Origin of the sequence: Streptomyces sp. 184 (assembly GCF_045781775.1) — a bacterium.
In the GTDB taxonomy this organism is placed as follows: Bacteria; Actinomycetota; Actinomycetes; order Streptomycetales; family Streptomycetaceae; genus Streptomyces.
In genome coordinates this window covers 665,001-891,027 of the sequence record NZ_CP123230.1, presented here as the reverse complement: position 1 = coordinate 891,027, position 226,027 = coordinate 665,001, and the positions used below count along the sequence as shown (strand labels likewise).

The 226,027-nt window shown below is 72.0% G+C and carries 214 protein-coding genes, 4 tRNA genes, 2 rRNA genes and 4 pseudogenes (2 of these 224 only partly in view); 103 read left to right on the top strand and 121 right to left on the bottom strand.

What is annotated here, in order from left to right:
* The 6 genes from rplB to QBL21_RS03885 all read right to left on the bottom strand — a co-directional run.
* Positions 1-707, bottom strand: the 5' portion of a protein-coding gene (gene rplB / locus QBL21_RS03910; RefSeq protein ID WP_407560559.1) for a 50S ribosomal protein L2. The gene continues 130 nt to the left of window position 1, outside the view; 707 of the gene's 837 nt are visible here — the first part of the coding sequence; it begins with the start codon at positions 705-707; its stop codon lies beyond the left edge, outside the window.
* A 43-nt stretch (positions 708-750) separates the two neighbouring features.
* Positions 751-1,116: a 50S ribosomal protein L23 gene (gene rplW, locus QBL21_RS03905; RefSeq protein WP_407566294.1), complete on the bottom strand. Its 366-nt coding sequence runs from the start codon at positions 1,114-1,116 to the stop codon at positions 751-753.
* A gap of 8 nt (positions 1,117-1,124) precedes the next feature.
* Positions 1,125-1,808 (bottom strand): 50S ribosomal protein L4, encoded by a 684-nt coding sequence (rplD, locus tag QBL21_RS03900; RefSeq protein WP_407560558.1) that lies wholly within the window; start codon positions 1,806-1,808, stop codon positions 1,125-1,127.
* A gap of 4 nt (positions 1,809-1,812) precedes the next feature.
* Positions 1,813-2,457, bottom strand: a complete 645-nt coding sequence (gene rplC, locus QBL21_RS03895; RefSeq protein WP_018834848.1) for a 50S ribosomal protein L3 — start codon at positions 2,455-2,457, stop codon at positions 1,813-1,815.
* Positions 2,458-2,471: 14 nt separating this feature from the next.
* A complete protein-coding gene (gene rpsJ, locus QBL21_RS03890; RefSeq protein WP_003948644.1) occupies positions 2,472-2,780 on the bottom strand; it encodes a 30S ribosomal protein S10 in 309 nt (102 codons plus the stop codon).
* 405 nt (positions 2,781-3,185) lie between these two features.
* Positions 3,186-3,995, bottom strand: coding sequence for a hypothetical protein (locus QBL21_RS03885; protein ID WP_407560557.1), 810 nt, complete (start codon positions 3,993-3,995; stop codon positions 3,186-3,188).
* Positions 3,996-4,153: 158 nt separating this feature from the next.
* Here QBL21_RS03885 and QBL21_RS03880 point away from each other — a divergent pair, with 158 nt between their 5' ends.
* Positions 4,154-4,906 (top strand): hypothetical protein, encoded by a 753-nt coding sequence (locus tag QBL21_RS03880; RefSeq protein WP_407560556.1) that lies wholly within the window; start codon positions 4,154-4,156, stop codon positions 4,904-4,906.
* A 49-nt stretch (positions 4,907-4,955) separates the two neighbouring features.
* On the opposite strand, the gene QBL21_RS03875 is transcribed toward QBL21_RS03880, so the two are convergent.
* Both QBL21_RS03875 and QBL21_RS03870 read right to left on the bottom strand, forming a co-directional pair.
* Positions 4,956-5,825, bottom strand: coding sequence for an LLM class flavin-dependent oxidoreductase (locus tag QBL21_RS03875; protein WP_407560555.1), 870 nt, complete (start codon positions 5,823-5,825; stop codon positions 4,956-4,958).
* 140 nt (positions 5,826-5,965) lie between these two features.
* A complete protein-coding gene (locus QBL21_RS03870) occupies positions 5,966-7,447 on the bottom strand; it encodes a short-chain fatty acyl-CoA regulator family protein (protein ID WP_407560554.1) in 1,482 nt (493 codons plus the stop codon).
* A gap of 283 nt (positions 7,448-7,730) precedes the next feature.
* Between QBL21_RS03870 and QBL21_RS03865 the strand changes: the two genes are divergently transcribed.
* Positions 7,731-8,942 carry an MFS transporter gene (locus tag QBL21_RS03865; RefSeq protein ID WP_407560553.1) on the top strand — a complete coding sequence of 404 codons (1,212 nt, stop codon included), beginning with the start codon at positions 7,731-7,733 and terminating at the stop codon, positions 8,940-8,942.
* A gap of 19 nt (positions 8,943-8,961) precedes the next feature.
* On the opposite strand, the gene QBL21_RS03860 is transcribed toward QBL21_RS03865, so the two are convergent.
* From QBL21_RS03860 to QBL21_RS03825, 8 genes are all read right to left on the bottom strand, one after another.
* Positions 8,962-9,663 carry an endonuclease V gene (locus QBL21_RS03860; RefSeq protein ID WP_407560552.1) on the bottom strand — a complete coding sequence of 234 codons (702 nt, stop codon included), beginning with the start codon at positions 9,661-9,663 and terminating at the stop codon, positions 8,962-8,964.
* A 72-nt stretch (positions 9,664-9,735) separates the two neighbouring features.
* Complete coding sequence (locus QBL21_RS03855; RefSeq protein ID WP_407560551.1) at positions 9,736-10,818, bottom strand: hypothetical protein; 1,083 nt, start codon at positions 10,816-10,818, stop codon at positions 9,736-9,738.
* A complete protein-coding gene (locus tag QBL21_RS03850) occupies positions 10,806-11,459 on the bottom strand; it encodes a hypothetical protein (RefSeq protein ID WP_407560550.1) in 654 nt (217 codons plus the stop codon). The genes QBL21_RS03855 and QBL21_RS03850 overlap by 13 nt, the downstream gene beginning before the upstream one ends.
* A 260-nt stretch (positions 11,460-11,719) precedes the next feature.
* Positions 11,720-12,913 carry an elongation factor Tu gene (gene tuf / locus QBL21_RS03845; protein WP_018834867.1) on the bottom strand — a complete coding sequence of 398 codons (1,194 nt, stop codon included), beginning with the start codon at positions 12,911-12,913 and terminating at the stop codon, positions 11,720-11,722.
* A gap of 198 nt (positions 12,914-13,111) precedes the next feature.
* Positions 13,112-15,232, bottom strand: a complete 2,121-nt coding sequence (fusA, locus tag QBL21_RS03840; protein WP_407560549.1) for an elongation factor G — start codon at positions 15,230-15,232, stop codon at positions 13,112-13,114.
* A gap of 39 nt (positions 15,233-15,271) precedes the next feature.
* The gene (rpsG, locus tag QBL21_RS03835) at positions 15,272-15,742 is read right to left on the bottom strand and encodes a 30S ribosomal protein S7 (RefSeq protein WP_027771073.1); all 471 of its coding nucleotides are present in this window, start codon (positions 15,740-15,742) and stop codon (positions 15,272-15,274) included.
* 2 nt (positions 15,743-15,744) lie between these two features.
* Complete coding sequence (rpsL, locus tag QBL21_RS03830) at positions 15,745-16,116, bottom strand: 30S ribosomal protein S12 (protein ID WP_003948652.1); 372 nt, start codon at positions 16,114-16,116, stop codon at positions 15,745-15,747.
* A gap of 291 nt (positions 16,117-16,407) precedes the next feature.
* Positions 16,408-16,881: a DUF1707 and DUF4190 domain-containing protein gene (locus QBL21_RS03825; protein ID WP_407560548.1), complete on the bottom strand. Its 474-nt coding sequence runs from the start codon at positions 16,879-16,881 to the stop codon at positions 16,408-16,410.
* Between the two features lie 259 nt (positions 16,882-17,140).
* Between QBL21_RS03825 and QBL21_RS03820 the strand changes: the two genes are divergently transcribed.
* From QBL21_RS03820 to QBL21_RS03800, 5 genes are all read left to right on the top strand, one after another.
* A complete protein-coding gene (locus QBL21_RS03820) occupies positions 17,141-17,848 on the top strand; it encodes a Crp/Fnr family transcriptional regulator (RefSeq protein ID WP_407560547.1) in 708 nt (235 codons plus the stop codon).
* 163 nt (positions 17,849-18,011) lie between these two features.
* Entirely contained in the window at positions 18,012-18,875 is an 864-nt protein-coding gene (locus tag QBL21_RS03815; RefSeq protein ID WP_407560546.1) for a hypothetical protein, read from the top strand.
* Positions 18,872-21,133, top strand: coding sequence for a hypothetical protein (locus QBL21_RS03810; protein WP_407560545.1), 2,262 nt, complete (start codon positions 18,872-18,874; stop codon positions 21,131-21,133). The genes QBL21_RS03815 and QBL21_RS03810 overlap by 4 nt, the downstream gene beginning before the upstream one ends.
* A gap of 50 nt (positions 21,134-21,183) precedes the next feature.
* A complete protein-coding gene (locus QBL21_RS03805) occupies positions 21,184-22,533 on the top strand; it encodes a hypothetical protein (protein ID WP_407560544.1) in 1,350 nt (449 codons plus the stop codon).
* Positions 22,530-23,813 (top strand): M48 family metalloprotease, encoded by a 1,284-nt coding sequence (locus tag QBL21_RS03800; protein WP_407560543.1) that lies wholly within the window; start codon positions 22,530-22,532, stop codon positions 23,811-23,813. The genes QBL21_RS03805 and QBL21_RS03800 overlap by 4 nt, the downstream gene beginning before the upstream one ends.
* 76 nt (positions 23,814-23,889) lie before the next feature.
* Here the strand turns inward: QBL21_RS03800 and QBL21_RS03795 are convergent, their stop codons facing one another.
* The 11 genes from QBL21_RS03795 to QBL21_RS03745 all read right to left on the bottom strand — a co-directional run bounded on the left by QBL21_RS03795 (position 23,890) and on the right by QBL21_RS03745 (position 38,388).
* Positions 23,890-27,798, bottom strand: coding sequence for a DNA-directed RNA polymerase subunit beta' (locus QBL21_RS03795; protein ID WP_407566293.1), 3,909 nt, complete (start codon positions 27,796-27,798; stop codon positions 23,890-23,892).
* Between the two features lie 127 nt (positions 27,799-27,925).
* Complete coding sequence (gene rpoB, locus QBL21_RS03790; RefSeq protein WP_407560542.1) at positions 27,926-31,411, bottom strand: DNA-directed RNA polymerase subunit beta; 3,486 nt, start codon at positions 31,409-31,411, stop codon at positions 27,926-27,928.
* A gap of 601 nt (positions 31,412-32,012) precedes the next feature.
* Complete coding sequence (rplL, locus tag QBL21_RS03785; RefSeq protein WP_407560541.1) at positions 32,013-32,399, bottom strand: 50S ribosomal protein L7/L12; 387 nt, start codon at positions 32,397-32,399, stop codon at positions 32,013-32,015.
* 101 nt (positions 32,400-32,500) lie between these two features.
* Positions 32,501-33,064 (bottom strand): 50S ribosomal protein L10, encoded by a 564-nt coding sequence (gene rplJ / locus QBL21_RS03780; protein ID WP_407560540.1) that lies wholly within the window; start codon positions 33,062-33,064, stop codon positions 32,501-32,503.
* A 312-nt stretch (positions 33,065-33,376) separates the two neighbouring features.
* Positions 33,377-34,267, bottom strand: a complete 891-nt coding sequence (locus QBL21_RS03775; RefSeq protein ID WP_407560539.1) for a DUF1396 domain-containing protein — start codon at positions 34,265-34,267, stop codon at positions 33,377-33,379.
* Positions 34,268-34,347: 80 nt separating this feature from the next.
* Positions 34,348-35,244, bottom strand: coding sequence for a hypothetical protein (locus tag QBL21_RS03770; protein ID WP_407560538.1), 897 nt, complete (start codon positions 35,242-35,244; stop codon positions 34,348-34,350).
* Positions 35,245-35,414: 170 nt separating this feature from the next.
* Positions 35,415-36,131 (bottom strand): 50S ribosomal protein L1, encoded by a 717-nt coding sequence (rplA, locus tag QBL21_RS03765; protein ID WP_407560537.1) that lies wholly within the window; start codon positions 36,129-36,131, stop codon positions 35,415-35,417.
* Between the two features lie 85 nt (positions 36,132-36,216).
* Positions 36,217-36,654, bottom strand: a complete 438-nt coding sequence (gene rplK / locus QBL21_RS03760; RefSeq protein ID WP_407560536.1) for a 50S ribosomal protein L11 — start codon at positions 36,652-36,654, stop codon at positions 36,217-36,219.
* 178 nt (positions 36,655-36,832) lie between these two features.
* A complete protein-coding gene (nusG, locus tag QBL21_RS03755; RefSeq protein ID WP_407560535.1) occupies positions 36,833-37,849 on the bottom strand; it encodes a transcription termination/antitermination protein NusG in 1,017 nt (338 codons plus the stop codon).
* 89 nt (positions 37,850-37,938) lie between these two features.
* Positions 37,939-38,211, bottom strand: a complete 273-nt coding sequence (gene secE, locus QBL21_RS03750) for a preprotein translocase subunit SecE (RefSeq protein ID WP_027771083.1) — start codon at positions 38,209-38,211, stop codon at positions 37,939-37,941.
* A 104-nt stretch (positions 38,212-38,315) separates the two neighbouring features.
* Positions 38,316-38,388, bottom strand: a tRNA-Trp gene (locus tag QBL21_RS03745).
* Positions 38,389-38,578: 190 nt separating this feature from the next.
* Here QBL21_RS03745 and QBL21_RS03740 point away from each other — a divergent pair.
* Positions 38,579-39,814 (top strand): pyridoxal phosphate-dependent aminotransferase, encoded by a 1,236-nt coding sequence (locus QBL21_RS03740; RefSeq protein ID WP_407560534.1) that lies wholly within the window; start codon positions 38,579-38,581, stop codon positions 39,812-39,814.
* Positions 39,815-39,929: 115 nt separating this feature from the next.
* Positions 39,930-41,096 (top strand): adenosine deaminase, encoded by a 1,167-nt coding sequence (locus QBL21_RS03735; RefSeq protein WP_407560533.1) that lies wholly within the window; start codon positions 39,930-39,932, stop codon positions 41,094-41,096.
* On the opposite strand, the gene QBL21_RS03730 is transcribed toward QBL21_RS03735, so the two are convergent.
* Positions 40,979-41,641, bottom strand: coding sequence for a TetR/AcrR family transcriptional regulator (locus QBL21_RS03730; protein ID WP_407560532.1), 663 nt, complete (start codon positions 41,639-41,641; stop codon positions 40,979-40,981). The genes QBL21_RS03735 and QBL21_RS03730 overlap by 118 nt on opposite strands.
* A 49-nt stretch (positions 41,642-41,690) precedes the next feature.
* On the opposite strand from QBL21_RS03730, the gene QBL21_RS03725 reads away from it, so the two are divergent.
* Positions 41,691-42,590 (top strand): NAD(P)-dependent oxidoreductase, encoded by a 900-nt coding sequence (locus tag QBL21_RS03725; RefSeq protein ID WP_407560531.1) that lies wholly within the window; start codon positions 41,691-41,693, stop codon positions 42,588-42,590.
* 87 nt (positions 42,591-42,677) lie between these two features.
* On the opposite strand, the gene QBL21_RS03720 is transcribed toward QBL21_RS03725, so the two are convergent.
* Positions 42,678-43,733: a UDP-N-acetylmuramate dehydrogenase gene (locus tag QBL21_RS03720; protein WP_407560530.1), complete on the bottom strand. Its 1,056-nt coding sequence runs from the start codon at positions 43,731-43,733 to the stop codon at positions 42,678-42,680.
* Between the two features lie 10 nt (positions 43,734-43,743).
* Positions 43,744-44,328, bottom strand: coding sequence for a hemerythrin domain-containing protein (locus QBL21_RS03715; protein WP_407560529.1), 585 nt, complete (start codon positions 44,326-44,328; stop codon positions 43,744-43,746).
* Positions 44,329-44,435: 107 nt separating this feature from the next.
* Between QBL21_RS03715 and QBL21_RS03710 the strand changes: the two genes are divergently transcribed.
* Positions 44,436-44,894: a MarR family winged helix-turn-helix transcriptional regulator gene (locus tag QBL21_RS03710; RefSeq protein ID WP_407560528.1), complete on the top strand. Its 459-nt coding sequence runs from the start codon at positions 44,436-44,438 to the stop codon at positions 44,892-44,894.
* A 24-nt stretch (positions 44,895-44,918) separates the two neighbouring features.
* On the opposite strand, the gene QBL21_RS03705 is transcribed toward QBL21_RS03710, so the two are convergent.
* A complete protein-coding gene (locus tag QBL21_RS03705) occupies positions 44,919-45,521 on the bottom strand; it encodes a DedA family protein (protein ID WP_407566292.1) in 603 nt (200 codons plus the stop codon).
* 262 nt (positions 45,522-45,783) lie between these two features.
* Here QBL21_RS03705 and QBL21_RS03700 point away from each other — a divergent pair, with 262 nt between their 5' ends.
* A complete protein-coding gene (locus QBL21_RS03700) occupies positions 45,784-46,938 on the top strand; it encodes a sensor histidine kinase (protein ID WP_407560527.1) in 1,155 nt (384 codons plus the stop codon).
* On the top strand, positions 46,938-47,573 hold the full coding sequence (locus QBL21_RS03695; protein WP_407566291.1) for a response regulator: 636 nt from the start codon (positions 46,938-46,940) through the stop codon (positions 47,571-47,573). The genes QBL21_RS03700 and QBL21_RS03695 overlap by 1 nt, the downstream gene beginning before the upstream one ends.
* 157 nt (positions 47,574-47,730) lie before the next feature.
* Here QBL21_RS03695 and QBL21_RS03690 read toward each other — a convergent pair whose 3' ends face one another.
* Complete coding sequence (locus tag QBL21_RS03690; protein ID WP_407560526.1) at positions 47,731-49,119, bottom strand: hypothetical protein; 1,389 nt, start codon at positions 49,117-49,119, stop codon at positions 47,731-47,733.
* A gap of 550 nt (positions 49,120-49,669) precedes the next feature.
* Between QBL21_RS03690 and QBL21_RS03685 the strand changes: the two genes are divergently transcribed.
* The 4 genes from QBL21_RS03685 to QBL21_RS03670 all read left to right on the top strand — a co-directional run bounded on the left by QBL21_RS03685 (position 49,670) and on the right by QBL21_RS03670 (position 52,366).
* Positions 49,670-49,999 (top strand): UBP-type zinc finger domain-containing protein, encoded by a 330-nt coding sequence (locus QBL21_RS03685; RefSeq protein WP_407560525.1) that lies wholly within the window; start codon positions 49,670-49,672, stop codon positions 49,997-49,999.
* 108 nt (positions 50,000-50,107) lie between these two features.
* Positions 50,108-50,731 carry an STAS domain-containing protein gene (locus QBL21_RS03680; RefSeq protein ID WP_407560524.1) on the top strand — a complete coding sequence of 208 codons (624 nt, stop codon included), beginning with the start codon at positions 50,108-50,110 and terminating at the stop codon, positions 50,729-50,731.
* Between the two features lie 287 nt (positions 50,732-51,018).
* The gene (locus QBL21_RS03675) at positions 51,019-51,867 is read left to right on the top strand and encodes a SigB/SigF/SigG family RNA polymerase sigma factor (RefSeq protein WP_407560523.1); all 849 of its coding nucleotides are present in this window, start codon (positions 51,019-51,021) and stop codon (positions 51,865-51,867) included.
* Between the two features lie 193 nt (positions 51,868-52,060).
* Entirely contained in the window at positions 52,061-52,366 is a 306-nt protein-coding gene (locus QBL21_RS03670; protein ID WP_407560522.1) for a GlsB/YeaQ/YmgE family stress response membrane protein, read from the top strand.
* Positions 52,367-52,568: 202 nt separating this feature from the next.
* Here QBL21_RS03670 and QBL21_RS03665 read toward each other — a convergent pair whose 3' ends face one another.
* Positions 52,569-53,483, bottom strand: coding sequence for a LysR family transcriptional regulator (locus QBL21_RS03665; RefSeq protein WP_407560521.1), 915 nt, complete (start codon positions 53,481-53,483; stop codon positions 52,569-52,571).
* Between the two features lie 207 nt (positions 53,484-53,690).
* Positions 53,691-54,179: a YajQ family cyclic di-GMP-binding protein gene (locus QBL21_RS03660; RefSeq protein WP_407560520.1), complete on the bottom strand. Its 489-nt coding sequence runs from the start codon at positions 54,177-54,179 to the stop codon at positions 53,691-53,693.
* A 184-nt stretch (positions 54,180-54,363) separates the two neighbouring features.
* On the opposite strand from QBL21_RS03660, the gene QBL21_RS03655 reads away from it, so the two are divergent.
* From QBL21_RS03655 to QBL21_RS03645, 3 genes are all read left to right on the top strand, one after another.
* Positions 54,364-54,448: transfer RNA gene (locus tag QBL21_RS03655), tRNA-Tyr, on the top strand.
* 166 nt (positions 54,449-54,614) lie between these two features.
* On the top strand, positions 54,615-54,995 hold the full coding sequence (locus QBL21_RS03650) for a DUF2255 family protein (protein ID WP_407560519.1): 381 nt from the start codon (positions 54,615-54,617) through the stop codon (positions 54,993-54,995).
* Positions 54,996-55,184: 189 nt separating this feature from the next.
* On the top strand, positions 55,185-58,475 hold the full coding sequence (locus QBL21_RS03645) for an ATP-binding protein (protein ID WP_407560518.1): 3,291 nt from the start codon (positions 55,185-55,187) through the stop codon (positions 58,473-58,475).
* Here QBL21_RS03645 and QBL21_RS03640 read toward each other — a convergent pair.
* Positions 58,456-59,247 carry an ABC transporter permease gene (locus QBL21_RS03640; protein WP_407560517.1) on the bottom strand — a complete coding sequence of 264 codons (792 nt, stop codon included), beginning with the start codon at positions 59,245-59,247 and terminating at the stop codon, positions 58,456-58,458. The two genes, QBL21_RS03645 and QBL21_RS03640, sit on opposite strands and share 20 nt — an antisense overlap.
* A complete protein-coding gene (locus QBL21_RS03635; RefSeq protein WP_407560516.1) occupies positions 59,244-60,215 on the bottom strand; it encodes an ABC transporter ATP-binding protein in 972 nt (323 codons plus the stop codon). The genes QBL21_RS03640 and QBL21_RS03635 overlap by 4 nt, the downstream gene beginning before the upstream one ends.
* Before the next feature lie 270 nt (positions 60,216-60,485).
* Between QBL21_RS03635 and QBL21_RS03630 the strand changes: the two genes are divergently transcribed.
* From QBL21_RS03630 to QBL21_RS03595, 8 genes are all read left to right on the top strand, one after another.
* Positions 60,486-60,902: a DUF805 domain-containing protein gene (locus tag QBL21_RS03630; RefSeq protein WP_407560515.1), complete on the top strand. Its 417-nt coding sequence runs from the start codon at positions 60,486-60,488 to the stop codon at positions 60,900-60,902.
* Positions 60,903-60,997: 95 nt separating this feature from the next.
* Positions 60,998-61,423 (top strand): nucleoside deaminase, encoded by a 426-nt coding sequence (locus QBL21_RS03625; RefSeq protein WP_407566290.1) that lies wholly within the window; start codon positions 60,998-61,000, stop codon positions 61,421-61,423.
* Positions 61,424-61,489: 66 nt separating this feature from the next.
* Complete coding sequence (locus QBL21_RS03620) at positions 61,490-61,969, top strand: RrF2 family transcriptional regulator (protein WP_407560514.1); 480 nt, start codon at positions 61,490-61,492, stop codon at positions 61,967-61,969.
* 49 nt (positions 61,970-62,018) lie between these two features.
* Positions 62,019-63,314 carry an MFS transporter gene (locus tag QBL21_RS03615; protein ID WP_407560513.1) on the top strand — a complete coding sequence of 432 codons (1,296 nt, stop codon included), beginning with the start codon at positions 62,019-62,021 and terminating at the stop codon, positions 63,312-63,314.
* A gap of 112 nt (positions 63,315-63,426) precedes the next feature.
* Positions 63,427-63,939 carry a hypothetical protein gene (locus QBL21_RS03610; protein WP_407560512.1) on the top strand — a complete coding sequence of 171 codons (513 nt, stop codon included), beginning with the start codon at positions 63,427-63,429 and terminating at the stop codon, positions 63,937-63,939.
* Positions 63,940-63,972: 33 nt separating this feature from the next.
* The gene (locus QBL21_RS03605; RefSeq protein WP_407560511.1) at positions 63,973-64,335 is read left to right on the top strand and encodes a VOC family protein; all 363 of its coding nucleotides are present in this window, start codon (positions 63,973-63,975) and stop codon (positions 64,333-64,335) included.
* Between the two features lie 43 nt (positions 64,336-64,378).
* Positions 64,379-64,939 carry an ArsR/SmtB family transcription factor gene (locus QBL21_RS03600; protein WP_407560510.1) on the top strand — a complete coding sequence of 187 codons (561 nt, stop codon included), beginning with the start codon at positions 64,379-64,381 and terminating at the stop codon, positions 64,937-64,939.
* Complete coding sequence (locus tag QBL21_RS03595; protein ID WP_407560509.1) at positions 64,936-65,460, top strand: SRPBCC domain-containing protein; 525 nt, start codon at positions 64,936-64,938, stop codon at positions 65,458-65,460. The genes QBL21_RS03600 and QBL21_RS03595 overlap by 4 nt, the downstream gene beginning before the upstream one ends.
* A 35-nt stretch (positions 65,461-65,495) precedes the next feature.
* Here QBL21_RS03595 and QBL21_RS03590 read toward each other — a convergent pair whose 3' ends face one another.
* The 3 genes from QBL21_RS03590 to QBL21_RS03580 all read right to left on the bottom strand — a co-directional run bounded on the left by QBL21_RS03590 (position 65,496) and on the right by QBL21_RS03580 (position 69,803).
* Positions 65,496-67,085, bottom strand: a complete 1,590-nt coding sequence (locus tag QBL21_RS03590) for an amidase family protein (RefSeq protein WP_407560508.1) — start codon at positions 67,083-67,085, stop codon at positions 65,496-65,498.
* Positions 67,086-67,336: 251 nt separating this feature from the next.
* Positions 67,337-68,008, bottom strand: a complete 672-nt coding sequence (locus tag QBL21_RS03585) for an NAD(P)H-binding protein (protein ID WP_407560507.1) — start codon at positions 68,006-68,008, stop codon at positions 67,337-67,339.
* A 280-nt stretch (positions 68,009-68,288) separates the two neighbouring features.
* Complete coding sequence (locus QBL21_RS03580) at positions 68,289-69,803, bottom strand: amidohydrolase family protein (protein ID WP_407560506.1); 1,515 nt, start codon at positions 69,801-69,803, stop codon at positions 68,289-68,291.
* A 277-nt stretch (positions 69,804-70,080) separates the two neighbouring features.
* Here QBL21_RS03580 and QBL21_RS03575 point away from each other — a divergent pair.
* From QBL21_RS03575 to cutA, 11 genes are all read left to right on the top strand, one after another.
* Positions 70,081-70,153 (top strand) — tRNA-Thr (locus tag QBL21_RS03575).
* 45 nt (positions 70,154-70,198) lie between these two features.
* A tRNA-Met gene (locus QBL21_RS03570) sits at positions 70,199-70,271 on the top strand.
* 89 nt (positions 70,272-70,360) lie between these two features.
* Complete coding sequence (rpmG, locus tag QBL21_RS03565; RefSeq protein ID WP_184775556.1) at positions 70,361-70,525, top strand: 50S ribosomal protein L33; 165 nt, start codon at positions 70,361-70,363, stop codon at positions 70,523-70,525.
* Positions 70,526-70,703: 178 nt separating this feature from the next.
* The gene (locus QBL21_RS03560) at positions 70,704-71,156 is read left to right on the top strand and encodes a MaoC family dehydratase N-terminal domain-containing protein (RefSeq protein WP_407560505.1); all 453 of its coding nucleotides are present in this window, start codon (positions 70,704-70,706) and stop codon (positions 71,154-71,156) included.
* A 6-nt stretch (positions 71,157-71,162) separates the two neighbouring features.
* Complete coding sequence (locus QBL21_RS03555) at positions 71,163-71,597, top strand: MaoC family dehydratase (RefSeq protein ID WP_407560504.1); 435 nt, start codon at positions 71,163-71,165, stop codon at positions 71,595-71,597.
* A 196-nt stretch (positions 71,598-71,793) separates the two neighbouring features.
* Positions 71,794-72,342: a TetR/AcrR family transcriptional regulator gene (locus QBL21_RS03550; RefSeq protein WP_407560503.1), complete on the top strand. Its 549-nt coding sequence runs from the start codon at positions 71,794-71,796 to the stop codon at positions 72,340-72,342.
* A gap of 82 nt (positions 72,343-72,424) precedes the next feature.
* Entirely contained in the window at positions 72,425-73,906 is a 1,482-nt protein-coding gene (locus tag QBL21_RS03545; protein ID WP_407560502.1) for a DHA2 family efflux MFS transporter permease subunit, read from the top strand.
* 181 nt (positions 73,907-74,087) lie between these two features.
* Entirely contained in the window at positions 74,088-74,507 is a 420-nt protein-coding gene (locus QBL21_RS03540; RefSeq protein WP_407560501.1) for a YccF domain-containing protein, read from the top strand.
* Between the two features lie 133 nt (positions 74,508-74,640).
* Positions 74,641-75,744 (top strand): family 43 glycosylhydrolase, encoded by a 1,104-nt coding sequence (locus tag QBL21_RS03535; RefSeq protein ID WP_407560500.1) that lies wholly within the window; start codon positions 74,641-74,643, stop codon positions 75,742-75,744.
* A gap of 58 nt (positions 75,745-75,802) precedes the next feature.
* A complete protein-coding gene (locus tag QBL21_RS03530; protein ID WP_407560499.1) occupies positions 75,803-76,642 on the top strand; it encodes a hypothetical protein in 840 nt (279 codons plus the stop codon).
* A 195-nt stretch (positions 76,643-76,837) separates the two neighbouring features.
* Positions 76,838-77,176, top strand: a complete 339-nt coding sequence (cutA, locus tag QBL21_RS03525) for a divalent-cation tolerance protein CutA (protein ID WP_407560498.1) — start codon at positions 76,838-76,840, stop codon at positions 77,174-77,176.
* 48 nt (positions 77,177-77,224) lie between these two features.
* On the opposite strand, the gene QBL21_RS03520 is transcribed toward cutA, so the two are convergent.
* The 3 genes from QBL21_RS03520 to QBL21_RS03510 form a co-directional block, all read right to left on the bottom strand.
* On the bottom strand, positions 77,225-77,749 hold the full coding sequence (locus tag QBL21_RS03520) for a flavoprotein (RefSeq protein WP_407560497.1): 525 nt from the start codon (positions 77,747-77,749) through the stop codon (positions 77,225-77,227).
* 198 nt (positions 77,750-77,947) lie between these two features.
* On the bottom strand, positions 77,948-78,697 hold the full coding sequence (locus tag QBL21_RS03515; RefSeq protein WP_407560496.1) for a creatininase family protein: 750 nt from the start codon (positions 78,695-78,697) through the stop codon (positions 77,948-77,950).
* Positions 78,698-78,727: 30 nt separating this feature from the next.
* Positions 78,728-79,996 carry a tetratricopeptide repeat protein gene (locus QBL21_RS03510; protein ID WP_407560495.1) on the bottom strand — a complete coding sequence of 423 codons (1,269 nt, stop codon included), beginning with the start codon at positions 79,994-79,996 and terminating at the stop codon, positions 78,728-78,730.
* 121 nt (positions 79,997-80,117) lie between these two features.
* On the opposite strand from QBL21_RS03510, the gene QBL21_RS03505 reads away from it, so the two are divergent.
* Positions 80,118-80,540 carry an ATP-binding protein gene (locus QBL21_RS03505; protein WP_407560494.1) on the top strand — a complete coding sequence of 141 codons (423 nt, stop codon included), beginning with the start codon at positions 80,118-80,120 and terminating at the stop codon, positions 80,538-80,540.
* A 38-nt stretch (positions 80,541-80,578) separates the two neighbouring features.
* Here the strand turns inward: QBL21_RS03505 and QBL21_RS03500 are convergent, their stop codons facing one another.
* The 13 genes from QBL21_RS03500 to QBL21_RS03440 all read right to left on the bottom strand — a co-directional run bounded on the left by QBL21_RS03500 (position 80,579) and on the right by QBL21_RS03440 (position 95,055).
* Positions 80,579-81,781 (bottom strand): IS110 family transposase, encoded by a 1,203-nt coding sequence (locus QBL21_RS03500; RefSeq protein WP_407560493.1) that lies wholly within the window; start codon positions 81,779-81,781, stop codon positions 80,579-80,581.
* A gap of 434 nt (positions 81,782-82,215) precedes the next feature.
* Positions 82,216-83,544 carry an MFS transporter gene (locus tag QBL21_RS03495; protein WP_407566289.1) on the bottom strand — a complete coding sequence of 443 codons (1,329 nt, stop codon included), beginning with the start codon at positions 83,542-83,544 and terminating at the stop codon, positions 82,216-82,218.
* Positions 83,545-83,861: 317 nt separating this feature from the next.
* Complete coding sequence (htpX, locus tag QBL21_RS03490) at positions 83,862-84,731, bottom strand: zinc metalloprotease HtpX (protein WP_407560492.1); 870 nt, start codon at positions 84,729-84,731, stop codon at positions 83,862-83,864.
* A 141-nt stretch (positions 84,732-84,872) separates the two neighbouring features.
* Positions 84,873-86,474 carry an NADH-quinone oxidoreductase subunit N gene (locus QBL21_RS03485; RefSeq protein ID WP_407560491.1) on the bottom strand — a complete coding sequence of 534 codons (1,602 nt, stop codon included), beginning with the start codon at positions 86,472-86,474 and terminating at the stop codon, positions 84,873-84,875.
* A complete protein-coding gene (locus QBL21_RS03480) occupies positions 86,474-88,108 on the bottom strand; it encodes a NuoM family protein (RefSeq protein ID WP_407560490.1) in 1,635 nt (544 codons plus the stop codon). The genes QBL21_RS03485 and QBL21_RS03480 overlap by 1 nt, the downstream gene beginning before the upstream one ends.
* An 8-nt stretch (positions 88,109-88,116) precedes the next feature.
* Entirely contained in the window at positions 88,117-90,153 is a 2,037-nt protein-coding gene (locus QBL21_RS03475) for an NADH-quinone oxidoreductase subunit L (RefSeq protein ID WP_407560489.1), read from the bottom strand.
* The gene (nuoK, locus tag QBL21_RS03470) at positions 90,150-90,563 is read right to left on the bottom strand and encodes an NADH-quinone oxidoreductase subunit NuoK (protein ID WP_407560488.1); all 414 of its coding nucleotides are present in this window, start codon (positions 90,561-90,563) and stop codon (positions 90,150-90,152) included. The genes QBL21_RS03475 and nuoK (QBL21_RS03470) overlap by 4 nt, the downstream gene beginning before the upstream one ends.
* Positions 90,563-91,156: an NADH-quinone oxidoreductase subunit J gene (locus QBL21_RS03465; RefSeq protein WP_407560487.1), complete on the bottom strand. Its 594-nt coding sequence runs from the start codon at positions 91,154-91,156 to the stop codon at positions 90,563-90,565. Before QBL21_RS03465 ends, nuoK (QBL21_RS03470) begins: the two co-directional genes overlap by 1 nt.
* Complete coding sequence (locus QBL21_RS03460) at positions 91,153-91,692, bottom strand: 4Fe-4S binding protein (RefSeq protein ID WP_407566288.1); 540 nt, start codon at positions 91,690-91,692, stop codon at positions 91,153-91,155. The genes QBL21_RS03465 and QBL21_RS03460 overlap by 4 nt, the downstream gene beginning before the upstream one ends.
* Before the next feature lie 45 nt (positions 91,693-91,737).
* Complete coding sequence (locus QBL21_RS03455) at positions 91,738-92,697, bottom strand: complex I subunit 1/NuoH family protein (protein ID WP_407560486.1); 960 nt, start codon at positions 92,695-92,697, stop codon at positions 91,738-91,740.
* Positions 92,694-94,100, bottom strand: coding sequence for an NADH-quinone oxidoreductase subunit C (locus tag QBL21_RS03450; RefSeq protein ID WP_407560485.1), 1,407 nt, complete (start codon positions 94,098-94,100; stop codon positions 92,694-92,696). The genes QBL21_RS03455 and QBL21_RS03450 overlap by 4 nt, the downstream gene beginning before the upstream one ends.
* A complete protein-coding gene (locus tag QBL21_RS03445) occupies positions 94,097-94,672 on the bottom strand; it encodes an NADH-quinone oxidoreductase subunit B (RefSeq protein WP_407560484.1) in 576 nt (191 codons plus the stop codon). The genes QBL21_RS03450 and QBL21_RS03445 overlap by 4 nt, the downstream gene beginning before the upstream one ends.
* On the bottom strand, positions 94,663-95,055 hold the full coding sequence (locus QBL21_RS03440; RefSeq protein ID WP_407566287.1) for an NADH-quinone oxidoreductase subunit A: 393 nt from the start codon (positions 95,053-95,055) through the stop codon (positions 94,663-94,665). The genes QBL21_RS03445 and QBL21_RS03440 overlap by 10 nt, the downstream gene beginning before the upstream one ends.
* Positions 95,056-95,405: 350 nt before the next feature.
* On the opposite strand from QBL21_RS03440, the gene QBL21_RS03435 reads away from it, so the two are divergent.
* The 5 genes from QBL21_RS03435 (at position 95,406) to QBL21_RS03415 (ending at position 102,075) form a co-directional block, all read left to right on the top strand.
* A complete protein-coding gene (locus QBL21_RS03435) occupies positions 95,406-96,626 on the top strand; it encodes a sensor histidine kinase (RefSeq protein WP_407560483.1) in 1,221 nt (406 codons plus the stop codon).
* Positions 96,627-96,764: 138 nt separating this feature from the next.
* A complete protein-coding gene (locus tag QBL21_RS03430) occupies positions 96,765-98,081 on the top strand; it encodes a sensor histidine kinase (RefSeq protein WP_407560482.1) in 1,317 nt (438 codons plus the stop codon).
* Between the two features lie 148 nt (positions 98,082-98,229).
* A complete protein-coding gene (locus QBL21_RS03425) occupies positions 98,230-98,889 on the top strand; it encodes a response regulator (RefSeq protein WP_407566286.1) in 660 nt (219 codons plus the stop codon).
* A gap of 239 nt (positions 98,890-99,128) precedes the next feature.
* Complete coding sequence (locus QBL21_RS03420; protein WP_407560481.1) at positions 99,129-101,006, top strand: 2-oxoacid:acceptor oxidoreductase subunit alpha; 1,878 nt, start codon at positions 99,129-99,131, stop codon at positions 101,004-101,006.
* Entirely contained in the window at positions 100,999-102,075 is a 1,077-nt protein-coding gene (locus QBL21_RS03415) for a 2-oxoacid:ferredoxin oxidoreductase subunit beta (RefSeq protein ID WP_407560480.1), read from the top strand. The genes QBL21_RS03420 and QBL21_RS03415 overlap by 8 nt, the downstream gene beginning before the upstream one ends.
* A 125-nt stretch (positions 102,076-102,200) precedes the next feature.
* On the opposite strand, the gene QBL21_RS03410 is transcribed toward QBL21_RS03415, so the two are convergent.
* Complete coding sequence (locus QBL21_RS03410) at positions 102,201-102,605, bottom strand: winged helix-turn-helix transcriptional regulator (RefSeq protein ID WP_407560479.1); 405 nt, start codon at positions 102,603-102,605, stop codon at positions 102,201-102,203.
* Positions 102,606-102,680: 75 nt separating this feature from the next.
* On the opposite strand from QBL21_RS03410, the gene QBL21_RS03405 reads away from it, so the two are divergent.
* The 4 genes from QBL21_RS03405 to QBL21_RS03390 all read left to right on the top strand — a co-directional run bounded on the left by QBL21_RS03405 (position 102,681) and on the right by QBL21_RS03390 (position 106,948).
* The gene (locus QBL21_RS03405) at positions 102,681-103,556 is read left to right on the top strand and encodes an NAD(P)H-binding protein (protein WP_407560478.1); all 876 of its coding nucleotides are present in this window, start codon (positions 102,681-102,683) and stop codon (positions 103,554-103,556) included.
* Between the two features lie 96 nt (positions 103,557-103,652).
* A complete protein-coding gene (gene rarD, locus QBL21_RS03400; protein WP_407560477.1) occupies positions 103,653-104,726 on the top strand; it encodes an EamA family transporter RarD in 1,074 nt (357 codons plus the stop codon).
* 66 nt (positions 104,727-104,792) lie between these two features.
* Positions 104,793-106,166 (top strand): hypothetical protein, encoded by a 1,374-nt coding sequence (locus tag QBL21_RS03395; protein WP_407560475.1) that lies wholly within the window; start codon positions 104,793-104,795, stop codon positions 106,164-106,166.
* A complete protein-coding gene (locus tag QBL21_RS03390; RefSeq protein WP_407560474.1) occupies positions 106,163-106,948 on the top strand; it encodes an APH(3'') family aminoglycoside O-phosphotransferase in 786 nt (261 codons plus the stop codon). The genes QBL21_RS03395 and QBL21_RS03390 overlap by 4 nt, the downstream gene beginning before the upstream one ends.
* 4 nt (positions 106,949-106,952) lie before the next feature.
* Here QBL21_RS03390 and QBL21_RS03385 read toward each other — a convergent pair whose 3' ends face one another.
* Positions 106,953-107,408, bottom strand: a complete 456-nt coding sequence (locus tag QBL21_RS03385) for an NUDIX domain-containing protein (RefSeq protein ID WP_407560473.1) — start codon at positions 107,406-107,408, stop codon at positions 106,953-106,955.
* Between the two features lie 37 nt (positions 107,409-107,445).
* Positions 107,446-108,063 carry a CGNR zinc finger domain-containing protein gene (locus QBL21_RS03380; protein WP_407560472.1) on the bottom strand — a complete coding sequence of 206 codons (618 nt, stop codon included), beginning with the start codon at positions 108,061-108,063 and terminating at the stop codon, positions 107,446-107,448.
* Between the two features lie 20 nt (positions 108,064-108,083).
* Between QBL21_RS03380 and QBL21_RS03375 the strand changes: the two genes are divergently transcribed.
* The gene (locus QBL21_RS03375; protein ID WP_407560471.1) at positions 108,084-108,539 is read left to right on the top strand and encodes a VOC family protein; all 456 of its coding nucleotides are present in this window, start codon (positions 108,084-108,086) and stop codon (positions 108,537-108,539) included.
* 72 nt (positions 108,540-108,611) lie between these two features.
* Here the strand turns inward: QBL21_RS03375 and QBL21_RS03370 are convergent, their stop codons facing one another.
* Both QBL21_RS03370 and QBL21_RS03365 read right to left on the bottom strand, forming a co-directional pair.
* Positions 108,612-109,847 (bottom strand): LolA family protein, encoded by a 1,236-nt coding sequence (locus QBL21_RS03370; RefSeq protein ID WP_407560470.1) that lies wholly within the window; start codon positions 109,845-109,847, stop codon positions 108,612-108,614.
* A 271-nt stretch (positions 109,848-110,118) separates the two neighbouring features.
* Positions 110,119-111,129 (bottom strand): polyprenyl synthetase family protein, encoded by a 1,011-nt coding sequence (locus QBL21_RS03365; RefSeq protein ID WP_407560469.1) that lies wholly within the window; start codon positions 111,127-111,129, stop codon positions 110,119-110,121.
* A gap of 189 nt (positions 111,130-111,318) precedes the next feature.
* On the opposite strand from QBL21_RS03365, the gene QBL21_RS03360 reads away from it, so the two are divergent.
* Positions 111,319-112,590: a fumarylacetoacetate hydrolase family protein gene (locus QBL21_RS03360; RefSeq protein WP_407560468.1), complete on the top strand. Its 1,272-nt coding sequence runs from the start codon at positions 111,319-111,321 to the stop codon at positions 112,588-112,590.
* A 39-nt stretch (positions 112,591-112,629) separates the two neighbouring features.
* Here the strand turns inward: QBL21_RS03360 and nuoN are convergent, their stop codons facing one another.
* Genes nuoN through QBL21_RS03290 form a run of 14 tightly spaced genes read right to left on the bottom strand, consistent with a single transcriptional unit; the run spans position 112,630 to position 128,656 of the window.
* The gene (gene nuoN, locus QBL21_RS03355; RefSeq protein ID WP_407560467.1) at positions 112,630-114,273 is read right to left on the bottom strand and encodes an NADH-quinone oxidoreductase subunit NuoN; all 1,644 of its coding nucleotides are present in this window, start codon (positions 114,271-114,273) and stop codon (positions 112,630-112,632) included.
* Positions 114,266-115,876 carry an NADH-quinone oxidoreductase subunit M gene (locus QBL21_RS03350; RefSeq protein ID WP_407560466.1) on the bottom strand — a complete coding sequence of 537 codons (1,611 nt, stop codon included), beginning with the start codon at positions 115,874-115,876 and terminating at the stop codon, positions 114,266-114,268. The genes nuoN and QBL21_RS03350 overlap by 8 nt, the downstream gene beginning before the upstream one ends.
* Positions 115,877-115,880: 4 nt before the next feature.
* On the bottom strand, positions 115,881-117,782 hold the full coding sequence (gene nuoL, locus QBL21_RS03345) for an NADH-quinone oxidoreductase subunit L (RefSeq protein ID WP_407560465.1): 1,902 nt from the start codon (positions 117,780-117,782) through the stop codon (positions 115,881-115,883).
* A gap of 12 nt (positions 117,783-117,794) precedes the next feature.
* Positions 117,795-118,094 carry an NADH-quinone oxidoreductase subunit NuoK gene (gene nuoK / locus QBL21_RS03340; protein ID WP_347580120.1) on the bottom strand — a complete coding sequence of 100 codons (300 nt, stop codon included), beginning with the start codon at positions 118,092-118,094 and terminating at the stop codon, positions 117,795-117,797.
* Positions 118,091-118,993 (bottom strand): NADH-quinone oxidoreductase subunit J, encoded by a 903-nt coding sequence (locus QBL21_RS03335; RefSeq protein ID WP_407560464.1) that lies wholly within the window; start codon positions 118,991-118,993, stop codon positions 118,091-118,093. Before QBL21_RS03335 ends, nuoK (QBL21_RS03340) begins: the two co-directional genes overlap by 4 nt.
* Positions 118,990-119,604: an NADH-quinone oxidoreductase subunit NuoI gene (nuoI, locus tag QBL21_RS03330; RefSeq protein WP_407560463.1), complete on the bottom strand. Its 615-nt coding sequence runs from the start codon at positions 119,602-119,604 to the stop codon at positions 118,990-118,992. The genes QBL21_RS03335 and nuoI overlap by 4 nt, the downstream gene beginning before the upstream one ends.
* Positions 119,597-120,952 carry an NADH-quinone oxidoreductase subunit NuoH gene (gene nuoH, locus QBL21_RS03325; RefSeq protein ID WP_407560462.1) on the bottom strand — a complete coding sequence of 452 codons (1,356 nt, stop codon included), beginning with the start codon at positions 120,950-120,952 and terminating at the stop codon, positions 119,597-119,599. Before nuoH ends, nuoI begins: the two co-directional genes overlap by 8 nt.
* Positions 120,949-123,366, bottom strand: coding sequence for an NADH-quinone oxidoreductase subunit G (locus QBL21_RS03320; protein ID WP_407566285.1), 2,418 nt, complete (start codon positions 123,364-123,366; stop codon positions 120,949-120,951). The genes nuoH and QBL21_RS03320 overlap by 4 nt, the downstream gene beginning before the upstream one ends.
* Positions 123,367-123,416: 50 nt before the next feature.
* Positions 123,417-124,763 (bottom strand): NADH-quinone oxidoreductase subunit NuoF, encoded by a 1,347-nt coding sequence (gene nuoF, locus QBL21_RS03315; protein ID WP_407560461.1) that lies wholly within the window; start codon positions 124,761-124,763, stop codon positions 123,417-123,419.
* Entirely contained in the window at positions 124,763-125,662 is a 900-nt protein-coding gene (gene nuoE / locus QBL21_RS03310) for an NADH-quinone oxidoreductase subunit NuoE (protein ID WP_407560460.1), read from the bottom strand. The genes nuoF and nuoE overlap by 1 nt, the downstream gene beginning before the upstream one ends.
* Positions 125,659-126,993, bottom strand: coding sequence for an NADH-quinone oxidoreductase subunit D (locus tag QBL21_RS03305; RefSeq protein ID WP_407560458.1), 1,335 nt, complete (start codon positions 126,991-126,993; stop codon positions 125,659-125,661). Before QBL21_RS03305 ends, nuoE begins: the two co-directional genes overlap by 4 nt.
* Complete coding sequence (locus QBL21_RS03300; RefSeq protein WP_407560457.1) at positions 126,993-127,733, bottom strand: NADH-quinone oxidoreductase subunit C; 741 nt, start codon at positions 127,731-127,733, stop codon at positions 126,993-126,995. The genes QBL21_RS03305 and QBL21_RS03300 overlap by 1 nt, the downstream gene beginning before the upstream one ends.
* Complete coding sequence (locus QBL21_RS03295) at positions 127,730-128,284, bottom strand: NuoB/complex I 20 kDa subunit family protein (protein ID WP_407560456.1); 555 nt, start codon at positions 128,282-128,284, stop codon at positions 127,730-127,732. Before QBL21_RS03295 ends, QBL21_RS03300 begins: the two co-directional genes overlap by 4 nt.
* A 12-nt stretch (positions 128,285-128,296) precedes the next feature.
* Entirely contained in the window at positions 128,297-128,656 is a 360-nt protein-coding gene (locus QBL21_RS03290) for an NADH-quinone oxidoreductase subunit A (RefSeq protein ID WP_407560455.1), read from the bottom strand.
* Positions 128,657-129,468: 812 nt separating this feature from the next.
* On the opposite strand from QBL21_RS03290, the gene QBL21_RS03285 reads away from it, so the two are divergent.
* The 3 genes from QBL21_RS03285 (at position 129,469) to QBL21_RS03275 (ending at position 131,093) form a co-directional block, all read left to right on the top strand.
* A complete protein-coding gene (locus QBL21_RS03285) occupies positions 129,469-130,203 on the top strand; it encodes a C40 family peptidase (protein ID WP_407566284.1) in 735 nt (244 codons plus the stop codon).
* 169 nt (positions 130,204-130,372) lie between these two features.
* Positions 130,373-130,642: a type II toxin-antitoxin system Phd/YefM family antitoxin gene (locus QBL21_RS03280; RefSeq protein ID WP_407560454.1), complete on the top strand. Its 270-nt coding sequence runs from the start codon at positions 130,373-130,375 to the stop codon at positions 130,640-130,642.
* On the top strand, positions 130,632-131,093 hold the full coding sequence (locus tag QBL21_RS03275; RefSeq protein ID WP_407560453.1) for a type II toxin-antitoxin system VapC family toxin: 462 nt from the start codon (positions 130,632-130,634) through the stop codon (positions 131,091-131,093). Before QBL21_RS03280 ends, QBL21_RS03275 begins: the two co-directional genes overlap by 11 nt.
* Before the next feature lie 49 nt (positions 131,094-131,142).
* Here QBL21_RS03275 and QBL21_RS03270 read toward each other — a convergent pair whose 3' ends face one another.
* The 5 genes from QBL21_RS03270 to QBL21_RS03250 form a co-directional block, all read right to left on the bottom strand.
* The gene (locus QBL21_RS03270; protein ID WP_407560452.1) at positions 131,143-132,429 is read right to left on the bottom strand and encodes a geranylgeranyl reductase family protein; all 1,287 of its coding nucleotides are present in this window, start codon (positions 132,427-132,429) and stop codon (positions 131,143-131,145) included.
* A gap of 109 nt (positions 132,430-132,538) precedes the next feature.
* Positions 132,539-133,234, bottom strand: a complete 696-nt coding sequence (locus tag QBL21_RS03265) for a demethylmenaquinone methyltransferase (protein ID WP_407560451.1) — start codon at positions 133,232-133,234, stop codon at positions 132,539-132,541.
* Positions 133,231-134,427 (bottom strand): cyclic dehypoxanthinyl futalosine synthase, encoded by a 1,197-nt coding sequence (gene mqnC, locus QBL21_RS03260; RefSeq protein ID WP_407560450.1) that lies wholly within the window; start codon positions 134,425-134,427, stop codon positions 133,231-133,233. Before mqnC ends, QBL21_RS03265 begins: the two co-directional genes overlap by 4 nt.
* Positions 134,428-134,550: 123 nt before the next feature.
* Positions 134,551-136,362: a serine/threonine-protein kinase gene (locus QBL21_RS03255; protein WP_407560449.1), complete on the bottom strand. Its 1,812-nt coding sequence runs from the start codon at positions 136,360-136,362 to the stop codon at positions 134,551-134,553.
* Between the two features lie 62 nt (positions 136,363-136,424).
* Positions 136,425-137,291 carry a menaquinone biosynthetic enzyme MqnA/MqnD family protein gene (locus tag QBL21_RS03250; RefSeq protein ID WP_407560448.1) on the bottom strand — a complete coding sequence of 289 codons (867 nt, stop codon included), beginning with the start codon at positions 137,289-137,291 and terminating at the stop codon, positions 136,425-136,427.
* 227 nt (positions 137,292-137,518) lie between these two features.
* On the opposite strand from QBL21_RS03250, the gene QBL21_RS03245 reads away from it, so the two are divergent.
* The gene (locus QBL21_RS03245) at positions 137,519-137,722 is read left to right on the top strand and encodes a cold-shock protein (protein ID WP_018840208.1); all 204 of its coding nucleotides are present in this window, start codon (positions 137,519-137,521) and stop codon (positions 137,720-137,722) included.
* A gap of 107 nt (positions 137,723-137,829) precedes the next feature.
* Positions 137,830-138,842 (top strand): annotated as a pseudogene (locus QBL21_RS03240) (phosphotransferase).
* A 281-nt stretch (positions 138,843-139,123) separates the two neighbouring features.
* On the opposite strand, the gene QBL21_RS03235 reads toward QBL21_RS03240, so the two are convergent.
* The 3 genes from QBL21_RS03235 to QBL21_RS03225 form a co-directional block, all read right to left on the bottom strand.
* On the bottom strand, positions 139,124-141,100 hold the full coding sequence (locus QBL21_RS03235; protein ID WP_407560447.1) for an AMP-dependent synthetase/ligase: 1,977 nt from the start codon (positions 141,098-141,100) through the stop codon (positions 139,124-139,126).
* 134 nt (positions 141,101-141,234) lie between these two features.
* Entirely contained in the window at positions 141,235-141,654 is a 420-nt protein-coding gene (locus tag QBL21_RS03230) for a hypothetical protein (protein ID WP_407560446.1), read from the bottom strand.
* A gap of 76 nt (positions 141,655-141,730) precedes the next feature.
* Positions 141,731-142,264 carry a GNAT family N-acetyltransferase gene (locus QBL21_RS03225; RefSeq protein WP_407560445.1) on the bottom strand — a complete coding sequence of 178 codons (534 nt, stop codon included), beginning with the start codon at positions 142,262-142,264 and terminating at the stop codon, positions 141,731-141,733.
* Between the two features lie 53 nt (positions 142,265-142,317).
* Here QBL21_RS03225 and QBL21_RS03220 point away from each other — a divergent pair, with 53 nt between their 5' ends.
* Together QBL21_RS03220 and QBL21_RS03215 are read left to right on the top strand one after the other, a co-directional pair.
* Positions 142,318-143,154: an alpha/beta fold hydrolase gene (locus tag QBL21_RS03220; RefSeq protein ID WP_407560444.1), complete on the top strand. Its 837-nt coding sequence runs from the start codon at positions 142,318-142,320 to the stop codon at positions 143,152-143,154.
* A 38-nt stretch (positions 143,155-143,192) separates the two neighbouring features.
* Complete coding sequence (locus QBL21_RS03215; protein WP_407560443.1) at positions 143,193-143,702, top strand: VOC family protein; 510 nt, start codon at positions 143,193-143,195, stop codon at positions 143,700-143,702.
* Positions 143,703-143,765: 63 nt separating this feature from the next.
* Here QBL21_RS03215 and QBL21_RS03210 read toward each other — a convergent pair whose 3' ends face one another.
* The 6 genes from QBL21_RS03210 to QBL21_RS03185 form a co-directional block, all read right to left on the bottom strand.
* Positions 143,766-145,112, bottom strand: a complete 1,347-nt coding sequence (locus QBL21_RS03210; protein ID WP_407560442.1) for a dicarboxylate/amino acid:cation symporter — start codon at positions 145,110-145,112, stop codon at positions 143,766-143,768.
* A 309-nt stretch (positions 145,113-145,421) separates the two neighbouring features.
* Positions 145,422-145,763: a DUF4229 domain-containing protein gene (locus QBL21_RS03205; protein WP_407560441.1), complete on the bottom strand. Its 342-nt coding sequence runs from the start codon at positions 145,761-145,763 to the stop codon at positions 145,422-145,424.
* A gap of 81 nt (positions 145,764-145,844) precedes the next feature.
* Positions 145,845-146,372 carry a GNAT family N-acetyltransferase gene (locus QBL21_RS03200; protein ID WP_407560440.1) on the bottom strand — a complete coding sequence of 176 codons (528 nt, stop codon included), beginning with the start codon at positions 146,370-146,372 and terminating at the stop codon, positions 145,845-145,847.
* A gap of 7 nt (positions 146,373-146,379) precedes the next feature.
* On the bottom strand, positions 146,380-146,994 hold the full coding sequence (locus QBL21_RS03195; RefSeq protein WP_407560439.1) for a hypothetical protein: 615 nt from the start codon (positions 146,992-146,994) through the stop codon (positions 146,380-146,382).
* Between the two features lie 62 nt (positions 146,995-147,056).
* The gene (locus QBL21_RS03190) at positions 147,057-147,509 is read right to left on the bottom strand and encodes an Lrp/AsnC family transcriptional regulator (RefSeq protein WP_407560438.1); all 453 of its coding nucleotides are present in this window, start codon (positions 147,507-147,509) and stop codon (positions 147,057-147,059) included.
* Between the two features lie 69 nt (positions 147,510-147,578).
* The gene (locus tag QBL21_RS03185; RefSeq protein ID WP_407560437.1) at positions 147,579-148,316 is read right to left on the bottom strand and encodes a UbiX family flavin prenyltransferase; all 738 of its coding nucleotides are present in this window, start codon (positions 148,314-148,316) and stop codon (positions 147,579-147,581) included.
* Between the two features lie 188 nt (positions 148,317-148,504).
* Here QBL21_RS03185 and QBL21_RS03180 point away from each other — a divergent pair, with 188 nt between their 5' ends.
* Genes QBL21_RS03180 through QBL21_RS03165 form a run of 4 tightly spaced genes read left to right on the top strand, consistent with a single transcriptional unit; the run spans position 148,505 to position 150,367 of the window.
* The gene (locus tag QBL21_RS03180; RefSeq protein ID WP_407566283.1) at positions 148,505-149,056 is read left to right on the top strand and encodes a rhomboid family intramembrane serine protease; all 552 of its coding nucleotides are present in this window, start codon (positions 148,505-148,507) and stop codon (positions 149,054-149,056) included.
* 47 nt (positions 149,057-149,103) lie between these two features.
* On the top strand, positions 149,104-149,829 hold the full coding sequence (locus QBL21_RS03175) for a DUF4870 domain-containing protein (protein WP_407560436.1): 726 nt from the start codon (positions 149,104-149,106) through the stop codon (positions 149,827-149,829).
* A gap of 38 nt (positions 149,830-149,867) precedes the next feature.
* Positions 149,868-150,119, top strand: coding sequence for a type II toxin-antitoxin system prevent-host-death family antitoxin (locus QBL21_RS03170; RefSeq protein WP_407560435.1), 252 nt, complete (start codon positions 149,868-149,870; stop codon positions 150,117-150,119).
* Positions 150,120-150,148: 29 nt separating this feature from the next.
* Positions 150,149-150,367 (top strand): type II toxin-antitoxin system RelE family toxin, encoded by a 219-nt coding sequence (locus QBL21_RS03165; RefSeq protein ID WP_407560434.1) that lies wholly within the window; start codon positions 150,149-150,151, stop codon positions 150,365-150,367.
* Positions 150,368-150,382: 15 nt separating this feature from the next.
* Here QBL21_RS03165 and mqnP read toward each other — a convergent pair whose 3' ends face one another.
* Complete coding sequence (gene mqnP / locus QBL21_RS03160; RefSeq protein ID WP_407560433.1) at positions 150,383-151,303, bottom strand: menaquinone biosynthesis prenyltransferase MqnP; 921 nt, start codon at positions 151,301-151,303, stop codon at positions 150,383-150,385.
* A 267-nt stretch (positions 151,304-151,570) separates the two neighbouring features.
* On the opposite strand from mqnP, the pseudogene QBL21_RS03155 reads away from it, so the two are divergent.
* Positions 151,571-152,230, top strand: a pseudogene (locus QBL21_RS03155) (RNA-guided endonuclease InsQ/TnpB family protein); the annotation flags it as partial.
* Here the strand turns inward: QBL21_RS03155 and QBL21_RS03150 are convergent.
* Positions 152,143-153,588 carry a menaquinone biosynthesis decarboxylase gene (locus QBL21_RS03150; protein ID WP_407560431.1) on the bottom strand — a complete coding sequence of 482 codons (1,446 nt, stop codon included), beginning with the start codon at positions 153,586-153,588 and terminating at the stop codon, positions 152,143-152,145. The pseudogene QBL21_RS03155 and the gene QBL21_RS03150 overlap by 88 nt on opposite strands.
* Positions 153,589-153,777: 189 nt before the next feature.
* Between QBL21_RS03150 and QBL21_RS03145 the strand changes: the two genes are divergently transcribed.
* From QBL21_RS03145 to QBL21_RS03125, 5 genes are all read left to right on the top strand, one after another.
* Complete coding sequence (locus QBL21_RS03145; RefSeq protein ID WP_407560430.1) at positions 153,778-154,272, top strand: PLD nuclease N-terminal domain-containing protein; 495 nt, start codon at positions 153,778-153,780, stop codon at positions 154,270-154,272.
* A gap of 71 nt (positions 154,273-154,343) precedes the next feature.
* Positions 154,344-154,775: a PLD nuclease N-terminal domain-containing protein gene (locus QBL21_RS03140; protein WP_407560429.1), complete on the top strand. Its 432-nt coding sequence runs from the start codon at positions 154,344-154,346 to the stop codon at positions 154,773-154,775.
* Between the two features lie 251 nt (positions 154,776-155,026).
* Complete coding sequence (locus tag QBL21_RS03135) at positions 155,027-156,364, top strand: NAD(P)/FAD-dependent oxidoreductase (protein ID WP_407560428.1); 1,338 nt, start codon at positions 155,027-155,029, stop codon at positions 156,362-156,364.
* Between the two features lie 41 nt (positions 156,365-156,405).
* A complete protein-coding gene (locus QBL21_RS03130) occupies positions 156,406-157,437 on the top strand; it encodes an RNA polymerase sigma-70 factor (protein WP_407560427.1) in 1,032 nt (343 codons plus the stop codon).
* A 154-nt stretch (positions 157,438-157,591) separates the two neighbouring features.
* A complete protein-coding gene (locus tag QBL21_RS03125) occupies positions 157,592-158,359 on the top strand; it encodes an alternative oxidase (RefSeq protein ID WP_407560425.1) in 768 nt (255 codons plus the stop codon).
* Here QBL21_RS03125 and QBL21_RS03120 read toward each other — a convergent pair.
* Positions 158,340-158,747 carry a VOC family protein gene (locus QBL21_RS03120; RefSeq protein ID WP_407560424.1) on the bottom strand — a complete coding sequence of 136 codons (408 nt, stop codon included), beginning with the start codon at positions 158,745-158,747 and terminating at the stop codon, positions 158,340-158,342. The genes QBL21_RS03125 and QBL21_RS03120 overlap by 20 nt on opposite strands.
* A gap of 158 nt (positions 158,748-158,905) precedes the next feature.
* Between QBL21_RS03120 and QBL21_RS03115 the strand changes: the two genes are divergently transcribed.
* Positions 158,906-159,322 carry a hypothetical protein gene (locus QBL21_RS03115; protein WP_407560423.1) on the top strand — a complete coding sequence of 139 codons (417 nt, stop codon included), beginning with the start codon at positions 158,906-158,908 and terminating at the stop codon, positions 159,320-159,322.
* Positions 159,319-159,729 carry a MerR family transcriptional regulator gene (locus QBL21_RS03110; RefSeq protein ID WP_407560421.1) on the top strand — a complete coding sequence of 137 codons (411 nt, stop codon included), beginning with the start codon at positions 159,319-159,321 and terminating at the stop codon, positions 159,727-159,729. Before QBL21_RS03115 ends, QBL21_RS03110 begins: the two co-directional genes overlap by 4 nt.
* Positions 159,730-159,748: 19 nt before the next feature.
* Here the strand turns inward: QBL21_RS03110 and QBL21_RS03105 are convergent, their stop codons facing one another.
* The 3 genes from QBL21_RS03105 to QBL21_RS03095 all read right to left on the bottom strand — a co-directional run bounded on the left by QBL21_RS03105 (position 159,749) and on the right by QBL21_RS03095 (position 161,664).
* On the bottom strand, positions 159,749-159,955 hold the full coding sequence (locus QBL21_RS03105) for a hypothetical protein (protein WP_407560419.1): 207 nt from the start codon (positions 159,953-159,955) through the stop codon (positions 159,749-159,751).
* A gap of 6 nt (positions 159,956-159,961) precedes the next feature.
* Positions 159,962-160,744 (bottom strand): DUF5995 family protein, encoded by a 783-nt coding sequence (locus tag QBL21_RS03100; RefSeq protein ID WP_407560418.1) that lies wholly within the window; start codon positions 160,742-160,744, stop codon positions 159,962-159,964.
* Positions 160,745-160,830: 86 nt separating this feature from the next.
* Entirely contained in the window at positions 160,831-161,664 is an 834-nt protein-coding gene (locus QBL21_RS03095; RefSeq protein ID WP_407560417.1) for an SDR family NAD(P)-dependent oxidoreductase, read from the bottom strand.
* Between the two features lie 74 nt (positions 161,665-161,738).
* Here QBL21_RS03095 and QBL21_RS03090 point away from each other — a divergent pair, with 74 nt between their 5' ends.
* The 5 genes from QBL21_RS03090 to QBL21_RS03070 all read left to right on the top strand — a co-directional run bounded on the left by QBL21_RS03090 (position 161,739) and on the right by QBL21_RS03070 (position 170,822).
* Entirely contained in the window at positions 161,739-162,161 is a 423-nt protein-coding gene (locus QBL21_RS03090) for a winged helix-turn-helix transcriptional regulator (RefSeq protein WP_407560416.1), read from the top strand.
* A gap of 445 nt (positions 162,162-162,606) precedes the next feature.
* On the top strand, positions 162,607-163,311 hold the full coding sequence (locus tag QBL21_RS03085; RefSeq protein WP_407560415.1) for a hypothetical protein: 705 nt from the start codon (positions 162,607-162,609) through the stop codon (positions 163,309-163,311).
* 413 nt (positions 163,312-163,724) lie between these two features.
* Positions 163,725-164,168, top strand: a complete 444-nt coding sequence (locus QBL21_RS03080; RefSeq protein WP_407560414.1) for a hypothetical protein — start codon at positions 163,725-163,727, stop codon at positions 164,166-164,168.
* A 556-nt stretch (positions 164,169-164,724) separates the two neighbouring features.
* A complete protein-coding gene (locus QBL21_RS03075) occupies positions 164,725-169,962 on the top strand; it encodes a caspase family protein (RefSeq protein ID WP_407560413.1) in 5,238 nt (1,745 codons plus the stop codon).
* Entirely contained in the window at positions 169,959-170,822 is an 864-nt protein-coding gene (locus QBL21_RS03070; RefSeq protein WP_407560412.1) for a hypothetical protein, read from the top strand. The genes QBL21_RS03075 and QBL21_RS03070 overlap by 4 nt, the downstream gene beginning before the upstream one ends.
* 24 nt (positions 170,823-170,846) lie before the next feature.
* Here QBL21_RS03070 and QBL21_RS03065 read toward each other — a convergent pair.
* Positions 170,847-171,175, bottom strand: a pseudogene (locus tag QBL21_RS03065) (HNH endonuclease); the annotation flags it as partial.
* A gap of 65 nt (positions 171,176-171,240) precedes the next feature.
* Complete coding sequence (locus QBL21_RS03060) at positions 171,241-172,581, bottom strand: hypothetical protein (RefSeq protein WP_407560411.1); 1,341 nt, start codon at positions 172,579-172,581, stop codon at positions 171,241-171,243.
* 123 nt (positions 172,582-172,704) lie between these two features.
* Between QBL21_RS03060 and QBL21_RS03055 the strand changes: the two genes are divergently transcribed.
* Positions 172,705-173,205, top strand: coding sequence for a recombinase family protein (locus QBL21_RS03055; RefSeq protein WP_407560410.1), 501 nt, complete (start codon positions 172,705-172,707; stop codon positions 173,203-173,205).
* Between the two features lie 248 nt (positions 173,206-173,453).
* Entirely contained in the window at positions 173,454-174,644 is a 1,191-nt protein-coding gene (locus tag QBL21_RS03050; RefSeq protein ID WP_407560409.1) for a methyltransferase domain-containing protein, read from the top strand.
* A gap of 367 nt (positions 174,645-175,011) precedes the next feature.
* On the opposite strand, the gene QBL21_RS03045 is transcribed toward QBL21_RS03050, so the two are convergent.
* Entirely contained in the window at positions 175,012-175,572 is a 561-nt protein-coding gene (locus QBL21_RS03045; protein ID WP_407560408.1) for a hypothetical protein, read from the bottom strand.
* Between the two features lie 126 nt (positions 175,573-175,698).
* On the opposite strand from QBL21_RS03045, the gene hemL reads away from it, so the two are divergent.
* The 9 genes from hemL to QBL21_RS03000 all read left to right on the top strand — a co-directional run bounded on the left by hemL (position 175,699) and on the right by QBL21_RS03000 (position 183,918).
* Positions 175,699-177,051: a glutamate-1-semialdehyde 2,1-aminomutase gene (gene hemL, locus QBL21_RS03040; RefSeq protein WP_407560407.1), complete on the top strand. Its 1,353-nt coding sequence runs from the start codon at positions 175,699-175,701 to the stop codon at positions 177,049-177,051.
* An 11-nt stretch (positions 177,052-177,062) separates the two neighbouring features.
* Positions 177,063-177,782, top strand: a complete 720-nt coding sequence (locus QBL21_RS03035; protein WP_407560406.1) for a histidine phosphatase family protein — start codon at positions 177,063-177,065, stop codon at positions 177,780-177,782.
* Between the two features lie 179 nt (positions 177,783-177,961).
* The gene (locus QBL21_RS03030; protein ID WP_407560405.1) at positions 177,962-178,564 is read left to right on the top strand and encodes a TlpA family protein disulfide reductase; all 603 of its coding nucleotides are present in this window, start codon (positions 177,962-177,964) and stop codon (positions 178,562-178,564) included.
* Positions 178,565-178,573: 9 nt separating this feature from the next.
* Positions 178,574-179,329, top strand: coding sequence for a cytochrome c biogenesis CcdA family protein (locus tag QBL21_RS03025; protein WP_407560404.1), 756 nt, complete (start codon positions 178,574-178,576; stop codon positions 179,327-179,329).
* 3 nt (positions 179,330-179,332) lie between these two features.
* The gene (locus QBL21_RS03020; RefSeq protein WP_407560403.1) at positions 179,333-181,231 is read left to right on the top strand and encodes a cytochrome c biogenesis protein ResB; all 1,899 of its coding nucleotides are present in this window, start codon (positions 179,333-179,335) and stop codon (positions 181,229-181,231) included.
* Positions 181,228-182,325: a c-type cytochrome biogenesis protein CcsB gene (gene ccsB, locus QBL21_RS03015; RefSeq protein WP_407560402.1), complete on the top strand. Its 1,098-nt coding sequence runs from the start codon at positions 181,228-181,230 to the stop codon at positions 182,323-182,325. The genes QBL21_RS03020 and ccsB overlap by 4 nt, the downstream gene beginning before the upstream one ends.
* Positions 182,326-182,420: 95 nt before the next feature.
* Entirely contained in the window at positions 182,421-182,780 is a 360-nt protein-coding gene (locus tag QBL21_RS03010) for a cupin domain-containing protein (RefSeq protein WP_407560401.1), read from the top strand.
* Positions 182,781-182,785: 5 nt separating this feature from the next.
* Positions 182,786-183,079 (top strand): hypothetical protein, encoded by a 294-nt coding sequence (locus QBL21_RS03005; protein WP_407560400.1) that lies wholly within the window; start codon positions 182,786-182,788, stop codon positions 183,077-183,079.
* Between the two features lie 47 nt (positions 183,080-183,126).
* Positions 183,127-183,918 carry a phytanoyl-CoA dioxygenase family protein gene (locus tag QBL21_RS03000; protein WP_407560399.1) on the top strand — a complete coding sequence of 264 codons (792 nt, stop codon included), beginning with the start codon at positions 183,127-183,129 and terminating at the stop codon, positions 183,916-183,918.
* A gap of 1 nt (position 183,919) precedes the next feature.
* Here QBL21_RS03000 and thrS read toward each other — a convergent pair whose 3' ends face one another.
* Positions 183,920-185,248: a threonine--tRNA ligase gene (gene thrS / locus QBL21_RS02995; protein WP_407560398.1), complete on the bottom strand. Its 1,329-nt coding sequence runs from the start codon at positions 185,246-185,248 to the stop codon at positions 183,920-183,922.
* Positions 185,249-185,519: 271 nt separating this feature from the next.
* Positions 185,520-186,122 carry a TIGR03086 family metal-binding protein gene (locus QBL21_RS02990; protein ID WP_407560397.1) on the bottom strand — a complete coding sequence of 201 codons (603 nt, stop codon included), beginning with the start codon at positions 186,120-186,122 and terminating at the stop codon, positions 185,520-185,522.
* A gap of 64 nt (positions 186,123-186,186) precedes the next feature.
* Here QBL21_RS02990 and QBL21_RS02985 point away from each other — a divergent pair, with 64 nt between their 5' ends.
* Positions 186,187-186,996 carry a DUF6597 domain-containing transcriptional factor gene (locus QBL21_RS02985; protein ID WP_407560396.1) on the top strand — a complete coding sequence of 270 codons (810 nt, stop codon included), beginning with the start codon at positions 186,187-186,189 and terminating at the stop codon, positions 186,994-186,996.
* 56 nt (positions 186,997-187,052) lie between these two features.
* Here the strand turns inward: QBL21_RS02985 and QBL21_RS02980 are convergent, their stop codons facing one another.
* From QBL21_RS02980 to QBL21_RS02955, 6 genes are all read right to left on the bottom strand, one after another.
* Positions 187,053-187,649: a TIGR03086 family metal-binding protein gene (locus QBL21_RS02980; protein ID WP_407560395.1), complete on the bottom strand. Its 597-nt coding sequence runs from the start codon at positions 187,647-187,649 to the stop codon at positions 187,053-187,055.
* Positions 187,646-188,662, bottom strand: coding sequence for a sigma-70 family RNA polymerase sigma factor (locus QBL21_RS02975; protein ID WP_407560394.1), 1,017 nt, complete (start codon positions 188,660-188,662; stop codon positions 187,646-187,648). The genes QBL21_RS02980 and QBL21_RS02975 overlap by 4 nt, the downstream gene beginning before the upstream one ends.
* Positions 188,663-188,816: 154 nt before the next feature.
* Positions 188,817-189,650, bottom strand: coding sequence for an NAD(P)H-binding protein (locus QBL21_RS02970; RefSeq protein ID WP_407560393.1), 834 nt, complete (start codon positions 189,648-189,650; stop codon positions 188,817-188,819).
* 132 nt (positions 189,651-189,782) lie between these two features.
* Positions 189,783-191,120: an MFS transporter gene (locus tag QBL21_RS02965; protein WP_407560392.1), complete on the bottom strand. Its 1,338-nt coding sequence runs from the start codon at positions 191,118-191,120 to the stop codon at positions 189,783-189,785.
* Positions 191,117-191,668, bottom strand: coding sequence for a GNAT family N-acetyltransferase (locus QBL21_RS02960; protein WP_407560391.1), 552 nt, complete (start codon positions 191,666-191,668; stop codon positions 191,117-191,119). Before QBL21_RS02960 ends, QBL21_RS02965 begins: the two co-directional genes overlap by 4 nt.
* A 44-nt stretch (positions 191,669-191,712) precedes the next feature.
* Complete coding sequence (locus tag QBL21_RS02955; protein WP_407560390.1) at positions 191,713-192,027, bottom strand: hypothetical protein; 315 nt, start codon at positions 192,025-192,027, stop codon at positions 191,713-191,715.
* Between the two features lie 147 nt (positions 192,028-192,174).
* Here QBL21_RS02955 and QBL21_RS02950 point away from each other — a divergent pair, with 147 nt between their 5' ends.
* The 6 genes and pseudogenes from QBL21_RS02950 (at position 192,175) to QBL21_RS02925 (ending at position 199,150) form a co-directional block, all read left to right on the top strand.
* The gene (locus tag QBL21_RS02950; RefSeq protein WP_407560389.1) at positions 192,175-192,933 is read left to right on the top strand and encodes an SDR family NAD(P)-dependent oxidoreductase; all 759 of its coding nucleotides are present in this window, start codon (positions 192,175-192,177) and stop codon (positions 192,931-192,933) included.
* 103 nt (positions 192,934-193,036) lie between these two features.
* Complete coding sequence (locus QBL21_RS02945; RefSeq protein WP_407560388.1) at positions 193,037-195,004, top strand: glycoside hydrolase family 15 protein; 1,968 nt, start codon at positions 193,037-193,039, stop codon at positions 195,002-195,004.
* Complete coding sequence (locus QBL21_RS02940; RefSeq protein ID WP_407560387.1) at positions 194,997-195,608, top strand: histidine phosphatase family protein; 612 nt, start codon at positions 194,997-194,999, stop codon at positions 195,606-195,608. Before QBL21_RS02945 ends, QBL21_RS02940 begins: the two co-directional genes overlap by 8 nt.
* A 197-nt stretch (positions 195,609-195,805) precedes the next feature.
* Complete coding sequence (locus QBL21_RS02935) at positions 195,806-196,786, top strand: hypothetical protein (protein WP_407560386.1); 981 nt, start codon at positions 195,806-195,808, stop codon at positions 196,784-196,786.
* A gap of 136 nt (positions 196,787-196,922) precedes the next feature.
* Positions 196,923-197,606, top strand: coding sequence for a DUF3558 domain-containing protein (locus QBL21_RS02930; protein WP_407560385.1), 684 nt, complete (start codon positions 196,923-196,925; stop codon positions 197,604-197,606).
* Between the two features lie 124 nt (positions 197,607-197,730).
* Positions 197,731-199,150 (top strand): annotated as a pseudogene (locus QBL21_RS02925) (DUF2637 domain-containing protein).
* A 41-nt stretch (positions 199,151-199,191) separates the two neighbouring features.
* On the opposite strand, the gene lysS reads toward QBL21_RS02925, so the two are convergent.
* A complete protein-coding gene (lysS, locus tag QBL21_RS02920) occupies positions 199,192-200,952 on the bottom strand; it encodes a lysine--tRNA ligase (RefSeq protein ID WP_407560384.1) in 1,761 nt (586 codons plus the stop codon).
* Between the two features lie 82 nt (positions 200,953-201,034).
* On the opposite strand from lysS, the gene argS reads away from it, so the two are divergent.
* Genes argS through QBL21_RS02895 form a run of 5 tightly spaced genes read left to right on the top strand, consistent with a single transcriptional unit; the run spans position 201,035 to position 205,220 of the window.
* Positions 201,035-202,813, top strand: a complete 1,779-nt coding sequence (argS, locus tag QBL21_RS02915; protein WP_407560383.1) for an arginine--tRNA ligase — start codon at positions 201,035-201,037, stop codon at positions 202,811-202,813.
* Between the two features lie 39 nt (positions 202,814-202,852).
* A complete protein-coding gene (locus tag QBL21_RS02910; protein ID WP_407560382.1) occupies positions 202,853-203,104 on the top strand; it encodes a type II toxin-antitoxin system Phd/YefM family antitoxin in 252 nt (83 codons plus the stop codon).
* Positions 203,101-203,346 carry a type II toxin-antitoxin system RelE family toxin gene (locus tag QBL21_RS02905; protein WP_407560381.1) on the top strand — a complete coding sequence of 82 codons (246 nt, stop codon included), beginning with the start codon at positions 203,101-203,103 and terminating at the stop codon, positions 203,344-203,346. The genes QBL21_RS02910 and QBL21_RS02905 overlap by 4 nt, the downstream gene beginning before the upstream one ends.
* Before the next feature lie 36 nt (positions 203,347-203,382).
* Positions 203,383-204,228: an alpha/beta fold hydrolase gene (locus tag QBL21_RS02900; protein WP_407560380.1), complete on the top strand. Its 846-nt coding sequence runs from the start codon at positions 203,383-203,385 to the stop codon at positions 204,226-204,228.
* Positions 204,229-204,233: 5 nt separating this feature from the next.
* Complete coding sequence (locus QBL21_RS02895) at positions 204,234-205,220, top strand: zinc-binding alcohol dehydrogenase family protein (RefSeq protein WP_407560379.1); 987 nt, start codon at positions 204,234-204,236, stop codon at positions 205,218-205,220.
* 45 nt (positions 205,221-205,265) lie between these two features.
* Here QBL21_RS02895 and QBL21_RS02890 read toward each other — a convergent pair whose 3' ends face one another.
* Complete coding sequence (locus QBL21_RS02890) at positions 205,266-205,883, bottom strand: helix-turn-helix domain-containing protein (protein ID WP_407560378.1); 618 nt, start codon at positions 205,881-205,883, stop codon at positions 205,266-205,268.
* Between the two features lie 55 nt (positions 205,884-205,938).
* On the opposite strand from QBL21_RS02890, the gene QBL21_RS02885 reads away from it, so the two are divergent.
* Positions 205,939-207,006, top strand: coding sequence for an NAD(P)/FAD-dependent oxidoreductase (locus tag QBL21_RS02885; RefSeq protein WP_407560377.1), 1,068 nt, complete (start codon positions 205,939-205,941; stop codon positions 207,004-207,006).
* Between the two features lie 41 nt (positions 207,007-207,047).
* Positions 207,048-207,728 carry a class I SAM-dependent methyltransferase gene (locus tag QBL21_RS02880; protein WP_407560376.1) on the top strand — a complete coding sequence of 227 codons (681 nt, stop codon included), beginning with the start codon at positions 207,048-207,050 and terminating at the stop codon, positions 207,726-207,728.
* A gap of 99 nt (positions 207,729-207,827) precedes the next feature.
* Here the strand turns inward: QBL21_RS02880 and hemB are convergent, their stop codons facing one another.
* From hemB to QBL21_RS02850, 6 genes are all read right to left on the bottom strand, one after another.
* Positions 207,828-208,847 (bottom strand): porphobilinogen synthase, encoded by a 1,020-nt coding sequence (gene hemB / locus QBL21_RS02875; protein WP_407560375.1) that lies wholly within the window; start codon positions 208,845-208,847, stop codon positions 207,828-207,830.
* A 145-nt stretch (positions 208,848-208,992) separates the two neighbouring features.
* A complete protein-coding gene (locus tag QBL21_RS02870; protein WP_407560374.1) occupies positions 208,993-210,708 on the bottom strand; it encodes a uroporphyrinogen-III synthase in 1,716 nt (571 codons plus the stop codon).
* Complete coding sequence (gene hemC / locus QBL21_RS02865; protein WP_407560373.1) at positions 210,705-211,754, bottom strand: hydroxymethylbilane synthase; 1,050 nt, start codon at positions 211,752-211,754, stop codon at positions 210,705-210,707. Before hemC ends, QBL21_RS02870 begins: the two co-directional genes overlap by 4 nt.
* Positions 211,751-213,196 (bottom strand): glutamyl-tRNA reductase, encoded by a 1,446-nt coding sequence (locus QBL21_RS02860; protein ID WP_407560372.1) that lies wholly within the window; start codon positions 213,194-213,196, stop codon positions 211,751-211,753. The genes hemC and QBL21_RS02860 overlap by 4 nt, the downstream gene beginning before the upstream one ends.
* Positions 213,193-214,002, bottom strand: coding sequence for a redox-sensing transcriptional repressor Rex (locus QBL21_RS02855; RefSeq protein ID WP_407560371.1), 810 nt, complete (start codon positions 214,000-214,002; stop codon positions 213,193-213,195). The genes QBL21_RS02860 and QBL21_RS02855 overlap by 4 nt, the downstream gene beginning before the upstream one ends.
* 143 nt (positions 214,003-214,145) lie before the next feature.
* The gene (locus QBL21_RS02850; protein WP_407560370.1) at positions 214,146-214,439 is read right to left on the bottom strand and encodes a glutaredoxin family protein; all 294 of its coding nucleotides are present in this window, start codon (positions 214,437-214,439) and stop codon (positions 214,146-214,148) included.
* A 202-nt stretch (positions 214,440-214,641) separates the two neighbouring features.
* Between QBL21_RS02850 and QBL21_RS02845 the strand changes: the two genes are divergently transcribed.
* The 3 genes from QBL21_RS02845 (at position 214,642) to QBL21_RS02835 (ending at position 218,225) form a co-directional block, all read left to right on the top strand.
* A complete protein-coding gene (locus QBL21_RS02845) occupies positions 214,642-215,634 on the top strand; it encodes an HAD family hydrolase (RefSeq protein WP_407560369.1) in 993 nt (330 codons plus the stop codon).
* A 338-nt stretch (positions 215,635-215,972) separates the two neighbouring features.
* Positions 215,973-216,779 carry an ECF subfamily RNA polymerase sigma factor, BldN family gene (locus QBL21_RS02840; RefSeq protein ID WP_407560368.1) on the top strand — a complete coding sequence of 269 codons (807 nt, stop codon included), beginning with the start codon at positions 215,973-215,975 and terminating at the stop codon, positions 216,777-216,779.
* 240 nt (positions 216,780-217,019) lie between these two features.
* Positions 217,020-218,225 carry a DUF5667 domain-containing protein gene (locus QBL21_RS02835; RefSeq protein WP_407560367.1) on the top strand — a complete coding sequence of 402 codons (1,206 nt, stop codon included), beginning with the start codon at positions 217,020-217,022 and terminating at the stop codon, positions 218,223-218,225.
* Between the two features lie 39 nt (positions 218,226-218,264).
* Here the strand turns inward: QBL21_RS02835 and QBL21_RS02830 are convergent, their stop codons facing one another.
* The 8 genes from QBL21_RS02830 to QBL21_RS02795 form a co-directional block, all read right to left on the bottom strand.
* On the bottom strand, positions 218,265-219,434 hold the full coding sequence (locus QBL21_RS02830) for a lysophospholipid acyltransferase family protein (RefSeq protein WP_407560366.1): 1,170 nt from the start codon (positions 219,432-219,434) through the stop codon (positions 218,265-218,267).
* Entirely contained in the window at positions 219,427-220,515 is a 1,089-nt protein-coding gene (locus QBL21_RS02825; protein WP_407560365.1) for an NAD-dependent epimerase/dehydratase family protein, read from the bottom strand. The genes QBL21_RS02830 and QBL21_RS02825 overlap by 8 nt, the downstream gene beginning before the upstream one ends.
* A gap of 123 nt (positions 220,516-220,638) precedes the next feature.
* Positions 220,639-220,737, bottom strand: a complete 99-nt coding sequence (locus QBL21_RS02820) for a 30S ribosomal protein bS22 (protein ID WP_003948845.1) — start codon at positions 220,735-220,737, stop codon at positions 220,639-220,641.
* Between the two features lie 123 nt (positions 220,738-220,860).
* A complete protein-coding gene (locus tag QBL21_RS02815; protein WP_158691643.1) occupies positions 220,861-221,070 on the bottom strand; it encodes a helix-turn-helix domain-containing protein in 210 nt (69 codons plus the stop codon).
* A gap of 128 nt (positions 221,071-221,198) precedes the next feature.
* Complete coding sequence (locus QBL21_RS02810) at positions 221,199-222,017, bottom strand: phosphatase (RefSeq protein WP_407560364.1); 819 nt, start codon at positions 222,015-222,017, stop codon at positions 221,199-221,201.
* 93 nt (positions 222,018-222,110) lie between these two features.
* Entirely contained in the window at positions 222,111-223,280 is a 1,170-nt protein-coding gene (locus QBL21_RS02805) for an acetoin utilization protein AcuC (RefSeq protein WP_407560363.1), read from the bottom strand.
* Positions 223,281-223,343: 63 nt separating this feature from the next.
* Positions 223,344-223,460, bottom strand: a 5S ribosomal RNA gene (rrf, locus tag QBL21_RS02800).
* 108 nt (positions 223,461-223,568) lie between these two features.
* Positions 223,569-226,027, bottom strand: a 23S ribosomal RNA gene (locus QBL21_RS02795); it runs 670 nt beyond the window's last position.

Below are 226,027 nucleotides of genomic sequence, written 5' to 3'. Positions count from 1 at the left end.
CCACCGCCGTGCGGGTGGTCGATCGGGTTCATCACGACACCGCGGACGGTCGGGCGCACGCCCTTCCAGCGCATGCGGCCGGCCTTGCCCCAGTTGATGTTCGACTGCTCGGCGTTGCCGACCTCGCCGATGGTGGCGCGGCAGCGGATGTCGACCAGCCGGATCTCGCCGGACGGCATCCTCAGGTGGGCCATGCGGCCCTCCTTCGCCAGGAGCTGCACGTGCGCACCGGCGGAGCGGGCGAACTTCGCGCCGCCGCCGGGCTTCAGCTCGATGGCGTGGATGACGGTACCGACCGGGATGTTGCGCAGCGACATCGCGTTGCCCGGCTTGATGTCCGCGCCCGGGCCGTTCTCGACCCGGTCGCCCTGCTTCAGGCCGGCCGGCGCGAGGATGTAACGCTTCTCGCCGTCGGCGTAGTGCAGCAGCGCGATGCGCGCGGTGCGGTTCGGGTCGTACTCGATGTGCGCGACCCGGGCGGGGACGCCGTCCTTGTCGTGCCGACGGAAGTCGATCACGCGGAAGGCGCGCTTGTGGCCACCGCCCTGGTGGCGGACGGTCACACGACCGGAATTGTTTCGGCCGCCCTTGCTGTGCAGCGGGCGGACCAGCGACTTCTCCGGCGTGGACCGCGTTACCTCGACGAAGTCGGCGACGCTGGCGCCACGACGGCCAGGAGTCGTCGGCTTGTACTTGCGGATACCCATTTCTTCAGTCCTCGTCCGTTACGGACAGCCCTGTCGGTCCCCGTCAGGAGACCGGGCCGCCGAAGATGTCGATGCGCTCGCCCTCGGCGACGGTCACGATGGCGCGCTTGGTGTCGGCGCGCTTGCCGTAGCCGGTGCGGGTGCGCTTGCGCTTGCCCTGGCGGTTGATCGTGTTGACCCCGATGACCTTGACCTGGAAGACCTTCTCGACGGCCTGCCGGATCTGCGTCTTGTTGGCCCGCGGGTCCACGATGAACGTGTACTTGTTCTCGTCGAGCAGCGCGTAGCTCTTCTCCGAGACGACGGGCTTGAGCAGCACGTCGCGCGGGTCGTCGTAGGTCTTGCTGGTGACGGTGAACCCGGTCGCCGTCTCGTCCGCGGCCTCGGCCTCGGTCTCGGTCTTGTCCATGTCGACCATCAGGCGTCGCTCCCTTCAGCCTTCTGGAGCTCGACCTCACCGGCTACGGCCTTGCCGCCCTTGACGGGGCCGGCCACGAACCGCTCGAAGGCGGCCTGCGTGAAGACCACGTCGTCGGAGACGAGCACGTCGTACGTGTTGAGCTGACCGGCGTCCAGGATGTGCACGTCGGGCAGGTTCCGGGCGGACAGCAGCGACAGGTCGTCGTCCCGCTCGATGACCAGCAGCACGTTCTTGCGCTCGCTGACCTTGCCGAGGAGGGTCTTGGCGGCCTTGGTCGAGATCTCGCCGTCGACCACGCCGGTGACGACGTGGATGCGGCCGAGACGGGCCCGGTCGGAGAGGGCGCCGCGCAGCGCGGCGGCCTTCATCTTCTTCGGGGTCCGCTGCGAGTAGTCGCGCGGCACGGGGCCGTGCACGACGCCGCCGCCCGCGAACTGCGGGGCGCGGATCGAGCCCTGCCGGGCGCGACCGGTGCCCTTCTGGCGGTACGGCTTCTTGCCGCCGCCGCGGACCTCGCCGCGGGTCTTCACTTTGTGCGTGCCCTGTCGGGCAGCGGCCAGCTGGGCGGTGACGACCTGGTGGATCAGCGGAATGCTGACCTGCGCGTCGAAGATCTCCGAGGGGAGTTCGACGGTCCCGGCCTTCTCGCCCGCCGGCGAAAGGATGTCAACGGTGCTCATTACCTCAGGCCCCCTTGGCCGCGCTACGGACCAGGACGAGGCCGCCGTTCGGACCGGGGACGGCGCCCTTGATGAGCAGCAGCCCCTTCTCCGCGTCAACGGCGTGGACGGTCAGGTTCTGGGTGGTGACCCGCTGGTTGCCCATCCGGCCGGCCATCCGCATGCCCTTGAACACGCGGCCCGGGGTGGCGCAGCCACCGATGGAGCCCGGCTTGCGGTGCACGCGGTGGGCGCCGTGGCTGGCCTTGCCGCCGGCGAAGCCGTGGCGCTTCATGACACCGGCGAAGCCCTTGCCCTTGCTCTTGCCGGTCACGTCGACCTTCACGCCGGCCTCGAAGGTCTCGGCGGTCACCTCCTGGCCGAGGGTGTACTCGGAGGCATCCGCGGTGCGGATCTCCACCAGGTGGCGGCGGGGAGTGACGTCGGCCTTGGCGAAGTGGCCCTTGAGGGGCTTGTTCACCTTGCGCGGGTCGATCTCGCCGAAGGCGATCTGGACGGCGTCGTAGCCGTCGGAGTCTGCGGTGTGTACCTGGGTGACGACACAGGGGCCGGCCTTGACCACGGTCACGGGGACGACACGGTTGTTCTCGTCCCAGACCTGGGTCATGCCGAGCTTCTCGCCCAGGACACCCTTGATCTGCTTAGCCATCTCTCAGCGACCTCTCAGAGCTTGATCTCGATGTCGACGCCGGCCGGAAGGTCCAGGCGCATCAGCGAGTCAACGGTCTTGGGGGTCGGGTCGAGGATGTCGATCAGACGCTTGTGGGTGCGCATCTCGAAGTGCTCGCGCGAGTCCTTGTACTTGTGCGGCGACTTGATGACGCAGTACACGTTCTTCTCAGTGGGCAGCGGCACCGGGCCCGCGACCGACGCACCAGTGCGGGTCACCGTCTCGACGATCTTCTTCGCCGAGGAGTCGATGACCTCGTGGTCGTAGGCCTTGAGCCGGATGCGGATCTTCTGTCCCGCCATGGCTTCTCAGCAGTCCTGTTCTTCGTAGCGCTCCGGCACCCGGTGACTTCGCTGCGTACCCGTTCTCCGACCCACGCGGTCGGGCGTGTCGCAACCCTCCCCGTATTTCTCCCCGCGAAAGCGTCGCTCCTACGGACATCCACGGAGGTCCGCAGGAGTTTTCCTTGCAGGAAGAGGGGGGAGGATCCCACCGAGTGCCCTGGCCTGCACCCCGCTACGCTTCCCGGAAGATTCCCGTACTTCCGCCCCTGATAAGGGGCGACGAATACGTGGGACTCGCTTCCGGTCCTCCCGGCGGGAGGCACGCAGCATCGACGCTCAGCCGAGCAACCTGGATAGTGTGCCATACGGCGCTCGGCTCGCGCCAATCGGCGCAAATACCACGACGGGGACCGCCGCGCGGGCTCAGGGGCCGCCACGGCCCCGTACCGGGGCGTGGTAGCACTCGACCTCCCAGTGCGCGTCGCGCGGCGACCGCCCGCGCGGCAGGATGCGGAGGCCGGACGCGAAGGTCACGTTGCGGTCGGCGGACAGCACGAAGAGCACCGAGAGCCGGCGGTGCGTGAACTCGGTCACCTCCTGGTAGTCCCAGTCGGCGACGACACCGCGGCTGTCCCCGTGCAGGAACGGCCGCTGGAGGAAGTCCTGTACGTCGGCGGGCAAGTTCCCGAGGACGTCCCTCGTCTCGGCGTTCAGCCCCAGGTCGACGGTCGGCAGCGGACCCCGCGGCGGGCCCCCGCCGCCCGGCGCGCGGGACGCGGCGGGCGCCCCCGGTGGCGTACGGGAACTGTCGAACGACCGGCGCCGCATGGCTCCGGGCTCCAGTTGCAGCCGCTCGATGAGGTGGGCCCGCTTGCCGTGCCGGTCGACGGGGTTCGCCTTGCACAGCCCGCCCGGCCCGAGGACGACGGCGCGGGGCCGGCCGGTGTGGTCGAGGCGGGCCCACCACTCCAGGATCGTCCCGGCCTTGGCCTGGAGCCGGGCCCGCACGTCGGGCCCGAGCATGTCCCAGCACTCCTCGCGGGTCGGTATCTCCTCCAGGGGGAGTTCGCCGGCCCGGTGGATCTGCGCGGCGACCTCCTCGCCGCGGCGGCGGGCGGGGAGGGGAAGGCCGTCGCGGGCCGGTAACTCCCGCGGCGTCCGCCGGGGCACCTCCCGGGCCCGCTCACGGTGCCGCTCCCGCTCGGGATTCCCCGGGATCTCCGCACGCGCCATGTGTTCCCCCCTCGGCTGGACACCCACGTTCAGTATCCACCGGAGCCCCGTCCGTAGTCACCGGTCGTCGGGCGGAGGCCCGGCGGCCCGCGGCAATTAGTGCGCGACTTCGTGGTGCAAGATCGGGCGTCCACCAACTTCCGCTCCCAGGAGGGGTTATGCCTGCCTTCATCAGCGAAATACGTCGAACCCGCCACAGAACCACCGGTTGCTTCCTCGCAGCCTCCTTAGCCCTCGCCCTGGCCGCCTGCGGGAGCCGCAGCACCTCCGACGAGATGCTGCTGGAGGACGCCCTGGACACGACCTTCGACGACGTGGACAGCGTGACGTCCACGCTCCGGACGCTGACGGACGGGACGACCGTGACGCGCCGCGCCCTCGTGGACGGCGACCCCGAATGCCACATGCACATCAGCAAGGGCCAACTCACCATGGATCTCCTGGTGAGCGACGCAGGTCACTATTCACGCGGCAGCGAGGAAGCCTTCCGGTGGGCCGCGAGCGAAGGAATAGCCGTCACACCGGAGCAGATCGAGACGGTGGCCGACCGCTGGGTGCAGCGCGGCGGCCAGGTCGAGGCCGACCTGATGCGCGAGGCCGTGTGCGATCCGAAGGTTGCGCGGTCCGCCCTGGAAGAGCAGCTCCTCGCCCCGGAGAACCTCGGCCAGGTGGAGAAAGAGTCCGGGACGGTGAACGGACGTGAGACCGCCAAGCTCACCTTCACGGGCGGACCGAGCACGGTCGAGGCGCACATCGCGGCCGAGGGCCGGCCGTACCTCCTGAAGGTCGTCGAACGCGGCGGCGACGTCTGGACGTTCGGCGACTTCGACAAGCCGTTCCGGGCGAAGACGCCCGCGGAGTCGATCGACGAGGACGAGATCCCGGGCGAGATCGTCGACCCCCTCGTCTGACGCCGGCACGGCGCCCGTCCCGTACGCGCCCGCGCGGGGACGGCGCCCGTCAGTCGACCACCGGCGGACCCGCCTCCACGCGACGCAGCACCGGGGCCAGGCGGTCCAGGCCGGGGCCGGTCTGGAGCTGCCGCTCGTCCCACCACGTGGCGCCCGCGTCGCGCAGGGGGCCGACGATGTCCCGGGCCCCGGCCGCGTCCGGGGGCGTGGCGCCGCCGAGGACGAACTCGAAGGGCCCTTCGGCCCCGGCCGCCGCCCGGTGTTCGCGCACGTACGCGAAGAGATCCCGTACCTCCGCCAGCTCCGGTACGTACCCGTGCCGGGCGGACTCGAACAGCGGCACCGCGCCGTCCCACCGTGCCGCCCGCCGCATGGGCGGGCGGCGCGGCCAGAACCCGCCGATCCACACCGGCGGACGGGGCTGCTGCACGGTGGCGGGCAGGAGGGTCACGTCCCGGGCCTCGTAGTGCGGACCTCGGTGGTCGACCGGCTCGCCGGACCAGAAGCGCTGGAGCAGTTCCAGCCCCTCGTCCAGCCGCTCGCCGAGCACCCGCGGCTCTGCGGTGTCGCCGAAGCTGCGGTACTCGTCCTCGATGGGGCCTCCCAGGCCCGCGCCGAAGGTCACGCGCCCGCCGCTGAGCCGGTCGAGGGTGGCGACCTGGCGGGCGAGCTGCTGCGGCAGGTAGCGCGGGACGGGCGTCAGCAGGGTCCCCAGCCGGATCCGGGAGGTCGCCAGGGCGGCGGCGGTGAGCAGCATCCAGGGGTCGCCGAAGGGGCGCCCCGGGTGCTGCCGGTGCAGGATGTGGTCCCAGACGAAGAACCCGTCCCAGCCGGCCTCCTCGGCGGCAGCCGCCAGGGCGGCGACGTTGCGGGCGTCGGCGAAGTCGCCGAAGTTGGGGATGTTGACGGAGAAGCGCATACCCGCAGGATGCGCGGCGGGCGCCGGAGGAGCAATCACATTCGGCGCGGGGCGGGCGGGTGGGGCGGGGCGCGATCGCCGCGTCTCAGGCCCGGCGAGCGGGCCCGGGGCGGGCTTCGACCGCCTGTGGGCCGGCGCGGTCACGGGGTCCGGCCCTCCACCGGGTACGGCACGTACGTACGCCGGTCCGGGTCGATCGCCAGCCGCCCCCCGGCCGGGGGGCGGGCGCGCTGGGCGCAGTCGCGGCGCTCGCAGATGCGGCAGCCCAGGCCGATCGCGGTGGCGGCGCGGGGGTCGTCCAGGGCCACGCCCTCGGCGTAGACGAGCCGGTGCGCGTGGCGCAGCTCGCAGCCGAGGGCGACGGCGAACTCCGCCCGCGGCGCATGGTGCCCGAAGCCGCCCCGGGTGACCGTGCGGGCGATCCAGAAGTACCGCTTGCCGTCGGGCATCTCGGCCACCTGGGGCAGGATGCGCCCGGGTGCGGAGAACGCCTCGTACACCGTCCACAGCGGGCAGGTGCCGCCCAGCCGGGAGAAGTGGAAGTCGGTCGCGGACTGCCGCTTGGAGATGTTGCCGGCCCGGTCGACCCGCAGGAAGGAGAACGGCACGCCCCGGCGGCCGGTGCGCTGGAGGGTGCTCAGCCGGTGGCAGACGGTCTCGAAGCCGACGCCGAAGCGGGCGGAGAGCAGCTCGATGTCGTAGCGCCCCTCCTCGGCGGCGGCGTGGAAGGCGGCGTACGGCATGAGCAGCGCGCCGGCGAAGTAGTTCGCCAGGCCGATACGGGCCAGGGCCACCGACTCGGGGGAGGTCAGCTCCGGGGCGCCGGCGGCGAGGGCGTCGAGCAGCGGGCCGTGCTCCAGCAGGGCGAGCTGCGTGGCGAGCTGGAAGGCGCGCTGGCCCTCGCTCAGCCACGGGGACAGGAACAGCAGTCCGCTCGCGGCGTCGAAGCGGCGGGCGTCCGCGGCCCGGCCGCGGGCCGCGTGGACGACCCGGACGCCGTGGCGTTCGGCGAGCCGGGCGGCGAGCGGCCCCGCCGCCCGGCCGGGGCCGGACCCCGTGGCGGCGGCGGTGTGTTCGGCCTCGGTGTCCAGGGCCTCGAAGTGGTTGTGGTGGGCGTAGAAGAAGTCGCGGACCTCGTCGTGCGGCTCGCCGGGCGGGAGGGGGGCGCCGCCGTGCGGGAGGGGGGTGCCGTACGGGAGGGGGGTGCCGTGCGGGCCCGGTGCGGCGAGGGCGGCGGCCTGCTCCGCGGCGTCGCGGTAGCGGCGGTGCAGGGTGACCAGCGCGCGGGCCACCTCCGGGTGGTCACGGGCGGCCTCGGTGATCTCCTCGGTCGCGGGCAGCGGCACCCCGCACGCCTCGTCGGCGAGGGCGGCCCGGAGGTCGGTGGCGAGGCGGTCCTCGTCGGCCTCGGAGAAGAACTCCGCGTCCACGCCGAAGACCTCGGCGATGCGCAGGAGCACCGGTACGGTCAGCGGGCGCCGGCCCTGCTCGATCTGGTTGGCGTAGCTGGTGGAGATCCCGAGCGCGCGGGCCATGTCGACCTGGTTCATCGCGCGTTCGCGGCGCAGGCGGCGCAACTTGGCGTGCGCGTAGACCTTTCTGGCGGCAGGGCGACCGGGCATGCCCGTATCTCCTCGTCCGACACCGCGGCCCGCCCGCGGCCCTCCTTTGCGAATTTAGCATCCGCACCATTCGCAGGATTCGCAGCTTCAGCCCGCCGGACGGTACGGATTCCACAGCTTCCCCCGGTGTCCGAAGCGACCCCGGCCGGGCAGGATCGAGCGTGCCAGCACTGTTCGCCGGGCCAGCGAGGAGTCCCGTGACCGAGCACCGCGTCCGTGTCCGTGTCCGTATCCGTGACCGCGTCCGCGTGGGCGTCTGCGTCTTCGTCCGGCCCTCGCCGCCGTGACGACCGGCCGGCTCGACGCGCAGGCGACCGGCACGGAAACCCGGCCGCGACCACGCGCGGTCCTCCCCGCCCTGTGCGCCACCCAGATCACGAGTTGGGGCATCGTCTACTACGCCTTCCCCGTCCTCAACCCGGCCATCACCGCCGACACCGGCTGGTCGCCGACCGCCACCACCGCGGCCTTCTCCGCCGCACTCCTGGTCTCCGCGCTCGCCGGCATCCCCCTCGGCCGCGTCCTCGACCGCCGCGGCCCGCGAGCCGTCATGACCACCGGCTCCGCACTGGGCGTCGTCGCCCTCCTCGCCGTGGCCGCCGCACCCAACCGGGCGGCCTTCACCGCCGCCTGGCTCCTCGCCGGCACCGCCATGGCCGCGACCTTCTACCAGCCCGCCTTCGCCGCCGTCACCCGCTGGTGGGGCGAGGACCGCGTCCGCGCACTGACCGTCGTCACCCTCGCCGGCGGACTCTCCTCCACCGCCTTCGCCCCGCTCACCGCCGCCCTCGCCGGGCACCTCTCCTGGCGCGCCACGTACGGCGTCCTGGCCGCGGTCCTGGCCCTGGTCACCGTGCCCGCGCACGCCCTGGCGCTACGGGCCCCCTGGCCGCCCGCGCCCCCGCCGCCCGTACACCGCACCGAGGGCAGCCGGTCGCTGGCCCGCACCCGCCCCTTCCTCACCCTCGCCGCCGCCCTGATGCTGAACAGCTTCGCCATGTTCGCCGTCGTCATCGCCCTGGTGGCGCTCCTCACCGCACGCGGGGCCGACCCCACGGCCGCGGCCTGGGCCCTCGGCCTCGGCGGCGCCGGCCAGACCCTCGGCCGCACCCTGTACGCCGTGCTCGCCCGCCACACCGGCGTCACCGCCCGCACGTTCCTCCTCATGGCCACGGGCGGCGCCACCACGGCCGCGCTCGGGCTGGTCCCCGGCCCGTACCCCCTGCTGGTGGCGCTCGCCGTCGCCGCCGGCATGGTCCGCGGCAACGTCACCCTCCTCCAGGCCACCGCGGTCACCGAGCGCTGGGGCACCACCCACTACGGCCGCCTCACCGCCCTGCTCGCCGCCCCCGCCACCACGGCCTCCGCCCTGGCCCCCTTCGCCGTCACCGCACTGGCGACCCCCCTCGGCGGCTACCCCCACGTCTTCCTGCTCCTCGCCGCCTGCTCCGCAGCCGCCGCGCTCCTGACCCTCACCGCCCGAACGCCGAGCTGACGCCGCGGGGACCACGCCCTCAACCGGCACCGGCGGAAGGCAGCGCATCGGCCAGGGCACTGCGACACAGCCTGTCCGCGACCCGCGTCGTCTCGGGCAGCCGAAACCGCGCGGCCAGCCTGAGCGTCAACGCGCACGCGTCGTAGGCACCGATCAGATGGCCGGGGGACACATACACGGGCTTCACCCCGGCCTGCGTACGCAGCGCGCGCCCGACCTCCTCCGCTCCGTCCAGCAGCGGGCTCGACGAACCACGCTCGACCCCCGGCACGTCACACGCGAAATACAGCGGGTTCTTCGCCACCCCGAACGAGGGAATCCCGGTCAGCACCCCCAGGTGGCTCGCCAGGCCGACGCGGCGGGGATGGGCTATCCCGTATCCGTCGCAGACGAACACATCGGGCTCACGCTCCAGCCTGCGCAGAGCGGCCGCGACGGCGGGAAGCTCGCGAAAGGCCAGCAGACCGGAGACGTACGGAAACTCCACCCGGGAGACGGCGGTAACCGACGCAACGACATCGAGGCTCGACACCTCCACCACGGCAACCGCCGCCGCACACACCCCGGACTCGTCGTCGTACGCCACATCGACCCCGGCCGCGGTCCGCCACTCCGCTACGTCACCCGCCGTCCCGACGCGAACAAGCCCCCGCAGCCGCTGCTGCTCGGCCACCGCATCCTCAACACTTTGCGGATGACGCAGTTCCCCAGCCAGTTCCACTCCACCCACCTCAAGGAATCGCCCCACACGGTACCGGGCAGCCCTGACGCGCAGCCTCCTGCGTCCAGGTCCCTAGCGGACGACGGACTGGATCTCGTCGACTTCCAACTCGGTGGTAGTGCCGAACGACCCGTCGGGCAGATCACCGCCGGTGTCGCCGGAACCTTCCCACTCGATGGACCAGTTGATCGTCGCCCGCAGCGGATAGGTCTCACCGTCAGGCGTGGCCCGCAGGTAGGTCAGCCCGCAGGGCGGGGTCTCCTCCGCCGATCCCGGGGTGTAGGGGGTGCCGATGGAGCCGTCGTTGATGGGACAGGTACCGGAGGGGGGGTGCAACTCGGCGTCGTCGGTGCCGGGTTCGAGGGTGAGGGAGACCGGCGTGGCGGTAGTCGTGGCCCACATGTCGAGGACCGGCACCCGGGCGGTGACCGAGACGGGCTCGAAGGTGGCATCGTCCAGCCAGGCCCAGGTCGGCAGGTTCACCTTCTGCTCGTTCTGCGCGTCGGGCTTGAGGCTGATCTCCGTATCCGGCACCCGAATGCGGTCGTACGCGAGCCCCGCGAGGATCTCGGGCGTGACGGCATTCTCGTACTGAGCCGGCGGCGAATCCCCGGTGTCCACCCAGAAGGGCCCGTCATCGCAGTCCATCGCCCCGGGGGCACTCTCGCCACCGTCCGGCACGTAGCCGTCCCACCAGTAGCCTTTGCCGGACTTGGCCATGTTGAAGTCCTCGTACGTTCCCGGCTCGTCCCCACCCGTCACGTACTTGGCCCGCTCCATGTTGTCGAACTCATGCCCCGTGGAGTCCAACGACCAGGTGTGCTCCCGCTCCTTCTTCAGTTGCTCGGGCGTGTACATCGGCGTGTACCAGCACGGCGGCGGCGACCAGTCCCCCACCGGATCCAACGAGCCGGACCCGCCGTGACCACCGCCGGCCCCCGACCCGTTGTCCGCGTCGTCGATCACGACCCCGCCGGCCTCGGCGTACAGATTCTGCCCCGCGGCGCCACCGTCCGCGCCGGGCGGTGGCGCATCGGAGTCGCCCTCGGAACCACCCTCGCCGGGCGTGATGTCAGCTCTGGCAGCGGGTGCGACAAGGACGAGCAGGCATAAGCCGGCCAACATCCCCCTCAGGGCCGGCTTCACGGCTGACACTCTGCTGCTCCCCTTTCCGAAATGATGCCGGTGGTCCGCCAGACGCCCTCGTCGCTCTTCTGCAATTTGGTGTTGTAGATGACGTAGCTGTCCTTCGTGACCGGGGTAACGTTCACCTTCCCCGTCTCCAGGCTCTTGCTGTAGCCCTTGCTCTCGTCAGCGCAGAAGGTGAGCGTGGCGGTGTCGTCCTCGTTCAGGGTCACCTGCCGGTCGACATAGCGGACCGCTCCGGTCACGGTCAGCTTCTCGTCTTTGAACTGCTCAACCCACTCGGACGTCTCGCCGAGAGCCTGATCGGTGTTGTAATAGTTGAGGGCCTCATATTTCGGATCCAAGCCCGCGATGGCGGACTGGACGGCCTTCATGCGTTCGGCGTTGTCGCGCAGAACGGCATCCTCGACGGGGTCGCCCGTCTCCTCCGGGCTGAAGGTGATCTCCAGGTCCTCCGGCAGCTTGATCTCCGGTCTCCCCGCCGCCTCCTCCGATGGGCTCGGGGACGGCGGCTCCTCCCCCTTGTCGGCGCCCTGGATCTTGTCGTCCTGCGGGGTGTCGCCGTCCTCGTCGCCGCCGCAGGCGGTCAGCAGCAGGCTCAGGGTGGCGGCAGCCGCAAGCGCGGCGGCGGAAAGGGCGCGGGGGGACACGATCAACTCCCAGTCACGGTGACGGTACGTCAGGAAGCCGACGCTATAGGAGCCGCACCAGCGTTCACTACCCCCACTTTCGGGCCTGTGGACAACCCACCGCGAAGGCGCATTCCGCTTCCGCTCCCACCAGGCATTTGGAATTCCATCCACATGACGAAAGAGGCGACCTGCCTGAACAGGCATAGCCGCCCCCGCCCACGCCAAGGGCCCCGGTCCGCCGTGAGGCGGGCCGGGGCCCGGGACGTCGTGCCGTCAGGTCACTTGAGGATCTTGGTGACCTGGCCGGCGCCCACCGTCCGGCCACCCTCACGGATGGCGAACTTCAGGCCCTCCTCCATGGCGATGGGCTGGATCAGCTCCACCTTCATGTCGGTGTTGTCGCCCGGCATGACCATCTCCGTGCCCTCGGGGAGGTGCACGACGCCGGTCACGTCGGTGGTGCGGAAGTAGAACTGCGGGCGGTAGTTGTTGAAGAACGGGGTGTGCCGACCGCCCTCGTCCTTCGACAGGATGTACGCCGTCGCCTCGAACTCGGTGTGCGGGGTGACGGTGCCCGGCTTGATGATGACCTGGCCGCGCTCGACGTCCTCGCGCTTGATGCCGCGGAGGAGGAGGCCGACGTTCTCACCGGCCTGGCCCTCGTCCAGCAGCTTGCGGAACATCTCGATGCCCGTGACCGTGGTCTTGGTCGTCTCTTCCTTGATGCCGATGATCGCGACTTCCTCGTTCACCTTGAGGATGCCACGCTCGATACGGCCGGTGACGACGGTGCCACGACCGGTGATCGTGAAAACGTCCTCGATCGGCATCAGGAACGGCTTGTCGATCTCGCGGACCGGCTCCGGGATGGACTCGTCGACGGCCTTCATCAGGTCGAGGACGGTCTTGCCCCACTCGGCGTCGCCCTCCAGCGCCTTCAGCGCGGAGACCTTGACGACCGGGACGTCGTCGCCCGGGAACTCGTACTCGGAGAGCAGCTCGCGAACCTCAAGCTCGACGAGCTCCATGATCTCCTCGTCGTCCACCATGTCGGCCTTGTTCAGCGCGACAACGATGTACGGCACGCCGACCTGGCGGGCGAGCAGCACGTGCTCCTTGGTCTGCGGCATCGGACCATCGGTGGCGGCGACCACGAGGATCGCACCGTCCATCTGGGCGGCACCGGTGATCATGTTCTTGATGTAGTCCGCGTGACCGGGGCAGTCGACGTGCGCATAGTGCCGCGACTCGGTCTGGTACTCGACGTGCGCGATGGAGATGGTGATACCGCGCTGCTTCTCCTCCGGAGCCTTGTCGATCTGATCGAAGGCCGAAGCCTCGTTCAGGTCCGGGTAGGCGTCGTGCAGCACCTTGGTGATCGCCGCGGTAAGAGTGGTCTTGCCGTGGTCGATGTGACCGATGGTGCCGATGTTGACGTGCGGCTTAGTCCGCTCGAACTTCGCCTTCGCCACTGGGGTCCTCCTGTGGACTGGTGCTGTACGCCCCCCGCCTTCTACGGAGGGGTTCAGGTGGTCGTTCCGAACCGGTCAGGACCCCTAGGGGGATGCCCTTGACCAGTCCGCCTGTGTTCGGCGGCCGGGGTCCCCGCCGCAGATCCCGGGGGATCTGCGGCGGTATACCCCGAATGCCTTGTGCTACAGCCTACGGCTTCACTCGCCCTTGGCCTTCGCGATGATCTCCTCGGCGACGTTCTTGGGAACCTCGGCGTAGGAGTCGAACTGCATGGAGTAGCTCGCCCGGCCGGACGTCTTGCTGCGCAGGTCGCCGACATAGCCGAACATCTCCGACAGCGGGACCAGACCGGTGACCAGCTTGGCACCGCTCCGGTCCTCCATGGACTGGATCTGTCCACGGCGCGAGTTGATGTCGCCGATCACGTCGCCCATGTAGTCCTCGGGCGTCGTGACCTCGACCTTCATCATCGGCTCCAGCAGGACCGGTGCGGCCTTGCGGGCGGCCTCCTTGAAGGCCATCGAGCCGGCGATCTTGAAGGCCATCTCGGACGAGTCCACCTCGTGGTAGGCACCGTCCAGCAGGCGCACACGCACGCCCGTCAGCGGGTATCCGGCGAGGATGCCGAATTCCATGGCCTCCTGGCTGCCCGCGTCCACCGAGGGGATGTACTCCTTGGGGATACGGCCGCCGGTGACCTCGTTGACGAACTCGTAGCCGTCGCCCTCCAGCGGTTCGAGCGCGATGATGACGCGCGCGAACTGGCCGGAGCCGCCGGTCTGCTTCTTGTGCGTGTACTCGTGCTTCGCCACCGGCCGGCGCACCGTCTCGCGGTACGCCACCTGCGGCTTACCGACGTTCGCCTCGACCTTGAACTCGCGCTTCATACGGTCGACCAGCACGTCGAGGTGCAGTTCGCCCATGCCCGAGATGATGGTCTGGCCGGTTTCCTCATCCGTCTTGACCCGGAACGAAGGGTCTTCCTCGGCGAGGCGCTGGATGGCGACGCCCAGCTTCTCCTGGTCGCCCTTGGACTTCGGCTCGATGGCGACCTCGATCACCGGGGCCGGGAAGTCCATGGACTCCAGGATCACCGGCTTCGCCGGGTCGCTCAGGGTCTCGCCGGTGGTGGTCTGCTTCAGACCCATGACGGCGACGATGTCGCCGGCACCCACCGAGTCGATTTCCTCGCGCTTGTTGGCGTGCATCCGGTAGATCTTGCCGATGCGCTCCTTGCGGCCCTTGACCGAGTTCTGCACCTGCGAGCCGGAGTTCAGCCGGCCCGAGTAGACCCGGATGAACGTCAGCTTGCCCAGGTGCGGGTCGCTGGCGATCTTGAAGGCGAGCGCGGAGAGCGGCTCCTCCTCCGACGGCCGGCGGACGATGACCTCGTCCGGGTTGCCGACGGCGTGGCCCTCGATGGCCTCGACGTCCAGCGGCGACGGCAGGTAGCGCACGATCGCGTCCAGCAGGGGCTGTACGCCCTTGTTCTTGAACGCGGTGCCGCAGAACACCGGGGTGACGGTGGTGCCGTCGCCCTTGCCGGAGTTGATGGTGATACGGCGCACGGCCGCGTGGAGCTGCTCCTCGGTGGGCTCCTCGCCCTCCAGGTACAGCTCCATCATCTCCTCGTCGTTCTCGGCGACGGCTTCGAGCAGCGTGCCCCGCCACTCGTCGGCCGCCTCCAGGTGCGTCTCCGGGATGTCGACGACGTCGTACGCCTCGCCGAGCTTCGCCTCGGGCGACCAGACGAACGCCTTCATCCGGACCAGGTCGACGACGCCCTTGAAGTCGGCCTCGGTGCCGATCGGGAGCTGCATGACCAGCGGGGTCGCGCCCAGCCGGTCGGTGATCATGTCGACGCAGCGGTGGAACTCGGCACCCGTGCGGTCCAGCTTGTTGACGAAGCAGATACGCGGGACGCCGTACCGGTCGGCCTGACGCCACACGGTCTCGGACTGCGGCTCGACGCCGGCCACTCCGTCGAACACCGTCACCGCACCGTCGAGCACGCGCAGCGAGCGCTCCACCTCGACGGTGAAGTCGACGTGGCCCGGGGTGTCGATGATGTTGATGGTGTGGTCGACGTCGTCGAGCGGCCAGTGACAGGTCGTCGCGGCGGACGTGATGGTGATGCCGCGCTCCTGCTCCTGCGCCATCCAGTCCATCGTGGCCGCGCCGTCGTGGACCTCACCGATCTTGTACGAGACACCGGTGTAGTACAGGATCCGCTCGGTGGTGGTCGTCTTGCCCGCGTCGATGTGGGCCATGATCCCAATGTTGCGGACCTTGGCCAGGTCAAGTGAAGTGGTGGCCATTTTGGCTCAGTCTTCTCTCTCGTAAGACGGGGTTCTCGACTACCAGCGGTAGTGCGCGAAGGCCTTGTTGGCGTCGGCCATCTTGTGGGTGTCCTCGCGTCGCTTGACGGAGGCACCGAGGCCGTTGCTCGCGTCCAGCAGCTCGTTCATGAGCCGCTCGGTCATCGTCTTCTCACGGCGGGCGCGGGAGTAACCCACGATCCAGCGCAGCGCGAGCGTGGCGGACCGGCCGGGCTTGACCTCGACCGGGACCTGGTAGGTCGCGCCGCCGACGCGGCGGGACTTGACCTCGATGGCCGGCTTGACGTTCTCCAGGGCGCGCTTCAGCGTGATGACCGGGTCGTTGCCGGTCTTGTCGCGCAGGCCCTCCATGGCGCCGTACACGATGCGCTCGGCGGTGGAGCGCTTGCCGTGCAGCAGCACCTTGTTGATCAGCGAGGTCACCAGAGGAGAGTTGTAGACCGGGTCGATGTGCACCGGTCGCTTCGGGGCGGGGCCCTTACGAGGCATGCTTACTTCTCCTTCTTGGCGCCGTAGCGGCTGCGGGCCTGCTTGCGGTTCTTGACACCCTGGGTGTCGAGCGAACCGCGGATGATCTTGTAGCGAACGCCCGGCAGGTCCTTCACACGGCCACCGCGCACGAGCACGATCGAGTGCTCCTGCAGGTTGTGCCCCTCCCCCGGGATGTAAGCCGTGACCTCGATACCGCTGGTCAGACGCACACGCGCGACCTTACGCAGGGCCGAGTTCGGCTTCTTCGGGGTGGTGGTGAACACACGCGTGCAAACGCCGCGGCGCTGGGGCGAACCCTCGAGCGCGGGCGTCTTGTTCTTCTCGACCTTGTCCTGCCGGCCCTTGCGGACCAGCTGCTGGATCGTAGGCACCGTTTCTCCAGTTTCTGTGTGCCGATCTCGATACTTCTAACCTGGGGTTTTGTCCGTGAAGACCCGCCGGCCCCCGACCCACGCGGTCGGGTGTGTCGCAAGCCCCGTACGTCCCCGCAAAATCTCACGGGGAAGTGCAGCTCTTCGGTGTCACAGCCTCGGCGCCTTCGCGGGAGTGCCCCCGCGCACGCGAAGACCCGGGGACACCCCAGGCACAAGGTCAGAGGGTACCTACAGCCACCCGCTCCGGTCAAAACAAAAAGACATAAGGGACGACGGGCCTGGGTATGGTTATGCTCCGCTGCTGGCCACGGCGGCCACGATGAGCGCGATGAAGGCCACGAAACCGAGCGCCAGATAGCCGATGACCAGGCCCGCAAGCGCCATGCCGTCACCCTGCTCGCCGGTTCTGCGGATCTCGCCGCGCGCCTTGTGCCCCAGGATGATCGCCGGGATGAACGTCACCCCGACCACCGGCACCAGCGCCCCGCACACCAGGGCGCCGACCGCCGAGCTGTTCGTGCTCCGCGGCGGCGGCAGCACGGGCACGGGCTGGAACGTACGCGGTACGACCGCCGGCATCGTCGGGATGCCGATGGGGCCCTGCGGCAGGTCCGAGATGAGCAGGTGCAGCTCGCCGTAGGTCTGCGCCTCGTACGCCTGCGACATGCGCTGCTCGTACTCCGGCTGGGTGAGTCTGCCCTCGGCGAACCCGGCCTTGATCACATCGACGGTCCGCTCCCGGTCGGCGTGCGAGGCACGCATGGACGGAGGCCGGCTTTGGTCCCACGGCTGCATGGACACTCAGGAACCTCCCCACCCGCGGTCTCCGCGGACCGCGTGCTTTCTATTGTGCTCGACGCACGGGGAAACGAGGGAGTTCCAGTAGGACGCCGGGAAGTTCGCGTCATCGCCGTGCGCCCCCTGTACACCACGTTGTCCGGTTCGCGCGCTGTCTCATCGTAGCCCCGTGCAGTACGTTCATCCGCCTTGAGACACCGGGTGACTGGGAGAACAGGTGGGAATGGCGACCGAGAGGCCCCGTTGGGAGTTCGAAGGGCTTGAGGACCGCGTCCCGTTCCTGGCCCGGCTCGAAGAAGAGGACCGCACCACACTCCTGTCCACGGGACGGGCCTTGCAGTTCTCCACTCGCACCGCCGTGCTGCGCCAGGACGAGCCGTCCACCCACGTGCTGCTGATCCTGCGCGGCTGGACGAAGGTCACCGCGTCCGCGGCCGGCAACGGATACGAGGCGCTGCTCGCGCTGCGCGGCCCGGGCGACATCGTCGGCGAGGCGGCGGCGGTGAGCAGCCGTCCGCGTTCGGCCACGGTGACGACGCTGGAGCCGGTCGAGGCGGTGGCCATCGAGCAGGATCGCTTCGCCTCCTTCCTTCGCGACTGCCCCGGCGCGGCCATGCAGTTGCTCAGCCTGACGAGCGACCGCCTGCGCTCCGGAGACCGCCACCGCCTCCAGGCCGCCGCCCTGCCCGTACGCGAACGCCTCGCCGTCCTCCTGCTCGACCTGATCCGCGCCCACGGGCACCGGACCGACGCCGGCATCGAGGTGCGCGTGCCGCTGAGCAAACAGGAGCTGGCAGGCTCCATCGGCGCGTCCCGGGAGATGGTGCAGCGCCTGTTGCGGGAGCTGCGCGACCGCGGCGTCGTGACGACCGGGCGCCGGACGCTCGTGGTGCTCAGGCCGGACGTGCTGCGCCGCATGGCCCGCATCTGAGGTCGAGCACACCCCACCACAGTTACACAGAGTAGTTGTGTCAGTCCTCAGGGCTACCTTGTGTACGTGTTCACACTTCGACTGCGTCTATACGACCTCACTGCCCGGCGCCGACCCGCGCCACCCTGCTGTGCTCCGGGACGGCACCAGCAGAGAGGCGCTCATGACCGACCCAGTCAGCCGCACGATCCTCCTTCTCGACATCGAGAACTACAGCCGCCGCGACGATGTGGAACAGACGTACCTGCGGCGCATGCTCTACGACATCGCCGACCGCATCCTCGACACCGCGGGTACGGATCCGACGATGCGGCGGCGCGCGGACCGCGGCGACGGGGTCATCGAGCTGATCGACGCCAACGCCTCGGTGCCCGCCATCCTGCGCGCTCTGATCTCCGATGCCCCGGTAGAACTGCACGCGGTCAACCGGATGGCTTCCAGAAGCGCACAGATCCGGCTGCGCGCCGTGCTGGCCACGGGATTCGTGGGGATCGACGAGCACGGCGGCTGGGTCGGCTCCGACCTCAACCACGCCTGCCGGCTGCTCGACGCGGACCTCCTCAGGCGCGCGCTGCGTGAACGGCCCGACGGCCTCGCACTGCTCGTCTCGCCGGAGATCCGTAACGGGATCGTGCGGCACGGCCGCCCGGGCATCCGGGCCGAGGACTTTCACAGCGTCGGCGTGGACAGCAAGAACGGCCGGCTGACAGCCTGGCTGTACGGGCCGCTGCCCGCCGGGACCGCCGCGGACCCGGCAGCGGCGGACGGCGAGGCGGACGACAGAAGGGCCAGTGCAACCGGCGGAGCAGCCGGTGGCGGAACCGACGGCGCCGCACCCCCGGCCGGTGAGCCGGCCACCCCCGACCACGGTACGCCGCCGCCCGCCCCGCCCTCCGGCCCGTCCATCCGTATCGACGGCTCCCCCACCTTCGGCGGCAGCTTCGTCGCCGGCAACCAGACCGGCGTCAGCGGCGGCCGGGCCCGCGACGTCCACCTCGGCGGCACCGAGCGCCGGGAGCCCCGGTGAGTGCCGCCGAAGCCGGGGGCGGTGAGCCCGCCGGCGACGGCCCGCCCAAGCCGGGGAAGGGGGCGAAGCCGGCAAAGGACGAGCAGCGCGCCGCCGCAGAGACCGAGGAGGCCGACGACCGGCCCGAGGAGGAGCAGGAACGGCCGCAGGACGCCTGGAGCGCCCGGCGTGACCTCCTACAGCACGGGCCGCCCGCCATCGGCCACTCCGCGCGCTTCGGCGGCAGCTTCGTCGTCGGCGACCAGATCGGGATGAGCGGCGGCCGGGCCCGCGACATCTACATGGGCGGCAAGACGGAGATCTACCACGTCGGCGTTTCCACCGCGGGGCACGCTTCCGGCAAGGTCTCGGCGCCGGTGCTGGAGCGGATGGCCGAGCGGTTCGTGACCGACGAGGACCACTTCGCGCTGCTGGAGAAGCAGTTGCGCGGCGAGCGGGTGCTCATCCTCTCCGGTCCCCCGTTCACCGGCCGCCGCACGGCCGCCGTGATGCTGCTGCAGCGGCTCGGCCTGACCTCGGTGCGCCTCCTCGACAAGGACACCGCGCCCGCGAGGCTCGCCGAGCAGTTGAAGCGCCCGGACGGTCACGCCGCGGACGAGCCGTGCGGCTACGTCTGGTGCGACGCCGTCACCAGCCGGGACCAGCCGCTGCGCGAGTCCCACCTGCTCGCCGCACAGGAGCGGCTCGGCGACGGGTATCTCGTCGCCACCGTGGCCCCCAGCGCCGTGCTTGAGGACGTGCCCGCCGTGCCGTGGCAGCCGCCCGCGGGCGCCGAGGTGCTCGCCAAGCACCTGTGCCTGCGCGTCGGGGAAGACGAAGCGCACCGGATGATGAGCCTGCCGCACGTGGTCGACTTCCTCGGCCGGGACCACCAGTTGCGCGAGGTCGCCGCCTTCGCCGTGGCGCTGGACCGCCACTCCCGCGGCCGGGCCGGCGAGGCCGACGTGACCGGGTTCTCCCTCTCCGCGATCGAGTCACAGGTGCGGGAGTGGTTCGAGGCGCCCTCCATTTCGCTGCACGACAAAGCGTTCCTGGTCGCGCTCGCCGCCTTCGACGCGGGCCCGTACGCCCTGACCGCCGAGCTGGCCGACGTGCTCTACCAGCAGCTCCAGGCCGTCGAGGATTCCCACCGGCCGGTGCGGATCCCGGTGTTCAGCCCGCCGGCGGCCGAGCGTCTGGGCGTCCTGCGGGCCGAGCCGTACGAGGCGGAGGACGAGACCGAGTGGGGCCCGGTCGTCCTCACCAAGGGCCGCTACCGGGACGACCGCACCGCCCCCGTGGTGCTCCGCCAGGTCTGGACCGCCCACCCCTCGGCCCGACCCGCGCTCGTCGGCTGGCTCTCCCGCCTCGCCCGGGACGGCCGCCCCTTCGTCCGCAGCCGCGCCGCGGCGGTCACGGCGGTCTTCGCGGCCCGTGACTTCCCCTCGGCCATGGCCCTGATCGTCGAGCCGTGGACACTCGCCGACGACTTCCGCCGCAAGCTCGCCGCCGCCGGCGCGCTCCTGTACGCGTACGGCATCGGCGTGCCCAACGTGGTCCGTGTGCTGGATGCCTGGTGCGAGGACGACAGCGAGGACAAGAGATGGGTGGCCATCAGGACACACGCCCTCATCGGCCCCGCCCGCCCCCGCGAGACCCTTCGCTCCCTGCGCAAGGCCGCCCGCCGGCTGCACCGGGAGCTGGTGGAGCTGGGCGAGCGGCAAGACCCCGCCGACCCGGAGGTCTTCGACGAGCCGCCGCCCTTCGCCCTCCTACGCGACGAGTTGGCTGACGCCGTGGAGCTGCTGCTCACCTCCGACGCCCGCGGCGTCGTGCTGGCGGAGCTGCGGCAGACGCCGGAAAGCGAGCGGGCGGTACGGGACATGGGCGTGGGCGGCTTCGTCGGGGCCTGCCGCCGTGTCGGCGACGAGTCCGACGGCGCCGCGTCCGATGCCCAGCCGCAGGTGCTGGCGTGGTACGCCGACGCCATGGCGACCGGCAGCGAGGACGCCGCCGGCATCGCCGACCTATGGCGCTGCGCACTGAACTCACGCTCGTACGGCCGGGAAGCACTCGACGTCTTCCGCGACTGGGTGCTGGCCGCCGACCGCGCCGAGCCCACCGAGTGGGCCCTCGCCGCCCTCCTGCCCGCCCTGGTGACGACCGGGCGGGAGCACGACCGCCTCAGCCACCTGCTGCGCACCATGCCAGGCGACGACGGGACACTGCCGCCGCCCGTGGCCGCCAGGCTGCTGAGCGTACTGAGCCGGCACTGGTGACAAACCGCACGAACCCGCGGCACGCGCTGCCGCCACACCGAAAGGCATCCATGCACGAGTTTCGCCGTCCACCCGACTGGGACCAGCAGGCCGACAGGCACACGGCCCTCATCGATCCCGTCCTGACCGTACGACAGCTTTCCCGCCTGGAGTTCGTCACCCGCAAGCCGCCGACCCGCATCGACCACGCCCTCGTGTTCGCCACCGCGGACGGCGGATACGAGGTGTTCGTCCCGCCGCATCGGCCGAGCCGCACGGAGGCGGCGGCGCGCCGCTACACGGCCGTGTACGAGGTGGACATGGGGCGGCACCCGGTCAACGCCGAGCTGAACCTGCCGAGCGACAACGACGCGTTCGAGTTCGGTGTCCAGGCCGAGCTGTTCTGGCAGGTGACCGACCCGGCACGCTTCATCACCAGCGGCCACCGGGACGTCCCCGCTCTCGTCCTCGGCCGCCTGCGCGAGGCGGCCCGACCGGTGGCGCGTGGCTTCGCCATCGACCGCAGCGCCGACGCCGAACGGGCCCTGCTGCGGGCGCTCTACGACCGCGGGCCGCTCGGCGAGGATGCGGGGCTGCGCGTCGACTGGACCGTCCGCGTGCGGCGCGACGGCGCCAACATCGCCCACCAGCAGCGGCTCCAGTCCATCGACCACGACGCCGCGGAGAACGTGCGCCGGTCCCGGCGCGGCGCGGAGACCGACCGGGCGGAGAACATCCGGCTCCAGGCGCGGGACTCCCTGGAGCTGGAGCGGGCCATGTCCTACGGCGAGCAGCACCACGAGCTCGCGTCCAAGCAGCTCGGCTGGCAGCACGAGCAGAACGTCCAGGCCCAGCGGCAGGCCGTGGAGCTACAGCGGCTGGAGGCCGAGAAGATCGAGTTCTACCGGTGGCATCTGGAGAGGGGCGGTGCCACCGCGATGGCCATGCACCTGTCGCACCACCCCGAGGACTCGCGCCTGGTAATGGAGAACCTGCGCCAGGACGAGCTGGCACTCATCGAGACGCAGAAGGATCTGGTCGTACAACTGCTCGGCGGGAAGGGGGACGTCGAGGAATACGAGCTGGAGGGGCCCAAGAAGCTCGCGCTGGAAACGGTCAAGCAGATCCTCGCCCAACGGCGTCCCGGGGTGCACGGGGAGCCGGACGCCGACGCGCCGAAGGCGGCCGAACGGACCGGCCCCGACCCCGTACCGGTGTCCGACTGGAAGCCGCCCGCCGGCTACGGAACACTGCCGCAGATGCCGAGCGCCCCGCCGCCGGCCCCCACCCCGCCCACCCCACCCGCCGCGCCGCCGCTCGGCCCGTGGCCGCCGGAGCGGTTCCCCGGGCCGGCCGACGCCGTGCCGGAGGTGCCGGAGGTGCCGGAGGACGACGACGCGGAGGGAGGCACCGCCCGATGAACGAGCCCACCGACCCGGCCGGGCAGCAGCCGCCCCCGTACCCCGGCGAGCAGCCGCCTGTCTACCCCGGCGAGGAACCGCCCGCCTACCCCGGCAAGGCACCGGACCCCGGACGACCCGAACCGGCGCCATCCCCCGCGGCACACCCCAACGGCGCCAAGCCCTCGCCCGGCACCGAGCCGCCCGGCCCCGAGCCCGGGCCGACCGCCCTGCCCGACGACGAGTTGTTCGCCCGGCGCCGCATCCATATCGCCCAGCGCCAGCGCGGCGCGGACGCCGCAGCCCTCGGCAACCTCGCCCTCCACGTCCCCAACTTCATCGCCAGCCTCATCGTCGTCAGCCTCGTCTCGCTCTTCTTCGGCGGCATGGCCTGGCTGCTGGTCGTCGCCTGGCTCGCCAGCGGCCTGCTCGTCTTCCACCGCCCCACCGAGGACCTGCTCGCCCGCCGGCTGCTCGGGCTGCGCTACCCCACCTCAGCCGAGGACGCGAAGCTGGCGCCGATCTGGCGGGAGGTGACGGCGCGAGGCGGTGTGGAGGGCAGGAGCTACCGGCTGTGGATCGAGGACTCCCAGGGCCTGAACGCCGTCGCCGCAGCCGGCCACATCGTCGGCGTCACGGGCTACGCCGTGCACCATTTGCCTCCCCGCCATCTCGCGGCCGTCCTCGCCCACGAGTTGGGGCACCATGTGGGCGGCCACAGTTGGTCCTCGCTGCTCGGCTACTGGTACGCCCTGCCCGGCAGGCTGGCCTGGCGGCTGCTCCGCGGCGTCGTCGGCGCCGTGTTCGCCGTGGCGCCCGGCTGCGGCTGCGTCGTGGCGGGGCTGGCCGTGCTCTTCTTCGGCGGGATGGCGCTCGTGACGATCGACCAGTTCTACGGGCTGCCGCTGCTGGTCGTCGCCATACCCTGGCTGATCGCGGCGGTCAGCCGGCGCGCCGAGCTGCGCGCCGACCGGCACGCGGCGGCGCTCGGCTTCGGGCCCATGCTGGCCGACGTCCTCACGCACACGCACGAGGCGGAGACCGCCGCGCGGCGGCAGGCACACCCGGCTGCCGGCACCCGGCCGTGGATGCCCCCGGCCACAGGGCCGACGCCCCCGTACGGCACGCCCGGAGCACCCCCGCCGCCACCCGGCCACCCGCACCCGCAGCCCACAGCCGCGCCGCACGGCCCGCACATGGCGCCCCGGGAGGGTCTCCTGCGCCGTCTGCTCGACTCTCACCCCGACCACCACACCCGCATCCACCACCTGCGGATGTACACCGAAGGCCACCGCCGCTAGCGCCGCACCGAGAACGCCGCAGGGCGGCTCTCCCGGGGGAGAGCCGCCCTGCGGTCCGTGCGGTGACGGGCCCGTCCTACTGGTTGTACGGGCCGTAGTCGTAGTCCTCCAGCGGGACCGCCTGGCCGGAGCCGGTGCCGAAGGGCGAGTAGTCGATGTCGTCGTAGCCGACGGTCGAGTACATCGCGGCCTTGGCCTCCTCGGTGGGCTCCACCCGGATGTTGCGGTAGCGGGACAGGCCCGTACCGGCCGGGATCAGCTTGCCGATGATCACGTTCTCCTTGAGGCCGATCAGGGAGTCCGACTTGGCGTTGATCGCCGCGTCGGTGAGCACCCGGGTCGTCTCCTGGAACGACGCCGCCGACAGCCACGACTCGGTGGCCAGCGACGCCTTGGTGATACCCATGAGCTGCGGCCGGCCGGAGGCCGGCTGGCCGCCCTCGGCCACCACGCGGCGGTTCTCCTGCTCGAACTTCGAGCGCTCGACCAGCTCGCCCGGCAGCAGCTCCGCGTCGCCGGACTCGATGATCGTCACCCGGCGCAGCATCTGCCGGATGATGATCTCGATGTGCTTGTCGTGGATGGACACGCCCTGGCTGTTGTAGACCTTCTGCACCTCGCCGACCAGGTGGACCTGCACGGCCCGCTGGCCGAGGATGCGCAGCACGTCGTGCGGGTTCTCCGTACCCACGGTCAGCTTCTGGCCGACCTCGACGTGGTCGCCCTCGCCGGCGGTGAGACGGGCGCGCTTGGACACGCCGTACGCGACCTCGTCGGAACCGTCGTCGGGAGTGACGACGACCTTCTTGGTCTTCTCCGTCTCCTCGATCCGCACCCGGCCCGCGGCCTCCGAGATCGGCGCCACGCCCTTGGGCGTACGGGCCTCGAACAGCTCGACGACACGCGGCAGACCCTGGGTGATGTCCTCACCCGCCACACCGCCGGTGTGGAAGGTGCGCATCGTGAGCTGGGTGCCGGGCTCGCCGATGGACTGGGCGGCGATGATGCCCACGGCCTCGCCGATGTCCACCAGCTTGCCGGTGGCCAGCGAACGGCCGTAGCACATGGCGCAGGTGCCGACGGCGGACTCGCAGGTGAGCACCGAGCGGGTCTTGACCGTCGCCACGCCGTGGCGGATCAGCTCGTCGATGAGCACGTCGCCCAGGTCGGTGCCGGCCGGGGCCAGCACCTTGCCGTCGACGACGATGTCCTCGGCGAGGCAGCGCGCGTACACCGAGGTCTCGGCGTCCTCCGCCTTGCGCAGCACGCCCTCGGCGCCGACCGACGCGATCTCCAGCTTCAGGCCGCGGTCGGTGCCGCAGTCCTCCTCGCGGATGATCACGTCCTGCGAGACGTCCACCAGACGACGGGTCAGGTAACCCGAGTCGGCGGTGCGCAGCGCGGTGTCGGCGAGACCCTTGCGGGCGCCGTGCGTGGAGATGAAGTACTCCAGCACGGACAGGCCCTCACGGAACGAGGACTTGATCGGCCGCGGGATGGTCTCGTTCTTGGCGTTGGACACCAGACCGCGCATGCCCGCGATCTGGCGCATCTGCATCATGTTTCCGCGCGCACCCGAGTTGACCATCATGAAGATCGGGTTGGTCTTCGGGAAGTTCTCGTTCATGGCCTCGGCGACCTCGTTGGTCGCCTTGGTCCAGATCGCGATGAGTTCCTGGGTGCGCTCGTCCTTGGTGATCAGGCCGCGCTCGTACTGCTTCTGGACCTTCTCGTCCTGGGCCTCGTACCCGGCGATGATCTCCTTCTTCGCCTCCGGCACGACCACGTCCGAGATGGCGATGGTGACGCCGGAGTGGGTGGCCCAGTAGAAGCCCGAGGACTTCAGGTTGTCCAGGGTCTGCGCGACGAGGACCTTCGGGTAGCGCTCGGCGAGGTCGTTGACGATCTCGGAGAGCTGCTTCTTGCCCACCGTGTAGTGGATGAAGGGGTAGTCCTCGGGCAGCAGCTCGTTGAAGAGCGCCCGGCCCAGCGTGGTACGCAGCCGGAACGGGTCGCCCGGCTGCCAGTCCGAGTCGGCCGCGCCCTCGCCCTCCGGCACCGGCGGCGTCCAGCCGCGCGGCGGCACGGAGCCGACGGGGAAGCGGATGTCGACGTTCGCCTGGAGCGACAGCTCGCCGGCGTCGAAGGCCATGATCGCCTCGGCGACCGAGGCGAACGAGCGGTCCTCGCCCTTCTTCTCGCCCTCGATCTCGTCGGTGGTGAGGAAGAACAGCCCGAGCACCATGTCCTGGGTGGGCATGGTCACCGGCCGGCCGTCGGCGGGCTTGAGGATGTTGTTCGAGGACAGCATGAGGATGCGGGCCTCGGCCTGCGCCTCCGCGGACAGCGGCAGGTGCACGGCCATCTGGTCGCCGTCGAAGTCCGCGTTGAACGCGGTGCAGACGAGCGGGTGGATCTGGATGGCCTTGCCCTCGACGAGCTGCGGCTCGAACGCCTGGATGCCGAGGCGGTGCAGCGTCGGCGCCCGGTTCAGCAGCACCGGGTGCTCGGCGATGACCTCTTCCAGCACGTCGTACACGACCGTGCGGCCGCGCTCGACCATGCGCTTGGCGCTCTTGATGTTCTGCGCGTGGTTCAGGTCCACCAGGCGCTTCATCACGAACGGCTTGAACAGCTCCAGCGCCATCGCCTTGGGCAGGCCGCACTGGTGCAGCTTGAGCTGCGGGCCGACGACGATGACGGAACGGGCCGAGTAGTCGACGCGCTTGCCGAGCAGGTTCTGCCGGAAGCGGCCCTGCTTGCCCTTGAGCATGTCGGACAGCGACTTCAGCGGGCGGTTGCCCGGGCCGGTCACCGGCCGGCCGCGGCGGCCGTTGTCGAACAGCGCGTCGACGGCCTCCTGAAGCATGCGCTTCTCGTTGTTGACGATGATCTCGGGGGCGCCGAGGTCGAGCAGCCGCTTCAGCCGGTTGTTGCGGTTGATGACGCGGCGGTACAGGTCGTTCAGGTCGGAGGTCGCGAAGCGGCCACCGTCGAGCTGCACCATCGGACGCAGGTCCGGCGGGATCACCGGGACGCAGTCCAGCACCATGCCGTTGGGGCTGTTGCGGGTGTGCTGGAACGCGGAGACGACCTTCAGCCGCTTCAGGGCACGGGTCTTCTTCTGGCCCTTGCCGGTGCGGATGATCTCGCGGAGCTTCTCCGCCTCCTCGTCCAGGTCGAAGGACTCCAGGCGCTTCTGGAGCGCCGCGGCGCCCATGCCGCCCTGGAAGTACGTGCCGAAGCGGTCGCGCAGCTCGCGGTAGAGCAGCTCGTCGCCCTCCAGGTCCTGGACCTTGAGGTTCTTGAAGCGGTTCCACACCTCGTCCAGGCGGTCCAGCTCGCGCTGGGCCCGGTCGCGGAGCTGCTTCATCTCGCGCTCGCCGCCCTCGCGCACCTTGCGGCGCACGTCGGCCTTGGCGCCCTCGGCCTCCAGCTCGGCCAGGTCGGCTTCCTGCTTCTTGGCCCGGGCCTCCAGGTCGCCGTCGCGGCGCTGCTCGATCTGCTGGCGCTCGACGGAGATCTGGGCCTCCAGCGACGACAGGTCGCGCTGGCGGCGCTCGTCGTCCACCCACGTGATCATGTAGGCGGCGAAGTAGATGACCTTCTCCAGGTCCTTCGGAGCCAGGTCGAGCAGGTAGCCCAGGCGCGACGGTACGCCCTTGAAGTACCAGATGTGCGTGACGGGCGCGGCCAGCTCGATGTGGCCCATCCGCTCACGGCGCACCTTGGCGCGGGTCACCTCGACGCCGCAGCGCTCACAGATGATGCCCTTGAAGCGGACGCGCTTGTACTTGCCGCAGTAGCACTCCCAGTCCCGGGTGGGGCCGAAGATCTTCTCGCAGAAGAGGCCGTCCTTCTCGGGCTTGAGGGTGCGGTAGTTGATGGTCTCGGGCTTCTTGACCTCGCCGTGCGACCAGGTCCGGATGTCGTCCGCGGTCGCCAGGCCGATCCGCAGCTCGTCGAAGAAGTTGACGTCGAGCACTCTCGTCAATCCCTCTCAGGGTCGTGTGTCAATGGGTCTGATCGCGGGTCGCGGTGGGGGTGCCCACCCGGGCCCGCCAGGGCCGAGGGGGAGGGAGCGGCTTCGACGGAAGCCGCTCCCCGACCCGTCAGACCTCTTCGACGCTGCTCGGCTCCCGCCGGGACAGGTCGATGCCAAGCTCTTCCGCGGCACGGAAGACGTCCTCGTCCGTGTCGCGCATCTCGATGGACATGCCGTCGGAGGAGAGCACCTCCACGTTCAGGCACAGGGACTGCATCTCCTTGATGAGCACCTTGAAGGACTCGGGGATGCCCGGCTCGGGGATGTTCTCGCCCTTGACGATGGCCTCGTAGACCTTCACGCGGCCGGTCACGTCGTCCGACTTGATGGTGAGCAGTTCCTGAAGCGCGTAGGCGGCGCCGTACGCCTCCAGGGCCCACACCTCCATCTCGCCGAACCGCTGGCCGCCGAACTGCGCCTTACCGCCCAGCGGCTGCTGGGTGATCATCGAGTACGGGCCGGTGGACCGGGCGTGGAGCTTGTCGTCCACGAGGTGGTGCAGCTTGAGGATGTACATGTAGCCGACGGAGATCGGCTCCGGGAACGGCTCGCCGGAGCGGCCGTCGAAGAGGTTCGCCTTGCCGGACGGCTGCACCATGCGGTTGCCGTCGCGGTTGGGCAGGGTGTTCTGGATCAGGCCGGCCAGCTCGTCCTCGCGGGCGCCGTCGAAGACGGGCGTCGCGACGTTCGTACCGGAGGCGACCTGGTCGGCGCCGATGCCCTGAAGGCGCTCGGCCCACTCCTCCTTGATGCCGGCGACGTCCCAGCCCTGGGCGGCGAGCCAGCCCAGGTGGATTTCCAGCACCTGGCCCGGGTTCATCCGGGAGGGCACGCCGAGCGGGTTGAGGATGATGTCGACCGGGTGGCCGTCCTCCATGAACGGCATGTCCTCGATCGGCAGGATCTTGGCGATGACGCCCTTGTTGCCGTGCCGGCCGGCGAGCTTGTCGCCGTCGGTGATCTTGCGCTTCTGGGCCACGTAGACGCGGACGAGCTGGTTCACGCCGGGCGGCAGCTCGTCGCCCTCCTCGCGGTCGAAGACGCGGACGCCGATGACGCGGCCGGTCTCGCCGTGCGGGACCTTCAGGGACGTGTCGCGGACCTCGCGGGCCTTCTCGCCGAAGATCGCGCGCAGCAGCCGCTCCTCCGGGGTCAGCTCGGTCTCGCCCTTGGGCGTGACCTTGCCGACCAGGATGTCGCCGGCGACGACCTCGGCGCCGATGCGGATGATGCCGCGCTCGTCGAGGTCGGCGAGGACCTCCTCGGAGACGTTCGGGATGTCCCGGGTGATCTCCTCGGGGCCCAGCTTGGTGTCGCGGGCGTCGACCTCGTGCTCCTCGATGTGGATCGAGGACAGGACGTCGTCCTGCACGAGGCGCTGGCTGAGGATGATGGCGTCCTCGTAGTTGTGGCCCTCCCACGGCATGAACGCCACCAGGAGGTTCTTGCCGAGCGCCATCTCGCCCTCGTCGGTCGAGGGGCCGTCGGCGAGCACCTGGCCCTCGATGACGCGGGAGCCCTCGTCCACGAGCACCTTCTGGTTGAAGGAGGTGCCCTGGTTGGAGCGGTGGAACTTGTTGACGCGGTACGTGGTGTAGGTGCCGTCGTCGTTGGCGACGGTGACGTAGTCCGCGGAGACCTCCTGGACCACGCCGTCCTTGTCGGCCTTGATGACGTCGCCGGCGTCGACCGCGCAGCGGTACTCCATGCCGGTGCCGACGAGCGGGGCCTCGGCCCGGATCAGCGGCACGGCCTGGCGCATCATGTTCGAGCCCATGAGCGCGCGGTTGGCGTCGTCGTGCTCCAGGAAGGGGATCATCGCGGTCGCGACCGACACCATCTGGCGCGGCGAGACGTCCATGTAGTCGACGTCGTCGCCGGGGATGTAGTCGACCTCGCCGCCGCGGCGGCGGACCAGGACGCGGTTCTCGGCGAAGTGCAGGTCGTTCGTCAGCGGCGCGTTCGCCTGCGCGATGACGAAGCGGTCTTCCTCGTCGGCCGTCAGGTAGTCCACGTCGTCGGTGACGACGCCGTCGACGACCTTGCGGTACGGGGTCTCGATGAAGCCGAACGCGTTGACCCGGCCGTACGAGGCGAGCGAGCCGATCAGGCCGATGTTCGGGCCTTCCGGCGTCTCGATCGGACACATGCGGCCGTAGTGCGACGGGTGCACGTCGCGGACCTCGAAGCCGGCCCGCTCACGGGACAGACCGCCGGGGCCCAGCGCGTTGAGTCGGCGCTTGTGGGTCAGACCGGACAGCGGGTTCGTCTGGTCCATGAACTGCGAGAGCTGGCTGGTGCCGAAGAACTCCTTGATGGAGGCGACGACCGGCCGGATGTTGATCAGGGTCTGCGGCGTGATCGCCTCGACGTCCTGGGTCGTCATGCGCTCGCGCACGACGCGCTCCATGCGGGCGAGGCCCGTACGCACCTGGTTCTGGATCAGCTCGCCGACGTTGCGGATGCGGCGGTTGCCGAAGTGGTCGATGTCGTCGGTCTCGACGACCACGGACTGGCCGTTGTCCCCGACGGTCTCGACCTCGCCGGCGTGCAGCTTCACCAGGTACTTGATCGAGGCGATGACGTCCTCGACCGTCAGCGTGCCGGCGTCCAGCGGCGCGGCGGCGCCCAGCTTCTTGTTGATCTTGTAGCGGCCGACCTTGGCGAGGTCGTAGCGCTTGGGGTTGAAGTACAGGTTCTCCAGCAGCGTCTGCGCGGCCTCCTTGGTCGGCGGCTCGCCCGGACGCAGCTTGCGGTAGATGTCGAGCAGCGCGTCGTCCTGGCCCTGGGTGTGGTCCTTCTCCAGGGTGGCGCGCATGGACTCGTACTCGCCGAACTCCTCCAGGATCTGCTCGTTCGTCCAGCCGAGCGCCTTGAGCAGCACGGTGATCGACTGCTTGCGCTTGCGGTCGATGCGGACACCGACCATGTCGCGCTTGTCGATCTCCATCTCCAGCCAGGCGCCCCGGGAGGGGATGACCTTGACGGAGAAGATGTCCTTGTCGGAGGTCTTGTCGATGGAGGAGTCGAAGTAGACGCCCGGGGACCGGACGAGCTGCGAGACCACGACACGCTCGGTGCCGTTGATCACGAAGGTGCCCTTGTCGGTCATGAGCGGGAAGTCGCCCATGAAGACGGTCTGGGACTTGATCTCGCCGGTCTCGTTGTTGGTGAACTCGGCGGTGACGAAGAGCGGGGCGGCGTACGTGAAGTCGCGCTCCTTGCACTCGTCGATGGAGTTCTTCGGGGGCTCGAAGCGGTGGTCGCGGAAGGTCAGCGACATCGACCCGGAGAAGTCCTCGATCGGGGAGATCTCCTCGAAGATCTCCTCCAGGCCGGACTTGGTGGGGACGTCCTGTCCATGATCCAGGGCCTCCTCGACACGAGCCTTCCAGGCGTCGTTGCCGAGCAGCCAGTCAAAGCTCTCGGTCTGGAGCGCAAGAAGGTTCGGAACCTCGAGGGGCTCCTTGATCTTCGCGAAAGAGATGCGCAGCGGGGCGGTGCTGGCGCCGTTGTTCGTACTAGCGGTCGAGGCGGTGCGCGAGGCGGCCAAGAGGGGTCCTTCCGAGGGCTCGGACTCACTACGCGCGTACCGGTCCCAAAACCCACACGGGGAGGAGAACGCCCAGGTCAAAGCGTGTCTCTCAAGATCGTACGAGCTCTGGACAGACCCCTGGTGACGGGCAGGGGGCAGTTAACAGGCAGCGCAAAGGGTCAGTGTAGCGACTCGCCACACTGATGTCCAGCGGAGGCTGGAGACCAGCAAATCGTCGATCTCTCCTGCCTGGGGAGCGCCCGCCCTCGCGTGGGGCCTCCCCTGAAGTTATGCCGAGTACCGGATGCCTTCGCGCTTGAAGCCATTCCCACTCCGTCACCGATCCATGCCTCGGAGTACGGACCGATGTGACGACCTGAGAATCGCGCGCCGCTGGCCGTTCGTCAAGGCCCCCCTGCCCCAGGGAGATCATGTCGGCGCGCCCCGGCCGGTGAAGATCACCATACCCGCCGGTGTCCGCGGGGCAAGCGCTCCGGCCGAGGGGCCCGGCAACGCAGCGAGGGCGACCACCCGGATGGGTGATCGCCCTCGGTGGCGGCGCTGGGGCCGTCAGACCCGGCGGGCCGGGCTCACAGCGCCCCGACCGGCCGGGACGAGGTCACTTGACCTCGACGGAGGCGCCGGCGCTCTCGAGGGAGTCCTTGGCCTTCTCCGCGGCCTCCTTGTTGACCTTCTCCAGAACCGGCTTCGGCGTGCCGTCGACCAGCTCCTTGGCCTCCTTCAGGCCGAGCGAGGTCAGCTCGCGCACGACCTTGATGACCTGGATCTTCTTCTCGCCGGCGCCGAGCAGGACGACGTCGAACTCGTCCTTCTCCTCGGCGGCCTCGGGGGCGGCGCCGCCGCCGCCCGGAGCGGTGACGACGGCGGCCGGCGCGGCGGCCTCGACGTCGAACTTCTCCTCGAACTTCTTCACGAAGTCGGCGAGCTCGAGAAGGGTCATCTCCTCGAACTGCGCGAGCAGGTCGTCCTGGCTGAGCTTCGCCATGTTGGCGGTCCTTCCACTAAGTCGGCTGGTGCCGGTTGTACTGATGCATCAGTGCGGCGGGCGTTCGCGGTGCCCGCTGAGCTGCGGAGAGAGCGGGGTCGCTACTCCGCGGCGTCGGCGGGAGCCGGCGTACCGGCACCGCCCTGCTCGGCCTTGTCGCGCTTGTCGCGCAGCGCGTCCGCGGTGCGGACGAACTTCGTGAGCGGGGCCTGGAAGGTCGCCGCGGCCTTCGCCATGGACGCCTTCATGCCACCGGCCAGCTTGGCGAGCAGCACCTCGCGGGACTCGAGGTCCGCAAGCTTGTTGATCTCCGCGGCGGTCAGGGCCCTGCCGTCGAGGACACCGCCCTTGATGACCAGCGCGGGGTTGTCCTTGGCGAAGTTACGCAGCCCCTTGGCCGCCTCGACCGGGTCACCGGTCACGAAGGCGACAGCGGTCGAGCCCTGGAGGTGCTCGTCGAGCTGGTCGAGCCCGGCCTCCTTCGCCGCGATCTTGGTCAGCGTGTTCTTCACCACTCGGTACTGCGCGTTCTCGCCGAGAGAACGGCGCAGATCCTTGAGCTGCGCCACGCTCAGTCCGGTGTACGCGGTCACGACGGCCGCGTTGGAACCGCGGAGCTTGTCCGCGATCTCCTTGACGGCCTCGACCTTGTCCGGCGTCGCCATGAGCCTCAGCCTCCTTCCGGGTGATGGACCGCCCTTCGGATGCCGAGGCCCGGCACACACGACAAACGCCCCGGCGCAGGCGCACGGGGCGGGACTCGACCGTACGGGCACGGGGCCCGGCGGGAGGGTCTTCCTCGTTCACCTGCGCGGGCCGTCCGCGGTGTACGCGGAACCTTCGGCCACCGCACTCCCCTGCGGGCGTACGGCGGCGGCCAGCGGTCTTTGGCTACGAACGGGAAGGTTACGGCAGCGGCCGTCCCGCGGGCAAATCGCCCCCGGGACGGCCGGCCGTACGCGACGTCGGGTCCGGCGCTACGCGCCGCCCTCCGTCTCCTGCATCGCGCCGCTCATGTCCGCCGTCTCGGACGCCGGCGGGGCCTTCACCGTGACGGGCTCGTTGTAGCTCAGGAAGGTCATGGTGGTGTCCAGGGGACCCTCTTTCGTCTCGGCCTGCATGCGGAACTGCTTGGTGTGGTCCTTCGCGTCGATCCACATGTCCATCGTGAACTCGTCGACGCCCAGCTCCGCCATCTCGTCGATCGACTTCTGGCGCTTCTTCCTGGTCTCCGCGTCCTCGTTCTTCAGCTCCGCGCGGAGGTCGGCGACGCTGACCGTGCCGGAGTAGTGGGTGGTCTGCACCCCTTCGACCTTCTCCTCGCCGACCTTCTCCAGGTCCTCGGCCGCGTTCATCATCTGGGCCTCGTCGGCGGGGTTGTCCTCGGCCCCCTCCAGCTCCAGCAGCGGGTTCTCGCCCCCGCCCGCCTCGTCGTCGGACATGCCGATCTTGAGCCAGGTCTTGCCGTCCATCTCGGCGGCGGCCTCTTCGCCGGCGTTCATGTACATGGCGTCGTCGACGAGACGTATCTCCACCTCGCCGCTCTCGTCGGCGGTCGCCCCGTCCACCGCCATCTTCATCTGCATGGCGGGCGGGTCCATGCTGATCGCCCCGGTGCCCTCCATCGTGCCCTCACCGGGCACCTCGCCGGCCATCCGGTATTCGAGGGAGGTGAGCTTCTCCGCCTTCTCCGTGGCCTTGCGGACGGCGGCGGCGGGCGAGACGTCCACCGGCTGACCGGCGTTCCCGCCCTCCCTGCCGCCCGCCTTGCCGTCTCCCCCGTCGTCGTCACCGCAGGCGGTGAAGGCGGTCACGGCGAGGGCGGCCGCGCCGAGCGCGGCCCCGCCCCGTACGAACGTCGAGCGCATGGTGGTCCTTTCCCTCCGGGTACACGTGTCCCGGACCATGGAAGGGAACACGCTAGCGGATCGTGCGCGTCCGCCGACCGCTACTGGATTTCGGTGAAGTCGATGCTCTCCGCCGCCGAGGGCTCCTCGACGTTCACGTCGATGCCGTAGTCCGAGTAGTAGACGGTGGTGCTGAACTCGCCGCCCGTCATCTTCCCGGACTCCTCGCGCTTGATCATCAGGTCCTTGTCGTCGACCCAGATGTCGACGGTCTGCGTGGTGACGCCGGACGCCTCAAGCTGGTCCTCCAGGTCCGAAAGCTGCTCCTCGCTCAGCGTCTTGGACGACGCGCGCGCCAGGTCGGAGACGTCCACGGTGCCGGAGTAGTGCGTGGTCTGCACGCCGCGCACCTCCTCCTGGCCGACCTCCTCGACGTCCTCGGAGGCCAGCAGCAGCTTCACGGCCTGCCCCGGGGTGCTGTTCTGCATCTGGTCCTTCATGTAGTCCCCGGACGGGCCCATGACCTCGGCCATGTCGTCGTAGTCGTAGCGGATCCACTTCTTGTCCGGGTACTGCGTCTGGAACGCGCCCTCGACGCCGGCGTAGTAGGCGTCCGGCAGGTAGCGGGCGTCCAGCGTGGCGTCGTCGTCCATCATCTGGATCGAGGAGGCCATCTGGCCGTCGGTGTACTTCACGGTGGCGGTGCCGATCGCGCCGTCGGACCAGTCGAGTTCGCCCTCGTTCTCGGTGGTCATCGCGTCGCCCATGACCATGGTGCTCTCGAACTTCGACGACTCCGCGCCGGTGGTCTTCTCGTCGATCGCCTGGAGCGCGGCCTGGGCGCCCCGTACGGTCCCGCTGCCCCCGTTGCCGCCGTCGCTGCCCCCGTTGCCGGAACCGCCGTCACCGCCGTCGGAGTCGGACCCGCAGGCCGCCGCGAACGCGAGCAGCAGCGCCGCCCCCAGCGAGACACTTGCGCGCTTCACGGTCGTGTGCATGGGAATCCCCGCCCCCTCGTGTGGTCGTACGTTCTCTCGGGCAGGCGTTCTGCCCGTACGGCCAGTGAACACCAGAAACGGGCCGGACCCGGTCCGCCATAGGCGTTCCGGATCCGACCCGTTGCATGGCCGTGACAGTCGATGCAGGTTTGTCGAACGGGCGTTGCCCGTCAGACCACCGAGTCCTCCGTCAGGAGGTTGCGCACCCGCGCGGGGTCCACCGGGATGCCGGGGCCCATCGTCGTGCTGATCGTGGCCTTCTTGATGTAACGGCCCTTGGCGGCCGACGGCTTGAGCCGCAGCACCTCCTCCAGCGCCGCACTGTAGTTCTCCACCAGCTTCTGCTCGTCGAACGAGGTCTTGCCGATGATGAAGTGCAGGTTGGAGTGCTTGTCGGTGCGGAACTCGATCTTGCCGCCCTTGATCTCGGTGACGGCCTTCGCCACGTCGGGCGTGACCGTGCCGGTCTTCGGGTTCGGCATCAGACCGCGCGGGCCGAGGACCCGGCCGAGGCGGCCGACCTTGCCCATGAGGTCCGGGGTGGCGACGACCGCGTCGAAGTCGAGACGGCCCTTCTGCACCTCGTCGATCAGCTCGTCGGCGCCGACGATGTCGGCGCCCGCGGCCTCCGCGGCCGCTGCACGGTCACCGGTCGCGAAGACCAGGACCCGGGCGGTCTTGCCGGTGCCGTGCGGGAGGTTCACGGTGCCGCGGACCATCTGGTCGGCCTTGCGCGGGTCGATGCCCAGCCGCATGGCGACCTCGACGGTGCCGTCGAACTTCGACGTGGACGTCTCCTTGGCGAGGCGGACGGCCTCGAGAGGTGCGTACTGCCGCGTGCGGTCGACCTTGGCGTCGCCGGCGCGGAGTGCCTTGCTGCGCTTCACTGCTGCTCCTGATGTGTCGGTACGGAGTCGTGGTGCGGGCCGGCGCACGGCCCTGCCACAGGGTGCTGCGGGTGTCGCGGGCCGCTCAGCCCTCGACCGTGACGCCCATGGAGCGGGCGGTGCCGGCGATGATCTTCTCGGCGGCGTCCAGGTCGTTGGCGTTGAGGTCGGCCATCTTGGTGGTGGCGATCTCGCGGACCTGGTCGCGGGTGATCTTCGCGACCTTGGTCTTGTGCGGCTCGCCGGAGCCCTTCTCCACACCCGCGGCCTTGAGGATCATCTTCGCGGCCGGCGGCGTCTTGGTGATGAAGGTGAACGAACGGTCCTCGTAGACCGTGATCTCCACCGGGATGACCCAGCCGCGCTGCGACTCGGTGGCGGCGTTGTACGCCTTGCAGAACTCCATGATGTTCACGCCGTGCTGGCCCAGCGCGGGGCCGACCGGCGGGGCCGGGTTCGCGGCACCGGCCTGGATCTGGAGCTTGATCAGCCCCGTGACCTTCTTCTTCTTCTTGGGAGGCATGTCTCTCCGGGTCCTTGAATGAGAGTTTGCGCCTCGATCCGGTGATTGCCAGATCGTCCGGATGGAGGCATACCGCACCACGATAGCCGTCTCGGGTACGGGTCCTGAAACCGAGCAGGTCAGAGCGGCTGCGAAGCCGTCTGACCTGGTCGGAAGCGTGGGGACGGGCGGTGGGCCCTCAGTCGTTCTTCTGGATCTGGTCGAAGCTCAGCTCGACCGGGGTCTCCCGGCCGAAGATCTCCACCAGGCCCTTGACCTTCTTCGAGTCGGCGTTGATCTCGTTGATCGTCGCCTGGAGCGTCGCGAACGGGCCGTCGGTGACGGTGACCGAGTCGCCCACGGCGAAGTCGAGCACCTGCACCTCGACCTTGCGGGACGGCGCCGGCTTGCCCTCGGCCTCCGCGGCCTCGCGGGCGGCCTTCTCCTCGGCCTCCGGGGCGAGCATGCGGACGATCTCGTCGAGCGTCAGCGGGTACGGGTCGTAGGCGTTGCCGACGAAGCCGGTGACGCCGGGGGTGTTGCGCACGACGCCCCACGACTCGTTCGTCAGGTCCATCCGCACCAGGACGTAGCCCGGGAGCTTGTTCTGCCGGACGTTCCTGCGCTCGCCGTTCTTGATCTGGACGACTTCTTCCTCGGGCACCTCGGCCTGGTAGATGAAGTCCTCGACGTTCAGGGAGACGGCGCGCTGTTCGAGGTTGGCCTTGACCCGCTTCTCGTAGCCCGCGTAGGTGTGGATCACGTACCACTCGCCGGGCAGGCCGCGCAGTTCCTGGCGCAGCGCCTCGACCGGGTCGACGGCCTCCTCGGCCGACTCCACGGACTCGTCGGGCTTCTCGTCCTCGTCCTCGTCGGCGTCCTGCTCGCCCTCGGCCGTCTCGTCGGCCGTTTCGTCGTCGGCCGTCTCGTCGTCAGCCGTCTCGTCGTCAGCCGTCTCGTCGTCAGCCGTCTCGGCCTCGGCCTCGGCGGACTCCTGTGCGTCGTCAGCCTCGCCGGCGGCGTCGGCCGCGCTCTCGGCGTCGTCCTCGGTGACCGCGTCGTCCTCGGCCGCTTCGGCCGTGGCTTCCTCGGCGTCCTCGGATCCGGCCTCCGCCGCCGCCGTCTCGGGCTCCTCCACCTGCTCGGCAGGCTCCGCCTGCGCAGCGCCGGCGACCTCGTCGGTCGCGACTGCGTCGTTCAGGTTCGGGTCAGACACGGTAGCTGCTTCTTCCTGGCTCAAAAGGGGATGTGCACATGCAGTCGCCCACCTTACGTACCTTACGGGGCAAGGCGTACGCGAATCGGTCAGCCGAAGACGTACTGCATGAGTTCGGTGAACCCGAAGTCGATCACCGTCACGATGCCGATCATGACCACCACGAAGATGATCACGACGGTCGTGTACGTCGTGAGCTGGTTGCGCGTCGGCCAGACGACCTTGCGCAGCTCCGCGACGATCTGCCGGTAGAAGAGCGCCAGCCGGGCGAACGGGCCCTTCCGGCCGCGCTTGCCGCCGCGGCGAGCGGGTCGCGCGTCGCCTTCGGGGCGGTCAGGCGTCGCGGTGGAGGCTTCCGTCACTCGTCCTCACCTGGATCCCGGTTCGTTGGCCTGCCGCGCCCGGTGGAGCAACACGGAGGGGCTGCTGTGAACTGCGTACGCATCTCCTGAGGAGATGCGCGTAGCAGGGCCGGAGGGACTTGAACCCCCAACCGCTGGTTTTGGAGACCAGTGCTCTACCAATTGAGCTACGACCCTTTGTGTCATCCCAACCTAACGCATTCCTACAGAGGCTTCACGAGCGCGTGCAAGATCTGCACCGGGGCTGGCACGGTGCATGAGTGTACGGGTTTCACGCCCCGCCGTCGAACGAGTACGCCGCGCGCCCCGCGTACGAGCCGTGCAACCCATGTGCCGTGCCCCCCGCCCGTCTGAAACGATGGGCGCCATGACCGCTGCAAACACCGCGTCCCAGTCCCCGACCGAACGACGGGTGTCGGCCCGCGTCGGCGCCATCTCCGAGTCCGCGACGCTCGCCGTGGATGCCAAGGCCAAGGCACTCAAGGCGGCCGGCCGGCCGGTGATCGGCTTCGGCGCCGGCGAGCCCGACTTCCCGACGCCCGACTACATCGTCGAGGCCGCGATCGCAGCGTGCACCAACCCGACGTACCACCGCTACACGCCCGCCGGCGGGCTCCCCGAGCTGAAGGCCGCCATCGCCGCGAAGACCGCGCGCGACTCGGGCTACGAGGTGGAGCCGGCCCAGGTGCTCGTCACCAACGGCGGCAAGCAGGCGATCTACGAGTCCTTCGCCGCCCTGCTCGACCCGGGCGACGAGGTCATCGTCCCGACGCCGTACTGGACCACGTACCCCGAGTCGATCCGGCTGGCCGGCGGCGTGCCCGTCGACGTGGTCGCCGACGAGACCACCGGCTACCTGGTGTCCGTCGAGCAACTGGAGGCCGCGCGCACCCCGCGCACGAAGGTGCTGCTCTTCGTCTCCCCGTCCAACCCGACCGGCGCGGTCTACCCCCGCGAGCAGGTCGAGGCGATCGGCCGCTGGGCCGCCGAGCACGGGCTGTGGGTGCTGACCGACGAGATCTACGAGCACCTGGTGTACGGGACCGCCGAGTTCCACTCGCTGCCGGTGGTCGTGCCGGAGCTGCGCGACAGGTGCGTCGTCGTCAACGGCGTGGCCAAGACGTACGCGATGACCGGCTGGCGGGTCGGCTGGGTCGTCGGCCCGAAGGACGTGATCAAGGCCGCGACGAACCTCCAGTCGCACGCCACGTCCAACGTCTCCAACGTCGCGCAGGCCGCCGCGCTCGCGGCCGTCTCCGGCGACCTGGACGCGGTGGCGAAGATGCGCGAGGCGTTCGACCGGCGGCGCAGGACGATCGTGCGGATGCTGAACGAGATCGACGGCGTGGAGTGCCCCGAGCCGGAGGGCGCGTTCTACGCGTACCCGTCGGTGAAGGGCCTGCTCGGCAAGGAGATCCGCGGCCGGCGGCCGGCGAACTCGGTGGAGCTGGCCGAGATCATCCTGGAGGAGGCCGAGGTGGCCGTGGTGCCGGGCGAGGCGTTCGGGACGCCGGGGTACCTGCGGCTGTCGTACGCGCTGGGCGACGAGGACCTGGTCGAGGGCGTCTCACGGTTGCAGAAGCTGCTGGCCGAGGCGGAGTAGGGCTTTCGGGGTCGTCGTGCGACGGCCCGGGGGCTTGTCCGGACAACCGTCCGGGCAAGCCCTCGTTCGTAGGTGCCGGTGGAGCCCGCCCCCGCCGATACGGCAAGATCTCTCCATGGAGCACGAGCACCCCCCCGCCGCGCGAGACGTCCGCCGCCTGCCGAAGGCGCACCTGCACCTGCACTTCACCGGCTCCATGCGCTCCGCCACCCTGATCGAGCTGGCCGCCAAGTACGGCGTGCACCTGCCCGAGGCGCTGAGCAGCGGCGAGCCGCCGAAGCTGCGCGCGACCGACGAGCGCGGCTGGTTCCGCTTCCAGCGGCTGTACGACCTGGCCCGGTCCTGTCTGCGCACGCCCGAGGACATCCAGCGGCTGGTGCGCGAGGCCGCCGAGGAGGACCTGGCGGACGGCTCGGGGTGGCTGGAGATCCAGGTCGACCCCACCTCGTACGCGCCGCGCCTCGGCGGGCTGATCCCGGCGCTGGAGATCATCCTGGACGCCGTCGAGACGACGGCCCGGGACACCGGCGTCGGGATGCGGGTGCTGGTCGCCGCGAACCGGATGAAGCACCCGCTCGACGCCCGTACGCTCGCCCGGCTCGCCGTGCGCTACGCCGAGCGCGGCGTCGTCGGCTTCGGGCTCTCCAACGACGAGCGCCGCGGCTTCGCCCGCGACTTCGACCGCGCCTTCGCCATCGCCCGCGAGGGCGGCCTGCTGGCCGCCCCGCACGGCGGCGAGCTGGCCGGGCCGACGAGCGTGCGCGACTGCCTGGACGACCTGGACGCGCGCCGCATCGGGCACGGCATCCGCGCCGCCGAGGACCCGCGGCTGCTGTCGCGGCTGGCGGCGGCGGGCGTGACCTGCGAGGTGTGCCCGTCCTCGAACGTCGCCCTGGGGGTCTACGAGCGGCCGGAGGACGTGCCGCTGCGGGCGCTGTGGGACGCGGGGGTGCCGATGGCGCTGGGGGCGGACGACCCGCTGCTTTTCGGGTCGCGGCTGGCGGCGCAGTACGAGCTGGCGCGTACGTACCACGGGTTCACGGACGAGGAGTTGGCGGAGCTGGCGCGGCAGTCGGTACGGGCCTCGGTGGCGCCGGAGGACGTACGGCGGCGGCTGCTGGCGGGGGTGGACGACTGGCTGGCGGGAGAGCCGGCGGACGGCCGTCAGGGCGCGGCCGGGGGCGGCACGGCCGGCACAGCCGGAGGAGGCGCGGCGGTCGGCGGGCAGAGCGCGGCCCAGACCGTACGGGACACGGCCGCGGCGAAGTCGTCCGCCGGCTGAACCGCCGTCTGACCGCCGAAGGCCAGGAAGAACGCCCGCTGGAAGCACGCGCCGAGCAGCAGCGCCGCCGCGGCGGCCGGGTCGGCGTCGCTCCTGATGCGCCCGCGTTCACGCTCCCGTAGCAGGTAGTCCGCGAGCGCGTCGCGCGCCTCGTGCGGGCCCTTGCGCCCGATCGCGGCGAGCCCGCCGGCGAACCGCGTGAGCAGCCCCGGCTCGACCAGCAGCGCGCCCGCCATCGGCAGCATCTCGTCGTAGAACTCGACGGCCCGCAGGGCGACGGCCCGCAGGCACTCCTCGACGCCGCGCCCGTCCGGGTCGGCGGCCAACTCGGCGAGCAGCGCGCCCAGTCGGGGCAGGCGCTCGAAGAGGACGCGGAGGAAGATGTCCTCCTTGTTGACGAAGTGCTTGTAGAGCAGCGCCTCCGAGCAGCCCGCCTCGCGCGCGATCTCCTTGGTGGTCGCGTGCACGAATCCGGCGGTGCGCATGAGGCGCTCGGCGGCGTCGACGATGCGCTCCGGAGCCGGCCTTGACGGGGAGGTGGGCATTCACTCACCCTAACAGGGGGTGGGTGATCACCCACTTACGGGAGGGACGATGAAGCTCACGGTCTTCGGGGCGTCCGGCGGCACCGGCCGGGAGGTGGTCCGGCAGGCGCTGGCCGCCGGGCACGAGGTGACGGCGGTGGTGCGCAAGGGGGCGCGGGTGCCGGGCGGGCGGGTGCCGGGCGGGCGGGGCGCAACCGCCGGGTCGGCGGGGCGGGGCGAGGGCTCGGGGGCTGTGTCGGCGTCGGGTTCGGGGTCTGCGTCGGGTTCGGCGTCGGGTTCGGCGTCGGGTTCGGGCTTCAGGGCCGGGGCCGGGGCCGGGGCGGCTGCGGGGCCCGGGGGCGGTTCCGCGCGGGGTGGAGAGGGACGTAGCGGCAGGGCGGCGCGCGGCGGAGGCGAGCGCTGGGGCGGATACGGCGGCGGGCGCGGGCGGTTGGCGGTGACGACCGTCGAGGACGTGACCGACCCCGCGGCGCTCGCCCCCGTCGTGCGGGGCCGCGACGCCCTGCTGTTCTGCCCCGGCCTGTCGAGCAGCGGCCGGCCCCCGGGCCGCCTCGGCGCCGCCGCGCACGCGCTCGTACGGGCCGCGCGGGCGGCCGGCGTACGGCGGCTGCTCGTCGTGAGCACGGCGCCGGTCGGGCCGCTGCCGCCGGACGAGGGGGTGCTGGGGCGGGCGGTGTCGCCGGTGCTGCGGACGGTGTTCAAGGACGTGTACGCGGAGGCCGCCGCCATGGAGTCGGAGCTGGCGCACAGCGGTCTGGACTGGACGGTGCTGCGGCCGGGCAAGCTGACGAACCGGCGCGGCAAGGGGCGCTACCGGCGCCGGGTCGGCGGCAATGTCCCCGGCACGGGCACGCTGGCGCGCGCGGACCTGGCCCGGGCGGTGCTCGACCTGGTGGACGACCCGGCGGTGCGGGGGCGGACGGTGGGGCTGGGGTCGGCGCGGGGGTGAGGCACGCGGGGGTGGGGCGCGCGGCGCCGGGGGGCGCGGCTCGTACCGTACGGGCCGCCGCCGGAGGCTTCCGCGACCGGCGCGCGGCTAGAGGGTCACGCCGACCGTCACCGGCTCGTTGACCAGCGTGACGCCGAAGGCGTCCCGCACGCCGTCGCGCACCTCGCGGGCGAGCGCGAGCAGGTCTTCCGTCGTCGCGGAGCCGCGGTTGGTCAGCGCCAGGGTGTGCTTGGTGGAGATGCGGGCCGGGCCCGTGCCGTAGCCGCGGGTGAAGCCGGCGCGGTCGATGAGCCAGGCCGCCGACGTCTTCGTCAGCCCCTCCCCCGCCGGGAACGCCGGCGGGCGCACGTCCGGTCCGAGGCGCGCGGTGACGCGGTCGAGGAAGGCGGCGTAGGCAGGCTCGTCGAGGATCGGGTTGGTGAAGAAGGAGCCGGCCGACCACGTGTCGTGGTCCTCCGGGTCGAGCACCATGCCCTTGCCGGCGCGCAGCTTCAGCACGACGTCGCGCGCCTGGGCGGCCGGGACCCGCTCGCCGGGCGCGACGCCGAGCATCCGCGCCGTCTCCCCGTACCGGATGGGCGCGGAGAGGCCGCCCTCGTCGGCGAGCCGGAAACGGACGCGCAGGACGACGAAGCGGGCGGGGTCGGCCTTGAAGCGGCTGTGCCGGTACGAGAAGCCGCAGTCGGCGCCGGGGACGGTGACGGTCTCGCCGGTGGTGCGGTCGTACGCGACGACCTCGGTGATCGTCTCCGCGACCTCCTGGCCGTACGCGCCGACGTTCTGGATCGGCGTCGCCCCGGCCGAGCCGGGGATGCCGGCCAGGCACTCGACGCCGGCGAGGCCGGCGTCGACGGTACGGGTGACGGCGTCGGACCAGTTCTCGCCCGCGGCCAGTTCGAGCGCGGTGCCGTCGAGGGTGTAGCCGGTGGTGGCGATGCGCAGGGCGGTGCCGGGGAAGCCGGCGTCGGAGACGACGAGGTTGCTGCCGCCGCCGACGACGAGCAGCGGGGTCCCGGCGGCGTCGGCCGCACGCACGGCCTCGACCACCTCGGCGTCGGTGGTGGCGGTGACGAGCCGGGCGGCGGGGCCGCCGAGGCGGAAGGTGGTCAGCGGGGCGAGCGGGGCGTCGTTGCGTACCTGCACGGGGCCAAGGTTACGGGCCGGGGGCGGCGGGGCGCGCAGGCGGTGCCGGGACGCCGAGGGCGGGGAGCAGGGTGCGCTCCTCGTAGGCGAAGTGGGCGTCGAGGCGGGCGGCGAGGGCGCGTAGCTCGGCGCGGACAGGGCCGCCCGGGGCGGGGTGGGCTGCCGGGGCGGGGCGGGCGGCTGCCGGCGCGGGGGGCGGGGTGGCGGCCAGGTCGCGTACGCGCGCCAGCATCGCGGTGACGGCGCGGTGCTCGTCGCGGATGCGGGTGACGGCGGGGGCGAGGTCGGGGAACTGCCGCTCCATGGCGCCGAGGGCGCCGTCCTCGGCGCGGTGGTGGTCTTCGAGGGAGGCGCAGTAGGCGAGGCAGTGGCGGTTGAGGTCGCGTAGGGCGGGGGCCGACACGGGGGCGGCCGACACGGGGGCGGCCGACGCAGGAGTGGCCGCGGGGCGGCCGTCGGCGGCGGCCAGCACCCCGGCCAGCTCGCGGCGCAGCTCGTCGTGCGCCCGGAGAAGCTGCTCTCCGGCGGCCCTGCGGCGCTCCGGGTCGGCGAAGGGGCCGGACTGCGGGCCCGGGGGCTGCTGCTCGTTCGGCACGGGGACCGCCTCTCGCGCTCGCGGGTAGCATCGCGCTCACGCCGCAAAAGGTTTTGCTCTGAAAGCAAAGCAGCTTTGCATGCAAAGCTAAAGAGAGGAGCGCCGCGGTGTCAACCGCCGGGCCCGGCGTCGACGACGCCATCCGTACGCTGCTGCTGCTCATGCCGCGCATGGTGGGGCGGGCGAAACGGCTGCCGGTCCCCGAGGAGCTGCGCTCCCTCGCGCTCGCCCCGCGGCACCTCTCGCTCCTCGCCTACCTGCTCTTCGACGGCGAGTCGGGCGTCAACGAGCTGGCCGAGCGGCTGGAGGTGGCCCCGACGACCGTGAGCCTCATGGTCGGCGAGCTGAGCCGCAAGGGCGTCCTGGAGCGGCGCGAGGACCCGGCGGACCGGCGGCGCAAGCTGGTCGGGATCGCGGCGGAGCGCCGCCCGGCGATCGACGCCTGGCTGGGGCAGAGCGCGCAGGCGTGGCGCAGGGCGCTGGAGCCGCTGACGGCGGGAGAGCGGCGGACGTTCCTGGAGACACTGGCGGCGTACGAACGGCACCTGGGCGGCGACCCGTCGTAGGGCCGGACGCCGGAGCCGTACGGGCTACTCGCCCCGCCGCGGCGCGCGGTGCCGACCGCGGCCGGCGGACACGGCGCGGATGACCAGGAACACCACCAACGCCAGGGCCACGACCCCCAGCACGACCTTGGAGTACACGCCGACGATGTCGCTGATCTCGTGCCAGCGCGAACCCAGCCAGTACCCCGCGAGCACGAAAACGCTGTTCCACAGGGCGCTGCCCGCGGCCGTGAGCCCGAGGAAGACCGGTACCGGCATCCGTTCGACGCCCGCCGGCACGGATATGAGGCTGCGGAAGATCGGGATCATGCGGCCGAAGAACACCGCCTTCGTGCCGTGCCGGTTGAACCACGCCTCCGTACGCTCGATGTCGCGCACCTTGAGCAGCGGCAGCTTCGCCGCCAGCGCGACGGTCCGCTCCCGGCCGAGGAGCGCGCCGACCCAGTACAGCGCGAGGGCGCCGACGACCGAGCCGACGGTGGTCCAGATGAGCACCGCCACCAGGTTCAGCCCGCCCTGGCTGGCCGTGAAACCCGCGAGCGGGAGGATGACCTCGCTGGGCAGCGGTGGGAAAAGGTTCTCCAGCGCGATGGCCAACCCGGCCCCGGGCGCCCCGAGATCCTCCATGAGCCCGGCGGCCCAGCCCGCGACGCCACCGCTGGGCGCTTCTCCGGCAGCGATTCCGATCATGCCGATGACGGTACGGGGCGGGTACGACAACCGGAATCCGGGGTCCCACCCAAGTCCGTACGGAATACCGCACCCCGGCGGCTGCGCCGCGCCGCAGGACCGCGAACGCGGTGCTCAGCCCCGGTGTCCGGACCCCACCCCGGCCCTGCGGAAAGCCGCAGTGCGCCGCCGCCCCGCCCGCGGTTAGCGTGAGCGCATCATGCGTCCCGTCCTGCTCCGTCGCCTGCGTACCGCGGCAGGGGTGCTCATCGGCGGCCTCACCGCCCTGATCGAGCTGCCCCTCGCCGTCCTGTGCGGCCTGTGGCTCCTGGCCACCTGGCCGTGGCAGGCCGCGGCCGGCGGCGCCCCGCGGGCCACCCGCTTCCCGTACGGGACCGCCGCCCGCCTCGCGACGGCCGAGCGCACGCGCATGACGTACTTCTACGGCAGCGACCTCGCCCCGCCCCGCGCCACCCCCCGCGCACTCCAGTACCTCGCGCTCCGCTGGGGCGTCGGTGTGCTCGGCGGCGCGGTGCTCTGCACCGCCCTCATCGGCGCGGCGTACGCCTCGACGCTGCTGTGGATCTGGCCCGTGGCCAGCGACGCCAACCCGTTCGTGATCGTCGGCTCCGCCCTCGCCGGCCTCTTCCTCCTCTTCCTCTCCCTCCAGAGCGTCGACGGGGTCGCCGCCCTCGACAACCACCTCGCCCACCGCTTCCTCGGCCCCAGCCCCGCCGACCTACTCCAGCGCCGCATCGGCGAACTCGCCGCCACCCGCGCCGGCATCGTGGCCGCCGTCCACGACGAGCGCCGCCGCATCGAACGCGACCTCCACGACGGCGTACAGCAGCGCCTCGTCGTCCTCGGCCTGCTCCTCGGCCGCGCCCGCCGCACCGCGGCGGCCGACCCGGACAAGTCGCGGGAACTGCTCCGCCAGGCCCACGAACAGTCCCAACTGGCGCTCACCGACCTGCGCGAGGTCGCCTGGCACGTCTACCCGGCGGCGCTGGACGACGAGGGGCTGCGCGAGGCGCTGGAGGCGCTGGCGGAGCGCTCCGAGCTGCCCGTACGCATCGACTACGCGCTCCCCGAGGCGCTGCCCGAAGCGGTCCGTACGGTCGCGTACTTCACGGTCTCCGAGGCCGTCACGAACGCGATCAAGCACTCGTCCGCCACGCTCGTGACCGTCACGCTGACGCGGGATGCGACGATGACGCGCGTGAGCATCGAGGACGACGGCACCGGCGGCGCGAACCCGTCGGGCGGCGGCCTGCTGGGCCTCGCCCGCCGCGTCGCCGCCCTCGACGGACACCTCACCGTCTCCAGCCCGCCGGGCGGGCCCACCACCGTCACCGCGGAGCTGCCGTGCGCGTAGTGCTGGCCGACGACTCGACGCTGCTCCGCGAGGGCCTCGCCCGCCTCCTCGCCGACGAGGGCCACGACGTCACCGCCGCCGTGGGCGACGCCCCGGCCCTCGTCGCCGCGGTCGCCGCCGACCCCCCGGACGTCGCGGTCGTCGACGTCCGCATGCCCCCGGGCCACTCCGACGACGGCCTGCGCGCGGCGCTGGAGATCCGCGAACGGTGGCCGGAGACGGGGGTGCTGGTGCTCTCGCAGTACGTCGAGCGGCGCTACGCCACGGAGTTGGTCACCGGCAGCACCGGCTGCGTCGGGTACCTGCTGAAGGACCGCGTGGTCCAGGTCGACGAGTTCCTCGACGCCCTGGACCGCGTGGCCGCCGGCGGCACGGCCCTCGACCCCGAGGTCGTACGCCGCCTCCTCACCCACAGCACCCGCACGGACCCGCTGGACCGCCTGACACCCCGCGAACGCGAGGTCCTGGACCGCATGGCCCAGGGCCACACCAACGCGGCCATCGCCACCCGGCTGCACGTCTCGCAGAGCGCGGTGGAGAAGCACGTCAACGCGATCTTCGACAAGCTCGACCTGGGCCACACGGAGGGCTACAGCCGCAGGGTCCTGGCCATCCTGCGCTACCTGGAGCCCTGAGCGCTGGCCCTGAGCGCTGGCCCTGAGCCCTGTGCCCTGACCGCACGCCGGCGGCCCGGCGGGCGGGCGCTCAGCGGTTGCCGCGGACCTCCCGGTGCGTCCGTGGCTGTTCGTTCCCGGCGGTCATCGCCATGTGTCTTTCTCCGTTCGCCGAAGGCTAGGCGCAGGGGTCGCAGCAGGAGGGGGCGCGCTCGACGCAGACGGTGACGGAGTCGGCGTTGTCGGCGGGGTCGGGGTCCTTCTCGTCGGCCCGCACGGTGGCGGTGTTGGTGACGGAGCCGGTCGCGGTGGCCTTGGCGTACAGGGTGAGCGCGGCGGTGGCGCCGCGGGCGAGGTCCCCGACGGTCCACAGGCCGGACCCGGGGTCGTAGGCGCCCGACGAGGCGGTGGCGGCCAGGAAGACGAGGCCGTCGGGAAGCCGGTCGGCGACGGTGACGCCGGTGGCGTCGTTCGGACCGCTGTTGCCGACGGTGAGGCGGTACGCCACGGTCTGCCCGACGGTGACGGTGGTGGCGTCGGCCGACTTCACCACGTGCAGATCGGCGGCCGGCAGGACGTCGGTGACGACCTCGTCGGAGGTGGCTGTCAGCGGCTCGGGGGTCTCGCCGAGACGGTTCTCGTACGTGGCGGTGGCGACGTTGGCGACCTGCCCGCCGGCGCTGCTCTCGTCGATGGTGACCCGGTATTCCACCGTGGTCCCGTCCGGCAGGGTCTCGGTGTTGGGCAGGCTGCCGGGCTGCACGCCGGAAGCGCCGTCGCCGACATGGAAGACGACCCGGTCCTCCAGGGCGTCGTAGGACCCCTGGTCGTCCCCTTCGTCATCGCTCTTGGGACCGGTGTTGGGGCCGCCGACGATCCGCAGCGAGCCGGGCAGGTAGGTCACTCCCGGCGGGATGTCGTCGGTGATCGTCAGCGCTTCGGCCGCGCCGCCGCCCACGTTCCTGGCGGTGATGCGGTACGTGATGACGTCACCGATCTCCAGCGGCCCCTGGGGGATCGCGGACTTGGTGAGCACCACCACGGGGGCGGTGCCGAAGAACACCCCGTCCAGGAAGTTCCCGATGGCCTTGTTGCCGCCGGCGGCGGCGACCGAGCGGAAGGCGAAGCGGGTGGTGGTCTGGCCGTCCGGCACGGTGTACGTGCCGGTGTAGTAGCCCCAGGCGGTGTTGCCGTCGGTGAACTGGCGCTGCTCGGCCGCCGCGCCCGGGGCGCCGATGTCCAGCGCCATGGTGTCCTCGCCCTGGCGGCCGCGGTGGTACAGGCGCCAGTACAGCTTCGTGCCGGGAGTGGTCGGCAGGTCCTGGTAGAGCGTGGAGACCTCGTTGGCGTTCAGTTCGGCGAACTGCGCGCCCTCGGCCGACGGCACGCTCAGGAAGCCCGAGTGCCACAGCTCGATCGCGTGGTCGCTCGCCGTGGTGAGCCAGCCCGGCACCGACTTCGGCGCCTGTGGCTGCGAGGCGTCCGGCAGGATCTCGTAATCGGTGACGACGGGCTCCTCGAAGCTGCCGTTGACCAGCGCCACGCGGAGTGGAGTGGGTGTGCTCAATGCGTTCCCCTATCGTTCGCCGCCGCCCGGCCGCCGGCACCGACTCGGACCGCGATCCGCGGGCCGGGCGGTCGCTGATGCCGCAGGAATCACAGGGCATCGGCGGCACCTGCCGAAAGGGTCCGGGCTCCCGTCCCGGCCAATCCCGTACGGCAGGTTTTGCACCCACCCCGCTGGAGACCCCGCACCGGTTCCCCGCCCGCGTGCGCCGCGCCGGGCGCCGTACCGCCGGCGCACACGGCCTCCCGGCGCCCTCCGCGCAACACCGAATGGCCGAAACGACCATCACAAAAGCGCCCCCGCGCCACCCGGCAGGGTGAGCCGAAGATGCACGGAGTTGACGCGCGCGGGCCCGATCGAGGCACCGCGCGAGCGCAGGACGCCCGCGCGGAACGCCCGCGCAGGACGCCCGCCCGCCGCGACCCGGCCGGCCCGGGGTCTCCGTCCGCGATCCCCTGCGGTGATGGGCCCTTCTCAAGTTGCCGGTTTCCGCCCGGATGGCGACGGCGTTGACTGAGGGCGATCGGCCGGGCCCTGCCCGGTGACTCCGATGCATTGGCGGCTGTCCATGGCCTTCGGGCAACGCATCCTTCAGGTGGCGACCGCGGTGAGCCCGAACGGCTCGGCGCCGCGCTGCGACCATCTCGACGGGATCTCGCCGGTCCCAGCCCTGTCGGACGGCTGCCGCGGCTGCCAGGAGCTGGGAGCCGGCTGGGTGGCCCTGCTGGTCTGCGTGTCATGCGGCTGGGTGGCCTGCTCCGACGACTCACCGAACCGGCACGCCAAGGCGCACTACGAAGAGACCGACCACCCCGTCGTCCGCGCCCTCGAACAGGGGACCAGACCGCGCTGGTGCTACGTCCACCGGCGTCCGGTCTGAACGGCCACCGGTGCCCGAACCGTGCCCGAACAGGCACCGGCCACAGCGTTTGCAGAAAGGGAGTGCCCGGATGGCTGAGACACGAGTGGTCCCGTACCGCGCGGTGCGGTGGCCGGGGAAGACGAGGAGCGGCAGCAGCGGAGCGCCGCGGTCCCCCTCGCGGACCTGCCGGAGGTGCGTATGCCGCGGCTGAACCTCGTCCGGCGCGACCTGGCGGACCGGACGGTGATCTCCCTCGCGGGCGAGATCGATCTGGAATCGGTGCCGCTCCTGCGTGAGGCGTTCGCGCAATGTACGCGCGAGGGTGTACGAACCGTCGACGTCGACCTGATCGCCGTCACCTTCTGCGACTTCAGCGGCCTGCGCGCCTTCCTGGAGATGTCGCGCCGGGCCGCCAAGGCCGGAGGCACCCTGCGCCTGCACCACCCGTCCACGGCGCTCGCCCGCATCCTCGACCTGACCGGCACCGCTTCCCTCCTGCTCGGCCCGCCGGCCGTGCCGGCACCCGACGCCTCGCTCCAGCCGACGGCCGGCCCGCTCCCCCCGTTACCCCGGCCGCCCATGACCTCACGACGCAGTCCGTACCGGCGCTGCCCGCGGTGCCGCGGGGTGCGCGGCGGCACCCCGGCTCGGCACGCCCCGCGACAGCGGCCGTGCTCGCGCCACCTGCCGGTCTCGCGCACAGCGGACAACAGGCGGTCACGATGTACATGTTGCTCATCCCGGTCCTGACGCCCTTCTTCCTGCTCGGCATGGTCATCGGCCTGTCCTGGCTGGAGGACCGCCTTCTGCCGCCCCCGGGCGCGGCTCGGGCTCGGGGCCGGCCGGGCCGGGCTCCCCCCGCCGAGCCGGCAGCACCCCGCCCCGGCGACGAGGCCCGGCGTACGGCGAACCGCGCCGCGCCCGGCGAACTCGCCCGACTCCGCCCGCAACGTGCCCCGGAGCAGGCCACTGCCCCGGCCGCAGTCGATCCGGGTCCGGCCCGGTGAGCGACCACCCCGATCGAAGGGACATCCCGCATGCCGGCCGTACGCACCGAAAGCAACCGGCGCAAGCACCCCCACGACGACGCCCCGGACACCGCGGCCCTCTTCCGCCGCATCGCCGCCTTGCCGGACGGCCCGGAGAAGACCGCGCTGCGGCAGGACGCGGTGTGCGCCTGGATGCCCATGGCCACCCGGCTCGCCCGCCGGTTCCGCAACCGCGGCGAGTCCTTCGCGGACCTCGAACAGGTCGCCCGGCTCGGCCTGGTCAGGGCGGTCTCGCGCTACGACCCGGAGGCCGGCACCGCGTTCGCCAGCTACGCCGTACCGACCATCGTCGGCGAGGTGAAACGGCACTTCCGCGACCACACGTGGGCCGTCCACGTGCCCAGGCGCGCCAAGGAGTTGCGCCAGCAGGTCCACACCGCCGGCCGCGAACTCGGCGACTCCGACGACAGCCGGGGCCCCGCCGTGTCGGAGATCGCCGCGCACACCGGACTGAGCGAGCAGGAGGTGCGGCTGGGGCAGGGCGCGCTGGAGTGCTTCACCGCCCAGTCGCTCGACGCCCCCCTCGACCGCGCCGAGGACGACTTCCCGCTGGCCGCGACGCTGGGCGACGACGACCCCGGCTTCGACCGGGTCATCGACCGAGCGGTGCTGCGCCCCCTGTTGCAGGCACTGCCCGAGCGGGAGCGCCGCCTGCTGTACCTGCGGTTCTTCTGCGAGATGACGCAGAGCCGGATCGGCGAAGAACTCGGCGTCTCCCAGATGCGCATCTCCCGGCTGCTCAGCGCCACCTGCGCACGCCTGCGTGATCAGGCGCTGGCAGACCCCCGCCCGACAGCACCACGGAAGGGACCGGCGGAGGCGGCGTCCACATGGTGATCGGTGTGCGAGATGAGCCCATCCCCGATCGCCTGTTTCCGACGGACGGCGGTTGGGCTTTGCTCATGGTGAACGACTCTCTCCACCGCGTCGGCGCCCGTGCCCCCACGCAGGCGTCCGACCCTGCTGCGTCGTCCGCTCCGGACGACCGGCCCTTCGCAGAGTTCCCACCACTCCCGCTCAGGAGCCAGCCATGGGCATCATCGCCTGGATCATCCTCGGCCTGCTGGCCGGCATGATCGCCAAACTACTGATCCCCGGCAGGGACGGGCACGGACTGATCGTCACCACCCTGATCGGAATCGCCGGCGCCCTGCTGGGCGGCTTCCTCGCCGCCGAGTTGTTCGACATCGACGGCACCCAGGGGTTCTTCGACCTCACCACCTGGATCACGGCCATCGTCGGCGCGGGCCTCTTGCTGCTCGCCTTCAGCATGGTGCCGGGGCGCGGCGGCGGTCGACGTACCGGAAGGCGCTCCGGCCGCAACGTACACAGGTAAAACGTGCACGAGCCGTCCCCTCATGAACGCCACCGTCCGGCCCTGGCGGACCTCGCCTGTGCGCCCCGCAGACGCGGATTCGTCGCGCGGCCACGCCGTGCCGACGCCGGCCGGTGGCCCGGGCGCCGCGGCAACACGTTCTGCACTCTCTGGCGGCCTCCCCCGCAGGGCAGAACGGCCGCGGCGCCCGGCTCCCCGAACGTCAGCCCGCGGCCTGATCGCTGCGGGCCAGCCAGCCCAGCCGGGCTGACATGGTGCGCGCGCAGGCGACGATGGCGCGGACATGGTCGGAGTCGTCGTTCGCCCGCCACAGCACCGACCACGGGTAGTACGAGACGGGTTCGGTGAGCGGGCGCCAGAGGGTGCCGGGAAAGGCGGAGATGCAGGAGGCCGGCACGCAGTACAGGCAGCGGCCGTGGGCGACGAGGTCGGCCGCCGCCCGTATGCTCTCGACCGTGCCCTCGTACACGGTCGGCGTGAAACCGGCCGCCCGGCACATCTCGACCGTGAACTGGTTGAACTCCGGGGCCTGGACGTCCTCCGCAAGCAGCAAGGGCTCCTGGGCCAGCACCGGGACCGGCACCTCGGCCAGTGCGGCGAACCGGTGGTCACGGGGGATCATGACCCCCAGCGCGTCGTGGCGGAACAACTGCGAGGCGACCTCGGGCGGAGCGAGCGCCGCCCGCCCGATACCCACGTCCAGCCGCCCGTCGACGAGCAGTTGGTACTGCTCGGGCACCCCCGCCTCGACCTGGTGGATCACCAGATCCGGGAACAGGGCCTGAACCTCGTGCAGGATCTGCGGCATCGAGTCGTAACCGGCATCGATGATCCCCACCCGCAGCGCGGAAGACGCGCTGCCCGCGCTCCGCGCGACCGCGGCGGCCCGCTCCACATGAGCCAGTATCTGCCGCGCCTCGACCAGGAACGCCGCCCCGGCGTCGGTCAGCGCGACATGGTGCGTGCTCCGCTCCACCAGCCGCACTCCCACGGCGCGTTCCAGCCGCTGCACCTGCTGGCTGAGCGCCGACTGCACGATGTGCTCACGTGCGGCGGCCCGGCCGAAGTGCAACTCCTCGGACAGCGTCACGAAATAGCGAAGCTGGCGCAGATCCACGGCCCGCCACCCCTCTACCCCCGACCACTGCGAGCCTACTTGCAGCCCCCGCTCCACGGAACACACGAGCGGCCGGGCCGGAACCCGCCCGGCGGCGGGCGCCGGAGGACGCGACGCAGCACGACCTCCGGCACGTCAGGAACGGCACACCACCGACCACGCACGCGGGCCGCGACAAGCGAGGTGCTCCAGGCCAGGCGGCTGGCCCTAGCGGTAGTTGACGAACTGGACCGCGAAGTCGAGGTCCCTGCCCTTGATGAGGTTGATGACCTCCTGAAGCGAGTCCCGGCTCTTCGAGGTCACCCGCAACTCGTCCCCCTGCACCTGCGCCTTGACGCCCTTGGGCCCCTCGTCGCGGATGATCTTCGCGAGCTTCTTCGCGTCGTCCTGGGAGATGCCCTCCTTGACGGTGGAGTACAGCTTGTACTCCTTCCCGGACGCCTGCGGCTCCCCCGACTCCAGAGCCTTCAGCGAGATCCCCCGCTTGACCAGCTTGGACTGGAAGATGTCCAGCACGGCCTTGGCCCGCTCCTCGGCGTTGGCCCGGATCTCGATCCGCTCCCCGGACCAGGCGATGGCGGCGCCGACGCCCTTGAAGTCGTAGCGCTGCGAGATCTCCTTCGCAGCCTGGTTGAGAGCGTTGTCGACCTCCTGCCGATCGACCTTCGAGACGATGTCGAAACTGGAGTCGGCCATCTTCGGTGCGCTCCTCGTGCACTGGTTCCCTGGTACCGCACCCCGGTCCCCGGGGCCAAGGCCAGCCTAGCCACCCCACCCGACCCACGAGCCCCACAACCGAGTGGCGAACCACCCCCGGCCATCGGGTATGGTTTACGACGTTGCCAGACAGCCCCAGCGGCCGGACCAGGCAACATCCCTTGGCGGTGTGCCCGAGTGGCCAAAGGGAGCAGACTGTAAATCTGCCGGCTCAGCCTTCCCAGGTTCGAATCCTGGCGCCGCCACCATCCTTGACGAACGGCCTCTGACCTGCGCAAAGCAGGTCAGGGGCCGTTCGTGTTCCCTGCGCACAGTCATCGCGGAGTGGGCTCAGCGGGGGTGCGAGGGCGGGGAGGTTCGCTTAGGTTTCGTCTGGTATGCGGTGTATTGGGGGTACCGGAGCGGAGGTCTGGGATGGCGGCGTGGACGGTTGAGGAGTTGGAGCGGATTGGTGGTGCGGAGGAGTTGGATCTTCAGTCGTTGCGTCGCGACGGCAGTCTGCGTGATCCCGTCACCATGTGGGTCGTACGCGACGGGGACGACGTCTACGTCCGGTCCGTGAAGGGGACTCAGGGGCCGTGGTTTCGGGGGACTCGGGCGCGGTTGGAGGGGCGTATTCGGGCGGGGGGTGTCGACAAGGATGTCGCCTTTGTCGATGTCGGTGACGGGTCCGAGACCACTCCGCGGCTGGATGCCGCGTACCGGGCCAAGTACGGGCGCTATCCGGCGGACATCTTCGGGAGCATCGTGACGCCGCAGGCTCAGGCCGCCACGATTCGGCTCGTGCCGCGCTGAGCGGTCCGGCGTCGGTGTCGCCGGCGGCGGTGGTTTCGGGGCGGTGGGGCGTCTGCCCCCGCTATAGGCTGCTCGCACATCCGTGCCTCGTTGAGGGAGCCGCCGCGTGATCGACACCGCCGTTTCGCGCATCGCCCGCACGGGCGTGGCGGTTCCGGGTGCCGGGTGTGGCGGAGTCGGTCGGACGTCGTGAGTGGCCGGGTCGAGCTGACCTTTCTTTCTCGGGTCGCGTTTCGGGGGCGGGAGATCACCGCGCCTCGGGTGCGCGGGCTGCTTGCGTTGCTGGCCGGGGAGCTGCGGGGTGGTTGCAGCGTGGCGCGGCTGGTGGACGGGCTGTGGGGCGACGGGTTGCCGGCGGATCCGGGCAATGCGCTGCGGATTCTGGTGTCGCGGGCGCGGGCCCAGGTCGGCGCCGAGGTCGTCGTGAGTACGCCGACCGGGTACCGGCTGGCGCTGGCGGCGGACGAGGTCGACGTTGCGGTCGTGGTGCGGTGTGCCGAGGTCTGTGCGCGGGCCGCGCGGGGCGGGGATCATGCCGCCGCGCTGGCCGCCGCGGAGGAGGGGCTCGGGTTCTGGGACGCGGCGCCCGGGGCGGAGGGCGTGACCGGGGATCCGGTGGCGGAGCTGCGGGCCGCGCGGGCGGCGGTGTACGGCGATCTCGTACGGGCCCGGGCGCTCGCCCTCGCGCGGGTGGGCCGGCGGGCTGAGGCCGCCGCGCCGCTGGCGCAGGCCCACACCGGAGCGCCCCTGGACGAGGAGGTGCTCGCCGAGTTGCTGCGCGCCGAGGCGGCGGCGGCCGGGCCCTCTGCGGCGCTCGCCCGCTACGACACGTACCGGCGCGAGCTGCGCGACGATCTCGGCACCGACCCGGGCGCCGCGCTCCGGGCCGTCCACCAGGAGCTGCTACGCGCCGACGCCCCCGCCGTCCGCCACGGGGTGCCGCACGACCCGAACCCGCTGCTCGGGCGGGACGACGACCTCGCCGCGGTGGACGCCCTGCTGCGCTCCTCGCGGCTGACCTCGATCGTCGGGCCCGGCGGCCTCGGCAAGACGCGGCTCGCGCACGCCGTGAGCCGGCGGGCGGAGCAGCAGCTCGTGCACTTCGTGTCGCTGGCCGGCGTCCGTGCCGACGAGGACGTGGCCGGGGAGGTGGCCTCCGCCCTGGGCGGCGGTCACGGCGGCCCCGGCGGGGGCGGTCCCAGCGGTGGCGCCCCCGGCGCCGATGCGCATGCCCTCATCGTCGCCGCCCTCGGCGGGCAGCCCGCGCTCCTCGTCCTCGACAACTGCGAGCAGGTCGTCCACGGCGCCGCCGACCTCGTCCGCGAGCTGGTGGCCCTCGCCGCCGACCTCCGCGTCCTGGTCACCAGCCGCGCGCCCCTCGGGCTCAGCTCCGAGGCCGTCTACCACCTCCCGCAGCTCAGCGCCGCGACCTCCGCCGACCTCTTCACCCAGCGCGCCCGCGCCGCCCGCCCCGACGTCGAACTCCCGCCCGCCGCCGTGGCGGAGCTGTGCCGGCACCTGGACGGGCTGCCGCTCGCCGTGGAGCTGGCGGCGGCGCGGGTGCGGGTGCTGTCCGTACCGGAGATCGCGCGGCGCCTCGGCGACCGGTTCGCGCTGCTGCGCGGCGGGGCGCGGGACGCGCCGGAGCGGCACCGTACGCTGCACGCGGTCGTCGACTGGAGCTGGAACCTGCTGGAGGAGGACGCCCGCGCCGCCCTGCGGGCGCTGTCCTTCTTCCCCGGCGGCTTCACGGCGGAGGCGGCGGATCAGTTGCTGGGCAGCGGCGACGCGCTGGAGCTGCTGGAGCAGCTCGTGGACCAGTCGCTGCTGAAAGCCGCCGACACCGCCGCCGGGATCCGCTTCCACATGCTGGAGACGGTACGGGAGTTCAGCGCCGCCCGGCGTGCGGCGGCCGGCGAGGAGGAGGCGGTCACCGCCCGCTTCCTGGGCTGGGCCCGGGACTTCGGCGTCGCCCACCACGACGCGCTGTTCGGCCGCGAGCCGCTGCGGCACTGGGCCCGCCTGCGCGCGGAGCAGGACAACCTCGTACTCGCCCTGCGCTACGGCCTCGCCCGCGCCGACCACGCCACCACCGCCGCGGCCGGCGCCGTCCTCGCCGGCGTCTGGACCACCGACTCGGCGAGCTTCCACCGCACCTTCACCCTCGCCGCCGGCACCGCCCGCCCGATGTCGCACTACCGCCCCGACCCCCGCCACACCGAGGTCACCCGCACCCTGTGCGCCCTGTGCACCGCCGCCCCCTTCATGGGCTACGGGCCACTCCACCCGCGCCACCTCGCCACCCTGCGCCGCCTGCCCCCCGCCGAGCCGGACACCGTGCTGCGGGCGCTCGCCGTCGTGCTGTGCGCCGTACCGGACATGCACGCGCCCCGCTACGGCGCGCTCGACGAACTCCGCGCGAGCGACGCCCCGTTGCTGGCCGGCATCGCCGAGTGCGTCGCCAGCTACCTCCTGGAACACGCGCACGAGCGGGAGAGCGCGCTGGCCTCCGCGCGCCGGATGCTCGCCGCGGTCGACGCCGTGCCCAATCCGTCCCTCCAGCTCCTCGGCCACTCCCGGTGCAGCGAGCTGTGCATGGAGGCCGGGCTGGGCGAGGAGGCGTACGGGCATCTGCTGGCGGCCCTCGACGCGATGGCGCACCTGAGCGACCAGTCGCCGACGACGGGGCTGCGGCGCGGGCTGGTGCTGGCGTGCCTCCAGCGCGGCGAGCCGGACGAGGCGGAGGAGTGGCTGCGGCGGGTGGAGGAGGCGCGGTCGCCGGCGGAGCAGCCGCAGTTGCTGGCGGCTGACATGGCGGCGTGGGGGGAGATCGCGCTGTCGCGGGGGCTGACGGAGCTGGGGCTGAAGCGGTGGCGGACGGCGGTGGAGAAGGTACGTTCCGGGGGCCCGTCGGAGGCGCCGAACCCGCCGGTCGCGGCACCCGCGGGGCCCGCGGCGCCCCCGCTCACGGCACCCCCCGCGACGCTGTCCCCGGCCCCGGCCGTACCGGCGGCAGACCCACCGCCCGCCGCGCCGAACGACGTCCTCGACGACTCCTGGGGCCTGCACATCGCCGCCGCCGCCGTGGCCGCCCACGCCTACGCCGGCCGGCTCGAACCCGTCGCCGGTCTCGTCGCGGAGCTGGAGCGGCGGATACGTACGCTCCTGACCGGCGCCTCCGGCCACGAGGGCCAGGTCCCCGCGGAAGCCGCCGTCGACGGCACCGCCGTGCTCTGCCTCGGTCTCGTCCGCCTCGCCTCGGGCGACACCTCCGCGGTGCGGCTGCTGGCGCTCGCCGAGCGGCTGTACATCCCGCAGGCGTTCCACCCCACGCTCTCCGTCGACCGCGCCCGCCGTACCGCGGAAGACGCCGACGGGGCGGCGTACGCCGACGCGGTGTCGGAGTACGCCGCCCTGGGGCGGGACGAGCTGCGCGAGGTGGCCCGCGGGCTCATCTCGGTCACTTCGCGTCGCGGTTGAACGACGCCTTGGACCAGAAGTAGCCGAGCACGATCAGCCCCAGGCACCAGGCGACGGCCAGCCAGCCGTTGTGCCCGATCTCCGTGCCGAGCAGCAGCCCCCGCAGGGTCTCGATGGCCGGCGTGAACGGCTGGTACTCGGCGATCGGCCGGAACCACCCCGGCATCGCTTCGAGCGGCACGAACGCGCTGGACAGCAGCGGCAGCAGGATCAGCGGGGTGGCGTTGTTGCTGGCTCCCTCGGCGTTCGGGCTGACGAGCCCCATGCCGACGGCGATCCAGGTCAGCGCCATCGCGAAGAGCACCAGCAGCCCGAGGGCGGCGAGCCACTCCAGCACGGTCGCGTCGGTGGAGCGGAAGCCTATGGCCACGGCGATGGCGCCGACGAAGACCACGCTGGCCAGGCACTGGAGCACGCTGCCGAGGACGTGCCCGATGATCACGGAGCCGCGGTGGATCGCCATCGTACGGAAGCGGGCGACGATGCCCTCGGTCATGTCGGTGGCGACGGAGACGGCGGTGCCGATGGTGGTGCTGCCGATGGTCATGAGCAGCAGGCCGGGCACGACGTAGGCGATGTAGACGTCGCGGTCGGGGGCGCCGCCGGCGAGGCCGGCGCTCATGGTGTCGCCGAAGACGTAGACGAAGAGCAGGAGCAGCATGACCGGGGTGAGGAGCAGGTTCAGGGTCATGGAGGGGTAGCGCCGGGCGTGCAGGAGGTTGCGGCGCAGCATCGTGGACGAGTCGCGTACGGCGAGGGCGAAGGTGCTCATCGGACGTTCTCCTTGGACTGGGCGGCCGGCTGGTCGGGCGTGGCGGTGAGGGCGAAGAAGACGTCGTCCAGGTCCGGGGTGTGGACGGTGAGGGTGTCGGCGTGCACGTCGGCGGCGTCCAGCCAGTCGAGGATCGCGCGCAGCTCCCGCTGCGTGCCGTCGCTGGGGATCTGGAGCGTCAGCGCCTGGTCGTCGCGTACGGTCTCGCGCAGCGCGCCGGCGGCCCTCTCGTACGCCCCGGGGTCCTCGAACCGCAGCCGCACGTGCCCGCCGGGGACGAGCCGCTTCAGCTCCGCGGCGGTGCCCTGGGCGACGATCCTGCCGCCGTTCAGGACGGCGATGCGGTCGGCGAGTTCGTCGGCCTCGTCGAGGTACTGGGTGGTGAGGAAGACGGTGACGCCGTCGGTGAGCAACTCGCGGATGATCTGCCACATGTTGTGGCGGGAGCGCGGGTCGAGGCCGGTGGTCGGTTCGTCGAGAAAGATGATCCGCGGGCTGCCGACGAGGGTCATGGCGATGTCGAGGCGGCGGCGCATGCCGCCGGAGTAGGTGGCGGCGGGGCGGGCAGCGGCGTCGGTGAGGTCGAAGCGTTGCAGCAGTTCGGCGGTGACGCGGCGGCCCTCGCCGCGCGGCAGGTGGTGCAGGTCCGCCATGAGGTGCATGTTCTCCTCGCCGGTGATGAGGTTGTCGACGGCGGAGAACTGGCCGGTGACGCCGATGGCGGCGCGTACGGCGTCGGGGTGGGTGGCCGGGTCGTGGCCGGCGATGCGGACGGCGCCGGCGTCGGCGGAGATGAGGGTGGACAGGATCTTCACGGCGGTGGTCTTGCCGGCGCCGTTCGGGCCGAGGAGGGAGAAGACGGTGCCCTCCGGCACGTGGAGGTCGATGCCGTCGAGGACGGTCTTGTCGCCGTACGACTTGCGCAGCCCGGTGGCGGCGATGGCGGGTGTGTCGGTGGTCGTCGTCATGCCCAGCAGCCTGCGGGGCGCGGCGCTCAACGACCTTTCAGCGGGGTTTCAGCGTCCGCCGGCCACCGGAAATCCGATGAAACGCGCTGGTCAGGGCGGGGGCGGCGGGCCTTTGTGATGTCACCGTGACGGCCGTTCGGACAACCGTGACGTGAATCACGCGCCTGTCCGATCCCGCGGCCCAAATGCCCCGTTCTCAGGTCTGGTCCAGACATGCGGCCCCCGCTAGATTCCCTCGCCTGTCGCCGTGCGTCGACCGGGGAGGGTCTTGTGGGCCTGTGCTTCCTGCCGTTCAGAAAGTACGCGGACTTCACCGGCCGGGCGCGCCGGCGGGAGTTCTGGTCGTTCATGCTGCTGACCCTGGTTCCGGCCGCCGCCCTCGTGGCCGCGGCGCTGTCGTCCGGGTCGGATGCCGTCTGGTTCGCCTTCACCAGCTACCTGCTGGTGACCTTCCTGCCCTCGCTCGCGGTGAGCGTCCGGCGGCTGCACGACGCGGGCAGGTCGGGCTGGTGGTGGCTCCTGGTGGGCTTCTTCCCGTTCGGCGGAGTCGTGCTCCTCGTCTTCCTGCTGCTGGACAGCGAGGCGCGGGACAACGACCACGGGCCCTGCCCGAAGCCCGCCCCGCTCCCGCCGCACCGGGTTGCCGTGCCCCCGGCGAGCAGCGTGCCGCGCGCCGAGGGGGCGTGAGTCCCGTACGCCCGGGGTGTGGCGGCGGGCCCGCGGCCGGTCCGTCGGGTTGAATCCCCTTCGTCGGTGATGTGGTGGACGAGGGAGTGGTGACGGTGGACGGTGGCGACGAGCGGTTCCTGCGGCGGGCCTTCGAGCTGGCGGTGGAGGCGCGGGCCGGGGGGAACGGGCCGTTCGGGTCGCTGCTGGTGGGGCCAGGCGGGGACGTACTGGCGGAGGACCGCAACACCACCGCCGTGGACGCCGACATCAGCGCGCACCCCGAGCTGAAGCTGGCGGTGTGGGCGGCGCGGGAGCTGGACGCGGCGACCGCGGCGGGGACGACGATGTACACGAGCTGCGAGCCGTGCGGGATGTGCGCGGGGGCGCTGACGCGGTCGGGGATCGGGCGGGTGGTGTACGCGCTGTCGGCGGGGCAGTTGCGGGAGTTGCAGCCCTCGCCGGGCGCGGCGGCGGTGCCGGCGGAGGGGCCGTATCTGTACGAGGAGGCCAGGCGCGTGGTCGAGGGGTACGTCTCGTAGGCGGTGGCCGCCGGCCGGCGCGGGGGCGGCGGCCTGATGGGAACAGGGACATGTAGCATCCCCTTTATGAACATGGGCGAAGGCGTCGAGTGGGGTCTGCACAGTTGCCTGACCCTGGCCTGGCTGCGGGACGCGGGGCCCGTACCCATCCGCAAGCTGGCCGTCTGGTTCGACCTGCCGCAGGAGTATCTGAAGAAGCGGCTCCAGGCCCTCGCCCGCGCCGGGATCCTCCGCTCCACGCCCGGGGCGCGCGGCGGGTTCGCGCTCGCGCGGGAGCCCGAGCGGATCACGCTCATGGACGTCGTGACCGCCCTGGAGGGCCCCCTCGAACCGTTCGTCTGCACCGAGATCCGGCAGCAGGGGCACGGGGGGCGGGGCGCGGAGCGGGAGTTCGCGCGGCCGTGCGGGGTGGCCACCGCCATGCGCCGCGCCGAACTGGCCTGGCGGCGCGAGCTGGCCGGGCAGACCGTCGCCGACCTGATGGCCGCCGCCCCGAGGGCGAGCGCGGAGCGCACGCGGCGGCAGTACGCCCGGCTGGGCGGCTGAGCGGGGCGGTGGCCCCCGTAGACCTATCCCGAGCAGGAAAGGAACAGGGATGTCCGATATCCCGGTCAGGCGGGCCGCAGGGACGCCCCCCAAGGGCACGGCCCCCGCGGGGACGGCCCCCGCGGGCACGACCGGCGCGGGCACGACCGGCGCGGGGACGGCCGGCGCGGGGACGGCCGCCGCCCCCGGAGCCGGCCCGCGCGGGCTTTCCGCCACCCTCGTCCTCGCCCTCGGCACCTTCGCCGTCGGCACCGACGCCTTCGTCGTCGCCGGCTTCCTCCCCGCCATGGCCGGCTCGCTCGGGGTCTCCGAGTCCGCCGCAGGGCAGTCCGTCACCGTCTTCGCCGCCGCGTACGCCGTCCTCTCCCCCGTGCTCGCCACCGCCTGTGCCCGCGTCCCGCGCCGGGCGCTGCTCGTCGGCGCCCTGCTCGTGCTCGCCGCCGCCAACCTCGGCTCCGCGCTCGCGCCGAACTACGCCCTGCTCATGGCCAGCCGGGTCCTCGCCGCGGCCGGGGCCGCGGCGTTCACGCCCGGCGCCGGTGCGGTCGCCGCCGCGCTCGCGCCGCCGGAGCGGCGGGCGCGGGCGCTGGCGGTCGTCATCGGCGGGCTGACCATGGCCACCGCGCTGGGCGTGCCGCTGGGCACGCTCGCCGAGCGGGCGATGGACTGGCGTACGGCGCTGGCGCTCGTCGCCGCGCTCTGCGCGGCGTGCGCGATCGGGGTCTACGCCGTCATGCCCCCGCTGCCCGGCGGGGCGCCGGTGCCGCTGCGGGCGCGGCTGCACGCGCTGCGCCGGCCCGGAGTGCTCGCCGTGCTGCCGCTCACCGCGCTCGGCATGGGCGGGGGCTACACCGTCTACGCCTACACCATGCCCGTGCTGGCGGACGTCGGCGTCGGCGCCCCGGCGGTGACGTGGATGCTGTGCCTGTACGGCGTCGGGGCGGTCGCCGGCAACTTCGCCGCCGGCCTGGCCACTGACCGCTGGGGCGCGGTGCGCGTGCTGGCCGTCGGGTACGTGCTGATGGCGGCGGGCCTCGGCGCCATCGCCCTGTCGGCCGCGGCGGGCCTGCGCTTCCTGCCGCTGACGGCGGCGGCGGTGGTGGCGTGGGGCGCGAGCAGTTGGTGCCAGACCCCGCCGCAGCAGCACCGGCTCATCTCCGCGGCACCGCAGGAGACGGCGCTCGTGGTGGGGCTGAACGCATCGGCGATCTACACGGGGATCGGGTTCGGGACGCTGCTCGGCGGGGTGCTGCTGCCGCTCGGCACGGCGGAGGCCGCGGGGGCGGGGGCGGTGCTGGCGGTGGCGGCGGGGGCATGGCTGGCGGCGACGCGGAGGTATCGGTGAGCGGGGGGCGGGGGCGGGGCCCGCGGGCGGGGGGCGCTGCGGCGTTGGCGGGAGCCGACGAGCGGGGGCGCCGAGGACTGTGGCCCCGACTCAGTTCCGTAGCGCGGCCGTTGTGCTGCAATCGACTATGGCCACGACCACCGGCGGCAGCACGCCGTCCGTACCGGAGGAGCCCGTACACCGGCTGCGTACCGAGGTCGAGCGGTTACGGGACGAGGCGACGCGGCAGAAGAAACTCGCCCACCGCAGGGCCGAGTTCTGGGCCAGGGCCGACATCGCGCTCGGCTTCCCCGCCGCCCTGCTCGCCGCCGTCTCCGGCGCCGCCGCGCTGGCGTCCGCGGACGCGCGGGTGCCGGCGGCGCTGGGCACGCTGGCCTCGGCGGGGTTCGCGGCGGGGGCGGCGTTCCTGCGGAGCGAGCGGCGGCGGCTGGCGAACAAGTGGTCGCGGCAGGCGTGGGCCGCGATGGAGGCGAAGGCGACCGTGCTGCTGGCGCGGGAGTGGATCGGCGCGGTGGATCTGGCCGAGTTGTTCGAGCTGCGGCAGGCGGCGCTCGCGGCGTACGAGGGGGACGAGAACCCCCGGCCGCCCGGCCCGCCGCCGCCCGCGGTGCCGGGCCCGACTTGATACGTAGGAAATTTCCTACGTATCATCGGCCGCATGAACATCACCCATGCGCAGTTCGTGACCCTGCCCGTCGCCGACCAGGACCGGGCCAAGACCTTCTACACCGACGCCCTCGGCTTCGACGTCGTCGCCGACCGGCAGATGGGCCCGGTCCGCTGGCTCGCCGTCGCGCCCAAGGGCGCGCAGACGCACTTCGTGCTCGCCGCCGCGGAGCAGGGCTTCACGCCGGGCAGCGTCCACGGCACGGCGCTCGTCAGCGCCGACCTCGACGGCGACTGCGCTGCTCTGCGCGCCGCGGGCGCTAAGGTCGAGGGCCCGGACGACCAGCCGTGGGGCCGTCAGGCGACGCTGGAGGACCCCGACGGCAACCGGTTCATGCTCTCCGCGGAGGGCTGACGCCCCGGGAGGAACACGCCCCGGGAGGAAGGAGACCGCCGACGTGCCTGCCACCCCGGCGCGCCCCGCACCCCCGGCGCCCCCGGCGCCCTCCTCGAAGCCGGCGACCTCCGCGACAGGCGCCGTCCGCGGCGAGGACCGCGTCTTCGGCGCGCTGTCCAGCGCCGTACGGCGCGAGGTGCTGCGGCTGCTGCGCGACGGGGGCCCCCAGCCCGTACAGCAGTTGGCGGCGCACTTCGACATGCGGCGGCCCAGCCTCTCGGAGCACCTGAAGGTGCTGCGGGAGGCCGGGCTCGTCAGCGAGGAGCGGGCGGGGCGGCAGCGGATCTACCGGCTGGAGGCGGAGCCGCTGACGGAGGTACGGGACTGGCTGGGGCCGTACGAGCGGTTCTGGCGGGCGAAGCTGGCGGGGCTCGCGGAGCTGCTGGACGACCTGCCGGAGGAGGACGGCGCGGGCGGCGCCGGGGGTGGGGACACCGAGCCCGGCGGCGCGGAGGCGGGCGGTCCCGCGGGCGGCGCCCGCGGCGCGGCCCCGGACGGGGACGAGGGCAGCCCTGGCGGCGAGGACCCCGGCGCGAGCGGCGCCGGCGGCGCGAGGTCATGAGCGGCACCCCCGGCTTCCCCGAGCCCGCCGACCCCACCGAGATCCGCCTCGACACCTTCCTCCCCCACCCGCCCCGCAAGGTGTGGCGGGCCCTCACCGACCCCGCGTTGCGCGCCCGCTGGCTCATGCCCGGCGACTTCCGCCTCGAAGTCGGCCACCGCACCACCATGCGCGCCCTCCCCCGCCCCGGCACCGGCTTCTCCGGCACGGTGGCGGAGGAGGTCCTGGCGTACGAACCGGAGCGCATGCTCCGCGTCCGCTGGGCCGACGCCGGCACCGCCCCCGCCCACGGCACCGGCACCGGCACCGGCACCGATGCGGACGCGGACGCCGGGGGCGGCGCGGCCGACTGGACGATCACCTGGACCCTCGAACCCGAGGGCCGCGGCACCCGCCTCTTCCTCGTCCACGCCGGCTTCGACCCCGACGACCCCCTCCAGCGCCGCGCCCACCGGATCATGGGCGGCGGATGGTCCTCGCAGGTGCTCCCGGCGCTGGCCGAGCTGCTACGGGAGCGGTGAGGCCGGAGCCGCGGCCCCGGCCCCCGTGCCCGTACTCAGTCCGCGTCACCCACCGTCGGCAGGTACCGCGGCGCCCGCCAGGCGTCCAGCCGCCCTTCCACCGCCGCACCCAGCGTCAGCAGCTCGGCGTCCTGCCGGTCGCCGGCCATCAGCAGCAGCCCGACCGGCAGTTCGCCGACGGAGCCCGCCGGCACCGACAGCGACGGGTACCCGGACACCGCGGCCGGGGTGGAGGACGGGATCACGTCGTTGTCGCCGCGCGCGCAGTCCGTCGTCCAGGCGGGCGGGTTGGTCGGCGCGGCGATGGCGTCCAGGCGGTACGCGGCCATCGTCTCGTCGATGGAGCGCTTCGACAGGTCGTCAAGCTCCGCGCGCATCGCCTGGTACGCGGGGTCGGTGGGCGGCGGGGCGGCGAGCGCCTCCTCGAACAGCTCCTGGCCGGCGAAGCAGGTCTGCTCCGCCGGGTGGGTGCGGTTGAACTCGATCAGCCCGGCGAGGTCGGCCGGGCCTTCGCGGGTGGCGAGGTAGGCGTCGATGTCCCGGTGGAACTCGGTCAGCAGCGCGGGGAACTCCAGCTCCCCGAGCCGGTCCTGGTACGGCGGCGTCACCTCCACGACCTCCGCGCCCGCGCGGCGCAGCTTCCCGGCCGTACGGGTCATCAGCGCGTCCACCTCGGGGCCCAGGGTGGGCAGCCGCCACAGCCCGATGCGCTTGCCGCGCAGGGCCCCGGGGCGGGTCAGGCCGGCGGCGGACGGGAGGGAGGCGCGTACCGACTCGTCCTCCGCGAGGGCGGCGAGGGTGAGCGCGGTGTCGGTGACGCTGCGGGCCATCGGGCCCGCGGTGTCCTGCTCGGCGGAGATGGGGACCACGCCGTCCTGGCTGACGACGCCGAGGCTCGGCTTGTGGCCGACCACGCCGGTCATCCCGGCCGGGCAGACGATGGAGCCGTCTGTCTCGGTGCCGATCGCGACCTGCGACAGGGAGGCGGCCAGCGCGGCGGCGGAGCCGGAGGAGGAGCCGCAGGGATTGCGGTCGAGGACGTACGGGTTGTGGGTCTGGCCGCCGACTGCCGACCAGCCGGAGGTCGGCTTCGCGGCGCGGAAGTTCGCCCACTCGGAGAGGTTGGCCTTGCCGAGGATCACGGCGCCGGCGGAGCGCAGCCGGGTCACGAGCGCGGCGTCGTCCGCGGGCGGTTCGCCGGCGAGGGCGAGGGAGCCGGCGGTGGTCGGCAGGTCGCGGGTGTCGATGTTGTCCTTGAGCAGGACGGGGATGCCGTCGAGCGGGCCGCGGGTGTGGCCGCGGCGGTGCCGGGCGTCGCTGGCGGCGGCCTGGCGGAGGGCGGTGGGGTCGGTGCGCAGCACGGAGTTGAGCTTGGGGTCGACGGCGTCGATGCGGCGGAGGTAGGCGCGGGTCAGGGCGGTGGAGGTGAGCGAGCCGCGGTGCATGTGGCGTTGCAGCTCGGGGATGGTGACGGTGTCGAGGTCGACGCCGAGGGCGGCGGGGGTGGCGGCTTGGTGGGCGGGTTGCGCGGCGTGGGCGGACGGGCCGGGCAGACCGGCGGGGCCGGCGAGAAGGGCCCCGGCCGCGAGGGCGGCGACGAGTGTGGCGGTGCTCCTGTTCCCCATGGGGCTCAGCGCACTACAGCACTCCGGGGAGCACAAGGGCGCGTGGCGGTATGGGGAGGAGGCGATGGGGAGCGGGTGAGGGGTGGGACGTGGTGGTCGGGACCGTAACAGGCGGGACCGGCGATGGGCGGGGCCGCGGTGGGCGGGGCCGCGACGCCCGGACCGTGGTCGGCAGGATCGCGATGGCCGGACCGCGATCGGCAGATCGTGACCAGCGGACCGCGATGGCCGGACCGCGATGGGGGCGAGTTCTACGCCGTTCCCGTGCCCGCCACCGCCGCGACCGCCTCCAGCACCGGCGTGCCGCCGCCGACCAGTTCCAGCGTCAGCTTCGCCGTCCGCGGCTCGTCCAGCAGAGCGACCAGCACCGCCGCGACGTCGTCGCGGGCGACCTCCGAGCGGCCCGTCTGCTCGGCGAGGTTGACCAGGCCGGTGCCCGCGTCGTTCACCAGCCGGCCGGGGCGCAGGATCGTCCAGTCCAGGCCGGGCCTGGCCCGTACGTCGTCGTCCGCCGCGGTCTTCGCCCGCAGGTACGCGGCGAAGACCGGGTCCGTGCCGGGCGGCGGCTCGCGGTCGGCGCCCATGGAGGAGACGACGAGAAAACGCCGCACGCCGGCCGCCTCGGCGGCGTCCGCGAAGAGCACGGCGGCGCCGTGGTCGACGGTCTGCTTGCGCGACTCGCCGCTGCCGGGTCCCGCGCCGGCGGCGAACACCGCGGCGTCGGCGCCTTCGAGGTGCCGGGCGACCTCGTCGACGGCGGCGGACTCCAGGTCGCAGACGGCCGGTTCGGCGCCTACGGCCCGCAGGTCGTCGGCTTGGTCGGGGCGGCGGATGAGGCCCGTGACCGCATCACCCCGGGCGGAGAGCAGCCGCTCCAGCCGCAGGGCGATCTGACCGTGTCCTCCAGCGATGACGATGCGCATGGGTCCGACGTTAACGCCTGACCGCCGTCAACGCGCGGCGTGCGGCAGCCGGACGGACCGGGACCCCACATCCCCTCACACCCGCCCAAGGGTATGCGGCTCCTCTGACAACGCCGGCGATGGTTGGGCCCCGGGCCGCGGATCGCCACGCGAAGCCGCCCCCTCAACGCGAAGCCGTCCCCCTCAACCCGAAGCCGCCCCTTCAGCACGAAGCCGTCCCCTCAGCGCCAAGTCGCCCACCCAGCGCGCAGCCGCCCCTCACCCCGCCCCACGCCGCAGGTCAACCGGCCGTACGCCGCAGGCCCTGGCGCGGGAGGTCCAGGTCCGCGGCGCCGGAGTCGCAGTACTCCCGTACCGCGCTCGTACGGGCCACGACCCGGCCGCGGTGGATCACGATCCGGCTGTACCCGAGCGACAGCGCCCCCGCGACCGAGTCGCCCCGTACCGCCAGCAGCTCCGCGGGGAAGCCCGCCTCCACCCGCACCTCCGGCAGCCCCAGCACCGCCCGCGCCTGTCCGGCCACCGCCTCGTACGCCGCCGCCGGGTCGGCCTCGCCGGCGGCGGCGAGGAGGTACGCGGACTGGAGCGGATCCCCGCTGCCCACGGGGTTCGCGGCGTCGCGTACGGCGCCGCCCCCCGCCGCGACGCGCACGCCGGCGGCGCGCAGCAGCCCCACGGGGGCGTACGCAAACGGCTGCGCCCCCGCACCGCGCACCGCACCGCGCGCCGCACCACCCCCGCTCCTCGCCCCCCGCACCGCGCCGCAGTCCCCCTGCGGCAGACACACCACCGCCACCCCCGCACCGGCCAGCCGCTCCGCCACCCCCGCCGCCGTCTCGTACGGCACCCGCGCCAGCCCGCCGCACGGCCCGACGGCGACCCCCGCCCCGCACCGCATTTCCCCCGCCACCGCCGCCACCCGGTCGAGCCGTGCGGGGTCCGCACCGTCGCAGTGCAGATCGACCGCGCACCCGTGCTCCGCGGCGACGCGCAGCACGGTCTCCGCAAACCCGCCCGGGTCCGGGTCAAGGTCCGGGCAGCCGCCGAGCGCGGTGGCGCCCATGGCGACGGCCTCGCGCAGCAGCGCCCGGCCACCGGCCCCGGCGACGCCGGTCAGCACCGGGGGCGCGGCCACCACCGCGACGTCGGCGAGCCCGCGCAGCGCGGCCCGGGCGGCGAGCACGGCGCGGAGGCCGTCGAGGCCGGCGCCGCCGCCGATACGTACATGCGTGCGCAGCGCGGTCGCGCCGTGCCCGAGTTGCAGGAGGGCGGCCTCGACGGCCCGCCGCTGCACGTCGACACCGGAACCCGGGAAGGACGGGGAGGCCGGGGAGGCGGGGAAAGCCCCGGAATCTCCCGGAGCCCGGGAACCCGGGGAGCCTGGGGAAGAGCCCGGGGCCTCCAGGAGGCCCGAGGAGTCCAGAGAGCCCGAGGAATCCGTCGAAGCCCCCGCGGAGGGAGAAGAGCCCGAAGCCGCCCCCGAAGCACCCGAAGCCCTCGATGCCCCCGGCGCACCGGCCGCCCCCGCCACCCCCGTCAACGCCGTGTCCAGGTGCGCATGCGCCTCCACCGGCGCCGGCAGCAGCAGATACCCGCCGAGGTCCACCCGCGCCCCGCACCCGCCCGCCGGTCCCGCCAGGCTGCCCGCCGTCCCCACCGCCAGGATCCGGCCGCCCCCGAGGCGTACGTCCACCGTCCTGCCGTCGGCGAGCCGCGCGCCGCACAGCACCGGTGTGCCGTCGCCGCCCGGTGCGGAACCGTGCCGGGGCTGCTGCGGAGGACTGCTGGCGGGCATGTGACTCCTGCGGGCAGGTCAGGGTAAACATCCCCGATGTGAGCAAAGTCGCACAATCAAGATCGGAAAGGATCAGACTGCACCAGACGGCGCGAACGAGCCTAGGTGGGGCGATCGCGCGCGGCGCGGAGGAGGGCAGAGGAGGGCATAAGTCGTACCGGCGCGGCAACCGGCAGGTCGGCCCACCGGCGGCGTTCGACACGTACGACCGGGCGCGGTCAGGGGCGGGTTACTGATTTCACCTTCGGCCGCTCAGCGTGTAGTGTCTTCATCGCTCGCCCCAATAGCTCAGTCGGCAGAGCGTCTCCATGGTAAGGAGAAGGTCAACGGTTCGATTCCGTTTTGGGGCTCTGATGCGGTTCGCACCTCGCTATCCTGGGGGTGCAGAGCATCGCAGCGGTGTAGCTCAGTCGGTAGAGCAAGCGGCTCATAATCGCTGTGTCACCGGTTCAAGTCCGGTCACCGCTACTCACCTCAAGTAGCCGATTGCAGGCTCGGACCTTCGATCGGCTACGCTTTCTGCGTTGAAGCCTGTCCGTTCGTCAAGGAGCACTCACGTGGCTGCCACAGACGTCCGCCCGAAGATCACGCTGGCCTGCGTGGAGTGCAAGGAGCGGAACTACATCACCAAGAAGAACCGGCGTAACAACCCGGACCGTATTGAGATGAAGAAGCACTGTCCTCGCTGCAACGCCCACACGGCGCACCGCGAGACCCGCTGATCGCAGGCCATCGAACCCCTCGTCCCACCCGGGACGAGGGGTTCGCCGCGCTTCGCTCCGTACGCTCCACTCCCCCGCTCCGTACGCCCCCACGCCCGGCACGCTCCCGCCCCGCATCCGCCGGGCGCTCCGCGCGCCGCGGCCGGGGCGGTGCCCCGCCCGCGCGACAGGAGGGTTCATGCCGCTCGATCAGTCCTTCGTGGGCCGGAGTTATCCGCCCACCGCCCCCTACGAGGTGGGCCGGGAGAAGATCCGCGAGTTCGCGGAGGCGGTGGGCGACGCGAACCCCGCGTACACCGACCCCGAGGCCGCGAAGGCCCAGGGCCACCCCGACGTGATCGCGCCGCCGACGTTCGTGTTCGCGATCGCGTTCCGGGCGGCGGGCAAGGTGATCGAGGACCCGCAGCTCGGGCTGGACTACAGCCGCGTGGTGCACGGGGACCAGAAGTTCGCGTACAGCCGTCCGGTACGGGCCGGGGACCGGCTCTCGGTGACGTCGACGATCGAGTCGATCAGGTCGATGGCCGGGAACGACATCATGGACGTGCGCGGCGAGGTGCACGATGAGGCGGGCGAGCATGTGGTCACGACGATCATCAAGCTGGTGGCCCGCGCCGCCGAGGAGGGCTGAGAGCCGATGGTGGCGAAGGTGGCGTACGACGCCGTCGAGGCCGGCACGGAGCTGCCGGCGCAGTCGTTCCCGGTGACCCGCGAGACGCTGGTGCGCTACGCGGGCGCGTCCGGGGACTTCAACCCGATCCACTGGAACGAGCGGTTCGCCAAGGAGGTCGGGCTGCCGGACGTGATCGCGCACGGCATGTTCACGATGGCCGAGGCGATCCGGGTGGTCACCGACTGGGTGGGCGACCCGGGCGCGGTGGTGGACTACGGGGTGCGGTTCACCAAGCCGGTGGTGGTGCCGGACGACGGCGTCGGCGCGGTGATCGAGGTGTCGGGGAAGGTCGCGCAGAAGCTGGACGACGAGGCGCGTACGGTGCGGGTGGACCTGACGGCGACCAGCGGCGGGCAGAAGGTGCTGGGGATGTCGCGGGCCGTGGTCAGGCTGGCGTAGGCGGGTCCGCGGGTCCGCGGGCGCGTACGGGGCGGCCAGGCGGGGCACTGCCGTCCGGCCGCACGGGGGACGTACAGGGAACGCACGGGAACCCACGGGCGCGTGCCGCCCGGGGGACACGGCACGTCCGTACGACCCCCACGCCCCCCGCTTGACAAGTTAGTGATTGGCCAATAACTTTCTTCCCATGGTCAGGATGAGCGCAGAAGAGCGACGCGAGAGCGTCATCCGCGCGGCGATCACGGAGTTCGGCCGCGGCGGCTACCACGGCACGTCCACCGAGTCGATCGCCAAGCGGGTCGGCGTCTCGCAGCCGTACCTCTTCCGCCTGTTCCCCAACAAGCGCGCGATCTTCCTCGCCGCCTCCATCCGCTGCATCGAGGACACGGCGGCCGTGCTGCGCGCCGCGGCACAGGACGTGCCGGCGGACAAGGCGGAGAAGGCGATGGCCGTGGCGTACCAGCGGCTGATCGAGGACCGCGACCGACTGCTGATGCAGATGCAGATGTACGTCGCGGTGGCCTCGGCGGAGTCGGCGGGCGACCACGAGTTCGGCAAGCCGATCCGGGCCGCCTGGTCCGAGCAGCTCTACGACTTCGCGCTGCTGACGCTCGACGGGGACGCCGAGACGACCGCCACCTTCCTGGCGTACGGAATGCTGATCAACACCCTCGTCGCCCTCGGCTACTCGCCGAAGGACCGGGTGTGGGACGGCTTCTGGCCCGAGACCCTGCCCCGTACGTAAACAGGTGACTCCGGAGCCCCGGCGTCGCGGGCCCCGGCATGCCCGCAGAAGTTATTGATCAATAACTTACCTGGAGAGAACGATGCCCGACACCACCCACCCCACCGACGGCCGCCGCCGCCTCGGCGCCACCTTCTGGGCGCTGCTGCTGACCAGCGTCGCCAGCTTCATGGGCGCCCTCGACAACCTCGTCGTCACCACCGCCCTCCCCGCCCTCCGCGAGGACCTCGGCGGCGGCATGGAGGACCTGGAGTGGACGGTCAGCGCGTACACGCTCACCTTCGCCGTCCTCCTCATGCTCGGCGCCTCGCTCGGCGACCGCTTCGGCCGCCGCCGGATGTTCGGCGTCGGCATCGCCATCTTCACCGCCTCCTCCGCCGCCGCCGCGCTCGCCACCGGCATCGACGGCCTGGTCGCCGCCCGCGCCGCCCAGGGCGTCGGCGCCGCGCTGCTGATGCCGCTGTCGCTGACCCTGCTCTCCGCCGCCGTACCGGCCGCGCGCCGCGGGATGGCGCTGGGCATCTGGGGCGCGGTGCAGGGCCTGGCCGTCGCGTCCGGGCCGCTGGTCGGCGGGGCGCTGACCGAGCACATCTCGTGGCACTGGATCTTCTGGCTCAACGTGCCCATCGGCATCGCCCTCCTCCCGCTGGTCCGGCTGCGGCTGGCCGAGAGCCACGGCCCCAACAACCGCCTCGACATCCCCGGCACCGTCCTCGCCAGCACCGCCCTCTTCGGCCTCGTCTACGCCCTCGTGCGCGGCAACGCCGACGGCTGGACCGCCGGCCCCGTCCTCGCCGGGCTGATCGCGGCGCCGGTGCTGCTGACCGCCTTCGTCGCGTACGAGCTGCGCACCGCGAACCCCATGCTGCCCATGCGCCTCTTCCGCAACCGCAGCTTCGCCGCCGTCAACGCGGCGAGCCTGCTGATGTTCGTCGGGATGTTCGGCTCGATCTTCCTGCTCAGCCAGTTCCTCCAGAACGTCGGCGGCTACTCGCCGCTGGAGGCCGGCCTGCGCATGCTGCCCTGGACCGCGATGCCGCTGATCGTCACCCCGATCGCCGGCGCGCTCTCCGACCGCATCGGCGGCCGGCCCATCATCGCCGCCGGGCTCGCGCTCCAGGCCCTGGGCCTCGTGCTGTGGGCGGTGGCGGTCGAGGTCGGCTTCTCGTACGGCTCGATCCTGCCGGCGCTGACGGTCAGCGGCGTGGGCATGGGGATGTACTTCGCCCCGTCCGCAAACGTCGTCCTGTCCAGCGTCGCCCCCGAGGAGCAGGGCATCGCCTCCGGCGCCAACAACGCGCTGCGCGAACTGGGCGGCGCGCTGGGCATCGCGCTGCTGGCCGCGGTCTTCTCCGCCCAGGGCGGCTACGAGACGGGGCAGAGCTACGTCGACGGCCTGACGCCGGCGCTGTGGGTCGGCGCGGTGGCAGTGGCGGTGGGCACGGCGATCGCGCTGCTGATCCACGGCCGCCGCGGCGGCCGGGCGGCGGAGCCGGGGGCGCCGGCCGCGGGGCCGGGGGTGGCCTCGTCGGTGGACAAGGACCGCGCCCCGGCGGGCGTCTGACCTCGGCCTCGGGGCCGGACCCGGGGGACTGCCCCCGGGCCTGATCCGGGGCCTGCCCCGCGCCGGGCCGGCGCGGGGCAGGGCCGTCCCCGGGGGGCGCTGCGTTTCCCCCCGGGCGATCGCACGCCGATACTTGTCCTGACGGACCGCATCGATGCAGAGCCCGGGAGAGGTGCCGATCATGAAGCCCTTGAACCTCCTCTTGAACGTCCTGTGGCTGATCTTCTGCGGAATCTGGATGGCCATCGCGTACACGATCGCCGCGCTGGTGTGCTTCGTCCTGATCATCACGATCCCGTTCGGCGTCGCGTCGCTGCGTATCGCCGGCTACGTACTGTGGCCGTTCGGCCGCACGACGGTGGAGAGGCCGGGCGCGGGGGCGCCGTCGTTCGTCGGCAACGTGATCTGGGTGGTCTTCGCGGGCTGGTGGCTGGCCCTGGGGCACCTGATCACGAGCATCCCGCTGTTCCTGTCGATCATCGGCATCCCCTTCGGCTGGGCGAACCTGAAGCTGATCCCGATCTCCCTGATGCCCCTGGGCCGCGAAGTGGTCCCGACGGACGAGAGCTTCGGCTACGCTCGGCCGCCCGCCCCGCGGTGACAGAGGGCTCCGGGCGCCGGCGGCGCTTATCCGCTCGGTATCCGCTCGGTATCCGCTCGGGTATCTGCTCGTGTATCTGCTTTGTATGCGCGCCCCCTTGAATCGGCGGTGACACCGACGACAGGGGAGAAGCGTGCGCACCCGTACCCGCCGACTGCTCGCCGCGATGAGCACGGCCACCGCCCTGGCCGTCGCGGCGCCGATCGCCGACGCGGCCCCGCCGGCAGCACCGGCTCCCGCCACCGGCGGCAGCTTCTCGCCCACGGCGAACCCGTCGTCCTTCCCCCTGGCCGACCCGGACACCGTGCGGGCGAAGGACGGCCGGTACGTCACCTACGGCACCACGGTGCCCGCCGGCCGCGGGAAGCGGTGCGGCGGCGCCACCGGGCGGCTCTACGTCCCGGTACTCGTACACGGCTCCGGCAACACGGTCGGCATGACCGACTGCGCCTCGGGCGACGCGCTGCCCGGCGGACCGGGCGCCTGGGCCGAGCCGGGCGGCGCCATCTGGGCCCCCGGAGTGGCCCGTTACGGCGACCGCTACTTCATGTTCTACACCGCCTCGCGCAAGGGCTCCGGGCAGAAGTGCATCGGCCGGGCCGTCGCGACGTCCGCCAGGGGCCCGTTCCGTAGCGCGGGCGAGTGGTCCTGCCCGCCGGGCGGGCGATGGGCGATCGACGCGAATCCGCTCGTCCACGGCAGCACCATGTACGTCACCTACCGGGACGACGCGATCGCGGCCGGCGCCGAGACCGGCATCTCGACCGTACGCACCGACGGCGAGGGCCGGGCCGTCTGGAGCACCCGCCGGGACGTGCTCAAGAGCACCGACATCACCTGGGACACCCGCGGGACCAGCGGCGGCACCCACGTCGTCGAGAACCCGGCCATGTGGCGGCGGGCCAACGGCACCTGGTACCTGATGTACTCCGCCAACAACTGGGACAGCGCCCGCTACGCCACGGGCATCGCCGAGTGCGGCACCACGCCGCTCCCCTCGTCCCGCTGCACACCCCTTCGCCGCGGCGCGGAACGCCCGTACTTCGGCTACACCGGCTCCGGCGGCCTCGGCCCGTACCGCGGCCTGCCCGGCAACCACCGGGGGCCGGGTGGCATGGACGTCTTCGCCGTCCCCGACGGCAGCCTCCGGGTGGTGTGGCACTGGTGGGACGGCGGCCCCCGCTACCCGGTGAACGGCGCGCTGCGCCTGGACGCCGGCGGTTACCACGTCCAGTAGCGACCGGGCCCGGCCGAGGGAACGCATACGGCACTCGAAGCTCGCAGAGGGAGAAGTCGTGCAAGCGATCACCAGGAGGCGCGCCCTCGGACTCGGCGGCGCGGCCGTCGTCGGCACCGCCGGTGCACTGGCCGCCGCCGACAGCGCCGACGCGGCCGACGGCTGGCAGCGGCTCGTCGTCGTCACCGCCAACATCGGGCGCGAGAACATGGGACAGCGGGAACGCGCCATCCGGGACGTCCGGCACGCCGTGACGATCGACGGCCGGCTGACCACACCGCTGGTCGGCTGGCAGGAGATCGGCGAGGGAGACGGGAGCGACAACCGGGAACCGGGGTGGATCAACCAGTACTTCGGCACCGCCTACCGGAACATCTTCGAGTACGACGGCAGCGCCCACCGAGTGCCGATGTCGATCCCCAAGGCGTACGACATCATCGACCGCAGGGTCACCTTCGTCCACGGCGGCAAGGCGGGCGTCTCGCCGCACCGGGTCATCACCGAGGCCGTGCTGGCGCGGGCGGACGATCCCCGGACGAGATTCGTCTTCGCCAACACCCATTACGTGGCGGGGGCGTTCAACGGCACCGAGGACCCGCACGAGGCGTGGCGGGCCGACATGTGGCGGCAGCACTTCCGCAAGCACCGCGACGAGGTGCTGGGGTACTGGCGCGCCCGCGGCTTCCCGGCGATCTGGACAGGCGACGTGAACCGCAACCCGATGCCGCTGCTCCTGCCCGCCCACGAGAAGCGCGCCTTCGCCCGCGGGATCGACCAGATCGGCTGGGTCCCGGGCACGAACGGCACCCAACTACGGCTGCGCTGGACGAAGGTGGTGCCCATGTACGTGGACGGGCATGACGCCCGGGTGGCGGTGATGCAGATACGCCGCGTCTGAGGACGCGGCATGAGGCAGGCCCGGAACCTCCCGACCCGGGCCGCAGGCTCCGGTGTTCTCACCGTTGCGGCGGAGGTCGGGGGCCAACGAGAGTGCCTGAAACCCAGGCAGAAGCAGAGCAAAACCGCAGTTCAGAAAGGGTGCTCCCCGCACGTGCAGGCCGGTCGAACGGCTACGAGTCGCTAGCCTTTGGGCATGAAGGACTTCGTGCAGGTCTACACCGCGACCGAGACCCGCGCGGCAGCCGTGGCACTGGGTCGGGGTGCGACGAAGGCACGGCTGGCGGCCGGGGTGCAGGTGGTCGGTCCGGTGGTGTCGTTCTTCTGGCACCAGGGGAAGTTCGGGGAGGGCGAGGAGTGGCAGGTCGTGTTCAAGACCACCGCGGGCCGCTACCCGGAGCTGGAAGCGCACCTGCTGGAGCACCACCCGTGGACCAACCCGGAGATCACGGCCATCCCGATGGCCACCGGCTCCCAGCCCTACCTGGACTGGATCCGCCGCACCGTCGAGGCCCCGGGCGAAAGCCCGGCCTGACCTACGCCGCTCGGCGCAGCACCTCGGCCACCGGCTCCAGCGATGGGCCTACGGCAGGGTGTTGAGGGCTGTCTGCCATGGGTAGGCGTCGAGATTTCCGTGCTTCGGCTCGTGCGGGACGCAGCCTTCGTCTCCGAGGGGCACGGTGCCTCCGTTGTCCCGTAGAAAGCGGACGCTCTGATCCAGGGCAGGGTGGGCGGCCTGGGCGCGGTTGAGGTACGGGAGGGCCACCAGCGGGAGTTCGAGTCCGATGGCCTCGGTGACCAGGCCGAGGGCAAGGGTGTCGGAGATCCCGGGTACCCACTTGTTGAGGGCGTTGAAGGTGGCCGGGGCGACGAGAATGGCGTCCGGTGCGGGCAGCACGTCTGGTTCGTCGGGGTGCTTGTAGGCGTGGCGCACCGGGTGGCCGGTCAGATCGCGCAGGTCCTCAATGGCATCCGCGTTCCAACGGTGGGCGGACGGTGTGAGGACGAGACACACGTCCCAACCAGCCTTCTGCGCGGCGCGGATGCCGATGGGGAGTCGGCGGGCAGGCGGAGCGGCGCAAGCGACGAAGTACAGCGTCCGAGTCACCCGGGCAGTCCACAGCGATTCGCGAGTGAGATCAAGCGTCCGTCGGCGTTGCCGACGCCAAGTGGGCTCAAGTTCTCGACGAGTTGCTTGGTACGCGCCCGACAGGTCGACCCTTCCCGCTCGACGACCAGCAGCGTGTCGGCCGCCTGCGGCGGTTCGTGACGTGCGCTCTCCGCACACGCGGGGATGGTCCCGGTGTCATAGCGACCCGGTACCCCTACGTCCCGTGCTTCCCCCTCCCCGGGTGAGCAGTGCCAGGTGCGTGGCGGCGGATTGCGCGAGGCTGTCCAGGAGGGCTTTGCCCTTGGGGGCCGTTGCCAACGATGGGTGGCCGATGGTGCCCGTGGTGGTGTAGCCGCGTATGCCCAGGGTGAGGAGGTGCGGGCGCGTGGCGGCCGTGTGGTCGTCGGTTTCGATTCCCTCGCGTACGAGGTGCGGGGCGCCGTGGAGCAGGAGCGACACCTCGAACTCGCCCCCGTGCATGTCCTCGGCGCTGCTGCTCTCCAGACCCGCGTCGGACCGGGCCTTCGCACGGTCCTCGTGGACGGGGAAGAGGGCCACCCGGGGTGCGACGACGTTGATCTCCTGGACGGCGTTGGACAGGACGTAGTTGCCGCCGTGGCCGTTGACGATCAGCAGGCCCGGGACTCCGGCGGCGTCCAGTGAGGTCCAGATGTCCTTGATCATGGCGTACAGCGTGGTCGCGCTGAGGCTCACCGTGCCTGCCATGGCGGCATGTTCGTGTGAACACGCGATCGTGATCGGCGGCAGCAGGAAGAGATCGTGATCGTCGGCGATCCGCTTCGCGATCAGGCAGGCGATCGCGGTGTCGGTCGTCAACGGCAGGTGTTCGCCGTGCTGCTCGAAGCTGCCCACGGGCAGAACCGCGATGACAGGGCCCCTCTCCCGCTCGTCGGCGGAGGTGGCCCGCGTGATCAGCTCGTCCATGGCTTCAGCATCTCCCGTCGCCACCTGCGCTCACCAGTCGGCGAGTTGCTCGCGAACGAGGTCGTAGCGCTCCGTGAAGGTCGCCACCGCGGGCAGGTCCCGCTGCGGTTCCATCGTGTCCGCGACGGATGCCAGTTCGGTGAGTGTCCTTGCGGAACCAGTCTGCGTGACGATGGCCAGGGCCTTCGTCGCCGTCTCGGAGCCGCGTTCGGGGTCGCCGGCTTTGGCGTAGGCGCGGGCGAGGCGGGCGAAGTAGACGCTGCGGTCGTTCCGGTAGACCTGGGGCAGCGCGGCGATCTCGTCCTCGAAGAGCTGGATAGCGCGGCGCGGTTGGCCGAGGTCGATCCAGCAGTTGGCGCGCTGGATCTCGACGTAGGCGGGTGTGCAGTAGGAGGTGTCGGGTGTGCCGGTGGGCTTGTGCGCGATCGGCCGCGCGGCCAGTTCGTGAGCCTCGTCGAACTTGGCGAGGGCGGCCCTGGGGTTGCTTTGCAGCGCGTACCCCACGGCCTCCTGCTGCGCTGCCAGCGCCACGAGATCCGGTGTGAGCCCCGGGATCCGCTGTGCCGCCCGGGCCAGACCGATGGCGCGCTCGGGGCTTTGCTGCGAGGCGGCCTGGTTGCTCTTGCGGAAGAGTACGTACGACTGCATCGGGTCGTCGGCGGCTTCCTGGGCCCACTCCATCGACCGGTCCGACCAGTACGCCGCCGCGCGGATACTTCCGATGTCCTGGTAGAGCCAGCCCAGGAACTCGGCTGTTCGGCTGCCCACGGTCAGGAGTTGCCGGTGCGTCGAGCCGTTGGTGGCCTCCAGCAGGCGCAAGACGGTGCGTACGTGGTGGAGGACCGTGGCCAGAGGCTGCCGCGCGCCGAAGTAGTTGGCGCTCGTGAAGTGCTGAGGGAGTTGGCTCCCGATCAGAGCACAGACGAATTCCGGGTCTGTGAAGTCTTCCCCCTGGGGCACGACCCGGAGGTCACCGTCCGAGGGCTGCGGTGCCGGCGGAGTTGCCGACTCGTCCTCCCACCCCCGCCGCGCAAGTCCCAGCATGTGACCGGGGATGCGCAGGCCGTCGGCGATGCGCTCGATGACGTTCATATCCCTGATGACGCGCTGTCCTTGGGCGATCTCTCCGACGCGGCTGGGTGTCAGCTCGCAGCGGCGGGCGATCAACGCGGGATAGATCCCGGCACGCTTCACCAGCCGGAAGACTCGCGAGAAATCCCGCTCCCGGCACGCCCTGATCATCTCCGCGTCGTTCAGCAGACGCGGCGGTAACTGCTGCTGCGGCTCGGACCTGGACATGGCGACGCTCCAGTTGAGACAGCACCACGTGACCGCGGTGGCGCTACCTCAGTGATGTTACCCACTGTGAGTAACCGTGCTGGGATCGTCAGCGAATCTCCGGGCAGCGAGGCTGCTGGCCATGAGGACGACAACGGCGTCGGAAAACGAACACGTGGTGGTGTGGCAGTGGCGGCGGAATCGGAGGTGTGTGGGGCTGGCTCGGGCGCAGTTGCGGAAGGCGTTGGGGGCGTGGGGCCTGGGGGCGGTGGAGTTTGCGGCGGTGGCCGTCCTGTCGGAGTTGGTGGCGAATGCCGTGGTGCATGCGCGGGTGCCGGCGGGGCGGGAGATTCGTACGCGGTTTCTGGCGGTGGAGGGTGGGGTGCGGATCGAGGTGCATGACGCTTGCGACGCGTGGCCTTTGCCTCGGGTGCCTGACGAGAGCGGCGGCTATGGGCTGTTGCTCGTGGCGGAGTTGGCGGACGGGTGGGGGGTGGAGAAGCGGCGTGGGGTGGGCAAGTGCGTGTGGGCCGTGGTGACCAGCTCGGGCGCGGGCGGGCGGTGAGCCGGTGGTTGGGCGGGGAGGTGCCTCTATGTTTTTCGTCAAGCGAGGCGTGGGGTTCGGGGTTCGTAGAAGGTGCCGTCGCGGAGGATCGCGAACAGCACGTTGATCCGTTGTCGGGCCAGGCGGAGGAGGGCCTGGGTGTGGGTCTTCCCCCGTGCCCGGCATCGGTCGTAGTAGGTGCGGGAGGCGGGGTCGTGCAGGGCGGCGAACGCGGACAGGAACATCGCGCGTTTGAGCTGCCGGTTGCCGCCTCTGGGCGCGTGTTCGCCGTGGATCGAGGTCCCCGACGACTTGGTTGTGGGGGCGAGGCCGGCGTAAGAGGCCAGGTGGGCGGCGGTGGGGAAGCTGGTGCCGTCGCCGACGGTGACCAGCAGCGTGGCGGCGGTCCTGACCGCGACCCCCGGAATCGAGGTCAGGACCGCGGAAAGAGGGTGAGCCTCCAGCAGCTGCCCGATCTGTGCTTCCAGGGCTCGTCGCTGTCCGTGGACGGCGGCGAGCGAGCGGGCCAGGGACGGGATGACGACGTCGAGGGTGCCGGTGCCCGGGACGACGACGGTCTGCTCGTCGAGCGCGTCGAAGACCTCGTCGATCAGCCGCTGGGCCATGCGCGGGGCCTTGGGCCGGATCACCTCGACCAGCCTGCGACGACCGGCTTTCCGCAGGGTGGCCGGGGATCCGTAGCGTTCCAGCAGCCAGGTCACGGCAGGGTGGTCCAGGCGGGGGCCCAGGACGCGTTCCAGGCTGGGGTGGAACTGGGTGAGCAGGCCGCGTATCCGGTTGGAAGTGCGCGTGGCCTCGGCCGCAAGGTCCTGGTCGAAGCCCACCAGCACGGTCAACTCGGCGGTGATCTCGTCGGTGAGCTCCAGCGAGCGCAGGGTGTGTGGCATGGTCCGTGCGGCGTCCGTGATCACCGCGGCGTCCTTCGCGTCGGTCTTCGCTTCGCCCGGATAGAGATCGGCGATCCGGCGCATGGACAGGCCGGGCAGGTAGGCGACCTTGCAGCCGGCGTCCCGGGCGACCGTCAGAGGGAGGGCTCCGATGGAGGCGGGCTGGTCCACGATCACCAGCACGGTGCCGAACTTCGTGGCCAGTTTGTCGAAGACGGCCCGCAGCTTCGGCTCGCTGTTGGGCAGCTGCTTGTCGAAGACCTTCTTGCCGGCCGGTGTGAGTCCGTGCCCGTGATGGGCACTCTTGCCGACGTCCAGGCCGAGGAAAACGCCCACGTCGTCGATGTCGTCCAACCCATCCTCCCGAACAGGGTTCGTGCGGTGCTGGCCAGGGCGTTGGCGTCGTATGCGCGCATCCACGTTATGCAGACCTGCCGCCCGCAAGGCGGCCGGGCATTGCACCAGGCCAGGCGGTAGTCGGACCTCTCATCAGCGTCTCCAACGGCGCCTCTCGGGCCCGGTGACACCACCCCCCAGGTCATCCGTTCGACAGGGGGGAACAGTCATGCCGGACCCGGAGGCCAGCGGCCCTCTTGCAGGACCGCGAAGAAGATAACGGGGGTGGGTGCCGGGCCGGGGCCAGGGCCGGGAGGTTCCGGCTTCGGGCCTGGGTTCTGATGGGTCCCTCGGGGTCTTCTCCTCTCGTCGTCCCCGCCCCCGCGTCGCCGACGCTGAGTTCCCCCACCAGCGCGGTGGTTCAGGCTCCCCGCCCCCGTCCCCGCCCCGTCCTACGGCACCGCGGCCGTGCCCCTCATGCGCCAGGCGACCAGCGCCGCCGCCGTGAGGCCCGTCAGGGCCAGGGCGCTGCTGGTGACGAACGGGTTCGTGCCGCTCAGGGCTGGGGCGAAGCCGATGCCGACGTAGAGGGTGACGCCCGTGGCCCCGCCGAGTTGGTCGGCGGCTCGCTGGACGCCCGAGGCGATGCCCGCGTCGCTGTCGGTCACGCCGCTCACCGCGGCGTACTGGAGGCCGATGATCCCGAATCCCAGTCCGGCGGCGATGAGCAGCATCGCCGGGACCATCGCCAGCGGGCCCGCGTCGAGGTGGGTCGCGTACGCGAGCGCCGCCATGGCCAGCGCCGTGAAGCCGATTCCGGTCAGCGCGCACGCCCTGGCGCCCCAGCGGCCGAGGAGCCGGGGTACGAGGACGGACGCCGCGATCAGCGTGCAGGCCAGGGGCAGCATCGTGAGGCCCGCCGCCAGCGGGCTGAGGCCCTGGCGGTCCTGGAGGTAGTACGTGAACAGCAGAAACGACGTGGACAGCGCCGCGCTCAGCAGGGCCGTCGCCAGGTTGGCCCGCACCCGGGGGCCGTTGCGGAAGAACCCGAGGGGTACGAGGGGGTTCGCCGAGCGGCGCTCCACCGCGGCGAACGCGATCGCCGCGAGCGCCGCGCCGGCCAGTGCGAGGGGCGGCAGCCACGGTCGCGTACCGCCCTCCTCGCCCGCCTCGACGACGCCGAGGGCGAACAGCAGCGGTGCCGCGGTCAGCAGCAGCGATCCGGGTAGGTCGGTCGAGGTGCGGCGGGTCGGCGGATCGGCCGGTACGAGCAGCAGCGTCGCGGCGAGGACGGCCGCGACGAACGGCACGGACACGAGGAAGATCCACCGCCAGCCGAGCAGCTCCGTGATCACCCCGGAGAGCGCGAAGCCGAGGACCAGTCCGCAACTGGCCACCGCCGCCCAGACGCTCAGGGCCCGGGACCGGCGCGGCCCCTCCGGGAACATGAGCACGACCACCGCCATCGCCGCCGGCAGCGCGACGGCCTCGCCGGCGCCCTGGAGCAGCCGGGCCGCCACGAGCCAGGCGAACGACGGCGCCAGGCCGGCCAGCAGCGACGCGAGGCCGAAGACCGCTGTGCCGGACAGCAGCACGCGGCGCCGGCCCAGGACGTCGCCGAGCCGGCCGCCGAGCATGAGCAGCCCGCCGCCGGTGATGGTGTATCCGACGACGACCCAGGTCAGTTGGCGGTCGTCGGCGCCGAAGTGGGCGCCGATCGACGGCAGTGCGACGTTGACGACGGTCACGTCGAGCGCGATGAGGAACTGAAGCATGGCCATGCAGCACAGCACCGGCCATGCCCGCGCCGGGGACGCGGCGTCCGCGCGCGCGGGAGGAATGCCAGAGGACACGTGAAAGCTCCGTTGCTCGGAAAGCGAGTTCCGGGCAGCACAAAGGGCCGCTCCGGTCGGATCACGGAGCGACGGAACGTACGGAAGAGGAGTGGAGTCGCACGCCCGCCGCTAGCGGGGCGTCCTCGTCACTCCGGCGCAGCCTGCTGCGGAAGAAGCACCTGACATGGGGGCCACGCTACCGCGGCGGGCCGACACGGGGCGAGGCGAGGCCAGGCGATCCGGTACGGGCCCGCGTGTCCCGGTCAGTTGCCCGGGGTGCGGCCGGCCATGCGCTCCAGGCGGGCGATGCGCTCCGCCATCGGCGGGTGCGTCGAGAACAGGCGCGACATGTTGCCCGACCCCCGCTGGAACGGGTTGGCGATCATCATGTGGCTCGCCGTCTCGATACGGGGCTCGGGGGGCAGCGGGAGCTGCTTCGTACCGGCTTCGAGCTTCCGCAGGGCGCTGGCCAGGGCGAGCGGGTCGCCGGTGAGCTGGGAGCCGGTCTGGTCCGCCTCGTACTCGCGCGAGCGGCTGACCGCGAGTCTGATGATGCTCGCCGCCACCGGGCCGAGGAAGAGGACCAGGAGCATGCCGAACGGGCCGGGGCCGTTGCCGTTGCGGTCGCCGCTCGGGATGAGCCAGGCGAAGTTCACCAGGAACATCACCACCGACGCGAGCGCGCCCGCGATCGAGGAGATGAGGATGTCGCGGTTGTAGACGTGCATCAGCTCGTGGCCCAGGACGCCGCGCAGCTCGCGCTCGTCGAGGATCTGGAGGATGCCCTCGGTGACGCAGACCGCCGCGTTGCGCGGGTCGCGGCCGGTGGCGAAGGCGTTCGGGGCCTGGGTGGGCGAGATGTACAGCCGGGGCATGGGCTGGCGGGCCTGGTTGGACAGCTCGCGCACGATGCGGTACAGGTTCGGCGCCTCGATCTCGCTGACCGGGCGGGCGCGCATCGCGCGCAGCGCCAGCTTGTCGCTGTTCCAGTACGCGTACGCGTTGGTGCCGACGGCTACGACGAGCGCGATGATCAGGCCCGTACGGCCGAAAATGCTGCCGATGAGCAGGATCAGCGCCGACATGCCGCCGAGGAGCGCGGCTGTCTTCAGCCCGTTGTTCGACCGGTGCACGGTGTGCCCTCCAAAGCCTGCCGCCGCAAGTGTCGGCCGTCTCCTTCCAGTGGACCCCTCCCACGCATAGAACGCGCGGCCTGCCCGGTAAGTTCCCTGGTCAGCGCAAGACGCGGATTGCGCCGGGCGGGTGAGGCGGCGCTAGAGGAGGGCTTCGCCCGCGAAGCGGAATACGAGCTGCGGGGCGCCCGAAAGCGCGATGCCGAGGGCCGCGGTCAGCCCGATCGCGCCACGCAGCGGGGCGGTGAGGGGGGTGGTCGGCGGGGCGGCCACCGCGGTACGTACCGGGGTGGCCTCGGCCGACGCCTCGGCCGACCCGGCGGCGGGCCGGAACAGCAGCGCCGTCCACTTCAGGTAGTAGTACAGGCCCACCACCACGTTCACGGCCATCACCACCGCCAGCCACCCCAGCCCCGCGTCCACCGCGGAGCCGAGGACCGCCACCTTCGCGAAGAGGCCGATGATCCCCGGCGGCAGCCCGGCGAGGTTGATCAGGAAGAACGCCAGCGCCAGCGCGACCGGCAGCCGCGTCGCCGCCAGGCCCCGGTAGTCGGTGACCCGGCCGCCGCGACCGCCCTTGGCCGCCACGGCGGCGACGACCGCGAACGCGCCGAGGTTCACCACCCCGTACATCAGCGCGTACGAGAGCGTGGAGCCCACGGCGCGCTCCGGCTCGTCGGCGTAGGCCGCGGCGGCGATCGGGACCAGCAGGTAGCCGGCCTGCGCCACGGAGGACCAGGCCAGCAGCCGGACCGCGCTGTGCGGGGCGTCGAGGCGCTGGCGCAGCGCGGCGACGTTGCCCGCGGTCATCGTCAGCGCCGCCAGCACCGCGACCGCCGGGCCCCACACGTGGTCGTACGCCGGGAAGGCCAGCACTGTGACGAGGATCAGCCCGCTGAAGCCCACCGCCTTGCCGACGACCGACAGATAGGCGGCGACCGGGATCGGCGCGCCGACGTACGTGTCCGGCACCCAGAAGTGGAACGGCACCGCCGCCGTCTTGAACGCGAACCCGACCAGCGTCAGCACCACGCCCGCCGCCGCCAGCGTTTCCAGTTGCTCCGGCGCGTCCGCGAGCCCGTCGGCCAGCCGCGCCAGGTGCAGGCTGCCCCCGGCGGCGTAGACGAAGCTGATGCCCAGGAGCATGACGGCGGTCGCGGTGACGGAGGAGAGGAAGAACTTCAGCGCCGCCTCGGACGACAGCCGGTCCCCGCGGCGCAGCCCGACCAGCGCGAACGCGGGCAGCGAGGCGACCTCCAGGGCGATCACGAGGGTGGCCAGGTCGCGGGCCGCGGGCAGCAGCGCCGCGCCGGCGGCCGAGGCGAGCAGCAGGAACCAGAACTCGCCCGCGGGCAGCTTCGTCGCGCGTACGTCGTGCACGGACAGCAGCGCGGCGAGCAGCGCGCCCGCGAGCACCAGCAACTGCACGACCAGCGCGAAGCGGTCGGCGGTGTAGCTACAGACGTTTGGATCGCCGGTGAGGCAGAAGGTGCTGCGGTCGCCGTCGAGGAGCGGCAGGAGCGCGAGGAGGGACAGGGCGAGGGCGGCGACCGCGCCCCAGCCGAGGAGGTGTTTGGCGCGCTCGGGCACGAAGAGGTCGGCGACGAGCAGCGCGACGGCGGCCACGGCGACGATCGTGGGCGGTGCGACGGCGAGCCAGTCGACGGACTGGACGACGGACTCGGCGAGGACCGTGTCCGCGGGCCCGCCCGCCCGGGGTGCGGCGAGGTGTGCGTACGTCATCAGCTTCCTCCCGCGAGGAGCTTCTGCACGGCCGGGTCGGTCAGGCCGAGGAGGGCGGCGGGCCAGAGGCCGGCGAGGACGGTGAGGGTGACGAGCGGGCTCCAGGCGGCGATCTCGTAGCGGCGTACGTCCCCGAGGGCGGGCAGGTCGCCCGTGGCCGCCGCCGCCTGCTGGTCCGACGCCTGCTGGTCCGCCGTCCGGTTGTCCGCGGTCCGGGTGTCCGCCGCCCTGTCTCCCATGCAGACGCGGCGCACGACGATCAGGAGGTACGCGGCCGTGAGCAGGGTGCCGAAGCCGGCGGCGGCCATGAAGACCAGGTACGCCGGCCGCGACAGCCCGGCGGCCGGGTCGTACGCGGCGAACATCGCCAGCATCTCGCCCCAGAACCCCGCGAGCCCCGGCAGCCCCAGCGACGCGACGGCGGCGAAGGCGAGCAGCGCGCCCAGGCGCGGGGCGCTGCCGTAGAGGGCGGCGCCGGTGCGGCCGGCGAGGGCGTCGAGGTCGGTGGTGCCGGTGCGTTCCTTCAGGGCGCCGACGAGGAAGAAGAGCAGGCCGGTGATGAGGCCGTGGGCGATGTTGGCGAAGAGCGCGCCGTTGACGCCTGTCGGGGTGAGCGTGGAGATGCCGAGGAGCACGAAGCCCATGTGGCCGACGGAGGAGTACGCGATGAGCCGCTTGAGGTCGCCGCGCGCGCCGGTACGGGCGAGGGCGAGGCAGGCGAGGGAGCCGTAGATGATGCCGGTGACGCCGAAGGCGGCGAGGTAGGGCGCGTACGTCTCCATGCCCTCGGGGGCGATGGGCAGCAGGACGCGTACGAAACCGTACGTGCCCATCTTCAGCAGCACGCCGGCCAGGAGGACGGAGCCGACGGTGGGGGCGGCGGTGTGGGCGTCGGGGAGCCAACTGTGCAGCGGCCACATCGGCGTCTTGACGGCGAGGCCGGCGCCGATGGCGAGGACCGCGACGAGCTGGGTGGTGCGGCTGAGGTTGGCGCCGTTGTCAGTGGCGAGTGCCACCATGTCGAACGTGCCGCCCTGGAACCCGACGAGGAGGAGGCCGAGGAGCATCACGACCGAGCCGAGCAGCGTGTAGAGGATGAACTTCCAGGCGGCGGGCCCGCGTCCGTCGCCGCCCCAGCGGGCGATGAGGAAGTACATCGGGATGAGCACCATCTCGAACGCCAGGAAGAACAGCAGCAGGTTGAGGACGGCGAAGGTGGCGAGCATGCCGCCTTCGAGGACGAGCAGCAGCGCGACGAACGCCCGGGGTGACGGCCCGGCCGGCATGACGAAGTAGCCGTAGAGCGCGCAGAGGAAGGTCAGCAGGGCGGTGAGGACGAGGAGGGGGAGCGAGACGCCGTCGACGCCGAGGTGCAGCCGGATCCCGAGGGCGGGGATCCAGCCGACATCGGAATCGGCCTGCATGGTGCCGGCATCGTCGTAGTCGAAGCCGGCGGCCAGGACGACGGACAGGACGAGGACGGCGCCCGTGACGGTGACGCCGTGGCGCAGCACGGCCTGGTCGGGGCTCTTGCCCTTCAGGCCGGGGGGCGCGGGGAACAGTGCGGCCAGGGCGCCGAGAAGGGGGAGTACGACGATGGCGGCGAGCACGAGCTGCATCGCGGTCTGGTTCATATGCGGCGTCAGCCTCCCGTGACCGACGTGGTGGCGACGACGACGGCGACTGCCAGGACGAGCGCGCCGCCGAGCAGCGCGCTGAGGTAGCTCTGCACGTTGCCGGTCTGCGCGCGGCGGACCGCGGCGCCGAGCAGCCGGGGTGTGGTGCCCGCGCCGCGTACGTACGTCTCGACGACCTCCCGGTCCAGGAAGCGGACCAGGCGGGCCGCGGCCCGTACCGGGCGGACGAACAGCGCGGCGTACAGGGCGTCGACGTGGAAGCCGCTGCCGGCGTGCCGGTAGAGGGCGGGGCCGAGCAGGATCCGGCCGGGGTCGGTGGCGGTGCCGTCTGGGGCGGCGCCCGACGCGGCGGCGCCCTCGTCCGAGGGGCGGCCGTACACCTCCTCGTGCGTGGCCGCCGCCTCGGCCTCGGTGAGGGCCGGCTCGGCGCCGGGGTGCGCGGCGACCGCGCCGACGGGGACGCGCGCGGCGAGCCCGGCGGTCTGCTTCCACGCCGCGTACGTCGCCATCATGCCGACGAGCGCCAGCCCGGTGCCGAGGACGGCGGTGGCGAGCGTCGGCGTGAGCGAGTGGTCGCCGAGCCAGTCGGGCAGCCGCCACACGGTCAGCCCGAACGCCGCGGTGGGCACGAGCAGCACCCACAGCACGGCGTTCATGACCACCGGCTGCCGGCCGTGGTCGGGGGCGGGTTCGCCGCGGCCGTGGAAGGCGAGCAGCCACAGCCGGGCGGCGTACGCGGCGGTGAGCAGCGCGGCGGCCAGCCCGGCGACCAGCACGGTCCAGGCCGCGGCGGCGGGGATGCCCTCGGTGTCGCCCGTCACGGCGTGCTCGGCGCCGCCGAGGACGGCTTCTTTGGAGAAGAAGCCGGCGAAGGGCGGGATGGCGGCGAGGGCGAGGAGGGCGACGCTCATCGTCCAGTAGGCGTCCGGCACGCGCGTGCGCAGGCCGCCCATCCGGGCCATCGCCGCCAGCGAGTTGGTGCCGGCGGCGTGGATGACGACGCCGGCGGCGAGGAACAGCAGCGCCTTGAAGGCGCCGTGCGAGAGGAGGTGGAAGACGGCGGCGTCCCGGGCGCCGACGGCCAGCGCGCCGGTCATGTACCCGAGTTGGCCGACCGTCGAGTACGCGAGCACCCGTTTGATGTCGTCCTGCGCGAGCGCGGCCAGCGCCGAGCCGACCATCGTGACGGCGGCCAGCACCGCCAGCACCACGAGCGCAGCGGCCGAGGCGGCGAAGACGGGCAGCAGCCGGGCGACGACGTACACGCCGGCCGCGACCATCGTCGCCGCGTGGATCAGCGCGGAGACGGGCGTGGGACCCGCCATCGCGTCGGGCAGCCAGGTGTGCAGCGGGAACTGCGCGGACTTGCCCGCGACCCCGGCGAGCAGCAGCAGCGCGATGAGCGTGGGGTGGGCGAGGCCGTCGCCGGAGACGGCGGCGTTCAGGATGCCGTCGATCCGGAACGTACCGGCCTCGGCGGCGAGCGCGAAGATGCCGAAGAGGAAGGGGACGTCGCCGAGCTTGGTGACCAGGAACGCCTTGAGCGACGCGGCCCGCGCGACTTCCGTGTCCCAGTAGTGGCCGACGAGGAAGTACGAGCAGATGCCCATGATCTCCCAGCCGACCAGCAGCACCATCAGGTCGCCGGAGTAGACGACGAGGAACATCGCGGCGGTGAAGAGGGAGACGAGCGCGGCGTACGAGGAGTAGCGCCGGTCGTTGCGCAGATAGCCGGTGGAGTAGATCTGCACGCACGAGGCGACGACGCCGACGAGCACGGCGACGAGCACCGCCATGCCGTCGAGGTGCAGCGCCAGGTCGATGGGCACCGAGCCGGTCGGGGTCAGCTCGGTGGCGGCGGTCACCGGCTCGTCGCCGCCCTGCCGGGCCGCGACGACGGCCGCGAGCACGGCGGCGGTCACGGTCGGCAGCACGGCCAGCGGCTGCACCATGCCCGGCGAGCGGCGGCCGAAGAGCAGGCCGGCGACGGCGCCGAGGAAGGGCAGGAGGGGGACGAGGACGGCGAGGGTGGTGGTGGTCACGCGGTGGCCTCGGCCTTCTTCGACGCGGTCCCCGGCTCGTCGCCGGCGGACGCGGCGCCTTCTGCTGCGTCGTCTTCCGTTACGTCACCGGTGCCGCCGGCGTCCGTGTCCGCCAGGTCGCGCAGCCGGTCGACGGCGGAGGTGCCGCGGTTGCGGTACACCATCAGCACGATGGCGAGGCCGATGCCGATCTCCGCGGCGGCCAGCGCGATGATGAACAGCGTGAACGACTGCCCGGAGCGCAGGACGTCGCGGAACGCGACGTCGAAGGCGACGAGGTTGAGGTTGACGGCGTTGAGCATCAGCTCGACGGACATCAGCACCAGGATGGCGTTGCGCCGCGCCAGCACGCCGTAGAGGCCGACGCAGAACAGCAGCACCGCCAGCACCGCCGGATACGCGAGATGCATCAGCCCTCCCCGCCCTCGTCGGCGGTGTCCTTCTCCGGCTTCCCGGGCTCCCCCGGCGACCCGGTGTCCTTCCGGGACAGCACGATCGCGCCCACCAGCGCCGCCAGCAGCAGCACCGACAGCGCCTCGAACGGCAGCACCCAGTGCCGGAAGACGCTCGCCCCCAGCAGGTCGGTGGTGCCCTTGGGCTCGTCCAGGTCGATCCACGTCGTACGGAACGCGTCCACGACCAGCGTCACCAGCAGCACCGCCGCCGCGCCCGCCACACCCAGGCCCACCCACCGGTTGCCCGAGTCGGCGTCCGGCGAGGGGCCTATCGGCGCACGGGTCAGCATCAGCCCGAAGAGCAGCAGCACGACCACGGAGCCGACGTAGATCAGCACCTGCACCCAGGCCACGAACTCGGCCGTCAGCAGCAGGTATTCGACCGCCAGCCCGCCGAGCGCGACCACCAGCCACAGCGCGGCGTGCACCAACTGCCGCGTGGTCACGGTGATCACGGCGGCCCCGAGGGTCACCAGGCCGGTGAGCAGGAAGACGATCTCGACGCCGGTGGGCGACAGGAAGCCGTGGGTCTCGGCGGCGAGGGTCATGCGTCGCCCTCCCCCGCCCGCGGATCCCCCGCGTCACGTACCGGCGCGGCCTCCGCGGCCTCCGCGGCCCGCGCCGCCTCCGCCTTCTCTACGGCCTTGCGCGCCGCGCCCAGCTCCTTCGGCTCCTCCCCCGCCGGGTCCGGCGCCGGCGGGGCCGGGACCGTCCACATCCAGTCCCGCAGCCGCTCCCGCTCGTGGGTCAGCTCGTGGATGTCGGTCTCCGCGTACTCGAACTCCGGCGACCAGAAGAGCGCGTCGAACGGGCAGACCTCGATGCAGATCCCGCAGTACATGCACAGCGCGAAGTCGATCGCGAAGCGGTCGAGCACGTTGCGGCTGCGCTCCCGGCCGCCGGGGGCGGCGGGCGGCACGGTCTCCTTGTGCGAGTCGATGTAGATGCACCAGTCCGGGCACTCGCGGGCGCACAGCATGCAGACCGTGCAGTTCTCCTCGAACAGCGCGATCACGCCGCGGCTGCGCGGCGGCAGCGCGGGCGGGGTGTCGGGGTAGTGCGCGGTGTGCGAACGCCGCGTCATCGTGCGCAGCGTGACCGCGAGCCCCTTGGCAAGCCCCTTCACCGGTCAGATCACCACCTTCACGATGCCGGTCAGCGCGATCTGCGCGAGCGCGAGCGGGATGAGGGTCGTCCAGGCGAAGCGCTGGATCTGGTCCTCACGCAGCCGCGGGTACGTGACGCGCAGCCAGATCACGGCGAACGCCAGGATCCCGGTCTTCAGCAGCGTCCACAGCCAGCCGAGCCCGTCGGCGTACGGGCCGTGCCAGCCGCCGAGGAAGAGCACAGCGGTCAGCGCGCTGAGGACGACGATGCCGGCGTACTCGGCGAGCAGGAACAGCGCGAAGCGCAGGCCGGAGTACTCGGTGTACGCACCGAAGATGATCTCCGAGTCGGCGACGGGGGCGTCGAACGGGGGGCGTTGCAGCTCGGCGAGACCGGCGGTGAAGAACACCACCCCGCCGACGAGCTGCCACGGCAGCCACCACCACTCGAATCCGTCGACGATCCCGACGAGCGACACCGTCCCGGCGGCCATCGCGACCGAGGCGGCGGCGAGCAGCATGGGCAGCTCGTAGGCGAGAAGCTGCGCGGCGGTACGGAGGCCGCCGAGGAGCGAGTACTTGTTGGCGGACGCCCAGCCGCCCATGAGCGAGCCGAGCACGCCGACGCCCATGACGGCGAGCACGAAGAAGATGCCCGCGTCGAGTGCCTCGCCGACGCCGCCGTCGGGGGCGAAGGGGATGGCGACGAGGACCACGAGGTACGGCAGGAGGGCGACGGCGGGGGCGAGCTGGAAGACCCGCCGGTCGGCACCGGCGGGGACGACGTCTTCCTTCTGCACGAACTTGACGCCGTCGGCGACGAGTTGGGCCCAGCCGTGGAAGCCGCCCGCGTACATGGGGCCTACGCGGCCCTGCATGTGGGCCATGACCTTGTGCTCGGTCTGCCCGACGAGGAGCGGGAAGACCAGAAAGACGACGAGTACGGCGAGCAGGGTGAGCAGGACTTCGAGGACGTCGTTCACGGCGCGTCACCGCCCTCGCGGGGCTCGCCGGAGGGTTCGCCTGCGGGTTCGCCTGCGGCGGGCTCGGCGGGCGGAGTGCCGTCGCCGGCGACGGGCTTGGCGGGCGGATCGGACTCGCCTGCGGCGGGCCGGGGAGGGGCGGAGTCGCCTGCGGCGGGTTTGTCCGACGGATCAGGTTCGCCTGCGGCGGGCCGCGAGGACGGACCGGGATCGTCGTCGGGCGGCCCGCCCGGAGACGGGCCGCCTCCGGCGGAGTCGGTGGTCGAGTCGGGGTCGCCCGCGGCGGGCTCGGGTGGCTCGGTTGCCGCCGGGGCACCGGCGGGCGGAGTGCCGTCGCCGGTGGCGGGGCTGTCGGGCGGGGGTGGCTCGGCGTCGGGGCGCGGGCGTTGCCAGGGGGCTTCGGGGGTGCGGGTACGGGGCCCCGGCTGCTCGTCCGCCCGGGCGGGCCCGCCGCCCGCGGCTCGCTGCGACGCCGAACCCTCGCCCGCAGAACGCGCCCGGCGCGCCCCCCGCGCTGGGCGGCGCCCCGCGGCTTCGCCGCCGGAGGCGGGCGGTCCCGCCGACTCGTCGCTCTCTTCCGGCCCGCCTCCGGCGGCCCGCTGCGACGCCGAGCCCTCGCCCGCCGTACGCGCCCGGCGCGCGCCGCCCGTGCGGCGGCTCGGGCCGGCTTCGGCGCCCGGCGGCGGGCCTGCCGGGGCGGTGGGCTCCGCGGCGGTGCCCGCGGGGGGGTTCTGCGTGGCCGAGTCGGTACCTGCCGAGCGGGTGCGGCGGGAGGGCGCACCCGCGCGGCGGGGGGTGCGGGCCGGGGCCGGGGGCAGGGTGCCCTTCTGGGGGCCCCAGTCGTTGGGGTCCGGGACGCCCGGGGGCTGCATCTGGCGGCGTTTCGGGCCGCCCGCGTGGGACTCCCCCGGTTCCTTCGCGCCCGGCCACGCCTTCGCCACCCGCGCGGCCAGGACGAAGTCCTTCCGCAGCGGGTGCCCCTCGAACTCCTCCGGCAGCAGCAGCCGCGCCAGGTGCGGGTGGCCGGCGAAGTCGACGCCGAACATCTCGTGCGTCTCCCGCTCGTGCCATGCCGCCCCCGCGTACACCCCCGTCGCCGTCGCCAGCGCGGGCGCACCGTGCGGGACCGTCGTGCGGAGCAGCAGCCGGCGCGGCGGGGTGCCGAGCGCGACGACGTGGGCGGCGATGCGGAAGCCCTCGGCCGGTTCGTCGACGGCGCTGAGCCAGTCGAAGAACGTGCAGCCCAGTTCGTCGCGGGCGGTGCGCAGCGCCGTGGTCCAGGCGGCGGCAGGTACGTCCACGGTCAGGACGTCGTACGCCTCGCTCGCCGTCGCTTCCGGACCGAACAGGTCCTCCGCCCGCCCCGGCAGCCAGCCGACGGCGTCGTCCCCCTGCTCTGTCATCTGCTGCCCTCCGGCGGCTTCACCAGCCCGCTCGTCAGCGCCGCCGCCGACGGCCCCGCCGCCCCGCTCCCGTACCGCTCGGCCAGCGACTCCCGCGCGATCTTCTCCTGGAGCTTGAGGATCCCCTGGAGCAGCGCCTCCGGCCGCGGCGGGCAGCCCGGCACGTACACGTCCACCGGAATGATCTGGTCCACGCCCTTCGTCACCGCGTACGAGTCCCAGTACGGCCCGCCGCAGTTGGAGCACGCGCCGAAGGAGATCACGTACTTCGGCTCCGGCATCTGCTCGTACAGCCGCTTCACCGACGGCGCCATCTTGTCCGTCACCGTGCCGGACACCACCATCAGGTCCGCCTGCCGCGGGCCCGGCGCGAACGGGATGACGCCGAGGCGGATGAAGTCGTGCCGGGCCATGGACGCGGCGATGAACTCGATCGCGCAGCAGGCGAGGCCGAAGTTGAAGACCCACAGGCTGTAGCGGCGGCCCCAGTTGAGCACGACCTTCATCGGCTGGGGTGCGAGCCGCTGGAGTACGCCGACGCTCTGCACGGGCCGCGGGGGGTTCACGTCCATTCCAGGACGCCCTTCTTCCAGGCGTAGAGCAGACCCACGGCGAGGAAGCCGAGGAAGATGAACATCTCCACGAGCGTCACCGCCCCGTACCCCGGCGCCGCGAAGACCGTCGCCCAGGGGAAGAGGAAGATGACGTCGACCGCGAAGATCACGTACAGGAAGGCGTAGACGTAGTAGCGGACCTGCGTGTGCGCCCAGCCCTCCCCGACCGGGTCCACCCCGCACTCGTACGTGAGCAGCTTCTCCGGTGTCGGCACCGCGGGCCGCAGCAGCCGGGCGCCGCCGAAGGCGACCACGACGAAGAGCAGACCCAGCACGGCGACGAGGCCGACCACCCCGTAGCCGTCGAAGTACCCGGCGGCAACGGCGTCGGCGGCGAGCATGTGCGGCACGTCGGCTTCGCTCCCTGACTGCTGTGGCTGGATGACCCGTGCGCATTCGGTCAGGACATCGACCTGTACGGGCAAGGAGTGTAGGCCCTGCCCCGCGCGCTGTGCCCCTCCTGTGTACGCCACTTCGGGCGAGCCGCACCCGTCGCATCCGCCCCGCCCGCCGCACCGGCGCCCGGCCCGCGCCCGCGCCCGCACCCCGGCCGCGCCCCCGTCGCGCCCCGGCCCGCCCCCCGTCGCGCCCCGGAAGCGGAGACTTCTCCGCAAAGGGTGGGGTTAACCCCCGTACGTTCCCCCTACACCCCCCATGGCGCCCCGGTGCCCCGGCGCGGCACCCTGGGAGGATGACGCACAGCCGCCCTGGCGCGGAGCCGCTGCCCAAGCCGCGCGGCGACCAGCCGCTGCCGCCGCCGCGCCCGCCGCTCAGCGGCACGACCTGGCTTGAGGTCGTGCACCTGCTGGTGAACCTCCCCATGGCGCTCTTCGCCTTCACCTACGTCTCGCTCTGGCTGTACGCCGGCGCGCTGCTGTCGATCACCGTCATCGGCCTGCCGCTGCTGGCCGCGGGCCTGGCCGGGGCCCGGGTGCTCGGCTCGTGGGAGCGCGCGCGGGCGCGGGCGCTGCTCGGCGTGCACGTCGAGGCGCCGACGCCGATCCGGCGCAGCACGTACGGCGGCTTCCTGCCGTGGCTGTGGGCGACGCTGAAGGACCCGGTGGGCTGGCGGACGACGCTGTACAGCGTGATGCGGCTGCCGTGGGGGATCCTCACGTTCGCCCTGACGATCAGCTCGCTGTTCGTCCTGTGGCCGCTGCTGCCGTGGCTGGCGCGCGGGCTGACGGAGGTGGACCGGGCGATGGTGCGCGGGCTGCTGGCGCCGTCGGACCCGCTGGAGCGGCGGATCAAGGAGCTGGAGGAGGACCGCGGGGTCGTGGTGGACACGGCCGCGGCGGACCTGCGGCGCATCGAGCGCGACCTGCACGACGGCGCGCAGGCCCGGCTGGTGGCCCTGGCCATGGGCCTGGGGCTGGCGAAGGAGAAGCTGCTGGAGGACCCGGAGGCGGCGGCCGAGATGGTCGGCGAGGCCCACGGCGAGGTGAAGCTCGCCCTGGAGGAGCTGCGGGACCTCGCCCGCGGCATCCACCCGGCGATCCTCACCGACCGCGGCCTCAGCCCGGCGCTGTCGGCCGTCGCGGCCCGCTGCACGGTGCCCGTCGCGGTGACCGTCGACCTGAAGGACCGCCCGGCGCAGGCCATCGAGGGCATCGCGTACTACACGGTCTCCGAGCTGCTCCAGAACATCAGCAAGCACAGCGGCGCGAAGTCCGCGAGCGCCGACGTCTGGCGGGCCGAGGGGCGGATCATGCTCCAGGTCACCGACGACGGCAAGGGCGGCGCCCGGCTGGACGGCGGCACGGGCCTGTCCGGGCTGGCGGAGCGGCTGGGGTCGGTGGACGGGCTGCTGGTCGTGGAGTCGCCGGAGGGCGGCCCCACGGTCGTCACGGCCGAACTGCCCTGGCGCAACCGCGAGTCGCAGGCGCGGGCGCGGGCCCAGGCGCGCGTGTAGACCCACCGGCCGGGGTGGGGTTTTCCCCCGTACCGACAGACCGACCTGCTCCATGGCCCGCGGCGCCCCCGCCGGGGAGGCTGGACACACAAGCTCGACAGACCCGTCACCAGCGCTCCGGCAGAAGGAAACCCGACGATGGACAGCACCGCGTACGCTCCCGAGGCCCGCCGCCCGCGGCTTCCCCTCGCCCTGCGCGCCCCCTTCGAGGCACGCACCTGGCGCGAGTTCCTCTACCACCTGCTCAGCCTGCCGGTGTCGATCGTGTTCTTCGTCTACACGATCACGATGCTGTCGCTGGGCGTCGGCCTGCTGATCACGTTCCTCGGCGTCCCCGTGCTCGCCGCGATGCTGGCGGGCTGCCGCGGCATGGGCTACTTCGAGCGGACCCGCGCGCGGCTGCTGCTCGACCTGCACGTCGACGACCCGGAGCCGCTGCACCGGCGGGCCTCCGGGTTCATGGGCTGGGTCGGGTCGCTGTTCCGCAGCGGCGAGTCGTGGCGGACCATGCTCTACGGGCTGCTGCACATGGTCTGGGCGGTGTGCTCGTTCTCCATCTCCCTGGCGGTGATGTTCTGGAGCTGGTCGATGGTCACGTACCCGCTGTGGCAGTGGGTCTTCCCGGCGCACTGGGGCCAGGACGGGCTCCAGGTGTACGGGAACGCCGACGGCGAGGGCTGGTACCTGGACTCGCCGCTGGAGCAGCTCTTCGCGGTCGGCGTCGGCGCGGTGTTCCTGCTCGCCTCGCCGTGGGTGGTGCGCAGCCTGTCGTACGTGGACCGGGCGATGGTCATCGGGCTGCTGGGCCCGTCGAAGCTGGCGACCCGGGTGCAGGAGCTGGAGACGGACCGCGGGGTCGTGGTGGACACGGCCGCGGCCGACCTGCGGCGCATCGAGCGCGACCTGCACGACGGCGCACAGGCCAGGCTGGTGGCCCTGGCGATGGACCTCGGGCTGGCGAAGGAGAAGCTGCTGGAGGACCCGGAGGCGGCGGCCGAGATGGTCGACGAGGCGCACGGCGAGGTGAAGCTCGCGCTCCAGGAGCTGCGCGACCTGGCCCGCGGCATCCACCCGGCGATCCTCACCGACCGCGGCCTGGGCCCGGCGCTGTCGGCGGTCGCCGCGCGCTGCACGGTGCCGGTGTCGGTGACGGTCGACCTGTTCGAGCGGCCGGCGCAGTCGATCGAGGGCATCGCGTACTACACGACCTCCGAGCTGCTCCAGAACATCAGCAAGCACAGCGGCGCGAGCCGGGCGGTGGTGGACCTGTGGCGGGCGGAGGGCCGGCTGATGATCCAGGTCACGGACGACGGCAACGGCGGCGCCCGGCTGGACGCCGGCTCGGGCCTGTCGGGGCTGACGGAGCGGCTCGGGTCGGTGGACGGGCTGCTGGTCGTCGACTCGCCCCCCGGCGGCCCGACGGTGGTCACGGCGGAGCTGCCCTGGCGCGCGTGAGCGCGACCCCGTTCTCGACCCGCTCTCGACCCGTTCTCCACCCTTTGCCCGGCGTTATCCGCCTCCGGCGGCTCCCCCGCCTCCGAATCCTGGGATGCTGGAGGTCTACACATCTTCGTATGGGGGGCAGGCAACGGTGGAGGACAGCGTGCGGGTGGTCATCGCCGAGGACTCGGTGCTGCTCCGGGAGGGGCTCACCCGGCTGCTCACCGACCGGGGGCACGAGGTCGTCGCCGGCGTCGGCGACGGGGAGGCGCTGGTCAAGACGGTCGGTGAGCTGGCCGCCGAGGGCAGCGCGCCGGACGTCGTCGTCGCGGACGTACGGATGCCGCCGACGCACACCGACGAGGGGGTCCGCGCCGCCGTCCAACTGCGGCGGGACCATCCGGACGTCGGCGTGCTGGTGCTCTCGCAGTACGTCGAGGAGCAGTACGCCACCGAGCTGATCGCCGGCTCCAGCCGCGGGGTCGGGTATCTGCTCAAGGACCGGGTCGCGGAGGTCCGCGAGTTCGTGGACGCCGTCGTCCGCGTCGCGGAGGGCGGCACGGCGCTCGACCCGGAGGTCGTCGCCCAGTTGCTGGGCCGCAGCCGCAAGCAGGACGTCCTCGCCGGGCTGACCCCGCGCGAGCGCGAGGTGCTGGGCCTGATGGCCGAGGGCAGGACGAACTCGGCGATCGCCGGCCAGCTCGTCGTGAGCGACGGCGCGGTCGAGAAGCACGTGAGCAACATCTTCATGAAGCTGGGGCTGGCGCCGAGTGAGGGAGATCACCGCCGGGTGCTCGCGGTCCTCACCTACCTCAACTCCTGACCGGCTCCTGCCCCGCATCCGGCCTCCTCCCGGCCCTTCGTAACAAGGGATTGTCACCCTGGGGGGAGGGGGCAGACCGGACGATAGGTAGTGACAAAAGCGGATATAACCTGATGTCTCGCCACGGTCCAGTTTGCGGACAGACTCAGGAAGGCATGCCTAACCGACGTACGATGTTCACTGGGTCAGGCGGCCGGATTCCCGTTCCCGAGCGGCCGCCGCGAGGGAGGTCCACGAAGGTGACCAGCGAGGTCAACAGCAAAGAGGTCAGGCGCCTGGACCGGGTGATCATCCGGTTCGCGGGTGACTCCGGAGACGGGATGCAGCTGACCGGGGACCGCTTCACCTCGGAGACGGCGACGTTCGGCAACGACCTGTCGACGCTCCCGAACTTCCCAGCCGAGATCCGCGCCCCCGCAGGCACCCTGCCGGGGGTTTCGAGTTTTCAGGTGCACTTCGCCGACCACGACATCCTCACCCCGGGCGATGCGCCCAACGTGCTGGTGGCGATGAACCCGGCCGCCCTGAAGGCGAACATCGGCGACGTCCCGCGCGGCGCCGAGGTGATCGTCAACACCGACGAGTTCAACAAGCGCGCGATGGCCAAGGTCGGTTACGAGGTGAGCCCCCTGGAGGACGGCTCCCTCGACGGGTTCAGCGTGCACGAGGTGCCGCTGACCACGCTGACGGTCGAGGCGCTGAAGGAGTTCGGGCTCTCCCGCAAGGACGCCGGCCGCTCCAAGAACATGTTCGCCCTCGGGCTGCTGAGCTGGATGTACCACCGGCCCACCGAGGGCACCCTGGAGTTCCTGCGGACGAAGTTCGCCAAGAAGCCGGACATCGCCGAGGCCAACATCGCGGCCTTCCGGGCGGGGTGGAACTTCGGCGAGACCACCGAGGACTTCGCCGTCTCCTACGAGGTCGAACCGGCGCACTCCGCGTTCGCCGCCGGCACGTACCGCTCGATCTCCGGCAACCTGGCGCTGTCGTACGGGCTGATCGCCGCCGGGCAGCAGGCTGACCTGCCGCTCTTCCTCGGCTCTTACCCGATCACGCCGGCCTCGGACATCCTCCACGAGCTGAGCCGCCACAAGAACTTCGGCGTCAGCACCTTCCAGGCCGAGGACGAGATCGCCGGCATCGGCGCCGCGCTCGGCGCGGCCTTCGGCGGCGCGCTCGGCGTGACCACCACCTCCGGCCCCGGCGTCGCGCTGAAGGCCGAGACCGTGGGCCTGGCCGTGTCGCTGGAGCTGCCGCTGCTGATCATCGACATCCAGCGCGGCGGCCCCTCCACCGGGCTGCCCACCAAGACCGAGCAGGCCGACCTGCTCCAGGCGATGTACGGGCGCAACGGCGAGGCGCCGGTGCCGATCGTCGCGCCGTCCACGCCGTCCGACTGCTTCACCGCGGCCCTGGACGCGGCTCGTATCGCCCTGACGTACCGCACGCCGGTGATGCTGCTCTCCGACGGCTACCTCGCCAACGGCACCGAGCCCTGGCGCATCCCCGAGGTGGACGAGCTGCCGGACCTGCGGGTGCAGTTCGCCACCAAGACGAACCACACGCTGGACGACGGCACCGAGGTCTTCTGGCCGTACAAGCGCGACCCGCAGACCCTCGCCCGCCCCTGGGCGATCCCCGGCACCCCGGGCCTGGAGCACCGCATCGGCGGCATCGAGAAGGAGAACGGGTCGGGCAACATCTCGTACTCGCCGTCCAACCACGACCTGATGGTGCGCACCCGCCAGGCCAAGATCGACGGCATCGAGGTCCCCGACGTCCTGGTCGACGACCCGCAGGGCAAGGCCCGCACCCTGGTGCTCGGCTGGGGCTCGACGTACGGGCCGATCACCGCCGCCGTCCGCCGCGTGCGCCGCGCCGGCGACCACATCGCGCAGGCCCATCTGCGCAACCTCAACCCGTTCCCGCGAAACCTCGGCGAGGTCCTGGCCGCGTACGACAAGGTCGTCGTCCCCGAGATGAACCTCGGCCAGCTCGCGACCCTGGTCCGTGCCAGGTATCTCGTGGACGCCTTCTCCTACAACCAGGTCAACGGCATGCCCTTCAAGGCCGAGCAGCTCGCCACCGCTCTCAAGGAGGCCATCGACAATGGCTGAGACGACCGCTGAGGGACCGGCGATCGACACCCTTTCGCTGATCCCCAAGGCCGAAGCCAAGCAGTCCATGAAGGACTTCAAGACGGACCAGGAGGTGCGCTGGTGCCCCGGCTGCGGTGACTACGCCGTCCTCGCCGCCGTCCAGGGGTTCATGCCGGAGCTTGGTCTCGCCAAGGAGAACATCGTCTTCATCTCCGGCATCGGCTGCTCCTCCCGCTTCCCGTACTACATGAACACGTACGGGATGCACTCCATCCACGGCCGCGCCCCGGCCATCGCCACCGGCCTGGCCAGCACCCGCCGCGACCTGTCCGTCTGGGTCGTCACCGGCGACGGCGACGCGCTGTCCATCGGCGGCAACCACCTGATCCACGCCCTCCGCCGCAATGTCAACCTGAAGATCCTGCTCTTCAACAACCGGATCTACGGCCTGACCAAGGGGCAGTACTCGCCGACCTCCGAGGTCGGCAAGGTCACCAAGTCCACGCCCATGGGCTCGCTCGACGCGCCGTTCAACCCCGTCTCGCTCGCGCTGGGCGCGGAGGCGTCGTTCGTCGCCCGTACCGTCGACTCGGACCGCAAGCACCTCACCGAGACCCTGCGCGCAGCCGCCGCCCACCCGGGCACGGCGCTGATCGAGATCTACCAGAACTGCAACATCTTCAACGACAACGCCTTCGAGGTGCTGAAGGACCGCGAGCAGGCCCAGGAGGCGGTGATCCGGCTCCAGCACGGGCAGCCGATCCGCTTCGGCGCCGACGACCACAAGGGCGTCGTGCGCAACGCGGCCACCGGCGACCTGGAGATCGTCGAGGTGACGCCGGAAAACGAGGCGGACGTCCTCGTCCACGACGCCCACGCCGCGACCCCGACCACCGCCTTCGCGCTCTCCCGGCTCGCCGACCCCAACACGCTGCACCACACGCCGATCGGCATCCTGCGGGACGTGAACCGGCAGGTGTACGACACGGAGATGGCGGAGCAGCTCGACGACGCGGTGCAGCAGAAGGGCAAGGGCGACCTGGCGGGGCTGCTCGCCGGCGGCGACACCTGGACGGTCCTCGGCTGACGCCGCGGCCGGCGGCCGGCGCCACCGGCCGCCGCTGCGACCGGGCACCGCTGCCGGCTTCCGGCTTGCGCCGTCCCGGCTGATACGACCAGGGGGTAACGCGACCCCGGCCCGGGCCTGTCCGTTCAGGCCCGGGCTTCGTCGTACCCGGCGCGCGCCGCGGTCACCGCGGGCACGCTGTCGTTGGCCCAGACCGCCAGCGGCTGCACCCGCAGGGCCGCCTGCTCACCGAGTGGCGTCAGGGAGTACTCCACGTGCGGCGGGATCACGGGCTTCGCCTCGCGCAGCACCAGGCCGTCGCGCTCCAGCGTCTGAAGGGTCTGCGCGAGCATCTTCTCGCTCACCCCGCCGATCCGCCGCCGCAGCGCGCTGAACCGCATCGTCCCCTCCAGCAGCGCGAGCAGCACCAGCACGCCCCAGCGGCTGACGACGTGCTCCAGGATGTTCCGGGCGGGGCAGTCGGCCGTGATCACGTCCGGAAAGCCCGGCAGCCTGCCCGCCGCCGAGTCCGCTCCCACGTCTGCCTGCATGCTTACCTCCACACCAGTACCTTACGTGGAAGTGGGTACTTTCTGACCGTAAGCATGCAGCTTACGGTGGCTGTCATGAAGATCACCGTCACCGGAGCCACCGGACATCTCGGCCGCCACGTCGTCGCAGGACTGCTGGAGCAGGTGCCGGCGGAGCAGGTCGCCGCCGTCGTACGCACCAGGGACAGGGCCGCGGACCTCGCGGCGCGCGGGGTGGAGGTGCGGGTCGCCGACTACGACGAGCCGGCCGCGCTGGCGGGCGCCTTCCGCGCGGGCGAGCGGGTGCTGTTCGTCTCGGGCAGCGAGGTCGGCCGGCGGGTGCGGCAGCACGGGGCGGTCGTCGACGCCGCCGCGGCGGCGGGCGTGGGGCTCCTCGCGTACACCGGCATCCTGGGCGGGCCGAAGGCCGACTTCCGGCTGGCGGACGAGCACAAGGCCACCGAGCAGTCGATCCTCGACTCCGGCCTGCCGTACGTCTTCCTGCGCAACGGCTGGTACCACGAGAACTACACCGAGCGCCTCGCCCCCGTGCTCGACCACGGCGCCGTCGTCGGCAGCGCGGGCACCGGCCGCATCGCCTCCGCCGCCCGCGCCGACTACGCCGCCGCCGCGGTCGCGGTGCTCACCGGCGACGGCCACGAGGGCCGCGCGTACGAGCTGAGCGGCGACACGGCCTGGAGCCTCCCGGAGTACGCCGCCGAGGTCGCCCGGCAGTCCGGCGCACCCGTCGGCTACCGCGACCTGCCGCCCGCGGAGCACCTGCGGGTCCTGTGCGGCGCCGGGATGCCGGAGCCGATGGCCGAGTTGATGGTCGACGTTGACGCGGCGATCTCCCGCGGGTTGCTGGCCGGTCCTGCGGGCGAGCTGTCGCGGCTCATCGGCCGGCCGACGGCGCCGCTGGCGGAGGCGGTCGCGGCGGGGCTGGCGGGGGCGGCGGCGCGGCGCCCGTAAGGACCCAAATGCTGATACAGATATGACAATAGGCTCTCCCGCCCGCTACCGTCGTCACGGCGCAAGCCGTGTGGGCGGCGCGACGGGAGGGCGGCCGTGGGGTCATCAGGGGACGCGCCGGCGAAGTCGGCGAGCGAGGCGCGGCTCGGGCTCCTCTACGGCTTCGCCGCGTACGGCAGTTGGGGCGTCATCCCGCTCTTCTGGCCGCTGCTGGAGCCCGCGAGCCCCGCGGAGATACTGGCCAACCGGATGGTGTGGTCGCTCGTCGCGTGCGTGCTGCTCCTGCTGGTGCTGCGCCGCTGGTCCTGGATCCGGCCGCTGCTGCGCGAGCCGCGGCGGCTGGCGCTGGTCACGGGGGCGGCGGCGACGATCACGGTCAACTGGTTCGTCTACATCTGGTCGGTCAACTCCGGCCACGTCGTCGAGGCGGCCCTCGGCTACTTCATCAACCCCCTCGTCAGCATCGCCTTCGGCGTGCTGCTGCTGCGCGAACGGCTGCGCGCGCTCCAGTGGGTCGCGGTCGCGGTCGGCACGGCGGCGGTCGTCGTGCTCACGGTGGGCTACGGCCGGCTGCCGTGGATCGCACTGGTGCTGGCCTTCTCCTTCGGCACGTACGGGCTGATCAAGAAGCGGATCGGGCTGGAGGGCATCGAGTCCTTCGCGGCCGAGACGACGGTGCAGTTCCTGCCGGCGCTGGGGTTCATGCTGCTGCTCGGCGCCCGGGGCGACGCGACGTTCCACACGGAGAGCCTGGGCCACGCGCTGCTGCTCGCGAGCTGCGGCGTGGTCACGGCGTTCCCGCTGATCTGCTTCGGCGCGGCGGCGGTGCGGCTGCCGCTGTCGACGATCGGGCTGATGCAGTACCTGGCGCCGACGCTCCAGTTCCTGCTGGGCGTGCTGTACTTCCGCGAGTCGATGCCGGCGGAGCGCTGGGCTGGCTTCCTGCTGGTGTGGCTGGCGCTGGCGCTGCTCACGTACGACGCGCTGCACACCGCGCGCCGGGGCCGGCTGGCGCTGCGCCGCGCGGCGGCGGAGGCAAAGGCGCGGGCGGCGGCGGAGGCGCTGGTGGCGGAGCCGGTGGTGACGGCGGCCGACACGGCGGACACGGCGGACCCGCCCCGCGCGGCACCCGGGACGAACACGGCCCCGGACCCGGCCCGGCCCGCCTGAGACCACGGCGGCCGCCGGTCTGCACGGGACCGTACCGGCCCCGAAGGCGACGCGTAGGCTGCGGGGATGGGGCGTGAGCGGGTGGACGGGGCGCAGTTGCGGGCGCAGGTGGGGACCGCGGGGGTCATGGGCGCGCTCGCGGGGGCGGCGCTCGCCGGTGGGCGGGGCGCCCGGTCGGCGGTCGGCGGCGCGGTGGCCGGGGCGGTCGGGCTCGGCGCGGCCGAGGCGGTCGCCCGGGTACGGCAGCGGCCGGGCGAGATCCCGGCGCTGTGGCAGCGCATCGCCACGAGCGGCGCACTGGCCGCCGCGGCGGGCTGGGCGGGCGCCCGGCTGACAGGCGCGGGGCCGGTCGCGGTGGGCACGGTGTCCGGTGCGGCGGCGGGGGCGATGGGCGTACGGCCGCACAAGGTGGCGCTGGGGCCGGTGGTCGGCGCGGCGGTGGGCGGGGCGTTCGCGCTGCGGCGTCGCGGCCGGACGGCTCCCGGGCGGCCCGGGGTCGTCGCCGCGCGGGGTGCTGCCGCGCGGGGTGCCGCCGTGGCGGGGAGCGCCGTCGTGGCGTTCCGGGTGGTCTCCGCGCTCGTGTTCCGGGAGGCGCAGGTCAGCCTGGTCGCCGAGGGCGCCACCACCGACGACCTGCCGTTCGTCGTGCCGCTCGAAGCGCGGTCGGCGTACGTCGGCACCTCGTACGTACGCGACCTCGCGGACGTCCTCGGGGGCACGTACACCGCCGACGCCCCCGACGTCGGCATCGTCGACTCCCTCGACGCGCTCGCCGGACCCGGCTTCGACCCCGCCGAAGTCGACCCGCGGGTGCGGGAGTTCTACGAGCACACCTCCCGCTTCACCCTCGACATCGAACCCCGCTGGCGCCTCTGGGTCCGCCCCGGCTACCTCCTCTACCGCGCCCTCGTCGCCCAGCCCCTCGGCCAGGCCAACGTGCCGATGAACCAGCGCGAGGTGCAGCGCGGCATGCGCAGCCGCATCGACACGATTACCCCGGCACCGGTCCCGTCCGCCGCCGACGCACCCCCCGACACCACGGCCGTCCGCGGCTGGATCCGGTCCTTCGCGGACACCGACGACCCCATCTACGTCGGCATCTACACCACGTACCGGCACGGCGACCGCGGCTACGTCAGCGTCGGGTTCCCGCTCCCCCACGCCAGCTTCACCGCCACCCTCCTCCCCCGCGCCCGCCCCGGCGGCGGCCTCACGCTCACCAGCCACGCGGCGGACCAGGGCGACACCGACCACCCCGGCCACTACCTGACGTACATCGACGCCGAGACCCGCGAGCTGACCACCCTCGGCGTGCACGGCTTCGCCGAGCGGCTCGACGTCCGCGTCACGGACGACGGCCGGCTCCGCGCCGAACACGCCTTCTCCGTCTTCGGCATCCCGTTCCTCGTCCTGCACTACCGAATGGACCGCAAGCCATGACACACGACGACGACTGGACGCCGGTCACCACGGGCGAGTCGGGAGCCGCCGTCTTCCGCAGCGCGGACGGCAGCCGGTACGCCAAGCACGTACCGGCGACGGACCCCGCGGGCGCCGCCGAACTCGCCGCCGAGCGCGACCGCACAGCGTGGCTCGCCGGCCAGGGCGTGCCGGGACCCCGCGTGCTCGACTGGCACGCCGACGACACCGGCGCCCGCCTGGTCACCACCGCCGTCCCCGGCGTCTCCGCCGACGAGTTGCCGCCCGACGACCTGCGGGCCTGCTGGAGCCGCATCGCGGAGGCCGTACGCACCCTCCACGCGCTGCCCACCGCCGGCTGCCCGTACCGCAGGGACCTGGACGACGTGATCGCCACCGCCCGCGACGTCGTCGCCCGCAACGCCGTGAACCCCGACTTCCTCCCCGAGGAGCAGCAGCACACCCCCGCCGCGGAGTTGCTGGCCCGCCTCGAACCGCAGCTCGCCGAGCGCCGGAAGCAGGCGGCGGACGACACGGTCGTCTGCCACGGCGACCTGACCCTGCCGAACATCGTCCTCGACCCCCGCACCCTGAACGTGGCGGGCTTCATCGACCTCGGCCGCCTCGGCCTGGCGGACCGGCACACGGACCTGGCCGTGCTCCTGACCAACGCCCGCGAAACGTGGCCGACGGAAGCCGAAGCCCGCACCCGGGACGCGGCGTTCGCCCAGCACTACGGCACCACCCCCGACCCCACCCGCCTCCGCTTCTACCTCCACCTCGACCCCCTCACCTGGGGCTGAGCCGTCAGCTCTGCGCGCCCGTCCTGATGAGCCGGGCGTGGGCCTCCTGGAGTCCCTCCGGGAGCGCGTCCGGGCTGAACCACTCCGCCGCCAGAATCTCGAAGGCGTCGAGCTTCAGCGTCCCGCCCACACAGAGCGCCTCGTAGGCGATCTCCGCGCGGAGCCGGTAGCCGCTGGTCACCTGGACCAGCCGCCCGGGCACGACCTCAAGACCGGTCTCCTCCCGCACCTCGCGGACGACGGTCTGCGGGAACTCCTCGCCCTTGACCGCGAACCCGGTCGGCAGCCCCCAGGGCCGGGCGTCGGGCCACAGGCGGTGCTTGAGCAGCAGGACCTGCCCCTGCTCGTTCCTCACCACGCCCGTCACGCCGATCATGAACTTGGCCTGCGTGAACCACAGGACGCGCCATTGCAGGGAGCCGCGCATGAGCTTCCACGCCCTGGCCACGATTCGCTTCATGCACGTCCTTTCGACGAGGCGGGGCGCGGGCCCGCCGTCAGGGGTGGTCGGCTTCGCGGCGGGCTCTGAGGGTGCGGGCCTTGTGGCGGTTGCCGCAGCGGTCCATGGAGCACCAGCGGCGGCGGCCCGGGCGGGAGGTGTCCGCGAAGAGGAGGTAGCAGCGGTCGCCGGCGCATTCGCGGATGCGGTGGGCGTACGGGCCCGAGAAGAGGTCCACCGCGTCGCGGGCGACCGTGGAGAGGAGCCGGGCCGTCGTTGCGGGGTGCGGGGACCAGGCCGGGGTGCCGTCGGGGGTGAGGCGGGGGGCCAGCGGGGGTTCGGCCGCGGCGGCGTTGAGGGTGGCCAGGTCGGCGGTGGGGAGGGGGGCGGCGTGGGCGCGGGCCCGGGTGAGGCGGAAGAGGGCGTCGCGCAGGTGGCGCACGGCCGCCACGTCGGCGTCCGCGACCGTCAGCTCCGGTGCCGGGCGCAGCCTGCTGGCCGTGGCCCAGGCCGCTACGTCCGCGGGGGTGTGCAGCACCTCGTACCGCGCGAAGGCGCCCGGGCCGCCCGTCGTCAGCAACTCCAGGCTGAGCGCGCCCGGGTCGAAGCGGAAGACCTGGCCGTCCGGGGGGCGCATGTCGATGCCCGGGGCGCGGTTGCTTGCCTCGTCCACCATGTAACCAGTATAACCGGTACATGGTTCCCACGCACTGGAAAGTCGTCATCGACGCCACCGACCCGCACGCCCAGGCCGACTTCTGGGCCGCCGCCCTCGGCTACGAGGTCGAGGACAACAGCCCGCTCATCGAGCAGCTCCTCACCGCCGGCGCCATCCCCGAGGACGTGCTGACCCGGCACCACGACCGCCACGCCTGGCGCACCGCCGCCGCCGTCCGGCACCCCGACGACCCGTTCGACCCCGCCTCCGGCGCCGGCCTGGGCCGGCGGCTGCTCTTCAACCAGGTCCCCGAGCCCAAGCCCGCGGCCAAGAACCGCCTGCACCTGGACCTCCACCCCGAGGCCGGGCGGCGCGGGGAGGAGACGGTCCGGCTGGCGGAGCTGGGCGCCGAGATCGTACGGCACGTCAGGGAGCAGGGCGGCGAGTGGACCGTGATGACCGACCCGGAGGGGAACGAGTTCTGTGTGCACTGACGGGAACGCGCGAAGGCCGCCGCGGGCGGAGGCGCGCGGCGGCCTTGAGCGGCCCCGAGGGGCGGGCGGGCGTCAGTCCGCGGCGGCCTGGAGGGCCTCCGGGGTGACGGCGCCGACGTAGACCCTGTCGTCCGTGATCAGCACGTTGACCAGCCGGCTCTCGAAGACCCGGCCGGCGTCCGTCTTGTCGGTGAAGAAGTCGAGGGCGGCCCCGACCCCGTCCTCGCCCAGCGCGTCGCCGGGCAGCGGGATCTCGGCGATCGAGCCCCAGCCCTCGCCGTGGACCTTGACGTCCTCCAGGCCGGAGAGCGCGTCGCCGTTGTGGCGCTTGTCGCCGTTGTGGCCCTTGTCGCCCTTGTCCCAGTCGCCGCCCCAGCCGCCGGCGTCCTTGCCGAAGCCGCCGCCGAAGCCCTCACCGAAGCCGCCGAGGCCCTCGCCGAGGTCCCTCTCCGTCACCTCGGCGCCCGCCGGCGGCGCGAACAGGTCCGCGTCCGGCTTGTTGAAGTCGACCTTCGTGAAGCCGACGTCCACCACGGCCTTGCCGTCGTCCGCGGTCAGCGCCACCCGCAGCGGCACGCCGTTGTCGGCGTCCACCGCGACCGTGACGTCCCTGACCGTCGACTCGTCCTGCTTCGGCGTGAGCCTCAGCTCGTACGCGTCCTGCCCGGCCACCTGCGCCGTGCCGGCGACCTCCACGTCCGTGGTGTCGTCCGCGGCCTTCAGCAGCCGCTCCGCCAGCTCCTGCGGGGTGGCGTCCTCCAGGTCCTTCGGGAGGGCGAAGCCGTCGTGCTTCGCGTCCTTCGAAGCGTCCTTGCCGCCGTCCTTCGGCACGGTCGAGTGGTAGACCTCGTCCGTGTCGCCGCCGAACGTCCACACGTCCTTGCCGTTGTGCACGACCGTGTGGTCGCCGTCAGACCCGGCGAGCGTGACCCGCTGCTTCTCCGGGCCGTCGGCCGCGACGTGCAGCTTGGTGTCGCCGGCGAGCAGCCGCGAGAGGTCCGCGCCCTCGCCGCCGCCGCCGAAGGGCAGCGACGGCAGGCCCAGGTCGGTGCTGACCTTCACCGTGCCGTCGACCGACTCGACCTCCGAGGCCAGCGCCTTGGCTATCAGCTCCTCGGCCGTCACGTCGGCCGTGCTCGGGCCGTCGTCCTGGGCGAGCGCGGGCACCAGGCCGATGGTGGCGGCGGCAAGTCCCGCGATGCCCAGAGGCACCCCGTATCGCACCGCCTTTCTGCGCCGGGCCGCGGTGAGTTCCGCTGCGCGGTCCTCGGCCTCGTCGGCGGGTCGCTCCGGTGGGATCAGTGCCATGGGAAGTACCTCCGTATCCGCGGTGTTTCGCGGAAAATCATTCGCTGCGTCGCACTCGTCCGCCCCTTCGGGCCATTGTCACCCGATGTGCCGTACGGGGCTTCCCATCCATGACAACAAACCCGGCGGCCCGGGGCGTCAGCCCATGGGCGCAGCTTGGCTTACTCCTGTCGTATGACGGCATCGGCCCCGAGAGGGGGGTTCACCCTGATCGGTGTACGGGCCATCCGGTTGCCGGCCACGGGAGGAACGCCCCGACCGGCCCGCACCGCTACCCCGCGCGGTCCACCACCGCGTCGCACAGCCCCTCCAGCGCCGCCCGCGCCGGGCAGGCCGGCAGCGACGTCAGGATCGCCCGCGCCTCCGCCGCGTACCGCACGGTGTCCCGCCTGGCCTGCTCCACCGCCGGGTGGATCCGCAGCCGGGCCAGGGCCTCCGCGTGCCGCGAGTCGTCCGTCAGGTCGTCGGCGAGCAGCGCGGCCAGCTCCAGGTCCGCCGGCCGCCGGTACCGCTGGGCGGCGGCGCGCAGGTGCAGCACCGGCAGCGTCGCCACCCCCTCGCGCAGATCCGTGCCCGGGGTCTTCCCGGACTCCTCGCCGTCGCTGGTGATGTCGAGCAGGTCGTCCGCGAGCTGGAAGGCGATGCCGATGCGCTCGCCGTACTGCGTCAGCACCTCCACCACCGACTCGTCCGCGCCCGCCGTCAGCGCGCCGAAGCGGCCGGAGACGGCGATCAGCGAGCCGGTCTTGCCGGCGAGGACGTCCAGGTAGTGGTCGACGGGGTCGCGGCCCTCGGTGGGGCCCGCGGTCTCCAGGATCTGGCCGGTGACCAGCCGCTCGAACGCCTGGGCCTGGATCCGGACCATCTCGGGGCCGAGGTCGGCGAGGAGCCGCGAGGCGCGGGCGAAGAGGAAGTCGCCGGTGAGCACGGCGACGGAGTTGGCCCAGCGGCTGTTGGCGCTGGGGACGCCCCGGCGTACGGCCGCCTCGTCCATCACGTCGTCGTGGTAGAGCGTGGCCAGGTGGGTCAGCTCGACGACGACGCCCGAGGGTGCGACGCCCGGCGCGTGCGGGTCTCCGAACTGCGCGGCGAGCATGACCAGCAGGGGGCGGAATCTCTTGCCGCCGGCGCGGACGAGATGCCGCGCGGCCTCGGTGATGAACGGCACATCGCTCTTCGTGGCCTCAAGGAGGCCCTCTTCGACGGCCGCGAGGCCGGCCTCGACATCGGCTTCCAAGGCTCGGTCCTGAACGCTGAGCCCCAAGGGCGCGACCACGGTCACGAGGGCTCCTCCTGTCTGAAGACGTTCACGTGGAACAGATTGTCGATGTGTCGTTAGCAACCACCATGCACCACGTTCGCAGCGTAGCCGGTCACGCGACGATCACGTCGGGCGGCTTCCCCTAGGCCGACCTGGGGGTCGTAACCTGAGGTCCCCAGCCCGCCGACCACGATGAGGCAGGACTCCGCGATGCCCGAGCACAGCCCGCTCGACGTGCCAGAAGGCGATCCCTTCGGGCCGCACAACCTTCCGTACGGTCTCTTCTCCACGCACGCCGACACAAACCCCCGCGTCGGTGTGCGCTACGGCGAAGCCGTCCTGGACACCGCCGCCGTGGCGGCGGCACTCGGCTCCCCGCACGCCGCGCTGCTCGCCGCCCCGACGCTGGCGCCGCTGATGGCCGCGGGCCGGCCGGTGTGGCAGTCGGTACGGGCCGAGGTGACCGCCTGGCTGACCGACCCCGCGCACCGCGCCGCCGTCGAGCCGCACCTGCACGCGCTGGACCGGGTCGCGATGCACATGCCGTTCGAGGTCGGCGACTACGTCGACTTCTACTCCAGCGAGCACCACGCCGCCAACGTCGGCCGCATCTTCCGCCCCGGCGAGGAGCCGCTGACGCCCAACTGGAAGCACCTGCCCATCGGCTACCACGGCCGGTCCGGCACCGTCGTCCCGGCGGGCACGCCCGTCGTACGCCCCGCGGGCCAGCGCAAGCGCGCCGCCGACGACCCCGCGGCGGAGGTGCCTTCTCCCGCCCGGCCCGGCCCTGCTTCTCCCGCCCTGCCCGGCCCTGCATTCGGGCCGAGCATCCGCCTCGACATCGAGGCCGAGGTGGGCTTCGTCGTCGGGGTGCCGTCGCGGATGGGAACGCCCGTGCCCCGTACCGCGTTCCGCGACCACGTCTTCGGGGTCTGCCTGGTCAACGACTGGTCCGCGCGCGACGTCCAGCCCTGGGAGCAGCGCCCCCTCGGCCCGCACCAGGCCAAGTCCTTCGCCACGTCCATCGGCACCTGGATCACGCCCCTCGACGCCCTGGAGGCCGCCCGCACCGCGCCGCCGGAGCGTACGCACCCGCTGCTGCCGTACCTCGACGACACCGGCGCGGACGCGCAGCCCGACGGCTACGACCTGCGCCTTGAGGTACGGATCAACGGGGAGACCGTCTCCCGGCCGCCGTTCGCCGCGATGTACTGGACCGCGGCGCAGCAGTTGGCCCACATGACCGTCAACGGCGCCTCCGTACGCACCGGTGACCTCTACGCCTCCGGCACCGTCAGCGGGCCCGAGCAGGACCAGGTGGGCTCGCTGCTGGAGCTGACGAAGGGCAAGGGCCCGTGGCTGGCGGACGGGGACGTCGTCGAGATCGACGGTTGGGCGCCCGGCCCGGACGGCGTGCGCATCGGCCTCGGCGGGGTCCACGGCCAGGTGCAGCCCACCGGCTGGACCCCGCAACAGGCCTAGGCGGCTCCGGGTCCGGGGGCGCGGCCCCCGGACCCGCGCTCAGCGGACGAACACTCCCGCGCTCCCGGCCAGATCCAGGAAGTACTGCGGCGCCACGCCCAGCACCAGGGTCGCGGCCAGGCCGACGGCGATGGTGGTGACGGTGAAGGCGCTCGGCACCGTCACCGCCGGGCCGTCCGCCCGCGGCTCGCTGAAGAACATCAGCACGATGACCCGGACGTAGAAGAACGCGGCGATGGCCGAGGCGATGACGCCGACGACGACCAGCGGCGTCGCGCCGCCCTCCGCCGCCGCCTTGAACACCGCGAACTTCCCGGCGAAGCCGCTGGTCAGCGGGATGCCCGCGAACGCCAGCAGGAACACCGCGAAGACCGTCGCGACCAGCGGCGAACGCCGGCCGAGCCCCGCCCACTTGGACAGGTGCGTGGCCTCGCCGCCCGCGTCACGCACCAGCGTGACGACGGCGAACGCGCCGAGCGTCACGAAGGCGTACGCGGCCAGGTAGAAGAGCACCGAGGAGATGCCCTCCTCGTTGGCCGCGGTGACACCCGCGAGGATGAACCCGGCGTGCGCGATCGAGGAGTACGCCAGCAGCCGCTTCACGTCGGTCTGGGTGATCGCGAGGATCGCGCCGATGACCATCGTGATGATCGCGACGCCCCACATCACCGGCCGCCAGTCCCACTTCATGCCCGGCAGCACGACGTACAGCAGCCGCAGCAGCGCGCCGAACGCGGCGACCTTCGTGGCCGCGGCCATGTAGCCGGTGACGGGCGTCGGGGCGCCCTGGTAGACGTCCGGGGTCCACATGTGGAACGGGACGGCGCCGACCTTGAACAGCAGTCCGAGCAGCACCATCGCACCGCCGATGAGCAGCAGCGCGTCGTTGCCCATGGTGTCGGCGAGCGCCGGCGTCATGTTCTGCGGGTTGCCCGCGACGACGTCGGCGATCTCGGCGTACTTCACGCTGCCCGAGTAGCCGTACAGCAGCGCGATACCGAAGAGCAGGAACGCCGACGAGAAGGCGCCGAGCAGGAAGTACTTGACCGCCGCCTCCTGCGACATCAGCCGCTTGCGGCGGGCGACGGCGCAGAGCAGGTACAGCGGCAGGGAGAAGACCTCCAGCGCGATGAAGAGCGTCAGCAGGTCGTTCGCGGCGGGGAAGATGAGCATGCCGCCGGTCGCGAACATCAGCAGCGGGAACACCTCGGTGGTGGTGAACCCCGCCTTGACCGCGTCCTGCTCCCCCTTGCCGCCGGGCACGGCCGCGGCCTCCGCGGCGAAGGAGTCGACCTGCTTGCCGTGCGCGACCGGGTCCAGCCGGCGCTCGGCGAAGGTGAACGCCGCGAGCACGCCCACCAGCAGGATGACGCCCTGGAGGAAGAGCGCCGGGCCGTCGACGGCCAGCGCCCCCATCGCCGCGGTCTGCGACTCGTCGGTGCCGTGGCCGGTCGCGGCCAGGGCGATGACCGCGCCGAACGCGGCGGCCATGGCGAGCACGGCGAGCCCGACCTGCACGACGTACCGGTGCCGCCGGGGGACGAACGCCTCGACGGCGACGCCCAGCACGGCCGCGCCGATCACGATCAGCGTGGGCGCCAGCAGGTCGTACTCGATGTGCGGCGCTTTGATCTTGTCGACGTTCTCCTGCGCCATCCACAGGCTGTGGACACCCCTACTCATGCGTGGCCTCCACAGGGTTCACATCGGGCTCCGGGTCGGACTTCTGCACGTCGGACATGGTGTGCTCGACCGCCGGGTTGACGATCTCGGTGAGCGGCTTCGGGTACACGCCCAGGCCGATGAGCAGCGCGATCAGCGGCGCCACCACCAGCACCTCGCGCACCCGCAGGTCGGGCAGCTTGGCCACCTTCTCGGCGACCGGCCCCGTCATCGTCCGCTGGTACAGCACGAGGACGTAGATCGCGGCCAGCACGATGCCCACCGTGGCGATGATGCCGATCACCGGGTAGCGGGTGAACGTGCCCACCAGCACCAGGAACTCGCTCACGAACGGCGCCAGACCCGGCAGCGACAGCGTGGCAAGACCGCCGATCAGGAACGTGCCGGCCAGCACCGGCGCCACCTTCTGCACGCCGCCGTAGTCGGCGATGAGCCGCGAGCCGCGCCGGGAGATGAGGAACCCGGCCACCAGCATCAGCAGGGCGGTGGAGATGCCGTGGTTGACCATGTACAGCGTCGCGCCGGTGTGGCCCTGGCTGGTCATCGCGAAGATCCCCAGCACGATGAAGCCGAAGTGGGAGATCGAGGCGTACGCGATCAGCCGCTTCATGTCCCGCTGCCCGATCGCGAGCAGCGCGCCGTACAGGATGCTCACCAGCGCGAGCACCAGCACCACCGGCGTCGCCCAGTCGCTCGCCTCGGGGAAGAGCCCGAGGCAGAAGCGGAGCATGGCGAACGTGCCGACCTTGTCGACCACCGCGGTGATGAGCACGGCGACCGGCGGGGTGGACTCGCCCATGGCGTTGGGCAGCCAGGTGTGCAGCGGCCACAGCGGCGCCTTGACGGCGAAGGCGAAGAAGAAGCCGAGGAAGAGCAGCCGCTCGGTGTTCGTCGACATCTCCAGCTCGCCGTTGCCGCGCGCCTGGAGGATCTCCTGGAGCGAGAACGTGCCCGCGCCCAGTTGGTCGTTGGTGACGACGAAGAGACCGATGACCGCGGCCAGCATGATCAGGCCGCCGGCCAGGTTGTACAGCAGGAACTTCACGGCGGCGTACGAGCGCTGCCGTGCCGCCTCCTCCTCGCCGTGCTGGTGCGCCTTGTCCCCGAAGCCGCCGATGAGGAAGTACATCGGGATGAGCATGGCTTCGAAGAAGATGTAGAAGAGGAAGATGTCCGTGGCCAGGAAGCTGATGATCACCATCGCTTCGACGGCCAGGATCAGCGCGAAGAAGCCCTGGGTGGGGCGCCAGCGCGAGGACTTCGTCTCCACCGGGTCCGCGTCGCGCCAGCCGGCGAGGATCACGAACGGGATGAGCAGCGCCGTCAGCGCCACCAGCACGACGGCGATGCCGTCGACCCCCAGCTCGTAGCGCACCCCGAAGTCGGCGATCCACGCCCGCGACTCGGTGAGCTGGAAGCGGTCGCCGTTCGGGTCGAACCGGACCGCGATCACCGCGGCCAGCACCAGCGTCACCAGCGACACGCCCAGGGCGAGCCACTTGGACAGCTCGCGCTTGGCCGCGGGCACGGCGGCGGTGGCGATCGCGCCCACGGCCGGGACCGCCGCGGTGAGCGTCAGCAGCGGGAAGGAAGAATCAGCCATGGGTTCAGACCGCCCTCATCAGCAGGGTGGCGGCAATGAGGACCACCGCGCCCCCGAACATCGAGACCGCGTAACTGCGGGCGTAGCCGTTCTGGATCCGCCGCATCCGGGCGGAGAGCCCGCCGAACGCCGCCGCGGTTCCGTTGACGATGCCGTCGACCAGCTTGTGGTCCAGGTAGACCAGGCCGCGGGTCAGGTACTCGCCGGGCTTGACCAGTGCCACGTGGTTGAAGTCGTCCTGTAGCAGGTCGCGCCGGGCGGCGCGGGTGAGCAGGGAGCCGCGGGGTGCCGCGGCGGGAACCGGGCGGCGGCCGTACTGGAGCCAGGCGGCGCCGACGCCGATCACCATGCAGGTGACGGTGGCGCCGGTGACCATGGCGACGCTCAGGCCGTCCGGCAGGTGCCCGTGCTCGAAGCCGGTGACCGGCTCCAGCCAGTGCACGAACCGCTCGCCGATGTCGAAGAACGCGCCCGCGCCGACCGAGCCGACGGCCAGCACGATCATCGGGATCGTCATCGACTTCGGCGACTCGTGCGGGTGCGGCTCGTTGCCGTTGGCGTCCGGCTCCCAGCGCTTCTCACCGAAGAACGTCATGAGCATCACGCGCGTCATGTAGTACGCGGTGATCGCCGCGCCCAGCAGCGCCACGCCGCCCAGGATCCAGCCCTGCGTACCGCCCTTGGCGAACGCGGCCTCGATGATGGCGTCCTTGGAGAAGAAGCCGGAGAGCCCCGGGAAGCCGATGATCGCCAGATAGCCGAGGCCGAACGTGACGAACGTGACCGGCATGTACTTCCTGAGGCCCCCGTACTTGCGCATGTCGACCTCGTCGTTCATGCCGTGCATGACGGAGCCCGCGCCGAGGAACAGCCCGGCCTTGAAGAAGCCGTGCGTCACCAGGTGCATGATCGCGAAGGCGTAGCCGATCGGGCCGAGCCCGGCGGCCAGGATCATGTAGCCGATCTGCGACATCGTCGAGCCGGCCAGCGCCTTCTTGATGTCGTCCTTGGCGCAACCGACGATCGCACCGAACAGCAGCGTGACCGCGCCGACGACCGTGACGACGAGCTGCGCGTCCGGCGCCGCGTCGAAGATCGCGCCGGAGCGGACGATCAGGTAGACGCCGGCGGTCACCATCGTCGCCGCGTGGATCAGCGCGGAGACCGGTGTGGGGCCCTCCATCGCGTCGCCCAGCCAGGACTGGAGCGGCACCTGCGCCGACTTGCCGCACGCCGCCAGCAGCAGCATCAGCCCGATCGCCGTCAGCTTGCCCTCGCCGGTCTCGCCGACCGAGTTCATCACCGGCTCGAAGGCGAAGGTGCCGAAGGTGACGAACAGCAGCATGATCGCGATGGACAGGCCGACGTCGCCGACGCGGTTGACGATGAACGCCTTCTTCGCCGCCGTCGCCGCGCTCGGCTTGTGCTGCCAGAAGCCGATCAGCAGGTACGAGGCGAGGCCGACGCCCTCCCAGCCGACGTACAGCAGCAGGAAGTTGTCCGCGAGGACCAGCAGCAGCATCGCCGCGAGGAAGAGGTTCAGATAGCCGAAGAACCGGCGGCGGCGCTCGTCGTGCTCCATGTAGCCCACGGAGTACAGGTGGATGAGCGAGCCGACGCCGGTGATCAGCAGCACGAACGTCATCGAGAGCTGGTCGAGCTGGAACGCCGCGTCCGCCTGGAACCCCTCGACCGGAATCCAGGTGAAGAGGTGGCTGTGCAGTGCCCGCTCCTCGCCGTCCTTGCCGAGCATGTCGGCGAAGAGGACCAGGCCGAGGACGAAGGAGGTGAAGGCCAGCGCCGTACCGAGCCAGTGGCCCGTACGATCCAGCCTCCGCCCGCCGCAGAGCAGCACCGCCGCGCCGAGAAGCGGCGCCGCGACGAGCAATCCGATGAGTGACTCCACTGGTGCGTCCCCTTACAGCTTCATCAAAGCGGCGTCGTCGACCGAGGCCGAGTGGCGGGAGCGGTAGAACGACACGATGATCGCCAGGCCGACCACGACCTCCGCGGCGGCGACGACCATGGTGAAGAAGGCGACGATCTGGCCGTCGAGGTTCCCGTGCATCCGGGAGAACGTGATCAGCGCCAGGTTGCAGGCGTTCAGCATCAGCTCGATGCACATGAACACCACGATGGCGTTCCGCCTGATGAGCACCCCGGCCGCGCCGATGGTGAACAGCAGCGCGGAGAGATACAGGTAGTTGACCGGGTTCACTCGCCTTCTCCCTTTCCGGCCTTGCCGCCGGCGTTCGCGCTGACGGCACCTTCCCCGCCGACGGCGTCCCGGCCGCCGTCGCCGCCGGTGTCCGGCTCCAGGGCCTTGCCCTGGTAGTCGGCGGTGCGCTGCTCGATCGCGGCGAGATCCGCCAGCGCCTGCGCGGAGACGTCCCGGATCTGGTTGCGGTCGCGCAGCGTGCGGTTGACGGTCAGCTCGGACGGCGTGCCGTCGGGCAGCAGGCCCGGGATGTCCACCGCGTTGTGGCGGGCGTAGACGCCGGGCGCGGGCATCGGCGGCACCTGGACGCCGTCGCGTACGCGCTGCGCGGCCTGCTCGCGCTGGGTCGGGGTGGGCTCGGTCTTCTCGCGGTGGGTGAGGACCATGCCCGCCACCGCGGCGGTGATCAGCAGCGCGCCGGTCAGCTCGAAGGCGAAGACGTAGTCGCGGAAGATCAGCGCCGCGAGGCCGTGGACGTTGCCGCCGGAGTTGGCGTCCTCAAGCCCCTCGAAGCTGTTGAGGCTCGCGTTGCCGATGCCGGCCATCAGCAGCACGCCGAAGCCGATGCCGCAGAGCATCGCCAGCCAGCGCTGGCCCTTGATGGTCTCCTTCAGCGAGTCCGCCGCGCTGATGCCGACGAGCATCAGCACGAAGAGGAAGAGCATCATGACCGCGCCGGTGTAGACGACGATCTGGACGACGCCGAGGAAGTACGCGCCGTTGGCGAGGTAGAAGACCGCCAGGATCACCATCGTCCCGGCGAGGCAGAGCGCCGAGTGCACCGACTTGCGCATCATCACGGTGCCCAGCGCACCGGCGACGGCGAAGATGGCCAGCACCCAGAACTGGGTGGCCTCCCCGGTGGACGTGGTGTAGCCGGCCTGGGCGAGGGCGTTCATGCCTGGGCTCCTTCGGAGTGCGGCTCCGGGTCCGGCGCCGGCTCGCCCTTGCTGACGGCCACCTGGCGCTCCGTACCCGGGGCGGCTTCGGAGACGAGGCCGCTGTAGTAGTCCTTCTCCGTCATCCCCGGGTAGATGGCGTGCGGCGAGTCGACCATGCCCTCCTGGAGGCCGGCGAGCAGCTCGTCCTTGGTGAAGATGAGGGACTCGCGGCTGCGGTCGGCCAGTTCGTACTCGTTGGTCATGGTCAGCGCCCGCGTGGGGCACGCCTCGACGCACAGCCCGCACAGGATGCAGCGCAGGTAGTTGATCTGGTAGACGCGGCCGTAGCGCTCACCCGGCGAGTAGCGCTCCTCCTCGGTGTTGTCCGCGCCCTCGACGTAGATCGCGTCCGCCGGACAGGCCCACGCGCACAGCTCGCAGCCGATGCACTTCTCCAGCCCGTCCGGGTGCCGGTTGAGCTGGTGGCGGCCGTGGAAGCGGGGCGCCGTCGGCTTCTTGTACTCGGGGTACTGCTCGGTCAGCCGCTTCTTGAACATGGCCTTGAAGGTCACGCCGAAGCCGGCCACCGGGTTGACGAACCCCTGCTTGTCCTTCTTCTCGTCAGCCATTGTCGGCCTCCTCAGTGTCGCCTCCGGGACCGTTCGTGCCCACCAGCTCGCGCTCACGGCGCGAGGGGCGGCGGGGCACGGGCGGGAGGGTCTGACCGGGCAGCGGCGGCACGGGGTAGCCGCCCTCCGTCGGGTCGAACTCCGGCTTGGGCCGGGCCGCCTCGCGGGCCGCCTCCTCCTTGTCCTTGCGGTCGCGGAAGATGTCCACGACGAAGGACAGCAGCAGGATCACCAGCAGCCCGCCGGCGATGTAGAGCACGATCTCGGTGAAGTCCACGTCCTCGTTGCGCAGCGCCCGGACGGTGGCGACCAGCATCAGCCACACCATGGAGACCGGGATGAGGACCTTCCAGCCCAGCTTCATGAACTGGTCGTAGCGCACCCGTGGGAGCGTGCCGCGCAGCCACACGAAGAGGAACAGGCAGACGACGACCTTGCCGGTGAACCACAGCATCGGCCACCAGCCGTGGTTGGCGCCCTCCCACACGGTGCTGAGCGGCGCGGGCGCGCGCCAGCCGCCGAGGAAGAGCGTGACGGCCACGGCCGACAGCGTCACCATGTGCACGTACTCGGAGAGCATGAACATCGCGAACTTGATCGACGAGTACTCGGTCGAGTACCCGGCGACCAGGTCGCCCTCGGACTCCGGCATGTCGAAGGGCAGCCGGTGCGACTCGCCGACCATCGCGATGAGGAAGACGAGGAACGACACCGGCAGCAGGACGGCGAACCAGCGGTCGTCCTGCGCCGCGACGATCTCCGAGGTCGACAGCGACCCGGAGTAGAGGAACACCGCCGCGAAGGACAGGCCCATGGCGACCTCGTACGAGATCACCTGGGCCGTCGCGCGGACGCCGCCGAGCAGCGGGTACGTCGAGTTGGACGCCCAGCCGGCGAGGACGACGCCGTACGCCGCGATGGACGCGGTGGCCAGCACGTACAGCATGGCGACCGGGAGGTCGGTGAGCTGGAGCGCGGTGCGCTCGCCGAAGATCGACACCTGGTTGTCGGCCGGCCCGAACGGGATGACCGCGATGGCCATGAACGCCGGGATCGCGGCCAGCAGCGGCGCCAGGATGTAGACGAACTTGTCGGCGCCCTTGACGATGATGTCCTCTTTGAGCATCAGCTTCACGCCGTCGGCGAGCGACTGGAGCAGGCCCCAGGGGCCGTGCCGGTTCGGGCCGATGCGCAACTGCATCCAGCCCAGGACCTTGCGCTCGAAGACGATCGAGATGAGGACCGTCAGCATCAGGAACGCGAAGCAGAAGACCGCCTTGAGCAGGATCAGCCACCAGGGGTCGCCCCCGAAGAAGCTGAGGTCCTCAGCGGCGAGGTGCGTGGTCACGCCTGAACCTCCTTGGAGACAGCCGAGACCTGGACCAGGTCGCCGGGGTTCGCGCCCGTCGCCGCCGCCACGCCGGGGGTCGTCGACTGGAGCGGCAGCCAGACGACCTGGTCGGGCAGCTCCGCGGTGACCCGCAGCGGGAGCGTCACCGTGCCGGCCGGGCCGGTGACGGCGAGCGCGTCGCCGTCGGCGACGCCGGTGGCCTCCGCGGTGGCGGGCGAGAGCCGGGCCGCCGCCTCGTGGCGGGTGCCGGCCAGGGCGGCGTCGCCCTCCTGGAGCCGGCCCTCGTCCAGCAGCAGCCGGTGGCCCGCGAGCACCGCCTCGCCGGCGCCGGGCTGCGGCAGCGGCGCGGCGCGGTCGTCCGGCGGCGTGGGGCGCAGGCCGCCGGTGCGGATGCCGAGGCGGGCCAGCTCGGCCCGTGCCGTACGGGCGTCGGGCAGGCCGAGGTGGACGTCGAGGGCGTCGGCGAGCATGTGCAGCACCCGCTGGTCCGCGGGCGCGAGCCGGCGGGTCATCTGGTCCGGCTTCAGCGCGGCCTCGAACGGCCGGGCGCGGCCCTCCCAGTTGACGTACGTGCCCTGCTTCTCGGCGACCGCGGCGACCGGGAAGACCACGTCGGCCCGCTCGGTGACCTCGCTGGGCCGCTGCTCCAGGCTGACCACGAACCCGGCCCGGTCCAGCGCCTCGCGGGCCTTCGCCGGGTCCGGCAGGTCGGAGAGCTGGACGCCGCCGACGAGCAGCGCGCCGAGGTCGCCGGCCGCCGCGGCGTCGAGGATCTCGCCGGTGTCGCGGCCGGCCCGGGGCGGCAGTTCGGCCAGGCCCCACACGGCGGCGGTCTCGCGGCGGGCCTCGGTGTCGGTGCCGGACCGGCCGCCGGGCAGCATCCCGGGCAGCGCGCCGGCCTCGATCGCACCGCGCTCACCGGCGCGGCGCGGGATCCAGGCGAGGGTGGCGCCGGTGGCCTCCGCGGTACGTACCACGGCGGACAGCGCGCCGCGCACGCCCGCCAGCCGCTCGCCGACGAGGATCACCGCGCCCTCCTGGCGCAGCGCGCCGGACGCGGCCTTGCCGTCCTCGCCGAGCCCGGCGCCGGAGCCGAGGGCGTCGAGCCAGCTCGGCTCGGTGCCGGGGGCGGCCGGCAGCAGCGTGCCGCCGGCCTTCGTCAGGCCGCGGGTGGCGAAGGGGGCGAGCGCGTAGACCTTCAGGCCGCTCTTCCGCCACGCCTTGCGCAGCCGGAGGAAGACGCCGGGCGCCTCCTCCTCGGCCTCCAGGCCGGCGAGCAGCACCGCGGGCGCCTTCTCCAGCGCGCCGTACGTGACGCCGCGTCCGCTGCCCGCGACCCGCGCGGCCAGGAACTCGGTCTCCTCGGTGCTGTGCACCCGGGCACGGAAGTCGATGTCGTTGGTGCCGAGCGCGGCGCGCGCGAACTTCGCGTAGGCGTACGAGTCCTCCAGCGTCAGCCGCCCGCCGGTGAGCACCCCGGCGCGCCCGCGGGCCGCCGCCAGGCCGGCGGCCGCGGCGCGCAGCGCCTCGGGCCAGCTCGCCGGCTGGAGTTCACCGTTCTCGTCGCGGACCAGCGGCTGGGTGAGCCGGTCGGGGAGCTGTGCGTAGCGGAAGCCGAAGCGGCCCTTGTCGCACATCCACTCCTCGTTGACCTCGGGGTCGTTGGCGGCGAGCCGGCGCATGACCTTGCCGCGGCGGTGGTCGGTGCGGGTGGCGCAGCCGCCGGCGCAGTGCTCGCAGACCGTCGGCGAGGACACCAGGTCGAAGGGGCGCGAGCGGAAGCGGTACATCTTCGAGGTGAGCGCGCCGACCGGGCAGATCTGGATGGTGTTGCCGGAGAAGTACGACTCGAAGGGCACGCCCTCGCCCGTACCGACCTGCTGGAGGGCGCCGCGCTCCAGCAGCTCGATCATCGGGTCGCCCGCGACCTGGTTGGAGAACCGGGTGCAGCGGGCGCAGAGCACGCAGCGCTCGCGGTCGAGCAGCACCTGCGCCGAGATCGGCACGGGCTTTTCGAAGGTGCGCTTCTGGCCGTCGAAGCGGCTCTCGGCCTGCCCGTTGGACATCGCCTGGTTCTGGAGGGGGCACTCGCCGCCCTTGTCGCAGACCGGGCAGTCCAGCGGGTGGTTGATGAGCAGCAGCTCCATCACGCCGCGCTGCGACTTCTCGGCGACGTCGGAGGTGAGCTGGGTCTTGACCACCATCCCGTCGGTACAGGTGATGGTGCAGGACGCCGACGGCTTGCGCTGGCCCTCGATCTCGACGATGCACTGCCGGCAGGCGCCGACCGGGTCGAGCAGCGGGTGGTCGCAGAACCGGGGGACCTCGATGCCGAGCTGCTCGGCGGCCCGGATGACCAGGGTGCCCTTGGGCACGCTGACCTCGACGCCGTCGATCGTCAGCGTGACCATGTTCTCCGGTGCGGCAGCCTTCTCCGGTGCCTTCTCGGGCTCCGTGACGGTCACGCGGTCACCTCCCGGTGGGTCGTGGAGCCGGGGGTGTCGGCCCAGGCGGTGGACTTGGCAGGGTCGAAAGGGCAGCCGCCGCCGGTGACGTGCTGCTCGTACTCCTCGCGGAAGTACTTCAGCGAGGAGAAGATCGGGGCGGCGGCGCCGTCGCCGAGGGCGCAGAACGACTTGCCGTTTATGTTGTCGGCGATGTCGTTGAGCTTGTCGAGGTCCGAGAGGGAGCCCTTGCCGGCCTCGATGTCGCGGAGCAGTTGGACCAGCCAGTACGTGCCCTCGCGGCAGGGCGTGCACTTGCCGCAGGACTCGTGCTCGTAGAACTCGGTCCAGCGGGTGACGGCCCGCACCACGCAGGTCGTCTCGTCGAAGCACTGGAGCGCCTTGGTGCCGAGCATGGAGCCGGCGCCGCCGACGCCCTCGTAGTCGAGGGGGACGTCCAGGTGCTCGTCGGTGAGCATCGGGGTGGACGAGCCGCCGGGGGTCCAGAACTTCAGCCGGTGGCCGGGGCGCATGCCGCCGCCCATGTCGAGGAGCTGGCGCAGCGTGATGCCGAGCGGCGCCTCGTACTGGCCGGGGCGGGAGACGTGGCCGGAGAGCGAGTACAGCGTGAAGCCCGGGGACTTCTCGCTGCCCATCGTGCGGAACCACTCCTTGCCCTTGTTCATGATCGCGGGAACGGAGGCGATGGACTCGACGTTGTTCACCACAGTGGGGCAGGCGTACAGGCCCTCGACGGCGGGGAAGGGGGGACGCAGCCGGGGCTGGCCGCGGCGGCCCTCCAGCGAGTCGAGCAGCGCGGTCTCCTCGCCGCAGATGTACGCGCCGGCGCCGGCGTGCACCGTGATGTCCAGGTCCAGCCCGGAGCCGAGGACGTCCTTGCCGAGGAAGCCCGCGGCGTACGCCTCGCGCACCGCCTCGTGCAGCCTGCGCAGCACCGGCACGACCTCGCCGCGCAGGTAGATGAACGCGTGGTTCGACCGGAACGCGTGGCAGGCGATGACGATGCCCTCGATGAGGGAGTGCGGGTTGGCGAAGAGCAGCGGGATGTCCTTGCAGGTGCCCGGCTCCGACTCGTCGGCGTTGACGACGAGGTAGTGCGGCTTCCCGTCTCCCTGCGGGATGAACTGCCACTTCATGCCGGTCGGGAAGCCCGCGCCGCCACGGCCGCGCAGGCCGGAGTCCTTGACGTAGGCGATGACGTCGTCGGGCGTCATCGCGAGCGCCTTGCGCAGGCCCTCGTAGCCCTCGTTGCGCTGGTACGTCTCCAGGGTCCAGGACTCGGGGTGGTCCCAGAAGGCGGAGAGCACCGGGGTCAGCAGCTTCTCCGGCGAGTCGACGGTCATCACGCGCCCTCCTCCTCGGTGGGCTCATCCGCGGACGCGGAGGACGGGTGCGCCGGGTCGGACGCGGAGGTCTCCTGCGGCGCGTCGTGCGAGCTGGGGTGGCCGGCGGGCGGCTGGTCCTCCAGCGCGTCCGGCGGCGGGCTGTGCGGGTGCGACTGGGCGCGCTGGCTGACCACGCGGGCGGCCGGCTCCTCGCCCTTGGCCAGGCGCAGGCCGATGAGCGAGGCGGGGCCCGCGCCGCCGGACTCCGCGACGGCGCCGGGGCGCTCGTCGGGGAAGCCGGCCAGGATGCGCGCGGTCTCCTTGAACGTGCAGAGCTTCGCGCCGCGGGTGGGGTGCACCTCGGCGCCGGCGCGCAGGTCGTCCACGAGCCGCTTGGCGGACTCGGGCGTCTGGTTGTCGAAGAACTCCCAGTTGACCATCACCACGGGGGCGAAGTCGCAGGCGGCGTTGCACTCGATGTGTTCGAGGGTGACCTTGCCGTCCTCGGTGGTCTCCTGGTTGCCGACGCCCAGGTGCTCCTTCAGCTCGTCGAAGATGGCGTCGCCGCCCATGACCGCGCAGAGCGTGTTGGTGCAGACCCCGACCTGGTAGTCGCCGGAGGGCTTGCGCCGGTACATGGTGTAGAAGGTGGCGACCGCGGTCACCTCGGCGGCGGTCAGGTCCAGCAGCTCGGCGCAGAACTGCATGCCGGTGCGGGTGACGTGCCCCTCCTCCGACTGCACCAGGTGCAGCATCGGCAGCAGCGCCGACCGGCTGTCCGGGTAGCGGGCGATGATCTCCCGCGCGTCCGCGGTCAGCCGCTCGCGCACCTCGGCCGGGTAGTCGGGGGCGGGCAACTGGGGCATGCCCAGCGCGACGGCCGCCTGGACCCCCGGCTCGCGTTCTGCTGTCGTCATCGGTCGACGCCTCCCAGCACGGGGTCCAGGGACGCGATCGCCACGATCACGTCGGCCACCTGGCCGCCCTCGGTCATGGCCGCGATGGCCTGAAGGTTCACGAACGACGGCTCGCGGAAGTGCACCCGGAACGGGCGGGTGCCGCCGTCGCTGACGGCGTGCACGCCGAGTTCGCCCTTGGGCGACTCCACCGCCACGTACGCCTGCCCGGGCGGCACCCGGAAGCCCTCCGTGACCAGCTTGAAGTGGTGGATCAGGGCCTCCATCGAGGTGCCCATGATGTTCTTGATGTGGTCCAGCGAGTTACCGAGGCCGTCGGGGCCCAGCGCGAGCTGCGCGGGCCAGGCGATCTTCTTGTCGCCGACCATCACCGGGCCCGGCTCCAGCCGGTCCACGCACTGCTCGACGATCCGCAGCGACTGGCGCATCTCCTCCAGCCGGATGAGGAACCGGCCGTAGGCGTCGCAGGTGTCGGCGGTGGGGATGTCGAAGTCGTACGTCTCGTAGCCGCAGTACGGGTCCGTCTTGCGCAGGTCGTGCGGCAGCCCGGTGGCGCGCAGCACCGGCCCCGTGACGCCCAGGGACATGCAGCCGGCCAGGTCCAGATGCGCGATCTCCTGCATCCGGCCCTTGAACACCGGGTTGTTGGTGGCCAGCTTGTCGTACTCGGGGAAGTTCTTGCGGAGCGTCTTGATCGTCTCGCGGATGGAGTCGACCGCGCCGGGGGGCAGGTCCTGGGCGAGGCCGCCGGGGCGGATGAACGCGTGGTTCATGCGCAGGCCGGTGATCAGCTCGAAGAGGTCGAGGATCATCTCGCGGTCGCGGAAGCCGTAGATCATGACCGTGGTGGCGCCCAGCTCCATGCCGCCGGTGGCGATGGCCACCAGGTGGGAGGAGATCCGGTTCAGCTCCATCAGCAGCACCCGGATGACCGTGGCCCGGTCCGGCACCTCGTCGGTGATGCCGAGCAGCTTCTCGACCGCCATGCAGTACCCGGCCTCGTTGAAGAACGAGGTCAGGTAGTCCATGCGGGTCACGAAGGTGGAGCCCTGGGTCCAGTTGCGGTATTCGAGGTTCTTCTCGATGCCGGTGTGCAGGTAGCCGATTCCGCAGCGGGTCTCCGTCACGGTCTCGCCGTCGATCTCCAGGATGAGCCGCAGCACGCCGTGGGTGGAGGGGTGCTGCGGGCCCATGTTGACGACGATCCGCTCGTCGTCGGCCCGGTGCACGGACTGGGCCAGCTCGTCCCAGTCGCCGCCGGTGACGGTGTAGACGGTGCCCTCGGTGGTCTCCCGGGCCGAGGCTGCGCCGGTCGCGTGGGTGGTACTCATCAGCTGTACGACCTCCGCTGGTCGGGAGCCGGGATCTGGGCGCCCTTGTACTCGACGGGGATGCCGCCGAGGGGGTAGTCCTTGCGCTGCGGATGGCCCTGCCAGTCGTCCGGCATGAAGATCCGGGTCAGCGCCGGGTGGCCGTCGAAGACGATGCCGAAGAAGTCGTAGACCTCGCGCTCGTGCCAGTCGTTCGTCGGGTAGACGTCCACGACGGACGGGATGTGCGGGTCGTCGTCGGGCGCGCTGACCTCGACGCGGAGCAGCCGGGTGTGGGTGAGCGAGCGCAGGTGGTACACGGCGTGCAGCTCGCGGCCCTTGTCGCCGGGGTAGTGCACCCCGGAGACGCCGGTACACAGCTCGAAGCGGAGCGCCGGGTCGTCGCGCAGGGTCCGCATCACGCGCGGCAGGTGCGCGCGGTCGACGTGGAAGGTCAGCTCACCGCGGTCGACGACGGTCTTCTCGATGGCGTTGCCGGGGACGATCCCCTGCTCTTCGAGGGCGCCCTCCAGCTCGTCGGCGGCCTCGTCGAACCAGCCGCCGTACGGGCGTACGGACTCGCCGGGCAGCCGGACGCTGCGCACCAGACCGCCGTAGCCGGAGGTGTCGCCGCCGTTCTCGGCGCCGAACATGCCGCGCTGGACGCGGATGGTCTCGCCGTGATCGCCGCGCCGGCCCGGCAGGTTCTCGGCGTTCAAGTCCTGGTCGGGGTTCACCCCGTCCGCGTTCTCCCCACTCACCGGAGAAGACCCTTCATCTCGATCGTCGGCAGCGCCTTCAACGCGGCCTCCTCGGCCTCCCGGGCCGCCTCCTCGCGGTTCACGCCGAGCTTCTCTTCGCGGATCTTCTCGTGCAGCTTGAGGATCGCGTCCATGAGCATCTCGGGGCGCGGCGGGCAGCCGGGCAGGTAGATGTCGACCGGCACGACGTGGTCGACGCCCTGCACGATCGCGTAGTTGTTGAACATGCCGCCGGACGAAGCGCAGACGCCCATGGAGATGACCCACTTGGGGTTCGGCATCTGGTCGTAGACCTGGCGCAGCACCGGCGCCATCTTCTGGCTCACCCGGCCCGCGACGATCATCAGGTCGGCCTGGCGGGGCGAGCCGCGGAAGACCTCCATACCGAAGCGCGCCAGGTCGTAGCGGCCGGCGCCGGCGGTCATCATCTCGAACGCGCAGCAGGCCAGGCCGAACGTCGCCGGGAAGACGGACGACTTCCGTGCCAGCCCGGCGGCCTGCTCGACCGTGCTCAGGATGAAGCCGCTCGGGAGCTTTTCCTCAAGTCCCATTGGTGGTGCCCCCTAGTCCCATTCCAGTCCGCCGCGGCGCCACACGTAGGCGTACGCGACGAAGACGGTGAGCACGAAGAGCAGCATCTCCACGAGCCCGAAGATCCCCAGGGCGTCGAAGGAGACGGCCCAGGGGTAGAGGAAGACGATCTCGATGTCGAAGACGATGAACAGCATCGCCGTCAGGTAGTACTTGACCGGGAAGCGACCGCCGCCGGCCGGCACGGGGGTCGGCTCGATACCGCACTCGTAGGCGTCGAGCTTGGCCCGGTTGTAGCGCTTCGGACCCACGAGCGCCGCCGCGACCACGGAGAACACCGCGAAGGCCGCCGCAATGGCTCCGAGCACGAGGATCGGCGTGTATACGTTCACCGCTGCCCCGCTCCTCTCCAGTCGACGATGACTGCCTGCCAGTCCACACCGGACTCGCGTTCCTGCCCCACCAAGATCGCTCACATGTGAGGCAGTTCACAAGCCCTACTGATGGGCATCTTATGCCCACTGCTCTGTGATCTGTGACACGGGGGTCCCCTACGGCTTTGTGATCTTAACCACCCGGTGATCGATCAGACCGTCGAATGATCGCGGAGGCCCTCACGCGGTGCGAAGGGACGATCACCGGATCCCCGCCGCCGACGGGCAGCCGCAGGTCAGCGAGGCGGGCGCGGCAGGGGTCGGCGCGGCGGGCGATTTCGGCGCCGGGCCGCCGGAAGCGAATTCGAGCGCCCGCGCGCTCAATTGTTATTCGGCCGTTTCGACGCTTGCGCATGCACTCTCAAGCACCTCCGCGGGGACCTCGGGCGCGGAAACGGATCCGAGTGATTTGGACCACAGCACGGGATCCGGAGCGACGGGCCTTGCTTGGTTTGCGGCGGGAGAAGTGATAACCGTCCGGCAACGTTCGCCGGGTAGGCCAAATGCCGTGCGTATCGCGCGGGTAACGACGCGGGCGGCGTCGAACACCCGGACGGTTCGCACGGAACACACCGCCCAAATGCCTCATTTCACTGGACGGGCCGCCAAGTGTGGCGCATCCCACGACTGTTGAAAGACGGACCATCCCCCTGATAGCGCTGGACCTCATGTCCCGTAAACCGCACATACCCAGCCACCGGAAGCCCCGGCGCCGGCAGGCCCCCGCGTGGGTCGTCCGTACCGGAGTCGCCGGTGGCGCCCTCGGCACGATGGTCGCGACGGCGGCGGCCGCTCCCGCCCTCGCAGACACCGGCAGGACGACCGGCCCGGCGGCCGCCGAAACGACCGCGGAACTCCCCGCCGTGGACGTGAGCACCGCACTGACCAACGGCGTCGAGCAGAGCGCCGACGCCACCCAGACCGCGGCCCTGCGCCTCGAACTGCGCACGCAGGCGCAGGAGGCCGCCGAGGACGCCCGTAAGGACGCCGCGAAGGCCAAGAAGGAGGCGGAGGCGCGCGCCGCCGCCGAGGAGCGCGCCCGGGAGCGGGCAGCGGCCCGCGCCGCGGAGCGCGAGGAACTGTCCACGGCGTCGTCCTCGTCCGACGCCGCCCCGGCCGCCGAGACCCCCGCGGCGGCCCCGGCCGCGTCGGGCAGCGTCGGCACGGTGCTGGACTTCCTCAACGCCCAGGTCGGCAAGGCGTACGTCATGGGGGCCACCGGCCCGTCCTCGTACGACTGCTCGGGCCTGACCCAGGCGGCGTTCCGCACCGTCGGCGTGGAACTCCCCCGCACCGCGGCGGAGCAGTCCACGGCCGGCACCCCGGTGTCGGTCTCCGACGTCCAGCCCGGCGACCTGGTCTTCTGGGGCGGCACCGGCTCGGCGTACCACGTGGCCGTCTACATCGGCGACGGCAAGTACCTGGACGCGGCGAACCCGTCGAAGGGCGTCGTGATCCAGGAGATGTCGTACTACATGCCCACCTCGGCAGTCCGCGTCCTCTGACCCCCACACCGCAACGCACGAGCCCCCGCCGGCAGCCCGGCGGGGGCTCTGGCGTGCGGCCTCAAGCGCGTGTGCGCGAATTCTCAAGCCCGGGCCGTGACCTCGGCCAAGGGCGCGGGCGCGGTGCCGCTGTGTAGCACGCGGTGGCACCAGGACGTACGATGGGCGCATGACGGTCCAGCCGGAAATCACGCAGCGCGACCTGCGCAGCAGATCCAAAGAGATCATGGACGCAGTCCAGCGGGGTCAGTCGTTCACGGTCACCCGGGACGGCCACCGGATCGGTGAACTCATCCCGCTCCGGCGGCGGCGCCGGTTCGTGCCGCGCGGCGAGTTCGCCGCTATGTCCCGCACCGCCCCCGGCATCTCCCCCGAAGCGTTCCGGGCCGATCAGGACGCGACGGCGGACAGGGGGACGGACGACCCGTATGACCGGTGATCAGACGCAGGGCCTGCTCGACACCAACATCATGATCCTCCGCAGATGGGTGGATCCTGCGGAGCTGCCGGACGAGATGGCCATCAGCGCTGTCACTCTCGCCGAACTGTCGGCGGGCCCGCACGAAGTGCGCAGGAACGACGAGCAGTCCGACTACGACGAACACGCCGAACGCGCCCGTCGCCTGGATGTGGTGCAGCGAGCCGAGAACGAGTTCGATCCCATCCCGTTCGATGCCGAAGCTGCGCGGATCTACGGCAGGGTGTGCGCCGCCGTGGTCGGCGCCGGGAGGAAACCCCGGCGCCGCGTCGCCGACTTGATGATCGCGTCGATCGCGATTGCCGTGGATCTGCCGCTCTACACCACGAATCCCGACGACTTCAGGGGCCTCGACGACATACTGACGATCATGCCCGTCAGCCGCCCCGAGGTCCCGCACCCGGCGCGCTGACCGCGCTCGCCGACGCGGCCCGACCGCGGGCGCCCGGCCGACCGGGCGGTTACGCGCGGGGGGTGACCTTTGCCAGGCCGTTGATGATGCGGTCCATGGCGTCGCCGCCCTGGGGGTCCGTGAGGTTGGCCAGCAGCTTGAGGGTGAAGCGCATCAGGACCGGGTGGGTGAGGCCGCGTTCGGTGGCGAGCTTCATCACCTTCGGGTTGCCGATGAGGCGGACGAAGGCGCGGCCGAGCTGGTAGTAGCCGCCGTAGGTGTCCTTGAGGACCTTCGGGTAGCGCTTCAGGGCCAGCTCGCGCTGGGCGTACGTCGAGCGGCCGTGGGCCTGGACGACGACGTCCGCGACGATCTGGCCGGACTCCATCGCGTACGCGATGCCCTCGCCGTTGAACGGGTTGACCATCCCGCCGGCGTCGCCGACGAGGAGCAGGCCGCGGTCGTAGTGCGGCTGGCGGTTGAAGGCCATGGGGAGGGCGGCGCCGCGGATGGGGCCCGTCATGTTGTCCGGGGTGTAGCCCCACTCCTCCGGCATCGAGGCGCACCACGCCTTGAGCACGTCCCGCCAGTCCAGCTCCTTGAAGGCGGACGAGGAGTTGAGGATGCCCAGGCCCACGTTGGACGTGCCGTCGCCCATGCCGAAGACCCAGCCGTACCCGGGCAGCAGCCGGTCCTCCGGGCCGCGCTTGTCCCACAGCTCCAGCCAGGACTCCAGATAGTCGTCCTCGTGCCGCGGGGAGGTGAAGTACGTCCGCACGGCCACGCCCATCGGGCGCTTCTCGTTGCGGTGCAGGCCCATGGCCAGGGAGAGCCGCGAGGAGTTGCCGTCGGCGGCGATGACCAGCGGGGCGTGGAAGGTGACGGGCGTCTTCTCCTCGCCGAGCTTGGCGTGGACGCCCGTGATCCGCCCGGACCGCTCGTCGATGATCGGCTGGCCGACGTTGCACCGCTCGTACAGCCGCGCGCCCGCCTTCTGCGCCTGCTGCGCGAGCTGCTGGTCGAAGTCGTCGCGCTTGCGCACCAGCCCGTAGTCGGGGTACGCGGCCAGCTCCGGCCAGTCGAGCTGGAGCCGGTTGCCTCCGGCGATGATGCGCAGGCCCTTGTTCCGCAGCCAGCCGGCCTCTTCGGAGACGTCGATGCCCATGGCGATGAGCTGCTTGGTGGCCCGCGGGGTGAGCCCGTCCCCGCAGACCTTCTCGCGGGGGAACGCCGTCTTCTCCAGGAGCAGGACGTCGAGCCCGGCCTTGGCGAGGTAGTACGCGGTCGTCGAGCCGGCCGGCCCGGCCCCGACGACGATCACATCGGCACTGCGGGTGGACTCAGAGGCGTCCGTCACGGCGGCTCCCAGATAACGCGGGTCGTTCCCCGCAGTCTAAGTGCCGCCTCCGACACCGCCGCGCGCGCCCCGGGCACGCCGGCGGCGGGCGGGCCCCCGGATCCCCGGTTCAGCTCGGGGCGTAGCCGCGGTGGAGGGCCACGATGCCGCCGCTGAGGTTGCGCCACGCGGGGCGCGTCCAGCCGGCGGCGGCAAGCCGGGCCGCCAGCGCGGGCTGGTCCGGCCAGGCGCGGATGGACTCCGCGAGGTAGACGTACGCGTCCGGGCTGCTGCTGACCCGCTCCGCGATCGGCGGCAGCGCGCGCATCAGGTACTCCGTGTAGACCGTCCGGAACGGCGTCCACGTCGGGTGCGAAAACTCACAGATCACCAGCCGGCCGCCCGGCCGCGTCACGCGCCGCATCTCGCGCAGCGCCGCGTCCGTCTCCTGGACGTTGCGCAGCCCGAAGGAGATCGTCACCGCGTCGAACACCCCGTCGGCGAACGGCAGCCGCGTCGCGTCCCCCGCGGTCAGCGGCAGCCGCGGGTGGCGCCGCTTGCCCTCGCGCAGCATCCCCAGCGAGAAGTCGCACGGCACCACGTACGCCCCCGCCGCCGTGAACGGCAGCGACGACGTGCCCGTGCCCGCCGCCAGGTCCAGCACCCGCTGCCCCTGCCGCGCGTCGACCGCGCGGGCGACCGCCCTGCGCCACAGCCGTGCCTGGCCGAGGGAGAGGACGTCGTTGGTGAGGTCGTAGTTCGCGGCGACGTCGTCGAACATCGCCGCCACCTCGTGCGGCTGCTTCTCCAGGGTCGCGCGCGTCACCGGTCGGCCTCCACCAGCGTCAGTTCCGGGTGCGCCGTGCCGCCCTCGATGGCGGTGGACGACAGGTGCGAGACGACGCGGTCGTCCACGGGGTCGTGCGCCGGGTCGTCGTGCACCACAAGATGCTCGTACGTGGTCGAACGCTGCGCCGGCGTCCGGTCGGCGCCGCGGATCATCTCGATGATCTCCCGCAGGTTCGAGCGGTGCCGCGCCCCCGCGGAGGACACCACGTTCTCCTCCAGCATCACCGAGCCGAGGTCGTCCGCGCCGTAGTGCAGCGTCAACTGGCCGACGTCCTTGCCGGTGGTCAGCCAGGAGCCCTGGATGTGCGCGACGTTGTCGAGGAAGATCCGCGCGATGGCGATCATCCGCAGGTACTCCAGCGTGGTGGCCTGGGTGCGGCCCTTCAGCTTGTTGTTCTCCGGCTGGTACGTGTACGGGATGAAGGCCCGGAACCCGCCGGTGCGGTCCTGCACGTCGCGGATCATCCGCAGGTGTTCGATCCGCTCCGCGTTCGTCTCGCCCGTGCCCATCAGCATCGTGGACGTCGACTCCACGCCCAGGCCGTGCGCGGTCTCCATGATCTCCAGCCACCGCTCGCCGCTCTCCTTCAGCGGCGCGATGGCCTGCCGCGGCCGGGCCGGCAGCAGTTCGGCGCCGGCGCCGGCGAAGGAGTCCAGGCCGGCCGCGTGGATGCGGCGGATGGCGTCCTCGGCGGTGGTGCCGGAGATGCGCGCCATGTGCTCGACCTCGGAGGCGCCGAGGGAGTGGATGACGAGCTGCGGGTACGCCTTCTTGATCGCGGAGAAGTGCTCTTCGTAGTACTCCACGCCGAAGTCGGGGTGGTGGCCGCCCTGGAACATGATCTGCGTGCCGCCGAGCTGCACGGTCTCCTCGCAGCGGCGCAGGATGTCGTCCAGGCCGCGGGTCCAGCCCTTGTCCTTGGCGGTGGGCGGGGCGTAGAAGGCACAGAACTTGCAGGCGGTGACGCAGACGTTGGTGTAGTTGATGTTCCGCTCGATGATGTACGTCGCGATGTGCTCGGTCGCGGCGTAGCGCCGGCGGCGTACGGCGTCGGCGGCGGCGCCCAGCGCGTGCAGCGGGGCGGAGCGGTACAGGTCGAGGGCCTCGCCGGGGGTGATGCGACCGCCCGCGGCGGCGCGGTCCAGGACTGCCTGAGGATCGGTGGTCACGGTGACCGGCCCCTTCCGCGAGTGGTGCGTACGAGCGAACCCCAGCCTACGCGGAGCAGGGCACCGGTTCCGGTGCAGGGGGAGGACGGGGCCGGGGCGGTGGGCCGGGGTGCGGGGGCGCGCTCAGCCGGAGCGCTTCTTCAGCGTCGCGCGCGGGTTGCCCGACGCCTCCGCGTCGGAGCGGTACTCGACGGTCGTGCCGCCCTTGTGGGTGAGCGTGACCGTCGACTCGCCGGGGGCGCAGACGCCCTCGGTGTTCTCCCGCGCCGGGTCGTCCTCCTCGCCGAGGACGAGGGTGGTCTCGGTGGCGGAGGTGAGCTTGGCGCGGCTGTAGCAGTGCGCGACGTCGTAGACGGAGTAGTCGAAGTACGCGACGTACTCGCCCTTCCCGCCCCGCTTGATCTCCACGCTGACGTCGCCGTTCGGCACGCCGTCCTCCTGGATGATCTCGCCCTGCCAGTCGCCGGCGAACTTCGCCGGTACGCCGTCCACCGCCGCGGCCGGCGGCTCCGGCGTCTCCGACGACTGCGTCGGCTCCCGGGAGGGGCCGTCGGTGGCCGCGCCGGAGTCGCCGCCGCCGTCCTCGTCGCCGCTGTCGTTGCCGCTGTCGTTGCCGTTGCCCGCGGTGGCACCGGCCGTGCTGTCCCCGGCCTGCGAGCTGTCGCCGCCGTCGCCGTCCAGCAGTCCGGGTACGAAGAACAGGCCCAGCATGAGCGCCGCGAGGGCGCCGGCCACGGAGAGCACCAGGGTGCAACTGAACCGGCGCGAGCGCAGACCGACTTCCGCACGCCGCTCGGGCGCCGCCGTCGCCCCGACGGCGCCGAAGGCGGCGGCGCCACCGGCGGCCCCGGTGCCCGGCCCGCCCGGCGGCGTCGACCCGGGCGGCGCCGCGTCCGCGGCGGGCGCCCCCGCACCCGGCAGCGTCCCGTCCAGCACCGGCGGCGGCCCGAACACCCCCGGCCCGTACTCCGCCGCCTGAAGCGGCACCGGCCCCGAAGGCAGCCCGTCGTCCCGCCGTTCCGGCGCCGCCGCCGGCTGCGCCTCCACCGCCAGCAGCTCCACCGCCCGCCGGCTGATCTGCTCCGTCACCGGCGGCGGCAGCCATCCGGGCCGTACGAGATGCGCCGCCTCGCCGCCCGCCGCCAGCCCGCGCACCAGCTCCGCCGGCTCCGGCCGCGCCTCCGGGTCCTTCGCCAGGCACGCCGCCGCCAGCTCGCGCAGCTCGCCGCCGAGGCCGTGCAACTGGGGCTGCTCGTGCACCACCAGGTACAGCAGCGTCGGCGCGCTGTCGCCCGGGAACGGCGACCGCCCGGTGGCGGCGAAGACGAGGACGGCGCCGAGGCTGAAGACGTCGCCGGCGCCGGTGACGGGCCGGCCGAGGATCTGCTCGGGCGACATGTAGCCGGGCGAGCCGACCGAGGCGCCGGAGGCGGTCAGCGAGGCGGTGCCGTCGGTGGCGCGGGCGATACCGAAGTCGATGAGCCGGGGGCCGTCGAGGGTCAGCAGGACGTTGGAGGGCTTGACGTCGCGGTGGACGAGCCCGAGCCCGTGCACCGCCGCCAGCGCCTCCGCGAGCCCCGCGCCCATGGGGCGCAGGGTCTCCTCGGGCAGCGGCCCGTGCTCGGCGACGGCGTCGCTGAGGCTGGGCCCGGCGACGTACCCGGTGGCGACCCACGGCACGTCGTCGTCCGGCCCGGCGTCGAGCACGGGCGCGGTCCACGCCCCGCCGACGCGGCGCGCGGCCTCGACCTCGCGGCGGAAGCGGGCGCGGAACTCGTCGTTCTGCGCGAAGTGCGGGTGGACGACCTTGACGGCCACGGTGGCGCCGCCCGGGCTGCGGCCGAGGAAGACCCGGCCCATGCCGCCGGAGCCGAGCCGGCCCAGCACCCGGTACGGGCCGACGACCTCGGGATCACCGCTCTGTACTGGCTGCATGGACTCCCCCGGACCCGCCTCTCCTACGGTCCCCCGTACGCCCCGCCTCTCGCCGACCCAGCTTAGGACGCCCCGGCCGCCGGCAGCAGCCGCACGCGCGCCTCGTCCGGGAAGCCCGCCCGGCGGGCGAACTCGTCGATGCCCTCCAACTGCGCGGCGCCCAGCCGGAAGTCCAGCGTGCGGAAGTACCGTTCGAGCAGCGGCGGGTCGAACGCCTCCCACCGCGCCGCCTGCTCCGCGACCTTGCCGACCTCCGCCAGCGACAGGTCGCGGGAGTCGAGGAACGCCCGGTGCACGTTCGCCACCATCTCGGGCTCGCGGGCCAGGAAGTCGCGGCGTACGGCCCACACGGCGAAGACGAACGGCAGCCCGGTCCACTCCTTCCACATCTGCCCGAGGTCGTGGACGTGCAACCCGAGCCGCGGGGCGTCGTGCAGCGAGGCGCGCAGGGCGGCGTCCCCGATGAGCACGCCGGCCTGCGCCTCGCGCATCATCAGCGAGAGGTCGGGCGGGCACGAGTAGTAGTCGGGCGCGACGCCGTACTGCTCGCCGATCAGCAGCTCGGCCAGGCGCACGGAGGTGCGGGAGGTGGAACCGAGCGCCACGCGCTCCCGGTCCAGGTCGGCCAGGGGTCGCTGCGAGACGATCACGCAGGACATCACGGGACCGTCGCAGCCGACCGCGATGTCGGACAGGGCGACGAGGTCGTCGGCGTGGCGCAGGTACTCCACGAGGGTCACGGGGGCGATGTCCAGCTCCCCGTCGACGAGCTGCTCGCTGAGCCGTTCCGGGGTGTCCTTCGAAAGCTCCAGGTCGAGCAGGCTGCCCGTACGGGCAAGGCCCCAGTAGAGGGGGACGCAGTTCAGGAACTGGATGTGGCCGACTCGTGGCCGGCGCCTAGCTCCTGCGTCAAGCGGTGGTGCTGTCACGGCTCCGAGGCTAACCGCCGTTCGACCGCACGCGGGTACGGGGGCTCACCGGAGCGTGATCCTTTCTCTACCGGGACGGGCTCGCGCGTGCTAGGCTCAACCGCAAGTTGCAGTTTGGTTTCCTTGCAGTACCGTGCCTGCGGAGATTGTGACGCCGCGGGCATGTGTCGTTTTCAGGCTTCTTCGAGGCTCTGGGGCAGGGCGACCCTTTGGCCCAAGGAGGGCTCATGGCTACCGGAACCGTCAAGTGGTTCAACGCTGAAAAGGGCTTCGGCTTCATCGCCCAGGACGGCGGCGGTCCCGATGTCTTCGTCCACTACACCGCTATCAACGCCCAAGGCTTCCGCTCGCTCGAAGAGAACCAGCAGGTGACCTTCGACGTGCAGCAGGGCCCGAAGGGTCCGCAGGCGGCGAACGTCTCCCCGTCGTGACGCACGCTCCACGCTGACCTGAGGAAACCCCCGCCAACCGGCGGGGGTTTTCTCATGCCCGGACGCGGCCCGGAGGCGGGCGGGTCGGGTGGATACGGTGACGTCGTATGAGCAACAGCGAGACGGGCAGCGGGCCCGGGCACGACACAGGCACAGCAGCAGTGGCCGCGGCCGGCTCCGGGGCCGAGGCCGACACCGGGGCCGGCGGCGAGCACGAGATCACCGCGGAGCTGATCCGCGACCTGCTGCGCGACCAGCACCCCGACCTCGCCGACCGCCCCCTGCGCCTCGGCGCCCGCGGCTGGGACAACCAGCTCTGGCGGCTCGGCGACGACCTCGCCGTACGGCTCCCGTGGGCGACGGAGTCCGCGGACGAGCTGCTGCGCAAGGAGCACGCCTGGCTCCCCGAACTGGCCCCGCTCCTCCCGCTGCCCGTGCCCGTACCGCAGCGCCTCGGCGAGCCCTCCGAGCGCTTCCCGCGCCCCTGGATCGTCACCACCTGGGTGCCCGGCACCCCCGCCGACCGCGCCCCCGTCACCCGCGGCCCGGCCGCCGCCGACACCCTGGCCGCGTTCCTCACCGCACTGCACCGCCCCGCCCCCGGCGGCGCGCCCCGCGGGCGGGGCCGCGGGGGCCGCTGACCGAGGCGGCGGAGTGGTTCGACAAGCAGCTCGCCGAGGCGCTCGATCTGGGCGTCGTCACCGACGCGGATGCCGTACGGGCCGTCTGGGACGACGCCGTCGCCGCACCGCAGTGGACCGGGCCCGCGCTGTGGCAACACGGCGACCTGCACCCCGCGAACGTCCTCACCGACGGCGGCGCGCTCTGCGGCGTCATCGACTTCGGCGACCTGTGCTGCGGCGATCCCGCGCTCGACCTCGCCGCCGCCTGGATCCTCCTCCCCGACGAGGCCGCCGCCGACCGCTTCCACGCCGCGTACGAGCCGGGCGCCGACGCGGCGACGCTGCGCCGCGCCCGCGGCGTCGCGGTGGTGCGGGCGCTGGCCGGGCTGCTCATCGGCGAGGCGGGGATACGGGGTCGGCCCGGCGGCAAGGAGACGTGGGGCCCGCCGGCGGCGGCGTCGCTGCGACGGCTGCTGGCGGACGCCGGGCGGGGGTGAGGGCGGGGGGTTGTCGGCCGGGTTTGTGAGCCGGGTTTGTGAGCCGGGTTTGCGGGCCGGGTTTGTGAGCCGGGGGCGCGGGTCCGGAACGGGCCGGAGCCTGCCCGGAGCGCTCCGGCCCCGCTCGCGCGGCCGGCGGCACCCGCGTACCGGAGCCGACCGCGCGCGGCGCACCCGCTCGCGCGCCCAGGCGCCCCGGCGCACGGTCGCCCGCGGCCGGCGCCCCCGCGCCTCCGCGCCCCGGGGGCGCGGCGGGCCACGCCCCGCTCCCCCGCGCCCGGTCAGCGTTCGGCCGCGTACAACTCGTCGATGACCTGCCCGAAGTCGCGCACGATCGCCTGCCGCTTCAGCTTCAGCGACGGCGTCAGATACCCGCCCTCCTCCGTGAAGTCCGCCGGCAGCACCGTGAAACGGCGGATCGACTCCGCGCGCGAGACCAGCTCGTTCGCCCCGTCCACCGCCCGCTGGAGGTCGGCGCGGAGCAGCGGGTCGCGGATGAGGTCGGGGAGCGGCACGTACTCGCGCTTGCGCATCATCCGCCAGTGCCGCAGCCCCTCGGGGTCGAGGGTGAGGAGCGCCGCGACGTACGGGCGGTCGTCGCCGACGACGAGGCACTGGCTGACCAGCGGGTGCGCCCGCAGCCGGTCCTCCAGGGGCGCGGGCGCGAGGTTCTTGCCGGAGGCGGTGACGATGAGGTCCTTCTTGCGGCCGGTGATCGTCAGGTAGCCGTCGGCGTCCAGCTCGCCGATGTCGCCGGTGGCGAACCAGCCGTCGTCGGTGTCGAGCCGGGTGACGCCGGCCTCGGCGTCCCAGTAGCCGGAGAACAGGTGCCCGCCGCGGACCAGCACCTCGCCGTCGTACGCGATACGTATCCCGGTGCCCGGCAGCGGCCAGCCGACGGTGCCGAAGCGGGGCTTCAGCGGCGGGGTGACGGTGGCGGCGGCGGTGGTCTCGGTGAGCCCGTACCCCTCGAAGACCATGACGTCGGCGCCCGCGTAGAAGGCGGCGAGGCGGCGGCCGAGCGGGGAGCCGCCGCAGATCGCGTACTTGACCCGGCCGCCGAGCGCGGCCCTGATGCGGCGGTAGACCAGCGCGTCGTACAGCTTGCGCAGCGTCCGCAGGCCGGGCCCGGGCCCCGGGCCCTCGCCGTGCAGCTCGGCCTCGACGGCCTCGGCGTAGCGGACGGCGACCTTCGCGGCGCGGTCGAAGGAGGCGAGGCGGCCGATGCCTTCCGCGGTGGCGCGGCCGGTGTTGTAGACCTTTTCGAGTACGTACGGGATGCCGACGAAGAACGTCGGGCGGAAGCCGGCGAGGTCGCGGAGCAGGTCGTCGGTCTGGATGCTGGGCGCGTGGCCGAGCTTGACGCGGGCGCGGAGGCAGCCGACGGCGGTCATGCGGCCGAGGACGTGCGAGAGGGGCAGGAAGAGGAGGGTGGCCGGGGGGTCTTCGCTGACGGCGGTGAAGAGGGGGTAGAGCAGCTCGATGGCGTTGTCGACCTCGGCGAAGAAGTTGCCGTGGGTCAGGACGCAGCCCTTGGGCAGGCCGGTGGTGCCGGAGGTGTAGATGACGGTGGCGACGCTGTCGGGGCCGAGGCCGGCGCGGCGCTGGCGGACGAGGGTGTCGGGGACGTCGCGGCCGGCGGCGGCGAGCTGGCCGAGGATGCCGGTGTCGAGCTGCCAGAGGTGGGCGAGGTGCGGCAGGCTCTGGCGCTCGCCGCTGACCAGCCGGGCCTGGTCGACGCTCTCCACGGCGCAGGCGACGGACCCGGAGTCGTGCAGGATGTGGCGGGCCTGGATGGCGGAGGACGTCGGGTAGACGGGCACGGTGATGAGGCCGGCGGCCCAGGCGGCGAAGTCCAGCAGGGTCCACTCGTACGTCGTACGCGACATGATCGCGAGCCGGTCGCCGGGGCGCAGCCCGTAGACGATGAGGCCCTTGGCGACGGCGAGCACGTGGTCGGCGAACTCGGCGGCGGTGACGTCGGCCCAGGTCCCGTCGGCGCGGGGGCGGGCGAGGGCGGGCTCGTCGGGGGCGTGGGCGGCGTTGTCGAAGGGGATGTCGGCGAGGGAGCCCTGCCGGGGGTGCGGGGCGGCGGGCGGTACGACCGCCTCGCGGACGCCGCGGGCGTCGGCGTGGACGGCGGGGGGCAGCAGATCGGGGACGGCGGTGCCGGGGAGGAGTCTGGAGTTGATCTCCTTCAGGTACTGCGACTCGGGTGCGGGCGCCGCGTGTTGCTGCTGTGGTGCGGACTGCGTCATCAGTGGCTCCCCTGACGTTCGCGTCGGCCGTGTTTCAACTCGCCGGGCGGCAACAGACGCGCCGCATTCTCGCGAACGCCAGGCCACCCCGCCAGAGGACGCCGCACCCGGTACTCCCGGTTCCGTTTGCGCCGTCAGCGTACGGCGGTGGAGGCCCGCTCCTCCGCTGCGGCCTCCCCGCGCAGGGCGCCGACGGCGACGGCGACGAGGGCGGAGCCGACGAACGTCCCCATCAGGATCAGCGCGACCCCGACGGCGAAGAGCCCGCTGTTGTCGTCCGACCAGTCGTAGAACGAGGCGAAGGTCAGCCCCACGGTGGAACCGAGCACGGCGGGCACGAAGTGCCGCAGGTACGCGACGAGGACCACGGCGACGAGCAGGGTGAGCACCAGCCCGCCGACCTGCCACGCCTCGTACGGGCCGGCGTCCTCGTAGCCGGTCTCGTCGCGCTTCTGGTCCCACCCCAGCCACGCGGCCCAGGCTCCGGCGGCGGCGCCGGTCAGAAGAACGAACGAGAGCAGTTGGAACAGAAGAATCCGCAGCACACGACGCATGCCCCCAGCGTCGCGACCGGCGGGGGCACCGACCAGAGCGCAGGTACTCACCCCCGTCTGAGTACCACCCCCGGGCTCACTCCCCCGGCCCGCCCTGTTCGCCCGGCCCGCCCTGTTCGCCCCGTTCCCCCGGGCCCCCCGGTTCCCCCACCGCCCGACGGAACACCTGCCGCGAACCGCCCTCGGGCCCGGGCGGGGCGGCCTCGGCGGGCGTGAACCCCAGCCGCTCGTAGAAGACCCGCGCCCCGCCGGCGACGGCCCCGGGATGGTCGGCCCCGAACGTCACCACCTCGACGCACCCGGCCCCCCGTCCCCGTACGAACCGCTCCTCCGCCTCCGCCATCAACGCCTGCCCCACGCCCTGTCCCCGCGCGGCCTCCGAAACGACCAGCCAGTGCACCCGGAAAACCGGTGCCCCGCCCCCGAACAACAACCCCCCGACAACGCCCGCCCCGGAAACGGCCACGAGCGCGGCGCCCCGGCGAATGTGCTCCCGTACCGCCCCGTGGAACCCGGGCTCCTCCACCATGGCCCCGAACCACTGCTCCACCTCGGCCGCAAGCCCGATAAACCCGGAAAAGTCCCGCTCCTCTGCAAGTCTGAAGATCACCACCGAAGTCTGGCACGCGCGACACCCGACGCCGGGAGAAGAGGAGACCAGGAATGGACTGGACGCTCGACGAGGAATTCGAGACGCCTCAAGGAGTGATGCGGTGGGGGGTACTCGGCAGCGGCGACCCGATCGTCCTGGTGCACGGCACGCCGTACTCCTCCTTCCTCTGGCGGGACATCGCTCCGGCGCTCGCCCGTACCCGCACGGTCTTCTTCTTCGACCACCTCGGCTTCGGCCGGTCGGACCAGCGCGAGGGCCAGGATCTCGGCCTGGCCGCCCACGCGAGGAACTTCGCCGGGCTCCTCGCCCACTGGGAACTGCCCCGCCCCAGCGTGGTCGCCCACGACATCGGCGGGGCCGTGGCGCTGCGGACCCTGCTGGTGGAGGAGCGGAACTACCGGGACCTGACCCTCTTCGACGCGGTGAGCGGCGGCGCGTGGGAGCGGGGACTCTTCCGGCTCTTCCTGGAGCACACGGAGGTCTTCCAGCAGCTTCCGGCCTACGCGCACGAAGCCCTGGTCGCCAGCCACCTGCGGCACGCCACGCAGGTCGGCTTCCGGCCGGGAGTCCTCGACGCATTCCTCGCACCGTGGCGGGGGGCCGCGGGGCAGGCCGCGTTCTACCGCCAGTACAGCCAGATCAGACAGGCGGACACCGCCGCGTACGAGCACCTGCTGGGCGGGGTGTCCATTCCGGTACGGCTCATCTGGGGCCGCGAGGACCGCATCCTCCCTACGAAGTACGCCGAGTGGCTGCACGAGCGCATCCCGCACGCCGAGTTGCACTGGATCGAGGAAGCCGGCCACCTCCTCCAGGAGGACGCACCGAGCCAGTTGTCGGCCTACCTCACCGACGGATTCCCCTCCGACCTTGAGGACGGAAACTGACCTCAAGCGGGACTAGCGTCCTCACCAACGTCGGAGGCATGCGCACCCCAGGAGGCAGCCAGATGTCCGTCCAGCCTGTTCCGCAGGGCTACCACACCGTGACCCCGTGGATCATCTCCCGCGACACGGTGCGGCTCATCGACTTCATGAAGAGGGCCTTCAACGCACAGGAGTTGGAGTGCCTGGCGGGCGAGACCGGCAGGATCGAGCACGCGGAGGTACGGATCGGCGACTCGGTGGTGATGATGTTCGACGCACTGCCGGACTGGCCGCCGACCCCCGGCTTCCTCCGCCTCTACGTGCAGGACGCCGACGCCGCCTTCCGGCAGGCCGTCGCGGCCGGCGCCACCCCGGTCACCGAGGTCACCCACCTCTTCTTCGGCGACCGGGTCGGACGGGTGCGCGACCCGCTGGGCAACCTGTACTGGATCCAGACACGCGTGGAGGACGTGAGCCCGCAGGAGATGGAACGGCGCCTCGGCGACCCGGAGTTCACGAAGGCGATGAAGTACGTCCAGAGCGCCCGGTTCTTCGCCCCGCGGGGATGACTCACATGCCGACGCCCGCCCCCGGTGGCCGGGGACGGGCGTCGGCACGGTGCACAGCGGGGATTAGGCCGCGGCGGTTACCGGGGTTTTGGGGTGGGGGGACTCCGCCGGGTCCGGGTCGTTGATGTCGAAGCTGGTGGCGTTGTCGTACGCCTCGCGGTCCAGGATCTTCTCCTGCGACGCGACCAGCACCGGGACCACCGCCTGGCCCGCGACGTTCGTCGCGGTGCGGGCCATGTCCAGGATCGGGTCTATCGCCAGGAGCAGGCCCACGCCCTCCAGGGGGAGGCCCAGGGTGGAGAGGGTGAGGGTGGTCATGATGGTGGCGCCGGTGAGGCCGGCGGTGGCGGCGGAGCCGATGACCGAGACGAAGGCGATCAGGATGTAGTCCTGGATGCCCAGGGTCACGTCGAAGATCTCGGCGATGAAGATGGCCGCCAGGGCCGGGTAGATCGCGGCGCAGCCGTCCATCTTCGTCGTCGCGCCGAAGGGGACCGCGAAGGAGGTGTACTCCTGCGGGACGCCGAGGCGTTCGGTGACCTTCTTGGTGACCGGCATCGTGCCGACGGAGGAGCGGGAGACGAAGGCCAGTTGGATCGCGGGCCAGGCGCCGCGGAAGAACTGGAGGGGGTTGACCTTGGCGACCGTGGCCAGCAGGAGCGGGTAGACGCCGAAGAGGACCAGGGCGCAGCCGATGTAGACGTCGGCGGTGAAGGTCGCGTACTTGCTGATCAGGTTCCAGCCGTAGTCGGCGATCGCGAAGCCGATGAGGCCCACGGTGCCGAGGGGGGCGAGGCGGATGACCCACCACAGCGCCTTCTGGAGGAGTTCCAGGATGGTCTCGCTGAGCGCGATGATCGGCTGGGCCTTCTCGCCGAGCTTCAGGGCGGCGACGCCGAGGGCCGCGGCCATGAAGACGATCTGGAGGACCTGGAGTTCGGTGAAGGGCGTGATGATGTCGGTCGGGACGATTCCGGTGAGGAAGTCGATCCACGAGCCGCTGCTCTCGGGCTCCGCGCCGTCCTTCGGGGTCAGGCCGGTGTCGGCGCCCGGGTTGGTGAGGAGGCCGATGGCCAGGCCGATGGCGACCGCGATCAGCGAGGTGGCGAAGAACCACAGGAGGGTACGGGTCGCGAGGCGGGCGGCGTTGTTGACGTTCCGCAGGTTGGTGATCGACACCAGGATGGCGAAGAACACCAGCGGGGCGACGGCCAGCTTCAGCAGTTGGACGAAGATGGTGCCGATCTGTTCCAGGGTGTCCTTCAGCCAGGCGACGTCGCCGGTGCGGGCGGCCCAGCCGAGGAGCACGCCGAGGACGAGGCCGGCGAGGATCTGGGCCCAGAAGGGCACCTTGGGTATCCGGAAGCCGCTGCGCGGCTGCGCGGTGGGGGCGGGGGTGGATGTGGACACGGGCGTCTCCGTGACTGGGCGCGCCGGGTCTCGTCCGGCCTTGTCCGCGTACGGGGGCGGGCCTGGGGAAGCGGGCGCGCGGCTGCTACTTGGGGAATGTGGTGCGTGAACCGGTCAGAGCGGGGGGACTAGCTGCTCTGACATGCCGCGGACAGACAACGGCACAGATCGACGTGCAGGCGCGCCACGAGCAGAGGGCTCGTGGGCATGCGAAGCGCAGCTACCGTCGTCGTCATGACGAGAAGACTAACACTCCCGCTTTGACATTCCCATAGTGCGGCTTTGGGGGTGACGACCCTCACGCCCCGCTTACGACGCCGCCCCGCCGCGCGTCTCTCCGCGCGCCTCGCCGCGCGCCGCGTCGTCCGCCTCGTCCTCGCGGCTGCGGTTCGCCGCCAGCCGCTCCTTCGACTTCTCCACCCGGCCCACGATCTGCTCCGACATCTGCTCCCGCTGCCTGCGCAGCAGGATGAAGCTCAGCGGCGCGGAGACGACGATCGCCAGCAGCATGACCCACAGGTAGTTCGAGTCGCCCAGACCCGCCGGGAGGGCGCCGACCCGGACCAGGACGGCCAGGATCACGAACGACGCGGCGAAGACGCCGAGGCGCATGGCGGTGTAGCGGACGGCGGGGTTCGGCTTGGGGGTCACGGCTGACAACTTCTCTCTGCTCTCTCTGCTCCGTCGGTCAGGGGTGGTGCGGGTGTACGGGTGCGCGGTGTGCGGCGCCTATCAAGTATGCAGCGGCAGCCACATGGTGATGTCGTCGCGGTAGTCGTCGTCCGCGACGCGTATCGCGTCCGGTACGCGGCCGACCTCCTTGTAGCCGCAGGACGCGTAGAACGTGTCGACCCCCGTCCCGCCCCGGCACGTCAGCCGGATCCCCCGCATCCCCGGCAGCCCGCGCGCCGCGTCCGCCGCGGCGGCCATGAGGCGGCGGCCCTCGCCCGTGCCCTGGCGGTCGGGGTGGACCATCACCGTGTAGAGCCAGCACCAGTGCCGCATCAGGCGGTGGGTGTTGAGCGTCAGAAAGGCGGTGGCGGCCGGGCGGCCCGCCGCGTCGAGCGCGACGATCAGGTGCGTGCGGCCCTCCGCCATGGCCGCGAGGTGCTTGACCAGCTCCGGGCGGATGTCCGCGGATGTCACCGGCGGTACGAAGCCCACCGCGCCGCCCGCGTTGCTGACGTCGGCCCAGAGCGCGCATATGCCGTCCCGCAGGGCAGGGGTGAGCGGGGGGTCCAGCTCGTAGTGCAGGGTCACGGCGGCCTCAGAAGCGCATCGGCTGCGGCGCCTCGCGCCGCTCCGGGTCCGGGGCCTCGTGCTCGCGGACCACGGCGTAGCGCGCGTCGCGCTCCACCGGGCGCAGCCCCGCGTCCTGGATCAGCTCGACGAGTTCGTCCGCGGGGAGGGTGTCCGCGGCGCCCGGTGCCGGGGCGAAGTCGTCAGCGCCGTGCTGGAGGGCGAGCTGCGCGGTCTGCGTGCCGTACGCCGTCCAGGCGGCCCGTACGTGCGGCACGTTGTCCAGCAGCAGCCGCGCCACCGCGAACGCCTTCAGCGCCTCCGCGCCCGTGACCCGCCCGTCCGCCAGCGGCGCGACGGCCAGCAGGCCGGCCCCGGCGTCCTGCCGGTCGCGCACCTCCAGGAGCGCGTCGATGACCTGCTCCGCGGCGCCCTCGCCGTACGAGACCGTCTCCACCGAATCCGCGTCCGCAGCCGCGGCGAAGTACCCGCGGTCCCCGTGCCGCCGCGTCCGCGCCTCGTGCGCGAGTCCGCCCAGCCACGCCAGGTCCCCGCTCCCGTACAGCGCGGCACCGTCCTCCCGGCTCAGCCGCGCGCCCCCGCGCGCCTTCTCCGCCAGCTCGCGCCTGAGCCCTGCGTCCACGGGCCGCCTCCCAGCAGTAAGTCACGTTCCTGCGCATCTGCGCGCATCCGAGCCTACGCGGCCTACTCCTCCGCGATCTCGCCCACCCTGCTCTCCCACATCGTGGACAGCACCACCGTCGTGTCCGTACGCGAGACGCCCTTGATGCGCGACAGCCGCCGGACGGTCTTCCCCAGCCCGTCCACGTCCGGCGCCCGCACCTTGAGCATGAAGGAGTCCTCCCCGGCGATGAAGAAGCAGTCCTCGATCTCCGGCAGGTCCCGCAGCCGCGCCGCGATCTCGTCGTGGTCCACCGCCTCGGAAAGCCCGATCCCGATGAGCGCCGTGACGCCCTGGCCCAGCAGGGCGGCGTCGACGGTGGCGCGGTAGCCGGTGATCACCCCGGCGGACTCCAGGCGGTTGATCCGGTCCGTGACGCTGGGCCCGGAGAGCCCCACGAGCCGGCCCAGCTCGGCGTACGAGGCGCGGCCGTTCTCCCGCAGGGCCTGGATGAGCTGCCTGTCGACGGCGTCCATGTGCGATCTCAAGCCTTCCGTGCTGCCGTGTCGGCTGTGGCTCTCGGCTGTGCGGCCCTGTCGGCCGCGTCAGCGGGAGCGCCCCAGCTCCCCTTCCCATCTGCGATAGAGCTTGTGTGTCACGCCCGCGGAGTCGAGCGCGCGGCCGGCGACGAAGTCCACGAGGTCCTGGATGCCGGTGGCCCCCGCGTAGAAGGCGGGGGACGCCGGGAGCACCACGGCGCCCGCCTCGTCCAGGGCGACCATCTGCCGCAGCGTCGGCCCGGGCAGCGGCGTTTCGCGTACGACGACGACCAGCGGGCGGCCCTCCTTCAGCGTCACGCTCGCGGCACGCTGGAGCAGGTCCTTGGAGAGCCCGAGCGCGATGCCGGCCACCGCGGCCGTGGACGCCGGCACGACGATCATGCCCTTCGCGGCGTACGAACCGGAGGACGGCCCGGCCGCCAGGTCCCCGGCCGCCCAGTGCCGTACGTCCGACAGGTCCGGCTCCGCGCCGAGGGCGCCGGGGCGGCCGTCGGCGCCGGTGTCGAGCCAGCGCCGCAGGTCCTCGCGCCAGTGCGCGTCGCGGAACGGGCCGCCCGTCTCGTCCAGCACCGTCAGCCGCGCCGCCCGGCTCACGACCAGGTCGACGGCCTCCCCGGCGAGCAGCAGCGCGCGCAGCACGGCGGCGGCGTACGGGGTGCCGGAGGCGCCGGAGACGCCGACGACCCAGGGCCGGCGCCGGCCCCGGCCGGGCGGGGCGGCGTACGGCTCCTCGTACGGCTGCCCGTACGGCTCCTCGTACGGTGTCTGACGCGGCGGCTCCACGCGGCGAGCCTATCCGGCGACGGGAACCGCGGCGCAGGCCGCCTGCGTTTCACCACCGAGGACACACTGGTCCGAAGGGGGCTCTGGTGATGTACGAACCTTATGGGCGCGGCACCCCCGCCGCACGGCCCGGACGGGCGGCACGGCCGCCGCGCGGGCGAATATACGTGAAGCGGGCAGCCGTGGTGATGCTCGCGTGGGTCGCGCTGCTGTGGGTGCTGGAGGCGGTCGACCAGGCGGGCGACAACAAGCTGGACACGTACGCGATCACGCCGCGCGACTTCGGCGAGCTGCGGGACGTGATCCCGGCGTCGTTCATGCACTTCGGCTGGGACCACCTGTCGGCGAACACGGCGCCGCTGCTGGTCCTGGGCTTCATCGCGGCGGCGCGCGGGATCGGGCGGTTCGTGGGCGTGGTCGCGGTGATCACGGTGGTGAGCGGGCTCGGGGTGTGGCTGATCGCACCGGCGAACACGGCCACCGCGGGGGCGTCGGGCGTCGTCTTCGGGCTCTTCGGGTACGTGGCGGTGCGCGGCTTCGTCGACCGGCGGATGTCGGACGTGCTGATCGGCATCGTGGTCGCGCTGGTGTACGGGTCGATGCTGTGGGGCGTGCTGCCGACGGACGAGGTGGTGGAACAGTCGATCTCCTGGCAGGGCCACCTCTTCGGGCTGCTGGGGGGCGTGCTGGCGGCGTTCTACTTCAGCGACCGCAGGCGGGGTGCCCGCGGGTCGGGCTAGGGTCTGCGTCCGTAGCGGGGCGGACGACCACCCGGGGGGATGGGCACATGAGCGAGCGGAACCCGAACGACGAGGGCGCGGCCGAGGCGCGGCCGGAGGAGGCGGGGCAGGGACAGCCGGTGCAGGGGCCGGGAGACGAACAGCCGGAGCGGGGACAGCAGGGGCCGGAACCGTCCGGGCAGGGAGAGCAGGGACAGCCGCAGCCCCCGCACGCGCCGCCGGGTCCCCCCGGCCCGTACGCCCCGCAGGCCGGCCCGGCTCCGCACGCCCCGCAGGGCGCCCCCGGCCCGTACCCGCCGCAGCTCCAGCCGCAGCCGGCCCCCGGCGCCCCGTACCCGCCGCGGCTCTACCCCCAGGGCCCGCCCGGCAAGCCGCCGCCCGACTCCGCGATGTGGGCGCACCTGTCCGCGCTGATCATCTTCGTCGCCGGCACCGGCGCGTGCTGCATCGGCTTCCTGGTCGCCTGGATCGGCCCGCTGAACATCCGCAACAAGGCCAAGGACCCGTTCGTCCGCCACCACGGCACCGAGGGCCTGAACTGGGGCATCACCCAGATCGCCGCCGTCGTCGTCTTCGGCGCGCTGATGGGCGGGAGCATCTACATGGCGGAGGAGCAGGGCTGGCCGGAGTGGGTGCCGGCGCTGCCGATGACCGCGTGGGGGCTGTACCTCGTCACGTCGTTCGCCTTCGCGATCGTCGGCTGCAAGCGCGCCAAGAACGGCGTCCTATGGTCCTACCCGCGCCTGGTCGCTCTCCCGTTCGCCAAGCCCTGAGCGGGAGACAGAAGTGGCATCTTCTGTACAGTTGGTGCATGAGTGAGACGCTGCCCATCGCGCAGGCCCGCAGCCGGTTCGGCGCGCTCGTCCGCCGTGCCGCTCTCGGCCGGGAGCGCACCATCGTCACCGACCACGGCGAACCGGCCGCCATGATCGTCGGCATAGGGGACATCGAGGACCTCGAAGACGCCCTTGCCGTCGCGCAGTACGAGGCCCGCCAGGCCCGCGGCGAGGACACGTACGTGCCGCACGACGAGGTGCGCAAGCGGCTGGGACTCGACGGGTGAGCCACCGGGTCGTCTGGGAGGCCGGGGCCGTGAACGCGGCAGCGGGCCTTCGTGAGGAGGACCCGGCCGGGTTGCGGGCGCTCGTGGACGGCATCGACACGCTCGCCACGGAGCAGCGTCCGAAGAACTCGGCCCCCTGGGGCAGCGACCACCGCCGGCTGCGGGTCGGCCGCTACCGGGCGGTCTACCGGATCGACGACGGCAGGGTCACCGTGCTGGTCCTCCGCGTCGGCCGGACGGCGGGGTGACCGTGGCGGCCTGGGTCACAGGCTCAGGTCGCGTACGAAGAGATCCGCCGCCGCGCAGCAGAAGAGCACGATGCCGATCAGCCCGTTCAGCGTGAAGAACGCCCGGTTCAGGCGGCTCAGGTCGCCGGGGCGGACGATGCTGTGCTCGTACGCGAACACCCCCGCCACCACCGCGAGGCCGACCCAGAACAGCGCGCCCGCATCCGTCGCCAGGGCGTACCAGACGAAGAGCCCCATCGTGACGACGTGCGCCCCCCGCGCCCCGTACAGCGCCCCGGCGATGCCGAAGCGGGCCGGGACCGAGCGGATGCCCTGGGCGCGGTCGGTGTCCACGTCCTGGCAGGCGTAGATCAGGTCGAAGCCGCCGATCCACACCCCCACCGCGAGGCCCAGCAGCACGGCGTCCCACGACCACTCCCCCGTGACCGCCAGCCACGCGCCGATCGGGCCCATCGCCTGGGCCAGCCCGAGGATCGCGTGCGGGTACGTCGTGAACCGCTTGCCGTACGGATAGACCACCATCGGCACCGTCGCGACCGGCGCCAGCATCAGGCACAGCGGGTTCAGCAGCGCGGCGGCGCCGAGGAAGACCGCGAGCGCGATCAGCGCGCCCGTCCACGCCGAGCGTACGGAGACGGCGCCGGTGACGAGTTCGCGGTGGGCGGTGCGCGGGTTGCGGCCGTCGATCTCGCGGTCGATGATCCGGTTCGCCGCCATCGCGAAGGTCCGCAGCGCGACCATCGCGACGGTCACGAGCAGCAGCGTCCCCCACTCGATGCCGCCGTCGCCGTCGAGCAGCATGGCGGTCAGCGCCGCGATGTACGCGAAGGGCAGCGCGAAGACCGAGTGCTCGATCATCACCAGCCGCAAGAACGCCCGGACCCCGCTGCCCGACCGGGCCGGCCCGGGGCCGACGACGCTCCCCGCGGCCGTCACGCGGAGCCTTCGAGGATGCCCCGGCCTTCAGGCCGGGGAGGAATCGGACTCCTGCGGAGGAAGGCGGGAGGAGTCGTTTCGCCTTCGGGGCGACAGACCGTCCACACCATGGCGAGGTGAAGCAGCCCGCGATGATCAAGAGTTCTCAACTGTCAGTCCTCCCGGGTAGGTTCAGGGTCATGACGACGGACATCGCGACGCACGCCCGGTACACGTACCGGCTGCGCGTGTCCGTCGGCGCGATCGGCGCTCTCGAAGGCGAGTGGGCGCGCTGCCGCTGGGTGTGGAATGAGTCGGTGGCCCGCTCGCGGAAGGCCGGCGCGTGGACAGGCCGCTTCCAAGGGCTACCGCGAGGCGAAGCGGCAGGCGGCGAAGCTGCACGCCAAGGTGGCGCGGCAGCGGCAGGACACGGCCCGCAAACGGGCCAAGCGCGTCGTGACCGACCACGACGTTCTGGCTGTCGAGGACTTCCGCCCCCGCTTCCTGGCGAAGTCGGGCATGGCCCGCAAGGCGGCGGACGCCGGTATCCGGGTCACGAAACAAGCTCTGGTGGAGATGGCCCGCAAACACGGCCGCATCGTCCACCTGGTCCGCCCCGCGCACACCACCATGGACTGCGCTCAGTGCGGAGCGAGAACCAAGCACGCACTTCCCCTCTCGGAACGTACCTACGCCTGCACCTCGTGCCGAGCCGTGTCCCCCAGGGACAAGGACTCGGCGCGCGTGATGCTGGTCCGGGCTGGTCTCAACCCGGCTGGTGCTGATCGTGCAGGACCTCGCGACCCGCCGGGCCGCAGGCAACGTGAGCCAGGAATCCCCGCCTCCGGGCGTGGGAGAAGTCAAAGGCCGTACTCCCGCCACCTGGCGTCGACTTTCGCCGCCGTGTCCGGATCGGAGACGACCATGTCCGGCCAGCCGCGCGTGTAGCCCTCCTCGGGCAGCTTCGCGGTGGCGTCGATGCCCGCCTTGCCGCCCCAGAACTGCTGGTACGAGGCGTGGTCGAGGTGGTCCACCGGGCCCTCGACGACCGAGAGGTCGCGGGTGTAGTCGGTGTTGCCCAGCGCCCGCCAGGCGACTTCCTGGAGGTCGTGCACGTCGCAGTCCGCGTCGACCACGATGATCAGCTTGGTCAGCGACATCATGTGCGCGCCCCAGATCGCGGACATCACCTTCTGCGCGTGCTTCGGGTACTTCTTGTCGATCGAGACGATCGCGCAGTTGTGGAAGCCGCCCGCCTCCGGCAGGTGGTAGTCCACGATGTCCGGCACGATCACCTTCAGCAGCGGCAGGAAGAACCGCTCGGTGGCCCGCCCCAGCGGCCCGTCCTCGGTCGGCGGCCGGCCGACGACGATGGACTGGAGCAGCGGGCGGCGGCGCATCGTGACGGCGTCGACGGTCAGGGCGGGGAACGGCTCCTGCGGGGTGTAGAAGCCGGTGTGGTCGCCGAACGGGCCCTCGGGCAGCTCCCTGCCGGGCTCCAGCCAGCCTTCGAGCACCACCTCGGCGTGCGCGGGGACCTGGAGCGGCACGGTCTTGCAGTCGACCATCTCGACGCGCTTGCCGCCGATGAAGCCGGCGAGCATGTACTCGTCCATGTCGCCGGGCAGCGGCGCGGTCGCCGCGTACGTCACGGCCGGCGGACAGCCGAAGGCGATGGCGACCGGCAGCTTCTCGCCGCGGCGGGCCGCGACCTGGTAGTGGTTGCGGCTGTCCTTGTGGATCTGCCAGTGCATGCCGATGGTGCGGCGGTCGTGGCGCTGGAGCCGGTAGAGGCCGAGGTTGCGGACGCCGGTCTCGGGGTCCTTGGTGTGGGTGAGGCCGAGGTTGTAGAAGGACCCGCCGTCCTGCGGCCAGGTGAAGAGCGCGGGGATCGTGTCGAGGTCGACGTCGTCGCCGGTGAGCACGACCTCCTGTACGGGCCCGTCCTTCGCCTTGCGCGGCGGCACGTGCGCCATCGAGCCGAGCTTGCCGAACGCCTCGCGTACGCCCGTGAAGCCCTGCGGCAGCTCGGGCTTGAGGAGTCCGCCGATGCGCTCGCCGATCTCCGCGTACGAGCCGAGGCCGAGGGCTTTGAGGAGCCGGCGGTCGGTGCCGTAGACGTTCATCGCCAGCGGCATGGCGGAGCCCTTGACGTTCTCGAAGAGCAGCGCGGGGCCGCCGGCCTTGTTGACCCGGTCGGTGATCTCGCCGACTTCGAGGTACGGGTCGACCTCGGCCGTGATGCGCTTGAGGTCGCCGTCGCGCTCCAGGGCCCGCAGCAGCGAGCGGAGATCGTCGTAAGCCATGCGCCCCAGTATCCGCCAGGCGCCGGGCGCGATTCGCGAAGGGGTACGGGGGCGGGCGCGGCCGGTGCCGCGGGGGTGTCCGTGCCACGGACTACCCTGGACGGACCGCGGGGTCCGTACGGGAGCCGCACCGAACCCGGCGCGCAGCACCGCAGCACCGCCGCACCACCGCACGTCGAAGGGCCGCACATGCTCAGGTATCTGCCGTTTCTGCTGGTCCTGGCGGTGTGGATCTATGCGTTCATCGACTGCCTGAACACCCCGGAGAAGGAAGTACGGAACCTGCCCAAGCTGGTCTGGGTGGCGATCATCGTGCTCTTCGGCTCGGTGCTCTTCGGCCCGCTGGCGTGGTTCGTCGGCGGCCGGCCGCGCGGGCGGCCGGTGATCGCCGGCGGCGAGGCGGGCGCGGGCGGCGGCGGGCGGCGGCCGGGGCGGGGCCGGTGGGTGGCGCCGGACGACAACCCGGACTTCCTGCGCTCACTGGAGGAGGGCCGGCGGAAGGAAGAGCGGCAGCAGCGGCGGGAGCAGTCGGAGGAGCGGGAGCAGCCGGAGGAGTCGCGCGAAGAGCCCCGCAAAGAGTCCCGCGAGCAGCGGCACGAGGAGCGGCTGAAGGACGAGCGCGGCCGGGAGCGGGACGAGGAAGGCCCGGAAGGGCGCCAGGGGCCCGACGAGGACCGGCGCTGAGACGTTAACCTGACGCGGAGACGCAGTGGGGGGCCATGGCGTAGGCCCGCGACATTCAGGGGGTTTGCCGCGTGCTCCGCTACCTGCCGTTCATGATCTTCCTCGGCCTGGTGATCTACGCGCTGATCGACTGCGCGACCACGAAGAAGGAGGACGCCAAGCACCTCCCCAAGTTCGTGTGGATCCTGCTCATCGTGTTGTTCCCGCTGCTGGGTTCGATCGGCTGGCTGCTCGCGGGCAGGAACCGCCGCAGGTCCGCAGCGGGCGGGAGCGGGGGCAGGGGCCTGGGCTTGGGCGGGGGCACCGGCCGGGAGCGGCGCTCGACGTGGGTGGCACCGGACGACAACCCGGAGTTCCTGAAGAAGCTGGGCGACGAGAACGCGAAGGACCCCGGGGACGAGAGCGGCGGGGACGGGAAAGCCGACGGGAACGGCAAGGTCGACGGGGACGAAGGCGGCGACGGCAAGCGGGACGGCGAGGGGGACGGCGACCCGCGCAAGTGATGCCCCACCGCCTCGGCACCCGCCTCCGGTGATGCCGGAAGGCGCCTGCGTACGACCCGTACGGATGCCCGCGTACGACCCCCGTACCGTGCCCGCGTACGGCCGCCGCGTGCGACCCGCCTGAGAGCACCCCGCCGCCCGCCCGAGCCGCGTGACGCGGCTCACATCCGCCGCTGTCACGTACCGCCCCGGTCGCCTGTCCCATGGTCGCTCCCGCACCCCGCGGGAGCCGCAGACCACCGGAGGCAGCCATGCACACCCACCCCCGCGGCCACCGCATCGTCGTCGTAGGCGCCGGCTACACCGGCATGTTCGCCGCCGTGCGCACCGCACGCCGCACCCGCCGCCTCGGCGCCCGGATCACGCTCGTGAACCCCTCGCCGCGGTTCACCGAGCGGCTGCGCATGCACCAGGTCGCCGCCGGCCAGCGGCTCGCCGACCACCGCATCGCGGATCTGCTCGCCGGCACCGGCGTCGAGTTCGTGCAGGGCCGCGCCGTCGCGATCGACCCGCGGGCGCGGCGGGTGACCGTCGAACGGACCGCCCCCGGCGGGCGCGACGACGGGCCGGCGGAGCGGCCGGGCGCCACCGAGATTCCGTACGACACCCTCGTCTACGCCCTCGGCAGCCGCACCGACACCACCCGCGTCCCAGGCGTGGACGAGCACGCGGTGACCCTCGACGACCCGCGCGCCGTCCACGAGTTCGGCACCCGCCTCGCCGCACTGGCCGCCGCCGGGGGCCGGGTCACCGTCAGCGGCGGCGGTCTGACCGGCGTCGAGGCCGCGGCCGAACTCGCGGAGAGCCACTCGGGTCTTGAGGTCACGCTCCTCAGCCGCGGCGTGCCCGGCTCGATGATGGGCGACCGGGCGCGCGCGTATCTGGACCGCACGCTGGCGCGCCTGGGCGTGACCGTACGCTCCGGGGTCGACGTCGCGAAGGTGCTGCCCGGCGCCGTCGAGCTGGCCGGCGGCGAGCGGGTCCCGTCCGACCTGACGCTGTGGACCGCGGGCGTTCGGGTGTCCGGCCTCGCGGCCCGCGCCGGGATCGAGACGGACGCGCGCGGGCTGGTCGTGGTGGACGACCGGCTGCGGTCGGTGTCGCACCCGGAGGTGTACGCGGTCGGGGACGCGGCGGCCGTACGGCAGGCGTGGGGGCAGGTGCACGGCACGTGCCAGAGCGGGCTGCCGACGGCGCAGCACGTCGCGGACGCGGTCGCGCGGACGCTGCGGGGGCGGGCGGTGAAGCGGTTCCGGTTCGGCTACTTCCACCAGCCGGTGAGCCTGGGGCGGCGGGACGCGGTGATCCAGTTCACGTACGCGGACGACGCGCCGCGGCGGGTGTGGCTGCGGGGGCGGTGGGCGGTGCGTTACAAGGAGTTGGTGAGCGCCAGCCCGGTGGTGATGTACCGGCTGAGCAGGCGGATGAACGTGAGCTCGGTGCTGTCGCGGGGCGGGCGGGCCACGCGGCGGGCGGGGGCGGTCTCGGTGGCTGGGCCGGTGCCGGTGCCGGTGTCGGGATCCGTGGCGGGCGGTGCGTCGCGGGGCGCGTACGGCGGCGGGCGGGGGGCGGCGGTGGGAGAGCGGTGAGGGGCGTTGCCGCGCGGCCGGGGCGTTGGGAGCATGGGGCGATGATCGAGAAGGAGCGGCCGGCGGGGGACGTACCCCCGCCGGAGACCACACCTCCACCGGAAGCCACAATCGCGCCGGAAGCCACAGCTCCCCCGGCCGGCATCCCCTCCCCCGACGACACACCCCCGCCGGCCGGCGCCCCCTCCCCCGGCGAACCGCCCCCCGGCGACCCCTTCGCCGACCACCGCCGCCTCCTCTTCGGCACCGCCTACCGCCTCCTCGGCAGCGTCGCCGACACCGAGGACGTGCTCCAGGACGCCTGGCTCGCCTGGCACCGGACCGACCGCGCCGCCGTCCGCAACCCCCGCGCGTACCTCGTCCGCACCGTCACCAACCTCTCCCTCAACCGCCTCACCTCCGCCCGCGCCACCCGCGAGCGCTACGTCGGCCCCTGGCTCCCCGAGCCGCTGCTCACCTCGCCCGACGTCGCCGAGGACGCCGAGCTGGCGGACACCGTCTCGACCGCGATGCTCGTGGTGCTGGAGACGCTGTCGCCCGTCGAACGCGCGGTGTTCGTGCTCCGCGAGGCGTTCGGCTTCTCGCACGCCGAGATCGCCGGGTTCCTCGACCGCCCCGAGCCGACCGTCCGCCAGATCGCCCGCCGCGCCCGCGCGCACGTGGACGCCCGCCGCCCCCGCTTCGACGCCGACGCCGACCGCCGTACGGAGGTCACCACCCGCTTCCTGGCCGCCGCCGCGGGCGGCGACCTCAACGCCGTCATGGAGCTGCTCGCCCCCGACGTCACCGCCTGGACCGACGGCGGCGGCGTGGTCAGCGCGGCCCGCCGCCCGCTGCACGGCCCGGACCACGTGGCCCGCTGGGTGCTGGGCGTGCTGCGCAAGCCCATCTCCGCGGGCGTACGGCTGCGCCCCGCGACGGTCAACGGCGAGCCGGGGATCCTCATCGACCAGGGCGGCACGGTCATCGGTTCGCTGTCGTACGACCTGACCGCCGGCCTCGTACGCCACCTGCACATCCAGCTCAACCCCGCCAAGCTCCGCGGGCTGCAAGCCCCTACGCCCGAAGGATGAGCGAAGTGCCCCGCGGGCGGCGGGAGTAGCAGGCGGGGGGCGTTGGGCGTCGCCCCGGGGCGTACGGAAACGGCATCTCGCCGGCGGACGCGCGGGGGCCGTTAGTCCGCGGATCATCGAGTCAGTCGAGACCCGCGAGACGGACGGAAGAACCATGCTGACCACCGCAGAGCCCGCCGCCACCGCCGCCAGCACCGCGACCACCGGCACCACCGCGACCACCCACGGCTGCCCGCCGAAGCTGACCGCCGCCGAACTGCACGCCGCCCAGCGCGAGACGCTGGCGGCGCCGCGGCTGCGCTACGGGCTGCCGGCCCGGGTGCTCTTCAAGCAGATGGACCTCGTCTACGGGCGCGAGCGCACCCTGGTGAAGTTCGCGATGCTGGAGTTCATCGCCCGCGTCCCGTACCAGGCGTGGGAGCGCATGGGCTACCACGCGCTGTCGCGCGTCCGGCACCGCTCCACGCTCGCGAAGCGCGTACACGGGCGCATCGAGGAGACCCGCGCCGAGCAGGACAACGAGCAGTGGCACCTGCTGATCCTCCAGGACCTGATCCAGCGCGCCGGGCAGCGGCAGACGTTCGTGCTGCACCGGCTGGCTCCGTGGCTCGTGGCGTTCGTCTACTACCACGTGTCCTGGGTGCTGTTCCTCGTGAAACCGGAGTGGAGCTACCGCCTCAACGCGGACTTCGAGGACCACGCCGAGCACGAGTACATGTCCTACGTCGCCGACCACCCCGAGCTGGAGCACGAGCCGGACCCCGGGACGTACGCGGCGGAGTACGGCCGCCACGCCACGGTCGCGGACCTGCTCCGCCAGATCGGCCACGACGAGCGCATCCACAAACTCGACAGCCTGATCCACATGCGGGCCCCCCGCTTCCAGGACCCGCCGGCCGACGTCAGAACTGCTGGGCGTTGATCATCCAGAGGTGGCCGTCCGGGTCCGCGAACGTACCGACGTAGCCCCAGGGCTGCGCGCCGGGCTCCGCGACGACCTCCGCACCCGCCGCGCGGGCCCGGGCCACCAGGTCGTCCACCGCGGCCTCGGTCTCCACGACGACGCTGAGGACGCACTCGCTGTGGCCGCGGGGGGCGACCTCGTGGTCGCCGGTGATCCAGCCGAAGCCGCCGGTGGGGACCAGCATGATCCGCAGCCCGTCGTCGACGGCGAACTGGAGCGGCTCCGGCACGCCGTCCTCGGCGGGCTCGCCGATCGCCTCCAGGCCCAGGCCGTCGCCGTAGAAGCGGTAGGCCGTGGGGCGGTCCGCGGTCGGCAGGGCGACGGTGACGGGGGCGGCGAGCTTCATGGGGTCCTCCTCGGATCGGTTCCCGTGCCCTCTGTAGACCCGGGCGGCACCGCGGACTCATCGGTCGGGCGTCCGGAGGGCTTGCAACCGGTACCCGGGTACAGGTTTACCGTCGAGGGTGTCCCCGCCCGCGGGGACGCGACGAGAGAGTGAGCGCGATGGGTGACCTTGCGTGGGTGCCGCGGTCCTGCACGCTGCCGACCGCGGAGCGGCCGCTGCGGGTCGCCGAGTGGGACGCGCTGTTCGCGGACGGGCCGGTGACGCTGTCCCGGCCGGAGCCGCTGCGGCTGCGGCTGCTGTTGGGTCCGGCGGAGGGGCCGGGGCCGGGGCCGGGGGCAGGTCCGGGGCCGGGGTCGGGGCCGGCGGAGCGGGTGCGGGAGCTGGCGGAGCGGGAGAGCGCCTGCTGCTCCTTCTTCACCTTCACCACGGGCGTCACGACCGGCCGCGACGGGGCCGGGGACGGGGACGGGGGCCGCACAGCCGACGACCTCTGGCTGGAGATCACCGTGGACCAGCCGCACGAAGCGGTCCTGGACGCCCTCGCCGCGCGGATCGCCGCCGCGGCGGAGCGGTGAGCGGGGCCCTGCGCAGCGGCCAGGTCGCGGCGGCGGCCGGCGTGAACGTACCGACGCTGCGCTACTACGAACGCCGCGGCCTGCTGCCACCGCCCGGCCGCAGCAACGGCGGGCACCGGCTGTACGACGAGGACGCGGTCACCGCCCTCCGCGTGATCAAGGCCGCCCAGCGGCTCGGGTTCACCCTGGAGGAGGTCGCCGAGCTGCTGGAGGCCGGCCGCCACCGGCACGGCCGGCCGGTCGCGGGGCTCGGGGACCGCGCGGCGGCGAAGCTCGCGGAGGTCGACGCGAAGATCGCGGACCTCACCACGATACGTACGACGCTCGCCGCCGCGGTGGAAGCGGGCTGCGACGACCTCACCACCTGCGCCACCCACCCCCGCTGCCCCCTCCCCTTCACCCCCTGACAAACCCGTGCGGCGACGCTCACGCGCTCCGGACGCAGGTGGCAACCGCCCCCGGCAGGCCGGCGAAGTCGGCTTTCCGCGGGCCGAGGTTCAGGAGGCTGGACAGCCTGATGGTCTTCTGGACCCGGCACCGCTCGTCCAGCACCCGGGTGGGCCGGCCGTCGGCCCGTATCGGCTCGTCGCCGCCGCGGCGGGCGGTCTCCCCCGGACCGAGGTCACCGCTCATCGGCACTCACCTCGCCTCCCGCCCGGCGGCCGGTTGCTCCATGGCCCTGTCCAGATGGGCGATGACCGCCGGTACGTCGTCGCTCTCGGTGCTGCGGATCAGTTGCAGCGCCGGCTGGACGAGGCCGCCCGGGCGGGCGATGAGGCGGGCGAGTACGGCGGCGCGGACGTCGAGCCGTTCGATCGTGGCCGCGCGCTGCTCCTCGTTCTGGCCGGCGAGCAGGACGGCGTTGTGCCACGCCTCCGCCCGGGACTGGCGGACCGAGAAGTCGAGGATCTGCTCGTCCGTACGGGCCCCGATCCGGTCCAGCAGCGACAGCAGTGGCGACAGTTCGCCGACCGAGTCCTCCACCGCCAGCACCACCCGCGCGAGGATGTCGTTGATCAGGAGGAAGTCGCCGCGGAGCGACCGGATGTCCTCGCCCGGGGAGGTCCGCGCGGCGGCGATGGCCAGGTCGAGGTTGATGTGCGCGTTCACCCCGAGGATCAGGTGCTGCACGATGACGGTGTCGTCGTCGTCCAGCAGCCCGAACGTCTCGCGCCAGCAGCGGGGCCCGCCGCGGTCGCGGCGCCAGGCGTCGTACGCGTCGAAGTAGCGGTTGCCGAAGAGCGTGTCGAAGCGGTCCATCCGGGCCCCGTCCTCGAACTGCCCGCCGTGGATGGCCCTTCGGACCTCGACGGTCACCTGCCGGTACAGCGCCGCGAAGTACCCGACCCGGTCCCCGTCCCGCCCGGCCTGCCGCACGATCGCGGCCAGCCCGTCCACCACCTCGTCGATGTTCTCGGCCACACCCGACTCCCTCACCCGGTCCGCTGGTTCACCCGCACCGTCCTACCACCGCCCTCCGGGGAGGGGGCCCGAGCCGGCCCCGGCCGTCAGCGGAGCGACCGGAGCAGGTCCTCGGTGTACGCGGCCAGCCGCTCGGCGTCGTCCGGGCGGAGGGTCTTGAGGGACGGGTCGAGTCGCTTGCCCCGGTCGACGGCCGTGTGCGGATCAGGCGGCGGGTGGTCGATCCAGTCCACGACCGGACGGACGGACTCGGCCACAGGGCGCGCGAAGAACCGGGCGAGGAGCTTGAGGGCGCCGCGGACCAGGGGGATGTCGTGGCTGTCGGTGCCGCTGCGGGTGAAGCCGGGGTGGTAGGCGACGTAGCGCGCCTTGGTCGCGGCGCCGCCCGCGAAGGCGACGCCGAGCAGGTCGTTGGCCCGGCCGGCCTGGAGCTGGGCGCGCACGGGACCGTAGCGCCGGGTCAACTGGGGGTCGTCCCAGTGGATGCTGCCCGCGGTGGTGCCGACGCCGGCGACGTTGACGACGACGGGCGCGGGGGCGGCGTCGAGGAGCGGGCGGAGGCGGTGGCTGAGCAGGTAGCGGCTGAGGTAGTAGAGGGCGAAGGTGAACTCCAGGCCCTCGGCCGTCTCCTTCCGCCGTCGGCTGACGCGGTTGGCGAAGAGCGCCAGCGCGTCGACCGCCTCGTACTCCGCGGCGACGTCGGCGACGACCCGTTCCACCTCGGCGATCGAGGACAGGTCGGCTCGTACGAACCGCAGGCGCGGATCGGCGGCCTGACCGAGCAGGGCGCGCCCCTTCTCCTCGCTGCTGCCGATGACGGTGACGCGGTCGCCGCGCGCGAACCGTTCCAGGGCGACCGCACGGCCCATGCCGTCGGTACCACCGCTGATGACCACGGTCTTCTGTTCTGGGCCCGGCACGGCGTCCTCCGTAGGATCGGCATCGACCGCCCCATCGTGAACCGCAGCTCCCCAGGCCGAAAGAAGGCAGTTTGATGTCCGGTACGCACACGGATGTGCCCTCGGTACTCGCCTACGAACTGCCCTGCCCAGTGCCGGCCGACGAGTTCGCCGCGTGCCCGGTCGGGGAGATGTTCCGGCGCGTGGGCGACAAGTGGAGCCTGCTGCTGGTGATCCTGCTCGGCGCCCGGCCACACCGGTACAACGAACTGCACCGCGCCGTCGAAGGCATCAGCCAGCGCATGCTGACGCGCACGCTACGGTCCCTGGAATCCGACGGCCTGGTACACCGCGAGGTACACCCCACGGTGCCGCCCAGCGTGGAATACAGCCTGACCCCGCTGGGCCGAAGCCTGCTGCACCCGGTATCGGCCCTGGCCGACTGGGCAGTACAACACGAGGCGGAGATCACCAGGGCCCGAACCCACCACACACCGGCGACCGACACCACGCCCTGAGCCGCCCACAAACGATGGAGTCAGGGCCACACCAGGCAGTACGGCTGGTGTCCGGCCTCGTGGAGGCGGTCGGCGAACTCCTGCCATTCGTGGAGCCAGTGATTACAGCGTGTCGCTGACCTGCAGCAACACCCCCGTCCAGGCGGTGACCAGCCAAGATAACCTTCAGTGGCTGAGGCTGATCATCGACACTTCGGCCCTCATGTGGCCTGGTAAGGCGCAGAGCCGGGCGAACCACCTTGCCGCAGACGCCGGTCTCTCGAGCAGGGTGAACTCAACGCAGCCTGCGACGCCTGGTCTCCGGCGACGGCGCCAACGGTGAAGTGAACCTGCTGGGCAAAGATCAGCGCCGGATGCCCCTAAGACACCTACGGAGGGATTGCACTCGTGATCCGTCTCAAGCTGTCAACCGGGCCTCGTCGGTGCCCTCTCATATGATGTTCCGATGAGCATGGATCAATGGTCGTTTCTTGTAGCGATCTTGGCTCTCTTGGTTGCAGCCTGGGCTATCAAGTACGCCCGGTCCCAAGCGAAGTCAGCCGAGGCGCAGCTTGAGGTTGCTCGCCGGGTACACCGGGAGCAAAACGAGCCGTACGTGATCGTGGACATCCGGCCAGATGAGCCGGGATCCTTCGCACTGGCTCTCGTCATCGAGAATGTAGGCCCCACCATGGCCCGTAATGTGAAGATCAACACGACTCCCAGCCTGACATCCTCACTGGGAGAGGACGTAAGCCTTGCACTGCAGCGCGTACTTTCCCAGACCATCCCCATGATTCCCCCCGGGCGTAGGTTGGTATACCTCTTCGACATTGGCAAGCGGTTCGATTCAGGATTGCCAATGGCGTTCGAATTCATTGTCCGCAGTGAAGGCCCAATGGGACCGGTAGAGGAGTTGCGGTACACGGTTGACCTCGGCGTGCTCAGCGAGGCACTGATTGGGCGACGCCCAACGAAGGGTATGGAGAAACACCTTGACAAGATTGGAAAGAGCCTCAAAGAGTTCACCCGTCATTTTATGGAGGCCAACGACCAGGCCATCGCGGCAACGCACACGCGAAGGTTCGAGGCGTACCAGCGGCGACTCTCTGAAGCCCAGCCACAGGGCTCAGACGAGGAGGCTGGCAGCACCGCTTCGTCGTGGGATTGAATGCACAAGGGGCTATGATCGAACGCCGCGACCCTGGGAAGCACGCTCACTGACCTCAAGCGCGGGTGCAGGCTGTTCCGCCTAGCGATCTCAGGGCTGCGGTCGCCCCACAACCCCGCCTATCATGCTACTTGGCTCGGCTCGCCCGCCGATGCGGCCCGCATCCTGGAACCTGCCTGCTCACACGCCGTGCTCACACGCGCTCTCCGGATATCGTCCTCGTCGGCGCCCGCGCTGGTGAGGACGAGCTTCGCGGCTGTGGGCAAGTTGTCGCACGATGGTCCCGAGTGTCTTCCCCGGCGGTCGCCTGCAAGCCTCCCGTCCGCGCAGCGCAGGTTTTCCATGCCCGGCAAATCACCACGCGGGCCTCTCGTTCACCTGACAGCGTCCGCTTGGTTTGCGATGCTTGAGTCGTGGAGGACGGATCAACCGAGGAGACTAAGAGCGTGCGGCACGAGTCAGCACGTCAAGTCGACCGCGCCGACAGTGCCACCGGCGAGAGTCGCGTGTTTCAGGCCAGTCGTGATGTCTTGCTGCACATTGGTGTTGCGATGACGGCGGCTCCGTTCCTGCAAGCCGTGGCCGCCCACTTCGGCAATAAGCTCGCCGGTTCGATCGATGAGTCGACGCGCCGTGCGGCGCGTCGCTTTCTGCGACGTGAACACCGCCGGCTGGAAGACGTGGCACCAACCAGCCGACGCGCTATCGACCTCACCACGGAAGACGGCTGGGCCTTGACAATCGATGTTTGCATCCCAGCGGAAGCGCTGGGACAACTGCTCGCACTTCAGGACGTCCCATCGCCCGTTTTCGATCCGATCCCGCCCCCTCGGCTGGTCTGGAGAGAGTCCGTGTAGCAGGTGACGGGCGCGCGAGACGGGGCCATCATTGATCACGTCTGGGACGCAGAAGCGAGACGCTGGAACTAGCCTCCGAGCGCTGTCCGCGCTTTGAATCTTGGGGACCCTGCCGGCGACGCGGTCCTAGCTGTGGGGAGCAGCCGGTCGCTGATCTGCTGGACGGTACCGGCGGGTGCCGCGATGACTACGTCGACTTGGCTGTTCACCTGGTGTGCTTCGGACAGACTTGGACAAACGAATGCAACCAGAACTGTAACGTAGCGGGGCGCCGGTTAGCTGGCTGGGCACGGTGCATCTGGAAGGCCCCATCCGATGATGAGAGCAGGTCGGGCCGGACGGTGACGCTGTCGCAGTAGGGTTTCAGCGGAACGGTGGACACACCAGCGAAACCTCGGAGGGGGGCAGTGCCACCAGCGCCATGGCTGGCACCTCGCCATCACCCGCGCCAGGCCCGTCGTCATCCACCTGTCCTCCCGCTTCCTGGGCACAGCACTCGGTCAATTTCGCTACAGTCTTCGAGCAGGCTCAGGACTCGGAGTAGTGGGGCGGTCGGGTGGGGCGGCGTTTCTTCATTGCGCTGGGGAGCAATCGGTACTGTCATCTACCGGAGGACGAACAGCTGCGTTCTGTCCCGTCCGACATCCGGACGACGACCGATCTGTTCGATTCGTTCGGGTACCAGACGGTGCTGCAGGGCCTCGGGGAGTACGACGGGGCCGAGCAGATACGCCAAAAGTTGCGGTTCTGGTCGATAGACGCGCGCCTCACCAGTGACGATGTTGTGGTCGTGTACTTCGCTGGCCACGGTTCCGTGGAGGAGCGTGACCGGCACTACCTGCTCTGCTGGGATTCAGATGCCGAGGATCTCGCGACCACGGCCCTGGCCACAGAGGACCTAGTGCGCATCCTGTGCCGCGGCACCCTGCGGCACCTGCTGCTGATCCTCGACACCTGTGCCGGCAGCGCAGGAAGCGCCGAAGCCGCTTCGGTCGCTCTCCAGTCGATCGCACATCACAACGCGGGTACCGCCAGCTCCACAGGTCTGTGGTTCCTGGCGTCTGCCCGCCGCAAGGACGTCGCCGAGGACGGCGCGTTCGCGGATGCATTGAACAAGGCTGTTGCGACGACAACGGGGCGCACTGGACAGCGGCAGCAGTACCTTGACCTCACCGAACTGGTGAAGGCGGTCAATGAATGCTTCGAAGCGGACGGGCGGAGTCAGCGTGCCGAGCTGACCAGCAGTCTGGTCACCGGGCTGGCTCCCTTCCTGCCCAACTCCGGGTACCGGGAAGAGCTTCCACCCATCGGCACCGATCTTGAGGTGCAGCGCCGGGTGGCCGAACGGGATCTTACTGAACACTTCGGACCACGCTCGCGTGGTGTTGAGTTCGAATCGGAACAGGGCCTGTACTTCAGCGGACGAGTGCGCGTGCTTTCCGAGTTGGTGGCATGGCTGACGGCGAAAGACGGCGATGGCAGGGGACGGGTCGTCACAGGAAGCCCGGGTTGCGGAAAGTCGGCGGTTCTAGGCCGAATTGTCGCCCTGTCGAACAGTTGGTATCGCGCACGGCTTGACCTGATAGGTGTCAATGCTGCGACCGTGGTGCCCGAAGGCTGTGTATCAGTGGCCGTACACGCGCGTCACAAGCGGCTTGAGGAGGTAGTAGAGCGTATCGCCACGGCCATCGGCATTCAGGCAGATGGTTCGGCTGCCCTGCTCCAAGAGCTGACCAGGCGAGGGCAGCAAGGGCCGCCCTTGGTCATCGTCGTGGACGCCGTGGACGAGGCCGGGTCGGACACTGCGGCGGACGCGGGCGGCCACGGTGAACCGCGCCGCATCACCCGGGAATTGCTGCGCCCGATGTCGGAGATCCAGGGCGTTCGGTTGCTCGTGGGGACTCGGCACGAGCTAGTGGCGTCCCTCGGCCCAACCTTCTCCTGCATGGACCTGGACCGACCCGGGTACCGAGCGGACGAGGATGACGTCGCCGAGTACGTCAGCCGGGTGCTGCTCGCCGTCGAGGAGCCGAATGTCCGCACTCCATATCGCAGCCAGCCCAACCTCGCCGGGGCGGTCGCGCGGGGGGTCGCCGAGAAGGCCGCGGGCGTCTATCTGTACGCCAGGACCACGGCCCGCACCCTGCGGTCAGACCGAGTCGCTGTGGATGTATGCCGTCCGGGTTGGGCTGAGGTGCTGCCGAGCGAAGTGGGTGAGGCGTTCGACGACTACCTGGCACGATTTGGCCCTGACGAACCACGGGTGCGCCGCATGCTGCTCGCCCTGGCATTCTCAGAGGGAAAAGGACTGCCACGAGGCCGTGTCTGGACAGCTCTGAGCTCGACGATCTCCGGTCTTGCCTGCACCGAAGAGGACGTTGCCTGGGCTCTGGACATCGCCGAGGCATATATCGCTGAAGTCATCGACGACGACCGACGTTCGGCATACCGGCTTTATCATAAAGCCCTGGCCGAGCATTTGCGTGCAACCGCCGATAGCACGCCCGAAGAGATCCAGCAGTCGGTCGTGGAAGCACTTGAGTCTTTGGTTCCCACCTCCCCGGACGGTCAGTCCGACTGGTTCGCGGCTGTCCCGTACGTACGACAACATTTGCCAACACACGCCGCCGCAGCCGGCCAGCTCTCCCGACTCGTCGAGGACCCGGGGTTCCTATTGGCGAGCGAACCGCTCTCCCTCCTGAGGGCATTCGCGTCGATCGAGGGCGAGGACCCAAGACGCATCCGCGGCTCGTACGAGCAGGTGGCGCATCGGCTGACGCCCGATCGCCCACTGGGGGATCGGGCCGCAGACCTCCAGCTCTCGGCTCGGCGTTGCGAGGCAGACCGATTGGCAGACCGAATCGGGAAGCTCGGTGTCTCGCTTCCTTGGTCGGCAAGTTGGGCATGGTGGTCGATGAGCGGAGTGCACCGGTTACTGAGCGGCCACACCAAAGGTATCGGCTGCGTGGCCGTCGGAGACCTCGACGGACGTCCCATCGCGGTGACCGGGAGCGTAGACGGAACGGCCCGAGTGTGGGATCTGGCGTCGCAGCGGCAGATCGGTGACCCGCTCCCGGTGGGAATCGCAGTGAGCGCCGTTGCCATCGGCGAGCTGGGGGATTACACGGTGGCGCTCACAGGTGTTGTGGACGGCACGGTCCGGATCTGGGATCTCTCGGCAGGCCAGGAGTACGGCGAACCGCTGACCGGGCACACCAATCGGGTTGGGAGAATTGTGGTCGGTGCCGTCGGTGGTCACCCCGTGGTATTGACGGCGAGCGCGGACGGTACAGCCCGTATCTGGGACCTCGTCGCAAGAAAACAGCTCGGCAGCGATCTTAGCGCGCACAAGCGCACCGTTCGGGACGTCGATTTGGGCTATCTGGACGGACGCCCAATCGCACTAACGGGGGGCGACGACAAAGCCGTCTACGTCTGGGACTTGGAAGAATTACTTGACGGCGGCGACGCGCACCTCGCGGGCAGTCCGCTCATCGGCCCGGCGGACGCGATCGCCACAGTATGCGTGGCCCAACTGGATGGCCGCACTGTGGCGCTGGTCGGAGACGACGCGGGCATGCTCAGCCGGTGGGACCTCGAAGACCGCCGCCAAATTGGCGAACAGGTCTCCGCACACGTCCACTTTGGGAGAAAGGGAGTTGCGTCCGCGGTCGTAGGAGAATTCAACGGCCGTCCCGTGGCACTCACCTGCGGTCGTCTCGAAGCGCGGTTATGGGATCTACGCACGCTCCAACAATTGGGGCACGCCCTACGTGGCCACGTAGGGGATATCTCGGCGGCTGCTCTAACCGATCGCGGTGACGCCTCCCTGGCCGTAACGGTCAGCGCGGACCGAACGGCCCGCATCTGGGACTTGGCCACGGATCAACCGGAAGAAGGACACAGCCGGCCTGTTTGTGCCGCGGCATTCGACGAGATTCAAGGTCGTCCCCTGATGGTCACGGGCGGAGAGGAGGGCACAGCCCGACTGTGGGACCTGCGAACCCATGAGCAGGTCGGCGCTCCCATGGAGGGACACGCCGGTCACTTGCCTGCCGTTGCCCTCGGCATCGTCCGCGGGCAGGCGGTGGTAGCCACGGGGGGATCCGACACCACGGTGCGGCTGTGGGATCCGTTCCGTGGAGCGGCGCTGGGGCCTGCCCTTGTTGGGCACACTAACGCGGTGCGCTGCGTGGCGTTCGGCGAACTGGACGGCGACCCAATCGTGATCAGTGGTAGCGAGGACGGCACGGTCCGGATCTGGGACTGCCTTTCATCAGAGCCCATCGGCCCACCGATAGTGGGTCACATCGGCGGCGTCCATCACCTCGCAGCACGGCGAGCGGGACAGGGAATGGACATTGTCCTTGCGACATCGCTGGATCACGCATATCTGTGGCGGTTGAGCGGTCGGGGAGAACCGCGGCCGGATCGGCCGCAAGCACATTTCAACGTCGAAGACTTGACGCGTTCCGCCCGGGCTGTCGGAGTGGCGTTCCACGAAACACGTCCGGTGGTCCTGTCCACATTTGAGGGTAACAACGTATATGTGCACGATGTGGTGAGCCGGTCCGCAGTGGCCGGGCCCTTCCTCGGTCACACCGGGTACGTCATGGTGGGGGCTGTCGGCCCGGCTGGTCGAAGAGTGGTCGTTGCAACCATGAGCTACGACGACACCGTGCGGCTGTGGGATCTGCAGACATCTGCACCGTTCGGGCCGCCGGTGGAGGTGTACACCAGGCAAGGCCCGATCCTCCCGCGTGCCGCCCCAGTGTTTGGGCAAGTCGACGGCGTGCCGGTCATGTCGATCGTCGGTTCACGGGATGTGCGCATCTGGGATCTGACCACCATGCGGCCCCTTGGCGAGCCGCTCTCCGGAGTGGATCACAACCTCCTGTCGGCCAGCATTCTCCGGACTACGGAGGGCAAGGAAGTCGTCGTCACGGGGAGCACCGACGGCGTCCTTCGCACGCATGATTTGGGTGACGGGCGCCAGGTGGCGGCCCACATCACCTCCGGCGAACCATTGACCGCCGATATGGCAACTGCCCGTCTGGACAACGACACGGTCGTAGTACGCAGCACCTGGCAGGGGTCGGCTGTCCTCAGTTTGGAGTCTCGGCGGCATCTCGGCAAGCGGGCGGGTAGGTCATCGCGATCTTGTTTGCACGTCATGGACGGCATCGCAGTCGTGGTCTCGGTCGGGGGTGATTTCGCACTCCACGCCTGGGACCTAAACACACAGGCGCCTGTTTGCCCGCCGATGACCGGTCACACTGCCGAAGTGATGACAGTTCGGGCAGGGATGTTCGGCAATCGTCACCTCGCAGCGAGTGCTTCTGCTGACGGGACGGTCCGGCGCTGGGACTTGGGCACGGGGGAGCCGCTCGGCGAGCCTCTAGGTGGCCACGAGATGGGCGCGTTCGGCCTGGAGGTAGCGCGCCTGGACCATGACGTGCTGATTTCCGGCGCAGGCGACGGACGCCTCCGTATCTGGGGCCTGGCGGATGGATACGACAGCGGTGTGGAACTAGATCCCTTCTCCGCCGCTGTCCATGCGATCTGCTTCGCGGAGGTTGGCGGCAACTCCACCCTGATCGCAGGGGATCGTTACGGCCTGCTGCGCGTTTGGGATACGAACTCGCCAGACTGGACAACCGAACTCGACATTGGCAGCGCAATCAACAGCATCGCAGCGGATAGTGATGGACGGGTGTGCGTGGCTACAGGCATGGGAATGGTCACCCTGCAACTCCACCTGGCCAGCCGCGCCAAGCTGCAGGATTTCTCGTGACACGGATCGTTCTTGTCCACGGCATCGCGCAGGAGTTCAAAGGGCCAGAGACTCTGCTCGCCGACTGGTATCCGGCGCTGAGTGACGGCCTTGCTTTGGCGGGCTCCCGTGTGGCACGCCACGAGGTCTCCATGGCCTTCTACGGCGATGTCTTTCGCCCCTCCGGGCATCGCGGTGTGGGCGTCCCGGAGTGGGACGCCTCCGATATCCATGATGGCTTGGAACATGAACTGCTGCTGCAGTGGTGGGAGTCGGCCGCCAACGCGGAGGCTGGGGTTGCCAGCCCTAATGCTCGGGCGCGAGTACGAAGCCCACGCCTCGTCAAGCAGGCGCTTAACGCGCTCAGTCAATCCTCGTTCTTCGCCGGGCTCAGCGAACGACTGATGATCTCCAGTACACGGCAGGTGCGTCGTTACTTCACGGAGCCTGAAATCCGAAAGGCGGTTCAGAGCCGAGTCACTCGGCAAGTGTCAGAAGACACCCAGGTGGTCGTCGCCCATTCGCTGGGCAGTGTCGTTGCGTACGAGGCGCTGTGCGCCGGTCCTGATTTGCCAAACATGACGCTGGTGACGCTGGGCTCACCATTGGCCGTTCGCAATCTGGTCTTCGAACGCCTTCTTCCCCGGCCCAGAGAAGGTTACGGCCGCTGGCCGGCGCCAGTGAAAAGCTGGACCAACATCGCCGATCGAGGCGACATCGTCGCCCTGGTAAGAGAACTAGCGCCTTTGTTTGGGGAGCGCATTCGTGATATTTCAATTCATAATGGCGCCAAGGCCCATGACGTGGGCCCCTACCTCACAGCTCAAGAGACAGGCCAGGCGATTGCCACGGCATTGAGAGGGGGCGGAGCAGATGGCTGACCGGCCCGCTCTCCTGGTCAGTAAAAGCTTGTGGTGCAGCGCGCACATGCACAGCCCGTTCTCGATCTCGTCAAGTCCGCCGAACGACCACCAACGCAGGTGAGCGGCCTCCAGCCCAACCAGGACCGCGCCGATCCTGCCGTCGTATCCGCAGAAGGCACACCGATACTCGTAGACGGTCAACACCAGTTCACGCATCCGCAGGTCACGCGGCTTGCGTACCACCGGGGATTGCTCCGTCTCCGCCGGCTTCAGCCCCAGGCCGACGGCCTACTACAGTTCCCTGTACAGGAAGGGCGGGAAGGGCAGGTTAAGCAGCAAACGCACTACTTGCCGAGCAAGCCCGGTTCACGTGACCCGCCGGCGCCGCCGGGGCGCCAAATCAAAGATTCGCCTCATGCCCCGGCGCCTGGGAGAGTCACGCCTTCAGGGCTGCGACCTGGTCGGCTGCGTGGGTGAGTTGCCGGACGGCTCGTACGGTCGCGTGGGGGCGGAGCTTGCGGCGCATTGCGGCGAAGTGCTCGTCGCCGCGGGCGGTCGACAACTGCTCGTAGTGCTCCAGGAAGTGGGTCCAGCTCTCGCATGCGGCTTCGAGGTGTCCGTACGCCAACTGCCTCTCGGCGAGCAGGGCGTAGGAGTGCACGCGGCCCTGTCGTTCCTGGGGGTGCTGGATGCGGATGGAGTGTTGCAGCGCTCGGATGCTTCCGGGGTAGTCCTTGATCTCCCACAGCACGTGCGCTTGGTGGAAGAGCCATGCGGTCCGGTCGTACCCGCCGATCGACTCCCGGCGCTCGTCGGCCTGGGACAGTGCGGAGTCTGCCTCGTCGAGTCGTCGTGTCGCCTGTGCGCGGTCGCCGGTCATGGACGCGGCGTGGGCCTGCATGCCGCGTAGGAAGGCCCGCAGCCTCGGGCCACCCCCGCGGGCGGCGGCCTCGGCCGCGGAGTCGGCCAGTTGCAGGGCCTTCGGGCCGTAGCCGAGGTGGGCGGCTTGCAGGGACATCCCGCGCAGCGTGCGGCAGTACGTGACGTAGTCCTCGGCCTCGCCCGCCAGGTGCAGGGCCTTGACGTAGTACCGCTGCCCGAGGGCCTGCTGGCGTTCGTACATCGCCATCCACCCGGTCAGGTACACCAGGTCCGAGGCGGCAGCGAGCAGGTCCTTCTTCACCGCGGGGGTGGCGTCCGCGCGCAGCCAGGGCCCAACGGTGTTGACCAGGAACGCGGCTGCCATGGGGCGAGCGTGTCCGCCGCCCAGCTCGTCGAGGATGTCGGCGATGCGGTTGGTCATCGTGCGTATGGTCGTGACCTCTCCCGCACCGATCCGCCCTGTCGGGCGGGTTGCCGGCCGCTCGGCGCGCTCCTTCTCGGGCACCAGATCGGCGAAAAGGGGTACGGCCAGCGCGGCCGAGTAGACCCCGGAGGCCAGCATGCGACGCCGGGACGGGTCCATGTCGGCACGCGAGGTGTCCATCAGGTCCTCGATCATGTCGCCGTCCTGATCCGGCGGTCGTGCGAAACCGGTCTCGGCGTAGGTCACCGGGCGCCCGAGGCGCCGCGCGAACGCCTCCACGACGAGCGGGCGGACCTGCTCCACGGGCTGCGTGCCGGCCACCCAATGGGACACCGCGGAGTGGTCGTACTTGAGCGTCAAACCTGCTTCCGCACCCAGCCGGTTGACCCGGTTGGCAAGCTGCGATCTGGACCACTTGGCCTCGTCGAGTAAGGCGGCCAGACCGTCATTGGGGATGCGCTTCGTCGCCATCTCAGCCTCCCGACAGAGTGGTGGCGTTCACAGCTTTCACGGTTCCCCGGCCGTTCCACGGTACCGCCGCAGCGTGATCGGCGGTTGTCTCTGCGTCAGACCCGATTCCCCGAAGGAGGTCCCGTGTCGGCACAGCCAGTGGGCCCGGACCAGCGCGCTACGACGCAGGACACCCGCGACGCCGGGGTCCTCCAGGCCCCCCGAACGAGCGACACCGAGACGGCGACCGTGACCGCCTACCTCTACGACCGCACCGCGACCCGCGCCGCCGGCCCGCTCGACGAACGTCTCGCCCGCTGCCGTGCCTTCGCCGAGGCGCGCGGCTGGCTCGTGGCCGGGGCGTGGGTGGACCGGGGTGATGACGCACTGACCGTCGACCACCGGCCCGCGTGGGACGCGCTGGTGGCCGCCATGCGCCAGGACGCCGCTGCCCGGGTGGTGTGCCTGGTGGAGGAGTGGGACCGGATCGCCCGCCCGTGGAGCGCGAGCGCGTCGCTGCGTAACCGCGTCCGCAGGGCGGGCGGCGTCACGTGCACCACCCGGGGCGAGTGCGATCAGGACGAGCGCCGTGGTCGGCTGACCGTGCCGCCGTGGCTGGAGACGCCGGCCCCGCACAGCGTGTGAACTCCCTCTCCCGGCCACGACCGGGCATCGGCCGGCGCGTACATCGCGCTTGCTCGCGCCGGCCGTACGACCCATCCCTCGGCCCGCTCCCGCGGGCCCCGCACTCGCATCATCGACATGAAAGAGGTACCCACCATGGCCGACGACGGAGGACACGGCGGCAACCCCGCCCCGATCCAGCCCCCGGCGCCGCCGCCACCGCCGTCCCCGGACAGTGGTCCGTCACCTGGCAACGGAGGACACCGCAAGTGACCGACAAGAACCGGGAGGTACGGCCGGGCGGGGAGGAGTTGGGCCACGCCCTGACCGACTCACGGGAGATGACGTCCGACTGGGCCCCATCATGGCTCGCCGTCGACCGCGCACGCTTCCTGCCTGACCATATCTGGCCGCACGACCACGTCACCGGCACGATCCGCGACGCCATTTCGCGCTCCACCGACCCGAGGCTGTGGAGTCACTACGCCGACAGCAACGCGGCGATCGTCACCCAGTGGGACGACGGCGCGCACACCGGCCGCGACGCCGGTGCCGTACCGACCAGCTCGGCGTCGCAGCCATCGCTGGTGATGGCGATGCTCCGCGATCTCGAAGTCGAACCGGGCATGCGGGTGCTGGAGATCGGCACCGGCACCGGCTGGACCGCCGGCCTGCTCACGCACCGGCTGGGCAACAACAACGTCGTGACCGTCGACGTCGATGCGGACGTGGCCGACGCAGCCAGGCGACGGTTGTACGGGGCCGGACTGCGGCCCACCGTCATCGCCCGCGACGGGCTGGAAGGCGATCCGCCCGGTGCGCCGTACGACCGGATCATCGCCACCTGCGGGCTGCGCTCCATCCCCACCGCGTGGATCGAACAGGTCAAGCCGGGCGGGATCATCCTCGCCCCCTACGGCACCCACTACAGCAGCCAGGACGCCCTGGCGAAGCTGACCGTGGCCGCCGACGGCAAGTCCGCGTCCGGTGAGTTCCGGCGACCGGTGCAGTTCATGAAGGCCCGCGCTCAGCGGGACCGCTGGCCCGAGCATGCGGACTACGTGTCCGATCCGTGGCCGGCCACCGTGCGCGAGGCGAGTACCGACCTGAGTCCCGACGCCCTCGGCGGCACCGACGCCGCCTTCGTGCTCGGGCTGCTCGTGCCGGCTGCGACGCACACGGTGACCCGCCGGTCCGACGGCCGCGTAGACGCTTGGTTCTACAGCCTGGCCGAGGACGACCGCTCCTGGGCCGCGGCCTCCTGGAACAGCGAGGGCGAGCCGGGCAGGGTCTGCCAGGACGGCCGGCGCGCGCTGTGGACGGAAGTCGAGAACGGTCTCGACTGGTGGGCCGGCCAGGATCAGCCGCCCACCGACTGCTTCGGCCTGACCGTCGATGCGACCGGCGAGCACCTGGCGTGGCTGGATCGCCCGGACAACCTCGTACCCCTCATGGGGTGACCTGAGCCCTCCGTCTGCCGTCCGGCACGGGCGGACTCCTCGATCCCGGGCGCGCTCTCCCCGTCTGTGCACGGCCGGGATCGATGCCCCAGACCACCCGCCGCTGGGTCGGGGACAGCTTCGGTCCCTCGGCGGGCGACGCGCGCGTACCTCGGGCACTCCGATCCCAGCTACATGCTGCGGACGTGCACCCACCCGATGCCGCAGAGCGAGGGCCGTGCGCGTCGGCGGGCGGGGCCGTCGGGGGTGCTGGTGCGGACCTGCGCGGGGCGGGTGGGAGAGGGCACCGCCGTTGGGGGTTGCTTCGGCGGGTGCCCTCGGTGTGCCCTGGCGGGCTGGTTACCGTCTCAGCTTATGAAATCGCAGGTCAGGGCCACACCAGGCAGTACGGCTGGTGGCCCGCCTCGTGGAGGCGGTCGGCGAACTCCTGCCATTCGTGGAGCATGCGGTAGACGTCGAAGGCGTCGCGGGGGCCGCCGCGGTCGGGGACCGTGGACCAGATGAAGGCGGCGGCGCCGACTTCTTCCTCGCCGATGCCGCGGAGGGGGTCGACGACCGTCATGGGGAGGCGGACCACCGCGTAGTCGGGGTGGAGGACGACGAGTTCCAGGGGCGGGACCTTGTGGAGCGGTATGCCCTCGATGCCGGTGAGGACCATCGCGGACATCGTCTCGGGCTTCACCTTGGCGAAGAGGCCGCCCTGGCCGAGTTCGTCGCCGCCGAGTTCCTCCGGGCGCATGGAGATGGGGACGCGGGCTGCCGTCGCGCCGTCGGGCGCGCCGAAGTACTTGTACGTCACGCCGCCGGACCGGCTGTCGTTCTTGCTCACGCCCTCGCCGCCGTGGTTCACCCGGCGATGGCGTCCCGACCTGGCGCGCCGGGGCCCTCGGTCATCGGTCCCCTCGCCCAGTTCGCCACCGCGATGCATATCTCCACCCGACTGCTTTCAGATGTGCACTGCCCCCGCCGCGCAACCCGATCATCGTCTCAGCTACATCCCCAGCAGCGGGCCCGCGAAACACCCCGACGCGGGTCGCCTTGCGACTCTGAGACCATGGCTTGCGTGACTTATCCGTACCAGGCTCCAGTCTCGCAGAAGCTCTTCGACCGTGCGGCCGCCGTGACGCCCGGCGGCGTGAACTCTCCGGTGCGTGCGTTCCGCGCCGTGGGCGGTACGCCCCGGTTCATGGTGTCGGGGAAGGGTCCGTACCTGACGGATGCCGATGGTCGCGAGTACGTCGACCTCGTGTGTTCGTGGGGACCGATGATCCTCGGCCACGCGCATCCCGAGGTGACCGCGGCGGTGCAGGAGGCCGTCGCGCGCGGTACGTCGTTCGGCACCCCCGGGGTCGGCGAGGTGGCGCTCGCGGAGGAGATCGTGACCCGGGTCACCCCTGCTGAGCAGGTACGACTCGTTTCCTCGGGCACCGAGGCGACGATGTCGGCGATCCGGCTGGCGCGCGGGTTCACCGGGCGGGCGAAGGTCGTGAAGTTCGCCGGGTGCTACCACGGGCACGTGGACGCGCTGCTCGCCGCGGCCGGTTCCGGGGTCGCCACCCTCGGGCTGCCGGACACCCCGGGGGTCACCGGCGCGCAGGCCGGGGAGACGCTGGTACTGCCGTATAACGATTTGGCAGCCGTCCGCGCGGCGTTCGAAGAGCACCCCGGCGACATCGCCTGTGTGATCACCGAGGCGTCGCCCGGGAACATGGGCGCGGTGCCCCCGCTGCCCGGTTTCAACCAGGGGCTGAAGGACCTGTGCGCCGAGTACGGCGCGCTGTACGTGTCGGACGAGGTGATGACCGGCTTCCGTACCTCGAAGGCCGGCTGGTACGGCGTCGACGGCGTCACGCCGGACCTGATGACCTTCGGCAAGGTCATGGGCGGCGGCTTCCCCGCCGCCGCGTTCGGCGGCCGGGCGGACGTCATGGCGCGGCTCGCGCCCGCCGGGCCGGTGTACCAGGCGGGCACGCTCTCCGGGAACCCCGTCGCCACCGCCGCCGGCCTCGCGCAGCTCCGGCTGCTCGACGACGCGGCGTACGCGACCCTCGACGCCGTGTCGCGGCAGCTCCGGCAGCTCGTCTCGGAGGCGCTGGCCAAGGAGGGCGTGGCGCACCGGGTGCAGACGGCGAGCAACATGTTCTCCGTCTTCTTCACCGACCCCGACTCGCCCGTCACCGACTACGAGGGCGCGAAGGCGCAGCGTACGGAGCAGTTCACGGCCTTCTTCCAGGCGATGCTCGCCGAGGGCGTGTACCTGCCGCCGTCCGCCTTCGAGTGCTGGTTCGTCTCCACGGCCCTGGACGGGGACGCGGTGGAGCGGATCGCCCGCGCGCTGCCGGTCGCGGCCCGCGCCGCGGCCGAAGCCGGGGCCGAAGCCGGGGGCGGGTCGCGCGGTGGAGAGTAGGACGTTCCAAAATGGGTGACATGCGCGGTAAAGATGAAGAGAATCTCACCGTCGTGCACGTGGTACGCCACGGTGAGGTCCACAACCCCGACGGCGTTCTCTACGGCCGTAACCCCGGCTACCACCTCTCCGACCTGGGCCGGCAGATGGCCGAGCGCGTGGCCGACCACCTCGCCACGCGCGACGTCCGGCACGTCGTCGCCTCCCCGCTGGAGCGTGCGCAGGAGACCGCCGCGCCCGTCGCGAAGGCGCACGGCCTGGACGTCGGCACCGACGTCCGGCTCATCGAGGCGGCCAACGTCTTCGAGGGCAAGGCGTTCGGCGTCGGCGACGGCGCGCTGCGCCGGCCGGCGAACTGGAAGTACTTCACCAACCCCTTCCGACCGTCCTGGGGCGAGCCGTACATCGAGCAGGTCGTACGGATGATGGGTGCCGTCCAGTCCGCCCGCGAGGCCGCCCGCGGCCACGAGGCCGTCTGCGTCAGCCACCAACTGCCCATCTGGATCCTGCGCAGCTTCGCCGAGGGGCGGCGGCTGTGGCACGACCCGCGGTCGCGGCAGTGCACGCTGGCGTCGCTGACGACGTTCACGTTCGACGGCGACGACATCGTCTCCGTCGGCTACAGCGAACCCGCCCGCGACCTCGTGCCGCCGCATCTGCTCGCGGGGGTGCAGCGCAAGTTCGGCCGCGGTGCCATCCGCGGGCCCGCCGCCAACGCCCCTCGGGCGTAAGCGGCCGGGGGGCGTCCGCGGCCGGTCCTCCTGCCGTAGGCAGCACCGCCGGTCCCCTGCCGTAGGCCCGCCGGTCCCCTGCCCCTCCGCGCGGCCCCCTGAGGAGGCCCTCCCCGTCACCGCGCGGCGCTACAGGGGGGTGGAGAAGATCCCCCTCGGGCCCATGCGAAACTTTTCACATGATTTCTGCGAGGAGGCTCCACCGCCGGACCCTCGCGGCCGCCGCCGCGGTCGCCGCCGGCACACTGGCGCTGACCGCGTGCAGCGGCGATGACGCGACGTCGTCCGGCGGCAACACCCAGTTCGTCAGCGGCACCGGCCGGCTCAACGTGGTCAAGGCGAGCGAGCGCATGGCCGCCCCGGACATCTCCGGCGAGACCACCGACGGCGACGAGCTGGCGCTCGCCGACTACCGCGGCAAGGTCGTCGTCCTCAACGTGTGGGGCTCCTGGTGTGCCCCCTGCCGCGCCGAGGCGCCGAACCTGCGCAAGGTGGCCGAGGACACCGCCGACCGCGACGTGCAGTTCGTCGGCATCAACACCCGCGACCTCGACGTGGCCAACGCCCAGGCGTTCGACCGCTCCTTCGACATCGAGTACCCGAGCCTGTACGACCCGTCCGGCAAGCTGATCCTGAAGTTCCCGAAGAACAGCCTGTCGCCTCAGGCCATCCCCTCCACGCTCATCCTCGACCGGGAGGGGAAGATCGCCGTACGGGCCCTCAAGCCGCTCTCCGAGAAGGAGCTGCGCAAGGCGCTCGAACCGGTCATCGAGGAGAAGTGACGTAACGCCATGGAGCCGAACCAGACCGTGATGACCGGGGCCCTGCTGCTGGCCCTGCCGGTCGCGGTGCTCGGCGGCCTGGTGTCCTTCTTCTCCCCGTGCGTGCTGCCGCTCGTCCCCGGCTATCTCAGCTACGTCACCGGGGTCAGCGGCACCGACCTGGAGAACGCCCGCCGCGGCCGGATGGCCGCCGGTGCCGGGCTCTTCGTCCTCGGCTTCACCGCGGTCTTCGTCTCGACGGGCGCGTTCTTCGGGAGCGTCGGCAACAACCTGCTGGAGCACCGGGAGACGATCTCCAAGGTCGTCGGGGCGCTGACGATACTGCTCGGGCTGACGTTCATGGGCGTGCTGGGCCGCACGCTCGGCGGGCTCACGCAGCGGGAGTTCCGGATCCACAAGCGGCCCGCGGTGGGGCTTGCCGGGGCGCCGATGCTCGGCATGGTCTTCGGCATCGGCTGGACGCCGTGCATCGGGCCGACGCTGATGTCGGTGCTCGCACTCTCCACCCAGGAGGCCAGCGCCGGCCGCGGCGCGCTGCTGACGGTGGCGTACTGCCTGGGCCTGGGGCTGCCGTTCATCGTCGCCGCCGTCGCGTTCCGGCGCGCGCTCGGGGCGTTCACCTGGGTCAAGCGGCACTATGTGTGGGTCATGCGAATCGGCGGCGGGATGCTCGTCGTGACCGGCATCCTGCTGCTCACGGGTGCCTGGGACCGCATCATCAACGAGATGCAGGTCTGGTCGTCAAACTTCACCGTGGGGGTCTGAGCCATGACCACGACCGACGAGCGCGAGCTGACGGCCGCCGCGTCCCAGTTGTCCACGGCGCCGCTCGACGACTCGCCGCAGAGCCCGGGGCCGCAGGGCGGCTCGTTCGGGCGCGAGCTGATGGCGTGGGCGCGCTGGTTCTGGCGGCAGCTCACCTCGATGCGGGTGGCGCTGCTACTGCTCTTCCTGCTGTCGCTGGGCGCCGTGCCCGGCTCGCTCATCCCGCAGAACTCCGTCGACGAGATCGCCGTCAACCAGTTCCGTGAGCGGCACGAGACGCTGGCGCCGATCTACGACAGGCTGGAACTGTTCGACGTCTACACCTCGGTGTGGTTCTCGGCGATCTACATCCTGCTCTTCGTCTCGCTCGCCGGCTGCATCATCCCGCGCTCCTGGCAGTTCGTCGGGCAGCTCCGCGCCCGCCCGCCGCACGCTCCGCGCAACCTGACGCGGCTGCCCGCGTACACCACCTGGGAGACCGAGGCCGACGGGGCCGAGGTGCGCGAGGCCGCGGAACGGATCTTCCGGCGGCGCCGGTTCCGCTACGCCGTGGCCCCGGCCGGCGACGGCGGCGGCGCGATCTCCGCCGAGAAGGGCTACCTGCGCGAGGCCGGCAACCTGCTGTTCCACATCGCGCTCTTCGTCCTCCTCGTCGCCTTCGCGACCGGGAACCTCTTCCGCGTCGAGGGCGGCAAGCTGATCGTCGAGGGCGACGGCTTCGCCAACACCCTCACGCAGTACGACGACTTCAAGGACTCCACGTTCGGCGCCGACCTGGACTCGTTCGGCTTCACGATGGACGACTTCACGGCGACGTTCGAGAAGGACGGGCCGCAGCGCGGCACGGCGCGCGAGTTCTACGCCGATCTGACCTGGTGGAAGGGCGCGGCGGGCGAGCAGCACCGGTCGCGGGTCGAGGTCAACCACCCGCTCCAGATCGACGACACCAAGATCTTCCTGATCGGCCACGGGTACGCCCCCGTCGTCACGGTCCGCGACGGCCAGGGCGACGTGGCGTTCAGCGGCCCGGTCGCGTTCCTGCCGCAGGACGGCAACCACACCTCCACCGGCGCGATCAAGGTCCCGGACTACCGGGACGAGAACGGCAAGAAGACGCAGATCGCCTTCCAGGGCTTCTTCACGCCGACGTTCGGCGGGTACAGCAAGGAGGGCATGGTCTCGCAGTTCCCGGGGCCCGAGTACCCGGCCCTGTTCCTCAACGCCTACCGCGGCGACCTCGGCGTGGACTCCGGCGTGCCGCAGAACGTCTACCAGCTCGACACCGAGCGGCTGAAGCAGTTCAAGGACAAGAACGGCGAGCCGCTGAAGAAGGCGCTGCGGCCCGGCGACACGTTCACGCTGCCGAACGGGGCGGGGTCGCTGGAGTTCGAGCGCCTGGAGCGGTGGGCCAGCTTCCAGATCTCCCAGCAGCCCGGCAACTACTGGGCGCTGGGCGGGTCCATCCTCGCCGTCATCGGCCTCGCCGGGTCGCTGTTCATCCAGCGCCGGCGCGTATGGCTGCGTACGTCGGCGGGGGCGGACGGCCGTACGGTCGTGGAGCTGGCCGGGCTGGGGCGCAGCGAGAGCGCGCGGCTGCCGGAGGAGCTGGCGGACCTGGCGGTGGCGCTCCAGACGGACGCGGCGCCGGCGGCGGACACGGCGGCGGACGCGGCTGAGGGCAAGGACAAGCCCGGGGGCGCGGGGGACAAGTCCGGCGCGGCCGGGGGTGGGTCCGCGGCGGCCGGTGCGACGTCCGTAGAGTCCGAAGGCACGTCCGTAGCGTCCGAAGAGTCCCGGTCCGACGAGTCCGAGCCCGAGTCCGGGTCCGGTACGTCCCAGTCAGAAGAACCCGACGAGCCCGAAGGGCCCGAAGCCAAGCCCGATGAAGGAGCGCGCGCGTGAACATCGCTGCCGCGACCAACCAGAACCTGGCGGACATCAGCAACGTCCTCATCTACTCCGCGATGGCCGTCTACGCCCTCGCCTTCTTCGCGCATGTCGGGGAGTGGGTCTTCGGCAGCCGTAGCCGGGTGGCCACGACCGCCGCCGCGCTCACCCCGCGGCAGGCGGCCGGCGGCGACGCGCCCGCCGTCTCCGTCACGGTCAAGCAGCGCGGCGGCGGCACCACCGTGCTGGAGCGCCCGAAGGTCGTCACCCGCGCCCCCTCCGGCGGCCGGGACGTACCCGACGGGCCGGGCGCCGCGGCCGGCGACGAGAAGGGCGACCTGTACGGCCGCGTCGCCGTCTCGCTCACGGTGCTGGCCTTCGCGCTGCACGCCTCCGGGGTGCTGCTGCGCGCCCTGTCGGTGCAGCGGGCGCCGTGGGGCAACATGTACGAGTTCTCCACGACGTTCTCCATGGTGGCGGTCGCCGCGTACCTCGGCTTCATGGCGGCCCGCAAGAACGTCCGCTGGATGGGCCTGCCGCTGGTCACCACGGTCCTGCTCGACCTGGGCCTGGCGGTGTCAGTGCTGTACACCGACAGCGACCAGTTGGTGCCCGCGCTCGACTCGTACTGGCTGTGGATCCACGTCTCGCTCGCCATCGCCTGCGGGGCGCTGTTCTACCTGGGCGCGGTCGCGACGGTCCTCTACCTCTTCCGCGACCGCTACGAGGCGAAGCTCGCGGACGCCAAGGGGCCGCAGCCCGGCTCGTTCGCGCGCTCGGTGCTGAGCCGGCTGCCGGCGGCGTCGTCGCTGGACAAGTTCGCGTACCGGGTGAACGCGGCGGTCTTCCCCTTCTGGACCTTCACCATCGTGGCGGGCGCGATCTGGGCGGAGAGCGCCTGGGGCCGCTACTGGGGCTGGGACCCCAAGGAGGTCTGGTCGTTCATCACCTGGGTCGCGTACGCCTGCTACCTGCACGCCCGCGCCACGGCCGGGTGGAAGGGCCGCAAGGCGGCGTACCTGGCGATCGTCGCGTTCCTCTGCTTCCTCTTCAATTACTACGGCGTCAACATCTTCGTCGACGGCCTGCACTCGTACTCCGGCGTGTAGGGCCGTTACCGCGACTCCCTTCTGTTTGCCGCTCTGTTTGCCGCGCCAGGCTCGTGAAGCGCACACTGGAATGGCGACAGAAGGGAGGTATCGCGATGCTGGAAGTAAAGACGATCGAGAAGCCCGATGAACGGCGTGACTTCCCGCGCGGTCACCTCGAAGCGGTGCACATGACCGGCCTGGATTTCGCGGTCGCCACGTTCGAGCCGGGCTGGCGCTGGTCGGAGTCGGTGAAACCCCTGGCGGGTACCGAGACCTGCATGGTGCACCACAACGGATACGTCGTCCAGGGCCGTATGCACATCCTCATGGACGGCGGCCAGGAGTCCGAGGTGCAGGCCGGCGACGTCTTCGTCTGCCCGCCCGGACACGATGCGTGGGTCGTGGGTGACGAGCAGGTCATCCTCTACGACTTCGCCGGCGGCATGGCGTCGGAGTACGCGAAGGGAAGCTGAGAACGATGACGTTCGTGCAGCTCATCGAGTACGAGACCGACCGCGGCAAAGAGGTGGACCGCATCATGAAGGAATGGATGCGGGCGACCGAGGGAAAGCGCACGATGTCCCGGGAGATCCACACGAAGGACCGGGGAGACAAGCGGCATTTCGTCGACATCGTCGAATTCCCGTCGTATGAGCAGGCGATGGTCAACAACGACCTGCCGGAAACCCGGGCCACCGCGGAGCGGTTCCGGGAACTGTGCAGCTCCGAGCCCCGGTTCGTCGACCTGGAGGTCGTGGATGAACGCTCCTGACGACGCGCCTCTGGCCCCGGGCGGCCCGGCGCGGTCATCCTGGGGCCATGGTCACCTCCAACGGATACGTGCTGGACGAGTCCTCCGGCCGCCTCGGTGAACTGCGCCCCGTGCCCGACGCCGAGCGGGAGGACCGGGCGGCGCTGTGGGGGCGGCTGCGGCGGGAGGGGTACCTGTGGCTGCGGGGGGCGCTGGACCCCGAGGCCGTACGGGAGTTCCGCCGCTACTACTTCGCGCACGTCGACCCCGAGGTGTCGCGCGGCGAGCAGCGCGAGGCGCTGTTCGGGCGGGTGGTGCCGGGGCCGGAGTACGCGGCGTTCTGTACGCAGCCGGCGGTGCGGGACTGGTACGCGTGGTTCCTCGGCGGCGAGACGTTCCTGCACCGGCGCAAGATCCTGCGCCACATCCGGCCCGGCGAGGCGGGCGTCGGCACGGCCACGCAGGCGCACTACGACCTCGTGTACCTCCGCGAGGGTACGGACCGGGTGCTCAGCTCGTGGATCCCGCTCGGCGACTGCCCGGTGGAGCTGGGCGGCCTGGTGTACCTGGAGCGCAGCCACGTGCGGGTGCTCGCGGACGAGGCGGCGGACACGCTGAAGCGCCCGGCCGCCTCGATCACGGCCGACCTGCCGGCGCTCGCGGAGGAGTACGACGCGCGCTGGCTCCTCGCGGACTACGCGGCCGGCGACATGGTCGTCCACTCGGCGCACATGGTGCACGCCTCGCTGGACAACACCGCGGCCACGTACCGGCTGTCGACCGACATCCGCTACCAGCGCACCGACCAGCCCATCGACTGGCGCTGGCAGGAGCACTGGCACGACCTCGACGGGCTCTGACTCAGCGGTCCGCGACTGCTTCGCGCCCCGGCTCCGCCTGCGCCCCCGCCTCCGACCCCGCGGCCGGCCACCCGTCCGGCCCCGGCTCCCCCTCCGGCCACAGCTCCGGGCGCCGCGCCGCCACCGCCGCCGCCATCCGCGCCACCGCCTGTGCCGCCGGCATCGGCGCCGGCCGCCGGCCGTCGCGCAGCCGCAGCGCCGCCGCCCCGGCGGCAGCCTCCCGCGGCCCGACCACCACCTGGTACGGCGCCAGCCGCGCGGCCCGTACCCGTGCGCCCAGGGTGCCCCGCTCCGGCCCGGCCGCCTCCGCGCGCAGCCCCGCCTCGACGCACCGCCGCAGCAGCGCCTGGGCCGGTGCCGCCTCCGCCTCGCCCACCGGCAGCACCACCGCCTGCACCGGCGCCAGCCACGGCGGGAACGCCCCCTGGTGCACCTCCACGAGCTGCGCCACCGCCCGCTCCGCGCTGCCGACGACCGAGCGGTGCACCATCACCGGCCGGTGCCGCGCGCCGTCCGGGCCCACGTACGCGAGGCCGAAGCGCTCCGGCTGGTGGAAGTCGACCTGCACGGTGGACAGGGTCGCCTCGCGGCCGGCCGCGTCGAGCACCTGTACGTCGATCTTCGGCCCGTAGAACGCCGCCTCGCCCTCCTCCGCGTCGTAGGCGATCCCCGCCGCCGCGAGCGCCTTCTCCAGCAGCGCCCCGGCCCGCCGCCACAGCTCGGGGTCGCGCACGTACTTGGCGCCGGGGCCGGGCAGCGAGAGCCGGTAGCGGGCGGCGTCCAGGCCCATCGCCGCGTACGCCTCCCGGATCAGCCGCAGCGCCGCCAGCGCCTCGTCGGCGACCTGCTCCAGGGTGCAGAAGACGTGCGCGTCGTTGAGCTGGATGGCGCGTACGCGGGTGAGGCCGCCGAGGACGCCGGACAACTCGGCGCGGTACATGCCGCCCAGCTCGGCAAGGCGCAGCGGGAGTTCGCGGTAGCTGCGCTCGCGGGCGCGGTAGATGAGGGCGTGGTGGGGGCAGAGGCTGGGGCGGAGTACGACCTCCTCGCCGGCCGATCCGCCGTCCGGGCCGCCGCCGAGGTTCATGGGCGGGAACATGTCGTCGCGGTAGTGCTCCCAGTGGCCGGACAGCTCGTACAGCTCGCGCTTGCCGAGGACGGGCGAGTAGACGCGCTGGTAGCCGGCGCGGCGCTCGACGTCGGAGACGTACTCCTCCAGCGCCTCCCGGACGGCGGCCCCGGCGGGCAGCCAGTACGGGAGGCCGGCGCCGAGGAGGGGGTCGGTGTCGAAGAGGTCGAGTTCGCGCCCGAGGCGGCGGTGGTCTTTCACGGTGGAGGGCTCCTCGCGGGTCGGTCGGGGCGGTGGCCGCCCCGCGGGAGCACGCATGCCGAAGCCCCGGGGCGGTTCGCCCCGGGGCTTGGCTGGGTCGTGGGTCAGCGCGCCGGGACGGTGTCCGGCGTCGTCGTCTGCAAGGCGCGCTTCATGGGGAGGAGGTTAGCAGGGGCGGGGCACGGATCCCGACCGGTTTTCGGGTACGGGGCCGGGGGGCCCGGGCCGTACGGGCAGGGTCTCCGGGGGTACGGGCCCGGGGGCAGCGGGGTTACGCGCCCGGGTGCCGCGGGTCGCGGCCCGTCGCGGCCAGCGCGCGGTCGAAGGGCGGGGCGTCCCGCGGTACGGGCACGGGGTCGGCGAAGCCGTCGTACTGCCGGTACATCTCGCCGTGGTCCTCCGCGACCCGCAGCACCAGCTCCGCCACCCCCGCCGAGGCCCGGAACTCCTGCCCGGTCGCCCGCGCCACGTCCCAGCCGTGCACCGCCATCTCCTTGACGATCACCGCCGCCACCTCCGGCGCGGGCATCGCCAGGAAGCCGAGGTCGATGTCGCCCTCCCAGGCCGCCGGCGCCGCCCAGGCGGCGAGCGCGCGGTCGAGCTGCGCAGCGTACGCCTCCGCCCAGCCGGGGTCGGCGGTGAAGTCGCGCTTGGGCAGCTCCTCGGGGAGCGGGGTGCGGTGGGCGCGGTGCTCCAGGCCGTGGGAGGTGAAGCAGACCCAGTGGTTGACGAGGGCGCGGACGTCCCAGTCGGCGCAGGGCGTGGGCCCGGCGAGCTGTTCCGCCCGTACGCCGCGGGCGATACGGGCGGCCTCGGCGGCGCACTCCTCCATCAGTCGGTACACGTCTGGCCGGTGGCTGTTCTCGCTGCTCATGCGGCCGAACGTACGGCGGGCGCCGCGGCCGGTCTTGAACAAACGCGACAGCTACGCTGCGCGTATGCACGGCTCCGGATTCGACGACGCGCACGGTGTCCTGCACCCCGGCGAGCACGCCCGGCTCGCCTCGCTCGACCGCCGCTGCCCCGGCCCGGCGGTGGCGCCGTTCGTCGACTGGTACTGGCACGTGCGCTGGCAACTGCCGGGCGCGGACACGTACGACACGAAGGTGCTCACGCACCCGACCCTGCACCTGGTCTTCGAGGCGCCCGAGCCGCTGGTGTACGGGGTGCAGCGCGACCTGTTCGTGCGCCGGCTGGCGGGCGGGGGGCAGGTGCTCGGGGTGCGGTTCCGGCCCGGCGGCTTCCGGCCGCTGGCGCCCGGGCCGGTGGCGGAGCTGGCGGACCGGCGGGTGCCGGCGGCGGAGCTGTTCGGGCCGGAGGTCGCGGAGGTCGGCCGGGCGGTGCTGGCGGCGGACCGGGGGGCGGAGATGTGCGCCCTGGCGGAGGACTTCCTCCGGCCGCTGCTGCCGGACGCGCCGGAGCCCGCCGCCGAGGAGGCGGCGGGCGTCGTGGCGCGGATCGCGGCGGAGCCGGGGCTGCTGCGGGTGGACCAGGTCGCGGCGGGGGCCGGGATGTCGGTGCGGCGGCTTCAGCGGCTGTTCGCGGAGTACGTCGGGGCGAGCCCGAAGTGGGTGCTGCGGCGGGCCCGGCTCCAGGAGGCGGCGGCGCGGGCGGACGCGGGCGCGGCGCTGGACCTCGCGGCGCTGGCGGCGGACCTGGGCTACGCGGACCAGGCCCACCTGACGCGGGACTTCACGGCGACGGTGGGGGCGCCGCCGTCACGGTACGCCGAGGGCACCCCGGGCTGAGCCCTGCCGCCGGCCGCCGCCGTACGCGGCCGGGCCGCGCCCCCCGTACGCCCCACTCACCCCGTCCAGTCCGGCCTTCTCCCCAGGTACGCCACCAGCCGCTCCCCCGGCTCCGCCCCCTCCCGCACCCACTGCATCTGCCCGAACCGCACCGGCCGGTCCTCCGCGAGCACGAACAGCGGCGCCAGCTCCAGCAGTTCCTCCGCCAGCGCCGCCGGCACCTGCTCCCGCTGCCCGCTGGCGCGGGCCAGGTCCCAGCCGTGCACCGCCAGCTCCAGCGCGCCCGTGCAGGTCACGACCGCCGCCGCCAGCGGCAGCCTGCCGACCGTGACCAGCTCCCGGCGCCGCACCGCCGCCCACGCGCCGAGCAGCCGCCGGGCCCGGTCCCGTACCGCCTTGACCGGGTCGGCGAGGCTGTACGCGGCCTGCGGCTTGAGGGCGATGTGGCCGGTGTCCGCGGCCTCGTTGAGCGCGGCCATGGAGTCGCCGACGTGCGCGAGGAGCTGCCCGAGGTCCCACTGCGCGCACGGTGTGGGCCGCCGCAGGTCGCCGGGGCCGACCCGGTGCAGCACGCCCAGGGCGTACGTCACCGACCGCTCCAGCAGCGCCACACCGCCGAGCAGCGCCGTGGGCGCGCTCCCATCGGGCCTCATCGGTGCCCCTCGCCGGTCAGGACCGCCGGCAGGCCGGCGGTGGCGAACAGGGACGTGTCGAAGAAGCAGCCGACGTGCGAGATCCGGCGCCCGTCGGGCGCGACGGTCAGCACGTGCAGCGCGAAGGGACGGTAGGCGTCGCGGTCGGCATCGGCGTCGGCGTCGCGGGTGTAGAGCGCGAAGCCCGGCTGCCCGTTGAGGCCCACCGGCAGCAGCCGGGCCTCCCCGGGCGCGTACGGGCACTGCACGGTGGCGAGCGTCGCGACCTGCTCCGGTCCGCGGAACCACTCGGGGAACGGCGGCATCTCCCAGACCACGTCCTCCGTGAACAGCCGCACGATCTCCCCCACGTCCTTGGCCACGAACGCCTCGACGTAGCGGTCCAGCAGCTCGCGCTGCGCCGCGTCGGCGGGCTCCGTGACCGACTCCTCGCTCGGCGCCGCCTTGTCCAACTGCGCCCGGGCGCGCTGCAACGCGCTGTTGACGGACGCCGTCGACGTACCCATCAGCTCGGCGACCTCCGCGGCCTTCCACCGCAGCACGTCGCGCAGCAGCAGCACCGCGCGCTGCCGCGGCGGCAGGTGCTGGAGCGCGGCGACGAACGCCAGCCGCACGGACTCCCGCGAGCCCACCACCGCCGCCGGGTCGGCCTCCCCCGGCTCCACCAGCGCGTCCGGCACCGGCTCCAGCCACGGCACCTCGGGCCGCTCGGTGAGCTGCCCGGCCGGGTCGTCGCCGGGGCCGCCGAGGCCGGTGGGCAGGGGGCGGCGCTGCCGCCGCTCCAGGGCGGTGAGGCAGGCGCGGGTGGCGATGGTGTGCAGCCAGGTGCGCAGCGAGGAGCGGCCCTCGAAGTTCTCGTACGACCGCCAGGCGCGCAGGTACGTCTCCTGCACCAGATCCTCTGCGTCGTGTACCGAGCCGAGCATCCGGTAACAGTGCGCAAGCAGCTCGCGCCGGTAGGGGTCGGACAACCGGAGGAAGTCCTCCCCGGCCGCCGTGTTCGCCGTAGCCATCGCCGATCCGCCCTCTCTGGTCGCTTTCGCTGCACCCGCTACGAGTACTGACTGCGTGATGCACGAAAACTCATCGCGGTCCGCACACGGGAGGTCACGCGAACACGTGCGGGCAGGTGGGGATGCGGATCCGAGGGCTCGGGCGGCGGCGGACTCAGGCCGCGAAGGCGTCGGCGTGGGTCTGCGCCCACTGCTCGAACGTACGGGGCTCGCGCCCCGTGATGTCGTACACCGTCGGCAGCACCGGCGACTCGTCCAGCGCGCCGCCGCGGTAGAAGTCGAAGAAGGCGTCCACGTACTCCCGCGGCATCGCCGCCGCCATCTCCGCGCGGGCGGTCACGTCGTCCAGCCCTTCGAAGCGCAGCGGCCGGTCCAGCACGTCGCCGAGGAGGGTCACCTGCTCGGCGGGCAGCAGCGGCTCGGGGCCCGACAGCTCGTAGACCTGGCCCTCGTGGCCGTCGCCGAGGAGCGTGTCGGCGACGACCTCGCCCACGTCGTACGGGTCGATGCAGGCGACCGGCACGTCCGCGAAGGGGCCGCGCACCACGTCGCCGGCGCGCAACTGCGGCAGCCAGCGCAGGGCGTTGGCGGCGAAGGCGCTGGGGCGCACGACGGTCCAGGGGATGCCGGCGGCGCGGACGGCCTCCTCGGAGCGGACCATGTACGCGGTGACCGCGTTGCCCATGTCGCCGCTGGCGGCGGAGCGGCCGGAGAGCAGCGCGACGCGGGTCACGCCGGCGCGGACGGCCTGGGCGAGGAGTCCCGGCATGTCGCGGTAGCCGGGCAGCAGGAAGACGCCGTCGACGCCGTCGAGGGGGCCGGCGAGCGACGCGGGGTCGTCGAGGTCGCCGGCCACGGCGGTGGCGCGCCGGGGCAGCCCGGGCAGTTCGCCGCCGCGGCTGAGCGCACGGACCTCGGCGCCCTGTTCTGCCAGCGCCCTGACCACCTCGGACCCGACGTTGCCCCCCGCACCCGCCACGAGATACATCCGGCGCCCCTTCCGGCCGCTGTTCGCAAGCCCACAGGGTGACACGCCGGAACCGCCGCTGTGCAGCCTGTCCTACGCCATGGACGGGTGCACGTCCGGGGCGCGCGGCGGCAGCGGCCGGGCGCACCGGACTCAGTCCGCCGCGGCCTTCTCCGGCGTGTCGGGCACGGGGGCGCCGGGCTCCGCGGTGTCGGCCGTGGCGCCGGGTTCGGGGGCGTCGGGCGCCGGGAGGGTCCTGACGTGGCGCAGCCCGGACGGGAGGACCCACAGCACGCTCAGCACGGCGCCCACCGTGCCGATCCACATCGTCGGCCGCAGCCCGACGGCCGCGCCCAGGGTGCCGGCGAGCACCGCGCCGACGGGTCGTACGCCGAAGTTGGACGTCTGGACCACACCCATCACCCGCGAGCGCAGCGTGGCCGGGATGACGGCGATCAGGTAGCTGTTGGCCGCGATGTCCATCACGGCGACCCCGCAGCCCGAGCCGAACTGCGCCACCGCCAGCACCGTGACCACCAGCGGCTTCGGGCCCTCCGCGAGCGGCACGAGCGTCAGGGGCAGGCTGAACCCGACGAACCCGGCGACGATCGCGGGCCCCTGCCCGATCCGCCGCACCACGCGCGGCGCGAGGTACGCGCCGGCCAGCCCGCCGAGCCCGACCATGGCGAAGACCAGCCCCAGCAGTCCGGGAGACAGGCCCAGCTCGTCGGTCGCGTACAGCACGAACAGCGTCGCCAGGAAGGTGGCGAAGAGACTCAGCATCGCGACCCCGGAGATCAGCAGCCTCGGGGTGCGGTTCGCCGCCACCCAGCGCAGCCCGGCGGCCGGCCCGCCGCGCTCGCGCCGCGCGGGCGGCGCCTCCGTCGCCTCGATACGTCCCAGGCACACGGCCGACACCAGATACGTCACGGCGTCGAGCACCAGCGCGAACGGGGCCGTCAGCGCCTGGACCAGCCCGCCCCCCGCGCCGGGACCGGCGATCGCCGCCGCGGATCTGCTGCCGGAGAGCAGCGCGCTGCCGTCCACGTATCGGTCCGCGGCGAGCACGGACGCGTAGACGTGGTGGTTGCAGACGCGGAAGAGCACGGTGAAGGCGCCGACGACGAACTCGGTCACGTACAGGTGCGTCATCGTCAGCGCGTCGAAGGCGTACGCCAGCGGTACGGAGGCGACGGCCGCGAACCGGCCGATGTCCGAGACGATCATCGCCCGGCGGCGGGACGCCTGCCGGTCGGCCCAGGCGCCGCCGGGGATCGACAGCAGCAGCGAGGGCAGCAGGGCGACTGCGGTGAGCCAGCCCATCTCGGCGGCGCCGGCGTCGAGCAGCAGCACGGCGGCGAGCGGGATCGCCAGGATTGTGATCTCGTCGCCGACCAGCGAGATGCTGTGCGCGGACCAGTAGAGGCGGAACCCCCGCTCCCGCAGCAGCCCGGTCCGGGGCGGGCGGTCGCGGGGGTCCGCGGCGTTCACAGGTCCAGCAGCATGATGTCGGAGACGGGCTTGTCGTCGGCCGGCTGCCACCGGCCGATCCGGCGGTATCCCCACGCGGCGTAGGCGGCGTGCGCGGGTGCCGCCTCCGCTTCGGTCCGCACCGCCAGCGTGACGCGCTCGACGCCCAGGCCCTCGCGGAGTTCGCCGTGCAGCCGGGCCGCGACGCCCCGGCGGCGGTGGCCGGCGCGTACGGCGAGTTCGACGATGCCGAGCGTGCGGTGGCCGGTCTCGGCCGCGAACTCCGGGGTCGTCTCCTCGTCCATGGCCTTCCACCAGCCGGTGTCGGCCGGGAGCGGGTAGCCGAAGGCGTAGCCGATCGGCAGTCCTTCGGCGCGGGCGACGACGAGGCGGGCGCGAGGGAGGAAGACCTCCTGCGCGAAGCGGTCGACGAACTCGGCGATTTCCCTGGGGCCTTCGCGGTACGGCGGTTCGACCCAGATCTCCTTGTACATCGGCAGCACGATGTCGAGCTGCGCGGCGCACTCCAGCCCTTCCCACCGCTGCACGGTGATGGACGGCTGTCCCATCCGTCTTCTCCTGTCCCCCGATACCGACCGGATCCGGCGGGTGTCTAGTGGCCGCCCGCCCCGACGAGAACGGACCGACGCCGCCCGCCGACGCCGGAACCACCCTTCAGCACGGCGGGGAGACGGACGGGGCGGCGGCTGCCGATACCACCGCCGCCGGTCTTCGCCGTGACGGCCGGTCTCGCGGTACGGCGACCGCCGATGCCGCTGCCGCCCTTCGCGGTGACCGGGACGCGCACGGTCCGGCGCGTACCCATACCGGGGCCGCCCTTCATCGTGGCCCGGCGGCGTGAGCCGACACCCGGGCCGCCCTTCGCCTCGGCGAGGGTGCTCATCTCGGGCTCAAGAAGCGTGATCATCTGTACGGTCCTTTCGACGTCGGACACGAGACGCCCACACCCTCCACCGCCGACCTGGCAGGAACCTTGTGCTCACCTGGAATCCCCAGCCCACACCCCGCACCCCGCCCCGCCCGCACCCCCGCCCACCTGCTTATCCTGGGCCGTATGCCTACCGCAGTCGTCACCGGAGCGAGCAGCGGCATCGGCGCGGCCACGGCCCGCCAGCTCGCCGCCGCCGGCCACCACGTCGTCCTCACCGCGCGCCGCAAGGACCGTATCGACGCGCTCGCCGCCGAGCTGACCGCCGCCGGGCACTCGGCCACCCCGTACGCCCTGGACGTCACCGACCGCGCCGCCGTGGACGCCTTCGCCGCAACCCTCGACGCCTTCCCCTCCGTCGACGTCCTCGTCAACAACGCCGGCGGCGCGCTGGGCACCGAGCAGGTCGAGGCCGGCGACCCGGCCGACTGGCGGGCGATGTACGACGTGAACGTCATCGGCACGCTCAACCTCACCCAGGCGCTGCTGCCCGCCCTCGTCGCCTCCGGCGACGGCACGGTGGTCATCGTCACCTCCACCGCGGGCCACGCGGTGTACGAGGGCGGCGGGGGCTACGTCGCCGCGAAGTTCGCGGAGCACAGCGTCGCCGCGACCCTGCGGCTGGAGCTGAACGGCCGGCCGGTGCGGGTCATCGAGATCGCGCCGGGGATGACGCGCACCGAGGGCTTCGCGGTGACCCGGATGCGCGGCGACGAGGAGAAGGCCGCCGCCGTGTACGCGGGCGTGAAGGCGCCGCTGACGTCGGAGGACGTGGCGGACACGATCACCTGGGCGGTGACCCGCCCGCCGCACGTGAACGTCGACCTGCTGGTCGTACGCCCCCGCGCGCAGGCCGCGAACCACAAGGTGCACCGAGAGTCGTAAAAACCCCTCCCCCGGGCACCCGAATGGCCGCGCCGCGAAGGCCGCAAGGCGTCCGCGGCGGGAGAGTCGTCGTAGCGCCGCCGGAGGGGAAGGAAGTGCCGTCGTGACCCCGGGCCCGTACCCGCCGATCGCAGACCACGGCATCATCGGAGACCTCCAGACCGTCGCGCTGGTCTCCACCGAGGGCGTGGTCGACTGGCTGTGCGCCCCGCGCTTCGACTCCCCCAGCGTCTTCGGCGCGCTCCTCGACCACGAGCACGGCGGGCGCTTCGCGCTCACCGCGACCGCCCCCGACGCCGTCCCCCGGCAGATCTACCTGCCCGGCACCGCCGTCCTCGTCACCCGCTTCCTGTCCACCGAGGGCATCGGCGAGGTGCTGGACTTCATGCCGGTGGACCGCCCGGAGGTGCCCACGGACACCCACCGGGTGATCCGGCTCGTACGGGCCCTGCGCGGCCGGATGCGCTTCGCGCTGGAATGCAGCCCCCGCTTCGACTACGGCCGCGACCCGCACCGGCTCGAACTCGACGGCCGCACCGCCCGCTTCCGCTCCGCCACCGCCGACGGCCACCTCCAGCTCCTCGGCCCGGTCGACGGGCTGACCCGCGACGGCGAGGACGTGCGCGCCGTGCTGGACCTGGCGCCGGGCCGCTCCGCCGCCGCGGTGTTCACCGTGTGCGCCCCCGGCGCCGAGCCGCCGCCGGCCGCGTACGAGCAGGGCGTGCACCGGGAGCTGAACACGGTACGGACCTACTGGCACCGCTGGGTCGCCCGCTGCACGTACCGGGGCCGCTGGCGCGACACGGTCAACCGCTCCGCGATCACGCTGAAGCTGCTGACGTACGCCCCGACCGGCGCCCCCGTGGCCGCCGCCACCATGGGGCTGCCGGAGCAGGTCGGCGGCGAGCGGAACTGGGACTACCGCTACACCTGGATCCGCGACGCCTCCCTGTCCGTACGCGCCCTGCTCGACCTCGGCTACGCGGCCGAGGCGGACGCCTTCCGCCGCTGGCTCGGCGACCGCCTCGCCGCCGGCCACGACGCCCGCGCGGCCCCCGGCACCGAGGACACCGCAGGCAGCGCCGGCAGCGCCGGCAGCGCCGGCAGCGCCGGCAGCGCCGACGAGAACGCCCCCGATGCCTCCCCCGACACCGTCACCGGCGAGCCGCTCCAGATCCTGTACCGGGTCGACGGCGACCCCCACCTGCCCGAGCAGACCCTGCCGCACTGGGAGGGCTACCGCCGCTCCGCCCCCGTCCGCGCCGGCAACGCCGCCGCCGACCAGCTCCAGCTCGACATATACGGCGAGGCCGTCTACGCCCTCGCCCAGGCCAGCGACACCGCGGGCCACGCCGGCTACGACGCCTGGCGCCACCTCACCGCGCTCCTCGACTGGCTCACCCAGCACTGGGACCGCCCCGACGAGGGCATCTGGGAGACCCGCGGCGGGCGCGAGGAGTTCACGTACAGCCGGCTGATGTGCTGGGTCGCCTTCGAGCGCGGCATCCGCATGGCCGCCGACCTCGCCCGCCCCGGCGACACCGCCCGCTGGACCGCCGCGCGCGACGCGATCTTCGAGCAGGTGATGGAGCGCGGCTTCAGCGCGCGGCGGCAGGCGTTCGTCCAGCACTACGGCAGCGACGTGCTCGACGCCTCGCTGCTGCTGATGCCGCTCGTGGGCTTCGTCGCGCCGCGCGAGCCGCGCTGGCTGTCGACGCTGCGGGCGATGGAGGCGGAGCTGGTCACCGACAGCCTCGTGCACCGCTACGACCCGTCCGCCTCCCCCGACGGGCTGCGCGGCAGCGAGGGCACGTTCTCGCTGTGCAGCTTCCTGTACGTGTCCGCCCTCGCGGGCGCCGGGCACGTCGACCGGGCCCGCTACGCGTTCGACAAGATGCTCACGTACGCCAACCATGTGGGCCTGTTCGCCGAGGAGATCGGCCCGACCGGCGAACAACTCGGCAACTTCCCGCAGGCGTTCACGCACCTCGCGCTCATCACGGCCGCGCTGGCCCTGGACGAGGCGCTGGACGCGGCGGAGACGGAAGGAGGACCGGCCGCCCATGGGTGACCTGCTGCTCGTGAGGCACGGCGAGACCGAGTGGAGCCGCGACGGCCGGCACACCGGCCGTACGGACCTGCCGCTGACGGACGTCGGCGAGGACCAGGCCCGCGCGCTGGTCCCGGTGCTGGCCGGGCGCCGCATCGCGACCGTGCTGTGCAGCCCGCTGGGGCGCGCGGTGCGCACGGCGGAGCTGGCGCTGCCCGGCCGCCGCGGCACGGTCCTGGAGCCGCGGCTCCAGGAGTGGGACTACGGCGGCTACGAGGGCCTGACCACCCCGGAGATCCGCGCGGACCGCCCCGGCTGGGACCTGTGGCACGACGGCGTCCCGACGGGCGCCCCCGGCCACCCCGGCGAGACGCTGGCGGCCGTCGGGCACCGCTGCGACGAGGTGCTGGCCGTCGCCGACGCGGCGCTGCACGAGACGGACGGCGACGTGCTGCTCGTCGCCCACGGGCACGTCCTGCGCGTCCTCACCGCCCGCCGGCTGGGCCAGCACCCGGCCGCCGGCGCGCTGTACCGGATGGAGACGGCCACGCTGTCCGTCCTCGGCACGGAGCACGACCGGCCCGTCCTGCTGGGCTGGAACATCCCCGGCAGCAGCGCGCGATGAGACCGCGAGAGGACCGCGATGGGACCGCGATGGGACACGGCATGCGCGCCTGCCGCACTCATGCGAGAAGATAAGCGGGTCAACCGCCTTACGGCGGACACCCGACCGAACGAACCGGTAGGGCGTGCGATAAACATGGTGGTCGTCGGCCCGACCCGGGCGGCACCATGTTCTGGAGTCGGAAGGAGCCTTCTCCCGTGCAGCGAAGGGCACTCGCGCAGGCCGCCGCGACGGCGGCCGTGCTCGCGGTCGCGCTGGCCGGCTGCACCGGCTCCGACGAAGGCAGCGGCGCGGTTGACAGCCAGTCGGGCGGGGCGGGCGCCAGCTCGGCCACGGTGCCCTCCGGGAAGTACAGCTCGCTGCCGGAGCCGTGTACCGCGCTGAGCGCCGGGACGCTGGAGGAGCTGCTGCCGGGCGCGGCGGAGGAGACCGCGGAGACCGGGGAGGACGGCGAGGAGGCCCTCGCGGGCGAGCCGGACCTCACGTACGACGCCGACCGGCAGGTGGGCTGCCGCTGGGAGCGGGAGACCACCGAGGGCGGCCACAAGCTGGAGCTTCAGTTCGAGCGGATCGTGTCGTACGACGGCGAGGTCGGCGACGACCAGCAGGCCGCCCAGATCTACGCGGAGCGGGCCGAGGAGCACGACGTCGACGTGAGCAGCGGCCGGCCGGAGCTGCCCGACAAGACCGGGGCGGGTGACGCCTCCGGCGGCACCCCCGCCGCGGGCGAGAGCGGCCCGTCGGCGGACGGCGGGGCCGACGAGCCCGGGTCCGGCGAGAGCAGCGCCGAGGCGGGCGGCGAGACGGGCGCGGAGCCGGGCGACGAAAGCCCGGACGGCTCAGACGGCTCGGAAGGCTCAGACGGCTCGGACGGCTCGGACACGGCCACGGACGACAGCACGGACGACGGTACCGACTCCCCCGACGACCCCGCCGCGACCATCGCCCCCCGCATGCTCGACGGCATCGGCGACGAGTCGTTCCTCGACGACGTCACCGCCGACGCCGGCTCCGGTGTGCAGCGCGAGGTGACAGTGGTGTTCCGCACGTCGAACGTCGTGGTGAGCGTCACGTACGACCAGTGGCACACCGCCGGCGGCGAGCCGCCGGACAGCGCTGAGCTGCAACAGCGCGCCCAGCAGGTGGCCGACCAGCTCGCGGACCAGCTCGCCGACTGACGGCCCGGCCTCCCCCGACCGCCCGTACGCCGTCCGCGGCGGCGGGTACGCTCGCTAGCCGGTGCCCGCGAGGCGCCAGGCCCGGGGCGTCGTGCCCCCACCGCGCGCCGCCCGACGACCGAGTGATGAAGGACCCATGCACCGCTCTACGACCCGCATCCCCCGAGTCCTGGCCGCCGCGGCCGTGCCCGTGATACTCGTCACCGCCGGCTGCTCCTCCGGTGACGACGGCGGCGACAGCGGCAAGGCGAGCAGTTCCTCGCCGTCCGAGGAGAACAGCGAGCCGCAGATCGAGCCGGCGAAGTTCGCGAAGCTCCCCGACCCCTGCGACGCGCTCGCGAAGGACAGCGTCAAGGACCTCGTGCCGGGCGCGAAGAACACCGCCGGCACCGCCGGGAAGTCCGCCGACACCGCCCAGCGCAGCAGTTGCTCCTGGACCGGGCTCAAGGGCTACCAGTGGCGCTGGCTCGACGTCTCCTACCAGCGCTACGACTCCGACCCGGCCGTCGGCAGCGGCGCCGACCGCGCCGCGGAGTACTACGCCAAGCAGGTCGCCGCCGCCGAGGCCACCGAGGGCGCCAAGGGCATGAAGTCCTCCGCGCCGACCGGACTGGGCCAGAAGGCCACGGAGTTCACGTACGAGACGACCGAGGACAAGCAGGACTACCGCAAGCAGACGGTCGTCTCCCTCCACGAAAACGTCGTCGTCACCGTCAACTACCACGGCGCCGGCTTCCAGGGCTCGGACCAGCCCAAGGCCGCCGACCTGCTGAAGGACGCCGAGAAGGCGACCAAGGAGGCCCTGGCCGCGGTCAAGTGACCGAACCTGCATACGCAAGCCCGCACAGCCGTGCGAGGCTAGCGTGGCTCCGGGCCGGGCCCGGGGCGGCCGGTGACCGCCAGCGGAGAGGGAACGGCGCGTGGACAGGGCTCCTGCGATACGCATGAACCGGACGCACCGCATACTCATCACCGTCGTCGTCCTCGGCGCGGTGCTGATCGCGGCGATCGGCTTCGCCGGCTCCTACGCGGCCGTGCGCGACCTCGCCGAGAAGAAGGGCTTCGGCGACTTCGCGGTCTTCTTCCCCATCGGCATCGACGCCGGCATCGTGGTGCTGCTCGCCCTCGACCTGCTGCTGACCTGGATCCGCATCCCCTTCCCGCTGCTGCGGCAGGCGGCGTGGCTGCTGACGGCGGCGACGATCGCGTTCAACGGCGCGGCGGCGTGGCCCGACCCGCTGGGCGTCGGGATGCACGCGATCATCCCGGTGCTGTTCGTGGTGGCCGTGGAGGCCGCGCGGCACGCGATCGGGCGGATCGCGGACATCACCGCGGACAAGTACATGGAGGGCGTGCGCATCTCGCGCTGGCTGCTCGCCTTCCACGTTCCGGCTCTGGCGCCGGATGAAGCTGTGGGAGCTGCGGTCGTACGAGGAGGTCATCCGCCTCGAACAGGACCGCATGGTCTACCGCGCCCGGCTGCGCGCCCGCTACGGCCGCGCGTGGCGGCGGCGGGCGCCGGTGGAGGCGGTGATGCCGCTGAAGCTGGCGAAGTACGGGGTGCCGCTGGCCGAGACGGCACAGGCGGGGCTTGCGGCGGCGGGCATCGACGCACCGCTGCGACCGCAGGCGCCGCAGCCGCAGCCGGAGTTGGAGCTGGAACCGCGGCGGGCGGCGGTGCGGGAGTACGCGGACGGGGCGGCGGGGCACCGGGGCGGGCCGGAGGGGGCACCCGGTCCCGTACGGACCATGCGGCCCGCGCGGACGGCACAGGAAGCACAGCCCGCGCGGGCCGGGCAGGCCGCGCAGGTCGCACAGCCCGCGCAGACGGCACCGGCCGCACCGGTCGCGTACGAGGCGACCGCACCCGCGCCCGCAGCCGCGCCCCGGGCCGAGCCGGCGCCGCCCGCGCCCGTGCCGGAACCCGAGCCGCTGCCCGCCCCCGAGCCCGTCGCTACGATCCCCGGTCCCGCGCCCCGCCGCGACCTGCGCGCCCCCGAGCCCGTCGCCGTCAACGGCCGCTCGCGCTCCGCGCCGCAGCCGCCGTCCTTCGTCGCCCCGCCGCCGGCCCCGGAGCCCGAGCCCGAGCCCGAGCCGGCGCCGCTGCCCGAGCCGGTCGCCGACGACCTCGCCGACATCGTCGGCCTGCCGGACGGGATCCCGTACGACGACGCGCTCTTCGGCTTCTACCGCCAGTTCATGCTGCGCGAGGGCATCTTCCCCTCCGCGCGCCCGTTCGCCCGCTACCTGCGCGACGTCCACGGCGTCACGTACGCCGACGGTCGCCTCCTCAACGAGCGCTACCTGCGCACGTACCTCCACGAGCTGAAGGCGCGCTACAACCAGGACATGGGCACCGCCTGACCCCCGGCGGCACCCCGCCCCGCCCCGCACACCGCCGCGGCTCAGCCGCCCAGCAGCTCCCGCACCCGCTCCTGCCCCACCGCCAGCAGCAGCGTCGGCAGCCGCGGCCCCGTGTCGCGGCCCACCAGCAGCCGGTACAGCAGCGCGAAGAACGCGCGCTGCTCCGCCTTCAGCTCCGGCGTCGGCTTCGCGTCCGCCGGCAGCCCGGCGCGCAGCTTCGGCACCCCGTACAGCAGCGTCGTCAGCCCGTCCAGCGACCAGTGCTCGTCCAGCCCCGCGAGCAGCAGCCGCAGCAGCTCGCGCTCGTCCGCGCCGAGCGAGGCCAGCAGCTCCGCGTCCGCGTCCTTGCGCACCTGCGTGCGCTGGTCCGCCGGGACCTGCGTGGTGATCCAGCGCTCCGCCTTGTCCAGCCGCGGCCGCGCCTCGGCCAGGGACGTCAGCGGGTTCTCCGGGTCGACCTCGGCGAGGATCCGCAGGGTCTGCTCGTCGTCGCCTGCGGTCACGTCGGTCACCGAGGCGAGCGTGCGGTACGGCAGCGGGCGCGGCGTCGCGGGCAGCGGCCCGGCCGCCGTGCCGGCGGCGCGCTCGTACGCCGCGACGTCGCCCGGCTGCGCCGTGCCGGCGTCGACCTTGCGGACGAGGGCGTCCCACTCGTCGTACGTCCGCTGGATCTCCTGGTCGAAGGCGACCTTGAACGACTGGTTCGGCCGCCGCCGCGCGTACAGCCAGCGCAGCAGCATCGGCTCCATGATCTCCAGCGCCTCGGCGGGCGTCGGCACGCCGCCCTTCGAGGACGACATCTTCGCCATGCCGCTGATGCCGACGAAGGCGTACATCGGGCCGATGGGCCGCTCCCAGCCGAAGATGCCGACGAGCTTGCCGCCGACGTTCCAGGACGAGCCTGGCGAGTGGTGGTCGACGCCGGAGGGCTCGAAGACCACGGCCTCGTACGCCCAGCGCATCGGCCAGTCGACCTTCCACACGAGCTTGCCGTGGTCGAACTCCGCGAGCCGCACGGTCTCGCCGTGGCCGCAGGCGCAGGTGTACGTCAGCTCGGTGGTCTCGTCGTCGTACGCGGTGACCGTCGTCAGGTCGCGCTCGCAGACCGTGCAGTACGGCTTGTACGGGTAGTACGCGCCGCCGGCCGTCAGGCCGTCGTCCTCGTCGGCGGCGCCGGAGCCCTCGGCCGCGGCCAGCTCAGCCTCGTCCACCGCCTTCTGCTGCTGCTTCTTCTGCGGCTTCGGCTTCGTGCGGAACTCGGCGAGGACCGCGTCGATGTCGCCGCGGTGCCGCATCGCGAAGAGGATCTGCTCGCGGTACGTGCCCGCCGTGTACATCTCCGTCTGGCTGATCCCGCGGTACGTCACGCCCATCTCGGCGAGCGCGCCCTCCATGGCCGCCTTGAAGTGCGCGGCCCAACTGGCGTGCGGGCTGCCCGCGGGCGCGGGCACGGAGGTCAGCGGCTTGCCGATGTGCTCCGCCCAGGACTCGTCGACGCCCTCGACGCCGACGGGGACCTTGCGGAAGCGGTCGTAGTCGTCCCAGGAGATCAGGTGCTCGCAGTGGACGCCGCGGCGGCGGATCTCGTCGGCGACCAGGTGCGGGGTCATCACCTCGCGCAGGTTGCCCAGGTGGATCGGTCCGGACGGGGAGAGGCCGGAGGCGCAGACCACCGGTTTGCCGGGGGCGCGACGCTCCGCCTCGGCGATGACCTCGTCGGCGAAACGGGAGACCCAGTCGGCGGCCTCGGCGGTGGCACCCACAGTGCTGACTTCCTCTCTCTGCTGAGCTTGCGCGGCCATTCTCCCAAACAAAATCGCTTCCCCCTGCATGGGATACTGAGGGCTCATCCGACCCCTCCCGAAGGAAGCGGCGATCACGACCATGGCCTCAGTCCCGTCCCTCGCCACCCAGGTCCGGCAGCGCGTCGCGGACGCCCTTGCGGCAGCGCTGCCGCAGGAGGCTGCCGCGGATCCCCTGCTGCGACGCAGCGACCGGGCGGACTTCCAGGCCAACGGGATGCTGGCGCTGGCGAAGCGGCTGAAGACCAACCCGCGGGAGCTGGCCGGCCAGGTCGCCGCGCAGGTCGACGCGGGCGACGTGCTCGCGGACGTCGAGGTCTCCGGGCCCGGCTTCCTCAACATCGCGGTGACGGACGCGGCGATCACGTCGAACCTCGCCGCCCGCGCCGCGGACGACCGCCTCGGCGTCCCGTACGCGGACGCCCCCGGCACCACCGTCGTCGACTACGCCCAGCCGAACGTCGCGAAGGAGATGCACGTCGGGCACCTGCGCTCGGCGGTCATCGGCGACTCCCTCGTGCGGGTGCTGGAGTTCACCGGCGAGACGGTGGTCAGGCGGCACCACATCGGCGACTGGGGCACGCAGTTCGGCATGCTCATCCAGTACCTGGACGAGCACCCGCACGAGCTGGACCACGGGGGCGCGGACAGCGCCGCCACCGGCGAGGAGGCCGCCTCCAACCTCAACAGGCTGTACAAGGCGGCGCGGGCCGTCTTCGACGCCGACGACGCCTTCAAGGAGCGGTCCCGGCGCCGGGTCGTCGCGCTCCAGTCGGGCGACCCGCAGACGCGGGCGCTGTGGCAGCGGTTCGTGGACGAGTCGAAGCTGTACTTCTTCTCCGTCTTCGACAAGCTCGACATGGAGGTCAGGGACGCAGACATCGTCGGCGAGTCCGGCTACAACGACATGCTGGACGAGACCTGCGAGCTGCTGGCGGAGGCCGGTGTCGCGGTCGACTCCGAGGGCGCGCTGTGCGTGTTCTTCGACGACATCAAGGGCCAGGACGGCGAGCCGGTCCCGCTGATCGTGCGCAAGTCCGACGGCGGCTACGGCTACGCGGCCACCGACCTGTCCGCGATCCGCGACCGGGTGTTCAACCTCAAGGCGCAGACCCTGCTGTACGTCGTGGACCACCGCCAGTCGCTGCACTTCCGGATGGTCTTCGAGACCGCCCGCCGGATGGGCTGGCTCGACGGCGGCGCGACGGCGACGCAGCTCGCGTTCGGCACGGTGCTGGGCAAGGACGGCAAGCCGTTCAAGACCCGGGCGGGCACGACGGTGCGGCTGGAGGACCTGCTCGACGAGGCGGTCGACCGGGCGTCGGCGGTCGTACGGGAGAAGGCCGACAAGGCGGTGCCGCCGCTGACGGAGGACGAGATCGCGGAGCGCGGGGCGCAGGTGGGCATCGGCGCGGTGAAGTACGCGGACCTGTCCACGTCCGCGGCCCGGGACTACAAGTTCGACCTGGACCAGATGGTGTCCCTGCACGGCGACACGTCGGTCTACCTCCAGTACGCGTACGCCCGCATCCGCTCCATCCTCCGCCGCGCCGGCGACACCGCCCGCCCGGCGGCCCGTCCGGAGCTGCCCCTCGAAGCGGCGGAGCGGGCGCTCGGGCTGCACGTGGACGGCTTCGCGGCGGTGGTCGCGGAGGCGGCCGAGGAGTACGCACCGCACAAGATCGCGGCGTACCTCTACCAGCTCGCGTCCCACTTCACGACCTTCTACGAGCACTGCCCGGTCCTGAAGGCGGACACCCCCGCCCAGGTGGAGAACCGCCTCTTCCTCTGCGCCCTCACCGCCCAGACCCTCCACAAGGGCATGTCCCTGCTGGGCATCCGCACCCCGGAACGCCTCTGAGGACCTGCTGAAAGCAGCAGGTCAGTGTACACTTTTCGCATGTCAGTGACGCATACGGTGACAGAGGGGCGCAACCGCTTCGGGCAGCTCGTCCGCCGGGCCTCCCACAGTCGGGAGCGCATCACCATCACCGACCACGGGCAGCCCGCCGCGGTGCTGATCAACGCCGATGAGCTGGCGGATCTGGAGGAAGCCAACGCGGTCCTGGAGTACAAGCTGCGCCGGGCGCTGGGGCAGACCGGAGACACGGTGCCCGCCGCCGAAGCCCGCCGCCGCGTCTTCGACGAGTGAACGTCGCCTGGGAACCCGAGGCTCTGGCCGCCGCGCAGCTCTACGCGAAGGAAGACCGTGAGGGCGTACTGGCCGTCTTCGACGCCACCGACGCCCTCGCCTCGGATCCCCGCCCGCCCGGGTCACTCTCGTACGGCGAGAACCTGCACCGGCTCCGGGTAGGCCGTTACCGCGTCTGGTACGAGATCAAGGACGAGGTGGTGGAGATCGCCGTCTTCCACCTCGGCCAGGCCGGCGCCTGAGGGAGCACGGGGAACCGCTCCCGTACGCTGATCTTCATGAGCGACTGGGAGTTGACGCGGAGCTTCTCCAGTTCCGCCGGCGAGGTGCGGTGGGACCGGCTCGGGCCGGGCGGTGGTGCCTCCGCGGGGCGGCCCGTGGTGCTGCTGCACGGGACGCCCTGGTCGTCGTACGTCTGGCGGAGCGTCGCCCGCGCGCTGGCGCGTGGGCGGGAGGTCTACGTCTGGGACATGCCCGGCTACGGGCGGTCGGAGAAGCGCGCGGGGCAGGACGTCTCGCTCGACGCGCAGGGGCGGATCTTCGTCCAACTGCTCGCCCACTGGCGGTTGGACGAGCCGCTGGTCGTCGCGCACGACTTCGGCGGCGCCGTCGCGCTGCGCGCGCACCTGCTGCACGACGCCGCGTACCGGGCGCTGGCCCTCGTCGACCCCGTCGCGCTCGCCCCCTGGGGCTCGCCGTTCTTCCGGCTCGTACGGGACAACGCGCCCGTCTTCGAGCAGCTCCCGGCGGCGCTGCACACCGCGCTGGTCCGCGAGTACATCGGCACCACCGGCGGCCCCGGCCTGCACCCCGCCGTCCTCGACGCGCTCGTCGCGCCCTGGACCGACGACGCCGGCCGCCCGGCGTTCTACCGGCAGATCGCCCAGGCCGACCAGCGCTACACCGACGAGATCCAGGGCCGCTACGGCGAGATCGACCTGCCCGTGCTCGTCTGCTGGGGCACCGACGACACCTGGATCCCGGTCGCCAGGGCCCACGAACTGGCCGGCCTCGTCCCCGGCGCCCGGCTGGAGCTGTTCGAGGGCGCGGGCCACCTCGTACAGGAAGACGCCCCGGCCGAACTGACCGCCGTCCTCCAGACGTTCCTCGCCGAACAGGAGTGAGCACGATGCGCGCCGTAGTGGTGGAGAAGCCCGGACCCGCCGGGTCGCTGAGCGTCACGGAGACCCCGGCGCCGTCGCCGGGCCCGGGCGAGGTGTCGGTCGACGTCGCGTACGCGGGCGTGGGCTTCGTGGACACGCTGTTCCGGGCCGGCGCCTTCGAGCTGCCGCTGCCGTTCGTGCCGGGGATCGAGGCCACCGGGTACGTGCGGGAGGCGGGGCCGGGGGTCACCGGGTTCGAGCCGGGCGCGCCGGTCGGGGTGCTGCTCAACGACTTCGGCCGCGGCCCGCGGGCCGGCGGCTACGCCGAGGTGGCCGTCGCGCACGCCTCGATGGCCGCCGTGCTGCCGGCGGACGCCGACCTGGCCCGGATGTGCGCCCTGCTGATCAACGGCGTCACCGGGTGGCTCGCGCTGCACGACCTGGCCCGGGTCACCGAGCGGGACAGCGTGCTGGTGCTGGGCGCCGGCGGCGGGCTCGGCAGCATCACCGGGCGGCTGGCCGCCGCGCACGGGGTGCGCCGGGTCGTCGGCGTCTTCGGCAGCGAGGCCAGGAAGCCGGCGGACGGCGGCGCGTGGACGGACCTGGTGCTCGCCGCCGAGCTGGAGGCGGCCGTCGCGGAGAGCGCCGGGGCGGACGGCGTCGACGTCGTCGTCGACCCGGTCGGCGGCGATCTCCGTACCCGCGCCTTCGGCCTGCTGGCGCCCTTCGGCCGGCAGGTGGTCGTCGGCAACGCCAGCGGGCAGGACCCGGCGCTCTCCGGCGACGCCGTGTGGCTGAACAGCCGGCAGCTCCTCGGCCTGAACCTCGGCGGTCTCGCCCACGTCATCCCGGAGCGGGTCCGCGCCGCCCTGGCGGCGGTCGTCGGCCTCGTCCACAGCGGCACCGTACGGGAGCCGGCGCCCGCCGTCCTCCCGCTGGACCGCGCGGGCGAGGTGCACGCGGCGCTGGAGAACAGGACGGCCCCGGCGAAGACGGTGCTCGCCGTCCGCTGAGCCGCCCCTCCCGCACGAGCCCGCGACGAGCCCGCGACGGGCCGGTCAGGAGGCCGGCTTCGGGCGGGCGCGCAGGTGGGCGCGCTCGCCCTGGCCGCCGAAGAGGCTGAGGAACTCCACCGCCTCGTCGTCCGCGGCGCCGAACCAGTGCGGCACGCGGGTGTCGAACTCGGCCGCCTCGCCGGGTTCGAGGATCAGGTCGTGCTCGCCGAGCACGACGCGCAGCCGGCCGCTCATCACGTACAGCCAGTCGTAGCCCTCGTGCGTCCGCAGCTCCGGCTCCCGGCGCCCGCTGCCCGCCGGGAGGATCAGCTTGAACGCCTGGATGCCGCCGGCCCGGCCGCGGGACAGCGGGAGCAACGTCATGCCGTTGCGGGTGACCGGGCGCAGGTGGATGCGCGGGTCGCCGGTGGGCGGGGCGCCGACGAGTTCGTCCAGCGTGACGCCGTGGGCCCGGGCCAGGGGCAGCAGCAGCTCCAGCGTCGGGCGGCGGCTGCCGGACTCCAGCCGGGACAGGGTGCTCACGGAGATGCCGGTGGCCGCGGACAGCTCGGCGAGCGTCGACTCGCGCTGCCTGCGCAGCTCGCGCAGCCGGGGGCCGACGGCGGTCAGGGCGGTGTCGAGTTCGGCGTCCGGGTCGGGGGCGCCGTCGGTGTCGGCCATGAGGAACAGTTTGCCATAACGGCAACATTGTTTGCGGATTCGGCGGACCGGCCGCATGGTCGTCGGCATGGAGGTGGTCGACGTGACCGAGAGGGCCGAAAGAGCCGTGACGACCGACGATGCAGCGGACGACTACGAGGTGGCGGTGGTCGGCGGCGGCGCCGCGGGGCTCAGCGGGGCGCTGATGCTGGCGCGCTCCCGCCGCTCCGTGCTGGTGATCGACGCGGGCGAGCCGCGCAACGCCCCGGCGGACGGCGTGCACGGGCTGCTGGCCCGCGAGGGCACGCCGCCGGGCGAGCTGCTGGAACGCGGGCGGGCGGAGGTCCGCTCGTACGGGGGCCACGTGGTTTCCGGCGAGGTCACCGCGGCGGTCCCGGACCCGGAGGACGGCGGGAGCGGGATCGGGGACGGCGGGACCGGGGACGGGGAGAGCCCTCGCGGGTTCGCCGTCACCCTCGCCGGCGGCCGGTCCGTACGCGCCCGCCGGCTGCTCGTCACCACCGGGCTCGTCGACGAGCTGCCCGCGGTGACCGGCCTGCGCGAGCGCTGGGGCCGGGACGTTCTGCACTGCCCGTACTGCCACGGCTGGGAGGTCCGCGACCAGGCGATCGGCGTGCTGGCGACCGGGCCCATGGCCCTGCACCAGGCGCTGCTCTTCCGGCAGTTGAGCGACGACGTCACGTACTTCGCGCACACCACCGGGCCCCCGGCCGGCGAGGACGCCGAGCAGTTGGACGCCCTCGGCGTGCGCGTTGTCACCGGCGAGGTCACGGCCCTGGAGGTCGCCGGCGACCGGCTCGCGGGCCTGCGGCTCGCGGACGGCACGGTGGTGCCCCGCCAGGCGCTGGCGGTGGCCCCGCGCATGGTGGCCCGCGCCGGGATCCTGGCCGGCCTGGGGCTGCGCCCCGTGGCGCACCCGTCCGCCATGGGCGAGCACGTCCCCGCCGAACCCACCGGCCGTACCGACGTGCCCGGGGTGTGGGTCGCGGGCAACGTCACCGACATGACCGCCCAGGTGGGCGCCGCCATGGCGGCCGGTGCCATGGCGGGCGCGCAGATCAACGCCGACCTCGCCGCCGAGGACGCCCGCCGGGCGGTCGCCGCCCGCCGGGTCGGCGTGTGACGTACGGACCGGCCGGGACGACGACGGAGAGGGATCCGAGGATGACGAACGCGACGGAAGAGTTCGGCGAGGCGTACTGGGAGGACAGGTACCGCGCCCGGGACGCGGTCTGGAGCGGCCGTCCCAACCCGCAGCTCGTCGCCGAGCTGGCGGACCTGCCGCCCGGCACCGCCCTGGAGGCCGGCTGCGGCGAGGGCGCCGACGCCATCTGGCTCGCCGAGCGCGGCTGGCGGGTGACGGCGGTGGACATCTCCGCCACCGCGCTGCACCGCGCCCGCGCACACGCCGAGGCCCGCGGTCCGGCGGTCGCCGGGCGCCTGACGTGGGTACGGGCCGACCTGACCGGCGCCATGCCGGACGGCGGGCCCTTCGACCTGGTCACCACGCACTACGTGCACACCACGGCGTCCCGCGAGGCGCTGTTCCGCCGTCTGGCGGCGGCGGTGGCGCCGGGCGGCACGCTGCTCGTCGTCGGCCACCACGAGACGGACCCGCGCGCGGCGGAGATCGCCGCGGCGCACCCGGAGGTGCACTTCACCGCGGAGGACGTGGCGGCGGGCCTGGCGCCGGAGGACTGGGACGTCGCCGTGGCGGAGGTACGGACCCGGCGGGCGCCCGCGGGCCACGAGCCGCACGAACACGGCGACAGCGGCGGCGGGCACGGCGGGCACGGCGAGGCGGTCGAGCACCACGACGCCGTGCTGCGCGCGCGGAGGCGCTGACGCCGTTTCGTACGGCAAGAGGCAGGACGCCACGGGGGCGCCGCCCGGCCGCGGCCCGCAGCCGCGGCCGGCGCCGGCGCCCCGCAGTCCCGCCGAACGTCAGCCGCGGAGCGTCAGCCGCTGGGCCGCGTCGATCGCCCAGTACGTGAGGATGAGCTGCGCCCCGGCCCGCCTGATCCCCGTCAGCGTCTCCATCATCGCCGTGTCCCGGTCGACCCAGCCGCGCTCCGCCGCCGCCTCGACCATCGCGAACTCGCCCGAGATCTGGTAGGCCGCCACCGGCACGTCCGCCTCGTCGGCGACCCGGCGCAGCACGTCGAGATACGGCCCCGCCGGCTTGACCATCACCATGTCGGCGCCCTCGTCGAGGTCGAGGGACAGCTCCCGCAGCGCCTCGCGGGCGTTCGGCGGGTCCTGCTGGTACGTCTTCCGGTCGCCCTTCAGCGAGGAGTTGATCGCCTCGCGGAACGGGCCGTAGAAGGCGGACGAGTACTTCGCGGTGTACGCGAGGACAGCCGTGTCCTCGTGCCCCGCCCGGTCCAGGGCCTCGCGGATCACCGCGACCTGGCCGTCCATCATGCCGCTGGGCCCCAGCACGTGCGCCCCGGCGTCCGCCTGCACCACGGCCATCTCCGCGTACCGCGCGAGCGTCGCGTCGTTGTCGACCCGGCCCTCGGCGTCCAGCACCCCGCAGTGGCCGTGGTCGGTGGTCTCGTCCAGACACACGTCGGACATGATCACCAGGTCGTCCCCGACCTCCGCGCGCACGTCGCGCAGCGCGACCTGGAGGATGCCGTCGGGGTCCGTGCCGGCCGACCCGACCGCGTCCTTCTTGGCCTCCTCCGGCACGCCGTAGAGCATGATCCCGCCGAGGCCCGCGGCGACGGCCTCGGCGGCGGCCTTCTTCAGGGTGTCGCGGGTGTGCTGCACGACGCCCGGCATGGCGGAGATCGGCGCCGGCTCGTCGATGCCCTCGCGTACGAAGGCGGGCAGGATCAGCTCCGCCGGGTGCAGCCGGGTCTCGGCGACCATGCGCCGCAGGGCGGGCGTGGTGCGCAGCCGCCGCGGGCGGACGACGGGACCGGCGACAGAGCCGTGCGGGGCGTCGGTGCTGGACACGTGTGCTTACCTCCGTGATGCTCCGGGGGGCCGGTGGCCCGCCGGGCGAGAGAGGGCACCAACGAAAGGCGCCCCCCATCGGGCGGCGGGGGGCCGGTTGCCTTCCACCGTACGCCCCCGCCGGACCGCCCCGCGGCGGCCCCCGTCAGCTCGTCGTCGTCCGCGCCCGCCGCCGCGGCCTGCGCTCGCTGGGCCGGGTGACGTGCTCCCCGGCCTCGACCGCCGCCGCCCTGCGCCGCCCGCCGAACTCCGCCAGCGCCTCCGCCAGCCGGTGCACGGACGGCTCCGGCGCCATGACGTCGACGCGCAGGCCGTGCTCCTCCGCGGTCTTCGCCGTGGCCGGGCCGATACAGGCGATGATCGTGACGTTGTGCGGCTTGCCGGCGATGCCGACGAGGTTCCGCACCGTCGAGGACGAGGTGAACAGCACGGCGTCGAACCCGCCGCCCTTGATCGCCTCGCGGGTCTCGGCCGGCGGCGGCGACGCGCGCACCGTGCGGTACGCGGTGATGTCGTCGACCTCCCAGCCCAGCTCCTTCAGCCCCGCGACCAGCGTCTCGGTGGCGATGTCGGCGCGCGGCAGGAACACCCGGTCGATCGGGTCGAAGACCGGGTCGTACGGCGGCCAGTCCTCCAGCAGCCCGTGCGACGACTGCTCGCCGCTGGGCTGGAGGTCGGGCCGTACGCCGAACTCCACCAGCGCCGCCGCCGTCTGCTCGCCGACCGCGGCGACCTTGATCCCGGCGAAGGCGCGGGCGTCCAGCCCGTACTCCTCGAACTTCTCCCGCACCGCCTTGACCGCGTTGACGGAGGTGAAGGCGATCCACTCGTACCGCCCGGTGACCAGGCCCTTGACCGCGCGCTCCATCTGCTGCGGCGTGCGCGGCGGCTCGACGGCGATGGTCGGCACCTCGTGCGGCACGGCGCCGTACGAGCGCAGTTGCTCGGACAGCGACGCGGCCTGCTCCTTCGTCCGCGGCACGAGCACGTGCCAGCCGAAGAGCGGCTTGGACTCGAACCAGGCGAGCTGCTCGCGGCGGGCCGGCGCGCTCTGCTCGCCGACGACGGCTATGACGGCCTGCCCGGCGTCCGGCGACGGCAGCACCTTCGCGGCCTTCAGCACCTGCGCGACGCTGCCGAGCGTGGCGCTGAACGTCCGCTGCCGCGTCGTCGTACCGGCGAGCGTGACCGTCATCGGGGTGTCCGGCTTGCGGCCGGCGGCGACCAGCTCGCGCGCCGTCGCCGCGGTGGCCTCCAGGGACGTCTGCACCACCAACGTGCAGTCGCTGGCGCCCGCTTCGCCCCAGATCTGGTCCGAGGCGGTCGCGGCGTCCACGACGCGCACGTCCGTACCCTGCGGGTCGCGCAGCGGCACACCGGCGTACGCGGGCACGCCGACGGCGGTCGCGACACCGGGCACCACCTCGAAGGAGATGCCCTCGGTGGCGCATTCGAGCATCGCCTGCGCGGCGCCGCCGTCGAGGCCCGGATCGCCCGCCACGGCATGCACGACCCGCCTGCCGGCGCGCGCGGCCTCCATGACAAGATGGCCTGCGTCAGCGGCCGTTGGCGGTTCGTCGTCCCCCGCGGCCGCCGACGTATGCGCCGCCGACGTGTGCGGTGTGGCCGCGCCGGCGCGCGCGTGGGCGCGTACGACGGCGAGGACCTTCGGGTCGGCGACCAGGACGTCCGCGGCAGACAGCGCTTCCACGGCGCGTAGCGTCAGCAGGCCCGGATCCCCGGGTCCTGCGCCCAGGAACGTGACGTGCCCGCGGGCGGCGGGACCGGGCGGGCGGGCCGCGCCGGTCGCTGCGGTACGCGCCGACGCGCTGGCCTTACGGGTCGAAGGCGTGGGGCTCAAAGTGCTCGCTCCCCCATCAGACCGGCCGCGCCCTTGGCGAGCATCTCTTCTGCGAGCTCGCTGCCGAGCGCCACGGCGTCGTCGTACGACGCCGGCACGGGGCCGGTGGTGGACATCTGCACCAGCGCGGAGCCGTCGGGGGTGCCGACGACGCCGCGCAGGCGCATCTCGGTGACAGTCGACGCTGTGCCCTTGTCGGCCCCGGAGGGACCCTCCGCGTGCAGGTCGGCGAGCGCACCCACGGGTGCGCTACAGCCGGCCTCCAGGGCGGCGAGCAGCGTCCGCTCGGCGGTGACGGCGACCCGCGTGGGCGGGTCGTCCAGCTCCGCGAGCTGGGCGGTCAGGTGCGCGCTCGACGAGGCGCACTCGACCGCCAGGGCCCCCTGGCCGGGGGCGGGCAAGACTGTGTCGAGGGGGATCAGCTCGGTGGCCTCGGCCAGCCGGCCGAGGCGGCTGAGCCCCGCGGCGGCGAGCGCGACGGCGTCCAGCTCCCCCTGGTGTACGTACCCGATGCGGGTGTCGACGTTCCCGCGGACCGGGACGGTCTCGACGGCGCCGCCGAGGGAGCGGGCCCAGGCGTGCAACTGGCAGGCGCGGCGCGCCGACCCGGTGCCTATCCGGGGCCGGCCGCCGGCGGCGACCAGGTCCTCGAAGCCGAGGCCGTCGCGGGCGACCAGCACGTCGCGCGGGTCCTCGCGGGGCGGCACGGCGGCGATCACCAGCCCCTCGGGCTGCGCGGTCGGCAGGTCCTTCAGCGAGTGCACCGCGAGGTCCACCTCGCCGAGAGCCACGGCCTCGCGCAGCGCGGCGACGAAGACGCCCTGGCCGCCGATCTCGGACAGGTGCTGCCGGGACACGTCCCCGTACGTGGTGATCTCGACCAGCTCGACGGGGCGTCCGGTGACGCGGCGTACCGATTCGGCAACCTGCTCGGACTGGGCGAGCGCGAGCTTGCTGCGCCGCGTGCCGAGGCGCAACGGGCGCCGGAAGCGCGGGGCTTCACGCGCCTGCGCCCCCTCTGCCGGCGTCGGCTTGGCTGCGGTCATGACGGCTCCCGTTCACTGCGTGCGCTGGCCGCCGCGCGGCCGGAGTCCGCGCGACTGACGGCGTCGACGGTGGCCGGGTCGAGGTCGAAAAGCTCCCGCAGGGCGTCCGCGTACCCCGCTCCACCGGGGGTGGCGGCCAGCTCCTTGACCCGTACGGTCGGCGCGTGCAGCAGCTTGTCCACGACGCGGCGCACGGTCTGCGCCACCTCGGCCCGCTGACGTTCGTCGAGCCCGGGCAGCCTACCCTCCAAACGGGCGATCTCGCCCGCGACGACGTCCTGGGCCATGGTCCGCAGCGCGACCACGGTCGGCGTGATGCTCGCGGCCCGCTGCGCGGCGCCGAAGACGTCGACCTCCTCGGACACGATCGCCCGCACCTGGTCGACGTCGGCGGCCATGGGGGCGTCGGCGGAGGCGCCGGCGAGTGTCTCGATGTCGACGAGCCGGACGCCGGGGGTCTCGTGCAGCGCGTGATCGATGTCACGCGGCATGGCGAGGTCGAGCAGGGCGAGCGGGCCGGTGGAGCGGCGGCCCAGCGCGCCGCGTACCTCGTCGGCGGTCAGCACCAGGCCCGTGGCGCCCGTGCAGGAGACGACCACGTCCGCCGTCTCCAGTTCCGCCGCGATCTCCTCCACGCGCACCGCGCGGGCCGTCGCCGGGGTGCCCGGCCGGCCGGTCTGCGCCGGGATCGGGCCCGCCGCGCCCGCGGCGGGCGAGCCCGCGCTCCAGCCGCCCGCGACCGCCGAGCCCGCGTTCAGGCTCCCGGCCAGGCGCTCCGCGCGCTCGTACGTACGGTTGGCGATCACCAGCTCCGCCGCCCCGGCCCGCGCCAGCGTCGCCGCCGCCAGCGACGACATCGACCCCGCGCCGATCACCAGCGCACGGCGGCCCGCCACCCACTCGGCGACGGGGGCGCCGGCCGCGAGCTGCGCCAGCCCGAACGACACGAGCGACTGCCCGGCCTTGTCGATCCCCGTCTCGCTGTGCGCCCGCTTGCCGACGCGCAGCGCCTGCTGGAAGAGGTCGTTCAGTGTCCGGCCGGCGGTGTGCAGCCGCTGCCCGAGCGCCAGCGACTCCTTGATCTGGCCGAGGATCTGCCCCTCGCCGACGACCATGGAGTCCAGCCCGCAGCCCACCGAGAACAGGTGGTGCACGGCGCGGTCCTCGTAGTGCACGTACAGGTGCGGCGTCAGCTCCTCCAGGCTCGCGCCCGCGTGCTGCGCCAGCAGCGTCGACAGCTCGGCGACGCCCGCGTGGAACTTGTCCACCGCGGCGTACAGCTCGATCCGGTTGCACGTGGCCAGCACCGCGGCCTCCGTGACGGGAGCCGCGGCCACCGCGTCCGTGAGCAGCTTCGCGCGCGCGTCCGGCGCGAGCGAGGCCCGCTCCAGCGCGCTCACCGGCGCGCTGCGGTGGCTGAGGCCGACGACGAGGACACTCATGCGGGCATCACGGCGGGCACGTCCCCGTCGGGCCCCTGCCCGGTGCGCTTCTTCGCGACGGGGGCGGGGCGCTCCGCCGCGTCCGCCCGGGGCGTACCGCCCTGCGCCGCTGCCGCCGCCTCGGCCTCGCGCAGCTCGGCCTCCTCGCCGGCCTTGCGCTGCTCGTGGAAGGCGAGGATCTGGAGTTCTATCGAGAGGTCGACCTTGCGGACGTCGACGCCGTCGGGGACGTTCAGCACGGTGGGGGCGAAGTTGAGGATCGAGGTGACGCCGGCCTCCACCAGCCGGTTGCAGACCGCCTGCGCGGCGCCCGCCGGGGTGGCGATGACGCCGATGGAGACGCCGCTCTCGTTGATCAGCGGCTCCAGCTCGTCGGTGTGCCGCACGGTCAGGCCCGCGACCTGCTTGCCGGTCATGGCCCGGTCGGCGTCGATGAGCCCGGCGACGCGGAAGCCGCGGGAGGCGAAGCCGCCGTAGCCGGCGAGGGCGGCGCCGAGGTTGCCGATGCCGACGATGACCACGGGCCAGTCCTGGGTCAGGCCCAGCTCGCGTGAAATCTGGTAGACGAGGTACTCGACGTCGTAGCCGACCCCGCGGGTGCCGTACGAACCGAGGTAGGAGAAGTCCTTGCGCAGCTTCGCGGAGTTGACGCCGGCGGCGGCGGCCAGTTCCTCGGAGGAGACCGTGGGCACGGAGCGCTCCGAGAGCGCCGTGAGGGCCCGCAGATACAGCGGAAGCCGGGCGACGGTGGCCTCGGGGATCCCCCGGCTTCGGGTCGCCGTTCGGTGAGTTCGGCCAGTTGCCACAGTGCTCCTGACGCTAGCGCGGTGCCGCGTACGGCCCGCCGGGGCGAAACCGCACTGATGAGAGAAGGCTATGCCTTTGTGAACGCGTGCACAAAGATGGTGTCCGCTTTGTCCGGGCAAAGTGACGGGCGTCACCCCGCGGCTCACGACCGCAGCGCCCGCCGCAGCCTCTCCGGGTCGACCCGCCAGAAGTCGTGCTGCTCGCCGTCCACGAGGACCACCGGGATCTGCTCCCAGTAGCGCCGGTACAGCTCCTCGTCCCGGGTGATGTCCTTCTCCTCCCAGCCGGCGCCCAGCTCCGCGCAGACGGCGACGACGACCTCGCGCGCCTCGTCGCACAGATGGCAGCCGGGCTTGCCGATCAGCGTCACGGTGCGGTCGGCGGCGGGCGCGGAGGCAGGCGCGGAGGCGGCGGTCTTACGTCGCAGCAGGCTCATGTCATCGATTGTGCCGCCCTTCACGGGCGTACGGAGCCGCCCCGAAGGGAACAGACTCGGACAGATCGCAGGCAGAGAAAAGCGAAGAACGAACGCGGCCGAGCAGGAGCCGTAAAGAGTCGGGCAGGAACCAACCGGGAGTTCACGCGGGCGCCCCCGGGGCCCCTCCCCCTCGACTCCGGTTGGCCCGCCTGGCACCGTTATGCTCATCGGCATGGCCGCATTCGCATGGCTCACCCGCAGACGCCGCGCGACCGCGCGCAGCGTGGTGGCCGGCGAGGCCGCGGCGGAGGTGGCGCGCAAGACGTCGCAGGAGCTGGAGCACGCCACCCTGGCGGAGGCGGAAGCCGCCCTCGCCGAAGGCGTCACGACGGGCGTCGGGGCGGCAAAAGAAGAAGACGAGCCGGACTTCCCCGTCCACGGCGACGTGCACGCGGCGGCCTTCTTCGACCTCGACAACACGATCATGCAGGGCGCCGCGCTCTACCACTTCGGCCGCGGGCTCTACAAGCGCAAGTTCTTCCGCACCCGTGACCTCGCCCGGTTCGCCTGGCAGCAGGCGTACTTCCGCCTCGCCGGCGCCGAGAACTCCGGGCACATGGAGGACGCGCAGTCCAGCGCGCTGTCCATCGTGCAGGGCCATCGCGTCGCCGATCTCATGGAGATGGGCGAGGAGATCTACGACGAGTACATGGCCGAACGCATCTGGCCCGGCACCCGCGCGCTCGCCCAGGCGCACCTCGACGCCGGCCAGAAGGTGTGGCTCGTCACCGCCGCCCCCGTCGAGACCGCGACCATCATCGCCCGCCGGCTCGGCCTGACCGGCGCGCTGGGCACGGTCGCGGAGTCCGCCGGCGGCGTCTACACCGGCCGGCTCGTCGGCGAGGTGCTGCACGGCCCCGCCAAGGCCGAGGCGGTACGGGCCCTGGCCGCCGCCGAGACGCTGGAGCTGGCGCGCTGCGCCGCGTACAGCGACTCGGCCAACGACATCCCGATGCTCTCGCTCGTCGGCCACCCGTACGCGATCAACCCCGACGGGCGGCTGCGCAAGCACGCACGCGAGCACGGATGGCGGCTGCGCGACTACCGCACCGGCCGCAAGGCGGCGAAGGTCGGCATCCCGGCCGCGGCGGGCGTCGGGGCGGTGGCGGGCGGCGCGGCCGCGGCCGCCGCCCTCCAGCGCCGCCGCCGCTGAATCGGGCGCACCGATGGCACCCCCCGGGCAGCACCGCCGGCCCCGCCGTCAACGGGGCGCCGACAGCGTACCCGTGACCGATTACTCCGGGAAACCCACAACACGCCCGTGAACCAGGCAGTTCGTGTCACTTACCGATCAAACTCAATCCGACGGCCGATACTTGAGGAGTCGTCAATAGGCTACAGATCGGACGGAAACGGTGATTTGAGCAACTGGAGGTAGCGCGCCCGACACGAAGCGTTATTCTCCTCAGACGCAATCCGGTGCCCGCACATACCTACGTCGGTCAACGGTCCCGCACTGAACGTGATGGAAGCACTGCCTCTGGGAGTCCCGTGTACCCATACGTCGGGGTTGACGCCTCAGGACTGGCTACGCTGCGCGCGCAGGTAATCGAGCAACTGCGCCTCTTGTCGCCCGCCCTGGCCGTCGCCGGCCCCGCCGCGAGTCCCGCCGCCGGCCAGGCCGCAGGCCCCGCCTACGCCCTCACCGACGGCAGCGCCGCCGTCGGCAGCAGACGCCGGCAGGCCGGCGGAGCGGGCACCCGGGAGCGCAGCGGCAGGCAGACGAGGCAGAGCCAGCCCTCCACCGGCGACAGCCGCCGCATGATGGACCTGGTCGAGCGCGCCCAGTCCGGCGAGACCGAGGCGTTCGGCCGGCTCTACGACCAGTACGCCGACACCGTCTACCGCTACATCTACTACCGCGTCGGCGGCCGGGCGACGGCCGAGGACCTCACCTCGGAGACCTTCCTGCGCGCCCTGCGCCGCATCGGCACGTTCACCTGGCAGGGCCGCGACTTCGGCGCCTGGCTGGTGACGATCGCGCGCAACCTCGTGGCCGACCACTTCAAGTCCAGCCGGTTCCGCCTGGAGGTCACCACCGGCGAGATGCTGGACCCCAGCGAGACCGAGCGCAGCCCCGAGGACTCCGTGCTGGAGTCGCTCTCCAACACCGCGCTGCTGGAGACCGTGCGCAAGCTCAACCCGCAGCAGCAGGAGTGCGTGACCCTCCGCTTCCTCCAGGGCCTGTCGGTGGCCGAGACCGCCAAGGTGATGGGCAAGAACGAAGGCGCGATCAAGACGCTCCAGTACCGGGCGGTGCGCACTCTGGCGCGGCTGCTGCCGGACGACGCCCGCTGACGGGAAGCGATCACCGTTGATTCCCGCGATACCCGGGCCCCCTCCGCCGGCCGAAGTACTATCAACGCCACCGCGTAACCCGACTGCCCTGCCCGTCGTTGAGGGGGTAGCAGGGCTTCTTCCGTCGCGAGTTGTCCACCCCGTCTCACCCCTTCAGGTGAAACGGGTCAAGGAGTACAACTATGCGGGCGGGATGGGGAGTCCCACACAGAGACCCCGAGTCGACAGGAGGTGCCGCCCGTGATCGGTTCCGTATCGGCACACCGGCGGGCCAACGCCTTCGCCCAGGCCCTTGATGAGGAGTCTCGGGCGCAGCAGGCGGAAGCACTGGCGGCAGACCCCGAGCAGGCGCGGCTGCTGGGCCTCGCGGGACAGCTCGCCTCGGTGCCCGGTCCGACCCTCGACCCCGAGGTCAAGACCGTTCAGCGGACCCAGCTCATCGCCGCCATGGAGGCGATGCTCGCCGAGGACACCGCGGAGAGCACCGAAGCGCCCCTCATCCCGGCACCCCGCAAGCGCGGGGCCCACCGCGCGGCCGGCCCGCTGTCCCGGCTGCGCCCGCGCTCCCGCCTCTCGCGCGGCGTCGCCATCGGCGGCGTCGGCGTCGGCGTCGCGGCCGGCGCGTTCAGCGCCGCCGCCGCGGTCAGCTCCGACGCCCTCCCCGGCGACACCCTCTACGGCCTCAAGCGCGGCATGGAGGACCTGCGCCGCGGCTGGGCCGACGGTGACACCGAGCGCGGTCGCGTCTACCTCGACCAGGCGTCCACCCGGCTGAACGAGGCGCGGCGCCTCATGGAGCGCGGCCGGGCCGGCGACCTCGACGCGGAGTCGATGAACGAGGTCCGCGAAGCCCTCGACAACGTACGGCACGACGCCGGCGAAGGCCGCAAGCTGCTGCGCGACGCGTACGACGAGGACGGCTCGCTCGGCCCCATGCAGACCCTCTCCGCGTTCTCGCAGAAGCACGAGCGAAGCTGGCAGCAGTTGCGCGAGCAGCTCCCCGCGGAGCTGGGCGAGCTGGGCGACGAGGTCAGCTCGGTCTTCGACGCCATAAAGCAGGACGTCGCCCCGCTGTCCTCGCTGCTGCCCGGCCCGGAGGAGGACTCCACCCCCGGCGGCACCGCACCGGGCACCGCGGGCACCGGGGGCTCGCGCACCGACACCGACCCGGCCGAGCCCGCCCCGTCGTCCACCGCCACGGCCGACGGCGAGGTCGGCGACGACGGCGAGCCGAAGCCCAGCGCCACCCAGGAGGGCGGGCTCGTCGGCGAGGACGGCCTGATCGGCGGCGTTCTGCCTGACGACGACGATTCGGGCGACCGGGAGAGCGGCGGCAGCAGTACGTCGCCCGCGGAGCAGGACCCCGGCAAGAAGAAGCCGGAGATCACGCTCCCGCCGCTGCTGCCCCTGCCCGACCTGGGCCTCGACTTCGGCGAGGACGAGTAGCCGGGGCGCGGCCCGGCGCGGTACGGGGCAGCGCTCCGGTCAGAAGAAGACCGAGCGCCGCTCGACGAGCAGCTTGTACAGCGTGTGCTGGATCGTCTCGCGCACCTGGTCCGTCAGGTTGAACATCAGCATGGGGTCGTCCGCCGCCTCCGGCGGATAGCCGTCCGTGAGGATCGGCTCGCCGAACTCGATCGTCCACTTCGTCGGCAGCGGCAGGGCCCCCAGCGGGCCCAGCCACGGGAACGTCGGCGTCAGCGGGAAGTACGGCAGCCCCAGCAGCCGCGCCACCGTCCTGGCGTTGCCGATCATCGGATAGATCTCCTCGGCCCCGACGATCGAGCACGGCACGATCGGCGCCCCCGCCCGCAGCGCCGTCGAGACGAAGCCGCCGCGGCCGAAGCGCTGGAGCTTGTACCGATCGGCGAACGGCTTGCCGATGCCCTTGAAGCCCTCCGGCATCACGCCGACGACCTCGCCCCGCGCGAGCAGCCGCGCCGCGTCGTCGGCGCAGGCCAGCGTGTGCCCGCCCTTGCGCGCCAGTTGGTTGACGAACGGCATCATGAACACCAGGTCGGCCGCGAGCAGCCGCAGATGGCGGTCGGCGGGGTGGTGGTCGCGTACGGCGATCTGGGCCATCAGCCCGTCCCAGGGCAGGGTGCCGGAGTGGTTGCAGACGACGAGCGCGCCGCCGGTGTCGGGAATGTTCTCGACGCCCTTGACCGTCACCCGGAAGTACTTCTCGAAGACCGGGCGGAAGAGCGGCACGAGCACCTGGTCGGTGAGGTCCGCGTCGAAGCCGAACTCGTCGACCTCGTAGTCGCCCGTCAGCCGCCGCCGCAGGAAGCCCAGCGCGTCGGCGGCCCTGCGCTCCCAGCCGCCGCCCAGGAGCCGCGGCAACGCGGCCGTGAGAGCGCTCTGTAGCGCCGCGGCGACCGCGTCGGCGGCCTCGGCTCCCGGCGGTGCCGTACGGCCCGCTGACGCGGCCCGGGCCTCGCCTGCGGTGTCGTCCCGCGCTTCTCCCGCGTCCGTACGCTCCGCACCCTCGTCGTCCGCGGCCCCCTGCGCGCCGGGCAGCGCCGAGAGCGCCGCCTCCCCGCCCGTTCCGCCGCCGTCACCGCGCCGCGGCCGGCCGGCGTTCGGCCGGCGACGCGGCCTGCCGCCGCCGCGGGAGCGGTCGTCGTCGAACGGGATCACCTTCGCGTCAGCCATCGTGCACCGGCTCCTTCGCAGCGCCGTCCGCCTTCGCCGGGGTCCGTACGCCCGGCAGCCCCAGCAGCTCGCCGACCGCGTCGACGGCCCGCCGCACCTCACGCGGCGGCACCAGCCCGGCTCCCCGCCCGGCGGCGAAATCGGCGAACGCCGCCACCGTCGAGTACTCCGGGGTGAAGCCCAGCAACTCGCGCATCTGCGTGGTCTCCACGACCCGGCCGTGGGTCAGCAGCCGGATCTGCTCCGGCGAGAAGTCCGTCATCCCCGCCGACCGCAGCGCCGAGCCCACCCACGTCACCGCGGGCAGCGGCACCGGGACCGTGGGCCGCCCGAGCCGCCGGGCGGCCTGGGACAGCAGCAGCACGCCCTCGCCGGCGATGTTGAAGGTGCCGCTGTTGATCGTGCCGCGCCGCGGCTCGCCGGCGGCGAGCAGCAGCACGTCGATGACGTCGTCCTCGTGGACGAACTGGAGCCGCGGGTCGTAGCCGAGGACGGTGGGCAGCGCCGGCAGCGCCAGGTACTCGGCGAGCGGGGTGTCCACGCGCGGGCCCAGGATGTTGGCGAACCGCAGCACGCACACCGCGACGTCCGGGCGGCGCCGGGCGAACCCGCGCACGTACCCCTCGACCTCCACCGCGTCCTTCGCGAAGCCGCCGCTGGGCAGCGCCTTGGGCGGCGTGCTCTCGGTGAACACGGCGGGGTCGCGGGGCGCCGATCCGTACACGCTGGTGGTGGACTTCACGACGAGCCGGCGCACGCGCGGCGCCTGCTGGCAGGCACCGAGCAGTTGCATGGACCCGATGACGTTGTTCTCCTTGATCGCCGCCCGGCCGCCGCGGGCGAGCGGGGTGCCGGTGACGTCCATGTGCATCACGGTGTCGATGCCGTGCTCGACGAGGATCCGGGCGAGCACGGGATGGCGGATGTCCGCGGGTACGAAATCGGCGCCGCCGAGCCCGTGCTCGGGAGGCCGCGCGTCCACGCCGACGACGTGGTCGACGTCCGGCTCGCGCAGCAGCCGGCGGACCAGGCGCCCGACGAGGGGGCGGGCGACACCGGTGACGAGCACGGTCCTGCCCACTGGCGTTCGCCTTCCTCTCCCTGCCCGTACGCACGCTCGACCCACCGTACCCGCAGTACAACGCACAACCGCCGTCCACCCGCCGGGTAGGCGGATGAACGGCGGGACGGGTGCGGGCTACCGCTACTTCTTGTTGCGGCGCTGCACTCGCGTGCGCTTCAGCAGCTTGCGGTGCTTCTTCTTAGCCATCCGCTTACGCCGCTTCTTGATCACAGAGCCCACGGGTACCCTCGCTCACTTCTCTCCGTCGGGGTGGGCGGGCAAGGGCCCACACGTCTTACAGGGGCCCAAGCCTACCCGGGCGAACTGGATTGACGTAATCGAGGGTGCAACCAGTCGGATCCGTCAGGCGGACTCCACCCCCACATACGACTCGCGGAGGTATTCGTGCACGGCCTGCTCCGGCACCCGGAAGGACCTCCCCACCCGGATCGCCGGAAGATGGCCGCTGTGCACCAACCGGTACACGGTCATCTTGGACACTCGCATCACCGCGGCTACTTCAGCCACGGTCAGGAACACAACCTCGTTGAGAGGCTTATCGCTTGCAGCCATGACACACCTGAACCTTCCGCACATGACGGACACCGGCTTCCCCTCCGGTGCCTCCTCCTCGCATGCGCGCTCCTCCCCAGATTAGGGGCGGGTGATGCAAGTGGGGAAGAGGAGTAGCGATCGCAGGACTACAGTGACAGACAGGCGTGATTGAGCACATAGTCCGCCACCGGCCCGTAGCTGTCCGGTTGCACAGCGTCATCAAGAGGCACCACAACGGACACCCGGCCCTCCGCTTGGGCGACGAAGAGTGCCGGGTCGTCGGCGTCCGCCAGACCGATGGCCTCGATGCCCAACTGACCAGCCCCGCAGGCCCATCCGTGGTCCCCCACCACCAGCCCGGGCAGCGGCCCGCCCGCGGCCGCGGCGGCACCGAGTGCCGCACGCAGGGGAAGCGGAGAGTGAGTATGGACCCCCCTGGTGGCAGGCCCGGCAGAGGGGTCCGGGTCGCCCAGAACGGCAACACTCCCGGGGTAGTTGAGGCGGTATGTACGTACGCCGAATCGGGTCGTTATGTCGACATCTCTGCCCTCACCAGGGGTGAGAACAACGCACCCAGCCGCCGAGAGCGCCGCAGCCAAGGGGGCGTAGAAGCCGAGGAGGCGGTCGGGATGACCGGTCCCGAACAGCACCGCCTCACCGTCTCGCGCCGCGCCGCCCAGCCGCTCCGCGAAGGCGTGCAGGGCGGCGATGGTGCGGTCCGGATCGATGACCTCGGTGCCCGAGATCCGGCCCGGATCCCCGCTCGTACCGCAGCGTTCGGCCATGAGCCGCAGCAACTCGGCCACCGACCAGTCGCGTTCCGGTTCGAGGCCGAGCAGCACCCGGGGGTCGCGGGCCGCGAACTGCTGGTACCTGCGGAGGCTCTTGTCGCGGCTCGTCGCCACCGGCCCGGCGATTCCCGTTGCCAGCAGATGCGTACGCAACAAGGGCGCTTCGGTCAACACCCGCCCCACTCTGGCCCCACTTACGGGCGGAACGGGCGGCTTCGCGAATATTTCGCCCACAAGGAAGCAGCGGGTGCGGTCAGGGCCGGCTCCTCAGGGCAGCAGCCCGTGCGCCGGGAAGACCGTCCGCCGCGCGGCACGCACCGCGCGGTCCACCGGCGAGGCCGGGTCGTACCCCGCCTCCCAGTCCGCCCACGAGGCGTCGCGCCCGTCGGTCATCCGGTATGGGGCCTGCTGCCCGGTCCGCCGCAGCGCCTCGGCCCGCCAGCTCTCCGGCACCTCGGTCGTCGGGGAAACGGGGCGGCCGGCGGCGACGGCGCACAGATGCGCCCAGGAGCGCGGCACGACGTCCACGACGGCGTACCCGCCCCCGCCGAGGGCCAGCCAACGCCCGTCCGCCTGCTCGTGCGCCAGGGCGTGGCAGGTCTCCATCACCGCACGCTGCGCGTCCAGACTGACCGCGAGATGCGCCAACGGGTCCTCGGCATGCGTGTCCGCCCCGTGCTGCGACACGAGCACCTGGGGCCGCCACGCCCCCAACAGCTCCGGCACGACGGCATGGAACGCCCGCAGCCACCCCGCGTCCCCGGTCCCGGCCGGCAGGGCCACGTTCACCGCCTGCCCCTCGGCCCCGGGCCCACCGGTCTCCTCGGGCCAACCGGTCTGGGGGAAGAGCGTGCTGGGGTGCTCGTGGACGGACACGGTCAGCACCCGCGGGTCGTCCCAGAACGCCGCCTGGACGCCGTCCCCGTGGTGCACGTCCACATCCACGTACGCCACCCGCTCTACGCCCAGCTCCAGCAGCCGCGCGATGGCCAACGCCGCATCGTTGTAGACGCAGAACCCCGAAGCGGCACCGGGCATCGCATGATGCAGCCCGCCGGCGAAGTTCACGGCATGCGTAGCCCGCCCCTCCCACACGGCCTCCGCCGCCGCCACGGACTGCCCCGCGATCAACGCGGACGCCTCGTGCATCCCCGCGAACGCCGGATCGTCCACGGTCCCGAGTCCGTACGACGGATCCGCCGCCTCCGGCGCCGCGGACGCCTGGCGCACGGCGTCGATGTAGTCCTGCCGGTGCACAAGCCGCAGCGTCGAGTCGCCGGCCGCGGGCGCCGCGACGACGTCGGCGGCCTTGTCGAGCCCCAACTCCTCGACGAGGCGCATCGTCAGCGCCAACCGAACGGGATCCATGGGGTGTTCGGGACCGAAGTCGTAGCCGGTGACTGCCTGGTCCCACATCAGGTGCGCACGGCCGCTCATATCGGCCACCGTAACGCACGAAAGCCGCCCCGAAGCGTTCGGGACGGCTCTCATGAACGAATTGTTCGGCGGTGACCTACTCTCCCACACGGTCCCCCATGCAGTACCATCGGCGCGGTCGGGCTTAGCTTCCGGGTTCGGAATGAGACCGGGCGTTTCCCCAACGCTATGACCACCGAAACACTATGAAACACACCCCCACACCACCCCACACCACACATGCGGTGGTGGCGGATGGAATGTGGGCGGGTTGTTGTTTCAGAACCCACACAGTGGACGCAAGCAGCTATGGACAAGCCCTCGGCCTATTAGTACCGGTCACCTCCACCCCTCACAGGGCTTCCAGATCCGGCCTATCAACCCCGTCGTCTACAGGGGGCCTTAACCCCACTAGGGGGTGGGAGTCCTCATCTCGAAGCAGGCTTCCCGCTTAGATGCTTTCAGCGGTTATCCCTCCCGAACGTAGCCAACCAGCCATGCCCTTGGCAGAACAACTGGCACACCAGAGGTCCGTCCGTCCCGGTCCTCTCGTACTAGGGACAGCCCTTCTCAAGACTCCTACGCGCGCAGCGGATAGGGACCGAACTGTCTCACGACGTTCTAAACCCAGCTCGCGTGCCGCTTTAATGGGCGAACAGCCCAACCCTTGGGACCGACTCCAGCCCCAGGATGCGACGAGCCGACATCGAGGTGCCAAACCATCCCGTCGATATGGACTCTTGGGGAAGATCAGCCTGTTATCCCCGGGGTACCTTTTATCCGTTGAGCGACGGCGCTCCCACAAGCCACCGCCGGATCACTAGTCCCTGCTTTCGCACCTGCTCGACCCGTCAGTCTCGCAGTCAAGCTCCCTTGTGCACTTACACTCACCACCTGATGACCAACCAGGCTGAGGGAACCTTTGGGCGCCTCCGTTACATTTTAGGAGGCAACCGCCCCAGTTAAACTACCCACCAGACACTGTCCCCGATCCGGATCACGGACCCAGGTTAGACATCCAACACGACCAGAGTGGTATTTCAACGACGACTCCACAACCACTGGCGTGGCCGCTTCACAGTCTCCCACCTATCCTACACAAGCCGAACCGAACACCAATATCAAGCTATAGTAAAGGTCCCGGGTCTTTCCGTCCTGCTGCGCGAAACGAGCATCTTTACTCGTAATGCAATTTCACCGGGCCTATGGTTGAGACAGTCGAGAAGTCGTTACGCCATTCGTGCAGGTCGGAACTTACCCGACAAGGAATTTCGCTACCTTAGGATGGTTATAGTTACCACCGCCGTTTACTGGCGCTTAAGTTCTCAGCTTCGCCACCCCGAAGAGTGACTAACCGGTCCCCTTAACGTTCCAGCACCGGGCAGGCGTCAGTCCGTATACATCGCCTTACAGCTTCGCACGGACCTGTGTTTTTAGTAAACAGTCGCTTCTCGCTGGTCTCTGCGGCCACCCCCAGCTCAGACCGTAAAGGCCATCACCGGAAGCGGCCCCCCTTCTCCCGAAGTTACGGGGGCATTTTGCCGAGTTCCTTAACCATAGTTCACCCGAACGCCTCGGTATACTCTACCTGACCACCTGAGTCGGTTTAGGGTACGGGCCGCCATGAAACATCGCTAGAGGCTTTTCTCGACAGCATAGGATCATCCACTTCACCACAATCGGCTCGGCATCAGGTCTCACCCATAATGTTGCGCGGATTTACCTGCACAACGGGCCACACCCTTACCCCGGGACAACCACCGCCCGGGCTGGACTACCTTCCTGCGTCACCCCATCACTCACCTACTACAAGCTCGGATCACCGGCTCCACCACACCCCGCATCACCCGAAGGATCAACAAGGGGGCTTCACGGGCTTAGCATCACCTGATTCGATGTTTGGCGCTTCACAGCGGGTACCGGAATATCAACCGGTTATCCATCGACTACGCCTGTCGGCCTCGCCTTAGGCCCCGACTTACCCTGGGCAGATCAACTTGACCCAGGAACCCTTAGTCAATCGGCGCACACGTTTCCCACGTGTGTATCGCTACTCATGCCTGCATTCTCACTCGCGAACCGTCCACCACTACCTTACAGTGCGGCTTCACCCGGCACACGACGCTCCCCTACCCAACAACACACCCGTTAGAGCTATTGTGCTGCTGACACGACTTCGGCGGTACGCTTGAGCCCCGCTACATTGTCGGCGCGGAATCACTTGACCAGTGAGCTATTACGCACTCTTTCAAGGATGGCTGCTTCTAAGCCAACCTCCTGGTTGTCTCTGCGACTCCACATCCTTTCCCACTTAGCATACGCTTAGGGGCCTTAGTCGATGCTCTGGGCTGTTTCCCTCTCGACCACGGAGCTTATCCCCCGCAGTCTCACTGCCGCGCTCAACTTACCGGCATTCGGAGTTTGGCTAAGGTCAGTAACCCGGTAAGGCCCATCGCCTATCCAGTAGCTCTACCTCCGGCAAGCAACACACGACGCTGCACCTAAATGCATTTCGGGGAGAACCAGCTATCACGGAGTTTGATTGGCCTTTCACCCCTAACCACAGGTCATCCCCCAGGTTTTCAACCCTGGTGGGTTCGGGCCTCCACGACCTCTTACAGCCGCTTCACCCTGCCCATGGCTAGATCACCCCGCTTCGGGTCTAGAGCGTGCAACTCACTCGCCCAGCTAGGACTCGCTTTCGCTACGGCTACCCCACACGGGTTAACCTCGCTACACACCGCTAACTCGCAGGCTCATTCTTCAAA

Bases quoted from the DNA above. Each gene is read 5' to 3' on its own strand.
- rpsG (WP_027771073.1), bottom strand. From the start codon at position 15,742: ATGCCTCGTAAGGGCCCCGCCCCGAAGCGACCGGTGCACATCGACCCG.
- QBL21_RS03280 (WP_407560454.1), top strand. From the start codon at position 130,373: ATGACGGTCCAGCCGGAAATCACGCAGCGCGACCTGCGCAGCAGATCC.
- QBL21_RS03380 (WP_407560472.1), bottom strand. From the start codon at position 108,063: ATGGTGGACGAGGCAAGCAACCGCGCCCCGGGCATCGACATGCGCCCC.
- QBL21_RS03620 (WP_407560514.1), top strand. From the start codon at position 61,490: ATGAACATGGGCGAAGGCGTCGAGTGGGGTCTGCACAGTTGCCTGACC.
- nuoN (WP_407560467.1), bottom strand. From the start codon at position 114,273: ATGAGTAGGGGTGTCCACAGCCTGTGGATGGCGCAGGAGAACGTCGAC.
- QBL21_RS03115 (WP_407560423.1), top strand. From the start codon at position 158,906: ATGGGTGACCTTGCGTGGGTGCCGCGGTCCTGCACGCTGCCGACCGCG.
- QBL21_RS03105 (WP_407560419.1), bottom strand. From the start codon at position 159,955: ATGAGCGGTGACCTCGGTCCGGGGGAGACCGCCCGCCGCGGCGGCGAC.
- QBL21_RS03275 (WP_407560453.1), top strand. From the start codon at position 130,632: ATGACCGGTGATCAGACGCAGGGCCTGCTCGACACCAACATCATGATC.
- QBL21_RS02880 (WP_407560376.1), top strand. From the start codon at position 207,048: ATGACGAACGCGACGGAAGAGTTCGGCGAGGCGTACTGGGAGGACAGG.
- QBL21_RS03410 (WP_407560479.1), bottom strand. From the start codon at position 102,605: ATGCAGGCAGACGTGGGAGCGGACTCGGCGGCGGGCAGGCTGCCGGGC.
- hemL (WP_407560407.1), top strand. From the start codon at position 175,699: ATGGCTTGCGTGACTTATCCGTACCAGGCTCCAGTCTCGCAGAAGCTC.
- QBL21_RS03540 (WP_407560501.1), top strand. From the start codon at position 74,088: ATGAAGCCCTTGAACCTCCTCTTGAACGTCCTGTGGCTGATCTTCTGC.
- QBL21_RS03350 (WP_407560466.1), bottom strand. From the start codon at position 115,876: ATGGCTGATTCTTCCTTCCCGCTGCTGACGCTCACCGCGGCGGTCCCG.
- QBL21_RS03770 (WP_407560538.1), bottom strand. From the start codon at position 35,244: ATGCACACGACCGTGAAGCGCGCAAGTGTCTCGCTGGGGGCGGCGCTG.
- QBL21_RS03190 (WP_407560438.1), bottom strand. From the start codon at position 147,509: ATGGACGCCGTCGACAGGCAGCTCATCCAGGCCCTGCGGGAGAACGGC.
- QBL21_RS03735 (WP_407560533.1), top strand. From the start codon at position 39,930: ATGGAGCACGAGCACCCCCCCGCCGCGCGAGACGTCCGCCGCCTGCCG.
- QBL21_RS03730 (WP_407560532.1), bottom strand. From the start codon at position 41,641: ATGCCCACCTCCCCGTCAAGGCCGGCTCCGGAGCGCATCGTCGACGCC.
- QBL21_RS02845 (WP_407560369.1), top strand. From the start codon at position 214,642: ATGCTCATCGGCATGGCCGCATTCGCATGGCTCACCCGCAGACGCCGC.
- QBL21_RS03465 (WP_407560487.1), bottom strand. From the start codon at position 91,156: ATGACCCTCGCCGCCGAGACCCACGGCTTCCTGTCGCCCACCGGCGTC.
- QBL21_RS03875 (WP_407560555.1), bottom strand. From the start codon at position 5,825: ATGCGCTTCTCCGTCAACATCCCCAACTTCGGCGACTTCGCCGACGCC.
- QBL21_RS03460 (WP_407566288.1), bottom strand. From the start codon at position 91,692: ATGACGCGGCGTTCGCACACCGCGCACTACCCCGACACCCCGCCCGCG.
- QBL21_RS02830 (WP_407560366.1), bottom strand. From the start codon at position 219,434: ATGGCTGACGCGAAGGTGATCCCGTTCGACGACGACCGCTCCCGCGGC.
- QBL21_RS03590 (WP_407560508.1), bottom strand. From the start codon at position 67,085: ATGGGGAACAGGAGCACCGCCACACTCGTCGCCGCCCTCGCGGCCGGG.
- QBL21_RS03245 (WP_018840208.1), top strand. From the start codon at position 137,519: ATGGCTACCGGAACCGTCAAGTGGTTCAACGCTGAAAAGGGCTTCGGC.
- QBL21_RS03805 (WP_407560544.1), top strand. From the start codon at position 21,184: ATGCACGAGTTTCGCCGTCCACCCGACTGGGACCAGCAGGCCGACAGG.
- QBL21_RS03360 (WP_407560468.1), top strand. From the start codon at position 111,319: ATGCCCGAGCACAGCCCGCTCGACGTGCCAGAAGGCGATCCCTTCGGG.
- QBL21_RS02900 (WP_407560380.1), top strand. From the start codon at position 203,383: ATGAGCGACTGGGAGTTGACGCGGAGCTTCTCCAGTTCCGCCGGCGAG.
- QBL21_RS03740 (WP_407560534.1), top strand. From the start codon at position 38,579: ATGACCGCTGCAAACACCGCGTCCCAGTCCCCGACCGAACGACGGGTG.
- QBL21_RS03650 (WP_407560519.1), top strand. From the start codon at position 54,615: ATGGCGGCGTGGACGGTTGAGGAGTTGGAGCGGATTGGTGGTGCGGAG.
- QBL21_RS03385 (WP_407560473.1), bottom strand. From the start codon at position 107,408: ATGAAGCGAATCGTGGCCAGGGCGTGGAAGCTCATGCGCGGCTCCCTG.
- QBL21_RS03685 (WP_407560525.1), top strand. From the start codon at position 49,670: ATGCATTGGCGGCTGTCCATGGCCTTCGGGCAACGCATCCTTCAGGTG.
- QBL21_RS03635 (WP_407560516.1), bottom strand. From the start codon at position 60,215: ATGACGACGACCACCGACACACCCGCCATCGCCGCCACCGGGCTGCGC.
- QBL21_RS02990 (WP_407560397.1), bottom strand. From the start codon at position 186,122: ATGAGCAGCGAGAACAGCCACCGGCCAGACGTGTACCGACTGATGGAG.
- QBL21_RS03145 (WP_407560430.1), top strand. From the start codon at position 153,778: ATGCTCAGGTATCTGCCGTTTCTGCTGGTCCTGGCGGTGTGGATCTAT.
- QBL21_RS02940 (WP_407560387.1), top strand. From the start codon at position 194,997: ATGGGTGACCTGCTGCTCGTGAGGCACGGCGAGACCGAGTGGAGCCGC.
- QBL21_RS03035 (WP_407560406.1), top strand. From the start codon at position 177,063: ATGGGTGACATGCGCGGTAAAGATGAAGAGAATCTCACCGTCGTGCAC.
- QBL21_RS02980 (WP_407560395.1), bottom strand. From the start codon at position 187,649: ATGAGGCCCGATGGGAGCGCGCCCACGGCGCTGCTCGGCGGTGTGGCG.
- QBL21_RS03215 (WP_407560443.1), top strand. From the start codon at position 143,193: ATGCGCACCCCAGGAGGCAGCCAGATGTCCGTCCAGCCTGTTCCGCAG.
- QBL21_RS03180 (WP_407566283.1), top strand. From the start codon at position 148,505: ATGCTCGCGTGGGTCGCGCTGCTGTGGGTGCTGGAGGCGGTCGACCAG.
- QBL21_RS03705 (WP_407566292.1), bottom strand. From the start codon at position 45,521: ATGGAGGATCTCGGGGCGCCCGGGGCCGGGTTGGCCATCGCGCTGGAG.
- rplC (WP_018834848.1), bottom strand. From the start codon at position 2,457: ATGGCTAAGCAGATCAAGGGTGTCCTGGGCGAGAAGCTCGGCATGACC.
- rplW (WP_407566294.1), bottom strand. From the start codon at position 1,116: ATGGACAAGACCGAGACCGAGGCCGAGGCCGCGGACGAGACGGCGACC.
- QBL21_RS03285 (WP_407566284.1), top strand. From the start codon at position 129,469: ATGGTCGCGACGGCGGCGGCCGCTCCCGCCCTCGCAGACACCGGCAGG.
- QBL21_RS03175 (WP_407560436.1), top strand. From the start codon at position 149,104: ATGAGCGAGCGGAACCCGAACGACGAGGGCGCGGCCGAGGCGCGGCCG.
- rplJ (WP_407560540.1), bottom strand. From the start codon at position 33,064: ATGGCGACGCCGGACAAGGTCGAGGCCGTCAAGGAGATCGCGGACAAG.
- QBL21_RS03390 (WP_407560474.1), top strand. From the start codon at position 106,163: ATGACACACGACGACGACTGGACGCCGGTCACCACGGGCGAGTCGGGA.
- QBL21_RS03135 (WP_407560428.1), top strand. From the start codon at position 155,027: ATGCACACCCACCCCCGCGGCCACCGCATCGTCGTCGTAGGCGCCGGC.
- QBL21_RS03505 (WP_407560494.1), top strand. From the start codon at position 80,118: ATGAGGACGACAACGGCGTCGGAAAACGAACACGTGGTGGTGTGGCAG.
- QBL21_RS03220 (WP_407560444.1), top strand. From the start codon at position 142,318: ATGGACTGGACGCTCGACGAGGAATTCGAGACGCCTCAAGGAGTGATG.
- QBL21_RS03375 (WP_407560471.1), top strand. From the start codon at position 108,084: ATGGTTCCCACGCACTGGAAAGTCGTCATCGACGCCACCGACCCGCAC.
- QBL21_RS03885 (WP_407560557.1), bottom strand. From the start codon at position 3,995: ATGGCGCGTGCGGAGATCCCGGGGAATCCCGAGCGGGAGCGGCACCGT.
- QBL21_RS03000 (WP_407560399.1), top strand. From the start codon at position 183,127: ATGGTCACCTCCAACGGATACGTGCTGGACGAGTCCTCCGGCCGCCTC.
- QBL21_RS03585 (WP_407560507.1), bottom strand. From the start codon at position 68,008: ATGCGCATCGTCATCGCTGGAGGACACGGTCAGATCGCCCTGCGGCTG.
- rplK (WP_407560536.1), bottom strand. From the start codon at position 36,654: ATGCCTCCCAAGAAGAAGAAGAAGGTCACGGGGCTGATCAAGCTCCAG.
- QBL21_RS02815 (WP_158691643.1), bottom strand. From the start codon at position 221,070: ATGGCTGCAAGCGATAAGCCTCTCAACGAGGTTGTGTTCCTGACCGTG.
- QBL21_RS03060 (WP_407560411.1), bottom strand. From the start codon at position 172,581: ATGGCGACGAAGCGCATCCCCAATGACGGTCTGGCCGCCTTACTCGAC.
- QBL21_RS03335 (WP_407560464.1), bottom strand. From the start codon at position 118,993: ATGAACGCCCTCGCCCAGGCCGGCTACACCACGTCCACCGGGGAGGCC.
- QBL21_RS03700 (WP_407560527.1), top strand. From the start codon at position 45,784: ATGCGTCCCGTCCTGCTCCGTCGCCTGCGTACCGCGGCAGGGGTGCTC.
- QBL21_RS03545 (WP_407560502.1), top strand. From the start codon at position 72,425: ATGCCCGACACCACCCACCCCACCGACGGCCGCCGCCGCCTCGGCGCC.
- QBL21_RS03870 (WP_407560554.1), bottom strand. From the start codon at position 7,447: ATGCCCGGTCGCCCTGCCGCCAGAAAGGTCTACGCGCACGCCAAGTTG.
- QBL21_RS02985 (WP_407560396.1), top strand. From the start codon at position 186,187: ATGCACGGCTCCGGATTCGACGACGCGCACGGTGTCCTGCACCCCGGC.
- rplL (WP_407560541.1), bottom strand. From the start codon at position 32,399: ATGGCGAAGCTCAGCCAGGACGACCTGCTCGCGCAGTTCGAGGAGATG.
- QBL21_RS03815 (WP_407560546.1), top strand. From the start codon at position 18,012: ATGACCGACCCAGTCAGCCGCACGATCCTCCTTCTCGACATCGAGAAC.
- nuoK (WP_407560488.1), bottom strand. From the start codon at position 90,563: ATGCATCTCGCGTATCCGGCGGTGCTGGCGGTGCTGCTGTTCTGCGTC.
- QBL21_RS03150 (WP_407560431.1), bottom strand. From the start codon at position 153,588: ATGGCTTACGACGATCTCCGCTCGCTGCTGCGGGCCCTGGAGCGCGAC.
- QBL21_RS03820 (WP_407560547.1), top strand. From the start codon at position 17,141: ATGGCGACCGAGAGGCCCCGTTGGGAGTTCGAAGGGCTTGAGGACCGC.
- QBL21_RS03485 (WP_407560491.1), bottom strand. From the start codon at position 86,474: ATGACGTACGCACACCTCGCCGCACCCCGGGCGGGCGGGCCCGCGGAC.
- QBL21_RS03640 (WP_407560517.1), bottom strand. From the start codon at position 59,247: ATGAGCACCTTCGCCCTCGCCGTACGCGACTCGTCCACGATGCTGCGC.
- QBL21_RS03295 (WP_407560456.1), bottom strand. From the start codon at position 128,284: ATGGGACTTGAGGAAAAGCTCCCGAGCGGCTTCATCCTGAGCACGGTC.
- QBL21_RS02895 (WP_407560379.1), top strand. From the start codon at position 204,234: ATGCGCGCCGTAGTGGTGGAGAAGCCCGGACCCGCCGGGTCGCTGAGC.
- cutA (WP_407560498.1), top strand. From the start codon at position 76,838: ATGAAGGACTTCGTGCAGGTCTACACCGCGACCGAGACCCGCGCGGCA.
- QBL21_RS03880 (WP_407560556.1), top strand. From the start codon at position 4,154: ATGCCTGCCTTCATCAGCGAAATACGTCGAACCCGCCACAGAACCACC.
- QBL21_RS03495 (WP_407566289.1), bottom strand. From the start codon at position 83,544: ATGGCCATGCTTCAGTTCCTCATCGCGCTCGACGTGACCGTCGTCAAC.
- hemC (WP_407560373.1), bottom strand. From the start codon at position 211,754: ATGACCGCAGCCAAGCCGACGCCGGCAGAGGGGGCGCAGGCGCGTGAA.
- QBL21_RS03605 (WP_407560511.1), top strand. From the start codon at position 63,973: ATGAACATCACCCATGCGCAGTTCGTGACCCTGCCCGTCGCCGACCAG.
- nuoI (WP_407560463.1), bottom strand. From the start codon at position 119,604: ATGGCTGACGAGAAGAAGGACAAGCAGGGGTTCGTCAACCCGGTGGCC.
- QBL21_RS03435 (WP_407560483.1), top strand. From the start codon at position 95,406: ATGACGCACAGCCGCCCTGGCGCGGAGCCGCTGCCCAAGCCGCGCGGC.
- QBL21_RS03440 (WP_407566287.1), bottom strand. From the start codon at position 95,055: ATGCTCGCCGCCGACGCCGTTGCCGCCGGGTACTTCGACGGCTACGGG.
- QBL21_RS03395 (WP_407560475.1), top strand. From the start codon at position 104,793: ATGGGGCGTGAGCGGGTGGACGGGGCGCAGTTGCGGGCGCAGGTGGGG.
- QBL21_RS02975 (WP_407560394.1), bottom strand. From the start codon at position 188,662: ATGGCTACGGCGAACACGGCGGCCGGGGAGGACTTCCTCCGGTTGTCC.
- QBL21_RS02910 (WP_407560382.1), top strand. From the start codon at position 202,853: ATGTCAGTGACGCATACGGTGACAGAGGGGCGCAACCGCTTCGGGCAG.
- QBL21_RS02960 (WP_407560391.1), bottom strand. From the start codon at position 191,668: ATGGGACAGCCGTCCATCACCGTGCAGCGGTGGGAAGGGCTGGAGTGC.
- QBL21_RS03825 (WP_407560548.1), bottom strand. From the start codon at position 16,881: ATGCGTGCCTCGCACGCCGACCGGGAGCGGACCGTCGATGTGATCAAG.
- nuoF (WP_407560461.1), bottom strand. From the start codon at position 124,763: ATGACCGTCGACTCGCCGGAGAAGCTGCTGACCCCGGTGCTCTCCGCC.
- QBL21_RS03515 (WP_407560496.1), bottom strand. From the start codon at position 78,697: ATGGACGAGCTGATCACGCGGGCCACCTCCGCCGACGAGCGGGAGAGG.
- QBL21_RS02885 (WP_407560377.1), top strand. From the start codon at position 205,939: ATGGTCGTCGGCATGGAGGTGGTCGACGTGACCGAGAGGGCCGAAAGA.
- nuoE (WP_407560460.1), bottom strand. From the start codon at position 125,662: ATGACGACAGCAGAACGCGAGCCGGGGGTCCAGGCGGCCGTCGCGCTG.
- QBL21_RS03560 (WP_407560505.1), top strand. From the start codon at position 70,704: ATGCCGCTCGATCAGTCCTTCGTGGGCCGGAGTTATCCGCCCACCGCC.
- QBL21_RS03670 (WP_407560522.1), top strand. From the start codon at position 52,061: ATGGGCATCATCGCCTGGATCATCCTCGGCCTGCTGGCCGGCATGATC.
- QBL21_RS03550 (WP_407560503.1), top strand. From the start codon at position 71,794: ATGAGCGCAGAAGAGCGACGCGAGAGCGTCATCCGCGCGGCGATCACG.
- QBL21_RS03800 (WP_407560543.1), top strand. From the start codon at position 22,530: ATGAACGAGCCCACCGACCCGGCCGGGCAGCAGCCGCCCCCGTACCCC.
- QBL21_RS03615 (WP_407560513.1), top strand. From the start codon at position 62,019: ATGTCCGATATCCCGGTCAGGCGGGCCGCAGGGACGCCCCCCAAGGGC.
- QBL21_RS03125 (WP_407560425.1), top strand. From the start codon at position 157,592: ATGCTGACCACCGCAGAGCCCGCCGCCACCGCCGCCAGCACCGCGACC.
- QBL21_RS03580 (WP_407560506.1), bottom strand. From the start codon at position 69,803: ATGCCCGCCAGCAGTCCTCCGCAGCAGCCCCGGCACGGTTCCGCACCG.
- QBL21_RS03450 (WP_407560485.1), bottom strand. From the start codon at position 94,100: ATGACAGAGCAGGGGGACGACGCCGTCGGCTGGCTGCCGGGGCGGGCG.
- QBL21_RS03025 (WP_407560404.1), top strand. From the start codon at position 178,574: ATGGAGCCGAACCAGACCGTGATGACCGGGGCCCTGCTGCTGGCCCTG.
- QBL21_RS03555 (WP_407560504.1), top strand. From the start codon at position 71,163: ATGGTGGCGAAGGTGGCGTACGACGCCGTCGAGGCCGGCACGGAGCTG.
- QBL21_RS03120 (WP_407560424.1), bottom strand. From the start codon at position 158,747: ATGAAGCTCGCCGCCCCCGTCACCGTCGCCCTGCCGACCGCGGACCGC.
- QBL21_RS03595 (WP_407560509.1), top strand. From the start codon at position 64,936: ATGAGCGGCACCCCCGGCTTCCCCGAGCCCGCCGACCCCACCGAGATC.
- QBL21_RS03445 (WP_407560484.1), bottom strand. From the start codon at position 94,672: ATGGACGTGAACCCCCCGCGGCCCGTGCAGAGCGTCGGCGTACTCCAG.
- QBL21_RS03405 (WP_407560478.1), top strand. From the start codon at position 102,681: ATGAAGATCACCGTCACCGGAGCCACCGGACATCTCGGCCGCCACGTC.
- QBL21_RS03725 (WP_407560531.1), top strand. From the start codon at position 41,691: ATGAAGCTCACGGTCTTCGGGGCGTCCGGCGGCACCGGCCGGGAGGTG.
- QBL21_RS03005 (WP_407560400.1), top strand. From the start codon at position 182,786: ATGACGTTCGTGCAGCTCATCGAGTACGAGACCGACCGCGGCAAAGAG.
- QBL21_RS03480 (WP_407560490.1), bottom strand. From the start codon at position 88,108: ATGAACCAGACCGCGATGCAGCTCGTGCTCGCCGCCATCGTCGTACTC.
- QBL21_RS03090 (WP_407560416.1), top strand. From the start codon at position 161,739: ATGTCCGGTACGCACACGGATGTGCCCTCGGTACTCGCCTACGAACTG.
- QBL21_RS02890 (WP_407560378.1), bottom strand. From the start codon at position 205,883: ATGGCCGACACCGACGGCGCCCCCGACCCGGACGCCGAACTCGACACC.
- QBL21_RS02805 (WP_407560363.1), bottom strand. From the start codon at position 223,280: ATGAGCGGCCGTGCGCACCTGATGTGGGACCAGGCAGTCACCGGCTAC.
- QBL21_RS02850 (WP_407560370.1), bottom strand. From the start codon at position 214,439: ATGAGCCTGCTGCGACGTAAGACCGCCGCCTCCGCGCCTGCCTCCGCG.
- QBL21_RS02970 (WP_407560393.1), bottom strand. From the start codon at position 189,650: ATGTATCTCGTGGCGGGTGCGGGGGGCAACGTCGGGTCCGAGGTGGTC.
- QBL21_RS03085 (WP_407560415.1), top strand. From the start codon at position 162,607: ATGAGCATGGATCAATGGTCGTTTCTTGTAGCGATCTTGGCTCTCTTG.
- QBL21_RS03170 (WP_407560435.1), top strand. From the start codon at position 149,868: ATGAGTGAGACGCTGCCCATCGCGCAGGCCCGCAGCCGGTTCGGCGCG.
- QBL21_RS03045 (WP_407560408.1), bottom strand. From the start codon at position 175,572: ATGCATCGCGGTGGCGAACTGGGCGAGGGGACCGATGACCGAGGGCCC.
- QBL21_RS03775 (WP_407560539.1), bottom strand. From the start codon at position 34,267: ATGCGCTCGACGTTCGTACGGGGCGGGGCCGCGCTCGGCGCGGCCGCC.
- fusA (WP_407560549.1), bottom strand. From the start codon at position 15,232: ATGGCCACCACTTCACTTGACCTGGCCAAGGTCCGCAACATTGGGATC.
- QBL21_RS03660 (WP_407560520.1), bottom strand. From the start codon at position 54,179: ATGGCCGACTCCAGTTTCGACATCGTCTCGAAGGTCGATCGGCAGGAG.
- QBL21_RS02860 (WP_407560372.1), bottom strand. From the start codon at position 213,196: ATGAGTGTCCTCGTCGTCGGCCTCAGCCACCGCAGCGCGCCGGTGAGC.
- QBL21_RS03255 (WP_407560449.1), bottom strand. From the start codon at position 136,362: ATGCAGCCAGTACAGAGCGGTGATCCCGAGGTCGTCGGCCCGTACCGG.
- argS (WP_407560383.1), top strand. From the start codon at position 201,035: ATGGCCTCAGTCCCGTCCCTCGCCACCCAGGTCCGGCAGCGCGTCGCG.
- rpsJ (WP_003948644.1), bottom strand. From the start codon at position 2,780: ATGGCGGGACAGAAGATCCGCATCCGGCTCAAGGCCTACGACCACGAG.
- QBL21_RS03020 (WP_407560403.1), top strand. From the start codon at position 179,333: ATGACCACGACCGACGAGCGCGAGCTGACGGCCGCCGCGTCCCAGTTG.
- QBL21_RS03305 (WP_407560458.1), bottom strand. From the start codon at position 126,993: ATGAGTACCACCCACGCGACCGGCGCAGCCTCGGCCCGGGAGACCACC.
- QBL21_RS03510 (WP_407560495.1), bottom strand. From the start codon at position 79,996: ATGTCCAGGTCCGAGCCGCAGCAGCAGTTACCGCCGCGTCTGCTGAAC.
- QBL21_RS02930 (WP_407560385.1), top strand. From the start codon at position 196,923: ATGCACCGCTCTACGACCCGCATCCCCCGAGTCCTGGCCGCCGCGGCC.
- QBL21_RS03675 (WP_407560523.1), top strand. From the start codon at position 51,019: ATGCCGGCCGTACGCACCGAAAGCAACCGGCGCAAGCACCCCCACGAC.
- QBL21_RS03320 (WP_407566285.1), bottom strand. From the start codon at position 123,366: ATGGTCACGCTGACGATCGACGGCGTCGAGGTCAGCGTGCCCAAGGGC.
- QBL21_RS03415 (WP_407560480.1), top strand. From the start codon at position 100,999: ATGGCTGAGACGACCGCTGAGGGACCGGCGATCGACACCCTTTCGCTG.
- QBL21_RS02950 (WP_407560389.1), top strand. From the start codon at position 192,175: ATGCCTACCGCAGTCGTCACCGGAGCGAGCAGCGGCATCGGCGCGGCC.
- rplD (WP_407560558.1), bottom strand. From the start codon at position 1,808: ATGAGCACCGTTGACATCCTTTCGCCGGCGGGCGAGAAGGCCGGGACC.
- lysS (WP_407560384.1), bottom strand. From the start codon at position 200,952: ATGGCCGCGCAAGCTCAGCAGAGAGAGGAAGTCAGCACTGTGGGTGCC.
- QBL21_RS03030 (WP_407560405.1), top strand. From the start codon at position 177,962: ATGATTTCTGCGAGGAGGCTCCACCGCCGGACCCTCGCGGCCGCCGCC.
- QBL21_RS03230 (WP_407560446.1), bottom strand. From the start codon at position 141,654: ATGCGTCGTGTGCTGCGGATTCTTCTGTTCCAACTGCTCTCGTTCGTT.
- QBL21_RS02955 (WP_407560390.1), bottom strand. From the start codon at position 192,027: ATGATCACGCTTCTTGAGCCCGAGATGAGCACCCTCGCCGAGGCGAAG.
- QBL21_RS03130 (WP_407560427.1), top strand. From the start codon at position 156,406: ATGATCGAGAAGGAGCGGCCGGCGGGGGACGTACCCCCGCCGGAGACC.
- QBL21_RS03370 (WP_407560470.1), bottom strand. From the start codon at position 109,847: ATGGCACTGATCCCACCGGAGCGACCCGCCGACGAGGCCGAGGACCGC.
- QBL21_RS03010 (WP_407560401.1), top strand. From the start codon at position 182,421: ATGCTGGAAGTAAAGACGATCGAGAAGCCCGATGAACGGCGTGACTTC.
- QBL21_RS03430 (WP_407560482.1), top strand. From the start codon at position 96,765: ATGGACAGCACCGCGTACGCTCCCGAGGCCCGCCGCCCGCGGCTTCCC.
- QBL21_RS03235 (WP_407560447.1), bottom strand. From the start codon at position 141,100: ATGACGCAGTCCGCACCACAGCAGCAACACGCGGCGCCCGCACCCGAG.